The sequence below is a fragment of the Micromonospora pattaloongensis genome, from assembly GCF_900107255.1.
Taxonomy (GTDB): Bacteria; Actinomycetota; Actinomycetes; order Mycobacteriales; family Micromonosporaceae; genus Micromonospora_I; species Micromonospora_I pattaloongensis.
The window spans coordinates 1-178,466 of sequence record NZ_FNPH01000008.1 but is presented as its reverse complement, the minus strand read 5'-3'; the positions used below and the strand labels follow the sequence as shown (position 1 = coordinate 178,466).

The 178,466-nt window shown below is 72.3% G+C and carries 150 protein-coding genes, 2 tRNA genes, 1 rRNA gene, 1 CRISPR repeat array and 1 riboswitch; of the genes, 118 read left to right on the top strand and 35 right to left on the bottom strand.

What is annotated here, in order from left to right:
• Positions 1 to 94, top strand: a 5S ribosomal RNA gene (gene rrf, locus BLW47_RS19535); the annotation flags it as partial.
• A gap of 149 nt (positions 95 to 243) precedes the next feature.
• On the opposite strand, the gene BLW47_RS19530 is transcribed toward rrf, so the two are convergent.
• Positions 244 to 909 (bottom strand): hypothetical protein, encoded by a 666-nt coding sequence (locus tag BLW47_RS19530; protein WP_091559807.1) that lies wholly within the window; start codon positions 907 to 909, stop codon positions 244 to 246.
• Positions 910 to 979: 70 nt separating this feature from the next.
• Here BLW47_RS19530 and BLW47_RS19525 point away from each other — a divergent pair, with 70 nt between their 5' ends.
• The 3 genes from BLW47_RS19525 to BLW47_RS19515 all read left to right on the top strand — a co-directional run bounded on the left by BLW47_RS19525 (position 980) and on the right by BLW47_RS19515 (position 5,318).
• Positions 980 to 3,607: a valine--tRNA ligase gene (locus tag BLW47_RS19525; protein WP_091559803.1), complete on the top strand. Its 2,628-nt coding sequence runs from the start codon at positions 980 to 982 to the stop codon at positions 3,605 to 3,607.
• Positions 3,608 to 3,687: 80 nt separating this feature from the next.
• On the top strand, positions 3,688 to 4,959 hold the full coding sequence (locus tag BLW47_RS19520) for a bifunctional folylpolyglutamate synthase/dihydrofolate synthase (RefSeq protein WP_091559890.1): 1,272 nt from the start codon (positions 3,688 to 3,690) through the stop codon (positions 4,957 to 4,959).
• Positions 4,956 to 5,318, top strand: a complete 363-nt coding sequence (locus tag BLW47_RS19515; RefSeq protein WP_091559800.1) for a DUF4233 domain-containing protein — start codon at positions 4,956 to 4,958, stop codon at positions 5,316 to 5,318. Before BLW47_RS19520 ends, BLW47_RS19515 begins: the two co-directional genes overlap by 4 nt.
• Positions 5,319 to 5,324: 6 nt before the next feature.
• On the opposite strand, the gene BLW47_RS19510 is transcribed toward BLW47_RS19515, so the two are convergent.
• On the bottom strand, positions 5,325 to 6,698 hold the full coding sequence (locus BLW47_RS19510) for a VOC family protein (RefSeq protein ID WP_245736777.1): 1,374 nt from the start codon (positions 6,696 to 6,698) through the stop codon (positions 5,325 to 5,327).
• A 227-nt stretch (positions 6,699 to 6,925) separates the two neighbouring features.
• On the opposite strand from BLW47_RS19510, the gene ndk reads away from it, so the two are divergent.
• From ndk to BLW47_RS19495, 3 genes are all read left to right on the top strand, one after another.
• On the top strand, positions 6,926 to 7,351 hold the full coding sequence (gene ndk / locus BLW47_RS19505; RefSeq protein ID WP_091559796.1) for a nucleoside-diphosphate kinase: 426 nt from the start codon (positions 6,926 to 6,928) through the stop codon (positions 7,349 to 7,351).
• 335 nt (positions 7,352 to 7,686) lie between these two features.
• Positions 7,687 to 10,896, top strand: coding sequence for an isoleucine--tRNA ligase (gene ileS, locus BLW47_RS19500; protein WP_091559792.1), 3,210 nt, complete (start codon positions 7,687 to 7,689; stop codon positions 10,894 to 10,896).
• A 148-nt stretch (positions 10,897 to 11,044) separates the two neighbouring features.
• On the top strand, positions 11,045 to 11,737 hold the full coding sequence (locus BLW47_RS19495) for a lysophospholipid acyltransferase family protein (protein ID WP_091559883.1): 693 nt from the start codon (positions 11,045 to 11,047) through the stop codon (positions 11,735 to 11,737).
• Between the two features lie 7 nt (positions 11,738 to 11,744).
• On the opposite strand, the gene BLW47_RS25685 is transcribed toward BLW47_RS19495, so the two are convergent.
• Positions 11,745 to 13,025: a hypothetical protein gene (locus BLW47_RS25685; RefSeq protein WP_245736776.1), complete on the bottom strand. Its 1,281-nt coding sequence runs from the start codon at positions 13,023 to 13,025 to the stop codon at positions 11,745 to 11,747.
• A gap of 138 nt (positions 13,026 to 13,163) precedes the next feature.
• Here BLW47_RS25685 and BLW47_RS19485 point away from each other — a divergent pair, with 138 nt between their 5' ends.
• The 9 genes from BLW47_RS19485 to BLW47_RS19445 all read left to right on the top strand — a co-directional run bounded on the left by BLW47_RS19485 (position 13,164) and on the right by BLW47_RS19445 (position 23,591).
• Positions 13,164 to 15,146 carry a TIGR03960 family B12-binding radical SAM protein gene (locus BLW47_RS19485; RefSeq protein ID WP_091559789.1) on the top strand — a complete coding sequence of 661 codons (1,983 nt, stop codon included), beginning with the start codon at positions 13,164 to 13,166 and terminating at the stop codon, positions 15,144 to 15,146.
• Between the two features lie 225 nt (positions 15,147 to 15,371).
• A complete protein-coding gene (locus BLW47_RS19480; RefSeq protein ID WP_091559785.1) occupies positions 15,372 to 16,142 on the top strand; it encodes a TIGR03936 family radical SAM-associated protein in 771 nt (256 codons plus the stop codon).
• Between the two features lie 166 nt (positions 16,143 to 16,308).
• Positions 16,309 to 19,320, top strand: coding sequence for an Rne/Rng family ribonuclease (locus BLW47_RS19475; RefSeq protein ID WP_091559781.1), 3,012 nt, complete (start codon positions 16,309 to 16,311; stop codon positions 19,318 to 19,320).
• A 336-nt stretch (positions 19,321 to 19,656) separates the two neighbouring features.
• On the top strand, positions 19,657 to 20,181 hold the full coding sequence (locus tag BLW47_RS19470) for a hypothetical protein (protein WP_091559778.1): 525 nt from the start codon (positions 19,657 to 19,659) through the stop codon (positions 20,179 to 20,181).
• Positions 20,182 to 20,353: 172 nt separating this feature from the next.
• A complete protein-coding gene (gene rplU, locus BLW47_RS19465) occupies positions 20,354 to 20,668 on the top strand; it encodes a 50S ribosomal protein L21 (RefSeq protein WP_091559774.1) in 315 nt (104 codons plus the stop codon).
• 9 nt (positions 20,669 to 20,677) lie between these two features.
• The gene (gene rpmA / locus BLW47_RS19460; protein ID WP_091559769.1) at positions 20,678 to 20,941 is read left to right on the top strand and encodes a 50S ribosomal protein L27; all 264 of its coding nucleotides are present in this window, start codon (positions 20,678 to 20,680) and stop codon (positions 20,939 to 20,941) included.
• Positions 20,942 to 21,092: 151 nt separating this feature from the next.
• On the top strand, positions 21,093 to 22,574 hold the full coding sequence (obgE, locus tag BLW47_RS19455) for a GTPase ObgE (protein ID WP_091559765.1): 1,482 nt from the start codon (positions 21,093 to 21,095) through the stop codon (positions 22,572 to 22,574).
• Between the two features lie 70 nt (positions 22,575 to 22,644).
• Positions 22,645 to 23,094, top strand: a complete 450-nt coding sequence (locus BLW47_RS19450; RefSeq protein ID WP_091559762.1) for a GNAT family N-acetyltransferase — start codon at positions 22,645 to 22,647, stop codon at positions 23,092 to 23,094.
• A 92-nt stretch (positions 23,095 to 23,186) separates the two neighbouring features.
• Complete coding sequence (locus BLW47_RS19445; RefSeq protein WP_091559759.1) at positions 23,187 to 23,591, top strand: hypothetical protein; 405 nt, start codon at positions 23,187 to 23,189, stop codon at positions 23,589 to 23,591.
• Positions 23,592 to 23,644: 53 nt separating this feature from the next.
• Here BLW47_RS19445 and BLW47_RS19440 read toward each other — a convergent pair whose 3' ends face one another.
• Positions 23,645 to 23,863 carry a DUF397 domain-containing protein gene (locus tag BLW47_RS19440; RefSeq protein WP_091559875.1) on the bottom strand — a complete coding sequence of 73 codons (219 nt, stop codon included), beginning with the start codon at positions 23,861 to 23,863 and terminating at the stop codon, positions 23,645 to 23,647.
• Positions 23,864 to 23,943: 80 nt separating this feature from the next.
• Here BLW47_RS19440 and pepN point away from each other — a divergent pair, with 80 nt between their 5' ends.
• The 9 genes from pepN (at position 23,944) to BLW47_RS26090 (ending at position 34,800) form a co-directional block, all read left to right on the top strand.
• Positions 23,944 to 26,451 carry an aminopeptidase N gene (gene pepN / locus BLW47_RS19435; protein WP_091559756.1) on the top strand — a complete coding sequence of 836 codons (2,508 nt, stop codon included), beginning with the start codon at positions 23,944 to 23,946 and terminating at the stop codon, positions 26,449 to 26,451.
• A gap of 53 nt (positions 26,452 to 26,504) precedes the next feature.
• Positions 26,505 to 27,134 (top strand): nicotinate-nucleotide adenylyltransferase, encoded by a 630-nt coding sequence (gene nadD, locus BLW47_RS19430; RefSeq protein WP_091559752.1) that lies wholly within the window; start codon positions 26,505 to 26,507, stop codon positions 27,132 to 27,134.
• Positions 27,135 to 27,239: 105 nt separating this feature from the next.
• On the top strand, positions 27,240 to 27,638 hold the full coding sequence (rsfS, locus tag BLW47_RS19425) for a ribosome silencing factor (protein WP_091559748.1): 399 nt from the start codon (positions 27,240 to 27,242) through the stop codon (positions 27,636 to 27,638).
• On the top strand, positions 27,635 to 28,264 hold the full coding sequence (locus BLW47_RS19420) for a histidine phosphatase family protein (protein ID WP_091559744.1): 630 nt from the start codon (positions 27,635 to 27,637) through the stop codon (positions 28,262 to 28,264). Before rsfS ends, BLW47_RS19420 begins: the two co-directional genes overlap by 4 nt.
• Positions 28,265 to 28,425: 161 nt before the next feature.
• Positions 28,426 to 29,274: a DegV family protein gene (locus BLW47_RS19415; RefSeq protein WP_091559872.1), complete on the top strand. Its 849-nt coding sequence runs from the start codon at positions 28,426 to 28,428 to the stop codon at positions 29,272 to 29,274.
• Positions 29,275 to 29,463: 189 nt separating this feature from the next.
• Entirely contained in the window at positions 29,464 to 30,315 is an 852-nt protein-coding gene (locus BLW47_RS19410) for a ComEA family DNA-binding protein (protein WP_091559740.1), read from the top strand.
• Positions 30,312 to 32,768 carry a ComEC/Rec2 family competence protein gene (locus tag BLW47_RS19405; protein ID WP_091559738.1) on the top strand — a complete coding sequence of 819 codons (2,457 nt, stop codon included), beginning with the start codon at positions 30,312 to 30,314 and terminating at the stop codon, positions 32,766 to 32,768. The genes BLW47_RS19410 and BLW47_RS19405 overlap by 4 nt, the downstream gene beginning before the upstream one ends.
• Positions 32,769 to 32,878: 110 nt before the next feature.
• Positions 32,879 to 33,862, top strand: a complete 984-nt coding sequence (holA, locus tag BLW47_RS19400; RefSeq protein WP_091559736.1) for a DNA polymerase III subunit delta — start codon at positions 32,879 to 32,881, stop codon at positions 33,860 to 33,862.
• Entirely contained in the window at positions 33,859 to 34,800 is a 942-nt protein-coding gene (locus BLW47_RS26090) for a hypothetical protein (RefSeq protein ID WP_091559733.1), read from the top strand. Before holA ends, BLW47_RS26090 begins: the two co-directional genes overlap by 4 nt.
• Before the next feature lie 80 nt (positions 34,801 to 34,880).
• Here the strand turns inward: BLW47_RS26090 and rpsT are convergent, their stop codons facing one another.
• Together rpsT and BLW47_RS19385 are read right to left on the bottom strand one after the other, a co-directional pair.
• A complete protein-coding gene (rpsT, locus tag BLW47_RS19390; RefSeq protein ID WP_091559730.1) occupies positions 34,881 to 35,147 on the bottom strand; it encodes a 30S ribosomal protein S20 in 267 nt (88 codons plus the stop codon).
• A gap of 113 nt (positions 35,148 to 35,260) precedes the next feature.
• On the bottom strand, positions 35,261 to 36,244 hold the full coding sequence (locus tag BLW47_RS19385) for a phosphotransferase (RefSeq protein WP_091559728.1): 984 nt from the start codon (positions 36,242 to 36,244) through the stop codon (positions 35,261 to 35,263).
• A 46-nt stretch (positions 36,245 to 36,290) separates the two neighbouring features.
• Between BLW47_RS19385 and BLW47_RS19380 the strand changes: the two genes are divergently transcribed.
• From BLW47_RS19380 to BLW47_RS19350, 7 genes are all read left to right on the top strand, one after another.
• The gene (locus tag BLW47_RS19380; protein ID WP_091559725.1) at positions 36,291 to 36,827 is read left to right on the top strand and encodes a DUF4240 domain-containing protein; all 537 of its coding nucleotides are present in this window, start codon (positions 36,291 to 36,293) and stop codon (positions 36,825 to 36,827) included.
• Positions 36,828 to 36,922: 95 nt separating this feature from the next.
• Positions 36,923 to 38,806: a translation elongation factor 4 gene (gene lepA / locus BLW47_RS19375; protein WP_091559721.1), complete on the top strand. Its 1,884-nt coding sequence runs from the start codon at positions 36,923 to 36,925 to the stop codon at positions 38,804 to 38,806.
• Positions 38,803 to 39,318, top strand: a complete 516-nt coding sequence (locus tag BLW47_RS19370; RefSeq protein ID WP_091559718.1) for an NUDIX domain-containing protein — start codon at positions 38,803 to 38,805, stop codon at positions 39,316 to 39,318. The genes lepA and BLW47_RS19370 overlap by 4 nt, the downstream gene beginning before the upstream one ends.
• Before the next feature lie 83 nt (positions 39,319 to 39,401).
• Positions 39,402 to 39,680, top strand: a complete 279-nt coding sequence (locus BLW47_RS19365) for a GlsB/YeaQ/YmgE family stress response membrane protein (RefSeq protein WP_091559715.1) — start codon at positions 39,402 to 39,404, stop codon at positions 39,678 to 39,680.
• Positions 39,681 to 39,841: 161 nt separating this feature from the next.
• Complete coding sequence (locus tag BLW47_RS19360) at positions 39,842 to 41,134, top strand: sugar ABC transporter substrate-binding protein (RefSeq protein WP_091559712.1); 1,293 nt, start codon at positions 39,842 to 39,844, stop codon at positions 41,132 to 41,134.
• Positions 41,131 to 42,111, top strand: coding sequence for a carbohydrate ABC transporter permease (locus BLW47_RS19355; RefSeq protein WP_091559708.1), 981 nt, complete (start codon positions 41,131 to 41,133; stop codon positions 42,109 to 42,111). Before BLW47_RS19360 ends, BLW47_RS19355 begins: the two co-directional genes overlap by 4 nt.
• Complete coding sequence (locus BLW47_RS19350; RefSeq protein ID WP_425435419.1) at positions 42,108 to 42,950, top strand: carbohydrate ABC transporter permease; 843 nt, start codon at positions 42,108 to 42,110, stop codon at positions 42,948 to 42,950. Before BLW47_RS19355 ends, BLW47_RS19350 begins: the two co-directional genes overlap by 4 nt.
• A gap of 2 nt (positions 42,951 to 42,952) precedes the next feature.
• Here the strand turns inward: BLW47_RS19350 and BLW47_RS19345 are convergent, their stop codons facing one another.
• On the bottom strand, positions 42,953 to 43,843 hold the full coding sequence (locus BLW47_RS19345) for a hypothetical protein (protein WP_175543715.1): 891 nt from the start codon (positions 43,841 to 43,843) through the stop codon (positions 42,953 to 42,955).
• Between the two features lie 144 nt (positions 43,844 to 43,987).
• Positions 43,988 to 44,773 carry an enoyl-CoA hydratase family protein gene (locus BLW47_RS19340; protein WP_091559705.1) on the bottom strand — a complete coding sequence of 262 codons (786 nt, stop codon included), beginning with the start codon at positions 44,771 to 44,773 and terminating at the stop codon, positions 43,988 to 43,990.
• 17 nt (positions 44,774 to 44,790) lie between these two features.
• Here BLW47_RS19340 and hemW point away from each other — a divergent pair, with 17 nt between their 5' ends.
• On the top strand, positions 44,791 to 46,014 hold the full coding sequence (gene hemW / locus BLW47_RS19335; protein WP_091559700.1) for a radical SAM family heme chaperone HemW: 1,224 nt from the start codon (positions 44,791 to 44,793) through the stop codon (positions 46,012 to 46,014).
• A gap of 48 nt (positions 46,015 to 46,062) precedes the next feature.
• Here hemW and BLW47_RS19330 read toward each other — a convergent pair whose 3' ends face one another.
• On the bottom strand, positions 46,063 to 46,674 hold the full coding sequence (locus BLW47_RS19330; protein WP_091559697.1) for a DUF4870 domain-containing protein: 612 nt from the start codon (positions 46,672 to 46,674) through the stop codon (positions 46,063 to 46,065).
• A 208-nt stretch (positions 46,675 to 46,882) separates the two neighbouring features.
• Here BLW47_RS19330 and hrcA point away from each other — a divergent pair, with 208 nt between their 5' ends.
• The 3 genes from hrcA to BLW47_RS19315 all read left to right on the top strand — a co-directional run bounded on the left by hrcA (position 46,883) and on the right by BLW47_RS19315 (position 49,951).
• Positions 46,883 to 47,905, top strand: coding sequence for a heat-inducible transcriptional repressor HrcA (hrcA, locus tag BLW47_RS19325; protein WP_091559694.1), 1,023 nt, complete (start codon positions 46,883 to 46,885; stop codon positions 47,903 to 47,905).
• A gap of 64 nt (positions 47,906 to 47,969) precedes the next feature.
• Entirely contained in the window at positions 47,970 to 49,109 is a 1,140-nt protein-coding gene (gene dnaJ / locus BLW47_RS19320) for a molecular chaperone DnaJ (protein ID WP_175543720.1), read from the top strand.
• A 107-nt stretch (positions 49,110 to 49,216) separates the two neighbouring features.
• Entirely contained in the window at positions 49,217 to 49,951 is a 735-nt protein-coding gene (locus BLW47_RS19315) for a 16S rRNA (uracil(1498)-N(3))-methyltransferase (RefSeq protein WP_091559862.1), read from the top strand.
• Between the two features lie 55 nt (positions 49,952 to 50,006).
• Here the strand turns inward: BLW47_RS19315 and BLW47_RS19310 are convergent, their stop codons facing one another.
• Both BLW47_RS19310 and BLW47_RS19305 read right to left on the bottom strand, forming a co-directional pair.
• A complete protein-coding gene (locus tag BLW47_RS19310) occupies positions 50,007 to 50,792 on the bottom strand; it encodes a S1 family peptidase (RefSeq protein ID WP_091559685.1) in 786 nt (261 codons plus the stop codon).
• A gap of 122 nt (positions 50,793 to 50,914) precedes the next feature.
• The gene (locus tag BLW47_RS19305; protein WP_091559859.1) at positions 50,915 to 51,664 is read right to left on the bottom strand and encodes an SDR family NAD(P)-dependent oxidoreductase; all 750 of its coding nucleotides are present in this window, start codon (positions 51,662 to 51,664) and stop codon (positions 50,915 to 50,917) included.
• A 73-nt stretch (positions 51,665 to 51,737) separates the two neighbouring features.
• Between BLW47_RS19305 and BLW47_RS19300 the strand changes: the two genes are divergently transcribed.
• The 8 genes from BLW47_RS19300 to BLW47_RS19265 all read left to right on the top strand — a co-directional run bounded on the left by BLW47_RS19300 (position 51,738) and on the right by BLW47_RS19265 (position 59,367).
• Positions 51,738 to 52,088 (top strand): HIT domain-containing protein, encoded by a 351-nt coding sequence (locus BLW47_RS19300; protein WP_245736774.1) that lies wholly within the window; start codon positions 51,738 to 51,740, stop codon positions 52,086 to 52,088.
• A gap of 101 nt (positions 52,089 to 52,189) precedes the next feature.
• Positions 52,190 to 53,563: a serine hydrolase domain-containing protein gene (locus BLW47_RS19295; protein WP_091559678.1), complete on the top strand. Its 1,374-nt coding sequence runs from the start codon at positions 52,190 to 52,192 to the stop codon at positions 53,561 to 53,563.
• A 157-nt stretch (positions 53,564 to 53,720) separates the two neighbouring features.
• Complete coding sequence (locus tag BLW47_RS19290) at positions 53,721 to 54,782, top strand: PhoH family protein (protein ID WP_091559675.1); 1,062 nt, start codon at positions 53,721 to 53,723, stop codon at positions 54,780 to 54,782.
• 16 nt (positions 54,783 to 54,798) lie between these two features.
• Positions 54,799 to 55,266, top strand: coding sequence for an rRNA maturation RNase YbeY (gene ybeY, locus BLW47_RS19285; protein WP_091559672.1), 468 nt, complete (start codon positions 54,799 to 54,801; stop codon positions 55,264 to 55,266).
• The gene (locus tag BLW47_RS19280; protein ID WP_091559668.1) at positions 55,266 to 56,672 is read left to right on the top strand and encodes a hemolysin family protein; all 1,407 of its coding nucleotides are present in this window, start codon (positions 55,266 to 55,268) and stop codon (positions 56,670 to 56,672) included. Before ybeY ends, BLW47_RS19280 begins: the two co-directional genes overlap by 1 nt.
• On the top strand, positions 56,672 to 57,055 hold the full coding sequence (locus tag BLW47_RS19275; RefSeq protein ID WP_091559664.1) for a cytidine deaminase: 384 nt from the start codon (positions 56,672 to 56,674) through the stop codon (positions 57,053 to 57,055). The genes BLW47_RS19280 and BLW47_RS19275 overlap by 1 nt, the downstream gene beginning before the upstream one ends.
• A gap of 26 nt (positions 57,056 to 57,081) precedes the next feature.
• Positions 57,082 to 57,987, top strand: coding sequence for a GTPase Era (era, locus tag BLW47_RS19270; protein WP_091559855.1), 906 nt, complete (start codon positions 57,082 to 57,084; stop codon positions 57,985 to 57,987).
• Positions 57,988 to 58,254: 267 nt separating this feature from the next.
• Positions 58,255 to 59,367 carry an acyltransferase family protein gene (locus BLW47_RS19265; protein ID WP_091559661.1) on the top strand — a complete coding sequence of 371 codons (1,113 nt, stop codon included), beginning with the start codon at positions 58,255 to 58,257 and terminating at the stop codon, positions 59,365 to 59,367.
• A gap of 3 nt (positions 59,368 to 59,370) precedes the next feature.
• On the opposite strand, the gene BLW47_RS19260 is transcribed toward BLW47_RS19265, so the two are convergent.
• Positions 59,371 to 60,147: a DUF4097 family beta strand repeat-containing protein gene (locus tag BLW47_RS19260; protein WP_091559657.1), complete on the bottom strand. Its 777-nt coding sequence runs from the start codon at positions 60,145 to 60,147 to the stop codon at positions 59,371 to 59,373.
• A 133-nt stretch (positions 60,148 to 60,280) separates the two neighbouring features.
• Between BLW47_RS19260 and recO the strand changes: the two genes are divergently transcribed.
• Both recO and BLW47_RS19250 read left to right on the top strand, forming a co-directional pair.
• A complete protein-coding gene (gene recO / locus BLW47_RS19255; RefSeq protein ID WP_091559653.1) occupies positions 60,281 to 61,057 on the top strand; it encodes a DNA repair protein RecO in 777 nt (258 codons plus the stop codon).
• Positions 61,058 to 61,065: 8 nt separating this feature from the next.
• Positions 61,066 to 61,872, top strand: coding sequence for an isoprenyl transferase (locus tag BLW47_RS19250; protein ID WP_091559852.1), 807 nt, complete (start codon positions 61,066 to 61,068; stop codon positions 61,870 to 61,872).
• 137 nt (positions 61,873 to 62,009) lie between these two features.
• Here the strand turns inward: BLW47_RS19250 and BLW47_RS19245 are convergent, their stop codons facing one another.
• The 3 genes from BLW47_RS19245 to BLW47_RS19235 all read right to left on the bottom strand — a co-directional run bounded on the left by BLW47_RS19245 (position 62,010) and on the right by BLW47_RS19235 (position 64,924).
• On the bottom strand, positions 62,010 to 62,819 hold the full coding sequence (locus BLW47_RS19245) for an energy-coupling factor transporter transmembrane component T family protein (protein WP_091559649.1): 810 nt from the start codon (positions 62,817 to 62,819) through the stop codon (positions 62,010 to 62,012).
• The gene (locus BLW47_RS19240; RefSeq protein ID WP_091559645.1) at positions 62,816 to 64,240 is read right to left on the bottom strand and encodes an ABC transporter ATP-binding protein; all 1,425 of its coding nucleotides are present in this window, start codon (positions 64,238 to 64,240) and stop codon (positions 62,816 to 62,818) included. Before BLW47_RS19240 ends, BLW47_RS19245 begins: the two co-directional genes overlap by 4 nt.
• Before the next feature lie 93 nt (positions 64,241 to 64,333).
• A complete protein-coding gene (locus BLW47_RS19235; protein ID WP_091559642.1) occupies positions 64,334 to 64,924 on the bottom strand; it encodes an ECF transporter S component in 591 nt (196 codons plus the stop codon).
• 74 nt (positions 64,925 to 64,998) lie between these two features.
• A riboswitch (TPP riboswitch) is annotated at positions 64,999 to 65,104 on the bottom strand.
• Between the two features lie 195 nt (positions 65,105 to 65,299).
• Between BLW47_RS19235 and BLW47_RS19230 the strand changes: the two genes are divergently transcribed.
• From BLW47_RS19230 to BLW47_RS19205, 6 genes are all read left to right on the top strand, one after another.
• Positions 65,300 to 66,358, top strand: coding sequence for a permease (locus BLW47_RS19230; RefSeq protein ID WP_425435418.1), 1,059 nt, complete (start codon positions 65,300 to 65,302; stop codon positions 66,356 to 66,358).
• A complete protein-coding gene (locus tag BLW47_RS19225) occupies positions 66,355 to 67,113 on the top strand; it encodes a TIGR03943 family putative permease subunit (protein WP_091559635.1) in 759 nt (252 codons plus the stop codon). Before BLW47_RS19230 ends, BLW47_RS19225 begins: the two co-directional genes overlap by 4 nt.
• A gap of 29 nt (positions 67,114 to 67,142) precedes the next feature.
• Positions 67,143 to 67,970 (top strand): alpha/beta hydrolase, encoded by an 828-nt coding sequence (locus BLW47_RS19220; RefSeq protein ID WP_091559632.1) that lies wholly within the window; start codon positions 67,143 to 67,145, stop codon positions 67,968 to 67,970.
• Positions 67,967 to 68,761: an AAC(3) family N-acetyltransferase gene (locus BLW47_RS19215; protein ID WP_091559629.1), complete on the top strand. Its 795-nt coding sequence runs from the start codon at positions 67,967 to 67,969 to the stop codon at positions 68,759 to 68,761. The genes BLW47_RS19220 and BLW47_RS19215 overlap by 4 nt, the downstream gene beginning before the upstream one ends.
• A 107-nt stretch (positions 68,762 to 68,868) precedes the next feature.
• Complete coding sequence (locus tag BLW47_RS19210) at positions 68,869 to 69,399, top strand: DUF6328 family protein (RefSeq protein ID WP_091559627.1); 531 nt, start codon at positions 68,869 to 68,871, stop codon at positions 69,397 to 69,399.
• A gap of 105 nt (positions 69,400 to 69,504) precedes the next feature.
• Positions 69,505 to 71,478 (top strand): acyl-CoA dehydrogenase family protein, encoded by a 1,974-nt coding sequence (locus tag BLW47_RS19205; protein ID WP_091559624.1) that lies wholly within the window; start codon positions 69,505 to 69,507, stop codon positions 71,476 to 71,478.
• 81 nt (positions 71,479 to 71,559) lie between these two features.
• Here the strand turns inward: BLW47_RS19205 and BLW47_RS19200 are convergent, their stop codons facing one another.
• The 7 genes from BLW47_RS19200 to BLW47_RS19170 form a co-directional block, all read right to left on the bottom strand.
• Positions 71,560 to 72,165: a hypothetical protein gene (locus tag BLW47_RS19200; protein ID WP_091559621.1), complete on the bottom strand. Its 606-nt coding sequence runs from the start codon at positions 72,163 to 72,165 to the stop codon at positions 71,560 to 71,562.
• Between the two features lie 62 nt (positions 72,166 to 72,227).
• A complete protein-coding gene (locus BLW47_RS19195; protein ID WP_091559618.1) occupies positions 72,228 to 72,626 on the bottom strand; it encodes a Fur family transcriptional regulator in 399 nt (132 codons plus the stop codon).
• Positions 72,626 to 72,916: an ArsR/SmtB family transcription factor gene (locus BLW47_RS19190; protein WP_425435420.1), complete on the bottom strand. Its 291-nt coding sequence runs from the start codon at positions 72,914 to 72,916 to the stop codon at positions 72,626 to 72,628. The genes BLW47_RS19195 and BLW47_RS19190 overlap by 1 nt, the downstream gene beginning before the upstream one ends.
• Before the next feature lie 78 nt (positions 72,917 to 72,994).
• A complete protein-coding gene (locus BLW47_RS19185; RefSeq protein WP_091559849.1) occupies positions 72,995 to 73,876 on the bottom strand; it encodes a metal ABC transporter permease in 882 nt (293 codons plus the stop codon).
• On the bottom strand, positions 73,873 to 74,634 hold the full coding sequence (locus BLW47_RS19180; RefSeq protein WP_091559611.1) for a metal ABC transporter ATP-binding protein: 762 nt from the start codon (positions 74,632 to 74,634) through the stop codon (positions 73,873 to 73,875). The genes BLW47_RS19185 and BLW47_RS19180 overlap by 4 nt, the downstream gene beginning before the upstream one ends.
• Positions 74,631 to 75,581 carry a metal ABC transporter substrate-binding protein gene (locus tag BLW47_RS19175; RefSeq protein ID WP_091559608.1) on the bottom strand — a complete coding sequence of 317 codons (951 nt, stop codon included), beginning with the start codon at positions 75,579 to 75,581 and terminating at the stop codon, positions 74,631 to 74,633. The genes BLW47_RS19180 and BLW47_RS19175 overlap by 4 nt, the downstream gene beginning before the upstream one ends.
• Positions 75,582 to 75,678: 97 nt before the next feature.
• On the bottom strand, positions 75,679 to 75,936 hold the full coding sequence (locus BLW47_RS19170; protein WP_091559605.1) for a DUF6703 family protein: 258 nt from the start codon (positions 75,934 to 75,936) through the stop codon (positions 75,679 to 75,681).
• Between the two features lie 36 nt (positions 75,937 to 75,972).
• On the opposite strand from BLW47_RS19170, the gene BLW47_RS19165 reads away from it, so the two are divergent.
• From BLW47_RS19165 to BLW47_RS19140, 6 genes are all read left to right on the top strand, one after another.
• Positions 75,973 to 76,314 (top strand): antibiotic biosynthesis monooxygenase family protein, encoded by a 342-nt coding sequence (locus BLW47_RS19165; RefSeq protein WP_091559602.1) that lies wholly within the window; start codon positions 75,973 to 75,975, stop codon positions 76,312 to 76,314.
• Between the two features lie 56 nt (positions 76,315 to 76,370).
• On the top strand, positions 76,371 to 76,883 hold the full coding sequence (locus BLW47_RS19160; protein WP_245736772.1) for a hypothetical protein: 513 nt from the start codon (positions 76,371 to 76,373) through the stop codon (positions 76,881 to 76,883).
• Between the two features lie 164 nt (positions 76,884 to 77,047).
• The gene (locus BLW47_RS19155) at positions 77,048 to 78,427 is read left to right on the top strand and encodes a glycine--tRNA ligase (protein WP_091559599.1); all 1,380 of its coding nucleotides are present in this window, start codon (positions 77,048 to 77,050) and stop codon (positions 78,425 to 78,427) included.
• A 113-nt stretch (positions 78,428 to 78,540) separates the two neighbouring features.
• Positions 78,541 to 79,692, top strand: a complete 1,152-nt coding sequence (dusB, locus tag BLW47_RS19150) for a tRNA dihydrouridine synthase DusB (RefSeq protein WP_091559595.1) — start codon at positions 78,541 to 78,543, stop codon at positions 79,690 to 79,692.
• Between the two features lie 293 nt (positions 79,693 to 79,985).
• On the top strand, positions 79,986 to 82,694 hold the full coding sequence (gene ppdK, locus BLW47_RS19145; RefSeq protein WP_091559592.1) for a pyruvate, phosphate dikinase: 2,709 nt from the start codon (positions 79,986 to 79,988) through the stop codon (positions 82,692 to 82,694).
• Positions 82,695 to 82,875: 181 nt separating this feature from the next.
• Complete coding sequence (locus tag BLW47_RS19140; protein ID WP_091559588.1) at positions 82,876 to 83,244, top strand: VOC family protein; 369 nt, start codon at positions 82,876 to 82,878, stop codon at positions 83,242 to 83,244.
• Between the two features lie 40 nt (positions 83,245 to 83,284).
• On the opposite strand, the gene BLW47_RS19135 is transcribed toward BLW47_RS19140, so the two are convergent.
• Complete coding sequence (locus tag BLW47_RS19135; RefSeq protein WP_139307373.1) at positions 83,285 to 83,770, bottom strand: hypothetical protein; 486 nt, start codon at positions 83,768 to 83,770, stop codon at positions 83,285 to 83,287.
• An 88-nt stretch (positions 83,771 to 83,858) separates the two neighbouring features.
• Between BLW47_RS19135 and BLW47_RS19130 the strand changes: the two genes are divergently transcribed.
• The gene (locus tag BLW47_RS19130) at positions 83,859 to 85,109 is read left to right on the top strand and encodes a deoxyguanosinetriphosphate triphosphohydrolase (protein ID WP_091559582.1); all 1,251 of its coding nucleotides are present in this window, start codon (positions 83,859 to 83,861) and stop codon (positions 85,107 to 85,109) included.
• Here BLW47_RS19130 and BLW47_RS19125 read toward each other — a convergent pair.
• Positions 85,106 to 85,552, bottom strand: a complete 447-nt coding sequence (locus BLW47_RS19125) for an NUDIX hydrolase (protein WP_175543714.1) — start codon at positions 85,550 to 85,552, stop codon at positions 85,106 to 85,108. The genes BLW47_RS19130 and BLW47_RS19125 overlap by 4 nt on opposite strands.
• A gap of 221 nt (positions 85,553 to 85,773) precedes the next feature.
• Between BLW47_RS19125 and dnaG the strand changes: the two genes are divergently transcribed.
• Both dnaG and BLW47_RS19115 read left to right on the top strand, forming a co-directional pair.
• Positions 85,774 to 87,645 carry a DNA primase gene (gene dnaG, locus BLW47_RS19120; RefSeq protein WP_091559579.1) on the top strand — a complete coding sequence of 624 codons (1,872 nt, stop codon included), beginning with the start codon at positions 85,774 to 85,776 and terminating at the stop codon, positions 87,643 to 87,645.
• Positions 87,646 to 87,650: 5 nt separating this feature from the next.
• Positions 87,651 to 88,178 carry a hypothetical protein gene (locus tag BLW47_RS19115; protein ID WP_245736779.1) on the top strand — a complete coding sequence of 176 codons (528 nt, stop codon included), beginning with the start codon at positions 87,651 to 87,653 and terminating at the stop codon, positions 88,176 to 88,178.
• A gap of 11 nt (positions 88,179 to 88,189) precedes the next feature.
• Here BLW47_RS19115 and BLW47_RS19110 read toward each other — a convergent pair whose 3' ends face one another.
• Entirely contained in the window at positions 88,190 to 89,374 is a 1,185-nt protein-coding gene (locus BLW47_RS19110; RefSeq protein WP_217634901.1) for an ROK family transcriptional regulator, read from the bottom strand.
• 404 nt (positions 89,375 to 89,778) lie between these two features.
• Here BLW47_RS19110 and BLW47_RS19105 point away from each other — a divergent pair, with 404 nt between their 5' ends.
• From BLW47_RS19105 to BLW47_RS18980, 26 genes are all read left to right on the top strand, one after another.
• Entirely contained in the window at positions 89,779 to 90,711 is a 933-nt protein-coding gene (locus tag BLW47_RS19105) for an ABC transporter ATP-binding protein (RefSeq protein ID WP_091559837.1), read from the top strand.
• Between the two features lies 1 nt (position 90,712).
• Complete coding sequence (locus BLW47_RS19100; RefSeq protein ID WP_245736770.1) at positions 90,713 to 91,468, top strand: ABC transporter permease; 756 nt, start codon at positions 90,713 to 90,715, stop codon at positions 91,466 to 91,468.
• 13 nt (positions 91,469 to 91,481) lie between these two features.
• Entirely contained in the window at positions 91,482 to 92,291 is an 810-nt protein-coding gene (locus tag BLW47_RS19095; protein WP_091559571.1) for an ABC transporter permease, read from the top strand.
• A gap of 276 nt (positions 92,292 to 92,567) precedes the next feature.
• On the top strand, positions 92,568 to 93,680 hold the full coding sequence (locus BLW47_RS19090) for a sugar phosphate isomerase/epimerase family protein (protein WP_245736768.1): 1,113 nt from the start codon (positions 92,568 to 92,570) through the stop codon (positions 93,678 to 93,680).
• 335 nt (positions 93,681 to 94,015) lie between these two features.
• On the top strand, positions 94,016 to 95,194 hold the full coding sequence (locus tag BLW47_RS19085; RefSeq protein ID WP_091559568.1) for an ROK family protein: 1,179 nt from the start codon (positions 94,016 to 94,018) through the stop codon (positions 95,192 to 95,194).
• Between the two features lie 32 nt (positions 95,195 to 95,226).
• A complete protein-coding gene (locus tag BLW47_RS19080; protein ID WP_091559563.1) occupies positions 95,227 to 96,762 on the top strand; it encodes a sugar ABC transporter ATP-binding protein in 1,536 nt (511 codons plus the stop codon).
• A gap of 43 nt (positions 96,763 to 96,805) precedes the next feature.
• Entirely contained in the window at positions 96,806 to 97,912 is a 1,107-nt protein-coding gene (locus BLW47_RS19075) for an ABC transporter permease (RefSeq protein WP_091559560.1), read from the top strand.
• Positions 97,913 to 98,046: 134 nt separating this feature from the next.
• Positions 98,047 to 99,117, top strand: coding sequence for a substrate-binding domain-containing protein (locus BLW47_RS19070; RefSeq protein WP_091559558.1), 1,071 nt, complete (start codon positions 98,047 to 98,049; stop codon positions 99,115 to 99,117).
• 52 nt (positions 99,118 to 99,169) lie between these two features.
• Entirely contained in the window at positions 99,170 to 100,354 is a 1,185-nt protein-coding gene (locus BLW47_RS19065; protein WP_175543718.1) for a Gfo/Idh/MocA family protein, read from the top strand.
• Positions 100,355 to 100,618: 264 nt separating this feature from the next.
• Entirely contained in the window at positions 100,619 to 103,876 is a 3,258-nt protein-coding gene (locus BLW47_RS19060; RefSeq protein WP_091559551.1) for a ThuA domain-containing protein, read from the top strand.
• 336 nt (positions 103,877 to 104,212) lie between these two features.
• Positions 104,213 to 105,358 (top strand): inositol-3-phosphate synthase, encoded by a 1,146-nt coding sequence (locus tag BLW47_RS19055; RefSeq protein ID WP_091559826.1) that lies wholly within the window; start codon positions 104,213 to 104,215, stop codon positions 105,356 to 105,358.
• Positions 105,355 to 106,215 (top strand): SCO3242 family prenyltransferase, encoded by an 861-nt coding sequence (locus BLW47_RS19050; protein WP_091559546.1) that lies wholly within the window; start codon positions 105,355 to 105,357, stop codon positions 106,213 to 106,215. The genes BLW47_RS19055 and BLW47_RS19050 overlap by 4 nt, the downstream gene beginning before the upstream one ends.
• Entirely contained in the window at positions 106,212 to 107,144 is a 933-nt protein-coding gene (locus tag BLW47_RS19045) for a sugar phosphate isomerase/epimerase family protein (protein ID WP_091559544.1), read from the top strand. The genes BLW47_RS19050 and BLW47_RS19045 overlap by 4 nt, the downstream gene beginning before the upstream one ends.
• Positions 107,144 to 107,764, top strand: coding sequence for an EboA domain-containing protein (locus BLW47_RS19040; RefSeq protein ID WP_091559541.1), 621 nt, complete (start codon positions 107,144 to 107,146; stop codon positions 107,762 to 107,764). Before BLW47_RS19045 ends, BLW47_RS19040 begins: the two co-directional genes overlap by 1 nt.
• The gene (locus BLW47_RS19035; protein ID WP_091559538.1) at positions 107,764 to 108,615 is read left to right on the top strand and encodes a TatD family hydrolase; all 852 of its coding nucleotides are present in this window, start codon (positions 107,764 to 107,766) and stop codon (positions 108,613 to 108,615) included. The genes BLW47_RS19040 and BLW47_RS19035 overlap by 1 nt, the downstream gene beginning before the upstream one ends.
• Positions 108,615 to 109,787: a metabolite traffic protein EboE gene (gene eboE, locus BLW47_RS19030; RefSeq protein WP_091559535.1), complete on the top strand. Its 1,173-nt coding sequence runs from the start codon at positions 108,615 to 108,617 to the stop codon at positions 109,785 to 109,787. The genes BLW47_RS19035 and eboE overlap by 1 nt, the downstream gene beginning before the upstream one ends.
• Positions 109,784 to 111,190, top strand: coding sequence for an alkaline phosphatase family protein (locus BLW47_RS19025; protein ID WP_091559533.1), 1,407 nt, complete (start codon positions 109,784 to 109,786; stop codon positions 111,188 to 111,190). The genes eboE and BLW47_RS19025 overlap by 4 nt, the downstream gene beginning before the upstream one ends.
• A 7-nt stretch (positions 111,191 to 111,197) precedes the next feature.
• Entirely contained in the window at positions 111,198 to 112,268 is a 1,071-nt protein-coding gene (locus BLW47_RS19020) for a polyprenyl synthetase family protein (RefSeq protein WP_091559531.1), read from the top strand.
• Between the two features lie 136 nt (positions 112,269 to 112,404).
• The gene (locus BLW47_RS19015; protein WP_091559528.1) at positions 112,405 to 113,658 is read left to right on the top strand and encodes a glycosyltransferase family 4 protein; all 1,254 of its coding nucleotides are present in this window, start codon (positions 112,405 to 112,407) and stop codon (positions 113,656 to 113,658) included.
• A gap of 170 nt (positions 113,659 to 113,828) precedes the next feature.
• Positions 113,829 to 115,220 carry an O-antigen ligase family protein gene (locus tag BLW47_RS19010; protein ID WP_139307372.1) on the top strand — a complete coding sequence of 464 codons (1,392 nt, stop codon included), beginning with the start codon at positions 113,829 to 113,831 and terminating at the stop codon, positions 115,218 to 115,220.
• Between the two features lie 17 nt (positions 115,221 to 115,237).
• Positions 115,238 to 116,272, top strand: coding sequence for a Wzz/FepE/Etk N-terminal domain-containing protein (locus tag BLW47_RS25235; protein WP_175543712.1), 1,035 nt, complete (start codon positions 115,238 to 115,240; stop codon positions 116,270 to 116,272).
• Position 116,273: 1 nt separating this feature from the next.
• Positions 116,274 to 117,839 (top strand): oligosaccharide flippase family protein, encoded by a 1,566-nt coding sequence (locus BLW47_RS19000; protein WP_175543711.1) that lies wholly within the window; start codon positions 116,274 to 116,276, stop codon positions 117,837 to 117,839.
• A complete protein-coding gene (locus tag BLW47_RS18995; protein WP_217634900.1) occupies positions 117,836 to 118,672 on the top strand; it encodes a sulfotransferase family protein in 837 nt (278 codons plus the stop codon). Before BLW47_RS19000 ends, BLW47_RS18995 begins: the two co-directional genes overlap by 4 nt.
• A 185-nt stretch (positions 118,673 to 118,857) precedes the next feature.
• On the top strand, positions 118,858 to 119,841 hold the full coding sequence (locus tag BLW47_RS18990) for a methionine ABC transporter ATP-binding protein (RefSeq protein ID WP_091559516.1): 984 nt from the start codon (positions 118,858 to 118,860) through the stop codon (positions 119,839 to 119,841).
• A complete protein-coding gene (locus BLW47_RS18985; RefSeq protein ID WP_091559513.1) occupies positions 119,838 to 120,494 on the top strand; it encodes a methionine ABC transporter permease in 657 nt (218 codons plus the stop codon). The genes BLW47_RS18990 and BLW47_RS18985 overlap by 4 nt, the downstream gene beginning before the upstream one ends.
• A gap of 26 nt (positions 120,495 to 120,520) precedes the next feature.
• Positions 120,521 to 121,342: a MetQ/NlpA family ABC transporter substrate-binding protein gene (locus BLW47_RS18980; protein WP_091559511.1), complete on the top strand. Its 822-nt coding sequence runs from the start codon at positions 120,521 to 120,523 to the stop codon at positions 121,340 to 121,342.
• Between the two features lie 50 nt (positions 121,343 to 121,392).
• On the opposite strand, the gene BLW47_RS18975 is transcribed toward BLW47_RS18980, so the two are convergent.
• Positions 121,393 to 122,622, bottom strand: coding sequence for a PucR family transcriptional regulator (locus tag BLW47_RS18975; protein WP_091559508.1), 1,230 nt, complete (start codon positions 122,620 to 122,622; stop codon positions 121,393 to 121,395).
• Between the two features lie 353 nt (positions 122,623 to 122,975).
• On the opposite strand from BLW47_RS18975, the gene BLW47_RS18970 reads away from it, so the two are divergent.
• From BLW47_RS18970 to glpK, 5 genes are all read left to right on the top strand, one after another.
• Positions 122,976 to 125,021, top strand: a complete 2,046-nt coding sequence (locus BLW47_RS18970) for a M6 family metalloprotease domain-containing protein (RefSeq protein ID WP_091559505.1) — start codon at positions 122,976 to 122,978, stop codon at positions 125,019 to 125,021.
• A gap of 78 nt (positions 125,022 to 125,099) precedes the next feature.
• Positions 125,100 to 125,555 (top strand): hypothetical protein, encoded by a 456-nt coding sequence (locus BLW47_RS24855; RefSeq protein WP_139307370.1) that lies wholly within the window; start codon positions 125,100 to 125,102, stop codon positions 125,553 to 125,555.
• On the top strand, positions 125,552 to 126,139 hold the full coding sequence (locus tag BLW47_RS24850; protein ID WP_139307369.1) for a TlpA family protein disulfide reductase: 588 nt from the start codon (positions 125,552 to 125,554) through the stop codon (positions 126,137 to 126,139). The genes BLW47_RS24855 and BLW47_RS24850 overlap by 4 nt, the downstream gene beginning before the upstream one ends.
• Before the next feature lie 281 nt (positions 126,140 to 126,420).
• Positions 126,421 to 127,266 carry an MIP/aquaporin family protein gene (locus tag BLW47_RS18960; RefSeq protein WP_091559498.1) on the top strand — a complete coding sequence of 282 codons (846 nt, stop codon included), beginning with the start codon at positions 126,421 to 126,423 and terminating at the stop codon, positions 127,264 to 127,266.
• A gap of 29 nt (positions 127,267 to 127,295) precedes the next feature.
• On the top strand, positions 127,296 to 128,816 hold the full coding sequence (gene glpK / locus BLW47_RS18955) for a glycerol kinase GlpK (protein WP_091559495.1): 1,521 nt from the start codon (positions 127,296 to 127,298) through the stop codon (positions 128,814 to 128,816).
• 99 nt (positions 128,817 to 128,915) lie between these two features.
• Here the strand turns inward: glpK and BLW47_RS18950 are convergent, their stop codons facing one another.
• From BLW47_RS18950 to BLW47_RS18935, 4 genes are all read right to left on the bottom strand, one after another.
• A complete protein-coding gene (locus tag BLW47_RS18950) occupies positions 128,916 to 130,811 on the bottom strand; it encodes a Xaa-Pro dipeptidyl-peptidase (RefSeq protein WP_091559817.1) in 1,896 nt (631 codons plus the stop codon).
• A gap of 113 nt (positions 130,812 to 130,924) precedes the next feature.
• Positions 130,925 to 132,394: a hypothetical protein gene (locus BLW47_RS18945; protein ID WP_091559491.1), complete on the bottom strand. Its 1,470-nt coding sequence runs from the start codon at positions 132,392 to 132,394 to the stop codon at positions 130,925 to 130,927.
• A complete protein-coding gene (locus BLW47_RS18940; RefSeq protein ID WP_091559488.1) occupies positions 132,391 to 133,167 on the bottom strand; it encodes a sulfotransferase family protein in 777 nt (258 codons plus the stop codon). Before BLW47_RS18940 ends, BLW47_RS18945 begins: the two co-directional genes overlap by 4 nt.
• A complete protein-coding gene (locus BLW47_RS18935) occupies positions 133,164 to 134,108 on the bottom strand; it encodes a sulfotransferase family protein (RefSeq protein WP_091559485.1) in 945 nt (314 codons plus the stop codon). The genes BLW47_RS18940 and BLW47_RS18935 overlap by 4 nt, the downstream gene beginning before the upstream one ends.
• Before the next feature lie 215 nt (positions 134,109 to 134,323).
• Here BLW47_RS18935 and BLW47_RS18930 point away from each other — a divergent pair, with 215 nt between their 5' ends.
• The 6 genes from BLW47_RS18930 to BLW47_RS18905 all read left to right on the top strand — a co-directional run bounded on the left by BLW47_RS18930 (position 134,324) and on the right by BLW47_RS18905 (position 144,128).
• Positions 134,324 to 135,553, top strand: coding sequence for a glycosyltransferase (locus tag BLW47_RS18930; protein ID WP_091559483.1), 1,230 nt, complete (start codon positions 134,324 to 134,326; stop codon positions 135,551 to 135,553).
• Positions 135,550 to 136,509 carry a sulfotransferase family protein gene (locus tag BLW47_RS18925; protein ID WP_091559477.1) on the top strand — a complete coding sequence of 320 codons (960 nt, stop codon included), beginning with the start codon at positions 135,550 to 135,552 and terminating at the stop codon, positions 136,507 to 136,509. The genes BLW47_RS18930 and BLW47_RS18925 overlap by 4 nt, the downstream gene beginning before the upstream one ends.
• A gap of 2 nt (positions 136,510 to 136,511) precedes the next feature.
• Positions 136,512 to 137,453: a sulfotransferase family protein gene (locus BLW47_RS18920; RefSeq protein ID WP_175543710.1), complete on the top strand. Its 942-nt coding sequence runs from the start codon at positions 136,512 to 136,514 to the stop codon at positions 137,451 to 137,453.
• A gap of 256 nt (positions 137,454 to 137,709) precedes the next feature.
• Positions 137,710 to 140,550 (top strand): PQQ-dependent sugar dehydrogenase, encoded by a 2,841-nt coding sequence (locus tag BLW47_RS18915; RefSeq protein ID WP_091559470.1) that lies wholly within the window; start codon positions 137,710 to 137,712, stop codon positions 140,548 to 140,550.
• A gap of 75 nt (positions 140,551 to 140,625) precedes the next feature.
• Positions 140,626 to 142,347, top strand: coding sequence for a ThuA domain-containing protein (locus BLW47_RS18910; RefSeq protein WP_091559467.1), 1,722 nt, complete (start codon positions 140,626 to 140,628; stop codon positions 142,345 to 142,347).
• A 773-nt stretch (positions 142,348 to 143,120) separates the two neighbouring features.
• Positions 143,121 to 144,128 (top strand): sugar phosphate isomerase/epimerase family protein, encoded by a 1,008-nt coding sequence (locus tag BLW47_RS18905; RefSeq protein ID WP_091559464.1) that lies wholly within the window; start codon positions 143,121 to 143,123, stop codon positions 144,126 to 144,128.
• 113 nt (positions 144,129 to 144,241) lie between these two features.
• Here the strand turns inward: BLW47_RS18905 and BLW47_RS25420 are convergent, their stop codons facing one another.
• Together BLW47_RS25420 and BLW47_RS18895 are read right to left on the bottom strand one after the other, a co-directional pair.
• A complete protein-coding gene (locus BLW47_RS25420) occupies positions 144,242 to 149,929 on the bottom strand; it encodes a ThuA domain-containing protein (protein ID WP_217634899.1) in 5,688 nt (1,895 codons plus the stop codon).
• A gap of 400 nt (positions 149,930 to 150,329) precedes the next feature.
• Positions 150,330 to 150,677 carry a hypothetical protein gene (locus BLW47_RS18895; RefSeq protein WP_091559458.1) on the bottom strand — a complete coding sequence of 116 codons (348 nt, stop codon included), beginning with the start codon at positions 150,675 to 150,677 and terminating at the stop codon, positions 150,330 to 150,332.
• Between the two features lie 254 nt (positions 150,678 to 150,931).
• Between BLW47_RS18895 and BLW47_RS18890 the strand changes: the two genes are divergently transcribed.
• From BLW47_RS18890 to BLW47_RS18880, 3 genes are all read left to right on the top strand, one after another.
• Positions 150,932 to 151,004, top strand: a tRNA-Asn gene (locus tag BLW47_RS18890).
• A 136-nt stretch (positions 151,005 to 151,140) separates the two neighbouring features.
• Positions 151,141 to 153,240: an MMPL family transporter gene (locus BLW47_RS18885; protein WP_091559455.1), complete on the top strand. Its 2,100-nt coding sequence runs from the start codon at positions 151,141 to 151,143 to the stop codon at positions 153,238 to 153,240.
• Positions 153,241 to 153,374: 134 nt separating this feature from the next.
• Positions 153,375 to 153,448 (top strand) — tRNA-Ile (locus BLW47_RS18880).
• A 28-nt stretch (positions 153,449 to 153,476) separates the two neighbouring features.
• Here the strand turns inward: BLW47_RS18880 and BLW47_RS25225 are convergent.
• Complete coding sequence (locus BLW47_RS25225; RefSeq protein WP_175543709.1) at positions 153,477 to 154,046, bottom strand: hypothetical protein; 570 nt, start codon at positions 154,044 to 154,046, stop codon at positions 153,477 to 153,479.
• Positions 154,047 to 154,326: 280 nt separating this feature from the next.
• Here BLW47_RS25225 and BLW47_RS18870 point away from each other — a divergent pair, with 280 nt between their 5' ends.
• Complete coding sequence (locus tag BLW47_RS18870; protein WP_091559452.1) at positions 154,327 to 154,983, top strand: HAD family hydrolase; 657 nt, start codon at positions 154,327 to 154,329, stop codon at positions 154,981 to 154,983.
• Here BLW47_RS18870 and BLW47_RS18865 read toward each other — a convergent pair.
• Positions 154,980 to 156,314 (bottom strand): helix-turn-helix domain-containing protein, encoded by a 1,335-nt coding sequence (locus tag BLW47_RS18865; protein WP_091559450.1) that lies wholly within the window; start codon positions 156,312 to 156,314, stop codon positions 154,980 to 154,982. The genes BLW47_RS18870 and BLW47_RS18865 overlap by 4 nt on opposite strands.
• A gap of 447 nt (positions 156,315 to 156,761) precedes the next feature.
• On the opposite strand from BLW47_RS18865, the gene amcA reads away from it, so the two are divergent.
• The 16 genes from amcA (at position 156,762) to cas2 (ending at position 173,062) form a co-directional block, all read left to right on the top strand.
• Entirely contained in the window at positions 156,762 to 156,944 is a 183-nt protein-coding gene (amcA, locus tag BLW47_RS25945) for a multiple cyclophane-containing RiPP AmcA (RefSeq protein ID WP_139307368.1), read from the top strand.
• Positions 156,896 to 157,912: an NAD-dependent epimerase/dehydratase family protein gene (locus BLW47_RS18860; protein ID WP_245736764.1), complete on the top strand. Its 1,017-nt coding sequence runs from the start codon at positions 156,896 to 156,898 to the stop codon at positions 157,910 to 157,912. Before amcA ends, BLW47_RS18860 begins: the two co-directional genes overlap by 49 nt.
• Before the next feature lie 17 nt (positions 157,913 to 157,929).
• Positions 157,930 to 158,883: a thymidylate synthase gene (locus tag BLW47_RS18855; RefSeq protein ID WP_091559442.1), complete on the top strand. Its 954-nt coding sequence runs from the start codon at positions 157,930 to 157,932 to the stop codon at positions 158,881 to 158,883.
• Positions 158,880 to 160,586 carry a carbamoyltransferase family protein gene (locus BLW47_RS18850; protein WP_091559438.1) on the top strand — a complete coding sequence of 569 codons (1,707 nt, stop codon included), beginning with the start codon at positions 158,880 to 158,882 and terminating at the stop codon, positions 160,584 to 160,586. Before BLW47_RS18855 ends, BLW47_RS18850 begins: the two co-directional genes overlap by 4 nt.
• Positions 160,571 to 161,614 (top strand): CgeB family protein, encoded by a 1,044-nt coding sequence (locus BLW47_RS18845; RefSeq protein ID WP_091559434.1) that lies wholly within the window; start codon positions 160,571 to 160,573, stop codon positions 161,612 to 161,614. Before BLW47_RS18850 ends, BLW47_RS18845 begins: the two co-directional genes overlap by 16 nt.
• A gap of 54 nt (positions 161,615 to 161,668) precedes the next feature.
• Positions 161,669 to 162,190, top strand: a complete 522-nt coding sequence (locus BLW47_RS18840; protein WP_091559430.1) for a P-loop NTPase family protein — start codon at positions 161,669 to 161,671, stop codon at positions 162,188 to 162,190.
• 94 nt (positions 162,191 to 162,284) lie between these two features.
• On the top strand, positions 162,285 to 163,022 hold the full coding sequence (locus tag BLW47_RS18835; RefSeq protein WP_091559425.1) for a phosphotransferase: 738 nt from the start codon (positions 162,285 to 162,287) through the stop codon (positions 163,020 to 163,022).
• A gap of 25 nt (positions 163,023 to 163,047) precedes the next feature.
• A complete protein-coding gene (locus BLW47_RS18830) occupies positions 163,048 to 163,695 on the top strand; it encodes a histidine phosphatase family protein (protein WP_091559422.1) in 648 nt (215 codons plus the stop codon).
• Positions 163,692 to 164,555 carry a phosphotransferase enzyme family protein gene (locus BLW47_RS18825; protein ID WP_245736760.1) on the top strand — a complete coding sequence of 288 codons (864 nt, stop codon included), beginning with the start codon at positions 163,692 to 163,694 and terminating at the stop codon, positions 164,553 to 164,555. Before BLW47_RS18830 ends, BLW47_RS18825 begins: the two co-directional genes overlap by 4 nt.
• 155 nt (positions 164,556 to 164,710) lie before the next feature.
• Positions 164,711 to 166,969: a CRISPR-associated helicase/endonuclease Cas3 gene (locus BLW47_RS18820; protein ID WP_091559419.1), complete on the top strand. Its 2,259-nt coding sequence runs from the start codon at positions 164,711 to 164,713 to the stop codon at positions 166,967 to 166,969.
• Between the two features lie 755 nt (positions 166,970 to 167,724).
• Positions 167,725 to 168,414: a type I-C CRISPR-associated protein Cas5c gene (gene cas5c / locus BLW47_RS18815; RefSeq protein WP_091559810.1), complete on the top strand. Its 690-nt coding sequence runs from the start codon at positions 167,725 to 167,727 to the stop codon at positions 168,412 to 168,414.
• Positions 168,414 to 170,243, top strand: a complete 1,830-nt coding sequence (cas8c, locus tag BLW47_RS18810) for a type I-C CRISPR-associated protein Cas8c/Csd1 (RefSeq protein WP_091559415.1) — start codon at positions 168,414 to 168,416, stop codon at positions 170,241 to 170,243. The genes cas5c and cas8c overlap by 1 nt, the downstream gene beginning before the upstream one ends.
• Positions 170,240 to 171,103: a type I-C CRISPR-associated protein Cas7/Csd2 gene (gene cas7c / locus BLW47_RS18805; protein ID WP_091559412.1), complete on the top strand. Its 864-nt coding sequence runs from the start codon at positions 170,240 to 170,242 to the stop codon at positions 171,101 to 171,103. The genes cas8c and cas7c overlap by 4 nt, the downstream gene beginning before the upstream one ends.
• A complete protein-coding gene (locus BLW47_RS18800) occupies positions 171,100 to 171,747 on the top strand; it encodes a CRISPR-associated protein Cas4 (RefSeq protein ID WP_245736758.1) in 648 nt (215 codons plus the stop codon). The genes cas7c and BLW47_RS18800 overlap by 4 nt, the downstream gene beginning before the upstream one ends.
• Positions 171,744 to 172,772, top strand: coding sequence for a type I-C CRISPR-associated endonuclease Cas1c (gene cas1c / locus BLW47_RS18795; protein WP_091559409.1), 1,029 nt, complete (start codon positions 171,744 to 171,746; stop codon positions 172,770 to 172,772). The genes BLW47_RS18800 and cas1c overlap by 4 nt, the downstream gene beginning before the upstream one ends.
• On the top strand, positions 172,772 to 173,062 hold the full coding sequence (gene cas2 / locus BLW47_RS18790; RefSeq protein ID WP_175543708.1) for a CRISPR-associated endonuclease Cas2: 291 nt from the start codon (positions 172,772 to 172,774) through the stop codon (positions 173,060 to 173,062). The genes cas1c and cas2 overlap by 1 nt, the downstream gene beginning before the upstream one ends.
• A gap of 125 nt (positions 173,063 to 173,187) precedes the next feature.
• A CRISPR array of direct repeats spans positions 173,188 to 177,691; the repeat unit is 37 nt; unit sequence CCTGCGCCCGGCCATCGCGCCGGGCGAGGATCGCAAC.
• Positions 177,692 to 177,925: 234 nt separating this feature from the next.
• On the opposite strand, the gene BLW47_RS25675 is transcribed toward cas2, so the two are convergent.
• Positions 177,926 to 178,264: a tyrosine-type recombinase/integrase gene (locus BLW47_RS25675; protein WP_281247291.1), complete on the bottom strand. Its 339-nt coding sequence runs from the start codon at positions 178,262 to 178,264 to the stop codon at positions 177,926 to 177,928.
• Positions 178,265 to 178,466 lie beyond the last annotated feature (202 nt).

The window sequence follows — 178,466 nt, the reverse complement described above, 5'->3', positions numbered from 1 at the left end:
AACGCCCGGTAACATTCCGAACCCGGAAGCTAAGCCCTCCAGCGCCGATGGTACTGCACCCGGGAGGGTGTGGGAGAGTAGGACACCGCCGGACAATCTTTCCAGTTGAGGCCCACCCCGCATACGGGGTGGGCCTCAACTGCATACACACGCAGCAAAAGAATTAGGGGGTCCCGACAGGGGCCCCCCTTTTTTTGTGCGCATGAAACCACGGGGCGACGAACGGCCCCACGGAACGAGCGGTCAGGAGCGGTGTTGGATGGCCGCGCGGAGGTCGCGCAATAGCGTTCCGGCGTCCGCGGGCCGGCGCCCCGGGAACATCCCGAGCGCGACGCTGCCGTGGTCGGCCCAGCCGCAGACCGCGATATCGCCGTCCTCGCTCCTCGTCGTACCGCACTTCATGACACCGCCGAGCTTGCCGGCGGACACCTCGCGCAGCCCGCTCACCGAACCGGCGTCGTCGGAGACCACGTCGAAGAGCGTGTCCAGGTCGCGCTCCGGGGACCACAGCAGCGTGGTGCCGCCGAACAGCAGCACGCTGCGCTTCGAGTCGGCCGGGTCCGCGTACACCGCGCCGATGCTGGTGTCGAGGTCGATCCGCGCCGCCAACGCCGTACGCAGGTAGTCCGCGGTGGCGAAGGCCCGCTCGCTCTCGTCGAGCACGAGGCCGGCGGCCCGGGCCGGTGTGCCCAGCGTTGCGTCCTTCTGCTGCGCCACCCGCCAGCCGGCGGCGGCGAGGAAGCCGGCGCCGACGAGCCCGACCGCCGCCACCGCGACCACGGTGATCATCTTGCTGCGCGACGGCGGGCGTTTCCGCTGGTCGGCGGCGGATTCCCGGGGCGGCGGCGTGACGTCGATCGGCTCCGGCTCAACCGCGCGGCGGCCGGCGAGGATGTCGTCGTCGGGCATAGCCGCCACCGTACGCCAACGGGGTGGTGGTGCACGCGGCCGTGCCGCGGGCGCTCCGTAGACTCTACGGGTGACCCAGACACCGCAGACCCGCCACGACGCAGCCCCGACCCTTCCGGCGCAGTACCAGCCCGGTGAGGTAGAGCAGCGACGGTACGAGCAGTGGGTATCGGCGGGGTACTTCCGGGCCGACGCGAGCAGCGACCGCCCGCCCTTCTCGATCGTGATCCCGCCGCCGAATGTGACCGGTTCGCTGCACGTCGGGCACGCGCTCGACCACACGATCCAGGACTCGCTGATCCGTCGCAAGCGGATGCAGGGCTTCGAGGCGCTCTGGCTGCCCGGCATGGATCACGCCGGCATCGCCACCCAGAACGTCGTCGAGCGGCAGCTCGCCGCGCAGGGCCTGTCCCGCCACGACCTCGGCCGCGACAAGTTCGTCGAGCGGGTGTGGCAGTGGAAGGCCGAGTCCGGCGGCGCGATCCTCGGCCAGATGCGCCGGCTGGGCGACTCGGTCGACTGGGACCGCGAGCGCTTCACGATGGACGAGGGCCTGTCGCGGGCCGTGCAGACGGTCTTCAAGCGCCTCTACGACGAGGGCCTGATCTACCAGGCGGAGCGGATCATCAACTGGTGCCCGCGTTGCCTCACCGCGCTGTCGGACATCGAGGTGGAGCACTCCGACGACGAGGGCGAGCTGGTCTCCATCCGGTACGGCGACGGGCCGAACGCGATCGTCGTCGCGACCACCCGGGCCGAGACCATGCTCGGCGACACCGCGGTGGCGGTGCACCCGGACGACGAGCGCTACGCGCACCTCGTCGGCACGGAGGTGGAGCTGCCGCTGACCGGCCGACGCATCCCGATCGTCGCCGACGCGCACGTCGACCCGGCCTTCGGCACGGGCGCGGTCAAGGTGACGCCGGCGCACGACCCCAACGACTTCGAGATCGGCCAGCGGCACGGGCTGCCCAACCTGGCCGTGATGGACGAGCGCGGCGTGATCACCGTGCACGGGCCGTTCGAGGGCCTGGACCGCTTCGAGGCGCGGCCGGCGATCGTCGACGCGCTGCGCGAGCAGGGTCGGATCGTGGCCGAGAAGCGGCCGTACGTGCACGCGGTCGGGCACTGCTCGCGGTGCAAGACGACGGTGGAGCCGCGGCTGTCGATGCAGTGGTTCGTCAACACCGGCCCGCTGGCGAAGGCGGCCGGGGACGCGGTCCGCGACGGCCGGGTGAAGATCGAGCCGGCCGAGCTCGCGAAGCGCTACTTCGCCTGGGTCGACAACATGCACGACTGGTGCATCTCCCGGCAGCTCTGGTGGGGGCACCGGATCCCGGTCTGGTACGGGCCGAACGGCGAGGTCGTCTGCGTCGGACCGGACGAGGCGCCGCCGTCGGGCGAGGGCTGGCGCCAGGACGAGGACGTCCTGGACACCTGGTTCTCCAGCGGCCTGTGGCCGATCTCCACGCTCGGCTGGCCCGAGTCCACCCCCGACCTGGCGAAGTTCTACCCGACGAGCGTGCTGGTCACCGGCTACGACATCCTCTTCTTCTGGGTCGCCCGGATGATGATGTTCGGCCTGTACGCGATGGACGGCAAGCAGCCGTTCAACGTGGTGGCGCTGCACGGCATGGTGCGCGACCAGTACGGCAAGAAGATGTCGAAGTCGTTCGGGAACGTCGTCGACCCGCTGGACTGGATCGAGCGCTTCGGGGCCGACGCCACCCGCTTCACGCTGGCCCGCGGCGCCAACCCCGGCTCCGACGTGCCGGTCAGCGAGGAGTGGTGCCAGGGCTCCCGCAACTTCTGCAACAAGCTCTGGAACGCGACCCGCTTCGCGCTGATGAACGGCGCCACCGTCGCCGGCGAGCTGCCCGACGTCACCGAGCTGTCGACCGTCGACCGGTGGATCCTGTCCCGGCTGCAGCACGTGATCGCCGAGGTCGACGAGCAGTTCGAGGCGTACGAGTTCGCGAAGGTCTGCGACACCCTCTACCACTTCGCCTGGGACGACGTCTGCGACTGGTACGTCGAGCTGACCAAGCCGACGCTGGCGGCGGGCGGACCGGCGGCGGAGGCGACGCGGCGTGTGCTCGGCCACGTCCTGGACAACCTGCTCCGGCTGCTGCACCCGGTGATCCCGTTCGTCACCGAGGAGCTGTGGACGGCGCTGACCCAGGACGAGACGGTGATGCGGGCGGCGTGGCCGAGCGCGGACGGCGGTCTCGTCGACGACGCGGCCGAGGCCGAGGTGGGGATGCTGCAGCGGGTCGTCACCGAGGTGCGACGGTTCCGGTCGGACCAGGGGCTCAAGCCGGGGCAGCGGGTGACCGCGCGCCTCGCGGGGCTCGCCGACGCGGGCATCGGCGCGCACGAGCCGCTGATCCGGTCGCTGGCCCGGCTCGACCAGGCCGGCGACGAGTTCTCCGCGACCGCGACGGTGGCGGTGGCCGGCGGGGTCACCGTCGAGCTGGACACCCGCGGCACGATCGACGTGGCGGCCGAGCGGGCGCGGCTGGAGAAGGACCGCGCGGCGGCGCTGCGCGAGGCCGAGCAGTGCCGGGGCAAGCTGGGCAACGCGGCCTTCGTGGAGAAGGCGCCGGAGGCGGTCGTGGCGAAGATCCAGACGCGGCTGCAGGCGGCCGAGGCGGACCTGGTGCGCATCTCGGCGGCGCTGGAGGCGTTGCCGGCGTGAGCACGAACAACGGGGGACAACCCGGCGGTACGGAGTTCGCGCAGGTCGACGCGGAGCTGCTCGGCCGCGGCTTCACCCGGATGGTCTTCGACCTCGGCCGGATCGAGCAGCTGCTCGACGTGCTGGGCAGCCCGCAGCGGGCGTACCCGTCGATCCATCTGACCGGCACCAACGGCAAGACCTCGACGGCCCGGATGATCGACTCGGTGCTGCGCGCCTTCGGGCTGCACACCGGCCGCTACACCAGCCCGCACCTGGAGACCGTCCGGGAGCGGATCAGCCTGGACGGCGAGCCGGTGAGCGAGGAGCGGTTCGTCGCGATGTACCGCGAGGTCGCCCCGCTCGCCCAGCTGGTCGACGAGCGCGCCAGCGAGCCGCTGACGTACTTCGACATGACCACGGCGCTCGCGTTCGCGACCTTCGCGGACGCGCCCGTCGACGTCGGGATCATCGAGGTCGGGCTCGGCGGCGCCGACGACGCCACCAACGTGCTCGGCGCCGGCGTCTGCGTGATCACCCCGATCGGACTCGACCACACCGAGTGGCTCGGCGACACGATCGAGGACATCGCGCTGGCCAAGGCGGGCATCATCCACCGCGACGCCACGGTGATCTCCGCGGTGCAGCCGGAGGAGGCCGCCCGGCCGATCCTGGAGCGCTGCGCCGAGGTCGGGGCCACCATCGCCCGCGAGGGCGGCGAGTTCGGGGTGCTGCGCCGGGCGGTCGCGGTCGGCGGCCAGGTGCTCACGCTGCAGGGGCTCGGCGGGGTGTACGAGGAGATCTTCATTCCGCTGCACGGGGCGCACCAGGCGCAGAACGCCGCGGTGGCGCTCGCCGCGGTCGAGGCGTTCCTCGGCGCCGGGGCGAACCGGATGCTCGACGTCGAGGCCGTCCGGGAGGGCTTCGCCGCCGCGTCCTCGCCCGGCCGCCTGGAGCGGGTCCGCAACGCGCCGACCATCCTGCTCGACGGCGCGCACAACCCGCACGGGATGGCCGCGACGGTCACCGCGCTGCAGGAGGAGTTTGCGTTCAGCCGGCTCGTCGGTGTGCTGGCGGTGCTCGGCGACAAGGACGCGGCCGGGCTGCTCGAGCTGCTGGAACCCGTACTGGACACGCTCGTGGTCACCACCAACACCTCGCCGCGGGCGATGCCGGCCGCGGAGTTGGCCGCGCTCGCGACCGAGGTCTTCGGCGAGGAGCGGGTGACGGTGGCCGAGAGCATGCCGGACGCGATCTCCGAGGCCGTGGCGCTGGCCGAGTCGGAGGTGGAGGGGGAGCTGAGCGGCGTGGGCGTCCTCATCACCGGCTCGGTGGTGACCGTGGCCGACGCGCGCCGGCTGCTCAAGCGATGACCGCGACCCCGCCGGAGCCGCGCCGGTCCGGGCTGCGCAACCCGGTCGGGGCGGTACGCGGGCTCGGGGCCGGCACGCTCACGATCGAGGCGCTGGTGCTGCTGATGGCGATCGCGCCGCTGGCGGTCATCGAGGCGCCACGCACCGGCGCCGCGATCGCCGCCGCGGTCGCGCTGGCGGTGCTGGCGGTCGTGCTGGCCGGCACGATGCGCCGGAGCTGGGCCTGGCACGGCGCGACCGTGCTGCAGGGGCTGCTCATGCTCGCCGGCCTGCTGCACTGGTCGCTGGCGGTGCTGGGCGTGATGTTCGCGCTGGTCTGGGCGTACGTGCTGCACGTGCGGCGGGTGATCCTCGGCTGACGACGGTCAGCCCGCCGCGCGCTCCCGCCACTGCGTGATCGCGATGCCGTGACCGTCCGGATCCCGGAACGCCGCCGCCCACAGCTCCAGCTTCGCCCCCCGGTTGACGGCGCGCGGCGCGTACGTGAACCGCACCCCCTTGGCCTTCAGGTCCCGGTAGACGGCCTCGACGTCGTCGACGTCGAGGTTGACGTGCACGAGGCGGCGGTTGATCGGCGCGACGTCCCGGATCGCGCGCAGCACCAGGCGGGTCTGCCCGGACGCCAGCACCGCGTTCCCCTCGCCGCCGTCGATCTCGAAGAAGCCGAGCAGGTCGCGGTAGAACGCGACCGAGCGCTCGAGGTGGGCGACGAGCACCGTGATGCCGACGCCGTGGATCGGACCGGTGCCCGGCGCGTCGGTGACCACGGCCCCGCCGGCCGGGTGCGGGGCCCCATCGGCCGGGTCCGGGGCCCCATCGGCCGGGACGGCATCGGCGACGACCGTGCCGGCGGTCGCGGTGCCCGACCCGCCGCGGCCGGACATGCCCTCGGCGGCCGTCACGCCGTCCGTGGGCGCTGCGGTCGCCGTCGCGGCGGTCGCGGTGGGGCCGGCCGTGGGCCCGTCGGGTCCGACCGGCTCGTCGCTGCGGGGATGGGGGCTGGGCCGTCGCGGCCGGCGCGGCAGCGGCACGCCCGACGCCGGCGGCGGGTCGACCAGGGTGCCCTCCAGCACGATCGGGCCTCCCTGGGGCTGCCGGACCACCACGGGGTCTTCGCGCAGCCCGATCAGGTCGTCGGTCAGGTCGGCGGTGACCGGGTCACCCGGCTCCGGCGGCAGCGGGTCGCCGTCCGGGTCGCGCTGCTGCCACCGTCGGATCTGCTCGTCGATCAGCAGATCGTCGTCGAGCGGGTCGCGGTCGCCGTCGTCGTAGACCGGCGTCGGCTCCGCCTGGGCGGCGGCCTCCGCGTGCGTCAGCACCTCGTCCCAGAGGATCCGCACGTGCCGCTGGTCGTCGATGGCGACCATGATCGGCAGGGTGGCGCCCGGATCCGGCCACTTCGCCACCGGCACCCGCGGATCGCGCACCTTCACCGAGCGGGGCGGTAGCCCCGGCGCGTCGATGAGGATCTGCAGCTCACAGCGGCCGTACGCGGAGGAGGCCGGCGGCTCGGAGACGCTGCGGACGTACGCCGTGCCGGCCACCCAGGCGCGGGCGCCACCGCGCAGCGCGGTCACCATCACCAGGCTGATCGCCAGCACCAGCAGCGCCACCCCGAGCGCCACGATCGCCCAACTGGTCATGCCGAGCCCGAAGAGCATCACGAACGTGGCCAGCGTGCCCAGGATCGCGGCGATTATCTTCCGGATGTTTGCTATCGGCTGGCGGCCGTTCGGCACCGTGGACCTCCCTGCGTTGACGACGACAACGCGGCCAGCCGACGACTCAGGGTCCCCCCGGCCCCCGCTGGTGCGATCGATGAGCGCTCATGACCCAGGCTAGGCGCGCGCGGCCTGCCAGGGAAGAGCGCGAATGATCGTCGGCGGACCGGCCACCTCGGGTCCGGGGTGGATCGTTAGGCTGGCACCGCCCAGCGGTACCCGATCTCGCGCAGGAGGAATCACCCGTGTCCAGCAGCACCTCGGTCGAGCGCACGCTCGTGCTGATCAAGCCCGATGCGCTCCGGCGCGGCCTGGTCGGGGAGATCCTCGGCCGGTTCGAGCGCAAGGGGCTCACCATCGACGCGATGGTGCTGCGCACCATGGACGCGGCGCTCGCCGACCGGCACTACGCCGACCACGTCGAGAAGCCGTTCTACCCGCCGCTCAAGGACTTCATGACCAGCGGTCCGCTGGTCGCGCTGGTGCTCTCCGGTGACTCGGCGATCGACGTCGTGCGCGTCCTGGTCGGCTCCACCGACGGGCGCAAGGCCGCTGCCGGCACGATCCGCGGCGACCTCTCGCTCTCCAACCGGGAGAACCTCGTGCACGCCTCCGACTCGCCGGAGAGCTCCGCCCGCGAGATCGGCCTCTGGTTCCCCGAGCTCGTCTGACACCGGTCGCGAAGGCCCGCGGGTCCCGCCGCCGACAGGCGGGGCCCGCCGACGCGTCGATACTCGGCGGTGTCGCGGCGGGCGATCGAGTAGGCTTGGACACCGACAGGCGTTGACCCGGCCATCACCGGTGAGCCTCCGGAAGAACGGGCGCCCCTCCGCGCCTCAGTAGAACCGGACGGGTCCGGCCCGTGACAGCCGGCCAACGAGCGGGCGGTCGATCTCGGCCGTCAAGCGGGGTGGTACCGCGGGTCCGCGGCGCGCCGGCACGGCGTACCGCAGGGCTCGTCCTCGCAGACCACAGACAGTGAGCTGCACGAGGAGAGCGACCCGCGATGGCGTACCCGAAGAACGCTCCCGACGGCACCGGCGTCCCCGCGAGCCCCGACCTGCCGGGCGTCGAGCGCCGGGTCCTGGACTACTGGACCGCCGACAAGACCTTCGAGGCCAGCGTGGAGGCCAGGCCGGCCTCCGGCCGGCAATCGGAGGCGCCGGGTTCGGCTGCCGGCGGCGAACGCGCCGCCGACAACGAGTACGTCTTCTACGACGGCCCGCCGTTCGCCAACGGCCTGCCGCACTACGGCCACCTCTTCACCGGTTACGTCAAGGACGTGGTGCCGCGCTACCAGACGATGCGTGGCCGCCGGGTCGAGCGCCGGTTCGGCTGGGACTGCCACGGCCTGCCGGCCGAGGTGGAGGCGGAGCGACAGCTGAACATCTCCACCAAGGCCGAGATCCTCGACCTCGGCGTGGACCGGTTCAACGACGTCTGCCGCACCTCGGTGCTCACCTACACCAGCGAGTGGGAGCGGTACGTCACCCGGCAGGCCCGCTGGGTCGACTTCGCCAACGACTACAAGACGCTCGACCTGGACTACATGGAGAGCGTCATGTGGGCCTTCAAGACCCTGCACGACAAGGGTCTGGTCTATGAGGGCTTCCGGGTGCTGGCGTACTGCTGGCGCTGCGAGACTCCGCTGTCCAACACCGAGACCCGGATGGACGACGTCTACCGCGACCGGCAGGACCCGACGGTCAGCGTGTGGTTCGAGTTGACCGCCGATGACACCGTCGCCGAGAGGTCGCCGGAGGTGGCCGAGCTGCTCCAGGGGCCCGTGAAGATCGGCGTCTGGACCACCACGCCGTGGACCCTGCCGTCCAACCTGGCGCTCGCCGTCGGTCCCGACATCGACTACGCGGTGCTGGAGCGCGACGGCGAGAGGTTCATCGTCGGCGCGGCGCGGGTCGCGGCGTACGCCAAGGAGCTGGAGGGCTACCGGCAGCTCGGCACGGTGCGCGGCTCGCTGCTGGTCGGACGCCGCTACACCCCGCTCTACGACTTCCTGGTCGACCAGGCCGGCCCGAACGCCTACCAGGTGCTCGGCGCGGAGTTCGTCACCACCGAGGACGGCACCGGGGTGGTGCACATGGCGCCGGCGTTCGGTGAGGACGACCAGAACGCCTGCAACGCGGCCGGCATCCCGACCATCGTCACCGTCGACGACCACACCCGCTTCACCGCGTTGGTGCCGCCGTACGAGGGCCAGCAGGTCTTCGACGTCAACAAGTCGGTGATCCGCGACCTGAAGGACCGCGGCCTGGTGCTGCGGCAGGACACGTACACGCACTCGTACCCGCACTGCTGGCGCTGCGACACCCCGCTCGTCTACAAGGCCGTGTCGTCGTGGTTCGTCGCGGTGTCGCAGTTCCGCGACCGGATGGTCGAGCTCAACCAGCAGATCACGTGGACGCCGGCGCACGTCAAGGACGGCTCGTTCGGCAAGTGGCTGGCGGGCGCCCGCGACTGGTCGATCAGCCGGAACCGGTTCTGGGGCTCGCCGATCCCGGTGTGGAAGTCCGACGACCCCAACTACCCGCGCGTCGATGTCTACGGCTCGCTGGACGAGCTGGAGCGCGACTTCGGGGTGCGGGTGAACGACCTGCACCGGCCCACCATCGACGAGCTGACCCGCCCCAACCCGGACGACCCGACCGGGCGTTCGACCATGCGCCGGGTGGCGGAGGTGCTGGACTGCTGGTTCGAGTCGGGCTCGATGCCGTTCGCCCAGGTGCACTACCCGTTCGAGAACCGCGAGTGGTTCGAGAACCACTACCCGGGCGACTTCATCGTGGAGTACATCGGGCAGACCCGCGGCTGGTTCTACACGATGCACGTGCTGGCCACCGCGCTCTTCGACCGGCCGGCGTTCCGCAACTGCGTCAGCCACGGGATCCTGCTCGGCGCCGACGGCCGCAAGATGTCCAAGAGCCTGCGCAACTACCCCGACGTGTACGAGGTGTTCGACACGCACGGCTCGGACGCGATGCGCTGGATGCTGATGTCCTCGCCGGTGCTGCGCGGCGGAGACATGGCGGTGACCGAAGCGGGCATCCGGGACGCGGTACGCCAGGTGCTGCTGCCGCTCTGGAACGTCTGGTACTTCTTCTCGCTCTACGCCAACGCCGACGGCTACGAGGCCGTCCGGCGTACGGACAGTGCTCATCTGCTCGACCGGTACGTGCTGGCCAAGACCGGCGAGCTGGTGGAGCAGGTGAGTCAGCAGCTCGACGAGTACGACATCTCCGGGGCGTGCGCCAGCGTCCGCGGGTACCTCGACGCGCTGACCAACTGGTACGTCCGCCGTTCCCGCGACCGGTTCTGGAGCGGTGACCGGGACGCCTTCGACACGCTGTACACCGTGCTGGAGACGCTGTGCCGGGTGGTGGCGCCGCTCGCCCCGCTCACCGCGGAGGAGATCTGGCGTGGCCTGACCGGCGAGCGGTCGGTGCACCTGACCGACTGGCCGGCCGCGGCGGAGTTCCCGGCCGACCACGAGCTGGTGGCGGCGATGGACGCGATCCGGGACGTCTGCTCGGCGGGGCTGTCGCTGCGCAAGGCGAAGGGGCTGCGGGTGCGGCTGCCGCTGTCGGCGCTGACGGTGGCGACGCCGGCCGCGGAGCGGCTGCGTCCGTTCGCCGAGCTGGTCGCCGACGAGGTCAACGTGAAGTCGGTGGAGTTCACCGCCGAGGTGTCGCGCTACTGCGAGCAGGTGCTCACCGTGGTCCCGCGGGCGCTCGGCCCGCGGGTCGGCGGGCAGGTGCAGTCGGTGATCAGGGCCGTGAAGGCCGGGGAGTGGTCGCTGGTCGACGGTGCCCCGGTCGCCGCCGGGGTGACGCTGCAGGAGGGCGAGTACGAGCTGCGGATGGTCGCCGCGGACGCCGAGAACTCGGCGCCGCTGCCCGGCGGCGAGGGCGTGGTGGTGCTCGACACGACGGTGACGCCGGAGCTGGCGGCCGAGGGGCTCGCCCGGGACGTCGTCCGGGTGGTGCAGCAGGCCCGCCGGGACGCGGACCTCAACATCTCCGATCGGATCACCGTCACGGTGGCGGCGTCGGCGGAGGTCGAGGCCGCGGTCCGCGCCCACGCCGACTTCGTGGCCCGCGAGGTCCTCGCCGAGCAGGTCACCTTCGACCCGTCGGCGACCGGCTTCGCCGGCGAGGTGGGCGAGGCCGAGCGCGTCCAGGTCACCGTGACCCGCGTCTAACCTCTCCGCGATCGTGCGGTTGTGGTGCCCGGCTTGATGGCTTTCGTGGCCTTCATCCGGCACCACAACTGCAAGATCGACGCGACGGACGATGCCGCGTCCGTTACCGTGACAGCCGCCCCACCATGTGACCCTCGCCGGAGGACCCGTGCCGCTGCTCTACACGATCGGCAAGCTCACCGTTGGCAACGCGATGACGCTGGGCTGGCGTCCCACTGTGGAGGGGCTGGAGCACCTTCCGGCGCGCGGCGGCGCCATCCTCGCCGGCAACCACCTCTCCGTCGCGGACGAGCTGTTCCTCGGGGCGGTGGTGCCCCGGCACATCGCGTTCTGGGCGAAGGCCGAGTACTTCACCGGCACCGGCTTCCGGGGCTGGCTCACCCGCTCCGTCGTCACCGGGCTCGGCGCGATCCGGGTCGAGCGGGCCGGTGGCCGCGCCGCGCTCAGCGCCTTCGACGGGGCGATCCCGGTGCTGCGCGGGGGCGACCTGGTCGCGGTCTACCCGGAGGGCACCCGGTCCCCGGACGGCCGGCTCTACCGGGGCCGGACCGGCGCGGCGCGGCTGGCGCTCGCCGCGGGCGTCCCGATCATCCCGGTCGGGATGATCGGGACGGAGAAGGTGCAGCCGATCGGCGCGCGGATGCCGAAGCTGGGGGCCGGACGCGTCACCGTGCGCTTCGGCAAGCCGCTCGACCTCACCGGCCGGTCCGACGACCGCACCTCGCTGCGCGACATCACCGACGAGCTGATGGCGGAGATCCAGAAGCTGACCGGTCAGGAGTACGTCGGCCGCTACGCGCCGGCGCGTACCGCCTCCACCGACCCGTCCGGCACCGAGTAACCCGCCGTCAGCCGCGCGTCACCAGGGCGCGACGCAGCTCGTCGAGGAGTGCGGCGCTGTCCTCGACCGAGCGGCGGGTGAACAGCGCGACGCCCAGGCTCCCGTGGTCCGCCCACGCGCAGACCACCACGCTCGTCCCCGCGTCCGTGCCGACGCCGCACTGCTCGTGCAGCCCCCGGACCCCGGTGTCGACCGGCGTCACCCCCGACAGCCCGTAGCTCTCGGTCAGCCGCGCCATCTCGGTCTCCAGATCGCTGTCCGGGCTGAACCGGAAGCCGGTGGTGCCGAAGACCGTCACCCGCTTGCGGGCGGCGTCGCCGTAGACGGCCGCGAAGGTCTGCTCCGCGAGCAGGTGCGCGGTCCGGGTCTCCCGCTCCAGCCGGCGCACCGTCTGCTGGCTGGTCGCGTCGTCGCGCAGCGCCAGGTCGGCCACCCGGGCCTGCACCGCGGCCGTGGCCGGGTACTGGTCCCACATCGGCTTGCCGAGGTAGCCCGGAATGCCGCAGCAGCAGGCCGCCGTGAGCAGGGTCATCATCGCCATCAACCGGGGCCAGCGGCGACGTCGCCGCACCGGCACGTATCCGGGCGGCGGCTGCCAGCCGGGCGGGGGAGCGGTGAGCTCCCCGCGGCGCTTCCGGCCCCGCTTGGGCGGCTTGCGCACCGGCTGCTGCGGTGACTGGGGCGGGACGGGGTGCGGCGCCTGCGGCTGCGGGACCGCGTGCGGCTGCGGCGCCGGGACCGCTGGTGAGACCGGTGGCGCGGAGAACGGCGGCGGGGGCGGCGCCGCGGTGGGGTGCGGCACGGGCATCGGCACCGGCGGGGAGACGGGGTGCGGTGGCGGCCCGGGCGGCGCGACCGGGTAGGGCCGGGTCGGCGGCAGCGACACGGGCGGCGGGTACGCCTCCGGCGCCGGGGTGACCGGATCGACGTCCGCCCACGGGTCGACCGGGGTGCGCTCCTCGGGCGGTGTGTGCTCGTCGACCGGCAGCTCAGGCGGCGTCACCGGGACTTCCTCCGCCGAGCCGAGCCACCGCCGCTTCGGCAGCGGCGGCGGCACCGACGCCGAGCCCGACCACCGCGCCGGCTCCACGGCGGTTCCCGGCAGCTCCACGGCGGTCTTCGGCAGCTCCACGGGCGGCATCGCGGGCGTCGGGGGTTCCTCCCCGCCGCCCGCGCCCGAGGTCGCGCCGGCCGATGTCGCGCCGACCCGGTCGGCCGTCGGCTGCAGCGGCCCGGACGGCGCGGACTGACCCGCCGGGTGCTTCTCGCCCGGCTGCGGCTCCGGCATCGCGGTGATCTCCTCTCACGCCGCGTCCGAGGTTAGTACCGCACGGCCAGCGGGGAGGCACACCCCGTTCGGCGGGGCTGCCGGGCGCGTACCCTGAATTTTTGGTCCCCGCGCCAGCGGGGAGTTCCGGGAGGTTTCATGAGCGTCGCGACGGGCGCCGCCGGCATGCGTGCGGCGGAATCGGTGTGGCCCCAGCTCGAGCAGCTGCTGCCCCAGGTGAGCAAGCCCATCCAGTACGTGGGCGGCGAGCTCGGCGCGGTGGTCAAGGACTGGGACGCCGCCACCGTCCGGTGGGCGCTGATGTATCCGGACGCCTACGAGGTCGGGCTCCCGAACCAGGGCGTGCAGATCCTGTACGAGGTGCTCAACGAGTTCCCCGACGTGCTGGCCGAGCGGACGTACGCGGTCTGGCCGGACCTGGAGAAGCTGATGCGCGCGCACGGCGTGCCGCAGTTCACGCTGGAGGCGCACCGCCCGGTCGGGGCGTTCGACGTCTTCGGCGTCTCGTTCGCCACGGAGCTGGGCTACACCAACCTGCTCACCGCGATCGACCTGGCCGGCATCCCGCTGATCGCGGCGGAGCGCACCGACGCCGACCCGGTGGTGGTCGCCGGCGGCCACGCCGCGTTCAACCCGGAGCCGATCGCCGACTTCATCGACGCGGCCGTGCTCGGCGACGGCGAGGAAGCCGTACTGGAGATCACCGAGATCGTCCGGCAGTGGAAGCTGGAGGGGTGCCCCGGCGGCCGCGACGAGCTGCTGCTGCGGCTGGCGCGCACCGAGAGCGTGTACGTGCCGCGCTTCTACGACGTCGACTACCTGCCGGACGGGCGGATCCAGCGGGTCGTGCCCAACCGCGCCGACGTGCCGTTCCGGGTGCACAAGCGCACGACGATGGACCTCGACGCGTGGCCGTACCCGAAGAAGCCGATCGTGCCGCTGGCCGAGACCGTGCACGAGCGGTACGCGGTGGAGATCTTCCGCGGCTGCACCCGGGGTTGCCGGTTCTGCCAGGCCGGCATGATCACCCGACCGGTCCGGGAACGTTCGATCACCACCGTCGGGCAGATGGTCCGCGACGGTCTGGAATACTCCGGCTTCCACGAGGTCGGGCTGCTCTCGCTCTCGTCGGCCGACCACTCCGAGATCGGCGACATCTGCTCCGGCCTGGCCCAGCAGTACGAGGGCACCAACGTCTCGCTCTCGCTGCCCTCCACCCGCGTCGACGCCTTCAACATCGAGCTGGCCCAGGAGCTGTCCCGCAACGGCCGGCGCACCGGCCTGACGTTCGCGCCCGAGGGCGGCTCGGAGCGGATCCGCAAGGTGATCAACAAGATGGTGTCGGAGGAGGACCTCATCCGCACCGTCGTGACCGCGTACACGAACGGCTGGCGGCAGGTGAAGCTGTACTTCATGTGCGGTCTGCCCACCGAGACCGACGACGACGTGCTGCAGATCGCCCGGATGGCGCACGAGGTGATCAAGGCGGGTCGGGCCGCCACCGGCTCGAAGGACATCCGCTGCACGGTCTCGATCGGCGGCTTCGTGCCCAAGCCGCACACCCCGTTCCAGTGGGCCTCGATGGAGCGCCCGGAGGTGATCGACAACCGGCTGAAGCTGCTCAAGCAGGCGATCAACTCGGACAAGTCGCTGGGCCGGGCGATCGGGTTCCGCTACCACGACGGCGAGCCGTCGCTGATCGAGGGCCTGCTGTCCCGCGGCGACCGCCGGGTCGGCGCGGTGATCCGGCGGGTGTGGGAGCAGGGCGGGCGCTTCGACGGCTGGAGCGAGCACTTCTCGTACCAGCGGTGGGTGGAGGCGGCCGCCGAGGTGCTGCCGCAGTTCGGCGTCGACCTCGACTGGTTCACCACGCGGGAGCGCGACGAGCTCGAGGTGCTCCCGTGGGACCACCTCGACTCGGGGCTGGACAAGGACTGGCTCTGGCAGGACTGGCAGGACGCGCTGTCGGAGTACGAGCAGGACGACTGCCGCTGGACGCCGTGTTTCGACTGCGGCGTCTGCCCGTCGATGGACACCCAGATCCAGATCGGTCCGACCGGCAAGAAGCTGCTGCCGCTCACGCCGGTGAACCCCGGCCTGCGCGCGCCGGCGCGCGCCTGACGGTGGGTGCGCCGCCCGGGGTCGTCGTTGCGACGACTGCGCCGGGCGGCGCGGCCCCCGATTTCCGGACCGAGTTTGTCCGGTATGTGCGGTGTTGAATGGGCGTCGGCCGTGTCGATTGGCGTCGCCGGGCGCGGCTGCGCGAGGATACGCCCGTCATTCCATTTCTCGAGGAGCACCACGATCAGTAGGAAGCCACAGCCGGAGGGCGGCCAGGCGCCGGTCGTGCAGCGGATCAGGATCAGGTACGCCAAGCGCGGCCCGCTCCGGTTCACCTCGCACCGCGACTTCGCCCGGGCGTTCGAGCGCGCGCTGCGCCGCGCCGGCGTACCCATAGCGTTTTCCCAGGGCTTCACCCCGCACCCGAAGATCTCCTACGCGAGCGCCGCGCCCACCGGCGTGGCCAGCGAGGCGGAGTATCTCGAGATCGGGCTGCAGGCGACGGTCGACCCCGGCCAACTGCGCGCCGCCCTGGACGCGGCGCTCTCCCCGGGACTCGACGTGCTCGACGCGGTGGAGGCGGCCGGCGGCAGCCTGGCCGACCGGATCGAGGCGTCGCACTGGCGCATCGAGCTGCCGCAGGTCGAGTCGGACGTGCTGCGCGCCGCGGTGAAGGCCTTCGAGGCCGCGCCCGAGGTGCTCGTCGAGCGCCTCACGAAGCAGGGACGGCGTACGTTCGACGCGCGCGCGGCGGTAGCCCGGATCGATGTCGTCGAGGCCGCCGAACCGTCGACCGCCGCCGCCGACGCGCCCTCCGATGAGCGACCTTCCGGGGTCCCGGCGGCACCATGTGCGATACTCGACCTAGTCGTTCGGCAGGTCACCCCGTCCGTTCGACCCGATGACGTCCTCGCCGGCCTGCGTGTGGTGGCCGACCTGGAGCCGCCGGTGCCGCCGCGAGCGACCCGGCTGGCGCAGGGCACGCTCACCCCGCAGGGGGAGATCGTCGATCCGTTGGAGGCGGATCGGCCCGAGGCACCCATCGGTGAACGCTAGCCGCCCTACGGCGAGCGCTCAGTAGCCAGACTTCGGTGGTCCCTCCCGAGTCTCCGGCCAGCATCGACCTGGCCGGATCCCGGGACGCCACCGGAAACACCTTTGCGGCAACCCTGCGTGGCAGCGCTCACCCGCGCCCGGGGCAGCCAGAACTGGAGAACGTCCAATGCTCGACAACGAGCCCGAGGGCGGTGACCGGACCGGCGCGCAGCCGGCCGGCGAAACCGTCGAAAATGCCGCCCCCGCGCGGCGTGCCCGCACCACCCGGCGCAAGTCGGCCGGTGCCGCGGCGGAGCCGACCGCCGCGGCCGAACCGGGCGCGGCCGAGGAGATCGCCGCGACCAAGCGCACGCAGGACCCGGCCGACGCCGCCGCGGCGGTAGCGGCCACGGAGCCGGCGGTGGCGCCGGAGGCGGTCGTGACCGCGGACGCCCCCGTGACCCCGGAGGCGGCCGTGCCCGCCGAGCCGGTCGCCACTGCGGAGCCCGCTGCGGCGCCGAAGACCCGCCGGCGGCGCAAGGCCGCGGAGCCCGCTGTGGGCGCGGAGCCGGCGACGGACGCCGGGGCCGACGGCGTTCCGGCGGCGCCGGTCAAGGCGACCAGGACGCGCCGCCGCAAGACCGCCGACGTGACGCCCGAGCCCGAGGTCCCGGTCGAGCCGGCGGCGGTCGAGCCGGAGCCGGGGACGGTCGAGCCCGGCGCGGCCGCCGTCGCCCCGCACACCGTGGCCGGGCCCCTGGCGGAGCCCGCCGAGCTCGAACCCGAAGCCGTGGAGCCGCTCGCCGAGGAGCGGCCGGCGACCCGCCGCCGCCGCGCCGCGCCGGCTGCCCCGACCGTGCTGTTCATGGCCCCGGACCCGCAGACCGCGCCGGAGCCGCGACGCCGGCCCGCCGCCGAGGCCCCCGCCGTGCCGATGCCGGAGGCCGCCGGCGCCGCCGTCGTCGACGAGCCGGAGACCGCCGCCGTGGACGGCACGGGCGCGGGCGAGCTGGTCGAGACGCCGAAGCGCCGCCGTCGCGGACGGCGCGGTGCCGAAGGCGTGGAGACCGCCGCCGAGGCCGCCGCCGAGGAGGTGGCCGCCGAGGCCGCCGCCGAGGAGGACGAGGAAGAGGACGAGGACGACGAGCTCGCCAACCGCCGGCGCCGTCGGCGTGGTCGCCGCGGCCGGGGCCGTGGCAAGGGCGGCGTGGACGAGACCGACGACGACGAGGAGGCGGCCGAGGCCGCCGAGGCCGACGTCGAGGGCGACACCGAGGACGACGACGAGGACGAGGGCGGGTCGCTGACGCGGCGTCGGCGGCGTCGTCGCCGTCGCGGCGCGGGCGAGCCGGAGACCGCGGTCGAGGACGGTGTGCACACCGTCGTCAAGATCCGGGAGCCGCGCCGCGTCGCGGACGAGGTGCAGGGCGTGTCGGGTTCGACGCGCCTGGAGGCCAAGCGCCAGCGCCGCCGGGACGGGCGCGAGCAGCGCCGGACGCGGCCGCCGATCCTGTCCGAGTCGGAGTTCCTGGCCCGCCGTGAGGCCGTCGACCGGGTGATGGTGATCCGCCAGCGCGGCGACCGCACCCAGGTGGCGGTGCTGGAGGACGGTGTCCTCGTCGAGCACTACGTCACGCGGGCGTCGTCGGGGACCATGGCCGGCAACGTCTACCTCGGCAAGGTGCAGAACGTGCTGCCGAGCATGGAGGCGGCCTTCGTCGACGTCGGCCGCGGCCGCAACGCGGTGCTCTACGCCGGCGAGGTCAACTGGGACGCGACGGGCCTGGAGGGGCGCGCCCGCTCGATCGAGCAGGCGCTGCGCTCCGGCGACTCGGTGCTCGTGCAGGTCACCAAGGACCCGATCGGGCACAAGGGCGCTCGGCTGACCAGCCACATCGCTCTCTCCGGCCGGCATCTGGTCTACGTGCCCAACGGCAACGCCTCCGGGATCAGCCGCAAGCTCCCGGACAACGAGCGCAAGCGGCTCCGCGACATCCTGAAGAAGCTGGTCCCGGACGGCGCGGGCGTGATCGTGCGCACGGCCGCCGAGGGCGCCAGCGAGGACGAGCTGGCCCGCGACGTCAAGCGGCTGCAGGCGCAGTGGGAGGACATCCAGGCGAAGGCGGCCGAGGGCGGCGCTCCGGTGCTGCTCTACGAGGAGCCCGACCTGGTGATCCGGGTGGTCCGCGACCTGTTCAACGAGGACTTCCGCGAGCTGGTCGTCCAGGGCGACGAGTCGTACGAGATGGTCGAGTCGTACCTGTCGCACGTCTCGCCGGACCTGGTTGCGCGGCTGCGCCGCCACGCCGGCGTCGCCGACGTGTTCGCCGAGCACCGCATCGACGAGCAGATCCTCAAGGCGCTCGACCGGAAGGTCTTCCTCCCCTCCGGCGGTCACCTCGTGATCGACCGGACCGAGGCGATGACGGTCGTCGACGTCAACACCGGCAAGTACACCGGCACCGGCGGCAACCTCGAGGAGACCGTCACCCGGAACAACCTGGAGGCGGCGGAGGAGATCGTCCGCCAGCTCCGGCTCCGCGACCTCGGCGGCATCGTCGTGATCGACTTCATCGACATGGTGCTCGAGTCCAACCGTGAGCTGGTGCTGCGCCGGCTGACCGAGTGCCTCGGCCGGGACCGGACGAAGCACCAGGTCACGGAGATCACGTCTCTGGGGCTGGTGCAGATGACGCGGAAGCGGATCGGCGCCGGGCTGCTGGAGGCGTTCAGCGAGACCTGCGACTGCTGCAAGGGCCGGGGCGTGATCATCCACGCCGAGCCGGTGCCGGAGAAGACGAAGGGCGGCGCGGGGGACAAGGTCAAGGCCGTGGCCTCGGCGTCCTCCGGTCCGGCGCCTGCGGCGTCCGCGCCGTCGACCTCGTCCGGCAGCTCCCGTCGGCGCGCCCGCAAGGCGGCGGAGGCCGTCCCGGCGCAGGCCGACGAGGACGACGACACCATGGGGTACGACCTGTCGCGTTACGAGGTGGACACCCCGCCGGCGGAGAGCGGCAACGGCTCGCAGGCGTCGGTTCCGGCCGCGGAGCCGATGCGGCTGGCCGGCGCCGGTGACCCGGACGTCGCCGACGACGCGGCCGGGCTCGCCGAGGACGAGTTCGACGGCGAACCCGTCGACGCGACCAGCGGCGGTCGTCGCCGGTCGCGCCGCGGCGGGGCCCGTCGGCGTACCCGTCCCTGACGGGTTCGCCGGCCGAATCGGGTGATGCTGGCCACTGGCACGCGCGGTCGAATACGAACGGGCGACGAGAGTCGCCCGTTCGGCGTTCATCCGGCCGTCAATCCGGTTACGCTGTCCCCATCAAGGTCAACTTAGTTGCCGATCGAGGGCCGGGCGGTCGGGTGGCAGTGGAAACCCCCGCGCTACCCGTCCGCCCCCTTGATCACCGGACCCGTCCGCGACGGGCCGGGGGCCGTCGTTGACCGGGGCGCCCCGCGGAGCGGGCCGGCGCGGCGTGCCGTGCGCCCGCGTGGCGGGTTAGGGTCGGGGGCGACGCCGCGCCCCCCAGGAGAAGCCATGCGACGCCTGCTCCCCATCGCCGTCCTCGCCGCGACCCTCATCGGCATCGCCGCCTGCTCCGACGGCCCCGACCCGGACGCCGGCGCCGCCGCGTCCCCCTCGGTCACCTCGGCCGCCCCCGCGCCGACCGCCAGCGGTGGCGCCACGGCGGGCCGCGGCACCCCGGACACGGCGAGCTCCGTCCCGGCGGGCGGCAACGCGCGGCAGGTCTGCGTCGCCGTGCAGAAGAAGACCTCCGAATCGGTCATGGTGTTCGTGACGGAACTCGGCCGGATGATGCAGGCGAGCGCGGACAACGACACCAGGGCCGCCCAGGACGCGAAGCGCAAGGCCGAGGCGGCGTTGGCCGGCTGGGGGCGGGCGGTGCGCGAGGAGGCGGCGAAGGCCACCGACCCGCGGCTCAAGTCGGTGCTCGCCGAGATCGGCGCCGAGGTCGGCGCGATGAAGGCCGAACTCGACGGCGTCAACCAGAGCAAGCTCGACGAGCTGCAGCAGCGCCTCGACCAGCTCTGCGCCGCCTGAGGACGCCGTGGCCGGGGCCACGGTGGCGGTTTTGGCGTCCGGCCACCGATGGCGTACTCTTGGCTCCGGCGCACCAGTGCGCCAGGTTCTCGCGTGCCCGTCGCTGCATGGCAGCGCCGTGAGCCGTCGCGAACACCATCCGCCAGCAGCAAACGACAGGAGTCCGCGTCCCATGTACGCGATCGTCAAGACCGGCGGCAAGCAGTACAAGGTTGCCGAGGGCGACGTGATCGAGGTCGAGAAGCTCGTCGGTGAGCCCGGCGACGCCGTGACGCTCTCCGCGGTGCTCCTCGTCGACGGTGACAACCTGGTGACCGACGCGGCACAGCTTGCCAAGGTCTCGGTGGCCGGCGAGATCGCCGCGCACACCAAGGGCCCGAAGATCCGGATCCACAAGTTCAAGAACAAGACCGGCTACCACAAGCGCCAGGGTCACCGCCAGCCGCTGACCCAGGTCAAGGTGACCGGCATTTCGAGCGGGAAGTAGGCGCTAGCCATGGCTCACAAAAAGGGTGCGTCCAGCTCGCGGAACGGCCGTGACTCCGAGGCAAAGCGCCTCGGCGTCAAGCGGTTCGGCGGTCAGGTCGTCAGCGCCGGGGAGATCCTGATCCGGCAGCGTGGCACCAAGTTCCACCCGGGCGACCTGGTCGGTCGCGGCGGCGACGACACGCTCTTCGCCCTCGCCGCCGGCTCGGTCAAGTTCGGCGTGAAGCGCGGCCGCAAGGTCGTCAACATCGTGCCGGTGCCGGTACAGCAGTAGTTTCAGCGCAGAGGCGGGCCGTGGACCTCGTGTCCCGGCCCGCTTCGCATTGTGGCGCTTCCGCGTTGATCATGTGGATACGCGCGACCGGCCTGTCCGAATTGTCGCGCGTACGGGCGTGATCAACGGGTTGAGTTGAGAGGATGGCGTCGTGACGACGTTCGTTGACCGGGTCGTCCTGCATCTGCAGGCCGGGGACGGCGGGCACGGCTGTGTCTCGATCCTCCGGGAGAAGTTCAAGCCGCTCGGCGGCCCCGACGGCGGCAACGGGGGGCACGGCGGCAGCGTGTCGCTCGTCGTCGACCCGCAGGTGCACACCCTCCTCGACTTCCACTTCCGTCCGCACGTCAAGGCGGAGAACGGCAAGGGCGGCGCCGGCTCCAACCGCGACGGGGCCAACGGCCAGAACCTCGTGGTCAAGGTGCCCAACGGCACCGTGGTGCAGACGCCCGACGGGGAGGTGCTGGCCGACCTCGTCGGCGTCGGCACGACGCTGGAGATCGCCCGGGGCGGCCGGGGTGGGCGGGGCAACGCCGCGCTGGCCAACTCCCGGCGCAGGGCGCCCGGCTTCGCCGAGCTCGGCGAGCCCGGCGACCGGCTCGACGTTGTACTCGAGCTCAAGAGCGTCGCCGACGTCGGCCTGGTCGGCTTCCCGTCGGCGGGCAAGTCGTCGCTGATCTCGGTCATCTCCGCGGCCAAGCCGAAGATCGCCGACTACCCGTTCACCACGCTGGTGCCCAACCTGGGCGTGGTCCGGGCCGACAGCCACACCTTCACCGTCGCCGACGTGCCGGGCCTGATCCCGGGCGCCGCCACCGGCAAGGGGCTTGGGCTGGAGTTCCTGCGGCACATCGAGCGGTGCGCGGTGATCGCGCACGTGATCGACTGCGCGGCGCTGGAGACCGAGCGGGACCCGATCGCCGACATCGACGTGATCGAGGCCGAGCTCGCGGCGTACGGCGGGCTCGCCGACCGGCCGCGGCTGGTGGTCCTCAACAAGATCGACATCCCGGACGCCCGCGACATGGCCGAGCTGGTCCGCCCCGACCTCGAGGCGCGCGGCCTGCGGGTCTTCGAGGTCAGCGCGATCACTCGGGAAGGGCTGCGCGAGCTGACGTTCGCGATGGCCGAACTCGTCGAGGCCCGCCGCGCCGCCACCCCGGTCGCCGAGCCGACCCGCCTCGTCATCCGGCCGCTCGCCGTCGACGACGCCGGCTTCACCGTCGAGGCCGACGGGGACGCGTTCGTGGTGCGCGGCCGCCAGCCGGAGCGCTGGGTGCGGCAGACCAACTTCGACAACGACGAGGCCGTCGGCTACCTCGCCGACCGGCTGGCCCGACTGGGCGTCGAGGAGGCGCTGGCCAAGGCCGGCGCGGAGCCCGGCAGCCTGGTCCGGATCGGCGACCGGGAGTTCGACTGGCAGCCGACGCTCTACGCGGGCGCCGACTACGTGCCGGGCGCGCGCGGCACCGACGTCCGGCTGCAGGAGGCGCCCGCGCGGGTGGGCGCCGCCGAGCGGCTCGCGGCCCGCAAGGCGCGGCGGCGCCGGCCCGAGGACGAGACGCTGCCCGGCGGGGACGAGGCGGCCGAGCTGCCCGACGGCGACGACGAGGCCGGCCCGGAAGACCAGTAGTCGCGACTGCGGTGGATTCCGGCCACATGCCGGAAACGCACGTGAAATCGGCCGTGGCTAGCGTGGCGACGTGCTGATCCAATCCCGCCCGTCCACCGATCCCGAACTCGTCGCGCTCGTCACCGCTCAGCAGCGCGAACTGCGCGAGGCCGACGGCGGCCTGGACGGCCAGGTCACGGTCGTCCGCGACGACGCGCGCTACCTGGTCTGCGTCGTCGACGGCCGGGCCGTGGCCTGCGGCGGCCTGCAGGCGCTCGGCGACGGGGTCGGCGAGATCAAGCGGATGTACGTGCGCCCCGCCCACCGGGGCCGGGGCATCGCGCGACAGCTGCTGCTCGCGTTGGAGGAGTTCGCCCGCGCGGCCGGCCACCGCGTGCTGCGCCTGGAGACCGGGACCTACCTGCCGGCCGCGATCGGCCTCTACGCCTCCGCCGGCTACGACCGGATCCCGGTCTACGGCGAGTACGTGGACAACCCGTACAGCGTCTGCTTCGAGAAGTCGTTGACGGTGCCGGCCTGAGCCGCGACGCCGCAAGCCGGGGACTTAATGATCACCCGTGCGGGGGCCGGAGGGTTACCGCGTCCACGGCAGCGGTGACACCATGTGATGCCATGAGCGATTCGCCGGTCCTGGACAGTCCGGAGGCCATCGACGCGCACCTGGGGTCGGCGCTCGAACCCTGGGAGCGGGGCCGGCACGGTGTCCGGTTCGTGCTCTGCGACGTCGACAACCAGGTGCGGATGCACTGCCCGGTCGAGGACGTGCCGCCGAGCCCCGGGCCGGACGACGCGGCCGAGACGATCTCGATCTTCGCGCGCGCGCTGGCCGAGAGCGGCGACGGTGGGGCGCTGCTCGTCGTACTCACCCGCCCCGGCTCCAGCGCCGTCAGCGATCCCGACCGGGTGTGGTTCCACGCCGCGTACCAGGTCTGCAACTCCCTGAACGTGCGGCTGCTCGGCGTGCACCTGATGACCCCGGCCGACCAACGCCGGATTCTGCTCGACGACGCGCTCTGACCGCCGCACGCCCGGCTCAGCGGGCCGAGCGCCGGCCGGTCGCGGGCGAGCGATCAGTCCAGGTCGAATTCGCCGTCCTGGGCGCCGGCCACGAACGCGTCCCACTCGGCCTGGGTGAAGACCAGCACGGGGCCGTCCGGGTCGGCGGAGTTGCGCATGCCGATCAGGTCGTCGACGAACGCGATCTCCACCGCACCCTCGGAGTCGTCTCCCTCGGCCCGCTGCCACACGGCGCGGGACAGGTCGAAGTCGCCCTTCGGGTGGTGGGTGATCGCCGGGTTCTGCGGTGCGGCATCGGTCACGATGGAAGGCTATACCGCAACCGCCGCGATCGATGGGGCAGGATGGACCGATGCGCAGCCTGACCCGCACCGAGGCCGCCGAGCGCGCCGCGCTGCTCACCGTCGAGTCGTACACCGTCGACCTGGACCTGACCCTCGGCGACGCCGGCTTCCGGTCGACGGTCACGATCCGGTTCCGGGCCACCCCCGGCGCGGCCACCTTCGTCGAGATCAAGCCGGCGCGGCTGCTCGCCGTGCGGCTCAACGACGTGGCGCTGGACGCGGGCGCGCTGGCCGGGAACCGGTTCCCGCTGACCGGGCTGCGCGCCGAGAACACCCTGACCGTCGAGGCCGAGATGGCCTACTCGAACACCGGGGAGGGGTTGCACCGCTTCGTCGACCCCGCCGACGGCGAGACGTACCTGTACGCGATGTCCTTCCTCGACGAGGCCCAGCGGATCTTCGCCGCCTTCGACCAGCCCGACCTGAAGGCGCCGGTCAGCCTCGCGGTGACCGCGCCGCCGCAGTGGACGGTGGCCGCCAACGGCGCGCCGGCCGGTGAGCCGCGCGACGGCCGCTGGGAGTTCGCCCCGACCCCGCCGCTGGCCACGTACTTCGTCTCGCTGATCGCCGGGCCGTACCACGTCCGCCGCGACGAGCACGACGGCGTCCCGCTCGCGCTGTACTGCCGGCGCTCCCTGGCCGCGCACCTCGACGCGGACGCCGACGAGCTCTTCACCATCACCAGGGCCTGCCTGGACCGCTTCCATGCGCTGTTCGGGGTGCGCTATCCGTTCGGCACGTACGACCAGGCGTTCGTGCCGGAGTTCAACGCCGGGGCGATGGAGAACCCGGGCCTGGTGACGCTCCGCGACGACTACGTCTTCCGCTCCGCCGTGACCGACGGCCAGCGCGAGCAGCGCGCCACCACGATCGCGCACGAGATGGCGCACATGTGGTTCGGTGACCTGGTCACCATGCGCTGGTGGGACGACCTGTGGCTCAACGAGTCGTTCGCCGAGTACATGGGGACGCGGGTCACCGCCGAGGCCACCCGCTTCGCCCGCGCGTGGACCACCTTCGGGATGCGGCGCAAGGGCTGGGGGTACGCCGCGGACCAGCGGCCGTCGACGCACCCGGTCGCGCCACCGGAGGTCGCCGACGCGGCCCGGGCGTTGCTGAACTTCGACGGCATCTCGTACGCCAAGGGCGCCTCGGTGCTGCGCCAGCTCGTCGCGTGGGTCGGGGACGAGGCGTTCCTCGCCGGGCTGTGCGCGTACTTCCGGGCGCACGCCTTCGGCAACGCCACGCTGGCCGACCTGCTGTCGGCGCTGTCCGAATCGAGCGGACGGGACCTGTCGGGTTGGGCCGACCTGTGGCTGCGTCGCGCCCAGGTCAACACGCTGCGCGCCGAGGTGACCCTCGACGGGGACGGGCGCTACGCCGAGGTCGCGGTGGTGCAGACCGCCCCGCCGAACCATCCGGTGCTGCGCCCGCACCGGATCGGCCTCGGCCTGTACGACCGGGCCGGCGCCGACGTGACGCTGCGCGAGCGGATCGAGGTGGACCTCGACCCGGCCGCCGACAACGGACGCACGGTGCTGGCGCGGCTGCGCGGCGAGCGGGCCGCGGAGCTGCTGCTGCTCAACGACGGCGACCTCACCTTCGCCAAGATCCGCCTGGATCCGGCGTCGGCCGCCGCCGTACCGGCGCTGCTGCCCGGCCTCGCCGACCCGCTGGCCCGCGCCGTGCTCTGGGGCGAGGCCATCGACGCGGTCCGGGACGGCGAACGCCCCGTCGCCGACCTGGTCGCGCTGATCCTCGCCGCGCTGCCCGTCGAGACCGAGGTGGTCGTGGTCGAGGACGTGCTGGCGATGAGCCGTACGCTGATCGACCGCTACCTGGAGCCCGGCGCCCGCCCGGCGGCGGTGGGGCACGTCGCGCAGGCGTGCGGACGGCTGCTCGCCGCCGCCCCCGCCGGCGGTTCCCTGCAGCTCGCCGCGGCCCGCGGCCTGATCGGGGCGAGCGCCGACCCGGCATTGTTGACCGACTGGCTGGCCAACCGGGACGTCCCCGCCGGTCTGGTTGTCGACACCGACCTGCGCTGGACCCTGGTCCACCGGCTCACCGTGCTCGGGGCGGCCGGGGAGCGGGAGATCGCCGCCGAGGCCGCGAGCGACCGGAGCGCGACCGGCCAGCAGTGGGCGGCCCGGTGCCGGGCCGCGCTGCCGGAGGCCGCCGCGAAGGAACGGGCGTGGCAGGTGATCGTCGCCGACACGACCGTGTCGAACCGGATCGTCGAGGCGAACGCCGAGGGTTTCTGGCAGCCGGAGCAGCTCGAGCTGACCGCGCCGTACGTCGCCCGGTACTTCGCCGAGATGCCGGCCGCCGCGCGGCTGCGTACCGGCTGGGTCGCCGAACGGGTCGCGAGCCTGGCTTTTCCGCACTACGCCGTCGCCGCGACCACCCGGGAGGCGGCGGCGGCGCTGCTCGCCCGCGACGACCTGGAGCCGGGCCTGCGCCGGGCGGTGACCGACGCCGACGACGACCTGGGACGCGCGCTGCGCGCCCGGTGTTGAGCGGCGCGGCGGTCCCGGCGCGGCGCCGTTGATGATCGGCATACGATGCGTCGATGGCGGAAGCACACCGGCGGGTCGGGATCATGGGTGGGACGTTCGACCCCATCCATCACGGCCACCTCGTGGCGGCGAGCGAGGTCGCCGACCGGTTCGGGCTCGACGAGGTCGTCTTCGTGCCGACCGGGGACCCGTGGCAGAAGGGCGCCCTGCGGGTCAGCCCGGCCGAGGACCGCTACCTGATGACCGTGATCGCCACCGCCTCGAATCCCCGGTTCCACGTCAGTCGCGCGGACATCGACCGCCGCGGCCCGACCTACACCGTCGACACCCTGCGCGACCTGCGCGCCCAGTACGGCCCGAAGACGCAGCTCTTCTTCATCACCGGTGCCGACGCGCTGGAGAAGATCCTGTCGTGGAAGGACACGGCCACGATGTTCGAGCTGGCCCACTTCATCGGGGTCACCCGGCCCGGTTTCGAGCTCTCCGACGCGCACCTGCCGGCCGACACGGTCAGCCTGGTGCAGGTGCCCGCGATGGCGATCTCCTCCACGGACTGCCGGGCGCGGGTCGGCGCGGGCAAGCCGGTCTGGTACCTGGTGCCGGACGGCGTGGTCCAGTACATCGCCAAGCGCGGTCTCTACCAGGGGGTGATTTCGGCCTCGTCGTCCCCTTCCCAGCGCTGACTGCGCCAGCCGCCGCCGTGGCGCGTGTGAGAGGCTAGACAAGGTCACACGGTCTATCGAAGGAGTGCGGGTGAGCGAGCGGAGCGGCTGGCGGGGGACGGGCGAATGAGCGCGTCGGAGCGCGCCACCGAGCTGGCCCTGACGGCTGCACAGGCCGCGGCGGACAAGAAGGCCCACGACATCGTGATCGTCGACGTCGCGGACCAGCTTGTGATCACCGACGCGTTCGTACTCGCGTCGGCGACCAACGAGCGGCAGGTGCTCGCGATCGTCGACTCGATCGAGGAGCAGCTGCTGAAGCTGCCGGAGAAGGCGAAGCCGGTGCGCCGCGAGGGCGAGCGCGCCGGGCGCTGGGTGCTGCTCGACTACGTCGACATCGTCGTGCACGTGCAGCACGACGAGGAGCGCGAGTTCTACGCGCTGGACCGGCTCTGGAAGGACTGTCCGACCATCCCCTTCGTCGACCGCGCGCTCGCCGGCGCCGAGGCCGGCTCCACCGAATGACCCGGCTGATCGTCTGGCGGCACGGCAACACCGACTGGAACGCCGCCGACCGGGTCCAGGGGCAGACCGACACCGCGCTCAACGATCTCGGCCGGGAGCAGGCCGCGACCGCCGCGCCGCTGCTGGCCGCGCTGCGCCCCGACGCCATCGTCGCCAGCGACCTGCAGCGCGCCGCCGACACCGCGGCCGCGCTGGCCGCGCTCACCGGGCTGCCCGTGGCCACCGACCCGCGGCTGCGGGAGCGCCACTACGGGCTGTGGCAGGGGCTGACCATGCCGACCATCGCCGAGCGCTACCCGGCCGAGTACGCCCGCTGGCGCGCCGGCGACCAGGCACCGGGCTGTGAGGTCGAGAGCCTCGACGACCTCGGCAAGCGGGTCGGGGAGGCGTTGCAGGAGGCGGCCGACGCGGTGCCCGGCGGCACGATCGTGATCGCCACGCACGGCGGGGCCGCCCGCCAGGGCTGCGGACACGTGCTCGGCTGGCCCCCGGCGGTGCTGCGCACGGTCGGGCCGCTGCGCAACTGTTACTGGACGGAGCTGCGCCACGACGAGGTCCGCGGCTGGCAACTGCGCGCCCACAACACCGGGGCCACCACGCAGTCCAGCGCCCCCGCGCCCATCTGAGACTCTCCGGCCTTTCGCCGATGATCATGAGTTTCGGAGCGCGGTAGCGGCCGTCCCGGGCGGCAAACCTCATGGACGTCCGGGGGAGCCGGCGTGATCAGCCGCCGGGACGGCGGGCGGGCGGGGCTCTGGGCGGCGCGCCGGTCGGCTACCGTGCCGGCATGCCCGTCGCGGTCGTCACCGACTCCACCGCGTACCTGCCGGCCGAGCTGGCGGGTGCGCACCACCTCACCGTGGTGCCGCTGACCGTGGTCGTCGACGGCGCTCAGGGACGCGAGAGCGACGAGATCACTCCCGCCGAGGTCGCGCGGGCGCTCGGTCAACGACGGTTCGCGGTGAGCACCTCGCGCCCGGCGCCGGAGCAGTTCGCGCGGGCGTACCGGCGGCTACTCGACGAGGGCGCCGACGGCGTCGTGTCGGTCCACCTGTCGGCGAGGCTCTCCGGCACGATCGAGGCCGCCCGGCTGGCCGCCGCCGACATCGGCGACCGGGTGGTCGTCGTGGACTCCCGATCGACCGGGATGGGGCTCGGCTTCCCGGCGCTCGCCGCGGGCGCGGCCGCCGCGCGCGGCGAGGACCTCGCGGGGGTACGCCGGGCCGCACTCGAGACCGTCGACCGGACCAGCACCCTGTTCTATGTGGACACCTTGGAGTTCCTGCGTCGGGGCGGCCGGATCACCGCCGCGTCGGCGCTGCTCGGCACGGCGCTGTCGGTCAAGCCGATCCTGCACATGGTGGACGGCGCGATCGTGCTCCGCGACAAGGTCCGCACCGCCGCGCGGGCGCTGACCCGGCTGGTCGACCTCGCCGTCGAGGCGGCGGGGGAGTCCGACGTCGACGTCGCGGTCCACCACCTCGACGGCGCGCGGCGCGCGGCCGAGCTGGCCGACGCGCTCGCCGGGCGGCTCGGCGGCCGGCTGCGGGACTGCTACGTCACCGAGATCGGCGCCGTGGTCGCCGCCCACGTCGGCCCCGGGCTCGCCTGCCTGGTCGTGCACTGCCGCGATTAGCGGCCGTGCCGGGAGCTGGCCGGTCAGCAGGTTACGCCCCATGGCAGCCGGCGCCGCCACGCCAGTGTGGCCAGCGGCCTCCATAGCAGATGTCCGCTTGATCAGGGCGTTTTCCACAGCGACCCGTCCTGTCCACAGTCGGCCGTCGCCGCCGCGACGCACGCGCGGGGCGCGGCCTACGGTCGGCGCGTGCCCGACGATGACGAGACGCTGGTCCGCGATCGGCTGATCCGGTTGACGGCCGGGACTCCCGCGTTGCCGCCGCTCCTGCGATCCGCCGGCCCGCCGTCCACCGCGGGTGAGGCCGAGACGTACGCCGAAGATCGGGCCGTCGGTCCGGCCGCCGAGCGTCCCGGCGCCCCCGCCGCGCCGCTGCCGCTGCCCAGCCGACTGAACGGCCTTGGCGCCTTCGATCCCGGACGTCCCGGCGTCAAGGCCCTGGCCGTGGTCGCGGCCGTGGTGGTGGTCGGGGCGGGCGTGTTCGCGTGGCGGTCGCGGCCGCGGGTCGAGCCGGTGGCGGACGCGCGGCCGGACGTGACGACGGCCGCGTCCGCGGCTCCGTCCGCTCCGGCCGCCGCGACCGAGGGCGCGGTCGTCGTGGTGGCGGTCGCCGGTCGGGTACGCCGCCCCGGGCTGGTCAGGGTGCCCGCCGGCGCCCGCGTCGCCGACGTCCTGGACGCCGCCGGGGGCGCGCTGCCCGGCACCGACGTCGCCCTGCTGAACCTGGCGCGCAAGGTCACCGACGGCGAACTCATCCTGGTCGGTGTGACGGCCCCACCCGGCGCAGCAGTGCCGGGGGCCGGCGGGCCGGGCGAGGCCGTGCCCGGCGCGCCGGGTGGGCCCGGTGGCGGGAAGGTCAATCTGAACACGGCGACGGTGGCGCAGCTCGACGCGCTGCCCGGGGTGGGGCCGGTGCTGGCGCAGCGCATCCTCGACCACCGCGCGCGGCACGGAGCGTTCCGGTCGGTCGGCGACCTGCGCCAGGTGGACGGCATCGGCGACGCCCGGTTCGAACAGCTCCGTGAGCTGGTGACCGTGTGACACGGGCCGATCGCGCGACGCGGGCCGACGGTGGTGGAACGGGCCCGCTCCCGGACGAGCCGCCGGACCTGCGGTTGGCCGGGCTGGCGATCGCCGCCTGGCTGTCGGCCCTCGCCGGCCTCCATCTGTCCGCCCGTGCCGGGGCCACGCTCGCGGCAGCGGCGGCGATCGCCGCGCTCGTCACCGTGGCAGCCGCCGGGCGCCGACCGCCGGCAGTCGGTCGGCGGTGGGCCGCGGCGGTCGGCCGGGCGAGGTGGGCCGGGCGCGACGGCTGGGCCCGCATCGTGGCGGTCGTGCTGTTCGGAGTGGTGTGCGGGAGCGCGGCGACCGCTGCCCGGATCGCGGTGCGCGACGCGGAGCCGCTCGCCGCGCTCGTCCGGGAGCACGCCACCGTCACCGCCGACCTCGTCGTGCGCGACGATCCTCGCCCGGTGGCCGGCGCGGCCGGACGTCCGCCGGTGGTGCTGCTCTCCGCCCAGCTGTCGGAGCTGCGCCCGGAGGGCCCGAGGACCGGCCCCGTCTCGGTCCCGGCCCGGGTGCTGGTGCTCGCCAGCCACCCCGGGTGGCTGCCGCTGCTGCCGGGCCAGGCGGTGACGGTCACCGGCCGGCTGCTGCCGTCGCGCGGCGGTGACCTGCACGCCGCGGTGCTCTCCACCGACCGGGCGCCGGTGCCGCGCGGCCGGCCGTCGTGGGCGCAGCGCGCGGCGGGCTCGTTGCGGGCCGGCCTGCAGCGGGCGTGCGTGCCGCTGCCGGATGAGCCGGGCGGGCTGCTTCCGGGCCTGGTGGTGGGGGACACCAGCCGGCTGGATCCGGCGGTGGAAGAGGACTTCCGGGCCACCGGGATGACGCATCTGGTCGCGGTCTCCGGCTCCAACGTCGCGATCGTGATCGGGCTGGTCCTGCTGCTGGCGCGGTGGGCCCGCGCCGGGCCGTGGCCCGCCGCGGCGGTCTCCGCGGTGGCGCTGGTGGGCTTCGTGATCCTGGCGCGGCCGTCGCCGAGCGTGGTCCGGGCCGCCGCGATGGGGGCCGTCGGACTGCTGGCGCTCGCCGCCGGCCGCCCCCGCGCGGCGCTGCCGGCGCTCGGCGCCGCGGTCACGGCGCTGGTCGTGCTGGATCCGGCGCTCGCCGGGGACGCCGGCTTCGCGCTCTCGGTCTGCGCGACGGCGGGGCTGCTCCTGATCGCGCCGCGCTGGCGGGACGCGCTGCGCCACCGGGGCGTGCCGGCCGGCGCGGCGGAGGCCCTGGCGATCCCCGCGGCGGCCCAGCTCGCCTGCGCGCCCGTCGTCGCCGCGCTCTCCGGCACGGTGAGCCTGGTCGCCGTACCCGCGAATCTGCTGGCCGTGCCCGCGATCGCGCCGGCGACGGTGCTCGGCGTCGCCGCCGCGGTGCTGTCGCCGTTCTGGCCGGTCGGCGCCGAGATCGCCGCGTGGCTCGGCGGCTGGCCGGCGTGGTGGTTGGTCACGGTCGCCCGGCACGGCGCACAGCTGCCCGCCGGGACGTTGCCCTGGCCGGACGGCGTCGCCGGCGGCCTGCTGCTCGCGTTCCTCAGCGGTGTCCTGCTGCTGGCCGCCCGGCGCCGGCTGCTGCGCCGGGCGATCGCGGTCCTGACGGTCGCGGTGGTGGTCGGCGCGCTACCCGTCCGGATCGTCGCGCCGGGGTGGCCGCCCCCCGGCTGGGTCCTCGCGGTCTGTGCGGTCGGTCAGGGCGATGCCGTGGTGCTGCCGGTCTCGGCCGGTACGGCGGTCGTCGTCGACGCCGGCCCCGATCCCGCGCCGGTCGACCGATGTCTGCGCCGGCTCGGCGTCCGGGCCGTGCCGTTGCTGGTCGTGAGCCACTTCCACGCCGATCACGTCGGCGGGCTGGCGGGCGTGGTGCGGGGACGGGAGGTGGGGGCGGTGCTGACGACGGCGTGGCCGGAGCCGGCGATGGGGCGGGATGCCGTGCACCGGATGGCCGCCGCCCGCGCCGTCCCGGTTCTCGCGGCGACGGCGGGCTGGTCCTACCGGCGAGGGGCCGTGGAGCTGACCGTGGTCGGCCCGCCGGGCGAGCTGACCGGCACGCGGTCGGACCCGAACAACAACTCGCTGGTGGTGTCGGCCCGGGTCGGCGGCGTCACGGTGCTGTTGGCCGGGGACGCCGAGAGCGAGGAGCAACGGGCGCTGCTGGAGCGGCACGGCGCTGCCGGACTGCGGGCGGACGTGTTGAAGGTGGCCCACCACGGCAGCGCCTACCAGGAGACCGAATTCCTGGACGCGATCTCGCCGGCGGTGGCGTTGGTCTCGGTCGGCTCCGGCAACCGGTACGGACACCCGAACGTCGGGGTGCTGGCCCGGCTGACCCGCGGCGGGGCGCGGGTGCTGCGCACCGATGTGGACGGTGATCTCGCCGCGGTCCGCGGCGACCGCGGGCTGGCGGTCGCGGTCCGAGGCGCGGACGAGCCCGCGCGACGGTAGCTATTCGAATGTTTGGTGCCGGCAACAGAGAAATGTCTGGATTTGCGCAGGGTGATCGGTCTGATACGCATCGGGAGGACCTGATTCGACGCGGCCGGCGGCATGCGACGATGGCCGACGTGGCATCCGCGAATCCCGCCCCCATCGTGCTCGTCCTCGGTGACGAGGAACTCCTCGCCACCCGCGCGGTGGCCGAGGCCGTCGAGCGTGGTCGGGCCGCGGATCCCGGCGCGGACGTGCGCGAGTACGAGGCGGGAGCGCTGACCCCCGGCGAGGTCGCCGAGATGCTCAGCCCGTCACTCTTCGGCGGGCGCCGGGTGCTGGTCCTGCGCGCGGGTCAGGACGCCCGAAAGGACCTGGTGACCGCGCTGCTCGGGTACGCGAAGAACCCGGACCCGGACGTGACGCTGGTGGTCGCGCACGCCGGGGGTGCGAAGGGCAAGGCGTTCGCCGACGGGCTGCGCGCCGCGGGCGCGACCGTGGTCCCGGCCGGCAAGCTCAAGGGGCACCGCGAGCGGGTCGCGTTCGTCCGCGACGAGATCCGGCGCGGCGGCGGCCGGTGCACGGACGACACCGCTGAGGCGCTCATCGCGGCGGTCGGCACCGACCTGCGCGAGCTCGCCGCCGCCTGCGCGCAGCTGCTCGCGGACACCGACGGGAAAATCGGGGCGGACACGGTGGCGCGCTACTACCGGGGCCGGGCCGAGGTGAGCGGCTTCACCGTGGCCGACGCCGCGATGATCGGCGACGTACCGGGGGCGCTCGAGGCGCTGCGCTGGGCGCTGCACGTCGGGGTGGATCCCGTGCCGATCGCCGACGCGCTCGCTGACGGCGTCCGCACCGTCGCGCGGGTCGCCGCCGCCGGTCGGGGCAGCCCGTTCCAGCTCGCGAGCAGCCTCGGCATGCCCGCATGGAAGATCGAGAAGGCGCAGCAGCGGGCCCGCGGCTGGACGCCCGAGGCGCTGGTCGACGCGATGCACGCGGCGGCGGAGTGCAACGCGGCGGTCAAGGGCGGGGCCGACGATCGGGGATACGCCCTGGAACGGGCGGTGGTCGCGGTGGCGGCGGCGCGGCAGGGGAGCGCCCGGCGGTGACCGGGGAGCCGCCGGGCGTCGTCGGGCTCTCGCCCGACCAGGTCCGGCTGCGACCGCTGTACGCGCGGATGCTCGGGCTGCGATACCTCAACCCCGGCGGCGTCCTGTGCTTCGTGTTCTTCGAGGGCGTTATCGCGTTCGGCCTGCTGCTCGCGCTTGCCGAGCTGGTGACCTGGTGGGGGGTGCTGGTCCTTCCGCTGACGGTCGCCGTCATGGTCAAAATCAACGACCTGGTGGCCGGAGCGGTGGCGCGCTCGGCCGCCGACGTGCCCGACCGCGAGCAGGCGCGGTTCCGGCGGGAGGTGACGCCGGCGATCGGTCGGGCCCGCGCGCCCGCGCCGCCGGCACCGGTTCCGTCACCCGGTTCCGGGCCGGTGGCCCTGCGCCCGGCGTGGCAACCCGGTGGCGGCTCCGACGCGACCCCGACTCGGGAGATGCCGGCCGTCGAGGCGGCGGCGCCGCTCGGCGTCGACGCCGCGGCAGCGGAGTGGGACACCGCCGAGCTCGCCGTCGCCGCGCCCGGCGGCGTGATGGCTGTCGGCGTCGGGCACGACGCCGCACTCCCGGTCGATCACACGGCGGGCGGCAGGACGACGACGCTGGAGGCCGGCGGAGGGGCCACGCCCGCGGGGGGCGAGCGACCCGCGGGGGGCGAGCGACCCGCGGGGGGCGAGCGACCCGCGGGGGGCGAGCGACCCGCGGGGGGCGAGCGACCCGCGGAGGGGGAGCGGGCGGCGGCGTCGCCGGACGGCGACGAGGCGCCGACGGGGACGGCGACAGCCGACCGGACGGGCGACGGTGGTCACCCGGTCAACGCGCCCGCCGCGGAGCACCTGCACCGGCAGGTGCGGCAGCGGATGGATCTGACGGATCGGATGGACCCGGCGGACACCCCGGAGCAGCGCTCACGGCAGTCGGCGACGCGGCGCTACCGGTAACGGGACACCAACAGGCCAACGGGCACCGTCCGGAGCCGGATGGCTCGGGACGATGCCCGTGCAGCTGTGAGTCGAATCCGTCAGGCGGAGAGCGACTGCAGGCGCTTCGCGATCGCCGACTTGCGGTTCGCGGCCTGGTTCTTGTGGATCACGCCCTTGCTGACCGCCACGTCCAGCTGGCGCGAGGCGTCCCGCATCAGCACGCTGGCCTGCTCGGCGTTGCCCGCCTCGCTGGCCTCGTTGAACTTGCGGATGGCGGTCTTCAGCGACGACTTGACCGACTTGTTGCGCAGCCGGCGCTTCTCGTTCTGCCGGTTGCGCTTGATCTGGGACTTGATGTTCGCCACGCGACAGCCTCGTCCTGGTAGTTCGGGTGATTTGCTTGAGCGCAGGCGACAGGAACACGTCACCAGGCGCGAAACGCCAGATTACCAGGTGGTCCCGGCACCGCCAAAACCGCTCAGCGCCAACCCCGGCGCGCGCAGAGCCAGGCCAGCGCCGTCTCGCCGCTCCACCGCTGGTGCGACCGGACCGCGGGGGAGGCGTCCGTCGGACCGGACATGGCCGCGGTGAGCCAGTACCCCGACAATGCGGCCAGGGCGCCGTCCAGGGCGTCGGGCGGCGCGTGCCGGGCGGTCGGGTGCGCGGCGAAGAGCGCGTCGGCGTCCAGGCCGCTGGCGTGCGCGGTGACGAGCAGAGTGGCCGTGTCGAACCAGGCGGGGCCGAGGCAGGGCCAGGTCCAGTCGCAGATCCATGCCGCCCCGGCCCGGTCGACCAGCACGTTGTCCAGCCGCAGGTCGCCGTGGATCGCGCCACCCCCGACGCAGTACGCCGGCAGCGCCGCCTCCAGCGTGGCCAACTCGGTCAGCCGGGCGGCGGCGTGCGGCGGCACCTCGGGCAGCGGGTGCCGACCGGCGGCGATCTCGTTCCACCACGACAGGTCGGCGCGGAGCAGGTCCGCAAGCGCGGGGAGCCCCACGGCGAGCAGCCCGGGCGGGGGCTCGCGCAGCGCGTCCGCCGCGGTGGCCCACGCCGACAGCGCGGCGTCGAGCTCCCGCCGGTCCCAGGGCAGCCCGGGGACGTGACCGTGGATCGCGTCGAAGCAGACCACCACGTGCCCGGCCGCGGTCAGCGTCCAGCGCGGTCGGGGCGCCGGCACCGCGCCGGGCAGGACGGCGGTGATCGCCGCCTCCCGGGCGTACCAGTCGGCGAGGTGCGGCTGGTCGACGCGGGACGCGGCCTTCACGAAGACGCGGTCGCCGGCCCCCGTGGTCAGGACCGCCGCGAAGCCGCGGGTGAAGCCGCCGCCCGCGGTGACCGCGCCGGTGACCGGGGCGCCGAGGCGGCCGGCGACGGCGGCGCGCAGCGCCTCGGAGAGGTCGGCCCAGTCCGGCCGTACGGCGGTAGCGCCGTACGGCACCGGCGACACGGGACTCGCGGACATCCGTCCATGCTGCCCGTGTCGGACCGACGTGGCACACTGCCGCGCCATGGACACGCAGCAGTTCTGGACGTTGATCGACCAGGCGCGGGCCGGTGGCGACGGCGACACCGAGACGGTCGCCGCGCGCCTGGAGTCGGCGCTGGCCGACCTGGAGCCGAGCGAGATCGTCGGATGGGACCGGCACCTGTGGCGGGTGCTGGCCGCCTCCTACCGCGAGGACCTGTGGGGCGCGGCGTACCTGATCAACGGCGGCTGCTCCGACGATGGCTTCGACTACTTCCGCGGCTGGCTGATGGCGCAGGGGCGGGAGGTCTTCGCCCGCGCGGTCGCCGAGCCGGACTCGCTCGCCGAGTCGCCGGCGGTGCGGCGGGCCGCGGCCACCGGCCAGGAGCTGGAGGCGGCCGACATGATCGGCGTCGCGTTCCGCGCGCACCTGCGGGCGACCGGGGCGGAGCTGCCCGCCGCGGACGCGCCGCAGCCGGCGTCGGGGCCGGAGGAGTTCTGGGACTTCGACGACGAGGACGAGGCGCGGCGGCGGCTGCCGAAGCTGGCGGCGCTCTTCGTGGAGCCGCCGGAGGAGTGATCCGACGGCCGCTCCGGGGGACGTGGGAGCATAGAGAGTGGCCGGCGGCGCGCCGGCCGTTGTTCACCGCAGACAGCCGACCAGAACGGACCGCCGTGCCACCCACGCTCGACCCCGGCGCGAACGCCCCCGGTGCGACCGACCCCGGCCGCATCCGGAACTTCTGCATCATCGCCCACATCGACCACGGCAAGTCCACGCTGGCCGACCGCATGTTGCAGCTCACCGAGGTGGTCGATCCGCGCCAGATGCGCGCGCAGTACCTCGACCGGATGGACATCGAGCGCGAGCGCGGCATCACGATCAAGAGCCAGGCCGTGCGGATGCCCTGGACGGTCCGGGAGGGCGGGCGACAGGGTGAGCACGCCGTGCTCAACATGATCGACACCCCGGGGCACGTCGACTTCACGTACGAGGTCTCGCGGTCGCTGGCCGCGTGCGAGGGCGCGGTGCTGCTGGTCGACGCCGCCCAGGGCATCGAGGCGCAGACGCTGGCCAACCTCTACCTGGCGCTCGAGAACGACCTGCACGTCATCCCGGTCCTCAACAAGATCGACCTGCCGGCGGCGCAGCCGGAGAAGTTCGCCGAGGAGCTGGCGCACCTGATCGGCTGTGAGCCCGAGGACTGCATCCGGGTCTCCGGCAAGACCGGCGAGGGCGTGCCGCACCTGCTCGACGAGATCGTCCGGCAGTTCAAGCCGCCGACCGGCGAGGCGGCCGAGCCGGCCCGCGCGATGATCTTCGACTCGGTGTACGACGTGTACCGGGGCGTGGTGACGTACGTCCGGGTGATCGACGGCCGGATCGAGGCGCGCGACAAGATCAAGATGATGTCCACCGGCGCGGTGCACGAGCTGCTGGAGATCGGCGTGATCTCGCCGGAGATGCAGAAGGCGCAGGCGCTCGGGGTCGGCGAGGTCGGCTACCTGATCACCGGCGTGAAGGACGTGCGGCAGTCCCGGGTGGGTGACACCGTCACCATCAACGCCCGCCCCGCCAGCGACGCGCTCGGCGGCTACAAGGACCCCAAGCCGATGGTCTACTCGGGGCTCTACCCGATCGACGGCTCCGACTACCCCAACCTCCGCGAGGCGCTCGACAAGCTCAAGCTCAACGACGCCGCGCTGAGCTACGAGCCGGAGACCTCCGGGGCGCTCGGCTTCGGCTTCCGGTGCGGCTTCCTCGGCCTGCTCCACCTGGAGATCATCGGGGAGCGGCTGGAGCGCGAGTTCGGGCTCGACCTGATCTCGACCGCCCCGAACGTCGTCTACCGGGCGATCACCGACGACGGCACGGAGATCGTCGTGACGAACCCGAGCGAGTACCCGACGGGCAAGCTCGCCGAGGTGTACGAGCCGGTCGTCCGCGCCACGGTGCTGACGCCGAACGACTACGTCGGCGCGGTGATGGAGCTCTGCCAGGGGCGGCGCGGCAGCCTGTTGGGCATGGACTACCTCTCCGCCGACCGGGTGGAGCTGCGGTACACGCTGCCGCTCGCCGAGATCATCTTCGACTTCTTCGACCAGCTCAAGAGCCGCACGAAGGGCTACGCGTCGCTGGACTACGAGCCCTCCGGCGAGCAGAAGTCGGACCTGGTGAAGGTCGATGTGCTGCTGCACGGTGACCCGGTCGACGCGTTCAGCGCGATCGTGCACAAGGACAAGGCGTACAACTACGGCGTGACGATCGCCTCGAAGCTGCAGAAGCTGATCCCGCGGCAGCAGTTCGAGGTGCCGATTCAGGCCGCGATCGGCAGCCGGGTGATCGCCCGGGAGACGATCCGGGCGATCCGCAAGGACGTGCTCGCCAAGTGCTACGGCGGTGACATCACCCGTAAGCGCAAGCTGCTCGAGAAGCAGAAAGAGGGCAAGAAGCGGATGAAGATGGTCGGCCGGGTGGAGGTCCCGCAGGAGGCCTTCATCGCCGCGCTGTCGACCTCGGATTCCGGCGAGGGCAAGGCGGCCGGCGGAAAGAAGTGACGCCCCGCGGTTACGGCAGCGCCGCCGCGTACTGTCCGCGCTGTGCGGCGGCGCTGGCGGCCGCGCCACCGACCCGGTGCGCCGGCTGCGGCTACGAGCTCTTTCTCAACCCGCGTCCGACCGGGGGACTCGTGGTGCTCGACGGCGCCCGGTTCCTGGCGCTGCGGCGCGCGGCGGAACCGGGGGCCGGGCGGTGGGAGCTGCCGGGCGGGTTCTGCGACGGCCGGGAGCATCCGGCCGACGCCGCCGTCCGGGAGGGGCGCGAGGAGCTCGGCGTCGAGGTGGTGCTCGGCGAGTTCGTCGGCATGTACCTGGGTGACTACGAGTGGCAGGGAGAGCTGCTGCCCGTACTCGACTGCTTTTTCCTGGCGACCCTCGACGGGGGTGAGATCACCCTCGACCCCGCCGAGTCGACCGGGCTGCGGTGGTTCGCGCTGGCCGATCCGCCGCCACTGGCGTTTCCGACCATGGACGCGGCGGTGGCGGAGGTGCGGCGGCGCCGGCGCGGGTGAGCGGGACATCGATCCGGTTTGGATTCTCCGAGGGTCGGGCATTTACGGGTCACCACAAACGTGAACCCCCGGAGGAGGACATCATGACTGTCACCGGCATTATCACGGCGCTCATCGTTGGTCTGGTTATCGGTGCCCTGGGCCGCCTGATGGTCCCGGGTCGGCAGAACATCCCGATCTGGCTCACCATGCTGATCGGTGTGGGCGCGGCCCTGCTCGGCACCGTGATCGCGCGCGCCGCCGGTCTGGCCGACACGTCGGGCGTGGACTGGACCGAGCTTCTGCTCCAGGTCGTCCTGGCGGCGATCGGTGTGGCGATCGTGGCCGGTGTCGGCGGGCGTCGTGGCGTGAGCCGCTACTGACCTCGTCACCGCGTAGCTCGGGGGCGCCTGACCGGCCGGTCGGGCGCCCCCCGCGCTGTCCGGCCCCGTTCTCCGCCCGACGCACCCTCTGTCGTAAAGGAAATTTACCTACTATCGTGCGGCGAAGTAGGTAAATGCCAAACGGCGCGAGGAGAAGTGGCGTGAGAACCTGGAGAGCAGTCGTCCCGTTCACCGCCGTGGCGGCCTCGGCCGCGCTGCTGCTCGGGGGGTGCGGTGGCGGCTCGGACGCCGACAAGGCGGCCGACAACAGCAAGCTGACGGTCTGGATGATGGGCGACGGCAGCGCTGCGCAGACCGCCTTCCTTGACGGGGTCGAGGCAGAGTTCAGGCAGAAGCACCCCGGCACCGACGTGGTCGTGCAGTACATCCCCTGGCTCGAGGCGCCGAAGAAGTTCCAGGCCGCGCTCGCCGGTGGGGACGGCCCGGACGTGACGGAGCTGGGCAACACCGAGACGCAGGGCTGGGCGGCGCAGGACGCGCTCGCCGACCTGACCGCCCGGATGGCCGGCTGGCCGGAGGGCAAGGACATCCTCCCCGACCTGGTGAAGAACGCGCAGCTGGACGGCGCCCAGTACGGCGTGCCGTGGTACGCCGGCGTCCGGGCGATGTACTACCGGACCGACTGGTTCGCCGAGGCCGGCGTGAAGCCGCCGACGAGCTGGGACGAGCTGGTCGCCGCGGCCAAGGCGGTGCAGGCCAAGAAGCCCGGCACGTACGGCATCGCCCTGCCCGGCAACTCCGAGCTGCCCTTCTACTCGATCCTGTGGTCCGCGGGCGGGGAGATCGCCACGCGGGACGGTGACGCCTGGAAGTCCGGCTACACCTCGGCGGAGGCGAGGCGGGCGGTCAGCTTCTGGACCGAGCTGGTGACCAGGCACAAGGTGGCGCCGCCGGCCGCGGCCGGCTGGAACGAGATCGATGCGCGGACGCAGTTCGCCACCGGTAGGGCGGCGATGGCGTTCGCCGGCAGCTGGCAGCAGGGCGCCATCAAGAAGGACAACCCCGACATCGAGAAGGTGTGGGGCACGTTCCCGATCCCCGGCCCGGACGGCAAGCCGGCGCCCGCGTTCGCCGGCGGCTCGGACCTGGCGATCTGGAAGGACAGCAAGCGTCAGGAGCTCGCCTGGGACTACCTGACGGTGCTGCTCAAGAAGGAGAACGACCAGAAGTTCGCCGACAACCTCGGCTTCTTCCCGGTCTACTCCGACCTCGTCGGCGGCAGCCGGTACCGCGACGACAAGATCATGGCGGCCTTCGCCAGCACGATGCAGAACACCCGGCTCACCCCGGTGACGCCGAAGTGGGTGGAGGTCAGTCGGACCAGGACGGTGACGCAGACCATGAACAGCGCGGTCATGAAGGGCCAGAAGACGGTCGACCAGGCGACCGCCGAGGCCGCGTCCGAGATGGAAAGCATCCTCAACGCCAAGTGACGACGCTGACCCGGACGTCGGAGGACGTCGCCGCGGGCCCGACCACCGCGCGGCGACGTCCCCGTCGCGACCGCCTGCCGTACCTGTTGCTGCTGCCGGCCCTGCTGGTCATCGCGGTCCTGCTGCTGTGGCCGCTCGGCCAGGTGGTCGCGATGTCCTTTCACGAGCTGGGCATCCGTCAGCTGCGCGGGGACCAGCCCTGGCCGTGGGTGGGGTTGGCGAACTACGCCGAGATTCTCGGCGATCCCTTCTTCCGGACGGTGCTGCGCAACACCGTGCTCTTCGCCGCCGCGAACGTGGTGCTGACGATGGTCCTCGGCACCCTGGTGGGGTTGTTGCTCAACCGGCTCGGCCGGCGGATGGCCGCCTTCGTCGGCGGGTGCGTGATGCTGGCGTGGGCGACGCCGGCGCTGACCGGGGCGATCGTCTGGAAGTGGCTCTTCGACGACACCAGCGGGCTGGTGACCTGGCTGTTCAACCAGCTGCCCGACGGGCTGTCCCTGGCGCTGTTCGGCCGGACCGACTGGACCGGGTACGGCTGGTTCAACTCGCCGTTGACGTTCTTCGCGGTGCTGACGCTCGTGGTGGTGTGGCACTCGTTCCCGTTCGTCGCGGTCAGCGTGCTCGCCGGGCTCAAGAGCGTTCCGGCGGAGCTGCAGGAGGCGGCCCGCGTCGACGGCGCCGGCCCGTGGCGGGTGTTCTGGTCCGTGACGTTTCCGCTGCTGCGGCCGGTCTTCGGCATCCTGGTGGTGCTCTCGACCATCTGGGACTTCAAGGTCTTCACCCAGCAGTACGTGCTCGCCGGCGGCACCCAGGACCGCTCGACGTTCATGCTGTCGATCTACTCGTACGCGATGGCGTTCTCGCCCCCGCCGAAGTTCGGGATGGGCTCGGCGATCGCGGTGGTCCTCACCGCGATCCTGCTGGTCGTGACCGGCATCTACGTGCGGATGGTGCTGCGGCAGGAGGAGTCGTGAAGCGCGGAGTGGGGAAGTTCGCCGTCAATGCCGCCGGGCTGCTGGTGGCGCTCTTCGCGGTCTTCCCGGTCTTCTGGATGGTCTCCACCTCGCTGAAGCCGAACGAGGAGATCTTCAGCGCCACGCCGCAACCGGTGCCGCGCGAGCCGACCCTGCGGCACTACCGCGACGTCCTGATCGGCGACGTGATCCCCGGTGTCAGCTTCACCGACTTCTTCCTCAACAGCGCGCTCGTCGCGGTCGCCACCGTGCTCCTCAGTGGACTGTTGGCGCTGCTGGCCGCCACCGCGGTGGCGCGGTTCCGGTTCCGGCTCCGCACGTCGTTTCTGGTCATGCTGCTGGTGGTGCAGATGATCCCGCTGGAGGCGCTGGTCATCCCGCTGTTTCTGATGATCCGCCGGCTCGGGCTCTACAACCAGCTGCCCGGCCTGGTCCTGGTCTACCTCGGCTTCTCGCTGCCGTTCGCGGTCTGGATGCTGCGCGGCTTCGTCGCGGCGGTGCCGGGGGAGTTGGAGGAGGCGGCGGCGATCGACGGGGCGAGCCGCTGGCAGACGTTCTGGCGGGTGCTGCTGCCGCTGGTGGCGCCGGGGCTGGTCGCGACGAGCATCTTCTCGTTCATCACCGCGTGGAACGAGCTGATCTTCGCGCTCACCTTCATCAGCACCGAGGACCGTTACACGCTGCCGGTCGCGATGACCTTCTTCTTCGGGCGGGACGACACGGCCTGGGGCTCGGTGATGGCGGCGTCGACGCTGCTCACCCTGCCCGTGATGATCTTCTTCGTGCTGGTGCAGCGCCGGATGGTCTCCGGGCTGGTCGCCGGAGCGGTCAAGGGCTGAGCTCAGCTCTCCGAGAAGACCTCGGCGATCACCCGGCGGGCGTCCGGGGCGTCGTCGGCCTTGGCCCACCTGCCGTCCCGGGCCGTCCACTGCAGGTCACCGAAGCGCACCCGCTTCACCCCGTGATCGCTCGCGTGGGACACCAGCCAGTGCGCGTACCGCCAGCCCGCCCGCGTGCTCGCGGCCGAGACGGTCAGCCCGGTCAGCTCGGCCGGCGTCGCGGTGTCCAGGTTGTTGCCCCAGTCGAGCAGCAGCCCGGTGGCGAGCGCCGCGGCGGCGGCGCTGCCGCGCATCGCCGGCTCCCGCGACACGGTGCAGGCGACGGCGCCGCTGGCGTCGCCGAGCAGCGCCCGCGTCAACACCAGCGACTCGTCGGCCCACTGCTCGTACAGCTCGGGGAAGGCCGACCGCTGCACCGCCTGGGCCGCCTCGGTGACCCGCATCCGCTCCCAGCCGCGGACCTTCTTCAGCGCCGCGTAGAAGGTGTTCGTCGCGTACCGCGGGTCGCGGATCTCCGCGACGGTGCCCCAGCCCTGGCTTGGACGCTGCTGGAACAGCCCGACCGAGTCGCGGTCGCCGCCCGCCAGGTTCAGCAGCTTCGACTCCTGGAACGCGGTGGCCAGCGCGACCACCACGCCGCGCTCCGGCATCTTGTGCTGCGTCCCGATGGCCGCGATCGTGGCGGCGTTGGCCATCTGCTCGGCGTTGAGGGTGACCGTGCGGGCCGCCCCGGCCGGCGCGTCCGGAACGTCGGCGCGCACCGTGCAGGTCCGGGTCGCCCCCGGCAACGCCAGCCGGCCGCTCCACTGCCGCAGCACGACGAAGATCCCGACCACGGCGACCAGCACCAGCGTCACGGTTACCGCGACCATCGCCCGGATACGCACCGTCACCCCCACCTCAGTCGTGTATCACAGCGTACGCCCGATTACCCGAACCCTGCGGAGGCCTCCTGGGGCGTTTCGCACCGGACGCCGCGTTGATGCCTCGCCGCCCGCTTCGACACCGTTACGACGCAGGACTATCCCGGATTCCAATTAGGTGGATGGCACCCACGAGGGGGAGCGCTTCTCGCGGAACGCGCGCACGCCCTCCCGGCCCTCGTCGGAGAGGAAGTACCGGGTCGACAGCGCGCCCAGATCGGCGACGTCTTCACGCACGGTAGCGGCCGGGCGGCGGCGCAGCAGCTCCTTCGCCCCGGCCAGCGCCGCGGGCGCGCCGCGGACCAGGGCCGCGCAGTAGTCCCGCACCGCCGCGTCCAGCTCGTCGGCCGGCGGCGCGGCGGTGACCAGTCCGATCTGCGCGGCCCGCCCCCCGTCGAAGGTCTCCCCGGTCAGGTACAGCTCCGCGGCGGCCCGCGGCGCCAGCCGGGGCAGCACCGTCGCCGAGATGACCGCCGGAACCACCCCGATGCGCACCTCGGTGAAGGCGAACGTGGCGTCCCGGGCGCAGACCGCGATGTCGGCCGCCGCGATGAGCCCCAGCCCGCCGGCGCGGGCGGGGCCGCCGACGCGCGCCACGACCGGCTTCGGGTACTCCCAGAGCGCCGCCAGCACGTCGCCGAGCATCCCGGCCGGCACGGTCCCCGACTCGTACGCCGCGGCGGTCTCCTTCAGGTCCGCGCCGGAGCAGAAGACCGGGCCGGTGTGGGAGAGCACGACGACCCGGACGCGCGGGTCGTCGACGGCCGCGCGCAGCGCCGTGAGCAGCTGCGTCATCAGGGCGGTGGAGAGCGCGTTGCGGTTGTGCGGGCTGTCCAGGGTGAGGGTGGTCACGCCGTGGTCGGTGGAGACCCGGACGAGTTGGTCGGCGGTCGAGGTCATGCGGGCACACTAGTCGGATGCCAGGAGTCCTTCCCGACGGCGAACCCGTGCCCACCGACGGGTCGCTGCCCGCCGCCGCGCTCGACGCGGTCGGCGAGCGGGGTTTCGGTGTGTACGTGCACGTCCCGTTCTGCGCCAGTCGCTGCGGGTACTGCGACTTCAACACGTACACGGCGGCGGAGCTGGGCGGCGGCGCCAGCCGGGAGACGTACGCCGACAGCGTGCTGGCGGAGCTCGCGCTGGCCCGCCGGGTCCTCGGCGACGCCCCGCCCCGACGGGTGGACACCGTCTTCGTCGGCGGCGGCACCCCGACGCTGCTGCCGCCGGACGATCTCGCCCGGATCCTCGACGGCATCGACGCCACCTGGGGCCTCGCCGCGGACGCCGAGGTGACCACCGAGGCCAACCCGGAGTCGGTGTCGCCGGCGTCGCTCAAGGCGCTGCGCGCGGCCGGCTACACCCGGATCTCGCTGGGTATGCAGTCCGCCGCGGCCGGTGTGCTCGCCGTGCTGGACCGGCGGCACACCGCCGGCCGGGCCGTGGCCGCGGCCGCCGAGGCGCGCGACGCCGGGTTCGACCACATCAACCTGGACCTGATCTACGGCACGCCGGGCGAGAGCGCCCAGGACTTCGCCGGCTCCCTGGCGGCGGTCGTGGGCGCCGGCGTCGACCATGTCAGCGCGTACGCGCTGATCGTGGAGGACGGGACGCGGCTGGCGGCCCGGATGCGCCGCGGCGAACTGCCGTACCCGTCCGACGACGTGGCCGCCGACCGGTATCTCGCGGCGGAGGAGGCGCTCGGCGCGGCCGGCTTCTCCTGGTACGAGGTGTCGAACTGGGCGACGTCGCCGGAGGCCCGGTGCCGGCACAACCTGCTCTACTGGACCGGCGGCGACTGGTGGGGCCTCGGGCCGGGGGCGCACAGCCACGTCGGCGGGGTGCGCTGGTGGAACGTCAAGCACCCCGGCGCGTACGCCGGCCGGCTGGCCGCCGGGGCCGCGCCGGGGCAGGGGCGCGAGCTGCTCAGCGCGGGGGACCGGCACCTCGAGGACGTGATGCTGCGGCTGCGGCTGGCCTCCGGACTGCCGCTGTCGGTGCTCGACGACGCGGGCCGGGCGGGCGCGGCGCGGGCGTTGGCCGACGGCCTGCTCGCCGGGCCGGAGTACGCGGCCGGCCGGGCCGTGCTGACCCTGCGCGGGCGGCTCCTCGCCGACGCCGTCGTCCGGGACCTGTTGCCCTGAGGGTGCCCTGTGGCCGGGGCCCGGCGGCTGGCCGGGCCCCGTCGTGGGTCACTTCACCATGCGGATGGTCATGGGGTAGCGGTAGAGCACGCCCTCGTTCGCCCGGATGCCGCCGATCACCGAGAAGATGATGATCACGATCCAGGTGACGAACGGCAGGAAGAACAGGATGCCGAACGAGCACACCGCGAGGACCGTCGCGACCACCGTGGCGATCGCCCAGGTGATCTGGAAGTTGAGCGCCTCGACGGCGTGCGCCCGCACGGTGGGCGACTCGTTGCCCTTGGCGAGCATCGCGATCAGCGGTGCGATGAAGCCCAGCACGATGCCGCCGAAGTGCGCGAGCAGCGCCCACGTCTTCTCGTCGTTGTTGGCGTATCCCACCGGCACGCCGCCGCCCGCGTAGTAACCGCCGGGCTGCCCGGCGGCGCCGGGCGGGGGATAGCCGCCGGGGGGCGGGTAGCCACCGGGCGGGGGATAGCCACCGGGAGGCGGGTAACCGCCGGGTGGCGGGGGCGGCATGTCGTACGGCGGGGGCGGCGGGTAGCCGGCGCCGCCCGTCTCGCCCGACGTCGGGTAGGACCCCGGACCGGGCGGCGGGGAGGTCGGGTGCGGCGTGGCGCCGGAGTCGTCCCCCGGGGGGTGAGGTGGTTGCGTCATGACGTCACGGTAGGGGCTCGCGGCGAGCGCTCGCCATCCAACACTCGGTCTCCGCGCGCCGCGCGCCCGCGTGTGCCGATTTGTCGGGCATTTCACGGGCCGGCACAAAGTGATCATCGCGTCCGCGTGGCGGGCGACGTATGCTGGCACTCGCTACAGTCGAGTGCCAGCACCGCTCGGTGCGCCCCCATGGCATGAGGAGGTGGACATGGGTCTCGACGACCGGAAGCTCGCCGTGCTCCGTGCCATCGTCGAGGACTACGTGGCGACGCAGGAGCCCGTCGGCAGCAAGGCGCTCGTCGAGCGTCACCGGCTCGGCGTGTCGCCGGCCACGGTGCGCAACGATATGGCGGTGCTGGAAGACGAGGGCTACATCCGGCAGCCGCACACCAGCGCCGGCCGCGTCCCGACCGACCGCGGCTACCGCCTCTTCGTGGACCGGCTCTCCCGGGTCAAGCCGCTCAGCCCGGCCGAGCGCCGGGCGATCGAGCGCTTCCTGATCGGCGCGGTCGACCTCGACGACGTGGTGCACCGCACCGTCCGGCTGCTCGCCCAGCTGACCCGGCAGGTCGCCGTCGTGCAGTACCCCAGCCTCGCCCGCTCCTCGGTCCGCCACCTGGAGCTGGTGCCGATCTCCACCACCCGGCTCATGCTCGTCATGATCGCGGACACCGGCCGGGTCGAGCAGCGGCTGGTCGAGCTACCCGCCCCGGTCCCCGCCGACGACGTCACCGACCTGCGCCGCCTGGTCAACGAGAAGCTCGGCGGCCAGCGGCTCTCCGACACCCCGCCGCTGGTGCAGGCGCTGGTCGAGGAGTCCGCCTCCCACCTGCGCCCGGCCATGACCACCCTGGCGACGGTGCTGCTGGAGACCCTCGTGGAACGGCACGAGGAGCGCATCGCGCTCGCCGGCACGGCTAACCTGACCCGAGGGGGCATCCTCGACTTCCAGGGCTCGCTGCGTCCGGTGCTCGAGGCGCTCGAGGAGGAGGTCGTCCTGCTCAAGCTGATCGGCGAGGTCGAGCCGAGCACCATGCGGGTGCGCATCGGCGACGAGAACGAGATCGACAATCTTCGGGCCGCGTCGGTGGTGAGCACCGGTTATGGTCCGGGGGCGACGATCGTCGGCGGCCTCGGCGTGCTGGGGCCGACCCGGATGGACTACCCCGGCACGATCGCCACCGTGCGTGCCGTGGCACGCTACGTGGGCGACCTGCTGGCCCAGAACTGACGGCGCCGGGGCTCGGCACCACCGGTGGACTGCAACCGAGACTGACATGAGGACACGGAACGCTGTGGCCAAGGACTACTACGGGATTCTCGGCGTCAACCGGGACGCCTCCGACGACGAGATCAAGCGGGCCTACCGGAAGCTGGCGCGCCAGTACCACCCGGACGTCAACCCGGACCCGGAGGCGCACGAGAAGTTCAAGGACATCAACGCGGCGTACGAGGTCCTCTCGGACGACCAGAAGCGGCAGATCGTCGACCTCGGCGGCGACCCGCTGGCGCCCGGCGGCGGCGGCGCCGGCCCGGGCGGCCCGGGCGCGGGCCCGTTCGTCGGCTTCCAGGACATCATGGACGCCTTCTTCGGCGCGGCCGGCGGCGCGTCGCGCGGCCCGCGGCCGCGCACCCGCCCCGGCTCGGACGCGATCCTGCGTCTGGAGTTGGACCTCAACGAGACCGCCTTCGGCGTCGAGGCCCCGATCACCGTCGACACGGCGGTGGTCTGCACCACCTGCTCCGGCGCCGGCACGGCCGCCGGCACCCACCTCGCGACCTGTGAGGCGTGCGGGGGACGCGGCGAGGTGCAGTCCATCCAGCGCACCTTCCTCGGCCAGGTCGTCTCGTCCCGCCCGTGCACCGTCTGCCAGGGCTACGGCACGGTCATCCCGAGCCCCTGCCCGACCTGCGCCGGCGACGGCCGGGTCCGCACCCGCCGCTCGCTGACCGTCAAGATCCCCGCGGGGGTGGAGGACGGGATGCGGATCCGGCTCGCCCAGCAGGGCGAGGTGGGCCCCGGCGGCGGCACCGCCGGTGACCTGTACGTCGAGATCCACGAGCGGCCGCACGACGTCTACTCGCGCAAGGGCGACGATCTGCACTGCCGGGTCACGGTCCCGATGACCGCGGCGGCGCTGGGCACCCGGCTGACCATCAAGACGCTGGACAGCGAGGAGCCGGTCGACGTCAAGCCGGGCACCCAGCCGGGCGCGACGCTGCGGCTGCGCGCCCGCGGCGTGCCGCACCTGCGCGGCACCGGCCGCGGCGACCTCTACGTGCACCTGGACGTGCGCACTCCCACGAAGCTGGACGCCGACCAGGAACGCATTCTCCGCGACTTCGCCAAAACCCGCGGCGAAGAGGTAGCCGAGCTCAGCAAGCAGGGCGGCTTCTTCTCCCGCATGCGCGACGCCTTCAACGGCCACGCCTAACCCCAAGATCCGCGTGATCAGAAAGTAGCTCGCGCGCGTCGCCGGCGCGCCCCGTGCGAAGCACCCTGATCACGCGGATCTTCCCGGGGCCCGGCTAGCCTTTGCCGGTGAGCGCGCCGCTGTTCCTGGTCGAGTCGCTGCCCTCCGGTGACTTCCTCACCCTCGACGGACCCGAGGGGCACCACGCCGCCACCGTGCAGCGGTTGCGCGCGGGGGAGGAGTTGCTGCTCGCGGACGGCCGCGGCGGCATCGCCACCGCCGTGGTCACCGCGGTCGGCCGCGGCCGGCTCGACGTCGCGGTCGGCTCCCGCCGGTACGTCCCCGCGCCCGCCCCGCGGCTCGTGGTGGCGCAGGGCATCGCCAAGGGCGACCGCGGCGAACTCGCCGTGCAGGCGATGACCGAGGTCGGGGTGGACGAGATCGTGCCCTGGGCGGCCGCCCGGTCCGTGGCGCAGTGGCGCGGCGACCGGGGCGCGCGGGCCCGCGACAAGTGGGTGGCGACCGCGCGCGAGGCCGCCAAGCAGGCGCGGCGGCCGTGGCTGCCGGTGATCGCGGGAGACCCCGACGAGTCGACCGGCGCGGTCGCCCGACGGCTCTCCGCCGCCGCCGCGCCGCTCGTGCTGCACGAGGAGGCGGAGCTGCGGCTGGCGACCGTGGAACTGCCGACGGGCGGGGACGTCGTACTGGTGGTCGGACCCGAGGGCGGCATCGACCGCACCGAGCTGAGCGTGTTCGAGGAGGCCGGGGCGCGGCCGGTCCGGCTCGGCGAGTCGGTGCTGCGCACCTCGACGGCGGGGGTGGCCGCGCTGGCCGTGCTGTCGGCGCGGCTCGGCCGCTGGTGACGGGGCCGCCCCGGTCCCGCCGTCGGGTCGACCCGCGGGACCGGGGCGGCGGGCGTCACAAGCTGGCCGCGGCCGAGGCGATCTGCGAGGCGAACGTGCTCACCTCGGTGTAGACGCCCGGGTAGTTCGGGCGGGCGCAGCCGTTGCCCCAGCTGACGATGCCGACCTGGATCCAGGCGTTCGCCGCGTCGCGGCGGAACATGGGGCCGCCCGAGTCACCCTGGCAGGTGTCCGTCCCGCCCTGCGGGTAGCCCGCGCAGATCTCCTCGCTCGGGATCAGGTCCGGGTAGGACTGCCGGCAGCTCGTGTCGCTGACGAACGGCACCTGCGCCTTGAGCAGGTAGCGCTGCTGCGAGCCGCCCTCGCGGTTCGCGCCCCAGCCGGCGACCGTGAAGGTGCCGCTGTTGTACGCGGTGGTGGTGGCGATCTTCAGCGTCGGCAGGTTGACCGGGCTGGCCAGCTTGATCAGCGCCCAGTCCTTGCCACTGCCGTTGTAGCCCGGCGCGCGGTAGACGTACGTGGACCGGACGGTGATCCGGCTCGACGACTGCAGGTCGACCGAGCCCATCGTGGCGGTGATGCTGGTGTTCGCGCCGGTCCGGCCCACGCAGTGCGCGGCGGTGAGCACGATCTGCGTGGTGTAGAGCGCCCCGCCGCAGCCCATCGAGAGCCGCACCATGAACGGGAACTCACCCTCGGCGGCCCGGGTGCCGCCGACGACGAACGGCGTGACGTCGGACTCCGGCGCGGCCGCGGCCGGGGAGGCCACCGCGGCACCGCCGAACGCCATCGCGGTCAGCGCGGCGGCGGCCGCGCCGAACAACTTCTGCCAACGAACCATGCGCTCCTCCAGCCGGGTGGACGTGTCACGGACACGCCGATGATCAGTGCCGGCAGCGTACGAAGCGCGATAGAGACATGACAATAAGTCGATGGCATACCAGTTGCGTCATAGCGACGCGCTCAACTGCGCAGGTAGGACGCTCCGTTCAGGTCGATGATCGTGCCGGAGGCCCACTCGGCCTCGGGCGAGGCGAGCCAGTGGACGGCGGCGGCGATCTCCTGCGGGCGGGCGACGCGGTTGAACGGGCTCTGCGCGCGGATCGCCGCGCCCCGCTCCGCCTTGAGGTGCTCGTTGGTCATGTCGGTCTCGACGAAGCCGGGCGCGACGGCGGCCACCGCGATGCCGTACGGGCCGAGCGCCACCGCGAGCGACTGGGTGAGCGAGTTGAGCGCGGCCTTGCTGGCGCCGTACGCCGGCTGGTTCGGCTCGCCGCGGAACGCGCCGCGCGAGGAGACGTTGATGATCCGTCCGCCCCGCTGGCGCATGTGCCGGGCGGCGCACCAGATGGCGTTCGCGGCGCCGACCAGGTTGGTGTCCAACGTGTGCCGCCACTGCTGCTGCCACTGTTCGTACGTGGTGTCGAGGACCGGGTGCGGCTGGTAGACGCCGGCGTTGTTGACCAGTACGTCCAGCCCGCCGAGCCGCTCGGCGGCGCCGTCCACCATGCGTTGCACCGCCGCCGGGTCGGTCAGGTCGGCGCGGAGCACCACGTGGCCCTCGCCGGGCAGCGACGCCACCAGTTGTTCGGCCAGCTCCGCCGAGTCGCGGTGGTGCACCGCCACCCGGTCGCCGCTCGCGGCGAAGGCCGCCGCCACCGCCCGCCCGATCCCCCGGGAGGACCCCGTCACCAGCACCGCTCGTCCCGTCATGCGCCCCATCATGCCGGCTGCGGCAATTCGCCCGTCGCGTGACGCCCCGCGTGGCCCTGCCTACCATGCCTGGGTGAACACTGACTGCGTCTTCTGCCGGATCGTCGCCGGCGAGCTCCCGACCACCGTGGTGCGCGAGACCGAGACCACGCTGGCGTTCCGCGACCTCGACCCGAAGGCCCCGGTGCACGTCCTGGTGATCCCGAAGGAGCACCACGCGGACGTGGCCGCGCTGGCCCTGGCCGACCCGGCGCTCGCCGGCGACGTGCTGGCGACCGCCGCCGAGGTGGCCGAGGCCGAGGGGCTGCGCCCGGACGGCTTCCGGTTGATGTTCAACACCGGCCGGTACGGCGGCCAGGAGGTGTTCCACGCGCACGCGCACGTGTTGGGCGGCGCCCCGCTGGGCCCGATGCTCGCCCGCTGACGCCGGCGTTGGGACGGCGCCCTTCCGCGTCGACAACCGATAACGAGGGGCCCTTCCCTTCGCCGGGAGTATGCTGCGGGTGATCTTGGAAGGGGAGCGGGATGGCTGACGTGGGCCGCCGGCTGGAGCGGATGGTGCGGCAGACCCAGGCGGAGTCGCGGGTGCCCGCGCTCGCCGCGGCGCTGCACCGGGCCGACCGTCCGCTCTGGAGCTGCGCGGTGGGCGGGACCGGCACGGATGCCCCACTGACCCCGGCCAGCCGCTTCCGGATCGGATCGGTGACCAAGACGTTCACCGCCGTGCTGGTCCTGCAGGCCCGCGACGACGGGCTGCTCGACCTCGACGACCCGATCGGGCGTCACCTGGAGGTGCCCGCCCACGGCGAGCTGACCGTGCGCCGGCTGCTGTCGCACACCGCCGGCCTGCAGCGCGAGCCGTACGGTGACGTCTGGGACACCCTGCGCGCCCCCGACGTCGGCGGGTTGATCGCGGACCTCGCCCGCGCCGAGCGGGTGCTGCCGTCGGGACGGCGCTACCACTACTCCAACCTGGGGCTGTCGCTGCTCGGGCACGCGGTGGCCCGGCTGCGCGGTGGCACCTGGGCCGAGGTGCTGGCGGACCGGATCCTCACCCCGCTCGGGCTCACCGGGACCGCCGTCGCCCCCGGTCCCGAGGCCGTCACCGGATTCCTCGTCGACGCGTACTCGGATCACGCCCGCCCGGAGCCGCCCGCCGACTTCGGCGCGGTCGCACCGGCGGCGCAGCTCTGGAGCACCGCCGGCGACATGGCCCGCTGGGCCGCCTTCCTCGCCGACCCGGCGGCGCTCGACCCGCGCGCCGAGGTGCTGCGGGCCGCGACGCTGGACGAGATGCGGTGGCCGGCGACGGTGACCGACGAGTCGCTCTGGGCGGCCGGGTTCGGGCTCGGCCTGATCCTGCTGCCACAGGGGGACCGGGTGATGCACGTGGGGCACGACGGGGCGATGCCCGGTTTCCTCGCCGCGGTCTACGGCCGGCGCGGCGGCGCCGGCACACCCGGCGCGATGGGCTGCGCGGTGCTGGGCTCCTCGGGGACCGCTGCGGCGACGCTGGAGCTGCCGCACCGGCTGCTGGAGGCCGCCGTCCGGGAGGACCCGGCCGAGATCGTGCCCTGGACGCCGGGGGAGCCGGCACCGGCGGCGTACCGGTCGGTGCTCGGGCGCTGGTGGGGCGAGGGCTTCGAGCACGTCTTCTTCTGGCGCGACGGGGCCCTGCGGGCGCGCGGGGCGGACGACCCGGCGGGCAGGCCCCCGGCGGTCTTCGCGCCGCTGCCGGACCAGCCGGACGTGCTGCGTACGGTCTCCGGGCGGGAGGTGGGCGAGCTGCTGCGGCTCACCCGGGACGGCTCGGGCGCGGTGGTGCGGATGCACTGGGCGACGTACCGGTTCACCCGTACGCAGGAGACCTTCGACGGCGTGCCGGTGAGCGAGCCGTAGTCGCTGCTGAACCGGGGTACAGGGGCGCGGGACGCGTGGAAATGGACGCGGTGCGTCCGGCGTTGAGCCGATACGATGGGAAACACGTCCGCATGCCGCGCCACAAGGGGGCGGCACCGAGATCGAGAGCAGGTGGCGTAGGCCCGCGGGCCGACCTATGACCGGCACCCCACCTCCCGGGCCCGCCCGGGTGCAGACCAGGATCACGGTTCCCGATCCGCAGATCATGGTTAACCTCCTCGGCGCAGGAGACGAGATCCTGCGGCTGGTCGAACGATCGGTCGACAGCGACGTCCACGTGCGCGGCAACGAGATCACGATCACCGGCGCTCCCGCGGAGAACGCGGTCGCTGAGCGCCTCTTCAGTGAGCTGATCGAGCTGATTGAGAAGGGCGAAACACTGACCACCGACGCCGTCCGGCGCACCGTGGGGATGCTCGCGCAGGGCACCACCGAGCGGCCCGCCGATGTCCTCACCCTCAACATCCTGTCCCGGCGGGGGCGGACGATCCGTCCGAAGACGCTGGGCCAGAAGCGGTACGTCGACGCGATCGACGCGAACACGATCGTGTTCGGCCTCGGCCCCGCCGGCACCGGCAAGACCTACCTGGCGATGGCGAAGGCCGTGCAGGCGCTGCAGGCCAAGCAGGTCAACCGGATCATCCTGACCCGGCCCGCCGTCGAGGCGGGGGAGCGGCTGGGCTTCCTGCCCGGCACCCTCTCCGAGAAGATCGACCCGTACCTGCGCCCGCTCTACGACGCGCTGCACGACATGCTCGACCCGGAGTCGATCCCGAAGCTGATGGCGGCGGGCACGATCGAGGTCGCCCCGCTGGCGTACATGCGCGGTCGCACCCTCAACGATGCGTTCATCATTCTCGACGAGGCGCAGAACACCACGCCCGAGCAGATGAAGATGTTCCTGACCCGGCTCGGCTTCGGCTCCAAGATCGTCGTGACCGGCGACGTGACCCAGGTCGACCTGCCCGGCGGCGTCACCAGCGGTCTGAAGATCGTGCGGGGCATCCTGGAAGGGCTGGAGGACGTGCACTTCGCACAGCTGGGCAGCGCCGACGTCGTCCGGCACAAGCTGGTCAGCGACATCGTGGACGCGTACGCGCGCTACGACGCCGAGCGCGAGGTCCAGCAGGGCCAGGGCGTGCACGCCGTGCCGGGCCGGACCGCACAACACGGCGGCCGCGCGAACCGGCGTCGATAACTCACCGGGGGATCAGTTGTCCATCGAGATCGCCAACGAGTCGGGCGTCGAGGTCGACACCGACGCCGTGCTCGCCGTGGCCCGCCACGCGCTCAACGAGATGGGGGTCAACCCGCTCGCCGAGCTCTCCATCCTGCTCGTCGACGTGGAGTACATGACGGAGCTCAACCACCGCTGGATGGGTGGGGACGGCCCGACCGACGTGCTCGCGTTCCCCATGGACGAGGGGAGCGTCGACCACGGTCCGGGCGAAGTGAGCGCGGGCGAGCCGGGGCTGCTCGGCGACATCGTGCTCTGCCCCGACGTCGCGGAGAAGCAGGCGGCGGCGGCCGGGCACTCGCCCGCCGACGAGCTGCACCTGCTGACCGTGCACGGCGTCCTGCACCTGCTCGGCTACGACCACGCCGAGCCCGACGAGGAGCGCGAGATGTTCGCGCTGCAGGCCCGGCTGCTGACCAGCTGGCGGGCCGCGCAGACCCGGTAGTGGGCGGCGCTTCAGCGGCGCCGGCGGCGGCCGTCTCCGGCCTACCCGACCTGCAACTGCTGGTCTTCGCCGCCGGGCTGTTCGTGCTGGCCGGGATCTTCGCGATGACCGACGCCGCGCTGGTCGCCGTCTCGCCGGCGCGCGCCGCCGAGCTGGCCCGCGACAAGGTGCGCGGGGCGCGGGCGTTGCAGATCGTCGCCTCCGACGTCGTCCGCCATCTCAACCTGCTGTTGCTGTTGCGGCTGCTCTGCGAGCTGACCGCCACGACGCTGGTGGCGCTGGTCGCGGTCGACACCTTCGGCGCCGGCTGGACGGCCGCGCTGGTCACCGCGGGCGCGATGACCGTCGTCAGCTTCGTCGTGGTCGGGGTGGCGCCGCGCACGCTCGGACGCCAGCACGCCTACGCCGTCGGCCGCGCCACCGCGCCGCTGGTGCGCGGGCTGGGCCGGGCGCTCAACCCGCTGGCCTCCCTGCTCATCCTGATCGGCAACGCGGTCACCCCCGGGCGCGGCTTCCGCGAGGGCCCGTTCGCGACCCAGGTCGAGCTGCGCGAGCTGGTGGACCTGGCCGAGCAGCGCGGCGTGGTGGAGCACGGCGAGCGCCAGATGATCCACTCCGTCTTCGCGCTCGGCGACACCATCGCCCGCGAGGTGATGGTGCCGCGCACCGAGATGGTCTGGATCGAGTCGACGAAGACGCTGCGCCAGGCGCTCGCGCTCTTCCTGCGTTCCGGCTTCTCCCGGATCCCGGTCATCGGCGAGAACGTCGACGACGTGCTGGGCATCGTCTACCTCAAGGACGTGATCCGCCGCGTGCAGAGCGGCGACCCGCGAAGCGACCTCGTCCCGGTCGTCGAGCTGATGCGCGAGGCGATCTTCGTGCCGGAGTCCAAGCCCGTCGACGACCTGCTCTCCGAGATGCAGGCCGCCCGCACCCACCTGGTGATCGTGGTCGACGAGTACGGCGGGACCGGCGGCCTGGTGACCATCGAGGACATCCTCGAGGAGATCGTCGGCGAGATCACCGACGAGTACGACGTGGAGCGTCCGCCGATCGAGCGCCTCCCGGACGGGGCCGTCCGCGTCACCGCCCGGCTTCCCATCGAGGATCTCGGCGAGCTCTTCGACGTCGAGTTGCCGGCCGACGAGGTCGAGACCGTGGGGGGTCTGCTGGCCCAGGCGCTGGGCCGGGTGCCGATCCCCGGGGCGGCCGCTACGGTGGGCGGGTTGCGGCTCGTCGCCGAGGGGACCGCCGGCCGGCGTAACCGCATCGACTCCGTGCTCGTGCGCCGCAGCACCGAATCCGACGGACCCGAGGGGTCCGAGTTCGACGCGTCGGGCCCGGATGGCCGGGCCGGGGCGGCGGAACGAGCACCAGAGCTGGTCCGAGGAGAGGCAACCCGTTGATGTCCGAGTCATCCGCCGCGCCCGCCGGGGCGGCCCCCGCGTCCGCCCCGGAGCTGAGCGCCGAGGACGCGAAGCTCGTCACGTTGGCCCGCGGCGCCCGCGCCCGGGTCGGGGCGATCGAGGGCGCCGCCGTCCGCGACCAGGACGGCCGGACGTACGCGGCGGCGAGCGTGTCGCTGCCGTCGCTGACCATCACCGCGCTGCAGCTCGCGGTGGCGTCCGCGGCCGCGGCCGGCGCCACCCGGTTGGAGGCGGCCGCCGTGGTCACCGAGGCCTCGACGCTCGACGGCGCCGGCCACGCCGCCGTCCGGGACATCAGCGCCGACGCGCCGATCCACGTGGCCGCCCCGGACGGCACGATCCTCGGGACGGTGCAGGAGTGAGCGCCCCCGACGGGCGCGCCGCCCCGGTGGCGGCGCCGGCGCGCCGGGACGCGCCGACCTACCGCGCCGGATTCGCGTGCTTCGTCGGCCGGCCGAACGCCGGCAAGTCCACGCTGACCAATGCGATCGTCGGCCAGAAGATCGCGATCACCTCCAACAAGCCGCAGACCACCCGGCACGTGATCCGCGCCGTGCTGCACCGGCCGGACGGCCAGCTCGTGCTCGTCGACACGCCGGGCCTGCACCGGCCCCGCACGCTGCTCGGCGAGCGCCTCAACGACCTGGTCCGGGAGACGTGGAGCGAGGTCGACGTGATCGGCCTCTGCATCCCCGCCAACGAGCCCATCGGGCGGGGCGACCGCTTCATCACCGGCGAGATCGCAGCGCTCAAGGCCACCGTGCTCGCCGTGGTCACCAAGACCGACCTCGTCGACAAGAAGCGGCTGGCCGAGCAGCTGCTCGCGGTCAGCGAGCTCGGCGACTTCGCCGACATCGTGCCGGTCAGCGCCGTCTCCGGCCACCAGGTCGACACGCTGGTCGACGTGATGGCCCGCTACCTGCCCCCGTCGCCGCAGCTCTACCCCGACGACATGCTCACCGACGAGCCGGAGCAGGTGCTGATCGGCGAGTTGATCCGGGAGGCCGCCCTGGAGGGCGTCCGCGACGAGCTGCCGCACTCCATCGCGGTGGTGGTCGAGGAGATGCTCCAGGAGGGCGCGGTCACGAAGATCTACGCGGACGTCTACGTGGAGCGCCCGAGCCAGAAGGCGATCGTGATCGGGGCGAAGGCGAGCCGGCTCAAGCAGGTGGGCACGCGCGCGCGGCAGGAGATCGAGGCGCTGCTGGACAAGCGCGTCTACCTGGACCTGCACGTCCGGGTCGCGAAGGACTGGCAGCGCGACCCGAAGCAGCTGCGCAAGCTCGGCTTCTGACGCGCCGGGACGGTCGACGCGACGCGTTCGCCGCCCCGACACCGCGCCGCGCCTGCCGGGGCGCCCGCGCCGGCCGGACCGGACGGCGCGCCCACTTCTGTACGCGGCCGCTCGGCGTGCCGCGCTGACAATCCCGCGAGTGTGGATTTTTTCACCCGTCCGGTTACGGCCGGGGCGTTCCCCGCTGTCCCGACCTGGGTAGGTCGGTAGCGACCCCTGTGACTTCCTGGGATGCCGTTCCCAGGTTCCTGCGATACGTATGAGTTGATGCGAAACAGATACCTGGATCTGCTGCGCTTTCTGGCAATCATCCGAGTTGTCGTCTACCACGCCACGGGCTGGGCCTCCCTGTCCCTGGTGTTCCCGGCGATGTCCGTGATGTTCGCCCTCGCCGGATCCCTGATGGCCGCCTCGTTGGACCGCTCCGGTCCCGCGGCGGTGCTTCGCCGTCTGCGCCGACTGCTGCCGTCGCTGTGGCTGCTCGCGGCGATCTTCGTGCCGGCCATGCTGCTCACCGGACTGACGGTCAACTGGCGGCTCCTGTACTGGCTGCTGCCGCTGACCGACGCGCCGACCAACAGCTGGGGCGCGCTGGCGTTGAGCCCGATCTGGTATCTGCGCGACTACCTCTGGTTCGTGCTGCTCTCCCCGCTGGCCCTGCCGCTGTTCCGACGCTTCCCGGTGCCCACGCTGGTCGCGCCGTACCTGCTGCTGCTCGTCGTCGAGTTCGGCGGGCTCGGGGTGCACCCGGTGGTGCGGGACATCGGGCTCTACTTCGGCGCCTGGCTGCTCGGCTTCGCTCACCACGACGGAATGCTCCGGCGGATGTCGCGCCGGGCGCTCGTTGGGATCGCCGCCGCTCTCGGTGCCGCCGGCGCCGGCTGGATCTTCACCCACCCCGGGCCGCGCGGCTACGACATCAACGACATCCCGCTCGGCAACGCCCTCTGGTCGATCGGTTTCGTGCTGATCCTGCTCGGCCTGGCGCCGGGCCGCGCCGCCTGGATCGACCGCAGCGCCGCGTTCGCCCGGGCGGTCACCGTGCTCAACCAGCGGGCGCTGACCATCTACCTGTGGCACATGCCGATCCTGCTCGGCATCTTCGCGCTGACCGCGCCGTTCGGCGTGAACCGCACGACGTGGCCGGGACTCGCGCTGCAACTGACGCTGCTGGCGCTGCTGGTCGCCCTCGCGGTGGTGCTGTTCGGGTGGGTCGAGGACCTCGCCGCGCGGCGCCGGCTCGCGGTGCTGCCCGCACCCCGCCGCCCGGCGACCGCGCCGGTGGTCACCCGGGAGATCGGCACCCCCTCCGGGCTCCGGCCCGGCCCGGCTGTCCCGGCCGCGACCGCGCCGGCCGACGCGGTCGCGGCCGGGCGGTGAGCGTCAGCGTCGCCGCACCGTGACGTCGCCGCTTCCGGTCTCCAGCTCCAGCAGGTGCGCGCCGGCCGGCTCGTGCGTCACGTCCACGTTCCTGCTGCCCGAGCCGGTGGTCACCGCCACCCGGTAGCCGGCCGACGGCACCGTCAGCTCGATCGACCCGCTGGACGCGTGCGCCCGCACGTCGGCCGGGCTCGTCAGCCCGAGCGTGATGTCGCCCGAGCCGGTCTCCGCGTCGACCCGGCTCCGACCGAGGCCGTGTGCGTCGATCGAGCCCGAACCCGTGCGCGCCGAGACCCCGCCGGCCGCGTCCACCAGCCGGATGTCGCCCGAGCCCGTCCGCGCCGTGACCGCCCCGGAGGGCCGGATCACGGTGATGTCCCCCGAGCCGACCGTGACGTCGATGGCCGACACGTCCGTCAGCTCCAGGTCGCCCGACCCGTTCTCGCCGCGCACGGACACGCCCTCCGGGGCGAGGATGTCGTACGAGACGCTGCACTGGCGGCCGCAGTCGGTCTCCACGGCCAGCACGGCGCCGTCGATCCGGTAGGTCGCCCCCGGCTCGTCGCCGCGGTAGCGCACCTCCCGCTTGATCCGCACCGCCGACACCGGGCCGGTGCGGATGACGATGTCGCCGCTGCCGGGCGCGATCGTGATCTCGGTGATCTTCACCGCCTCCGTGTCGGTGAAGTCGAGCTGCCGTTCGGCGAGCACGGCGCAACCGGGCAGCGCGACGAGGGCGGCGGCGCCGAGCGCGGCGGCGAAGGTCCGCGAGGAATCCATGACCGGACGCTACGGCCGGTGGGCGCCGGGGCACATCCGGCGCGCCCCACGAGCGCACCCGGAGCCGACCCTGAGACGCGCATCAGGGGCGTCGGCAGATCATCCGCGCCGGCGGGCGGGGCAGAATGGCGGGGTGCCCGGATACCGCCGCCCGCTCTACCGCGACGACGCGGTGGTGCTGCGCGTCCAGAAACTGGGCGAATCGGACCGCATCATCACGCTGCTGACCCGCCGGCACGGCCGCCTCCGGGCGGTCGCCCGCGGCGTACGCCGCACCACCTCGCGGTTCGGTGCCCGCCTGGAGCCGTTCGGCCACATCGACGTGCAGCTCGCCGGCGATCCCGACGGGCACGGCCCGGCGCTGCAGTCGGTGAGCCAGGTCGAGGGGATCAACCTGTACGGCAAGCGGTTCCTCGAGGACTATCCGCGCTACACGGCGGCGAGCGCGATCGCGGAGACCGCCGAACGGCTCACCCCGGTCGAGGGCGAGCCGTCGCTGCGGCTCTTCCTGCTCACCCTCGGCGCGCTGCGGGCGCTCGCCGACGCCGAGCACGCCGCGACGCTGGTGCTCGACGCGTACCTGCTGCGCGGCATGAGCCTCGCCGGCTGGGCGCCCGCGCTGGTGGAGTGCGCCGTGTGCGGCACGCCCGGGCAGCACCGCGCGTTCTCCGTACCGGCCGGGGGTTGTGTCTGCCCGGACTGCCGCCCACCCGGCGCCGCCCATCCGGCGCCCGCCACCATCGACCTGATGTCCGCGCTCACCTCGGGCGACTGGCGGGTGGCGGACGCCGCCGAGCCCGCCACCCGGCGCGAGTGCAGCGGCCTGGTCGCCGCGCACCTGCAATGGCACCTGGAGCGCGGGTTACGCTCGCTGCCGCTGGTCGACCGGAACCCAGGAGAGCGCTCTTGATCAAGTCCATGAGCCGTCGCCGCGCGCGGCGCGAGCCCACGCCGCCCACCCCGCACCCCTCCGGCGCCCGGCCGCCGGCGCTGCCCGCCGACGCTCTGCCCCGGCACGTGGCGGTCGTGATGGATGGCAACGGCCGGTGGGCCAAGGAGCGCGGCCTGCCCCGCACGAAGGGGCACGAGCAGGGGGAGTTCTCGCTCTTCGACACGATCGAGGGCGCGATCGAGCTCGGCATCCCCTACCTGTCGGCGTACGCCTTCTCCACCGAGAACTGGCGGCGCTCGCCGGACGAGGTGCGCTTCCTGATGGGCTTCAACCGCGACGTGATCCGGCGCCGCCGCGACCAGCTCGTCGACCTCGGGGTCCGGGTGGTCTGGTCGGGCCGGGCCGGGCGGCTCTGGAAGAGCGTGATCAGCGAGCTGCAGACCGCCGAGGAGATGTCGCGGGGCAACTCGACGCTGACGCTGCAGTTCTGCGTGAACTACGGTGGCCAGGCGGAGATCGCCGACGCGGCGGCCGCGATCGCCCGGGACGTGGCGGCCGGCAGGGTCGACCCGGACAAGGTCAACGAGAAAATGATCGCGCGCTACCTCTACCACCCCGAGGTCCCCGACGTCGATCTCTTCCTGCGCCCCTCCGGCGAGCAGCGCACCTCCAACTTCCTGCTCTGGCAGTCCGCGTACGCCGAGCTGGTCTTCCTGGACACGCTCTGGCCGGACTTCGACCGCCGTCACCTCTGGTACGCCTGCGAGCTCTACGCCCAACGCGACCGGCGCTTCGGCGGCGCCCTGCCGAACCCGGTCCCGCCCTCCGCCTGAGGCCTGCGCGTTCCGCCGCCGTTGATCCGACCCCGCTGCGGGTGCGTCTGTCGTCGTTCCAGCGACAACAGATGCACCCGCTCCTGGGGCCCCGCGCAGCCGGGGGTCGGGCATGCGACTTCGGCGATGTGTGCCGGTCAGCCGATCAGTGGCCGGAACGTGCCGAGCAGGACGCTCACGGTCAGCGCGAGCCCGGCCAGCGCGCCGGCCACGATGATCAGCGCCGCGTCCGCGGCGGTGAAGCGCTGCCGCCGGGCCACGGTGCGCGGGGTGCCGGCGTCGAAGCCGCGCGCGTCCATCGCGGTCGCGAGCCGGGTGCCGCGGCGGATCGCCCCGACCAGCAGCGCGAACGCGGTGGACGCGAAGAGCCGCAGCTTGGCCAGCGGGTTGCGGCCGGCGTCCACGCCGCGCGCCCGCCGCGCCAGCGTCAGCATCTGCCATTCCATGCCGAGCAGCGGGAGCAGCCGGAACGCGGCGAGCGCGCCGATGGCGAAGCGCGGCGACGTCTTCACGTTCTGGATCAGCGCGTCGGCCAGATCGGTCGGGTCGGTGGTGGCGAAGACGATCACGCCGGGGAGCGCCACCGCGAGCATCCGCAGCACCAGCCCGAGCGCGGTCATCAGCACCCCGGTGGTGACCACGACGGGGCCGGCGTCGACGAGCACCGCGCCGTCCCGCTCGGCGGCGAAGAGCACGAGCGTGACCACGATGCCGACCGCGCCGACGAGCAGCGGCCAGGCCCGCCGGGCCAGGACCCGGTAGCGGACCCCGAAGAGCGGGAGCACGGCCAGCTCGATGGCGATCGCGATCGCCGGGGCGACCGGGTCCACCGTGGCCAGCAGCGCGAGCGAGAACACGAGCGCGGCGCCGAGCTTCGCGACCGGATTGCGGCGGGCCAGCGGCGCGCCGGCCTCCGCGATCGGCGCGGCGAGCGGTGACTCGGTCACCGCGTTCCGCTCCGCTCCAGCGCCACGTGCCGGTCCGCCAGCGACGCCACGAACTCCGCGTCGTGGGTCACCGTCACGATGCCGTGGCCCGCGTCGCGCAGCCCCGCGAGCAGCTCGACCAGCTCCAGCCAGGTGCGCCGGTCCTGGCCGAAGGTGGGCTCGTCGAGCACCAGCAGGCGGGGCGCGGTGGCCAGGGCGGTGGCGACGCCCAGCCGCCGCGCCTCCCCGCCGGAGAGGGTGTACGGGTTGGCGCCGGCGAGCCGGTCCAGCCGCAGCCGCACCAGCAGGTCGTTCACGACGGACCTCGTCTCCGCCTCCGACCGCCCGGTGCGGCGCGGCCCCAGCGCCAGCTCGTCGAAGACGGTGCGGGTGACGAACTGGTGCTCGGGGTCCTGGAAGACCGAGCCGATCCGGGTGGCCAGCGCCGGCGCCCGCCACCGGTGCGGGGGAGTGCCGGCGTCGCGGCCGGCGAGCGCGGACGTGGCGACGACCCGGCCGACGCCCGGCTTGACCAGCCCGCCGAGCAGCAGCGCCAGCGTGGACTTGCCGGCCCCGTTCGGGCCGAGCACGGCGAGCGCCTCGCCGGCCCGTACGGTCAGGTCGGTCGGGCGCAGCCGGGGTGGCAGGCCGAGCCGCTCCGCGGTGATCAGCGTGTCGCCGGTGGGCGCGGTGGCCCGGCGTGGCTGGACCGGGCGGCCGGGCACCCAGACCCCGGCCGCCGCCAGCGCCTCGCCGTGCGCCGCGAATACCGCGTCGGGCGGGCCGTCGGCGGTCACCCCGCCGCCGGGAGTGAGCACCACGACCCGGTCGACCAGCGGGAGCGCCTCCGCGACCCGGTGCTCGACGAGGATCAGGGTGGTGTCGCCGCGAACCGCTCCGGCGACCGCCTCGCGGACCAGCGTCGCGCCGACCGGGTCGAGGTTCGCGGTCGGCTCGTCGAGCAGCAGCAGGTCGGGCCGGAGGGCGAGCGTGCCGGCGAGCGCGAGCCGCTGCTGCTCGCCGCCGGAGAGCGCGGCGGTGGGCCGGTCGCGGCCGTACGGGAAGCCGACCCGGCGCAGCGCCTCGTCGACCCGCGGCCAGATCTCCTCGGCCGGCACGCCGCGGTTCTCCAGCCCGAACGCGACGTCGTCGCCGCAGCGCGCCATCACGAGCTGGGTCTCCGGGTCCTGGAAGACCATGCCGACCCGCTCGCGCGCCTTGCGCGGATCCAGCCCGTCGATCTCGGCGGTGCCCTTCTGCTCGCCCGAGTCCTCGGGGAGCAGCCCGGCGAGCGCGGCGAGCAGCGTGCTCTTGCCGGCCCCGGAGGGGCCGAGCAGCAGCACCCGTTCGCCGTGCTCGATCCGCAGGTCCACGCCGCGCACCGCCCAGGCCTTCCGGCCGGCGTGCCGCCACCCGAACCCGCGCAGCTCAACCGCGCCCACGCCCGCCCCCTTCCGGTTGATCAAGGGATCGGCGGCACGACACGGCGCGCGTTGCGGCTGCCGATCCCTTGATCACGCGTCGGTCCGCACGGGTCAGACGGCCCTGCGTTCGCGGCCGGCGGGAAAGCGGTCCAGCACGCCGGTCTGCGCCAGCGCCCGGGTCAGGGCCCACGCGCCGAAACCCGCGATAACAGTCGAGCTGACGATGGTGAGCAGAGCATAGGGAAGTCGGTAGCTCGTGAGATCGGTCTCGGCGTTCCAGACGACGAAGTCGAACAGCGCGGCGCTCAGGCCGGTCAGCGCGCCGGCGAGGACGGCCGTGGGCATCCGGAACGAGCGGTAGCGGAATGCCGCGAACGCCAACTCCGCGCCGATCCCCTGGACGATCCCCTGGGGGATGACCGTGCCGGCCCACTGGCTGCCCAGCAACGCCGAGATGACCGCCGCGAGCGTCTCGCAGTAGAGCGCGGCGCCGGGCTTGCGGATCACCAGCCCGCCGATCACGGCCGGCATCAGCCAGACGCCGTAGATGAGCGTCTGGGCCGGCGGGAAGAAGGCGAAGGCGGGGTCTGTGGCCCTCCAGACGATGTTCCATGCCCAGAAAACCACGCCGAAAGCCACGGCGATGACCGACGCGACCACGATGTCGACGGTGCGCCAGCGGTTGCCGGTGGGTTGAGTCATGAGTTGCGCTCCCAGTCCTATCGAACCAGGAGAGGACGCACGCCATGACCGTGATGTCGGCGGTCATGGCGCGGCTGGAGGATCGACCGAACTCCCTGCGCTGGCATTACCCAGATCAGGTTCGAGGGTCTGCGGGCGTGACCCGCACTCTCAGCGCTGTGCGCTCCCCTGTCGGATGTGAAGTTGTCTCGCTGACGCTAGCACCCGCCGCGCGACCGTTAACAGCCTGGTCACGCGCGGCGTCACCGGCGGGCGGGGTGTCCGGGTTATGGTGAGCTGCCCCCCGGGCTTCCCCCGGCGGGTCTGCACCCGGCGATGGTCCGGATGGCCCGGCCGGGCACCGACAGTCCGTCGAGCGAAGGGGGCATATCGGCCGTGACCGCCGCCGATTCTCCGGCCACCCGGCCGGCGCCGCCGGCCGATGGCCTCCGGACCGGCGAGCCCCCGCGAGGAGCCGGCCGGCCGCCGCGTCGCCGGCTGTTCGGCGATCGCGTCGGCTCCATCGAGGTGCTCGCCGTCCTGCTGATCCTGCTGGTCCTCTTCCGGGGCCCGATCGCGAGCCTGATCTCCGACGCCCGGCTGCAGACCTGGACCACGGTCTTCGTCTCCGTGATGGTCCAGGCGATGCCGTTCCTGGTCTTCGGGGTGGCGCTCTCCGCGGTCATCGCGGTCTTCGTGCCCCGGTCGTTCTGGGCGAAGGCGCTGCCGAAGCATCCCGCGCTCGCCGTGCCGGTCGCCAGCGCCGCCGGGGTCGTGCTCCCCGGCTGCGAGTGCGGTTCGGTGCCGATCGCCGGGTCGCTGATCCGCCGGGGCGTGACCCCGGCGGCCGCCCTGGCGTTCCTGCTGGCCGCGCCGGCGATCAACCCGATCGTGCTGACGGCGACCGCGGTGGCGTTTCCGCGCAACCCGGAGATGGTCGTCGGGCGCGGCGTGGCCAGTCTGATCGTCGCGATGGTGATGGGCTGGCTCTGGCTGCGGCTGGGCCGCGCCGACTGGATCAAACTGCCGCACCGTCCCGACCTCGACGACCTGTCCCGGGGCCGCGCGTTCTGGGCCGCGGTGCGCCACGACGTCATGCACGCGGGCGGCTTCCTGGTGCTGGGCGCGATGGCGGCGGCCACCATCAACGTGATCGTGCCCGAGGTGTGGTTGCAGCGGCTCGCCGACGAACCGGTGCTGTCGGTGATCGCGCTCGCGCTCCTCGCGGTGCTGCTCTCCATCTGCTCGGAGGCCGACGCGTTCGTCGCCGCCTCGCTGTCGCAGTTCTCGCTCACGTCGCGACTGGTGTTCCTGGTCGTCGGGCCGATGGTCGACCTCAAGCTGATCTCGATGCAGGCGGGCACCTTCGGCCGCCGGTTCGCGCTGCGCTTCGCCCCGGCGACGCTCGCGATCGCGGTGCTGGTCGCGGTGGCCGTCGGAGGGGTGCTGCTGTGAACCGGCAGGCGCAGGCGGTGGTGCTGCTGCTGTTCGGTGGGGCCGTCGTGAAGGCGAGCGTCACCGACATGTATCTGCGGTACGTCAAGGAGGGGTTGCGGCCGTTCCTGATCGTCGCGGGCCTGCTGCTGATCGCGGCCGCGGTGATGACCCTCTGGTACGACCTCCGGCGCCGCCGGCCCACCCCGGCCACCGAGGGCGGCCCTGAGCACGACCACGGCCACGAGCACCACGGCCACGATCATGGGAACGGGCACCACGAGCCACGGGTGGGCTGGCTGCTGATCCTGCCGGTGCTCGGCCTGCTGCTGGTCTCGCCGCCGGCGCTCGGGTCGTACGCGGCCGCGCAGGCGGGCACGGCGCTGGCCGGGCAGCAGCTCTCCGACTATCCGCCGCTGCCCGAGGGCGACCCGGTGAAGATCAGTGTCCTCGACTACGCCTCCCGGGCGATCTTCGACGAGGGCGCCTCGCTCGGGCAGCGCCGCGTGCAGCTCAGCGGCTTCGTCGCGACCGGGCCGGACGGGCAGCCCATGCTGGCGCGGATCATCCTGTCCTGCTGTGCCGCCGACGGCCGCCCGATCAAGGTGGGCCTGGAGGGCGAGGCGCCGGCCGGGCTTGCCGCGGACACCTGGGTGGAGGTGGTCGGCGGCTACAGCCCGCGCACCGAGAGCGATCCGGTCAACGGCGAGAGCATCCCGTACCTGAGGGTGGAGTCGTGGCGGGAGATCCCCGTCCCGAAGCAGCAGTACGAGTAGCGGCGTCGATCGACGGTAGGCTGCCGGTCATGCAGATCGCCGCGCGTGGATTGCGGTTCGACGTGCACGTCGGCGGCCCGGACGACGGTGAGCCCATGCTGTTGCTGCACGGATTCCCGCAGCACAGCGGCGAGTGGGTGCACGTTCTCCCTGCCCTGCACGCCGGGCTGCGCACGTACGCGCTGGATCAGCGGGGCTACTCGCCGGGCGCGCGCCCGGCGGAGGCGGCCGACTACCGGATCGCGGAGTGCGTCGCGGACGCGACGGCGGTGCTCGACGCGCTCGGGGTGGACGCGGCGCACGTCGTCGGCCACGACTGGGGGGCGGTCGTCGGCTGGCAGTTGGCCGCCCGGCAACCGGCACGGGTCCGCACTCTCACCGCCATCTCCGTGCCGCATCCGCGGGCGTTGGGGCGGGCGCTCTCGACCGGCTTCGGCCAGCGGGCACGGTTCGCGTACATGCGGCTCTTCCAACGGCCGCGCCTCGCGGAGCGGGTGCTGCTGGGACGCGACGCGGCCGGGCTGCGCCTGGTGCTGCGGGGCGTGCCGCGGGATCGGGTCGACACGTATGTGGCGCCGATGCGCGCGCCGGGGGCGCTGACCGCGGCGTTGAACTGGTACCGGGCGCTGTCGCGGCGGGACTTCGCCGACATCGGACCGGTGACGGTGCCGACGACGTACGTGTGGAGCGACCGCGATGCGGCCGTCGGGGCGCGGGCGGCCCTGGCGTGCGGCGACGGCGTCCGCGGTGACTACCGGTTCGTGCGGCTCACCGGGGTGTCGCACTGGATCCCGGACCAGGCGCCCGGTCCGCTCACCGAGGCGATCCTGGCCCGGGTCGGGCGGGGAACGGCATGACGATCAGCGGCACGGCCTGGCCGCGCACTCGCAGCTCGCTCGCGGCGGATCTGCGCCGCCTGGGGGTGCGCCCCGGTTCGACGCTGCTGGTGCACTCGGCGCTGCGCCCGCTCGGCTGGGTCTGTGGTGGACCGCACGCGGTGGTGCTCGCGTTGCGGGACGCGCTCGGCCCGGACGGCACGCTCGTGGTGCCGACGCACACCCCGGAGAACACCGATCCGGCGACGTGGCGCAATCCTCCGGTGCCGCGCGAGTGGTGGCCGGTGATCCGCGACGAGATGCCGGGCTTCGACGCCGCCGCCACGCCGAGCCGCTGGATGGGGGTGATCGCCGAGGCGGTGCGCGCCTGGCCGGGGGCGCGCCGCAGCGACCACCCGCAGGTCTCCTTCGCGGCGGTGGGGCCGCGCGCCGAGCAGGTCGTCGGCGGGCACGCCCGCGCCGACATGCTCGGCGAGCGCTCGCCGCTGGCCCGTCTCTACGAGCTCGACGCCGACGTGCTGCTGCTCGGCGTGGGGCACGACTCGAACACCTCGTTGCACCTGGCCGAGTACCGGCGACCGGACCCGCCGCGGGAGCGGGTGGGTGCGGCCGTGCGTACCGCCGACGACGGCCGGGAGTGGGTGTGGTGGGAGGACGTGGCGCTCGACGAGAGCGACTTCGACCTGCTCGGCGAGGACCTGGACACGGCCGGCCTGGTGCGGGCCGGTGAGGTCGGCAGCGCGCAGTGCCGGCTGATGCGCCAACGCGACGCGGTGGACTTCGCGGTGCGCTGGCTGGCCGCGAACCGTTGAGGCTGGACGAGACCGGCGAATCCGGCGCGCGGCCAGTGACCCCTGTTTGATCATCGCGGTGTCCGGGCATTTCCGCGCCCACATTCGCGATGCATGGGGAGGGCGCGATGGTGCGAGAGAGCGAAAAGCAACGCTGGCAGCGGAACTTCACGGATCTGCTCCAGGAGTTGCGGGTGGCGCAGACGGGGATCCAGATCCTCTTCGCGTTCCTGCTGACGCTGCCGTTCAGTAACGGCTTTCCCAAGGTGGCGGAGTTCCAGAAGGACGTCTACGTGGTCGCGCTGCTCGCCGCGGCCGCGTCCACCGCGATGATCATCTCGCCGGTCGCGTTCCACCGCGCGCTGTTCCGGAAGGGACGCAAGCCGGAGCTGGTCCGCTTCGCGCACAGGATGGCGACCGGCGGCCTGGCGTTCATGTTGATCGCGATGGTCAGTGCGGTGCTGCTGATCACCGACTACATCCTGTCGCGCCCGGTCGCCTTCGCGCTCAGCGCCGTCACCGGGATCTGGTTCCTGATCTTCTGGGTCATCCTCCCGGTCACCACCCGCTACACCGACGAGGACGAGGACGACGAGGACGACGGGGAGGACGACGAGGACGAGGGCGTCCGGGCGGAGGCGGGCGCGTCGCGGGGATGACCGGGGCCCGGATGGCATCGATGACCCCCTACCCCTCGGTACTACCCGGGAGTAGCGTGGTTGCCAGTCAGCGCTGGTAGCCGTACCCACCTCGAGGGGGTAGCCGTGACCACGACGCAGAACAGCCGGTCCGCGGGGGCCGACGGGGTGGGTCCGCTGCCGGCCGAGGCCGGGCAGGTTTCCGAGCGGGAGGCGCGGCAGGTCGCCGAGGCCGCGCGCGAGTCGGAGTGGGGCAAGCCCAGTTTCGGCAAGGAGCTGTTCCTCGGTCGCCTCCGGCTCGACCTGATCGACCCCTGGCCCACCCCGGATCCGGCCGCGACCGCCAAGGCCGAGGAGTTCCTCGGCCGGCTCGACGAGTACGTCCGCTCCGACGTGGACGGTGAGCGGATCGAGCGGGACGCGCGCATCCCGGACGAGGTGTTCCAGGGCCTCGCCCGGCTCGGGGCCTTCGGCATGAAGATCGACGAGAAGTACGGCGGGCTCGGGCTGTCGAACCTGCACTACTGCCAGGCGTTGATGCGGGCCGGCTCGGTCAGCCCGGCGATCGGCGCGCTGCTGTCGGCGCACCAGTCGATCGGCGTGCCGCAGCCGTTGAAGCTCTTCGGCACCGACGAGCAGAAGCAGACGTTCCTGCCCCGGCTCGCCGCCGGCGAGGTCTCGGCGTTCCTGCTGACCGAGCCCGACGTCGGCTCCGACCCGGCGCGGCTGGCGACCACGGCCGAGCCGACGGAGGACGGCGCCGGCTACCGCCTCAACGGCGTCAAGCTCTGGGCCACCAACGGCACGGTCGCGACCCTGCTGGTCGTGATGGCCCGGGTCCCGGCGAGCGAGGGACGCCGCGGCGGGATCACCGCGTTCGTGGTGGAGGGGGACTCGCCGGGGATCACCGTCGAGCGCCGTAACGCCTTCCTCGGCCTGCGCGGGCTGGAGAACAGCGTGACCCGGTTCCACGACGTCTTCGTGCCGGCGGAGAACGTGATCGGTGGCGAGGGTCGCGGTCTGAAGATCGCGCTCACCACGTTGAACACCGGGCGGCTCTCGTTGCCCGCGATGTGCGTCGGCGCCGGCAAGTGGTGCCTCCACGTGGCGCGGGAGTGGGCGGCGGAACGGGTGCAGTGGGGGCGGCCGGTCGGCGCCCACGAGGCGGTGGCCACGAAGATCGCGTTCATCGCGGCCACGACGTACGGCATGGAGACCATGCTGGAGCTCTGCTGCCTGCTCGCCGACGACGACCGCAACGACATCCGGATCGAGGCGGCGCTGGTGAAGCTCTACGCCAGCGAGATGGCGTGGCGGATCGCCGACGAACTGGTGCAGATCCGGGGCGGGCGCGGCTACGAGACCGCGGAGTCGCTCGCCGCCCGCGGCGAGCGGCCGGCCGCGGTCGAGCAGATCCTGCGCGACCTGCGGATCAACCGGATCTTCGAGGGCTCGACCGAGATCATGCACCTGCTCATCGCCCGGGAGGCCGTCGACGCCCACCTGTCGGTGGCCGGCGACATCATCGACCCGGAGGCGGGGCTGGGCCGCAAGGCCCGCGCCGGGGCGCGGGCCGGCGCGTTCTACGCGAGGTGGCTGCCGACGCTCGCGGTCGGCCGGGGGCAGAACCCCGGCGCGTACGCGGAGTTCGGCGCGCTCGCCGGCCACCTGCGTTACGCCGAGCGCGCCTCGCGCAAGCTGGCCCGCTCGACGTTCTACGCGATGTCGCGCTGGCAGGGGAAGCTGGAGCGCAAGCAGGGGTTCCTGGGCCGGATCGTGGACATCGGCGCGGAGCTCTTCGCGATCTCGGCGGTCTGCGTGCGGGCCAACGCGCAGCGGGAGGCCCGCCCGGAGGGCGTGGAGCTGGCCGACCTGTTCTGCCGGCAGGCGCGGCTGCGCGTCGACGCGCTGTTCCGGGCGCTGTGGGAGAACACGGACCCGGTCGACGTCGCGGCCGCCAAGCGCGTGCTCGACGGCCGCTACGCCTTCCTTGAGCAGGGCGTCGTCGCCCCCTCCGACGACCGCGCCTGGGTCTCGACCTGGACCCCCGGCCCGGCCACCGCCCCCGACGTCCGGCGCCGCATCCCACCGCCCAGCTAGCGTCGATCGCACAGCTGTGGCGCCCGATCCGGCCCCGTGAACCACGTGTGCGAGGCACAACCGCACGAGCGTGGGACGGGGTCAGCGCGAGGTGCGGAGGCCGAGGGCGCGCAGCTCCAGCGCGGCCAGGGCATTGACCGTCGACTCGTCGCCGCGGCGCCATGCCTCGGCGACGTCCGGGTCGATCCGGGTGAGGGCGGGGAGCGGGCGGGCGGCCAGCGCCCGCAGCGCGAGCAGGTCGCGCCCCGACGGGGTGGAGCGCAGCGCGGCGGCCGCGGTGGCCCGGCGCATCCACCGGACCCGCAGCGGAAGCCAGCCGAGCAGCACCACACCGAGCGGGAAGACCAGCACCGCCACCGACAGCGCGAGCGCCAGCTCACCGACGAACGCCTGTTGGTCCCGCCCCGCCTCGGCCATCGACCGGGCCGCCTCGGCGGCGCGGTTGAACGGGGCGGTGAGCTCGTCGCCGACGAGCGGGACGCGCCCCACCTTGCCGCCGGCGTCGGCGAGGTTGTCGGCGAGCCCGCCGCCGGCGCCCTCCAGCTTCCGCCCCGGCACCGCGAGCTGCTCGACGAGGTCGTGCAGCCAGCTGGCGGCCCGGATCCAGAGGTAGACCCAGGCGGCGACGAGCAGATCCGTGAGGAGTTGGCGGGCGGCGGTGGGGAAGCGGTCGGCGTAAATCCTCATGCGGCTCAGCGTGCCGGAACGGGCGCGTCCCCGCAGGACACGCCGAGGGCGGCGACGGTACGTCAGCGTACGCAGGCCGGGCAGGTGCCGAAGATCTCCAGGGTGTGGCTGACGTCGGCGAACCCGTGCTGGGCCGCGACCCGCTCCGCCCAGTTCTCCACAGCCGGCCCCTCGACCTCCACGGTGCGGCCGCAGGCGCGGCACACCAGGTGGTGGTGGTGTCCCTGGCTGCACCGGCGGTAGAGGTGCTCGCCGCCCGGCGGGCGCATCACGTCGATCTCGCCGGAGTCGGCCAGCCCCTGCAGCGTCCGGTAGACGGTGGTCAGCCCGACCCGCTCGCCGCGCTCGCGCAGCATCGCGTGCAGCTCCTGCGCGCTGTGGAAGCCCTCCACCTCGGCCAGCAGGGCGCTGACCGCGCTGCGCTGGCGGGTGTTGCGCACGGCGGTGCCGTCGCCGCTCATCATCGGGCCTCCCGGGCGTGGCTCACCGCGTCGGCCACGATGTGCGCGACGTGCTCGTCCACCAGGGCGTACGCGATCTCGCGGCCGCGCCGCGACCCGCGCACCACGCCGGCGCCGCGCAGCACCCGCAGGTGCTGGGAGACGAGCGGCTGCGCCGCGCCGAGCTTGTCGACGAGCTCGTGGACGCAGCGCTCACCGGCGGCGAGCTCGGTGACGATGGCGACCCGGATCGGGGCGGAGAGCGCGCGCAGCAGCTCGCCGGCGCCCTCGTAGCCCTCGTACCCGTTCATGGTCGTCACCCCGTAACGGTAACCAATTCCGCCACGGCGTGGCGCCGCAGGACCGCCGACGCCGCAGCCGGGGTCGCCTCAGCGTTCCAGCACCACGTCGGGCGGCTCCAGCTCGGCGGTCGGCCGGGTGGTGGCCGGTAGGGACCGGCGGTGCAGCGTGCGCCGCAGGGCGGCGCCCAGCGCCACCGCCAGGAATGCGGCGATCGCCAGCACCACGATGGTGGCGCCGGGCGCGGTGTTGACCTGGCCGGCGAGCCACACCCCGGCGACAGCGGCGAGCAGCCCGACCCCCATCGCCAGCGCCATCGTGCTGCGGAAGCCGCGGGTGACCTGCTGCGCGGTGGCCACCGGCACGACCATCATGGCGCTGATCAGCAGCAGCCCGACCGTGCGCATCGCGATGGTCACGGTCACCGCGGTGGTCACCGCGAGCAGCAGGTTGAGGGCGCGCACGGGCAGCCCCGAGACCTTCGCGTACTCCTCGTCCTGGCAGACCGCGAAGAGCGCCGGCCGCAGCACCAGCATCGCGGCGAGCAGCACCGCGCCCAACCCCACGATGACCACCAGGTCGGTGGGGGAGGTCGTGTTCAGCGAGCCGAACAGGTACGACATGAGCGCCGCGTTGCTGCGGTTGCTGGAGAGCCCGACGAGCATCACGCCGCCGGCGATCCCGCCGTAGAACAGGATCGCCAGCGCGAGATCGCCGGAGGTGCGCCCCCGTTCCCGGATCAGCTCGATGGCGACCGCCCCGGCGGCCGCGACCAGCATGGCGGTGAGGATGGGGGACTGGTTGAGCAGCAGGCCGACGCCGACGCCGGTCAGCGCGACGTGGCCGACCCCGTCGCCGATCAGCGACATGCGGCGCTGCACGAGGTAGATCCCGAGCGCCGGGGCGGTCAGCCCGATCACGAGCGCCGCGATCAGCGCCCGGATCGCGAACTCGTACTGGAAGACGTTCATGCGCTCCACATCCGCGACGAATCCGACGGCGCGTGCGGGTGCACGTGGTCGTGCCCCGGCTCGGCGTGGTGGCCGGCGGGGGAGGGGACGGCGCCGTCGTGTGCGATCTCCCCGTGGTGGACGACGACCGCCCGGCTGATCAGGGGCGCCAGTGGGCCCAGCTCGTGGGCGACGAGCAGCACGGTCCCGCCACCGTCGACGAACCCGCGCAGCGCGTCCGCGAACGCCTGCTGGCTGGCCGCGTCGACCCCGGCCGTCGGCTCGTCGAGGACCAGCAGCTCGGGCTGCCCGGCGAGCGCGCGGGCGATCAGGGTGCGCTGCTGCTGGCCGCCGGAGAGGGTGGCGACCGGGTCGCCGGCGCGGTCGGTGAGCCCGACGGCGTGCAGCGCCGCGGCGACGGCCTCGCGGTCGGCGGCGCGCGCGGGCCGCAGCACGCCGCGCCGGGCCAGCCGGCCGGACGCGACGACCTCGGCCACGGTCGCGGGCACGCCGCTGCCGGCGCCGATCCGCTGGGGCACGTAGCCGATGCGCCGCCATTGCCGGAACCGGCGGACCGGGGTCCCGAAGAGCCGGACGGCGCCGCCGGTCAGCGGCGTCAGCCCGAGGATGGTGCGGATCAGCGTCGACTTGCCGGAGCCGTTGGCGCCGAGCACGGCGACGACCTCGCCGGCGGTCACGGCGACGGAGACGTCGCGCAGCACGGGACGGCCGTCGTAGGCGACCGTCCCGTGCTGGACCTCGATGACGGTGGGGCTCACGAGCAGCCCAGCGCGGACGTGAGCGCCGTGAGGTTGGTGCGCATCACCGAAAGGTAGTCGCCGGTCGTGCCGGGCTGCAGTCCTTCGATCGGGTCGAGGACGGCGCTCTTCGCGCCGACCTCGCGGGCGATGGTCTCGGCGACCTTCGGACTCGCCAGGGTCTCGAAGAAGATCGTCGTGGCCTGGTGTTGGCGCGCCTCGGTCACCACGTCGGCCAGCCGCTGTGCCGAGGGCTCGTCCTCGGGCGACAGGCCGGTGATCCCGATCTGCTCGAGCTGGTAGCGCTCGGCCAGGTAGCCGAACGCGCTGTGGCTGGTCACGATCTCCCGGCGCTGGCAGTTCTTCAGCGACTGCGCGTACTCGCGGTCGAGCGTCTCGAGCTCGGTGCGCAGCGCCTTCGCCCGCGCCGTGTAGTCCGCGGCGTGCGCCGGGTCGGCGGCGCCGAGCCGCTCGGCGACCTTGTCCGCGATGGTGGCGAGTCGGGTCGGGTCCAGCCACACGTGCGGGTCCGGGCCGGCGTGCTCGTCACCCGACTCCTCCGCGTGGCCCGCCTCCCCCTCGTGGTCGTGCCCGCCGGCGCTCGCCGTGAGCAGCGGGGTCGCGGTCGACACGTCGAAGGTCCGGTCCCCGCCCTCCTGCGCGACCGCTTCGTCGACGGCCGGCTGGAAGCCCTTGAGGTAGACGATGACCTTCGCGTCGGTGATCTGCGCGACCTGCTGCGGGTTGAGCTCGAGATCGTGGGGCTCGGCGCCGGGCTTGGCCAGGCTCGTCACCCGCACCGCGTCGCCGCCGACCCGCTCGGTGACGAACTGCAGCGGGTAGAAGGCGGTGACCACGCTCACGCGGTCGGGGTCGGCGTCGGCGGCGCCGGTGCAGCCACCGGCCCCGGCGAGGGCGACGAGGGCGGCCGCGGCGAGCGCGCGGCGAGAGGTGGTACGGCTGGGCATGACCCAACTCTGGTCGAGAATGAGAACGATTGTCAAAAACGCATGGGTGCATGTCATGACGGCTGACCACCCGTGCGTCCCTGGGGGACAACGGCGGCTAGAGGATCTTGACCAGTGCCGCGGTGACCAGCACGGTCAGCACGAGCACCCGCGGCAGCCGGGCGCGGGGCGGGTGCGCCGACCAGGTCGCGACCAGAAGCGCCGCGACCGCGCCGGCGAGCACCAGCAGCAGCGCGCCGCCGATGATGCCGGGCGCGAACAATCCGGCGAGCACCAGCGCGAGCGTGCCGAGAAACGCCGCCGTCGGGTTGACCCGGCCGAAGCGGGACAGCGGACCGTTCTGCGTAGGCTGCATGGCGACAGACTCTAGTGAGACATCGAGGAGACGCGTGTGCTGGTGATGAACCGGTTCGTGGTGACCGAGGAATCCGCGCCGGCGTTCACCGAGCGCGCCCACGCCGCGCTCGCCGCGCTCGCCGCCCGCCCCGGATACCGGCGCGGTCAGCTCACCCGCTCCCTCGACGAGCCCGACCACTGGTGCCTGGTGACCGAGTGGGAGTCGGTCGGCACCTACCGGCGGGCGCTGGGGGCGTTCGACGTCAAGGTGTACGCGACGCCGCTGCTCGCCGAGTCGCTGGACGAGCCCTCGGCGTACGAGCCGTTGGCGAGCGCCGAGCCCGGCGGCGCGGTCACCGTCTCCGCCAGCGACCGGGCCACCGAGCCGGGCCGCTGACCGGCACGGAAAACCGTTCCACGAGCCGCTGCGCGGCAGGGATTAGGCTTGCCCCCATGACCATTCCCGGACCGGCGACTCCGCCCGCCGTGGTGCCGACGCCGCCACCGGGTCCCGGGGCCCGTCCGCCGTTCGCGGCGCCCCCCACGGAGGGGCGCACCGCGCGGGTCTGGGTCGGGATCGGCGTCGCCGCCCTCGCGGTGCTGCTCTGCTGCGGCGGTGGCGCGGCCGCGCTGGTCGGGATCGCCGTCACCGGCACGCAGGCGGTCAACGAGCGGTCCCACGCGGTCGTCGCCGCCTACTTCGACGCGGTTGAGCAGCGGGAGTACGCCAAGGCGTACGCGCTGCTCTGCGACGACATCCACCGACGCGAGTCGGTGCCGGAGTTCGAGCGGCGGGTCTCCGCCGAGCCGGCGATCGACTCGTACACCATCGGCGACGCCACGATCGCCAACGTGGTGATCGTGCCGGTGGACGTCAGGTACGACCGCGGTGGGCAGCGGACGCTGCACGTCGAGCTCTCCCAGGACGCCGGGACCGGGGAGTTCGAGGTCTGCGGCATCCGGTGATCCGCGTCCGCGTCGCGGTCGTCGGTGCTGCCGGCGGCGGCGTCACCCGCCGGTCACGGTAGTCTCCTGGGCGGTCCGCCGTCGGTAACCGTGCCGTCGCGCCGGCCGTTGTTGATTTGTCCCGTCGCATCCCCGCCGACCGCCAGTCGGTGTAGGAGGAACTCATGCCAGCCGACCGTATCGACGCCGTCGTCAGCCTCGCCAAGCGCCGCGGTTTCGTCTTCCCGTCCAGCGAGATCTATGGCGGCACCCGATCCGCCTGGGACTACGGTCCGCTCGGCGTGGAGCTCAAGGAGAACGTCCGCCGGCAGTGGTGGAAGACGATGGTCCAGCAGCGTGAGGACGTCGTCGGCCTGGACTCGGCCGTGATCCTCGCCCGCGACGTCTGGGCCGCCTCCGGCCACCTCGAGGCGTTCGTCGACCCGCTGACCGAGTGTCAGTTCTGCCACAAGCGGTTCCGCGCGGACCACCTCGAGGAGGAGTTCGAGGCGAAGCACGGCCGGGCGCCGTCCGACCTGACCGAGCTGAACTGCCCGAACTGCGGCAACAAGGGCACCTTCACCGCGCCGCGGATGTTCAACGGCCTGATGAAGACCTACCTCGGCCCGGTGGAGAGCGAGGAGGGGCTGCACTACCTGCGCCCCGAGACCGCCCAGGGCATCTTCGTCAACTACAAGAACGTCGAGACGGTCGCCCGCAAGAAGCCCCCGTTCGGCATCGCCCAGACCGGCAAGTCGTTCCGTAACGAGATCACCCCGGGCAACTTCATCTTCCGGACCCGCGAGTTCGAGCAGATGGAGATGGAGTTCTTCGTCGAGCCCGGCTCGGACGAGCAGTGGCACGAGTACTGGCTGCAGGAGCGCTGGAACTGGTACCTCGACCTCGGGCTGTCGGAGAGCAACCTGCGCTTCTACGAGCACCCGAAGGAGAAGCTCTCCCACTACTCGAAGCGCACGGTCGACATCGAGTACCGCTTCCGCTTCGGCGGGACCGAGTTCGCCGAGCTGGAGGGGATCGCCAACCGCACCGATTTCGACCTCTCCACGCACAGCAAGCACTCCGGCGTCGACCTGTCGTACTTCGACCAGACCAAGGGCGAGCGCTGGATGCCGTACGTGATCGAGCCGGCCGCCGGCCTGACCCGCGCGGTGCTGGCGTTCCTGCTGGAGGCGTACGACGAGGACGAGGCGCCGAACACCAAGGGCGGCGTCGACAAGCGCACGGTGATGCGCTTCGACCCGCGGCTGGCGCCGGTCAAGGTGGCGGTGCTGCCGCTGTCCCGCAACGAGGCGCTGTCGCCGAAGGCGAAGGGGCTCGCCGCCGACCTGCGCAAGCGCTGGGTGGTGGAGTTCGACGACTCGCAGGCGATCGGTCGCCGGTACCGGCGCCAGGACGAGATCGGCACCCCGTTCTGCGTCACGGTCGACTTCGACACGCTCGAGGACAACGCGGTGACGGTCCGGGACCGGGACACCATGACCCAGGAGCGGGTCTCGCTGGATCAGGTCGAGCGCTACCTGATCGAGCGTCTGCCCGGCTGCTGACGCGTGACGAGCGGCTCCTTCCGCCCCGGCTTCCGGGCGGAGGGAGCCGTTTCGGGTAGTTCGGCCGGTTACCGCGGTGCGGCCCCCGCTGACCTCGTGGAATCCTTGAGCGTGTGACCACCCCTGCCGCCGCCGCCGTCCTGCCGCCGCTCGCCCTCGGGCGGCACCAGGTGTGGCCGCCCGTCGTGCTCGCGCCGATGGCCGGCATCACCAACGTCGCCTTCCGCACGCTCTGCCGTGAGCAGGGCGGGGGGCTTTACGTCTGCGAGATGATCACCACGCGCGCGCTGGTGGAGCGCAATCCGCGGACCATGCGGATGGTCGCGTTCGACGGTGACGAGCGACCGCGCAGCCTGCAGCTCTACGGCGTCGACCCGGAGGTCACCGCGGCGGCGGTGCGGATGGTGGTCGAGGAGGATCTCGCCGACCACATCGACCTGAACTTCGGCTGTCCCGTCCCGAAGGTGACCCGCAAGGGCGGCGGTTCCGCGCTCCCGTGGCGGCGTCGGCTGTTCGCGCGGATCGTGCGGGCGGCGGTCGCGGCCGCCGCGCCGGCCGGCGTTCCGGTGACGGTGAAGATGCGCAAGGGCATCGATGACGACCACCTGACGTACGTGGAGGCGGGGCTGGCCGCGCAGGACGCCGGGGTGGCGGCGGTGGCGCTGCACGGGCGTACCGCCGCGCAGCGCTACTCCGGGACCGCGGACTGGGACGCGATCGCGACGCTCAAGCAGGCCCTGGACGTGCCGGTGCTCGGCAACGGCGACATCTGGGAGGCCGACGACGCGCTGCGGATGGTGGCCCACACCGGCGCGGACGGGGTGGTGGTCGGCCGCGGTTGCCTGGGTCGTCCCTGGCTCTTCGCCGATCTGGCCGCGGCCTTCGCCGGGCGTCCCGACCGGGCGCTGCCGACGTTGGGCGAGGTCGCGACGACGATGCGCCGGCACGCCGAGCTGCTGGTGGAGTGGCTGGAGAGCGAGCGGGACGGCTGTACGGACTTCCGCAAGCACGTGGCCTGGTACTTGAAGGGCTTTCCGGTCGGCAGCGAGCTGCGCCGGTCGCTCGCGATGATCGAGAGCCTGATGGAGCTCGACGATCTGCTCGGCAAGCTCGAGGGGGACGCCCCGTTCCCGGTCGAGCTGCTCGGCCAGCCGCGGGGGCGCACCAACTCGCCGGGCAAGGTCTTCCTGCCCGACGGCTGGCTCGACAGCCGCGACGACGACATGGTGCCCGAGGGCGCCGAACTCGCCGACTCCGGCGGCTGATGGCGAGAAACGTTCGGGTGATTTTCCGTCGCGCGTCGACCTGCCCGACAGAATGCCGCCGTGCCCACCCTCGTGCGCGATCATGAGCGTGGAATCGCTCCCAGAAAAACGTACGAACGCACGATTGTCGATAACTGTGCGACTGGTCACCGAACTCTGTCCGGCAACCACGCAGTCGCTTAGCCTTCGCCCACCAATGGCCATTGGTTCCCCTGGTACGGAAGTCCGACGATGGGGTACGGAGACCGTACTGAACCTTCGTTCAGTGTCGATTCGGCGCGTGGGAGGCTCTGGTGGCAGCGGCAGAGACGGCGAAGCACACGTACGTGTACGACTTCGCCGAGGGCAACAAGGATCTCAAGGATCTGCTGGGTGGTAAGGGCGCCAATCTGGCGGAGATGACCAATCTCGGTCTGCCGGTGCCGCCCGGCTTCACGATCACCACCGAGGCGTGCCAGGCGTACCTGGCGACCGGTGAGCAGCCGGCGGGGCTGGCCGAGCAGATCGACACGCATCTCGCGGCGCTGGAGGCGACCCGCGGCAAGCGGCTCGGCGACCCGGCCGACCCGCTGCTGGTGTCGGTCCGCTCCGGCGCCAAGTTCTCGATGCCCGGCATGATGGAGACCGTCCTCAACGTCGGGCTCAACGACGAGAGCGTGGCGGGGCTCTCCGCGCAGGCGGGCGGCAACGACAGGTTCGCCTGGGACTCGTACCGCCGGCTGATCCAGATGTTCGGCAAGACCGTCTGCGAGGTCCCCGGCGAGGAGTTCGAGCACGCTCTCGACGAGGCGAAGCGGGCCAAGGGCACCGGCAACGACCTCGACCTGGACGCCGACGACCTGCGCGCGCTGGTCGGCACGTACAAGAAGATCTTCTCGAAGCACACCGGCCGCGAGTTCCCGCAGGACCCCCGCGAGCAGCTCGACCTGGCGATCCGCGCCGTCTTCGACTCGTGGAACGCCGACCGTGCGGTGCTCTACCGGCGCCAGGAGCGCATCCCCGCCGACCTCGGCACCGCGGTCAACGTGGTCGCGATGGTCTTCGGCAACCTCGGGTCCGACTCCGGCACCGGCGTCGCGTTCACCCGCGACCCCGCCACCGGCGCGCAGGGCATCTACGGCGACTACCTGGCGAACGCGCAGGGCGAGGACGTGGTGGCCGGCATCCGCAACACGGTGCCGCTGCAGGAGCTGGAGCGCATCGACAAGCGCTCCTACGACGAGCTGCTGCGCATCATGGCCACGCTGGAGGGTCACTACCGCGACCTGTGCGACATCGAGTTCACCATCGAGCGCGGCAAGCTGTGGATGCTGCAGACGCGGGTCGGCAAGCGGACCGCGGCCGCCGCGTTCATCATCGCCGCGCAGCTCGTCGACGAGGGCATCATCGACCTCGACGAGGCGCTGCACCGGGTCACCGGCGCGCAGCTCGCCCAGCTGATGTTCCCGCGCTTCGACCTCGGCGGCGCCCCGGAGGTGCTCGCGAAGGGCGTGGGCGCGTCGCCGGGCGCGGCCGTCGGCAAGGCCGTGTTCGACTCGCAGCGCGCCGTCGAGCTCGCCAAACAGGGCGAGCCGGTCATCCTGGTCCGCCGCGAGACCAACCCCGACGACCTGCCCGGCATGATCGCCGCGCAGGGCATCCTGACCTCCCGCGGCGGCAAGACCAGCCACGCGGCCGTGGTCGCCCGCGGCATGGGCAAGACGTGCGTGTGCGGGGCGGACTCGCTCGAGGTGGACGTCCGCGGTGGACAGTTTACGGTGGGCGGTCACACGGTCCGTGAGGGCGACATGATCTCCGTGGACGGCACCACCGGCTGCGTCTACCGCGACAAGGTGCAGGTGCAGCCGTCAGCGGTGGTCCGGTACTTCGAGGGCGACGTGACGCCGGAGACCACCGAGGATCCGCTGGTGGCGGCCGTACACCGGATCATGTCGCACGCCGACGCGGCGCGGCGGCTGCGGGTGCGCACGAACGCCGACACCGGCCCGGACGCGGCGCGGGCGCGGCGGTTCGGCGCCGAGGGCATCGGCCTGTGCCGGACCGAGCACATGTTCCTCGGCGACCGGCGCGAGCTGGTCGAGCGGCTGATCCTGGCGCGTACCGACGAGGAGCGGCAGGCCGCGCTGGCGGCGCTGCTGCCGCTGCAGCGTGCCGACTTCGTGGAGATCTTTCGCGAGATGGACGGGTTGCCGGTGACCGTGCGGCTGATCGACCCTCCGCTGCACGAGTTCCTGCCGCCGCTGGAGGAGCTGGCGGTCAACGTCGCGGTCGCGCAGGCCCGCGGGGAGGACGCCGCCAAGGACGAGGCGCTGCTCGCCGCCGTGCGCCGGATGCACGAACAGAACCCGATGCTCGGGCTGCGCGGCGTACGCCTCGGGCTTGTCATCCCGGGTCTGTTCGCGATGCAGGTGCGGGCGATCGCCGAGGCGGCCGCGGAGCGCGCGCGCGACGGCGGCGACCCTCGGCCGGAAATCATGGTGCCGCTGGTCGGCGCGGTCCAGGAGCTGGAGACCGTACGCGCGGAGGCCGAGAAGATCATCGCGGAGGTGCGGCGGGAGCAGTCGGTCGAGATCCTGATCGGCACCATGATCGAGGTGCCGCGGGCGGCGCTGACCGCGGGCCAGATCGCCGAGGCCGCACAGTTCTTCTCCTTCGGCACCAACGACCTCACCCAGATGGGCTGGGGCTTCTCCCGCGACGACGTGGAGGGCGCCTTCTTCTGGCGTTACCTGGAGCTGGGCATCTTCGGCATCTCGCCGTTCGAGTCCATCGACCGGGAGGGCGTCGGCCGGCTGGTGCGGATCGCGGTCGACGAGGGGCGGGCCGCCCGGCCCGGCCTGAAGGTGGGCGTCTGCGGCGAGCACGGCGGTGACCCGGAGTCGGTGCACTTCTTCCACGAGGTCGGGCTGGACTACGTCTCCTGCTCGCCGTTCCGGGTGCCGGTGGCCCGCCTGGAGGCCGGCCGCGCCGCCGTCGAGTCCGCCGGCTCCGACAGCCGGTAACGGCGGGAAATCCCTGATCGACCGCGAACGTTTCGGCCGAACGGCGGTGTCCGACCGGCGGGTGTCCGACCGCCCCAACGGTCACGCTCGGTCCGTGCCTCGCGGTCGCCCTGCCGATTCCGGCTACCCCGCGTAACCTGAAGCGTCATCGCGTCGATCCATCGCAACGGAGGCATGGCCCATGGGTAGCCAGTGGGAGAACCTGGTCGTCGACGCCCGTGACCCCGCGCGGCTCGCGCGGTGGTGGGCGGAGGCGCTCGGCTACCAGATCACGTACGAGAAGCCCGACGAGATCGAGATCCGGCGCGCGCCGGACCAGCTGCCGGGTCTGATCTTCGTGCCGGCCGCCGAGACGAAGGAGCTGAAGAACCGGCTCCACATCGACCTGCGCCCGACCGACCAGGAGGCCGAGGTCGAGCGCCTGGTCAACATGGGCGCCCGGCACGTCGACATCGGTCAGGGGCCGGACGTGGGGTGGATCGTGCTGGCCGATCCGGAGGGCAACGAGTTCTGCATCCTCAAGCAGCGGACCCCCGCGGAGGCCACGTAGCGCCACGGGCCCGGGGTCGCCACGCCGGTGGCGTCCCGGGTCAGGCCGGGCGGGCCGCCGCGACGGCGCCGCGCAGCGCGGTGAGGAACCCGTACCCGTCCGCGTCGTCGCCGAGCCCGATCCAGACCGGGCTGACCGTGCCGTGCGCGGACCACTGCGCCGTCACCGCCACCCCGAAGTCGCTGATCACCGCGCCCAACGTGGTCAGCGACGGGCCGAGGGTCATGCTGGCCAACCGCGCCGACACCACGTACGTCCGGCGTTCGCCCTCCATCCGCGCGACCACCAGGTAGCGCGGCAGCAGGATGTCCACCCGCTGTTGCTCCGGTTCGTCGAACCCGAACGCGCGGGAGTTGAGTCCCGGCCGGCGGACGTGGACCGAACGCGTGGCGCAGCAGGCGGTCGCGGTGCCGAGGTCGCCCATGAGCTGACCGGCACAGTGCTCCTCGACCGCGCGTCGCAGGGTCGGGGGGATGTCATCGATCTGGATCGTCCGGCTGCTCCGAAGCCACATGCGCCCCGTCACGCCGCCGATTGTCCTGTCGTCGACACGCCCTGGCAGTCGGCAACCGGACAGTCGCGTCGATGTCGCAGGCCGGCGTTAGGCTCGGCCGGTGACCACCGCGTTCGAGGCCGAGCGGTGGCGGCCGGAGCCGCCCAAGGACACCGGCCACAGCCGCAGCCCGTTCGAGCGCGACCGAGCGCGGGTGCTGCACTCCGCCGCGTTCCGGCGGCTCGCCGCGAAGACCCAGGTGCACACCGCCGGTGCCGCCGGTCCGACCGGCGGCGACGACTTCCTGCGGACGCGGCTGACCCACTCGCTGGAGGTCGCCCAGATCGCGCGGGAGATGGGGGAGCGGCTCGGGTGCGACCCGGACGTCGTCGACGTCGCGGGGCTCGCCCATGACCTGGGGCATCCGCCGTTCGGGCACAACGGCGAGGCCGCGCTCGACGCGCTCGCGCGAGCCTGTGGCGGGTTCGAGGGCAATGCGCAGACGCTGCGTGTGCTCACCCGGTTGGAAGCCAAGGTCATCGCCCCCGACGCCTCGTCCGCGGGGCTCAACCTCACCCGCGCGTCCCTCGACGCGACCTGCAAATATCCCTGGCCGCGCGCGGACGGCGAACGCAAGTTCGGGGTGTACACCGACGACGCCGAGGTCTTCGCGTGGTTGCGTCGCGGCGTGCCGCAGCCGCGCCGGCGCAGCCTCGAAGCGCAGGTCATGGACTGGGCGGATGACGTCGCCTACTCGGTGCACGACGTGGAGGACGCGATCTACGGCGGGTACCTGCCGCTGCGCCGGCTGCTCCACGACGCCGACGAGCGGCGCGCGCTCTGCGTCGACGTGGCGCAGGCGTACTCGCCGGAGTCGGTCGACGAGCTCGACACGGTGCTGCTGGCGCTTCTCGGCGATCCGGCGCTGCGTCCGCTCGTCGACTATGACGGCAGCCACGGCGCCCAGGCGGCGCTGAAGCGGATGACGAGCGTGCTGACCGGCCGGTTCGTCGCGGCCGCGGTGGCCGCCACCCGGGAACGGTTCGGCCGGTCGGCGCTGCGGCGCTACGCCGCCGATCTGGTCGTGCCGTCCGGGATCCGCGCCCAGTGCGCGCTGCTGAAGGGGATGGCGTTGCGCTACGTGATGCGCCGGCCCGGGGCGGCCGCGGCGTACGACCGGCAGCGGGAGCTGCTGAGCAAGCTGGTGGCGGCGTTGCTGGCCCGCGCGCCGGAGGGGCTCGATCCGGTCTTCGCGCCGCTGTGGAAGGCCGCCGGAGACGACGCCGCCCGGCTGCGCGTGGTGATCGACCAGGTCGCCTCGCTGACCGATCCCACGGCCGTGACCTGGCACCGGCGCCTGGCCAGCAGCTAGGTCAGCTCGCCGGTGGCGTGGAGCTGATCGAAGACCAGCTGTTCGACGGGGGAGACCCGGTCGCGATCGGCGTACGTCAGCCAGGCCAGCTCGGCGATCTCGGCGCTCGGCGAGAGCGCGCCGGCGGCGTCGTAATCGGCGGCGTAGCACGCCATCCGCACCAGCACACCGGGCGGTTGCGCGTCCGCCTGCGCCTCGAAGGTGCCGACCGGCGTGACGGTCTCGGGCATGATCGTCACGGTCAGCTCCTCGGCGACCTCCCGCGTCAGGGTCTGCAGGTCGGTCTCGCCCGGCTCGCGCTCGCCGCCGGGGAGGTAGTAGAGGGTCCGGCCGTGGGAGCGGGTCGCCAGGACGCGACCGTCCTCGACCCGCAGCCAGGCGACCTTGTCGATGAACCCGGCCACGGTGTCGGTGTCGACCCTGCGCAACGGCGTATCCGACATGCCTACGACCCTAATCCTCGCACCGACCTGATCGTCGGTACCGACGTCCCGGCGGGGCGGCCCCGGCCACGCGCACGGATCCTATCGATGTCCGTGTCCGCCGCGACACCGTTGCGGCCCGGGCCGGACGTGACGCGCGCGCCAACCGTGAACCCCTGCCGCCGATGATCGGATCGGCAGGGCAGGATGTACGCCGGAGACAGGGGGGTGAGCGGCGCCGTATGGCTGGTCGGATCCGGGACGAGGACATCGCGCTGGTGCGGGAACGCACCTCCATCGCCGACATCATCTCCGAGAGCGTCACGTTGAAGTCCGCCGGCGGCGGCAACCTCAAGGGCCTCTGTCCGTTCCACGACGAGAAGACGCCGTCCTTCACCGTCGCTCCCGGGCGAAATGTCTACTTCTGTCACGGCTGCGGTGCTGGCGGCGACGCGATCAAGTACCTGATGGACGCCGAGCACCTGACGTTCGTGGAGTCCGTCGAGCGCCTCGCCGACCGGGCCGGCATCCAGCTGCGCTACCTCGAGGCCGGCCCGGCGCCGGTGCGTCAGCAGCACGGCCAGAAGCAGCGTCTCGTGGCGGCGCACGCCGCCGCGGTGGAGTTCTACACCGGCCAGCTCGGCAGCGCGGGGGCGCGCCCGGCGCGCGAGTTCCTCGCGCAGCGCGGCTTCGACAAGGCGGCCGCCGAGCGGTACGGCTGCGGCTTCGCCCCCGACGCGTGGGACCTGCTCACCAAGCACCTGCGGCAGCAGGGGTTCACCGCCCAGGAGCTGATCACCGCCGGGCTGTCCCGGGAGGCCCGCTCCGGGTCGCTGATCGACCGGTTCCGCCGCCGGCTGCTCTGGCCGATCCGTGACCTGACCGGCGACGTGATCGGCTTCGGCGCCCGCAAGCTCTTCGACGATGACGACGGGCCGAAGTACCTGAACACCCCCGAGACGCCGATCTACAAGAAGTCGCACGTGCTCTACGGCATCGACCACGCGAAGCGGGAGATCGCGAAGCAGGGCCGGGCGGTGATCGTCGAGGGCTACACGGACGTGATGGCCTGCCACCTCGCCGGCGTACCGACCGCCGTGGCGACCTGTGGCACCGCCTTCGGCGCCGACCACATCGGGGTGCTGCGTCGGCTGCTGATGGACACCGACGCGGTCGCCGGCGAGATCATCTTCACCTTCGACGGCGACGCCGCCGGCCAGAAGGCCGCGCTGCGGGCCTTCGAGGAGGACCAGCGCTTCGTCGGCCGTACCTTCATCGCCGTCAGCCCCGACAACATGGACCCGTGCGAGCTGCGGCTGGCCAAGGGCGACATGGCCGTGCGCGACCTGGTGGCGCGCCGGGAGCCGCTGGTGGACTTCGCGCTGCGCCAGGTGCTGGACCGCTTCGACCTCGACACCGTCGACGGCCGGGTGGAGGCGATGCGCCGGGCCGCGCCGCTGGTGGCGAAGATCAAGGACCGGGAGAAGCGCCCCGAGTACGTCCGCAAGCTCGCCGGGGACCTCGGCATGGAGATCGAGCCGGTGCAGCGGGCGGTGCTGGCCGCGGCCGCCGCTCCGCCGAAGGCCGGCGCGGCCCCGGACACCCGCGCCCGGCCGGCCCCGGTCGAGGGCGAGGTGGACAACCCGCAGCTGACGGTGGAACGCGAGTCGCTGAAGCTGGCGCTGCAGGTGCCCGTCCTGGCCGGGCCGATGTTCGACGCGCTCGGCGCCGAGGTCTACCGGCACCCGCTGCACGTGGCCATCCGCGCCGCGGTGACCGAGGTCGGCGGCGCGGCCGCCGCCGGGACCGGGGGCGCGGTCTGGATCGAGGCGATCCGGGACGCCTGCGCGGATCTGGGCGCCAAGGCGCTCGTCGGGGAGCTCGCGGTCGAGCCGCTGCGCATCGACGGCGAACCGGACCCGCGGTACGTGTCGGTGACGCTCGCCCGGCTGGAGTGGGGCGCGGTCACCGCGCGGATCCGGGACCTGAAGTCGAAGGTGCAGCGGATCAACCCGGTCGCGAACAAGGACGAGTACTTCGCGCTCTTCGGTGAGCTGCTCTCGCTGGAGCAGCACGCGCGGGCGTTGCGCGAGCAGGCGGCGGGAGGCTTGTAGAGATGATCGCGCTGTTCCGTCGCCGGCCCAAGCTGCCGGCCGACCGTCGCCCCGCGCTCGACCGCGACGAGCGGGTGCTCGCCTGGTCGGCCGTCGCCGACTCCGAGGCCGTGGTCGTCGTGACCAACCGCGGCCTCTGGCTGCCCGCGCAGCCGGCGCGGCTGGGCTGGCACGAGATCCACAAGGCCGTCTGGTCCGGCACCGAACTCGCGGTCACCCCCGCGCACGTGGTCGCCGAACGCGACGGGTACCGGGTGGTCGCGGACCGGCCGGTGCAGTCGTACCGGCTGCGGGAACCGGGGGAGGTGCCGCACCACGTGCGGGCCCGCGTCACCTCTTCGGTGGCGTACAGCCTGCACCACCCGTTCGCGGGCGGGGGAGTGCGCGTGGTGGGGCGGCGGGTCAGCGGCGTCGACGGGCTGAGCTGGACGGTCCGCTATGACCCGGCGACCGACCACGACTCGGACGAGGCGCGCGAGGTCGCGGCGGCGCTGGTGGCGCAGGCCCGCGGCACGGCCGACCCCTCGCTGTAGCCGGCGCGGGGTCAGGTGGTGGTGAGGACGTGGTCGCTCACCATGCGGGTCGCGCCGACCAGGCCGGCCTGATCGCCCATCTCCGAGAGCACGATCGGCATGTCGCCGGTCGCCAGCGGCAGTGACGACCGGTAGACCACGCTGCGGATCTCGGCGAGCAGCGCGTGCCCCATCCCGGCGAGCCCGCCGCCGATGACGATCATCCCGGGGTTGAAGAAGCTGACCAGGCTCGCCAGCACCTGCCCCACGCGCCGCCCGCCGTCGCGGACTAGGCCGATCGCGACCGGGTCGCCGGCGGCGGCCGCGTGCGCGACGTCGACCGCGGTGAGCGTGCCGGCCTGGTCGAGCTGCTCGGCGAGGTGGTCCGAGCGGCCGGAGCGGGCGGCGGCCAGGGCGTCACGGGTCAGCGCCGCCCCACCGAAGTACGCCTCCAGGCAGCCGACGTTCCCGCAGACGCAGAGCGGGCCCTCCTCGTCGACGGCGGTGTGCCCGATGTCGCCGGCGCAGCCGTTCGCGCCCCGGTAGACCGCGCCGCCGACGACGATGCCGGCGCCGATGCCCGCGCCGATCTTCACGAAGAGGAAGTCGTCGAACGACTTCGCGATGCCGGCGTGCTTTTCGCCGAGCGCCATGATGTTCACGTCGTTGTCGACGAGCACGGGGCACCCCAGCTCGGTGCTGAACATCTCGCGCACCGGGAAGCGGTGCCAGCCGGGCATGAACGGCGGGGAGACGGGCACGCCCTCGCGGAAGCTCACCGGGCCGGGTATTCCGATGCCGGCCCCGGTGAACCGGGTGGTGCCGGAGTCGGCGCGCACCTTGTTGATCAGCTCCAGGGCCTGGCCGATCACGGCGGTCGGCCCGAGCCGGAGCTCGGTGCGCTCGGTGACCCGGGAGAGCACCCGCAGCTCGCCGTCGGTGACCGCGAGGTCGATGGTGGTGGCGCCGATGTTGACGCTCAGGAAGCGGGTGGCGGCGGCGATGCGGACGATCGACGAGCGCCGCCCACCGCGCGACGCGGCCGGGCCGACCGTCTCGATCAGGCCGCGCTCCAGCAGTCGGTCCAACTCGGTCGCCACCTTGGACCGGGACAGTCCGACCGCGTCGCCGAGCTCCGCCCGCGACGCCGGCCCGTTGTCACGCAGCAGGCGCAGGACCTGCGACTGGTGCGGGTTTTCCGGCCAGACTCCCAACATGTTCGTCATTTCCTAACCTGGAGTTGGCGCGGGGTCGGCGGCTTATCGCGGACTGGTTTAGAGGGTAATGCAATAGACCGAGTAGAATCTGTGTTTGTATCATCCTCGGCCTATTCGGTGGTGCGGACCGTGTGCGCGCTCCGGCTCGACGAACTCGGGTTCCCGTCCCGGGGAGCCTGGTCGACGCGGCCGAAGGAGTAACGCTTCGTGCGTGAAAACTTAGATGATTTTGGGTCGAAGTTCAAGATTCTTAAGGGAAACTTTGTTCTCGGTTGTACGAAAGCGGTCGGGCGTGTCGCGGTGACGCGCCGTCACGGTTCGACCCGCCCGGAACAACGCCCGGTAAACGGGGGAACTCGGTAGCGGAACCGTCGTACCGCGGGGTTAGGTTCGTCGGCGTGACGGTGAGCAGCGACGGTGCCCTCATCCACGCGCGGGGGCTGCGCAAGCGGTTCGGCGAATTCACGGCGGTCGACGGCATCGACGTGGACGTGCCGCGCGGCGAGGCGTTCGGCTTCCTCGGCCCGAACGGCGCCGGCAAGAGCTCGACGATGCGGATGATCGCGTGCGTCTCCGCGCCCAGCGCCGGCACGTTGCGCATCCTCGGCATGGACCCGCTCCGGCAGGGCCCCGCCATCCGGGCCCGGCTCGGGGTCTGCCCCCAGCTGGACAACCTCGATCCCGAGCTGACCGTCCGGGAAAACCTCACCACCTACGCGCGCTACTTCCGCATCCCGCGCCGCGTCGCGCGGGAGCGCGCCGACGAGCTGCTCGAGTTCGTCCAGCTCACCGACCGCGCGGGCAGCAAGGTGGAGCCGCTCTCGGGCGGGATGAAACGCCGGCTCACCATCGCGCGGGCGCTGGTCAACGAGCCCGAGATCGTGCTCCTCGACGAGCCGACCACCGGCCTCGACCCGCAGGCCCGGCACCTGGTCTGGGAGCGGCTGTTCCGGTTGAAGCAGCAGGGCGTGACGCTGTTGCTCACCACGCACTACATGGACGAGGCGGAGCAGCTCTGCGACCGGCTCGTCGTGATGGACGGCGGGAGGATCGTGGCCGAGGGGGCGCCGCGCGAGCTCATCACGCGCTACTCCACGCGGGAGGTGGTGGAGCTGCGCTTCGCCGCGGACGCCCCGGAGGACATCGCCGGCAAGCTCGCCGGGGTGGGTGAGCGGACGGAGGCGCTGCCCGACCGCCTCCTGCTCTACGCCGACGACGGCGACGCGGCGCTGGCCCAGGTACAGCAGCGCGGGCTGGAGCCGGCCGGCGTGCTGGTGCGGCGCAGCACGCTGGAGGACGTGTTCCTGCACCTGACCGGCCGGACACTGGTGGACTGAGGTGGGCTCTCTCGCGGTGCTCGAGTACCACCTCGTCGGCTACCGGCGCACCTGGCGCGGCAGCGTCTTCTCCTCTTTTCTGCTGCCCCTGCTCACCATGCTCAGCTTCGGCGTGGGCGTCGGGGCCTACGTGGATAGCGGTATCGGGGGAGTGCCGTACCTGGACTGGATCGTCCCCGGGTTGATCGCCTCCACCGCGCTGCAGGTCGCGATGGGCGAGGCCACCTGGCCCGTGTTGAGCGGGTTTCAGTGGGTCAAGACCTACTTCTCGCAGATCGCCGCGCCGCTGCGGGTCGTCGACGTGCTCGGCGGCCAGCTGGGGTTCGTGCTGCTGCGGGTCCTGGTCTCCAGCGCCGCGTTCCTCGCCGTCGCGGCCGCGTTCGGCGCGCTGCACTCGGCGTGGGCGCCCGTCACGCTGCTGCTGGTGCTGCTGATCGGCGCCGCGGTGGCGCTGCCGACCATCGCGTTTTCCGCCAGCATCACCAGCGACAGCTACCTGGCGCTGCTGTTCCGGGTCGCGGTCATCCCGATGACGCTGTTCGCCGGCGTCTTCTTCCCGGTCGAGTCGCTGCCGCCGGTGTTGCGGTGGCTGGCCTACCTGTCGCCGCTCTGGCACGGCGTCGACCTGTGCCGCTCCGCCACGCTGGGCGTCGCGCCGGCCTGGTCGGCGACCGGCCACCTGCTGTATCTCGCCGTCTGGGTGGCGCTCGGCTGGCTGCTCGCCCACGCCCGGTTCCGCCGTCGCCTTCTCGACTAGCGCAGGAGACGTCATGGTCAGCCTCGTCCTGCCCCGCCTCGCGGCGCTGCCGGCCGCCGCGGCCCGCTCGCTGTCGGTGATGGAACGCAACGCCGCGGCGCTCCGGTCCGCGTACTGGCTCGTGATGATCTCGGGGTTCCTCGAGCCGGTCCTCTACCTCTTCTCCATCGGGGTCGGGGTCGGCGCGCTGATCGGCGGTCTGACCCTGCCCAGCGGGCAGGTGGTGTCGTACGCGGCGTTCGTGGCGCCGGCGATGCTCGCCTCCTCGGCGATGTCCGGCGCGCTCGCGGAGACCACGTTCAACTTCTTCGGCAAGATGAAGTACGTCAAGCTCTACGACGGGATCCTCGCGACGCCGGTGCGGCCCTTCGAGATCGCGCTCGGCGAGCTGGGTTGGGCGATGCTACGCGGGGGCGCGTACTCGGCCGGGTTTCTCGCGATCATGACCGCGATGGAGCTGACCACCGCGCTGCGGGCGCTGGCCGCCTTCCCGGCCGCGGTGCTGGCGGGCTTCGCGTTCGGGGCGCTGGGCATGGCGCTCTCCACGTACATGCGCAGCTGGCAGGACTTCGACCTGATGGCGTCGGCCCAGTTCGCCCTCTTCCTCTTCTCCGGGACGTTCGTTCCGGCCGAGTCCTACCCGGCGTTGCTGCGGTGGCTGGTCGAGCTGAGCCCGCTCTACCGGGCGGTGGAACTCGTCCGGTCGATCAGCCTGGGCGAGGTCGGCGGCGCGCAACTGGTGGACGTGGGGTACCTCGTTGGGGTGACAGCGCTGGGACTGATGGTTGCCGGCCGGCGGATGGCGAAGCTCCTCTATAAATAGTCGCCGCCGCGCTCAACTTCGCCTCGACAGAGGACAAAGCTATCGGCCTGTCCTCCAAAAGTTTGCGGCGATGGGGGCTTTCCTTCGCTGATCTCCGGGGTTACGGTCTGCCGCAGACGTAACACGTGCGACACACATGTAAACGTCGAGGTCACACCGCAGGGCCCGCGAGGGTCCGGGGTCAACGCGTATCGGCGGCGCGCGTGGCCCGCGTATCCCCCAACCCTCCTATTCGGTCATCAGGCGACCAGCGGTCGCCGCAGAAAGGTGGATAAAATGGACGAGATGCACCGCCGTACCGGCGACGCCGCTCGACCGAACACCGCGCTCACCCGGCGCAAGATCCTCGCCGCGTCGGCCGGCGCGGCCGCCGCCCTCGGCGCCGCGGGCCTGCCCGTGCTGCAGACCGCGGGCCCGGCCACCGCCAAGGGGACCTGGCGGGTCGACCCCCTGATCCCCGAGCAGAACCGCGGCATCATCCTCTACGCCGTCCGCGACCGGATCAGCGCCGCCCCCGACGACAGCGGGGTCCCGTACGGCTTCGAGCGGGTGCTCGCCCGCCTCGCCGAGATGGGCTACAAGGAGATCGAGTTCGCCGGCTACACCCAGAACACGGCCATCCTCGGCCGCCAGATCACGCCGGCCGAGATCCGCAAGATCCTGGACGACAACGGACTGGTCGCCAACGGCACGCACGCGTCGATCCGGGCGGACACGTTCCAGCAGCAGCTGGACATCGCCGAAGAGCTGGGCATGAAGAACATCGGCACCGGCTCCGACCCGACCAACAGCGCCTACCAGTCCGACTGGGACGCCGCCGCCGACCTGTGGAACGAGCTCGGCCGGCAGGCCAAGGAGCGCGGCATGCGGCTCTACACCCACAACCACGACGCCGCGTACAACTTCCTGCTCGACAGCGGTCCGCTGGACGCCAACGGCAAGCCGACCCGGTCGTCCGGCATCCGCAAGCTCGAGTACTTCATGGCCAAGACCGACCCGAAGTACGTCTTCTTCGAGATGGACATCTTCTGGGGGTACGTGGCGCGCTACAAGCACACCAAGTACATCAACTCGGCCGGCCGCGAGCGCACCGACATCTTCGACCCGATCCTCACCGTGGCGCGGCGCCCGAAGCGGTTCCCGCTGTTCCACGCCAAGGACGGCGACAAGAACACCGCGGTGCCGAACGGCTACGACATGGTGCCGCTCGGCGACGGCGACATCAACTTCCAGCAGTTCTTCCAGACCATCGGCGAGTACGACTTCCACCACGCCAACTGGGAGCAGGACACCGCCCCCGGCGGCGCGGCCAACCCCGGGCAGTCGCTCGCGTTCGCGGAGCGCAGCTACCGGCACATGGCGGAGTTGAGCATCTACCGCGAGGACTGATCGTCCGAGCACCGGGACCCGGCCGCGCGCACGCGCGCGGCCGGGCCCCAGGTGTGCCCGACGCGCCAAACAGGTGTGCCCGTCGCACCAAGTTGATCAAGAGATCCGCGACGCCGGCACGCCCGTTTTTGCTGCTCAGACCCGGATCATCCGGGATCGACGCACTCGCCCGAAAGATTGTTTCGCCGAGTCTGTCAAGGACTTCTGTTTCGTTCGAAAAAAGTTACGCCTTAGTGGACCAAAGCTCTAGACACAGCCGTGAGAAGACTCCTACTGTGTCGAGCACAACACGCCAAGGTTTCCGCGGCGTGAACCTTCCCCCGGAGGTACCCCCCGTGCGCACCTCGGATCCGCTGCACCTGCGCCTGTTGCGCCTGTTGCGCGATCAGGGCGCCATCTCCCGCGCCGAGCTCGCCGACCAGCTGGAGATCGCGCGTCCCCGGCTGCTCGCCGAGCTGGACCGGCTCGTCGGCACCGGCTTCGTGACCGAGGCCGGGATGGCGGCGTCCCGGGGCGGCCGCCGGTCCACGTTGGTCGAGCTGAACCCCGACCTCCGCTTCGCGGCGGTGGACCTGGGCGCCAGCTCGATCGACCTCGAGGTCACGAACGGCCGGCTGGAGCCGATCGCCGCCTACAGCGAGCCGTCGGACATCCGCTCCGGACCCAAGGTGATCCTGCACCGGGTCAACGAGCTGCTCGCAAAGGCGAAAGTGGACGGCGTCTACGAGCGGCTGGACTCGATCGGCATCGGGGTGCCGGGGCCGGTCAGCTACCGCGACGGGGTGCCGGTCTCGCCGCCGATCATGCCGGGCTGGGACCGCTTCCCGGTGCGCGAGCTGCTCACCCGGGAGCACGGTTGCCCCGCGGTGGTGGACAACGACGTGAACATCATGGCGATCGGGGAGCGGCACGGCGGGGTCGCGCACTCCGTCGACGACTTCCTCTACGTCAAGATCGGCACTGGCATCGGCTGCGGTATCTACCTCGGCGGAGAGGTCTACCGCGGCACCGACGGGTGCGCCGGCGACATCGGACACATCCAGGTGGACGGCATCGGTCCGATGTGCTCGTGCGGCAACGTCGGCTGCCTGGAGGCGGTGTTCAGCGGCGCCGCGCTCGCCAAGGACGCGACCATGGCCGCCCGCTCCGGCACCTCGCCGGCGCTCGCCGAGCGGCTCGCGGCCACCGGGACCGTCACCGCCCGCGATGTGGCGCAGTGCGCCACCGAGGGGGACCCCACCTGCATCCGGCTGATCCGCGACGGCGGGCGCCGGGTCGGCAGCGTCCTCGCCGGGCTGGTGAGCTTCGCCAACCCTTCCATGATCGTCATCGGTGGCGGGCTGGCCCACCTCGGGCACATCCTGCTCGCCGAGATCCGCAGCGTGGTCTACCGCCGTTCGCTGCCGCTGGCCACCGGCAATCTGCCGGTGGTCCTGTCCGAGCTGAATTCGCGAGCCGGTGTCGCCGGCGCCGCCGTGCTCGCCAGCGACGTCGCCTTCGAGCAGGCGTCATGACCGATTCGACCACCGTGAGCCGAGGAGCCCAGATGGCCGACACCGACGACCGCCCGGTCGTGCTGCGCCTGACCGACGTGGTGAAGACTTTTCCCGGCGTACGCGCCCTCGACGGCGTGCAGCTGGAGGTCCGCGCCGGGGAGGTGCACTGCCTGCTCGGGCAGAACGGCGCCGGCAAGTCCACGCTGATCAAGGTGCTGGCCGGGGTGCACCGCCCGGACTCGGGCACGGTGGAGTGGCTGGGCGAGGAGGTCTCCTTCGCCAACCCGCAGGCCGCGATGAAGACCGGCATCGCCACCATCTACCAGGAGCTCGACCTGGTCGAGGACCTCTCCGTCGCGGAGAACGCGTTCCTCGGCCACGAGCCGCGCCGGTTCGGCTTCGTGCGCCGGGCGCAGATGGCCCGGGTCACCCGGGAGATCCTCGGCCGGCTCGGCCACGCCGAGATCCCGCCGCGCCGGCTGGTGCGTTCGCTGCCGGCGGCCGGCAAGCAGATCGTCAGCATGGCCCGCGCGCTGTCGCACGAGGCCAAGCTGATCATCATGGACGAGCCGAGCGCCGTGCTCGCCCACGACGAGGTCGAGAACCTCTTCCGGATCATCCGGGAGCTCACCGCGCAGGGGATCGCGGTCATCTACATCTCGCACCGGATGGAGGAGATCCGCGAGATCGGTGACCGGGTGACGGTGCTCAAGGACGGCCGCACCACCGCCGCCAACCTGCCCGCGCGCACCACCCCCACCCGTGAGCTGGTCAGCCGGATGACCGGCCGGACCATTGAGTACGTCTTCCCCGACCGCCCGCCGGCGGACGCCAGCGCCGAGGAGCTGCTCCGCGTCGAGGGGCTGACCCGGCACGGTGAGTTCGCCGACGTCTCGCTGACCGTCGCGGCCGGCGAGATCGTCGGCATCGCCGGCCTGGTCGGCTCCGGCCGCTCCGAGCTGCTGGAGACGATCTTCGGCGCCCGGCGGGCCGAGGCGGGCACGGTCCGGGTGGCCGGCAGGACGCTGCGGGCGGGCAGCGTCGGGGCCGCCGTCCGCGCCGGTATCGGCCTGGCGCCGGAGGAGCGCAAGAGCCAGGCGCTGCTGCTGGGCGAGCCGATCTACCGCAACGTCACGCTCGCCACCTTCAGCCGCCTGGCCCGCGTCGGCTTCACCAACGCGGAGCGGGAGGTCGCGGAGGCGAACCGGATCGCGGACACGCTGGAGCTGCGCCCGCGCGACGTGCACCGGGCGGTGCGGCAGCTCTCCGGCGGCAACCAGCAGAAAGTCGTCGTCGGCCGCTGGCTGCTGGGGGAGACCCGGCTGCTGCTGCTCGACGAGCCCACCCGCGGCGTCGACGTCGGCGCGCGGGCCGAGCTGTACCAGGTGATTCGCGACCTCGCGGCGCAGGGCGTCGGGGTGCTGCTGGTCTCCAGCGAGGTCCCCGAGGTGCTCGGCCTCGCCGACCGCGTGCTGGTCATGCGCGAGGGGCGGGTCATCCACGAGGCGCCGGGCAGTGAGCTCGACGAGGAGACGGTGCTGGACCTCGTGATGGCGGGGGCGCTGATGGAGGGCGCAGCCGCATGAGCGATGCATTCGACACCGGATTCGTGACCGAAGGAGAAGGACTGTGACCGCGGACGAGGCGACGGCGACCGCCGTACCTGGGGAGGCGACCGCGACCGCGGCGGCACCCGGGCAGACGAAGCAGCATGGCCACGGCGCAGGCGCCAACCAGAGCTGGTGGCGGTCGGACGCGAGCGACTACGCCCGGCGCAACCTGGGTCTGATCGGCGTGCTGGTGGCCCTGGTGGTCATCGGCATCATCACCCAGCCGCAGCTCTACAGCGACGCGACCTGGGTCAAGAACAACACGTTCACGATCCTGCAGCAGGCCTCCGCGATCGGTGTGGTCACGGTCGGCATGACGTTTGTGATCATCGGCGGCGGCATCGACCTGTCGGTCGGCGCGATCATGGCGCTGGCCGGCGTCTGGGCCACCACGCTGGCGACCCAGAGCTACGGCGCCGGCGGCATGATCTTCACCGGGCTCGTCGTCGGCCTCGGCGTCGGCCTGGTCAACGGGGTGCTGATCTCGTACGGACGGCTGGTGCCCTTCATCGCCACGCTGGCGATGATGGTCGCGGCCCGCGGCCTGGCGGCGGAGATCTCCAACAAGCAGACGCAGGTCTCGACCTCGCAGTTCATCAACGACCTCGCCAGTGCCAAGCTGCTCGGCATCCCGGTGCTGGTGGTGATCCTGGTGGCCGTGGGCGCGCTGGGCTGGGTGCTGCTCAACCGCACCACCTTCGGCCGGCGCACGGTCGCCGTCGGTGGCAACGTCGAGGCGGCCCGGCTGGCCGGCATCAACGTCAAGGCCCACACCCTGATGCTCTACGCGCTCTCCGGGCTCTGCTGCGGCATCGGCGCGCTCATGCTCACCTCGCAGGCGACCTCCGCGCAGGCGGCGATGGCGAACATGTACGAGCTGGACGCGATCGCCGCGGCGATCATCGGCGGCACGCTGCTCAGCGGCGGCCGCGGCACCATCGTCGGCGCGCTCCTGGGCGTGCTGGTCTTCTCCACCATCACCAACCTGTTCTCGATCAACGGTCTCAGCACCGAGTCGCAGAACATGATCAAGGGCGCGATCATCGTCGCCGCCGTGCTGATCCAGCAGTTCCGCTTCAACGCGCTGACCCAGTTCCTGTCCCGAAACAAGGCCATCAGGGCCTAGCGAACCTCCCATGACACCGGCCGTCCCGGCCGGCGAAATACCCGCACCACCGCAGGTGGTCGTCGAGAAATGCGACGTCCGCCGGGCTCCACACACCCGGATACCCCCACCACGAAGCGAATCAGGAGGTCGTCATGACCAAGTCCTTCGGCCGCGCGGCCGGCAGCGACCTGTCGCGGCGCCGGCTGCTGCTCGGCGCCGGCGCGCTCGGCGCCGGCGCGCTGCTCACGGCCTGCACCAGCAACGACGCGAGCCCGCAGGAGGCCCAGACCAAGGGCGCCGACTCGGGCAACCCGAACGCCGCGGCCGGCAAGAAGGTGACGATCGGGTTCTCCGCCCCGGCCGCCGACCACGGCTGGATCGCCGCGATCACCAACAACGCCAAGGCGCAGGCCGCGGCGTACTCCGACGTCGAGCTCAAGATCGTCGAGGCCGGCGCGGACGCGGCGGCCCAGCGCGCCGCGCTGCAGACGCTGGTCGGACAGAAGCCCGACGTGATCGTCGTGCTCCCGCACGACGGCAAGGAGCTCAACGCGTTCGGCCTGGAGGCCATGAAGGCGAACATCCCGGTCGTCAACCTCGACCGCGCCTTCCCGGACGCGCTGGCGTACCGCCTGCAGATCAAGGGCGACAACTACGGCATGGGCGTCTCGGCCGGCCACTACATCGGCGAGCAGCTCAAGGCCAAGGGCGTCACCAACCCGGTGATCGGCGAGATCCCCGGCATCGACTCGCTCGAGCTGACCCAGGAGCGCTCCGCCGGCTTCAAGGCCTCGCTGGCCACCTACGGGTTCAGCGTGGCGCGTCGGCTGCCCGCCGAGTTCACCGCCGACACCGGGCAGCGGGCGGCGGCGCAGATGCTGCAGGCGCTGCCGAAGCTCGACGCGCTCTGGAACCACGACGACGACCAGGGCATCGGTGTGCTGGCCGCGATCAAGCAGGCCAACCGCAGCGAGTTCTTCATGGTGGGCGGCGCGGGCTCCAAGGCGGCGATCGAGGCGATCCAGGCCGACAACAGCGTGCTGAAGGCGACGGTCACCTACAGCCCCTCGATGGCCTCCTCGGCGATCTCGCTGGCCCGCCTGATCGGTCAGAGCAAGGGCATGTCCGACCTGGTCGAGCTCGAGGTGCCCAAGGAGATCACCCTGGCCTCGGAGACCATCACCAAGGAGAACGCGAGCAACTACCTCAAGCTCGGGTTCTGACGCACGCGGGGAGGCCACCTTGTCTACTGTGGAAAAAGAGCTCCGAATCGGCATGATCGGCTACGCGTTCATGGGCGCCGCGCACTCGCAGGCGTGGCGCACCGTGAACCGGGTCTTCGACCTGCCGGTGCGGGCCCGGATGGCGGCGATCTGCGGCCGCGACGAGTCGAAGGTGGCCGAGGCCGCCGACCGGCTCGGCTGGGAGAGCCACACCACCGACTGGCGCGCGCTAGTCGCCCGGGACGACATCGACGTGATCGATATCTGCACGCCCGGTGACAGCCACGCCGAAATCGCGCAGGCCGCGCTCGCCGCCGGCAAGCACGTGCTGTGCGAGAAGCCGCTGGCCAACACCGCCGAGGAAGCGCGGGAGATGACCGCGGCGGCGGAGGCGGCGCGGGCGGCCGGGGTGCTGGCGATGTGCGGGTTCAACTACCGCCGCGTCCCGGCGATCGCGCTGATGCGCCAGCTGGTCCAGGCGGGCCGGCTCGGCGTCATTCGGCACGTCCGCGCCAGCTACCTGCAGGACTGGATCGTCGATCCGCAGTTCCCGCTGGTGTGGCGGCTACAGAAGGACAAGGCGGGCTCCGGCGCGCTGGGTGACATCGGTGCGCACATCATCGACACCACCCAGTACATCACCGGCCAGCGGATCACCGCCGTCAGCGGCCTGACCGAGACGTTCGTCCCGGAACGGCCGCTGCCGGTCCAGGCCAGCGGGCTGGCGGCGTCGGCCGGCGGCGGCCCCGACGGGGCCGCACCGGCCACCGGCCCGGTCACCGTCGACGACGCCGCGCTGTTCCTGGCCCGGCTCGACGGCGGCGCGATCGGCACGTACGAGGCGACCCGCTTCGCGACCGGACGCAAGAACGGCATCCGGATCGAGATCAACGGGTCGCTCGGCACGGTGGCGTTCGACTTCGAGCGGATGAACGAGCTCGAGTTCTACGACGCCACCCTGCCCAGCCAGGAGCAGGGATTCAGCCGGATCCTGGTGACCGAGCCGGACCACCCGTACCTGTCGGCCTGGTGGCCGGCCGGTCACCTCATCGGATACGAGCACTCCTTCACCCACCAGGCGCGCGACTTCCTCGAGGCGCTCGCCACCGGTGTGGACCCGTCACCCTCGTTCGCCGACGCCCTGCAGGTCCAGCTGGTGCTGGACGCGGTGGAGCGCTCGGCCGAGCAGCAGGCATGGATCGCGGTGGAATCGGCCCTGACCGCGGCCAACGCCTGACCCGAGAGAAAGACTCCTCGCCCGCACGCGAGGGTCCGGCACGTGGTTGCGCCCCACGTGCCGGAGCTGCGGGCACCGAGGAACGGCCGTCCGGCGCGGCCGGACCGGGATTCCCCGGCCGCGCCGGACGACCAGAAGGCGCAGCGCACAACCTTGGCGGACGTGGCACCGCGCCAGGGATGGCACCAGGGTCCCCGCACCCGCAACACCAACCCGTGCCAGCGGCGAGGCATCACCGCCTCCCGATCCCCGGAGGAAACACACATGGCATCAACGGCACGACGATGGCTTCCCGTCGTCGCGGCGGCCGCGATATCCGCCCCACTGGTCGCGACCGCTCCGGTGGCCGCGCACCCCGGACACGAGCACCCGGCCGGCTACCAGGTCCTGGTCTTCACCGGCGGTGACGGCGCCCGGCACGACTCCACCGCCAAGGGCGTCAACGCGATCCGCAATCTCGGTGACAACAACGGCTTCACCATCGACGTCTCGCAGAACGCGACCGCGTTCAGCGACGAGAACCTCGCCAACTACAAGGCGGTGGTCTTCCTCAACAGCTCCGGCGAGCTGCTCAACGACGTCCAGCAGGAGGCGTTCGAGCGCTACGTCAAGGCCGGCAACGGCTACGTGGGCGTGCACGCGGCCGCCGAGGGCGAGCCGCAGTGGGCGTTCTACCGCGACCTCGTCGGCACGACCGTCTCCGGCGCCTCCGCCGTGACCAGCGGGCGCATCGACGTCGCCGACCGGGCGCACCCGTCGACCAAGCCGCTCTCCCGCGAGCTGACGCTCGAGGACGAGTGGTACAACTTCGCCACCAACGTGCGCGGCAAGGCGCACGTGCTGGCGACCGTCAACGAGCAGAGCTACACCGGCGGCACGATGGGCTTCGACCACCCGGTCACCTGGTGCCGCGACTACCAGGGCGGTCGCTCCTGGTACACCGGCCTCGGCCACTCCGCCGGCACGTACGCCAACGGCGCGTTCCGCAAGCACCTGCTGGGCGGCATCCAGTGGGCCGCGGGCGCGGCCGCCGGCGACTGCGGCGCCACCGTGCTGGCCAACTACGAGAAGGTGATCCTCAACGACGAGCCCGGCGAGCCGATGACGCTGGCCGTGCTCCCCGACGGCCGGGTGCTGCACAACACCCGCGCCGGCGAGGTCCGGCTCTACGACCCGAAGAGCGGCGCCAGCCCGATCATCAACACGCTGCCGGTCTACCAGCACGACGAGGACGGGCTGCAGTCCGTCACCCTGGACCCGAACTTCGCCACGAACAAGTGGGTCTACCTCTACTACGCGCCGCGGCTGAACACCCCGGTGGACGACCCGGCCACGCCGGGCGTCAACGAGGGCGACGCCCCGGCCATCAGCGACGACCCCACCGTCTGGGACAAGTTCAAGGGGTACAACCTGCTGTCCCGGGTGAAGTTCGTCGAGGAGCCGACGCCGCACCTGGACATGTCCACCGAGCAGGAGATCCTGAAGGTGGACGTGGACCGCGGCATCTGCTGCCACGTCGCCGGTGAGGTCAAGTTCGACGGCAAGGGCCTGCTCTACCTGGTCACCGGCGACGACACCAACGCCAGTGGCTCGGACGGCTACACGCCGATCAACGAGTCCCCGACCCAGGGCCCCGGCTACGACGCCCAGCGCTCCTCGGGCAACACCAACGACCTGCGCGGCAAGGTGCTGCGGATCAAGGTCAAGGACGACGGCTCGTACAGCGTTCCGGCGGGCAACCTGTTCCCCGAGTCGGAGGACCGGGACAACAAGACCCGGCCCGAGATCTTCCTGATGGGCCTGCGGAACCCGTTCCGCTTCGACGTGGACTCCCGCGGCTTCGTCTACATCGGCGACTACTCGCCGGACTCCCGCGTGCCCAGCGCCACCCGCGGCCCGGAGGGCGCCGGTCGCTGGCTCGCCACCAACAAGGCCGGCAACTTCGGCTGGCCGTACTGCTACTCGCCGAGCCTGCCCTACATCGACTACGACTTCGCCACGAAGACGTCGAAGGGCGCGTTCAACTGCGCGGCGACGGTCAACGACTCGCCGCGTAACACCGGCCGCACGACGCTGCCGCCGGTGGCGCAGCCGCAGTTCTGGTACACCTTCAACGGCACCACGCCGTGCGCGGACAGCTACCTGAAGACGCCGGCCGGAACCTGCGACTTCAAGTGGCCGGTGATTGGCACCGGCGGCGTCGGCCCGATGGGCGGCCCGATCTACAAGTACGACGCGGACCTGGCCTCGCCGAACAAGCTGCCGGAGTACTACAACGACGCCGTGGTGTTCGGTGAGTTCACCCGGGACAAGATCTACATGATGCGCACCAACGGCAGCGGCAACCTGCTGGGCGTGGAGCAGTTCCTGCCGGGCTTCGTCTTCGACAACCCGATGGACATGGAGTTCGGCCCGGACGGCAGCCTCTACCTGCTGGAGTACGGTGACGGCTTCTTCCGGGCCAACCCGGACGCGGCGCTGTCGGTGATCCGCTACGTCAAGGGCACCCGTGGCCCGGTCGCCGAGCTCACCGCGTCGGCGACCTCCGGCCAGGCGCCGCTCAAGGTCGACTTCTCGAGCGCCGGGTCGTACTCGCCGGAGCCCGGTGAGTCGATCTCGATCGCCTGGGACTTCGACGGCGACGGCACCACGGACTCGACCGCGGCGAACGCGTCGTACACCTACACCACCAACGGGGTCTACTACGCCAAGCTGACGGTGACCGACTCCAGCGGCAAGACCGCGTCGCTGAGCCGCACCATCACGGTCGGCAACACGGCCCCGACGGTGGAGGTCACCTCGCCGGTGGCGGGCTCCTTCTTCAACTGGGGCGACACGGTGCCGTTCACGGTGAAGGTGACCGACCCCGAGGACGGGGAGATCGACTGCAGCCGGGTGACGGTCTCGTTCGTGCTGGGTCACGACGACCACGGCCACGGTGAGACCTCGACCACGGGCTGCACGGGCACCCTCGTGACCCCGGCCGACGGTGCCGACCACGCCGGTGGCTACCTGTACGGCGGCATCAGCGCGTCGTACACCGACCTGGGCGCCAACGGCCAGCCGGCGCTCAGCGCGGTCGGCCAGACCAGCATCCAGACCCGGCAGCAGCAGGCCGAGTTCGCCCGGGTCAAGCAGGGTGTCACCGTCGCCGCCACGAACGACACCGGCGGCGGCCAGCACCTGACCGGCATCGACAACGGCGACTACATCGCCTTCGACCCGATCAACCTCGGCGACGCGGACAGCATCACGTTCCGCTACGCCGGCGGCTCGGCGGCGACCGCGGGCACCCCGCGGGCCATCGTCGAGGTGCGGGTCGGCGCGCCGGACGGCCAGCTGGTGACCACCGCGACGATCAACGCCACCGCCGGCACCAACGCGTGGGCGAGCCAGAGCGTTCCGGTCAACCACCCGGTCGGCGCGCAGAAGGTCTACCTGGTCTTCAAGCCGGTCACCGGTGGACCGACCACCGGCTTCTTCAACCTCAACTGGGTCGAGTTCGGCTCCACGACCCCCTGATCGCACCGCCGGCCGGGCGGGTGGCACTCCCGCCCGGCCGGCGGGGCACCACAACTGAATAAGCGAGAGACAACTGAATAAGCAATGTGGAACAGCGGGGGAGGCAGGGTCGAGACGCCGACCGACCCTGCCTGCCACTGCCTCGTTCGCCTGGCCGACCGGGCCCGGGACGGCGTCGTCGACGCCGACGTCGGCGCCGTCACGGTGGTGCCACCCTGGATCGGCCAGGCGGACGGGGCCCAATTGTCCCCGGTAGGTTGATCGATCGATGTCAACCGGTCCGCGTACGGGGATCGGCACAACAGCCACGTCGGCGTCGTGGCACTGGAGGCGAAGATGCGTACGGGAGTCTGGTTCATCGGCGCGCGTGGGTCCGTCGCGGTCACCAGCATCGTCGGGGCGTTGGCGCTCCGCGCCGGCCTCACCGAGGCGACGGGGTGCGTCACCGAACTGCCCGAGCTGCGCAGCCCGGCCCTGCCCGGCTTCGCCGACCTGGTCCTCGGCGGCCATGACATCGCCGAGACGCCGCTGGTGAAGAAGGCCGACGCGCTGGCCGCCGCCGGGGTCGTGCCGGCCCGGCTGGTCGACGCCGTGCACGACGAGCTGGTCGCGCTGGAGCGGGAGGTCCGGCCGCTGCCGAGCGCCGCCACGCAGGCGCTGACCGCCGCGGCGATCACCGCGGACCTCGTCGCGTTCCGGGAGCGGCACGGGCTGGACCACGTCGTGGTGGTCAACGTCGCCACCACCGAGCCGGTGCCGCCGGCGCATCCGGCCCACGCCGACCTGGCCGCGTTGCGGGCCGCGCTCGACGCCTCCGGCGAGGTGCTGCCGCCCAGCTCGCTCACCGCGTACGCGGCCTTCGGGGCTGGCTGCGCCTATGTCGACTTCACGCCCTCGACCGGCGCCCGGCTGCCCGCGCTGGCCGAGCTGGCCCGCGCCGCCGGCGTGCCGTACGCCGGCCACGACGGCAAGACCGGCGAGACGCTGGTGAAGTCCGTGCTCGCCCCGATGTTCGCGCTGCGCAACCTGCGGGTGCGCACCTGGTCCGGGGTCAACCTGCTCGGCGGCGGCGACGGCGCCGCCCTGGCGGAGCCGGGCGCGAACGCCGCGAAGACCGCCAGCAAGCAGCGGGTGCTCGGCGAGACGCTCGGCTACCAGCCGCAGGGGACCACCCGGATCGACTTCGTCGACGACCTCGGCGACTTCAAGACCGCCTGGGACCTGATCACTTTCTCCGGTTTCCTCGGCACCGCGATGCGGATGGAGTTCACCTGGCACGGCTGTGACTCCGCGCTCGCCGCCCCGCTCGTGCTGGACCTGGCCCGGCTCGCCGCCGCCGCGCACCGCGCCGGCCGGAGCGGGCCCCTGCCCGAGCTCGCGTTCTTCTTCAAGGACCCGATCGACGCCGGCACGCACTCGTTCGGCGAGCAGTGGAGCGTGCTCACCGCGTTCGTCCGCGGCCTCGACGGCGGGGCGGCGTGATGCGGCTCCGCGATCTCGTCGACCTGGTCCGCGCGCCCGCCGCGCTGTCGGTCCCCGGCGACGTGGTGGCCGGCGCCGCCGCCGCCGGCGCGCTCGACCGGCGTACCCCCGGGTTGGCCTCGGCCTCGGTCTGCCTCTACTGGGCCGGCATGGCGGCCAACGACTGGGCCGACCGGGAGCTCGACGCGGTGGAGCGCCCCGAGCGGCCGATCCCGTCCGGGCGGATCAGCGCGCCCGCCGCGCTGGGTATCGCCGCCGGGCTGACCGCCGCCGGGCTGACCCTGGCCGGCGCCGCCGGCGGCCGTCGCGGCCTGGGCACCGCGGCGGTGCTCGCCGCGGCCGTCTGGACGTACGACCTGAAGGCGAAGAACACCGCGGCCGGCCCGGCCGTGATGGCCGCGTGCCGCGGCCTCGACGTGCTGCTGGGCGCCGGCGCCGGCCGCCCCGCCCGGGCGGTGCCCGCCGCGCTGGCGGTCGCCGCACACACGTACACCCTCACCGAGCTGTCCCGGCGGGAGGTCTCGGGCGCGGATCGCCGGCTGCCCGCGCTCACCCTGGCCGGGACCGCGGCGTTGGCCGCCGCCGCCGGACGGCGCGGCGCCGGCCGATCCTGGCGTCGGGCCGTGCCCGCCGCGCTCGCCGCCTGGTACACCGCGCAGTACGGCGGCGCGCAGGCCCGGGCCGCGGCAGAGCCCACCGCACCGCGGATCCGCGCCGCGGTCGGCGCCGGGATCACCGGACTGCCGGCGCTGCAGGGGGCGCTCACCGCGCGCGCCGGCGCGGCCGGCGCCGGGCTGGCCGTCGCGGCCGCCGCCCCGCTCGGCCGGCGCCTCGCCCGCAAGGTGTCCCCGACATGACCGGCCTCCGCTTCGGGTACGGGACCAACGGGTTCGCCAACCACCGGCTGGACGACGCGCTGGCGGTGATCGCCGAACTCGGCTACACCGGGGTGGCCCTCACCCTCGACCACGACCACCTCGACCCGTTCGCCCCCGAGCTGGCCCGGCGGGTCACCCGGGTCGCCGACCGGCTGCGCGACCTCGACCTGGCCGTGGTGATCGAGACCGGCGCGCGCTACCTGCTGGACCCCTGGCACAAGCACGCCCCGACGCTGCTGCACGACGAGCCGGCGCGGCGGATCGAGTTCCTGCGCCGGGCCGTCGCGATCGGCGCGGACCTGGGCGCCGAGGCGGTGTCGTTCTGGGCCGGGGTGCGCCCCGCCGACGTGCCGGAGCCGACCGCGTGGGAGCGGCTGGTGCACCACACGACGACCGTGGTCGCGGCCGCCGACGCCGCGGGCGTGCCGCTCGGCTTCGAACCCGAGCCCGGCATGCTGGTGCAGACCATCGCCGACTGGCGGCGGCTGCGCGACGCGCTCGGCGCTCCGCCGCGCTTCGGTCTCACCCTCGACATCGGACACTGCCGCTGTCTGGAGCCGGCGCCGGTGCCGCAGTGCGTGGCCGAGGTGGCCGGGGACCTGGTCAACGTGCAGATCGACGACATGCGCCGCGGAGTGCACGAGCACCTCGAGTTCGGCACGGGGGAGATCGACTTCCCGCCGGTGCTGCGGGCGCTCGCCGACGGCGGCTACCGGGGGCTGGTCGCCGTCGAGCTGCCCCGGCACTCGCACGCGGCCCCGACCGTCGCCGCCGAGTCGCTGGCCTTCCTGCGCGACGCCGAGCGGCGCGCGCCGGAGTCGGGGCCGCACCCGACCGTGCCCGCGCCGCGGAGCGCTGCCGCTGGCAGCGCGGCGGTACCCGTACCGACCACAGGGGAGCACGAGTGATGGAACCCGACGACCTGCGCGTCGCGCTCGCCGCGCTGTCCACCGCACCCGAGCAGGAGTGGCTGCGGGAGGCGCTGGCCCGCGTCGCGCGCGAACCCGACGACATCGGTGGGCTGTTCGCGACGGCCGCGCGCCGGTGCGGGCGCGCAGCGCTGCCGTCGGCCCCCGGGTGGACCGTCGACGAGGCGGCCCGGGCGCTGCTGCTCGCCGCGCTCCCGGCCGATCAGGTCGCCACCGCGGCCGACACGCTCTACCGGTACGGCGACGCCGCCGAGAAACGCGCGGTGCTCAAGGCTCTGCCGCTGCTGCCGATCGGCGCCGGCGCGGTGCCGCTGCTGCACGACGCGATCCGCACCAACGACACCCGGCTGGTGGCCGCCGCCCTCGGGACGTACGCCCGCCACCTGGACCAGCCGATGTGGCGGCAGGCGGTGCTCAAGTGCGTGTTCATGGGTGTGCCGCTGAACGTGGTGCACGACCTGGACACCCGCGCGGACGGCGAGCTCGCCACGATGCTCGCCGGGCTCGTCGAGGAGCGGCGCGCCGCCGGCCGTGACGTCGCCGCCGACGCCCTCGCCCTGCTGGACCGCCTGGCCGCCGCCGAAGGAAAGAAGGCGTGATGCGCATTTTCGACCCGCACATCCACATGACCTCCCGCACCACCGACGACTACGAGGCGATGGCCGCGGCGGGCGTCCGGGCGATCGTGGAGCCGGCGTTCTGGCTCGGGCAGCCCCGCACGAACCCGGGTTCGTTCGCCGACTACTTCGACTCGCTGATCGGCTGGGAGCCGTACCGGGCCAGCCAGTTCGGCATCCGGCACCACGCCACCATCGCGCTCAACCCGAAGGAGGCCAACGACCCGCGCTGCCGGCCGGTGCTCGACCTGCTGCCGCGGTACCTGGCCAAGGACGGGGTGGTCGCGGTCGGGGAGATCGGCTACGACTCGATGACGCCGGAGGAGGACGAGGCGTTCGCCGCGCAGCTCGCCCTCGCCGTCGAGTACGAGCTGCCCGCGCTGGTGCACACCCCGCACCGGGACAAGGCGCGCGGCACCGAGCGGACGTTGGCGGTCGTCGCCGAGTCGGGGATCGAGCCCGGTCGGGTCGTCGTCGACCACCTCAACGAGGTCACCGTCGGCCTGGTCCGCGACTCCGGCTGCTGGATGGGCTTCTCCATCTACCCGGACACCAAGATGTCCCCGCCGCGCATGGTCGAGATCCTCAAGGAGCACGGCCTGGAGCGGATGCTGGTCAACTCGGCCGCCGACTGGGGGCGCTCGGACCCGCTGCTCACGCTCCGCACCGGCGAGGCGATGCTCGCCGCCGGATTCAGCCCCGATGACGTCGACCGGGTGCTGTGGCGCAACCCGGTGGAGTTCTACGGGCAGTCCGGGCGGCTGGACCTCTCCGACATCGGCGAGGTCGAGGCGACGTTCGAGGGCAGCTCCATCAAGCGCGGGGGCAGCTGATGCGCCTGTCGCATCCCGACGGGCAGACCCTGCACCTCGGCTACTGCACCAACGTGCACCCGGCCGAGGACCTGGACGGGATCATCGCGCAGCTCGACACGTACGCGCAGCCGGTGCGGGAGCGGCTGGAGGCGGACCTGCTCGGGCTCGGTCTCTGGCTGTCCGCCCCGGTTGCCGCCGCGCTGGCCGCGGACGCCGGGCAGCGGCGGCGGCTGCGCCGCGAGCTGGACGCGCGCGGGCTGGAGGTCGTGACGCTCAACGGCTTCCCGTACCGGGCGTTCCAGGCGCCCGTGGTCAAGCACGCCGTCTACCACCCGGACTGGAGCACCCGCGAGCGGCTCGACTACACCCTCGACCTGGCGCGGGTGCTGGCCGATCTTCTCCCCGAGGGGGCGGCCCGCGGCTCGATCTCCACGCTTCCGCTCGCCTGGCGGGAGCCGTGGGAGCCCGGGCGCGCCGCCGCCTGCGCCCGCCGGCTCGACGAGCTCGCCGCCGGGCTGGCGCGGATCGCCGGCGAGTCCGGGCGGCCGATCCGGGTCGGCTTCGAGCCGGAGCCCGGCTGCATCGTCGAAACCACCGACGACGCGATCCGCCACCTGTCCGAGATGGACACCGAGTGGCTCGGCATCTGCCTCGACCTGGCGCACCTGGCCTGCGCCTGGGAGGAGCCGGCGGCCGCGATCGCCGCGCTGCACCACGCCGCGCTGCCGATCGTGAAGGTGCAGGTCTCGGCCGCGCTCGTCGCCGAAACGCCGGAGACCGACGCCGACGTGCTGCGCGGGTACGTGGAGCCGCGCTTCCTGCATCAGACGCGGGGCGCGCACGGCGGCGCCACCGACGACCTCGACGCGGCGCTGGACGCCGGGCTGCCCGGCCCGTGGCGGGTGCACTACCACGTGCCGCTGCACGCCGCGCCCGCCGCGCCGCTGACGTCGACGGCGCCGGTACTGCGCGCCGCGCTCGCCGAGCTGGCCGGCGGTCCGGTCGCGCTCTGCGACCACTTCGACGTCGAGACGTACACCTGGGGGGTTCTGCCGGACGGACACCGGCCGCAGACCCCCGACCAGCTCGCCGGCGGTATCGCCGCGGAGCTGGCCTTCGCCCGCGACGAGCTGCGCGCGCTGACCGCGCGGGCCGGGTCGTCGCCCACCCCCACGGAGGTGTCCTCGTGAGACCACTGCTCGTTCTCGACGTGGTCGGGCTGACGCCCCGGCTGCTCGCGCACATGCCGCGGCTGTCCGCGGTGGCGCGGTCCGGGTTCCAGGCCCCGCTCGGCACGGTGCTGCCCGCGGTGACCTGCTCGGTGCAGTCGACCTTCCTCACCGGCGAGCTGCCCTCCGGGCACGGCATCGTGGGCAACGGCTGGTACTTCCGGGACCTGGGCGAGATCTTCCTGTGGCGGCAGCACAACGCGCTGGTCGGCGGGGAGAAGCTCTGGGACGCGGCGCGGAAGGTCAAGCCGGACTACACGGTCGCGAACGTGTGCTGGTGGTACGCGATGGGCGCCGACGTGGACTGGACGGTCACGCCCCGCCCGATCTACCACGCCGACGGGCGCAAGGACCCCGACTGCTACACGTACCCGCCGGCACTGCACGACGAGCTGACCGACAAGCTCGGCACGTTCCCGCTCTTCAGCTACTGGGGTGCGGGCGCCGGCATCACCTCGTCGGCGTGGATCATCCAGGCCACCGAGCAGATCATGGCCGCCCACTCGCCGGACCTGACCCTGGCGTACGTGCCGCACCTCGACTACGACCTGCAGCGCCACGGCAGCTCCGCGCCGCGTGCCGCGGCCGCCGCCGCCGAGCTGGACCGCGCGCTCGCCCCGCTGCTGGACGCGGCCGCCGCCCGCGGCGTGACCGTGGTGGCGCTGTCGGAGTACGGCATCACCGACGTCTCCCGCCCGGTCGACATCAACCGGCTGCTCCGCTCCGAGGGGCTGCTGGAGGTCTACACCCAGGCCGGGATGGAGTACCTCGACCCGTGGACGTCGCGGGCGTTCGCCGTCGCCGACCACCAGGTCGCGCACGTCTACGTGAAGGATCCGGCCGACGTGCCGGCGGTGGCGAAGCTCTGCGCGGCGCTGCCCGGTGTGGCGGAGGTGCTGGACGCCGAGGGGAAGGCCGCGCACGGGCTGGACCACGAGCGCGCCGGTGACCTGGTGCTGGTCGCCGACCCGGACGCCTGGTTCACGTACTACTACTGGCTCGACGACGCCCGTGCCCCGGACTTCGCCAAGCTCGTCGAGATCCACCGCAAGCCCGGTTACGACCCGGCGGAGCTCTTCTTCGACCCGGCCAACCCGGGCGCGGCGAAGGGGCGGGCGGCGCTGGCGCTGCTGCGCAAGAAGGTCGGGATGCGCTACCTGATGAGCGTGGTCGGCCTGGACGCCGGGGCGAAGGCGGTGCGCGGGTCGCACGGGCGGCTCCCCGCGGATCCGCTGGACGGACCGGTGCTGCTCTGCTCCGACCCGGCGGCGGCCCGCACCGAGTTCGCCGCCACCGACGTCAAGGAGTTCCTGCTGCAACTGGCGGGGCTGGCGCACACGTCGCCGGCCGCCGGGGAGAGGTGAGGCGGCCATGACCGCTCAGCTGGCGCCGGAGACCGGCACGGAGGGACTGCGCGCGCGCTGCGACGCCGAGCTGGCGGCCTTCCTGGACCGGCAGGATCCGGGCTGGCCGGACGGGGCGCCGCGCGGGGTCTTCGACACGCTGCGCCGCTTCGTGCTGGCCGGCGGCAAGCGGCTGCGGCCGATGTTCTGCTACTGGGGCTGGCGCGGCGCGGGCGGCGCGGACCGCCGCGAGATCGTGGCCGCGGCGGCCGCGCTGGAGCTCTTCCACGCGTTCGCGCTGATCCACGACGACATCATGGACGGCAGCGACCGGCGCCGGGGGGAGCCGTCGGTGCACCGGCTCTTCGCCGACCTGCACGCCCGGCTCTCCTGGCGCGGCGACGCCGGCGCGTACGGCCGCAGCGCCGCGCTGCTCTGCGGCGACCTCTGCGCCACCTGGGCGGACCAGATGTTCCACGAGTCCGGGCTCCCCGCCGACCAGCTCCAGCAGGGGTACGCGGTCTACTCCCACATGCGGACCGAGGTGATCGCGGGGCAGTACCTGGATCTCGTCTCCGGGGTCGGCGACGGTTCGGTGGCCAGCGCGCTCACCGTGATCCGGATGAAGGCCGCCCGCTACACGGTCACCCGGCCGCTGCAGATCGGCGGGGGACTGGCCGGGGCGAGCGAGGAGCTGCAGGCCGCGTACGCGGCCTTCGGCGACCCGCTCGGCGACGCCTTCCAGCTCCGCGACGACGTGCTGGGCGTCTTCGGCGACCCGGCGGTCACCGGTAAGTCGGTCCTCGACGATCTGCGTGAGGGCAAGCCGACCGTGATGATGGCGCTCGCGCGCGACCGGGCGGATCGCGCGCAGGCGGCGCGGTTGCGCACCCTGTTCGGCAACCCGGAGCTCGACGCGGACGGCGCCGCGGAGCTGCGGTCGATCATCGTGGAGACCGGGGCGCGGGACCGGATCGAGCAGATGATCCGGGTGCGCGCCGACAGCGCGCTCGCCGCGCTCGCGGAGGCGCCGCTGACCGCCGGGGCGCGCGAGGCCCTGGCCGCGCTCGCCGAGTCCGCGGTGGATCGCCAGCGGTAGCCATTCGTCCGGCAACGTCGGCTGAAGGTTGATCCAGTCCCCCCTGCCGGTGATCTACCGTCCTGGACGCGCCCGTGACGGCCGTCACGGGGGGCTCTGGTGAAGTCACGCAGTGCAGTGTCCAAAGGAGGCACACGTGGTGATCCGCGAAGCCCACCCGGTCGAGCTCGAACCGGTCCCGCGCCCGTTGGCGCGGCCCGACATCGCCGACGCGCCGCACGTCCCCCGGCAGCGGGGCGGCGATGACGCGGGCTGGCGCCCGCTGCGGATCGCCATGATCGGCCAGAAGGGGATGCCCGCGACGTACGGCGGGATCGAGCGGCACGTCGAGGAGTTGGCCAGCCGGCTCGCCGGCAACGGGCACGAGGTCACCGTCTACTGTCGGCAGAGCTACGGCGCGGTGCCGGTGCAGGAGTACCGGGGCGTCCGGCTGCGCGAGCTGCGTACGGTGCCCAGCAAGCACCTCGACGCGATCGTGCACTCCGGCCGGTCGACGCTGGCCGCGCTGCGCGAGCGGGCCGACATCGTGCACTACCACGGTCTCGGGCCGGGGTTGATGGCGCCGCTGCCGCGCTTCCTGTCCCGGGCACGGGTCGTGCTGACCGTGCACGGCCTGGACAATCAGCGGGCCAAGTGGGGGCTGGCGGCCCGCACCGTGCTGAACACGGCGCACTGGCTGAGCGGGCACGTTCCCGACGAGCGGGTGGTGGTGTCGCGCGCCCTTGCCCGGCACTACGACGAGCGCTTCGGGCGGGCCGCCCGCTACATCCCGAACGGCGTCGCGGCCCCGCGTCGGGTGCCGCCGCGGCAACTCGGCGCGCGCTTCGGGCTGACCCCCGGCGGCTACCTGCTGCTGGTCGGCCGGCTCGTTCCGGAGAAGGCCGCGGACCTGCTGATCCGGGCGTTCCGCCGGGTGCCCACCCCGCTGCGACTGGCGGTGGTCGGCGGGTCGTCCTTCACCGACGAGTACGTGGCCCGGCTGCGGGCCGCCGCGGACGGCGATCCGCGGATCGTGTTCACCGGCTTCGCGTACGGCGACCTGCTCGCCGAGCTCTACTCGCACGCGGCCGGCTTCGTGCAGCCCTCCCGGCTGGAGGGGCTGCCGTTGACGCTGCTGGAGGCGGCCTCGTACGGGCTGCCGGTGCTGGTCAGCGACATCTGCCCGCACGTCGAGGTGGTTGGGGCGGACGGCCCCGGCCGGCGACTGTTCCGGGACGGGTCGGAGGACGATCTGGTGCGGGCGTTGCGGCGGTTCACGGCCGATCTCGCGGCGGAGCGTGCCGGTGCGATTGCGTTACGTGATCGAGTATCCGATGAGTACACCTGGGACGGCGCGGCCCGGGACCTGGAACGGCTCTACCTGTCGCTGGCCAGGCCCGTTGCGGCATGATCCCCCGGAGGGGCGATTGACGGAAAGTCGACGGATCGACCCATAGTCACTCTGCGTATTGCCGGTTAGATTGTGGCGACCTTGTGTCCCGCCGAGACGTTGGGAAGGCCCCTTCCTATGCACAGAACGATATGAAGGGGCCCCTCCCGACCTCCCCCCGGGTGCTCAGCGTGGGTGCTGCCGTTGTGGCGGCGGCGGCCGCGGTGGTCGCCGGGGTCTCGATGGCGTCGGGCGACAAGCAGGGGGCGGTCCTGCCGCTCGCCGCGGTCGGCGGACTGATCGTGGCGGCGCTGGCGCTGACCCGCTTCGCCGCGTACGTGATGCTGATGCTCGCGGTGCGCTCCTGCGTCGACCTGTTCAAGCTCAGCGGCCGTACGGCCGGCCGCGCCGACGTCGATGGCGCCGCCCGCGCCCTCGACCCCTCGACGCTGCTCGCCGTCCTGTTCCTGCTCGCCGCCGGGCTCTGGCTCGCCGCGCAGCTGCGGCGGCACGGCCGGCTGCACGGCTCGCCGCTGGGCTGGGCGCTGCTGCTGGTCGGCGCGACCGGCGTGGTCAGCGCGCTCGGTGCGACGCACCCGACCACCAGCCTGCTGGAGGCGTTGCGGATCCTCACCGTCGTGGTGATGTTCCTGGTGCTGCAGCAGCTGATGCCCGACACCCGGGCGATCCGGCGGATCCTGCTCGCCTGCTACGCCTCGCTGGTGCTGGCGCTCGGCTACACCCTGGTGATGTCGCTGCTCGGCCAGCCGCCGTCGGAGGTGAAGGGCAGCTTCACCCGGATCAGCGGCCCGTTCAGCCAGTCCACCACGTTCGGGCGCTACCTGATGTTCATGGTGATCTTCGGGTTCGGCGTCTACCGGTACCTGGAACGGCGGCTGCGGCTCGCCCTCGGCGCGCTGCTCGCGCTCTCGCTGGTCTTCCTGCTGCTGACCAACACGCGCAGCGCCATCCTCGGCGCGGCGATCGGCCTGGTGGTCGTCGCGGTGCTGCAGCGCAGCGCCCGGCTGATCGTCCTGCTCTGCGGGGTCGCGGTCGCCGGGGCGGTGCTGCTGCCCACCGTGGCCGACCGGTTCGCCCAGCTCGGCGAGGTACGGGCCGTCGGGGGCGGCCCCACCGGCAACACGCTCGCCTGGCGGGTGGACTACTGGACCGAGATCGTCACGCTGGCCAACCGCAACCCGGTGACCGGCATCGGCCCGAACATGACGCAGCGCGAGACCGACGAGGCCAAGAAGCCGCACAACGACTTCCTGCGGGCGTACGTCGAGACCGGCGTGCTCGGGCTGCTCGCGTACCTGGCGATGATGCTGCTCAGCCTGCACACCGGCCGGCTGGCCCTGCGCCGGGCGCCGCCCGGCAGTCTGGAGCGCGGCATCGCCGTCGGGTTCCTCGGCTGCGCGGTGGCGTTCATCGCGGTCAGCGCGGCCTCGAATGTGATCTCCAATGTGGTCACACTCTGGTATTTCGTCGCCTTCGCGGCGGCGGCGGCCAGCGTCGCGCACCGCGCGGCGGCCGACCCGGCGGCGTCACCGGCGCCGCGACAGCTCGTAACGGCTCAATAGAAGTGGGGAGCGCAAGCGTGGAGATCGTCGACTACCTGCGGGTCGCCCGGCGGCGACTGTGGGTGCTGGTGGGCGTCCCGGTCGTCGCCGCCGCGGCCGCGACGGCAATCGTGCTGCTCGCGCCGCAGCGGTACGCCGGCACCGCGTACGTGGCCGCGCCCGCGCTCGTCGGCGGCGCCGCCGCCCAGCAGTTCACCGGCGTCCAGGCCGCGAACCAGTTCGTCGCGGCGTTCGGCGCGGCCGTGACCGCGCCGAAGGTGGTCGAGCAGGTGTCGGCCGACACCGGGGTCGGCGCCGGCGCGCTGCGCGACGGGCTGAAGGTCACCCAGGTCGGGGCGAGCAGCCAGCTGGAGCTCCGCTACACCAGCACCGATCGGGACACGGTGTCGCCGGTGCTCGCCGCGACCGCCGAGCACGCGCTGGAGTTCCTCTTCTCCTCCCAGGTCGAGGTCGGCGACCGGGAGGTCGAGACCGCCACCGGTGAGGTGACCGCGGCGACCGCGGCGATCACCGACTGGGAGAAGACCAACAAGGTGTCCCAGCCGGACAAGCTCTACCAGGCGCTGCTCAGCGAGTCCGCCAGCCTGCGGCGGCAGCAGCTGGAGATGGCGGCGGTCGGCAACAGCGGGGGAGCGGCCAGCTCCGCCGCGGCCATCGCGGCGCTGCAGAAGCGGCTCGACGCGCTCGGCCCGAAGCTGCCGGAGTACCAGGCGCTGATCGCCCAGCGGGACAGCGCGACGGCGGCGCTGGCCAAGGCGCGCGAAGGGCTCCAGGCGGCGCGCGCGCAGGTTCAGGCCGCCGATCCGGCGAAGGTCGCCAGCGTGGGGGAGACCGAGCGGGTGTCCCGGACGGGCGCCGTGATCCGCACCGTGGTGCCGGTCGCCGGCGCCGGCGTGCTGGTCGCCGTGCTGCTGGTGGCCCTGCTCGAACTCGTGGCTCGCAACCGCCGTGCGGTCGCGGCGGCTGCCGCCCCGGCCGATGCCGCCACCCCCGCCGCCGTCCCCGCGCCGCGGGCCCACGCCGTCACCGACGTCACGACGGCGGGTCGATGAGGTGACCACCCGGTCCGTGCCGCCGGTGGCGCCGCCCGCCGACGCGGGTGACCGCCACGTACGCGGCATGGCGCGCGGCGGCGGACTCAACCTGATCGGGGCGGTGCTCAGTCAGGCGGCGGTCTTCGGGATCATGCTGCTGCTGGCCCGGGTGCTCGGCGTCGCCGAGGTCGGCCGGTACGCGCAGTGCTACGCCGTGCTCGCCCTGCTCGGGCTGCTGTCGCTCGCCGGCTTCCGGGCCGGGCTGACCCGCTTCGTGGCGGTGCACCTGGCCGACGACGACCCGGCCGCGCTGCGCGGCACGGTCCGGCTGGGGCTGGCCATCTCCGCGGGCTCGTCGGCGCTGATCGGCGTCGCGCTCGCGCTCGCCGCGCCTCGCCTGGCCGACCTGCTGCACGACCCGCAGCTCGTTGCCGGACTGCGGCTGGTGGCGCTGACCCTGCCAGCCACGACGGTCTGCGAGGCGGCGCTCGCGGCGACCCGCGGCTGGCGTACGCAGCGGCCGTTCACGCTGATCGGGCAGGTCTACGAGCCGGGCGCCCGGCTGGCGCTGACCGCGCTGGCGCTGGCCGGCGGGGCGGGGCTGACCGGGGCGTACTGGGCGCTGGTCGTGGCGGCCTGGTCCGCCGCCGCGTTCGCGCTCGCCGCCGTGTGGCGGCTGCTGCGCCGGGCCGCCCCCGCCGCCCCGGTCTACCGGCCCGGGCCGCTGTTCAGCTTCTCCACGGTGAGCTGGGTGTCGTCGCTCTCCTCCACCGGCCTGATCTGGATCGACACGCTGCTGCTCGGCGCGTTCGCCACCGACGACATCGGCGTCTACAACGTCGCCACCCGGCTGGTCACCATTGCGATCTTCGTGCTGGCGCCGATCAACGCGGCGTTCGGGCCGTACCTGGCCTCCCTCTACCACCGGGGGGCGATGGACGATGTGCGGCGGATCTACGGCGCCGCGACCGGCTGGGTGGTGCGGTTGTCGCTGCCGGCCTTCGTGGTGCTGCTGGTCTTCCCCGAGCACCTGCTGCGGCTCTTCGGCGGCGACTTCGCCACCGGGGCGGCGGTGACGGTGATCCTGGCGGTCGGCCAGCTGGTGAACGCCGCCACCGGCCCGTGCGGCACGCTGCTCAACATGTCCGGCCGGGTGGTGGTGAACATGGCGGACAATCTGGCCGCGCTCGTCCTCAACGTGCTGCTCAACCTCTGGCTCATCCCGGCGTACGGGCTCATCGGCGCCGCGGTGGCCTGGGCGGTGTCGCTGGCCGCGGTCAACCTGGCCCGGGTGCTGCAGGTGCGCGCGCTGGTGCGGGCGGTTCCGGTCACCGGCGGCATGCTGAAGGGCCTCGCCGCCGGGGCGCTCGCGCTGCTGGCCGGGTTCGGCGCGCGCTGGCTGGCGTCGGGCTGGCTGGTCGAGATCGTCGTCGGGGTGGTCGTCGTCGGGGTGGTCTACCTCGGCGCGGTGCTCGCGCTCGGGCTCAGCCGCGAGGACACCATGGTGCTGCGCTCCCTGATCCGGCGCCGCGGCGGCGTCGGCCGGCCCGGTCGCGCCGACCCGCCCGTGGCGGTGGACGCGTGAGCCGCCGGGTCGCGGTGGACCGGCTGCGCCGGGCGGTCCGCGGCACGCGGGCGTGGGGCAGGGGAGTCCTCGCGCCCGGCGCGCTCCCCGACTTCCTGATCATCGGCGGGCAGCGCTGCGGCACCACCTCGCTCTACCACTACCTCGCCGCCCATCCCCGGGTCCGCGTCGCGACCGGCAAGGAGCTGCAGTTCTTCAGCCTCCACCACGGCCGCGGCACGCGCTGGTACCGCGGTCACTTCCCGGCGGCCGCGCCGGGGACGCGCAGCTTCGAGGCGAGCCCGTACTACCTCTTCCACCCCGAGGTGCCGGCCCGGGTCGCCGCCACGCTGCCGCAGGGGCGGTTCATCGCGCTGCTGCGCGACCCGGTCGAGCGCGCCTACTCGCACTACCTGCACACCCGCTCGTACGGCCTCGAGCCGCTCGACTTCGCCGACGCGGTGGCCGCCGAGCCCGACCGGCTCGCCGCCGCGCTGCGGCACGGCCCGGACAGCCGCACCGCGCACGCGGCGCTGCGCAACCACTCCTACCTCGCCCGCGGCCGGTACGCCGAGCAGTTGGAGCGGTGGTTCGCGCACGTACCGCGGGAGCGGCTGCTCGTGCTGCGCAGCGAGGACCTGTACGCCGATCCCGCCGCCGTCTACGGCGAGCTCCTGCGCTTCCTGGAGCTGCCGCCGTTCACGCCGGCGGCCTTCGCCCGGCACACCCGCCGCGTCGACCCCGGCCCCAGCGCCCTCACCGACGCGCTGCGCGCGGACCTGTCCGCCTACTTCGCCCCCCACAACGCCCGCCTCGCCACCCTCCTCGGCTGGCCGAACACCTGGCCCGCCTGACCCCGCCCGCTCCGCCTGATCACGACGATCTTGGGCTTATGGCTGGTGGAAACGGACAGAACCTCGCCATAAGTCCAAGATCGTCGTGATCGACGGTGTCCCTGTTCACACGGGTTTGGGGAATCTCGCCCCGACGGCGCAGGGTTGGAGGCTTACATGATCCTCTCGCCCTCGGGGACAACGCTGTGATCCAGATCCAGGGACTGCGCAAGACGTACCGGTCCCGCCGCCGCGCCGTCGCCGCCGTCGACGGCGTCGACCTCACCGTGCGCGACGGCGAGGTCTTCGGCGTGCTCGGGCGCAGCGGCGCCGGCAAGAGCACCCTGCTGCGCTGCGTCAATCTGCTGGAGCGTCCCGACGCCGGCACCGTCACCGTGGACGGCGTGGAGCTCGCGTCGCTGCGCGGCGGCCGGCTGCGCCGGGCCCGGCAGGGGATCGGGATGATCCACCAGCACTTCGCGCTGCTCGGCTCGCGCACCGCCGCCGGCAACGTCGCCTTCCCGCTGGAGGTGATGGGGGTGCCGCGCGCGGAGCGCGCCGCCCGGGTCGCCGAGCTGCTCGACCTGGTCGGGCTGGCCGACCACGCCGGGGCGTACCCGGCGCAGCTGTCGGGCGGCCAGAAACAGCGCGTCGGCATCGCCCGCGCGCTCGCCGGCCGCCCGAGGGTGCTCCTCTCCGACGAGGCCACCTCCGCGCTCGACCCGGAGACCACCGGCTCGATCCTCGCCCTGCTGCGCGACCTCAGCCAGCGGCTCGGACTGACCATCCTGCTCATCACGCACGAGATGGAAGTGGTCAAGCGGATCTGCGACTCCGCCGCGATCATGCGCGACGGGCGGATCGTCGAGGCCGGCACCGTGACCGACCTCGTCCGCCGCCCCGGCTCCGAGCTGGCCCGCGATCTGTTCCGGCTCGGCCCGGCGCCGCAGCTGCCGGACGCCACCGTCGTGGACGTGACGCTCGCCGGCGACGCGACCGACCACTCGTTCCTCTCCGTGCTCGCCCGCGAGCACGACCTCGACGTACGGATCCTCAGCGGCGCCGTCGAGGAGCTGCCCGGCGGGCGCGTCGGCCGGCTGCGGCTCGCGCTGCGCGGCGCGCACGCCGCCGAGGAGGCGCCGCTGCGCCGACTGCGCGAACACGGCCTGATCGTGGAGGTGCCCCGATGACCTGGAGCGAGATCGCGCCGCTGCTCTGGGAGGGCGCGCAGGAAACCCTGTACATGCTGGGGGTCTCCACCGCGCTCACCGCGATCGGCGGCCTGCTGGTCGGCGTGCTGCTGGTGCTCACCGACCGCGACGGGCTGCTGCCGGCGTGGCCGCTGCACGTCGTGCTCGGCCTGATCGTCAACATCGGTCGGTCGCTGCCGTTCATCATCCTGCTGGTCGCGATCATCCCGTTCACCCGGGCGCTGGTCGGCACGACCATCGGCACCGAGGCGGCGATCGTGCCGCTCACCGTGGGCGCCATCCCGTTCTTCGCGCGCATGGTCGAGACCGCGCTGCGCGAGGTCGACCGGAGCGTCGTCGCGGCCGCGACCGCGATGGGCGCCTCCCGCCGGGAGATCGTCGTCAAGGTGCTGCTCCGCGAGGCGCGGCCCGGCCTGGTCTCCGGCCTGACGATCACCGTCGTCGCGCTCGTCGGCTACTCCGCGATGGCGGGCGTGGTCGGCGGCGGCGGCCTCGGGGATCTGGCGATCCGCTACGGATACCAACGTTTCGAAGACGAGGTCATGCTCGCCACCGTCGCCGTGCTGATCCTCTTCGTGCAACTGGTGCAGGTGCTGGGCGACCTGATCGCCCGGCGGCTGTCCCACCGGTAACACCACCACCGAGAAAGGCAAGCTCCGTGCGCCGTACCCTCTCCGCCACCCTCGCCGCGGCGGCCCTCGTTCTGGGCCTGGCCGCCTGCGGGTCCAGCGACTCCGACAAGCCGGCGTCGCCGGACGCGCCGCTGAAGGTCGGCGTCAGCCCCGTGCCCCACGGCGAGATCCTGACGTACGTCAAGGACAACCTCGCCGCCGCCGAGGGGCTGCAGCTGGAGATCGTCGAGTTCAACGACTACGTCCAGCCGAACGTGGCCCTGCAGGACAAGCAGCTCGACGCGAACTACTTCCAGCACAAGCCGTACCTGGAGGAGGAGGTCGGGTCGAAGGGCTACAAGTTCACCGCGCTGCGGCCGGTGCACATCGAGCCGTTGGGCGTCTACTCCAAGACCATCAAGAACCTGGCCGACGTGCCGAACGGCGCGGTCGTGGCGATCCCGAACGACCCGTCCAACTCCGGGCGCGCGCTCAACCTGCTCGCCAGCAAGGGCCTGATCACGCTGAAGGACGGCGCGGGCGTCAACGCCACGCAGCGGGACATCGTGGAGAACCCGAAGAAGCTGAAGATCACGGAGCTGGAGGCGGCGCAGCTGCCGCGCAGCGTCGACGACGCCGCGCTCTCGGTGATCAACGGCAACTACGCGATCCAGGCCGGGTTCACCCCGGCGCGGGACGCGCTCGCGCTGGAGACCGGCGCCGACAACCCGTACGCCAACCTGGTCGTCGTGCGCACCGGCGAGGAGAACGACCCGCGCGTGGTGAAGCTGGAGAAGCTGCTGCACTCCGCCGAGGTCAAGAAGTTCATCGACGAGAAGTACCAGGGCTCGGTCCTCGCCGCGTTCTGATCGGTGACAGTCCAGTGGGCCCGTCCGGATTCCGGGCGGGCCCGCTGTCGTCACTGCGGCTGGTAGTCGCCGGTGAGGCGGCCGAGCTTGAGCGCCAGGTGCAGGCAGAGCCGCTCGTTGCCGTCCTTGAGGTCGGTCTCGGCGAGCTGCTCCACCCGTTGCAGGCGGTAGTAGAGCGTGGTGCGGTGCAGCCGCAGCTGCTCCGCGGTCGCGTGCGCGTTCCCGGCCAGGTCCAGGTACGTCTCCAGCGTCTCCAGCAGCACCCGGTGGGCCTGGTCGCGCAGCAGCCGCTCCAGCCCCGGATGCACGCCGCCCACATCCAGGTGTTCCCCGTCGAGCCGGGCCAGCACCCGGTAGACGCCGAGCCGCGACCAGTCGACCACCCGGCCCAGCCCCGATAGCTGCACGGCGACCCGGGCCGACTGCACCGCCTCGTCGTACGAGCCCGCCCCGTCCGCCAGCCGCGGCCGCGTCTGTCCGATCCCCACGACGGTGCGCGCGACCGAGCCGACCCCGCGGGTGGCGTGCCGCAGCCCGGCGTCGAGGTGCGCCGCGGCCTCGTCGGGGGTCGGACGCCCGGCCCCGCGCGGCCCGCAGAGCAGCAGCGCGCCGTGGTCGTGCCGGACCAGATGCAGCGCCGCGCGGGGCCCCAGCCACCGCCGGGTGCGCACCAGCGCCTGTTCCAGCGCGATCCGCGCCACCTCGTCCGGGCCCTCGCCGTCGGCCGTGACGAGCTGGGCCACCAGCGCGGTGGTCGGCCCGTCGCCGGCCAGCACCCCCTCCTCGAGCAGCGCCCGCACCGCGTGCGACCGGTTCGCCGGCGCCTCGACCAGCAGGGTACGGGCGGCCTCGGTCTCCCGCTGCGACGCCAGCTCCCCGAGCAGCGTCTCCCGGTAGAGCGCGAGCGCCAGATCGGCGGTGGCGTCGGCGGCGGTGTCGACGTCGGCGTCGCTCATCGTGCCGTCGGCGTCGATGAACCAGACGAAGCCGAGCAGCAGGTCGTCATGGCGGACCGGCAGGCAGACCCGGGCGAGCAGGTCCAGTTCGGGGCAGGCCGCGGTGCGCACGGGCGTGCGGGCCGCCATGATGCCGGCGCGGCGGAACCAGGCCACCACCTCCGGGCTGGTCTGTCGGCTCAGGATCGACGCGCGCCGCACCTCGTCCATCGGCTCGGAGTGTTCGCTGTAGACGAGGACGCGCTGACGCCGGTCCTCGATCAGCGCCGGTCGCCCGACCCGCGCCGCGACCGCGTCGACGATCCGTTGTAGCTCGCCCTGCATCCCCGCTCACCCTGCATCCCGGCTAACGCTGCCTCCCGCTCTTCCCTGGAAGGAGTCACGTTTCACCCTCTGCCGAGGGGGCGCCGGAAATCAAGATCTCGTTCGACAGAAGTTCTGTCCGCCGGGACCCCGTTCCGGCATCTGTCCGAAGACGATCGGTGTCTATGCGTGCGTACGGCGCTGTGCCGGGTGCGCGCACGACGCTCCGTCAGCTGTCGGAAGCGCACCGGCAACCTGCCGACATCTGCACGGTGACCCGCCCGTCCGGCCGGCCATAGATTCGCTGCCACGGCGTGCTCACCCGCGACCGGCGAGGCGTCTGCGCGCCTACCCCCCCAACGAGAGGTGACTCCATGCACCTTGTCATCGCCAAGCGGTCGCGTCTTCGACGGTCCGCGCTGGCCGCCGCGGTCACGGCCGCGGTCGTCGTCTCCGGCGCGGCCGCGCCCGCGTACGCCGCGCCGGCCAACCCGGCCGGCGGGAGCGCACCGTTCCAGGCGCTCGATCCGCAGAACTGGCAGAACCCCGACGCCATGACCTGGAACGATTACCGCCCGGTGCCGAACACGAACTGGGCCGACCCGTCCGTCAAGGGCTCCAACCGGAACTTCAGAATCGCGCTGGTCACGCTCGACTACCCGGACCAGCCGTTCGTCGTCACCCAGCGGGCCCGCTCCACCGTCTTCGGCAACCCGCAGGCGACCGCGGCGAACATCCCGCGCGACCAGGTCGCGACGTTCTACCGCGACTTCCTGAACACCCCGAACGCGCTGAACCGCGGGCACACCCTGCACGAGTACTGGATGGAGGACTCGAACGGCCGCTACGGCGTCGATCTGACCGGCTTCGGCCCGTACACGATGCCGGCCAAGTCCTACCAGTACGGCATCGACAACGGGTTCAACCCCGGCGCCTGCCCGACCGGCGAGACCTGCGCGAAGAACATCCGCACCGACGGGCTCGGGGCCTGGCGCGCGGCGGTCGGCGAGGAGGTGGCCAGCCAGTACGAGCTGGTCTTCATCCTCTCCGCGGGCCAGGACGAGTCGTCGACCTGGCAGGAGTTCGGGCAGATGATCTTCCAGAACAAGGAGGACGTGCCGGACGCCTGGGGTCCGCCGGACCCGAACCTGCCGAACTGGGCGAAGACCCGGTACGTCGAGTGGACCTCCTGGAAGGCGGCGGCGACGCTCTGGCCGAACGCGGGCGGCGGCTCGTCGACGCAGGGGGAGAGCTCCGGGATGGGCGTCTACGCCCACGAGCTGAGCCACCTGCTGAGCATCGGCGACAACTACAACAACCCGTACGGCACGCCGCTGCGCCGCGCGTACACCGGCATCTGGAGCATGATGTCGCGCGGCTCGTTCAACGGGCCCGGCGGCCCGCACACGCGGTGGCAGATCCCGCCGGTCAACGGCGGCTCGATGGGCTCGCTGCACACGCTGCGGGACAAGATGAAGATCGGTCTGGTCGACGAGAAGAACGTGCTGCGGCTCTCCCGCGAGGCGCTCTCCTCCTCGGGCCTGGTGGTCGCCGAGGTGACCGCGCGGGCCGTGGACGCCGGGCCGACCGGGCTGACCGGCCTGAACGTCGCGATGAACAAGGACCTCTCGGCGGCCTGCAACACCGCCACCGACCCGCTCTGCGACGGCGGCAACTTCAACAACTACACCGTCGAGGTCGTGGACCGGATGGGCGCGGACTCGTTCACGCCGGACTCCGGCGTGTTGCTGAGCAAGACGAAGAACGTGGACAGCGCGCCGTTCCAGTGGGTGGTCGACGCCAACCCGCAGGACATCGACATGATCGACTTCTACCGGCCGGACGGCACGCCGCAGAAGATCACGATGGGCGACTACCGGCAGCTGTCGGACGCGCTCTTCCATGCCGGCGCCCGCTCTGGCAGCGAGTACGAGTACGTCGACGAGGCCAACCGGCTGCACTTCTACGTGCTGGACCTGAAGCGGGACGCCGACGGCGTGCTGTCGTACACCGTCGCGGTCCGCTCGCTGGACGGTGACGGCGGCCCGAGCACCCACGGCGTCGCGCTCGGCAAGGGCGAGGTCACCAGCGGCGGCAAGCCGACCAACCGGGGTGTGACCTGCTCGTTCCCGCTGACCAATACCGGCGCCTACTCGGCCGGCGGCCAGGCCCACCCGGAGAACGTCAACGCCTACCTCAAGTCCGACGTCTACCGGCTCTCCGCGGAGGTCGCCGGCAGGGGCTGGCGGGTGGAGCTGCCCAACGCGCTCGCCACGGCGAAGTTCGGCAAGTCGACGACGGTCAAGGTGTCGGTCGGCGCCAGCGCCGACGCGGCGGCGACGGGCTTCGTGAAGCTCACCGCCACCTCGGAGAGCGACCCGAGCAAGACGGTCACCAGGCAGTGCCGGGTCGAGAAGTGACCCGCTGAGAACGGGTCGGGCCTCCGCCGGGAACGCCGATCCCGGCGGGGGTCCGACCGCTCGTCGTAGGAGCGAACCATGACTGCAGCGTCGCCGGGATCCCGGCGGGTCGCCGGCCTCCTCGCCGGCCTCGCCTGCGTCGGCGCGTTCGGCGCGGGCTGCGGCGCGGACGCGCCGGCCGGTTCGCCGATGACCGTCCGGCTGCTCGTCCGGGACATCAACATCCGCCCCGCCGGTGTCGACTGCGCCGGCAGCGGCGCCTACCTCTACGTGCACCGCTCCGCCCCGTACCAGGTGACCGACCGCGACGGCGCGGTGCTGCACCGCGGGGAGCTGCCGGCCGGCACCGCGGTGCCGGCGTTCGAGGAGGACCTCGAGGTCGAGCGGATCCCGACCTACTGTGCTTTCGCCATCCCGGTCTCCGTCCCCGAGCGCGGCGGCTACCGCCTCGTCATCGACGGCCGCCCGCCGATCGAGTTGACCACCGACCGGGAGAACCCGGAGGGACCCTCGCTGGTGGCGGTGATCCCGTGACGGGCCGGCTGCGCGGACTGCTGCCGGCGCTGCTGGTCGCGGCGCTCGCGCTCGGCGCGTGCTCGTCGCCCGCCCGCGAGCCGGACGCCCGCCCGCCGGCCGGCGGGGCGCAGACGCTGCCCGGCCCGCCCCCCGCGGACCTCGCGCTCCGGCCGCCGCCGGCCACCGCCCCGGCCGCGCCGTCCTTCACCGCGACGCTCACCGACGGCACCGGAGTCGCGGCGGCGACGCTCTGGGCCGACCGCCCCGTCGTGCTGCTCTTCGTCAGCTCCTGGTGCACCACCTGCGCCGACCGCCAGCGCGCGCTGGCCGACCTGGCGCGGCGCTACCGGGACCGGGTGGTCTTCGTCGGTGTCGCCGGTGAGGACGAGCCCGCCGCGCTCGACGGATACCTGCGCGAGCACGGCGTCGAGCATCCGGTCGTGATCGACGGGTCGATGACGGTCTGGCGGTCGTACGCGATGCGCGAGCCGCCCGGCGTGGTGCTGATCAGCCGCGGCGGCCGGCTGCTGCGCGGCTGGCCCGGCGGTGTCGACGCCGCCACCCTCGACGCGCAGCTGCGCGCCCTCGCGCTGGCCCCCTGACCGCCCGGCTCGCCGTGCGGCCGTGGCGCGCCGCCCGATCCCGCCCGCGGCCGCCGACCACCTCACCCGCCGAGCGATATACCTGTGCGGCATTTTTATGCCCCACAGGTATATCGCTCGATCGTTCATACGCCGCTGACCGGCGTCACGTACGTGTGCCATGAGGGTTGACGGTCGATCCCCCGTTTCCTACCGTTGCGCCACCTGCGACGTCCGTAACCCGGCCGTCACGTTCGGAAAGGACACCCCGCCCACGTCACACCACGGCACCAGGAGGCAGCATGGCTCAGCGCGTCAGACTCCGCGGACTCCCCGGTGAACTCGCGGCCGAGTTCGCCGGCACGATGGTCCTCATCCTCTTCGGAGTGGGGGTGGTGGCCCAAGTGGTCGCCGGCGGCATCGGCGACCACGACAGCATCGCCTGGGCCTGGGGGCTCGGCGTGACGCTCGGCGTCTACGTCGCCGGCCGGATCAGCGGCGCCCACCTCAACCCGGCGGTGACCCTCGCACTCGCCGTGTTCAAGGGCTTCGCTTGGCGCAAGGTGTTGCCGTACAGCCTGGCGCAGACGGCCGGCGCGTTCGTGGCCGCGCTGATCGTGCGCTGGAACTACACCGAGGTGCTGTCCAGGGCGGACCCCGGCCACACCATCAAGACCCAGGGCGTGTTCTCGACCCTGCCCGGCAACGGCGAGCTGCCGGTGGGGCAGTGGGGCGGGCTGCGCGACCAGTTGATCGGCACGGCGATCCTGCTCTTCGTCATCCTCGCCCTCACCGACCTGCGCAACTCGCCGCCCGCCGCGAACCTCGCGCCGGTCGTGATCGGACTGCTCGTGGTGGCGATCGGGATGGCCTGGGGCACCAACGCCGGCTACGCGATCAACCCTGCCCGCGATTTCGGCCCCCGGCTGGCGTCGTTCCTGACCGGCTACGACACCGCCTTCCGCGACCAGTACGGCGACCTCTACTTCTGGGTGCCGATCGTGGGACCGCTCGTCGGCGGCTTGATCGGCGCCGGCCTCTACCACCTGCTGATCGGCCGTTTCCTGCCACCCGAGGGCGCCCCGGACGCCGCCGGAGAACCGGGCCGCCTGCCCACCCGCGCCGAGAACGAGCCGGCCAAGCTCTGACGGCGACCGTTTGCGAGAGGAGACCCCCGATGGCTGACTACGTCGGCGCGATAGACCAGGGCACGACCAGCACGCGCTTCATGATCTTCGACCACGGCGGCACCGAGGTGGGCCGCCATCAGCTCGAACACGAGCAGATCCTGCCGAGGGCGGGTTGGGTGGAGCACAACCCGGTGGAGATCTGGGAACGCACCACCTCCGTGGTGCGCACCGCGATGAACGCGCTCGGCCTCGACGCGGGCCATCTCGCCGCGGTGGGCATCACCAACCAGCGGGAGACCACGGTGGTGTGGAACCGCCGCACCGGTCGCCCGTACTACAACGCGATCGTCTGGCAGGACACCCGCACCGATCACATCGCGGCGCAGCTGGACCGGGACGGGCGCGGCGACGTCATCCGGACCAAGGCCGGGCTGCCGCCGGCGACGTACTTCTCCGGCGGGAAGATCCAATGGATCCTGGAGAACGTCGACGGTGTCCGGGAGGCCGCCGAGCGGGGCGATGCGATCTTCGGCAACACCGACAGCTGGCTGATGTGGAACCTCACCGGCGGGGTCGACGGCGGCGCGCACGTCACCGACGTGACCAACGCCAGCCGGACCATGCTGATGAACCTGGAGACGCTCGACTGGGACGACGAGCTGTTGTCGTTCTTCGGCATCCCCCGGGCGATGTTGCCCGAGATCCGCCCCTCGTCCGACCCGGACCGCTACGGCGCGACGCTGCGGACCGGGCCGTTCGGCGGGGAGGTGCCGCTCACCGCGATCCTCGGCGACCAGCAGGCGGCCACGGTCGGCCAGGTCTGCTTCTCACCGGGCGAGGCCAAGAACACCTACGGCACCGGCAACTTCATGCTGCTCAACACCGGCACCGACATCGTGCGGTCGCGGTCCGGGCTGCTCACCACCGTCTGCTACCAGTTCGGCGCCGAACCCGCGGTCTACGCCCTGGAGGGTTCGATCGCGGTCACCGGGTCGGCGGTGCAGTGGCTGCGCGACCAGCTCGGCATCATCAGCGGCGCCGCGCAGAGCGAGTCGCTGGCCGCGCAGGTGGACGACAACGGCGGCGTCTACTTCGTTCCCGCGTTCTCCGGGCTGTTCGCCCCGTACTGGCGCTCCGACGCCCGCGGCGCGATCGTCGGGCTGTCCCGCTACAACACCAACGCCCACCTGGCGCGGGCGACGCTGGAGTCGATCTGCTACCAGAGCCGCGACGTCACCGAGGCGATGGCGCAGGACTCCGGGGTCACGCTCGACGTGCTCAAGGTGGACGGCGGGGTGACCGCGAACCGGCTCTGCATGCAGCTGCAGGCCGACATTCTCGGCGTGCCGGTGAGCCGCCCGGTCTGCGCCGAGACCACCGCGCTCGGCGCGGCGTACGCGGCCGGGCTCGCGGTCGGCTTCTGGAAGTCCCCCGACGAGCTGCGGGCCAACTGGAACGAAGCCGAGCGCTGGCAGCCGACCTGGTCGGAGGAGCGGCGCGCCGAGGGGTACGCGAAGTGGAAGAAGGCGGTGCAGCGGACGCTCGACTGGGTCGACGTCGACGGCTGAGCCGGCGGGGCGCCGGCCGGACGCCCGACCGTCCGGCCGGCGTCCACCGGGACGGCGATGGCCGGGGCGCGCAGCGCGCCCCGGCCACCATCGTCCGTGCTACAGCCCGGCGGCGTGCGCGGCGGCGGTGCCGCCGACCACCGGCAGGACGATCTTGCTGCTCTTGAGCGCGATCTCGATGCTGGCGCGGGTCTGGTCGACCTGGCTGGAGTAGCCCGAGTAGCTGCCGACCACGATCACGCCGATCTGGTGCCCGGCCTGGAAGACGTAGTCCTCGGGCAGAAGCGGGAAGTCGAAGTTGTACGTCTGCCCGGGCACCAGCGGCTCGGCCGTCCGCACCGACGTGCGGTTGAGCGCGTCCAGCACGCCCTTGGTGACGACCTCGTAGTCGGCGGTCTGCACCCGCTTCTGGGTCTGCTTGTAGCAGCCGTCGTCGGTGGGGCTGCTCTCGCCCCAGCAGTCCTCGGTGGTGAGCGTCGTGATGCCCTCACCGCTGACGTTGTGCGCGACCCGCTCGGCGCGGCCGTAGTCGACCAGGATCACGCCGAAGTTCGTGTCCGTCTGGTCGGCCGAGGCGCGCAGCCGTACGGTCGGCGTGCCGGAGATGTGCAGCGGCGCGCTCAGCGGCGCGGACAGGAACGCCAGCCGGTTCGCGCTCACCGTGGTGGGGTTGGTGACCATCGTGGTCTGGCTCTGGCTCGGGGTGTCCTGGAACTTCGCGGTGGCGGGTCGGGCCAGCGGCACCAGCCCGAGCGAACCCGCGTTCTCGCCGGTCTTGAGGAAGACGTCGGTCGCGGCGGCGCCGGGGAGCGGCCAGTCCGCGTGCGTCTCCCACACGTCCGCGGCGCGTTCGATGTCGACGCGCGGCTCGTCCATGATGCCGTTCGGCACGCCGTGCAGCCAGAAGTCGAACCAGCGGTGCAGCGTGCGGACCCACTCCGCGCGCCGGAAGTCGAACGGGTCGACGTGCCCGGTCTGCGTCAGCCACATCTTGCGCGGCACGTCGTGCGCGGCGATCGCGTTCCAGAACTTGCTCATGTTGTCCGGCTTGACGTTGTTGTCGTTGATGCCGTGGACCATGAATACGCTGGCCTTGACCTTGCCGGCCTTGTTGACGTAGCTGCGTTCGTTCCAGAACGCGGTGTAGTCGCCCGTCTCGTCGCCGTCGGCGGCGGCCAGTGCGTCGCGGACCGGCTTGCAGTAGTCGCGGCGCGCCGGGTTGGTGACGGTGTTGGCGAGCGACGACGGGTAGCTGTTGCCACGGGTGACCACCCCGTTGCTGCGGGTGTAGTCGTACCACTCCGCGACGCCGCCGATCGGCACGATCGTGGTGAGTCCGTCGACGCCGGTGACCGCGGTGGCCATCGCCTGCGCGCCGTCGTACGACTTGCCGATCATCCCGGTCCGGCCGTTGTGCCAGTCGGCCCTGACGGTCCGGCCCGCCGCGTCGCGGCCCACCGCGCGGCCGTTGAGCCAGTTGATCGCCATCTTGGCGCCGATGTTGTCGCTGCTGCCGCCGGTCGTCGGACAGCCGGTCGAGTTGTTCGTGCCGATCATGTCGAGCAGGATCACCGCGTAGCCGCGCGGCACGAAGTAGTTGTCGTAGAAGAGGGGCCACTTGTCGAGCAGGCCGTCGCCGTCGAGGTCGGCCTTGCACTCGGTCTCGTTGCCGCGGCACACGGTGGAGTAGTAGGGGCTGGCGTCCATCACCACGGGAACCTTCAGCCCGTCCTCCGTGGCCTTCGGCCGCATGATGTCGAAGGCCACCACGTCCCGCAGGCCGTCGCTGTCGGTGTCCACCGGGGACTCGACGAAGATCCGCTCGCGGACGGCGTCGGCGTAGCCGAAGACGGGCTGCGTCACGCCGTCGGCGATGACGATCGAATTGGCGGTGTCGGCGGCGTACGCGGGGGTCGTCGCGACGCCGGCGCCGACGACCGCGGCGACCGAGAGCAGCGCCAGTCCGGCGCTCCGTAATCTGCCGATGCGTGCCATGCACACTCCTCGAGCTCGGGGGATGCGCTCAGGCTAGGGACCGGCTCCCGCCGCGCCTTCCGCCACCTGTCGGAACTTCCGCACCTCCCGTTCGACACAGGGGCGGTCGGCTTTCAGCGGCGGAGCAGCTGGGACGGGTCGCCGGAGCCGGTGAGGAGCACCGGGGTGTCGGAGATCGTGACGGTGGCGGTGGCCTTCAGCGATTCGCCGGCGGGGGCGGCGCGCAGCCCGGACCCGCCGCGCAGGGTGACCGGCGCGCCGGAGACGGACCAGACCGCCAGCGTCGAGGTGCCGTCGCGGGTGAACGCGACGCCGACCAGGCCCCTGTCCGCCACCGGGGTGACGGTCGCGCCGCGCGCCGCCACGACCAGACTGGCGAGCATCCGGCCGGCGGCCCGCTCCCGGCCGTCCGGCTCCAGCAGGCCGTACCGGACCTCGCTGCCGGCGCGGTTGGCCGGGTTGTACGCCAACGGCAGCCACATCGCCTGGCGTACGCCGCCCGCGACGAGCTGCGCCATCACCTTGACCATTTCGCCGGCCCGGCTGGCCGCGTCCCCGTCGCCGTCGCGCCAGAACTGGCCGACCTCCCACGCCTCCACCGGCACCCCGGCCGGCGTCTGGGCGCGCAGGTACTCCAGCAGCGCCGGCACGGCGCTGAAGTGCTCGTAGAAGTGCAGCTGCCGGAGCTGGACCACCTTGTCGTCGAGCAGCCGTTCGGTGGCGGCGAGGAACGCGAGGTTGCGGGCGTTGGTCTCGTTGCCGAGCGCGGTGCGGAGCTGGGCGACCGTGTTCACCGCCGGGATCTTCTGTCCCCGCGTGCCGATCCGCCGCGCGAAGTACGCCTTGTACGCGGCCACCGCCTCGGCGCCGCGACCCGCCCGCAGCAGCCGGTCGACGACCCCGAATCCGTACGCCACGCTGCTGATGCCGGAGTCGACGACCTGCGCCCGGGGGTCCGCGGCGTGGATCGCCTCGGCGGCCGCTCGGACCAGCCGGACGTAGTCGTCGGGGCTGCCGGCCCAGTACTGCGGCGCGTTCACCTCGTTCTCGATCGCGTACTGCCGCACGCCGTAGCCGGCGTAGCGCTGCACCAGCGTCCGCACGAACGCCCGGTAGGCGCCCATGTCGCGGGGCATCGCCGACTCGGTCTTGTTCGCCTGGCCGCGGGTGTACGCGGGGGCGCCGCCGGTGGCCCAGCAGACCCCGATCCGGATCTTCAGGCTGAGCGTGATGCCCAGGTCCCGGCTGCGCGCCGCCACCTGGTCCACCGACGACCAGTTCGGCCGGCCCTTGGTCCGCTCGATGTCGCACCAGCTCAGCTCGTGGTACGTCGCCGAGCCGGCCAGCTTGCGCAGGTAGGGGGTGAACTGCTGGTAGCGCGACCAGTCCCAGTGCGCGCCGAACGGGTTGGCGGTGCCCCCGCCGGCGGTCAGCGACGGGGCCGCGCCGGTCTCCGCCGGGGCGGCGGTCGACGGGTCGGAGCGGGCCGGCAGCTTCTCGTCGCCCGTGCAGCCGGCCAGCGCGACGGTGGCCGCCGTGACCGCGGCGAGCAGCGCCGCCCGGATCCGGGTCGCGCCCCTCACCGGTACCCCAGCTCACGCAGCATCCGGCCGGAGAAGACCCGCACCAGGATCCGGAGGAACGGGTCGAGCTCGCGGCGGTAGCTGCCGACCCGGGAGCCGTAGATCGGGGCGTCGGTCTTCGCCGCCGCGCGGCGCTTCTCGGCCTCCACGCTGTACTTGCGGGCCACGTCGTGCTGCTTGTCGTCGTAGTCGAGGATGCCCTCTTCCCAGGGCTCGCCGAGGAACTCGAACAGGCCACGCATCGCCTTCTCCGGATCCGTCACGGTGTCCTCGTAACGCAGCTCGTAGTAGCGGTCGGCCGGCAGTGTGCGCCCGACCGCCCGCGCCGTGCGGATGTAGCGCGGCCACTTCACCACGCACTTGACCGCCGACCAGTAGCCGAAGCGCTTGCGGTGCGAGACCACCACGTCGCGGCCGTCGCGGATCACGTGCACGATCTGCGCGTCCGGGAAGACCCGGGTGACGAAGCCCAGCGACATGGCGTACAGCGGGGTCTTGTCGGCCCACCGGGTCTTCCCCCGGGTGGCCGCGTAGTCGGCGTGGATGCCGCCGAAGAAGTCGGCGATGCGGCCCAGCCAGTACTCCTGCGGGAAGCCGAAGCGGGCGAGCCGCTCCCAGTCCCGGCCGACGATCCGCTCCAGGTCGGTGAGGAAGCGCGTCTCCGGTCCGCAGCTGATCCGGGAATGCGAGTCCAGCACCAGCCGCAGCATCGTGGTGCCGGAGCGCTGACAGCCGACCAGAAAGATCGGCGCCGCCGTGGCGGGTTCGGTCACGGGGCCACCTTCTCGATCGGGGATGCCGGGCGGGACGCGGCCGCCGCCAGCCGCGCGGTCAGCTCGTCGCAGCGGGCGCGCACCCGCCCGTCGATGTCCAGCGGATCGCGGCGCGGGGTGCGGCGGGTGATGTGGGCGTGCAGCCGCGGGTGGTAGGGGAAGTCCAGGAACGCGCAGAGCCGACGGGTCTGCGCCTCCGGATCAGCCACCAGCGCGTCGTACGAGCAGAGCAGCACGTCGTCGCGCTCGTGCAGGCCGAGCCGGAAGTAGAGCCCGTTGCGGACCCACCAGAACAGCGCGGCGGCGGTGTGCGGATCCATCCGCTCCGGGTCGAGGTCGCGGATCACCTCGACGGTGGCCGGGTCGAGGCGCTGGCCCTGCCACCGCGCCCCGATGGTGCCGTCGGCGATCGCGCGCAGCGCCCGCAGGTTGGCGTCGCCGAACTTGGCGACCTCGGAACGGGCCCGGTCGTCGACGTCGCGCCAGCTCCACAACGCCCGGCCGGGCCGCGCGCCGGGCAGCGCGAGCAGCTCGTCCACCCGGTGCGTCTCGCAGAGCGGCTTGACCAGCACGTACGCGTGCCGGCTCCGGCCTATCACCTCGGTCAGCCGCGCGTCGGAGCGCAGTTGGAAGCGGTGGAAGACCGCGCCGTCGTTCTCGTTGCGCACCTCGAACTCGGGAGCGGCGTCCAGGCCGCGCACCAGCATGTTCGTGCCGGAGCGCTGCAGTCCGACGAGGTAGACCGGGCGGGCCGCGCCGGGCGGGCCGCCGTGCCGGCGTCGCCAGCGCCGCTTGGCCAGCGCCGTGGCGACCCGCTCGACCGGGTTGAGCCGGTCCTCCTCGATCAGCCGGCCGATCCCCTCGGTGCGCGCCCAGCGCACGTGCCGGGCGATCCGGCGGGCCGTGTACACGAGGGCGGAGGGGTCGTCGTCGTGGACCACTGCTCCTCCTTGCTCGCGCCGCCGGCCCGCGGGGCGGCCGGGCCCGCGACGGGGCCGGCCGGATTGGCAGGTCACTCGGCGCAGCCAGGCTATACACAGAGGATGGCGCCTGGCCAGCGCGGCTGGCCGGACGGGCACACGAAGATCACCCGTTCAGGCAGATGGCGATCATGATCTGGACTGACCGGCCGAACGGTGCATAGCGTGCATCACCGATGCGCGTCCTCCATGTGAACAAGTTCCTCTACCGCCGCGGCGGGGCGGAGGGATACCTGCTGGACCTCGCGGGGCTGCAACGGGCGGCCGGCGACGAGGTGGCGTACTTCGGGATGACGCATCCTCAGAACGAGTCACCGCTGCCGTACGCGGAGCATTTTCCCTCGTATGTGGAGCTGGACCCGCCGCCGCGCGGTCTGCGGCCGCGCGCCGCGGCCGCCGGGCGCATGATCTGGTCGCCGCAGAGCCGGCGCGGGCTGGCCGCGGTGCTCGCCGACTTCCGCCCCGACGTGGTGCACCTGCACAACGTCTACCACCAGCTCTCGCCGTCGGTGCTGGCCGCGGCGCGCGCCGCCGGGGTGCCGTGCGTGCTGACGTTGCACGACTACAAGCTCGCCTGCCCGAGCTACCAGCTGCTGGACCGGGGCGCGGTCTGCGACGCCTGCGTCACCGGCGGCCCGCTGATGGCGGTGCGCCGGGGCTGCAAGGGCGGGCTGGGCGCGAGCGCGCTGCTCGCGATCGAGTCGTGGCTGCACCGGACGCTGCGGGCCTACGACGGCGTGGCCGCGTTCGTCAGCCCGAGCCGGTTCCTGGCCGGCGTGATGCGCCGGGCGGGGGTGTTCCCCGACCGGATGCACGTGCTGCCGCACTTCGCCGACGTCGCGGCGCTGCCGGTGAAGGTGGCGCCCGGCGGCGGCGTGGTCTACGCCGGCCGGCTCGCGCCGGAGAAGGGCGTCGACACGCTGATCGACGCGGTCGCCGCGCTGCCGGCCGGGGTGCCGGTCGACGTCGCCGGCGACGGCCCGGCGCGGGCCGCGCTGGAGGAGCGCGCGTCGCGCCGCGCGCCGGGCCGGATCCGGTTCCACGGGCGGCTGGACAAGCCCCGCCTGCACGAGCTGGTCCGCTCGGCGGCGGTGGTGGCGGTGCCGTCGCGGTGGCACGAGAACCAGCCGATGGCGGTGCTGGAGGCGTTCGGGTGCGGGGTGCCGGTGGTCGGCACCGACCTGGGCGGGCTGCCGGAGCTGATCACGCCCGGGGTCGACGGCGAGATCGTGCCCGCCGACGACCCGGCCGCGCTCGGCGCGGCGCTGGCCCGGCTGGTCGCCGCGCCCGGCCGGGCGTACGAGCTGGGGCGCGCCGCCCGGGCCAAGGTGGAGCGGGACTTCACGCCGGGGGCGCACCTGGCGGGGTTGCGCGAGCTGTACGCGCTCGCCGGGGCGCCGCGATGACGCCGGTCCGGGTGCTCTACCTGGCCGGCAGCGGACGCAGCGGGAGCACGCTCATCACGACCGTCCTCGGTCAGCTCGACGGCGTCTTCGCGGCGGGGGAGCTGCGCTACCTGTGGCAGCGGGGGATGATGGAGAACCGGCCGTGCGGCTGCGGCGCGCCGTTCGCCGAGTGCCCGCTGTGGAGCGCGGTCGTCGCCGAGCTGTTCGGCGTGGACCCGGCGCGGATCGCCGCCGGGCTGCGCGGCCGGCTGCGGATGCGGGGCCTGCCCGGTCTGCTGCGCCGGCACCGCGCCGGCGCCCGCCCGGTCGCGCCCCACCCCGACGACGACGCCATCGCCGCGCTCTACGCGGCCGTCGCCCGGCACGCCGGCCCGGTCATCGTCGACTCGTCGAAGCTGCCGCCGTACGGGGCGTTGCTCGGCGCGCTGCCCGGCGTCGAGCTGCGGGTGCTGCACGTGGTCCGCGACCCCCGCGCCACCGCGTTCTCCTGGCGGCGGCGGCGCGGCCTGGACGGCACCGACGACGACCGGCTGATGAGCCGGCCGCCGGTGTGGAAGGCGGCGCTGCTCTGGCTGGTCTGGAACGGCGCGACGCTGCGGCTCTGGGCCGGGCGCCCCGACCGCTACCTGCGGGTCCGGTACGAGGACTTCGTTGCCGCGCCCGCGGAGACGACGCGGCGGATCGCGCGGTTCGCCGGGCTCGCCCCGGCGGCGCTGCCGTTCACCGCGGCCGGGACGGTCCGGCTGGCCCCCACCCATTCGGTCGCCGGCAATCCGTCCCGGCACCGCGTCGGCGCGGTGGCGATCACCGACGACGCCGAGTGGCGGCGCGCGCTCTCCCGCCGGGCGTACGCCGTCGTGACCGCGCTGACGGCGCCGCTGCTGCGCCGCTTCGGCTATCCGGTCCGCCGCGCACCCCATCCGGTCGGCCGCGCAGCGCGTCCCGAGGAGGAGTAACCGTGTTGTCTGTGGTGGTCGGCACCGGGCGGTGCGGCTCGACGCTGGTGCAGGAGCTGCTCTCCCGGCACCCCGGGGTCGGCTTCGTGTCGGGCCTGGACGACAAGCTGTCCCGGCTCAACCTCGCCGGGCGGTTCAACGGCGCGCTCTACCGGCGTTCGGCGCCCCGCCCCGCCGGGATGACCTCGCTGAAGCACAGCCGCCGGCTGTTGGAGCGCGGACGGCTGCGGGTCGCGCCGTCGGAGGCGTACGAGCTGCTCGACCGGCACGTGATGGGCGGTTACTCCCGGCCGTGCCGGGATCTGCTCGCCGACGACCTCACCCCGTACGTCGCCCGGCGGCTGCGTGGCTTCTTCGACGGTCGGATCGAGCGGCAGGGCTGCCGGGTGCTGCTGCAACACGTGACCGGGTGGCCGCGCACCGGCTTCCTGGGCGCCGCGTACCCCGAGCTCCGGGTGATCAACGTGGTGCGGGACGGCCGGGCGGTGGCCAACTCCTGGCTGCAGATGGGCTGGTGGGACGGGTGGCGTGGCCCGGACGCGTGGTTGTACGGGCCGCTGCCGCCGGCGCTGCGCGCGGAGTGGGAGTCGTCGGGGCGGTCGTTCCCGGTGCTCGCCGCGCTCGGCTGGAAGATGCTGATGGCGGCCTTCGCCGAGGCGCGCGCGGTGCACCCGGCGGGGCAGTGGCTGGACGTGCGCTACGAGGACCTGATCGCGGCCCCGCGGGAGGAACTGCGCCGGATGCTCGACTTCCTCGGGCTGGACTGGTCGCCGGCGTTCGAGAAGGGGTTCGGCCGGTACACGTTCCACGCCGGGCGCGGGGCGGCCTACCGGGACGAGCTGAGCCCGGCGCAGCTGGCCGCCGTCGAGCGGGTGCTGGCCGAGCCGTTGGCGGCGTGGGGCTACCCGGCGGCGGAGACTTTTGGTCGGTCGGGCGAAAGCTGAGAGCGCTCCACCGAATACATAGACGCATCTAGGCGAATCTATTAGTCTGTCGTTCACAACTTCCGAGTTGTTGCGGCGGTGCCGATGGCGCGGCAATCGTCGTATGTGGACGGCGGCACGGAGTCGACACCGCGCCACCGCCTCCGGCGTCCTGGCGGTCGTGGCACCCCGCCGGGCCGCTGTCCCGTCACGGCAACTGGCGCGGCGGCGCGCGCCCTGCCTGACCCCACCGCAGTCAGGAAAGGGATGCACAGCCATGTCCATATCACGTGGACGGACCGCGGGCGCCGCACTGGTGCTCGTCGCTACGTCGGCCATCACCGCACTGGCGGGGACACCGCCGGCCGCGGCCCATACCATCAACGCCGCCGACTTCCAGCAGGTCACCCTCGCGAAGGGGGTGGCCGAGGTGGGCGAGCCGATGTCGCTGGCGATCCTGCCGGACCGCTCGGTGCTGCACACCGCCCGCAACGGCACGGTACGGCGCACCGACGTCAACGGCACGACGTCGGTGATCGGCACGCTGTCGGTCTACAGCCACGACGAGGAGGGGTTGCAGGGCGTCGGCGTCGACCCCAACTTCGCCTCCAACCGGCAGATCTACCTCTACTACGCCCCGCCGCTGTCCACCCCTGCCGGCGACGCGCCGGCGTCGGGCGGCAACTGGGCGACCTGGCAGGGCGTGAACCGGCTCGCCCGGTTCACCCTCAACGCCGACTTCACCCTGAACATGGGCAGCCAGGTCACCGTCCTCGACGTGCCCGCCGACCGCGGCATGTGCTGCCACGTCGGCGGCGACATCGACTTCGACGCCGCCGGCAACCTCTACCTGTCGACCGGCGACGACACCAACCCGTTCGACTCCGCCGGCTACGCGCCGCTCGACGAGCGCACCGACCGCAACCCCGCGTACGACGCCCAGCGCAGCGCCGGCAACACCAACGACCTGCGCGGCAAGATCCTGCGCATCAAGGTCAACGCCAACGGGTCGTACTCCGTCCCGAGCGGGAACCTGTTCGCCCCGGGCACCCCCAACACCCGCCCCGAGATCTACGCGATGGGCTTCCGCAACCCGTTCCGAATGAGCGTCGACAGGGGCACCGGCGCCGTCTACGTCGGCGACTACGGCCCCGACGCCGGCACCACCGATCCGAACCGCGGCCCCAGCGGCCAGGTGGAGTTCAACCGGATCACCTCGCCCGGCAACTACGGCTGGCCGTACTGCACGGGCACCAACACCTCCAGCGAGACGTACAACGAGTACACCTTCCCGTCCGGCCCGTCGGCCGCGAAGTACAACTGCACCGGCGGCCCGACGAACAACTCGTTCCGCAACACCGGCCAGGGCACGCTGCCACCGGCCCGCCCCGCCTGGATCCGGTACGCGGGCGACGCCGGCTCACCGTCGGAGTTCGGCGGCGGCTCCGAGTCGCCGATGGCCGGCCCGGTCTACCGCTACAACGCCGCGCTCAACTCGCCGGTGAAGTTCCCGCAGGGCTTCGACGGACAGTTCTTCGCCACCGAGTTCGGCCGCGGCTGGATCAAGCCGATCCACGTCAACAGCGACGGCACGCGTGGCGCGATCGAGAGCTTCCCGTGGGTCGGCAAGCAGGTGATGGACTCGGCGTTCGGCCCGGACGGCGCGTACTACGTGCTCGACTACGGCACCGGCTACTTCAACGGCGACGCCAACTCGGCGCTCTACCGCTTCGAGTACATCGGCGGCGGTAACCGCGCGCCGATCGCGGTCGCCAGCGCCAACCGCACCTCCGGCCCCGCGCCGCTGACCGTCACCTTCTCCTCGGCCGGCTCGTCGGACCCGGAGGGCGGGGCGCTCACGTACGCGTGGAACTTCGGCGACGGCACCACCTCCACCGCCGCCAACCCCACGAAGACGTACAACGCCAACGGCACGTACACGGCGACCCTGACCGTGCGCGACCCGGCCGGCGCCACCGGCAGCTCCAGCGTCGTGATCGCGGTCGGCAACTCCGCGCCGACGGTCACGGTCTCGGCGCCCGGCAACGGTCAGCTCTTCGCCTTCGGCGACACCGTGCCCTACCAGATCACGGTCACCGACCCGGAGGACGGCGCGATCGACTGCGCCCGGGTCAAGATGACGTACGTCCTCGGGCACGACAGCCACGGCCACGCGATCACCTCGAAGACCGGCTGCTCCGGCTCGATCACCATCCCGGTCGACGGTGAGCACGACGACGCGGCGAACATCTTCGCCGTCTTCGACGCCGAGTACACCGACAACGGCGGGCTGACCACGCACACCCAGCAGACGCTGCAGCCCAAGCACCGGCAGGCCGAGCACTTCAAGACCATGTCCGGTGTCGGCACCTTCGACAAGGGCACCGCCGAGGGCGGCAAGACCGTCGGCGACATCAACAACGGCGACTGGATCGCGTTCGAGCCGTACCGGCTCGGCAACGTCACGTCGTTCTCGGCCCGGGTCTCCTCCGGCGGCGCCGGCGGCACCCTGCAGGTACGGGCCGGTTCCCCGACCGGGACCGTGCTCGGCTCGGCCACCGTGCCGGTGACCGGCGGCTGGGACATCTTCACCACGGTCTCCGGCGCGATCAGCGGCGCTCCCGCCGGGACCACGACCCTCTACCTCACCTTCGCGGGCAGCGGCACCGGCGCTCTTTACGACGTCGACGCGTTCACGTTCACCACCGGCGGGACCACGCCGCCGCCGACCGGTGGCACCGGGCCGATCCGGGGCCTGGCCGGGAAGTGTCTGGACGTGCGGAACGCGGCGACGGCGGACGGCACGCAGATCCAGATCTACACCTGCAACGGCAGCGGGGCGCAGACCTGGACGGTGACGTCGGGCGGTGGTCCGGTCAGGGCGCTGGGCAAGTGCCTGGATGTCTCGGGTGGGGGCAGCGCGGACGGCACGAAGATCCAGCTGTGGAGTTGCAACGGCACCGGCGCGCAGAACTGGGCGGCGCAGGCGGACGGCACGCTGCGTAACGCGCAGTCGGGCAAGTGCCTGGACGTGTCGGGCAACAACTCGGCCGACGGCACGGTGGTGCACCTGTGGAGCTGCACCGGCGCCGCCAACCAGAAGTGGACCCTGCCTTAACCGAGCGGAGGGGCCCCTCCTGGTCGACGCTGTAGGGAAGGGGCCCTTCCGCACCCCCTCACGGGAGAGATCGAGATGAGACGACAACTCAGCAGATCCGTCCTGGGGATGGCCACCGCCACGTTCGCCATCCTCGCCTGCACCACTGCCGCCGGTCCCGCGGCCGCGGCCGACGCCCCGTACGACGTGCTGGTCTTCTCCAAGACCGCCGGGTTCCGGCACGACTCGATCGCCGTGGGCACCCAGGCGATCCGCGAGCTCGGGGCCGCCAACAGCTTCACCGTGACCGCCACCGAGGACGCGGCGACGTTCACCACCGCCAACCTGAGCCGGTACGAGGCGGTCGTCTTCCTCAACACCACCGGCGACGTGCTCAACCCGACCCAGGAGGCGGCGTTCGAGTCGTACATCCGGGCCGGCGGCGGCTACGTCGGGGTGCACTCGGCCGCGGACACCGAGTACGGCTGGTCCTTCTACGGCAACCTGGTCGGCGCGTACTTCGCCTCGCACCCCGCGATCCAGCAGGCGAACGTCAAGGTGGAGAACCGGGCGCACCCGGCCACCGCCCACCTGCCGCAGACCTGGACCCGCACCGACGAGTGGTACAACTACCAGACCAACGCCCGGTCCACGGCGCGGGTGCTCGCCACCCTCGACGAGTCGTCGTACTCCGGCGGCGGCATGGGCGCCGACCATCCGCACGCCTGGTGCAAGGCGTACGTCGGCGGCCGCGCCTTCTACACCGGCGGCGGCCACACCCAGGCGTCCTACGCCGAGCCGGCGTTCCGGTCGCACCTGCTCGGCGGCATCCGCTACGCCGCCGGCCGCGCCAAGGCCGACTGCCGTCCCGAGACCGGCTACACCACGCTCTACAACGGCTCGACGAGCGGCTGGTCGCAGGCCGGGCCGGGCAGCTTCAGCAACTCCGACGCCACCCTCACCTCGGTCGGCGGCATGGGCCTGTTCTGGTACAGCGCGAAGCAGTTCACCAACTACTCGCTCAAGCTGGACTGGCGGATGCCCGGCGACGACAACTCCGGCGTCTTCATCGGCTTCCCGCCGTCGAGCGACCCGTGGTCGGCGGTGAACAACGGGTACGAGATCCAGATCGACGCCACCGACGCGGTAGACCGCACCACCGGCGCGGTCTACACGTTCAAGTCGGCCGACATCGCCGCCCGCGACGCCGCGCTGAACCCGCCGGGGGAGTGGAACACCTACGAGCTGCTCGTCGAGGGCGAGCGGCTGCAGGTGTTCCTCAACGGCGTGAAGATCAACGACTTCACCAACACCGACCCGGTACGGTCGCTCGCCGGCCACATCGGGATCCAGAACCACGGCACCGGCGACGACGTCTCGTTCCGCAACATCCGGATCAAGGAGCTCGGGGGTACGCAGCCGCCGCCGACCGGTGGCACCGGGCCGATCCGGGGCCTGGCCGGGAAGTGTCTGGACGTGCGGAACGCGGCGACGGCGGACGGCACGCAGATCCAGATCTACACCTGCAACGGCAGCGGGGCGCAGACCTGGACGGTGACGTCGGGCGGTGGTCCGGTCAGGGCGCTGGGCAAGTGCCTGGACGTGTCGGGTGGGGGCAGCGCGGACGGCACGAAGATCCAGCTGTGGAGTTGCAACGGCACCGGCGCGCAGAACTGGGCGGCGCAGGCGGACGGCACGCTGCGTAACGCGCAGTCGGGCAAGTGCCTGGACGTGTCGGGCAACAACTCGGCCGACGGCACGGTGGTGCACCTGTGGAGCTGCACCGGCGCCGCCAACCAGAAGTGGACCCTGCCCTGATCGCGTCCACGCCGCGTTGATCGGGCGGATCGCGACCGTGCCCCGAGCTCGGCCGGGGCGCTGAGCGGCCGGATGGTCGGCACTCTCCCACGGTGCCGGCCATCCGGCGCGTCCCGGTCCGCGCGGCCATCCGGCGCGTCCCGGCCCGCGCGGCCGCCGCGGCGCGTCCCGACTCGCGCGGCGCGTCCCGGACCGGCGACGATGCCTCCCCGCGCGCCTTTGCTCTGCTTACCCATGGGAAACACCCCGGTCGGCGCGCACCTGATCCGATTCTCGCCGTCGCCGTCGCCGTCGCCGTCGCCGTCGCCGTCGCCGTCGCCGTCGCCGTCGCCGTCGCGGCCGCGGTCGCTGGAGCCGTCACTTACCGTGACCGCCGCGTGCGCGCGGCTCCGACCGTCGCTTCGCGACTGCCCAGCTCAGGCCGTGCTTCGTCTCAGTAAGCAGAGCAAAGGAGCGCGGACGCATCGCCCCGACCCCGCCGGCCGTCACCGTGGGTCATCGCTCGGCGGTCCGGTGGGCGCGCCGGTGCGCGCTCTTCCGCATCCGCGCGCCGGGACCTAAGGTGGGCGGTGGTAGTCCCGGAACCGGGTCGGCGTTCCGGGTGGGAGGCGCAACCCACCCGGCGTGGATGCCGTGCGCACGCGCTGTCCTCGGATCCGGGTCGCCACGCGCATTACCGGCCATGGACCGGTCACCCTCGCGCCTGTCCAGCGGACGCCGCACGCGCGGCGTCCGTAGCGAATCCCGGGTAACCGACAGGGGAGAAGCACATCATGGCGCGACCCATCACGCTCTTCACCGGCCAGTGGGCCGACCTTCCGTTCGAGGAGATGTGCCGGCTGGCCTCCGAGTGGGGCTACGACGGCCTGGAGATCGCCTGCTGGGGCGACCACTTCGAGGTCGACAAGGCGCTCGCGGACGACTCGTACATCGAGCGCAAGCGCGAGACGCTCGCCAAGTACAACCTGCAGGTCTTCGCGATCTCGAATCACCTGGTCGGGCAGGCCGTCTGCGACCACCCGATCGACGAGCGGCACCAGGACATCCTGCCGGCGCGGATCTGGGGTGACGGCGAGCCCGAGGGCGTCCGGCAGCGGGCGGCCGAGGAAATCAAGAACACTGCCCGCGCCGCCGCGAGGCTCGGGGTGAAGACCGTCGTCGGCTTCACCGGGTCGTCGATCTGGCACACCGTGGCGATGTTCCCGCCGGTGCCGCCGTCGATGATCGAGAAGGGGTACGAGGACTTCGCGAAGCGCTGGAACCCGATCCTCGACGTCTTCGACGAGGTCGGCGTGCGGTTCGCGCACGAGGTGCACCCGAGCGAGATCGCCTACGACTACTGGACCACCAAGCGGACGCTGGAGGCGATCGGCCACCGGCCCGCGTTCGGCCTGAACTGGGACCCGTCGCACTTCGTCTGGCAGGAGCTGGACCCGGTCAACTTCATCTTCGACTTCGCCGACCGGATCTACCACGTCGACTGCAAGGACGCGAAGGTGCGCACCGGCGACGGCCGGCGCGGCCGGCTCTCGTCGCACCTGCCCTGGGCGGACCTGCGCCGCGGCTGGGACTTCGTCTCCACCGGCCATGGCGACGTGCCGTGGGAGGACTGCTTCCGGGCGCTCAACGCGATCGGGTACGACGGCCCGATCTCGGTCGAGTGGGAGGACGCCGGCATGGACCGGCTCGTCGGCGCGCCCGAGGCGCTGCAGTTCGTCCGGCGGCTCGCCTTCGACGCCCCGTCGGCCGCGTTCGACGCCGCGTTCAGCAGCAAGGAGTAACCGCAGTACGACGAAGCGCCCGCGACGCCGAGCCGGCGTCGCGGGCGCTTCGCTGTGCGGAGCCGCGGTGGGTGGGGACCGGGACCGGATCCCCACCCACCGCCGTCACCCGATCAGCGGCCACCTCCGCGGATCGAGGCCGACAGCTGCGTGTTCACCGCGTCCGCGTCCCGGAGCAGGACCGCCCGGACCTCCGCGTTGGACACCAGCTTCGGGTCCTCGACCAGCGCCCGGAACCGCTCGAGCTGGGCGACCGCGCGCCGCTCCTGCCCGGCGTCCTCGAACTGCCGCACCTTCGCCAGGGAGTTGTGCAGCCGCTGCGCGCCCTTGTCGGACAGCCACCCGGTCGACCGGAACCGGTCGATCAGGTTTGCCATGTCCTTCGTGGACGTGGTGACCGTGAAGCTCACCGACCTGGTGGACGTGTTGCCCGCCTTGTCGGTCGCGCTCACCGCCAGCGTGTGCTTGCCGAGCGACAGCTCGAAGAGCCCCACCAGGGTCCCGTCGAGGATCGGCCTGCCGTCGAGCGTGCCGGTCACCGACGCCAGCCCGGAGGTGCCGTCGGTGGCCGAGAACGTGACGCGCACGTCCTGGCTGTCGCCGTACCTTCCGCCGTCGGCGACCCCGGAGAGCAGGACGGTCGGCGCCGTACCGTCGATCTTGAGTACGGCGGCCTTCACGTCCTCGACGTTGCCGGCCCTGTCGGTCGCGCGGTACCGCAGCGTGTGCTGGCCGTCCCCGCGCACCTCGACCGAGTCGGCGTACGTCGCCCAGGCGCCGCCGTCGAGCGAGTACTCGACCTTCGCCACGCCGGAGGCCCCGTCCGTCGCGCTGATCGTGACCGGCACCGCGCCGCGGTGCCACCCGGCGTCGCCGGACGGCGCGAACGCCGCCGAGGAGACCGGGGCGGTCCCGTCGCGCTTCAGCGTGAGCGACCGGGCCTGCTCGGTGTTGCCGGCCTTGTCCACCGACCGGTACTCCAGCGTCCGCTCGCCGTCGCCGGTGACCAGCACCGGCTCCGTGTACGGCTGCCAGTCCCCGCCGAGCCGGTACTCGGTGCGGTCCACGCCGCTGTCGTCGTCGGTGGCGGCCAGCGTCACCGTGACGTCGGAGCGGTACCAGCCGTCGCTGCCGTCCGGCCCGGCCGGCGACGGGGTCGCCGTCGTGACCGGGGCCGTGGTGTCCGTCAGCTCCTTGATCCGGACGTTACGGAAGTGGACGTCGTCCTCGTTGCCGTGGTTCTGGATACCGATGTAGCTCGGGGCGTTCATCCGCTCCGGGTCGGTGTCGGTGTACTGGTTGATCTTCGTGCCGTTGAGGTAGACCGTGATGGTCTGACCCCGGACCACGATCTCGTACGCGTTCCACTCGCCCGGCGGCTTGAGCGCGGCGTCCCGCGCGGCCAGGTCGGCCGACTGGAAGTTGTAGATCGCGCCGGTCGTCTTCTCCGGCACGTCCGTGGCGTCGATCTGGATCTCGTGGCCCTTGTTGACCGCGAGCCACGGGTCGGTCCCCGGGTTCGGGAAGCCGACGAAGACACCGGCGTTGTCGTCACCGGCCATCTTCCAGTCCAGCTTCAGGCTGTAGTCGCCGAACGGCTGGTCGTACCAGTACAGCCCCAGCCCGCCGTACGACAGCAGCGTGCAGTCCCCGGTGTGCAGGAAGCCACCCGGTCCGGCCTGCTTCCACTTGCCCAGGCTGCCCGGCGTGCCGTCGAAGAGGCTGGCGTAGCCCTCCTCCGGCTTCGTCGGGGTGCACGAGTGCTGCGGCGCGTCGTCGACCCGGAAGAAGTCGAACGTCACCGGGTTGCCCGTGCCGTTGAACGCGGCCAGGCCGACGCTCGGGTTGGGCACCGCCGCCAGCGACCGCGGCCGGCCCACGGTCGTCCACTGCTCGCCGTCGGTGGAGTACGCCGCGGTCACCGTCTGGCCGTCGCTGACCACCCGCATCCAGACCGTGTTCGGGAAGTCGAACGCGAGGTTCGGGGAGCGGTCGACCGCCCCGCCGTCGATCGGCGAACCGTCCTGCTGGTGGATGAACTCGAAGTTGCGCACCCCGTTCGGCACCTCGATGAACGCGAACTTCACGAAGTTGCGGTCATCGCCGTGCACCAGGATCCCGGCCTGCTCGTACGTCTTGCTGTGATCGATGGTCACCTTGGTGACCGCCTGCCACGGCCCGGCCGGCGCCTTCTGCAGCAGGATGTTCTTCGCGTCGGTGGTGCCGCCGTACATGTCGCCGGGCAGCGCGTCGACCTGCAGCGCGCCGCCGCTGACCCGGTAGTGCGCCGGGTCCTCGCGCAGCACGTTCCACCGGCACCGGTCGATGGCATCCCCGGTGAACTCGTCGTCCGGGTTCACCGTGTTGGACGGGTCGGCGCAGGGCGGCGCCAACACGTACGCGTTGATCTTCACCGTGGCCGAAGCCGCCAGCCCCGAGGCGTCCGTCGCGGTCACCTTCGCGGTGTAGAGCCCCGCCCTGGTGTACGTGTGCGACGGGTTCTGCTCCGTGGAGGTGGCGCCGTCGCCGAACTCCCAGGCGTAGCGGAGCGTATCGCCGTCCCGGTCGGTGCCGTTGGCGGTGAACGTCACGTTCACCGGCACCTTGCCCGCGGTGACATCGGCCGCCGCGGTCACCTCCGGCCGGCCGTTGGACGCCACGCCCTTGCCGTGGAAGGTGAACGCGTCGACGTCGAACAGACCACCCCCGGAACCCTTGAAGACCAGGTAGAGCCGGTGGGTGCCGCCCGGGTCGGTGACCGGGGCGACCGCGCTGTCGACGTAGTTGTCGTAGCTGCCGGTGTTCGATACCGGAACCGTGGCGGCCAGCGGGCCGGTGGGGGAGTCCACCCGGAACTCGATCCTTCCGCCGCCCCCGCCGGAGGAGACGCGCGCCTGGACGCCGGTGATGCCGGTCAGGTTGTAGGTGTCGAACGCGATCCAGTCGCCGTCGTCGATGTAGCCCACGCGCTTGCCGCCGCGCGCCCCGCCGGCGTCGACCACCTGGGCGCCGCCCGTCTCGCTGAGGTGCTCGGCCTGCCGTGTCCGTGGCTGCAGCGCCAACCGGGTCTGCCCGGTCAGCGCCGGCAGGCCGTCGGCGCCCTTGTCGGTGTAGGTCGCGGCGAGCACGCCGTAGAGGTTCGTCGCGTCGCCGTGACCGTCGTCGGCCACCGTCGACAGCACGCCCTCACAGGCGTGGGTCTGCACCAGCCCGTGGCTGTGGGTGTCGTGGCCGAGCGCGTAGTCGATCTGCACCCGGTCGCAGTCGACCGTGCCGTCCTCGGGGTCGGTGACGGTGGCCTTGAACGGCACCTGGTCGCCGAACTGGAAGATCCCGCCGGCCGGCGGGCTGGCGAACGCGACCACCGGCGCGGTGTTGCCGACCGTGACCTGCACGCTGGCGCTGCCGGCGTTGCCGGCCGGGTCGGTCACCGTCAGCCGCGCGGTGAACTGGCCCTTCGTGGTGTACGTGAACGTCGGGTTCGGCTCGGTCGAGTCGGCCGTGCCGTCGCCGTCGAAGTCCCAGCTGTAGCTCAGCGCGTCACCCGGGTCGGGATCGCGGGTCCCCGCCGACGAGAACGTCACGGTCAGCGGCGCGGCGCCCGAGGTCGGGGTGCCCGTCGCGACCGCGACCGGGGAACGCTTGCCCTTGACGTAGTCGATCCGGTAGAGCGCGGAGTCCGGCGCGCCGCCGAAGTAGCCGCTGCCGTAGTCGAGGACGTAGAGCGAGCCGTCCGGCCCGAACTCGATGTCCATCGGCCGGACCACCTGCTCGGCGAACGGGTTGATCGCCAGCGGGCGCCCCTGCTCGTCGAGGGTGATGTTCTTGATCCAGCCGCGACCCCACTCGGCGGCGAAGAAGGTCCCGTCGAAGTAGGCCGGGAACTTCGTGTCCCACTTCAGGTTCGGGTCGTAGCGGTAGACCGGGCCGCCCATCGGCGACTCGCTGCCGTCACCGAACTCCGGCACCGACGCCCCGTCGTACGCGATCCAGGCGGGCTGCGCCGCGGGCAGGTCGCGCTTGCCGGTGTTGCGCGGCGAGTCGTTCTTCGGCGCCGCGCAGTCGAACTTCGCCCCCGACGTGCCGGTCGCGAAGTCGACGTCGTTGAACGGGACGTTCGGGCCGACGCAGTACGGCCAGCCGAAGTTGCCGGCCTGGCGGATCTGGTTGAACTCCACCATCCCGGCGGGGCCACGGTTGGGGTCCGCGCCGCCCGCGTCGGGGCCGTACTCGCCGAGGTAGAGCCAGCCGGTCTTCGGGTCGACGGTGAACCGGAACGGGTTCCGGAAGCCCATCGCGTAGATCTCCGGCCGGGTGCCCGCCTCGCCCGCGGGGAACAGGTTGCCCGCCGGCACGTCGTAGCTGCCGTCGGCGTTCACCTTGATCCGCAGCACCTTGCCGCGCAGGTCGTTGGTGTTGCCGGAGGCGCGCTGCGCGTCGTACGCCGGGTTGCGGCCGGCCCGCTCGTCGATCGGCGTGTAGCCGTTGGAGGCGAACGGGTTGCTGTCGTCGCCGGTGGAGAGGTAGAGGTTGCCGGCCGCGTCGAAGGCGATGTCACCGCCGGCGTGGCAGCAGATGCCGCGGTTGGCCGGCACCTCCAGGATCTTCTTCTCGCTGGCCAGGTCGACGGCGTCGCCGGTCAGCGTGAACCGGGACAGCCGGTTGACCCCGTCGAAGCGCGCGAAGTCCGCGGCGGTGCCGTCGTTCGGCGCATCACCCTCCGGAGTGGACAGCGGCGGCGCGTAGTAGAGGTAGATCCAGCCGTTGCCGGCGAAGCCGGGGTCCACCCCGACGCCCTGCAGGCCGTCCTCGTCGTGGTTGTAGACCGGGATCCGGCCGGCGAGCGTGGTTGTGCCGCTGGGGGAGGTGATGAACACCCGGCCGTCGCGCGAGGTGTGCAGCACCCGCCGGTCCGGCAGCACCGCCATGTTCATCGGCTCGCCGGTGGTGTCGGCGCCCCGGGCGAGCGTCACCTGCTCGAAGTTGGCGTCGACCGTCGCGCCGCAGTCGGCCGCGACCGCGCCCGCCGCGCTCTGGATGCCGCCGAGCAGGTGCTTCAGGAACTCCGGCTCCGCGTACGACGCCTCGGTGTGACCGCCGCCGGTGTACCAGGACCGGCCGCCGCGGTAGTCGTGACACCAGGCGATCGGGTGGTCCAGCCCCATCGCGCCGCCGCCCGCGTTGTACGACTTCTCGTCCAGCGTCGCCAGCACGTGCACCTTGCCGCGCGGGTTGGTCTGGTAGTTGTACCACTCGTCGGTGCGGGTCCACCGCGACGGTATGTCCTTCGTAGACGGATGCATCCGGTCCGCGGTGCGCACCGTCGACTGCTGGATCGCCGGGTGGTCCTTGAAGTACGCCCCGACGAGGCCGCCGTAGAACGCCCAGTCGTACTCGGTGTCGGCCGCCGCGTGCACTCCGGCGTATCCGCCGCCGCGCTCGATGTACCGCTCGAACGCGCCCTGCTGCTCACCGTTGAGCACGTCGCCGGTGGTCGACAGCCAGATCACCACGTCGTAGTTGCTCAGGTTGTCGTCGGTGAACGCCGCCGAGTCCTCCGTGGTGTCCACCGCGAAGTTGTGCTGCTGGCCGAGCTGCTGGATCGCGGCGATCCCCTGGGGAATCGAGCTGTGCCGGAACCCGGCGGTCTTCGAGAAGACCAGGGCGCGGAAGTCGGGCGCGGCGGCCTGCGCGGCGGCCGGGGCGGCCTGCGCGGGGGCCGACAGCGCCGCGGCTATCGGCAGCGCCAGCAGCGGTGTGACCACCGCCGCGAGCAGTTGGCGTAACGATCGTCGGGACACGCGTCCTCCTCAACGTTCTGAACGGGCGGCTGCCGTGCGGCCGCCGCCCGGTGTGGCGCCGTTGACCCAAGGTGCGGAGGTGATCGTGGTGCGACCGTCGCCGGACAGGCACGTCGGGGCGCGGATCGGCGCTCGACGTGACGCGCGCGTGCCACTCGCGGGCGTCGACGGTGAACGACGGCGGCCGCGTACGCCGGCACGGCTGCCGTCGGTGTGGTGGGGGTCGGCGAGCGGTACGGGGGTTCGGCGCCGGGGGTTCGGGGGAGGCTCGGCCAACTCCTAGCCGGACAATAATTGACAGCGGTAACAAAGAACAGGCCCGCGCATTCAACTTCCACCGCCCGGGCGCAAAGTGGGGGCCGGTCGCCGCCCGCGACCGGCCCCCTTACCCCACCCCCGGTTAGACCGTGGTGCCGTTGGCCCCGCCCTTCGGGCCGCTCGGCTTGGGCATCTCGGCCGTGGCGGCGCTGCCGCTCGACGTCGACCGCCCGCCGACGCTCGACGTGGCGAACTCGCTGCCGTCGACGCCCAGCTTCTCGCCGAGCTTCGAGTGGCTCAGCTTGTCCTTACCCTCCGAGTACAGCCGGGTGGCCTGGGCCTGTGCGACCCCGGCCGCCTCCTGCACCGTCGGGTGGTCCAGCACCTTACGCGCGTTGAGGACGATCTCTTCGTACTTCTCCCGGCCCGCGCGGGCGCCCAGGACGAAGCCCGCTGCCATCCCGCCGAGGAACATAAGCTTTCCGCGCATGGCGGCTCCTTCCGTGCCTGACGCGTGTGGTGTCCGAGATCGCTCCGGCTACCCACCGTGTTCGCGCCTGCGTCGTCTGTCCTGAGTTACCTACCCATCCTCCTCCCGAGTCATGCGCGATCGGCGCCCGCTTGGCGGTTTGCCCCGGTTTCGCCGCCCGGCGTGTCGGCGATAACCCCGTGGCGCACGACCGGGAAACGTCATGTACTCTTGTTCCGTCGCACCGAGCCGGAGTGATCCGGAGCGCCACGCGATCCCCTGTAGCTCAATTGGCAGAGCAGCCGGCTGTTAACCGGCAGGTTATTGGTTCGAGTCCAATCGGGGGAGCTCTTCCTCCCACATCCGCCCGCCGGCCTCCGCTGGCGGGCGTTTTTGCGTTTCCGCCCCGTTCGGGTCGCCGATCACCCGCTTCCGCCTAGGCTGCGAGTTGCGTCGATGCGATCGTCGATTCGAGGGGGCGTGGATGGCGGGCGGCACTCGGAGAGCACTGCTCACCGCGATCGCGGTGGTGCTCGGCTGGCTGGTGGTCGGTGGGGTGGTCGGCCCGTACGCCGGCAAGCTCGGGGAGGTCGCCACCAACGACAACACCTCCTTCCTGCCCGCCGACGCCGAGGCCACCCGCGCGCAGGAATTGGCCACCGGCTTCACCAGCCGGCCGACCACCCCGGCCCTCGTGATTTACGAGCGCGGCTCCGGGATCACCGACGCCGACCGGCAGCGGGCCGCCGGCGACGCCGCCGAGTTCGCCCGCGTCCCCGGCGTCGTCGGCCCGGTGTCGCCGCCGATCCCGAGCGAGGACGGCCGGGCGCTGCAGGTGATCGTCCCGCTGGACGAGTCGCTGCGCGACGGACTCGGCCCCAGCGTCGACCGGCTGCGCGCCATCACCGGGCGGGACAGCCCCGGCCTCGCCGTGCACGTCACCGGGCCGGCCGGCTTCCTCGCCGACCTCGTCGAGGTCTTCAAGAGCATCGACGTCACGCTGCTGCTGGTCACCGCGACCGTCGTGCTGGTGATCCTGCTCGTCGTCTACCGCAGCCCGGTGCTCTGGATCATCCCGATGCTCGCCGCCGGGATCTCGTACGCGCTGGCGGCCTTCGCCGTCTACCTGCTCGCCGACGCCGACGTGATCGTCCTGAACGGGCAGGCCCAGGGCATCCTCACCGTGCTCGTCTTCGGGGCCGGCACCGACTACGCGCTGCTGCTGATCGCCCGCTACCGGGAAGAACTGCGCCGCCACGACCGTACCGTCGACGCCCTGAAGGCCGCGTGGCGCGGCGCCGCACCGGCGATCATCGCCTCGGCCGGCACGGTCATCGCCAGCCTGCTCTGCCTGTTGCTCTCCAGCCTCAACTCCAACCGCGCCCTCGGCCCCGTCTCGGCGGTCGGCATCGTCGCCACCCTGCTCGTCATGCTCACCCTGCTGCCCGCGCTGCTGCTGATCGGCGGCCGGTGGGTGTTCTGGCCGCGGATACCCCGCACCGACCCGGCCGCCGCCGAGCGGCCCGGCGGCCTGTGGCGGCGCGTCGCCGACCTCGTCGCCCGGCGCGCCCGGCCCGTCTGGATCGCCACCACGCTGGCGCTCGCGGCCTGCGCGCTCGGGCTCACCCAGCTCGGCTCGACCGCGCTCGGCCAGTCCGACGTCTTCACCACCCGGCCCGACTCCGTCGCCGGTCAGGAGGCGCTGGTCCGGCACTATCCCGGCGGCGCCGGCAGCCCCGCCACCATCATCACCGCCGCGTCGACCGCCGAGACGGTCACCGCCGCCGCCCGGGCCGTCCCCGGAGTGGTCCGGGTGGCGCCGCTGACCGAGGGACAGCCCGCGACCGGCGGCCCGCCGACCGGCCCACCCCGGGTCGTCGACGGCCGGGTTCAGCTGCTCGCGACGCTCGCCGCCCCCGGCGACACGGCCGAGGCGGAGCAGACCGTACGCCAGCTGCGCGAAGCCGTGCACGCCGTCCCCGGCGCCGGCGCGCTCGTCGCCGGCGCCACCGCGACCAGCGTCGACGTGATGGACGCGTCGACCCGCGACCGCAACGTCATCATCCCGGTGATCCTCGTGGTGATCGCGCTGATCCTGGCGCTGCTGCTGCGCTCGCTGCTCGCCCCGGTGCTGCTGATCGCCACCGTGGTGCTGTCGTTCGCCGCCACCCTCGGGCTCTGCGCGCTGCTGTTCCGGCACGTCTTCGGCTATCCCGGCGTGGACGCCTCGTTCCCGCTGTTCGCGTTCGTCTTCCTGGTGGCGCTCGGCATCGACTACAACATCTTCCTGATGACGCGGGTGCGGGAGGAGTCGCTGTGCCGGGGCACCCGGGACGGGGTGCGGTACGGGCTGATCGCGACCGGGGGAGTGATCACGTCCGCGGGGGTCGTGCTCGCGGCGACGTTCTCGGCGCTCGCCGTCCTGCCGCTCATCGTCCTGGTCGAGCTGGGCGTCGCGGTGGCGCTCGGCGTCCTCCTCGACACGGTCATCGTGCGCTCCCTCCTCGTCCCTGCCCTCGTCCACGACCTCGGCCGGATCATCTGGTGGCCCAGCCGCCTCCCGCGCGAGCCGGCGGATCGGTGATTTTCAGTCATGTGAATACGTGCTGATCACGCGGCATCCGCTGATCGATGAACCGGCACGGCCGAAACGGACACGAGTCGCGCGACGTGGTGGTCCGGGCAGCGCTCTGCGGGATAAGATCCCGGCGCTGGTAGGGGGCGGTAGCTCAGCCGGTTAGAGCAGGGGACTCATAATCCCTCGGTCGCGGGTTCGAGTCCCGCCCGCCCCACCGACCGGACCATTGTGCGAACCGGTGGTTATTCATCGTGAGTGCCCCCGTCCGGGTCGGGCGGGGGCATCGTTGTGTCGGTGGGGATCTTGAACACGGGGACGACTCCCTGGTCGGTGAGTCGGACCTCGGCGATGAGGGTCTCGATGGCGGCCTTGCGTCCGGTGGTGGTGCCGCTGGTCATGATCGTGCTGACGTGGTCGCGGATCCGGGTGATGGTGCCGGGCGGTGGGGGTGCCGGTGGGGCGGCGAGGTCGGCTTCGAGTTCGGCGTGCCGGGTCTGGAGTTGGGCCAGTCGTTGGCGGAGTTCGCGGATACGTGGCCCGGCGGTGCCGTCGTCCATGGTGCAGTTCTCGAACGCGGTGTGGTAGCGGGTGATCGCCGTTTCGGTGCTGGTGATCTGGTGGGCGGTGCCGGTGAGTTCGGCGCGTCGGTCGTCGCTGGTGGAGTCTTGTTGGGCTTGGGCGCGTTCGATCATGGCGGTGAGGACGGGTTCGGCGGTGGTGTAGAAGTCGTAGAGGGCTTGCAGGACCATCTGGTTGAGGTCGTCGGCGGGGAGCCGGGGTGCTTGGCAGGTCGTGCGTAACGAATTGGTCACGAACCTTGTCGGTGATCCCTTCTATTGCTATGGAGCGTCCTCTTGTGGCTCGGAGTTCCTTCCCTTGCCTGCCCGGCCCATCCGTGTCCGGGCGCCTCCTGGCGCAGGCGCTGAGCGTGGTTGTCGGGCTCCAACGTGAGGACGGCAATTGAACAGGCACCCCGGGATCGGCGCCGACGTAACCGCAGCCGTTTTCAACTTGCACCGCACCGCCAGGGATTCGCAGCGGGCAGCCGTCACCAGTGTTGATCACTTTGGGCAAGAAGGGCACAATCGCAGGGTGATCGCGAGCGTGTTCTTCGACGTGGGCGAGACAATCGTCGACGAGTCCCGGGAGTACGGGACCTGGGCGGACTGGCTGGGCGTACCCCGGCACACCTTCTCGGCCGTCTTCGGGGCGGTGATCGCTCGCGGCTTGGACTACCGGGAGACGTTCCAGGTCTTCCGGCCCGGGTTCGACCTGGCTGAGGAGCGTAAGCGCCGCGCCGCGGTCGGCCAGCCGGAGCATTTCTCGGAGGAAAACCTGTACCCGGATGCTCGGCCGTGCCTGGCCGCGCTGCGTGAGTTGGGCGTGCAGGTGGGTCTGGCCGGGAACCAGACGGCACGGGCCGAGACGATCCTGCGAGCCTTGGACCTGCCGGTGGACGTGATCGGCACGTCGGACGGTTGGGGCGTGGAAAAGCCGTCGGCGGCGTTCTTTGAGCGCGTTGTCGCGGAGGCGGGCTGCCCAGCCGATCAGGTGCTCTACGTCGGGGACCGGCTAGACAACGACATCCGGCCCGCGCAAGATGCCGGGATCGCGACCGCGCTGGTCCGGCGCGGCCCCTGGGGATACATCCTCGATGACAGGGCGGTCAGCGAGCGCTGCCTGTTCCGGCTCGACTCGCTGGCTGAGCTGCCCGAGCTGGTGCGCAAGCACAACGAGTCGGCGGCTTAGCTGCCGGGTAGGGCGGCTCTGCTGGCGGCGAGGGCGGCGATCCGTTCGTCGAGCCGCCTGCCCTGCCGGCTGTCGCCGAGTACGTGCCGGACGGCCCTGACTCGGTCCAGGCCAGTGCCGTACCAGTCGGTGTGTAGGGCGTCCATCGCCTGGTTGAGATAGTCGGCGGCGTGGTCGCCGTCGCCGCTGTGTGCGGAGGCGAGGTCGGCGAGTATGACGCTGCGCTGCTTGGCCGCGTTGGCAGTCAGGCCGGCGAGGGCCTCGGTGAGCTGTCTGGTGGCCTCGGTGTGGTCGTCGGCCGCGAGGGCCGCGTAGCCGGCGAAGGAGTGCAGCCGACCGGCGTCGTAGAAGTCGAGCCATTCCGGCGGGGTGGGGTTGGCCTCGATCGCGGTTGCAGCGAGGTCGATCTGGTGGCGGCTGGCTGCTCCGGCGCCGGCGCGGGCTTCTACTTCCGAGGCGACGCAGTGCAGCCACGAGCGGACGGCCGGGCTGACGCCGTGCCAGGTGTGCTGCAGCGCGGCGTCGACCAGTGGGCGGGCGGCAGAGGGGTCGTGACTGAAGGCGGGGATAAAGGCCATGTGGCCAAGGACGCCGGCGGCCAGGGCGTGGTCTCCGGCTTCCCGGGTGGCGGCGAGGGCGACGTCGTAGCAACGCTGGGCGACGGCGGGTTGGTTGAGGTCGAAGAACGCCAGCCGGGCGGTGAGGAGCGCGGACTCGGCGAGGGCGGCGGCGAGGGCGGTGCGGCTGGTGCCGCTCGCCGCTCGGACCAGTCCGGTGCCGAGCTGGGTGTGAGCGTATGCGGCCTCGTAGAGCGGCCGCGCCGGGCTGGTCCAGTACAGCGCCCGCTGGCAGCGAACGATTTCGGTGTACGCGTCCGGGTCGACGGTCTTCGCGTCGGCATGCGTTGCCTGCGGGTCCAGTGACAGCAGCGGCGCGACCAGCGGGAGCATGCTCGCGCCGAACAGTGCTCGGAGGACGGCTGCCCGGTCCCAGCCGGCTTCGTTGTCGTCTCCGGTGAGCATGTCCCACAACCTCCTGAACTCGTGCAGTGTCTCCGCCTGCGGGCACATGGCCAGCTCATCGGGGGTGAGCAGGCCGAGCTGGCTGGCTGTCTTGTCGAAGATGGCCACCAGGTGCTTGCGGTAGCGGGGGTCGGGCCACCGTTCGCCCGTCTCCCATCGCCGCACCGTGTTGGCGTTGAGGCCGGTGTCGGTCTCTCCGGCATGGCTCATCCCCGCACGAATACGCTCGGCGACCTCCTCGTACGACCAGCCCCGCTGAAGCCTCTCCCACGCTAGCCGGCGGTTCGGGGGATAGCGCCGTCCGGCCATCTGAGCACCTCCGCGCATTGCCTGTCGACGACCGTCACGCTAGCCACCTCCGCTACGGCCCGTCACTACCTGGCTGCGAGCGGACGGCTAGTGGACGGTACCGCCCGGCCTTTGTGGACGGTTCGCTGTTGACGAGCATCGAAGACCGCTGCCGAGCGGCGGGCCAGCTCACCGACCCATTGTCATCGACGCCAGGGGATTCATGGTGGACAGATTGATCGAGTCTGGCAAGGCGGCCAGGGAGCTGACTCGGCCCACTGTAGCGGCGGCTGGATGTGCGTTCGTGAGGTTGACTCCCCGTCCGCGTACCGCCATCGAGGCTGCGCGGGCGGGTGACCGGCGGGGTGCTCCCAGCCGCCGCCTCGCGATGGCGGACCCGCCGGGATCCCAGCGGGTCCGCCAGGACTGGCAACCAAGAGGTCCGCGGGTTCGTCGAGCGGTGGCGCCATGACCGTGTACGTTTCGCGGCACGCCTTCGCCAGCAGCACGGGCACGCCACGCCCCTCGGCTTCCGCCTCCGTGCAGGTGGCTACCGGCCGGGCGACGGTCTCGTCGGCCGAACCACCTCTACTCACGCATGTGTGGCAGCGGGTGTTCGCGCAGCGGACCGGCACTGGTGGGCAGCGATGATGGCCCGGGTGCTGGTGAGCGGGGCTGCCGGGTTCATCGGCTCACATCTGGTTGACGCGCTCCTCTCCCGTGGTGTGGAGGTGGTCGGCCTGGACCGCCGCCGGCTCGGTGAGCACGCCATCGCGGATGAGAACCTCGCGGCAGCAATCGGGAATCCCCTGTTCACCCCGCTACGCCGGGACCTGTCCACCGACCAGCTCGACGACGCCGTGGACGGCTGCGACACGGTCTTTCACCTGGCCGCCCGGCCAGGAGTCCGTCCGTCGTGGGGCGCTGAGTTCGTCGACTACGCCCAGGCCAACGTGCTTGGCACCCACCGGCTGCTCGACGCCTGCGCTCGATCGGGCGTACGACGGGTGGTCTACGCCTCGTCGTCCAGCGTCTACGGCCCAGCGAACCGGCCCAGCCATGAAGATGACCCGACCTGTCCGGTCTCGCCATACGGCGTCAGCAAGCTCGCCGCCGAGCACCTGTGCCTGGCCCACGCCCGCCGACCGGACAGCCGGCTCACCGCCGTGGCGCTGCGCTACTTCACCGTGTACGGGCCGCGGCAACGGCCCGACATGGCGATCGGTCGGCTGTTGTTCGCCGCGTACACCGGTTTCCCGGTCACGATCTTCGGCGACGGCAGCCAGCGGCGGGAGTTCACCTACATCGGCGACGTCGTCGCCGCCACGCTCGCCGCCGCGTACGTGGATGCCCGCTACGCCGTGGTCAACGTCGGCGGCGGGGCGAGCGTCTCCATGCGCGGCGCGATCGAGGAGGCCTCCAAGGTCACGGGCCGGCACATCCCGGTCCAGGCGGCGGACGCCCAGCCCGGGGACGTCCCGTCGACCTCGGCCGACCTGACCCGCGCGGGCCGGCTGCTCGGCTACTGGCCCACCGTCGGTTTGCACGAGGGCATGGCCCGCCAGTCCGCCTGGCTGGTCAACCTCTCCCGCGATCGGCTTGCTGCCTTCACCTCCTGATCCGAAGGAAGACCTACATGATCGTCTTAACCGCGGACTCCGCGAGCGAGCTGTTCAACGCCGCCTGCCAAGCGGTGCTGCTCAACGGCCGAGCGGTGTGCCCCCGGGACATGGTGACCACCGAGGTCATGGGCGCGCACCTGTGCCTGACGAACCCCCGACGGCGGCTGGTCGCCATCCCACCCGCCCGCGTGATCAACCCGGCGTTCGCGGTCGCCGAGGCGCTGTGGATCCTTTCCGGCTCCGACGACCCGTGGATCTTCGACTTCAACGCCAACCTGCGCCGGTACGCCGACGACGGCGTGCTGCAGGGCGCGTATGGGCCGCGGATCCGCCGGTGGGGCGGCGGCATCGACCAGCTCGACGCGGTCGTGCGGAAGCTGTCGTCCGACCGGGATTCGCGGCAGGCCGTCATCCAGATCCACGACCCGTCTCGTGACCACCGGGGCTATCGGGATGTGCCGTGCACGCTCGGGTACCGGTTCTTCATCCGGCAGGGCCGTCTCGTGATGCACACCAGCATGCGCAGCCAGGACCTGTGGCTCGGCTTTCCGTACGACATCTTCGCCACCACCCTCCTGCAGGAGTTGATGGCAGGGTGGCTCGGGGTCGAGGTCGGGGAGTACCACCATCACGTCGACTCGCTGCACCTGTACGCCGAAAATGCCGCTGCCGCCGCCGAATGCCTCCAGCACCAGCCCGAGGTCACGGAGATGCAACCGATCTCCGTGGCCTGGCCCCACCTGGATGCCGTCCTCACGCAGGTCCTCTCCAGCGGCAGCGGTCTGCCGGATGGCGACCCGTGGAACGCATTCGGGCGCGTGCTGGCCGGCTACCGAGCCTGGAAGGCCGGCGATCGGGACCAGGCGCGCAAGCTCGCCCACGACACGCCCGGCCCGCTCGGCACCGCCCTCACCGCCTGGTACGACCACCTCACGCCGGCGGCGCTCACCGTGGGGCATCTGTCATGACCGCGAGCGTCGTGCTCGGGCTGTGTGCGTACACGCATGACTCGGCAGCAGCGCTGCTGATCGACGGCCGGTTGGTCGGCTTCGTCGAGGAGGAACGCCTCGACGGAGCCAAACACAGCAAGGCGTACCCGGAGCGTGCCGTCGCCTGGCTGCTCGGCGAGGCCGGCCTGTCGCCGCAGGACGTGACCACGGTGGCGTACAACTTCGACGGGCGCCGCTACCTGTTCGCGCTGGGCCAGTTGCCCGCTCACCTGCGACAACCGGCCAGTCGCACCCGTGCTCTCGCCCGGGCTCGCAGCTTCACCACGGTCCACCGCCGCTACCAGGCCCGGATGCGGGAGCTGTCCCAACGCTTCCCACGCGCCCGCCTCCAGCCCGTGCAGCATCACCGCGCCCATGCCCTGTACGCGTTTCTCGCCTCCGGTGTCGACGACGCGGCGGTCCTGACCGTCGACAGCCTCGGCGAGCTGCAGACCACCACCACCTGGCACGCCCGCCGAGACTCGCGGCTCACCCTTGACCTGCGGCATGCGGTCAACGACCCGGCATCCCTCGGATACGCCTACGGGGCCATCACCGAACACCTCGGCTGGCGACGCAGCGACGAGGAGGGAACGGTAATGGCCCTCGCCGCCCTCGGCGACCCGGCCCGCTTCCGGGATGTGATGTCCTGGGCGATCCGGCTCACCACCGACGGCTTCACCCTCGATCCAACACTGCTCGCCCTGCGAGTCCTCTCCAGCCGCTACGGCCGAGTCACGTCCGCGTTCGCCGACGTGACCTGCCCGCCCCGCCCGCCGACGGCGCCGGTCGAGCCCGTACACGCCGACCTGGCCGCCGCCCTGCAGGAACGCACCGAGCAGGTGATGCTGCATCTCGCCGCCCGCGCCCGCCAGCTGACCGGATCCGGGCTGCTGTGCCTCGGCGGCGGGGTCGCGATGAACTGCGTTGCCGCCGGCCTCATCGCTCAGGCCGGCATCGTCGACGAGGTGCACGTACCGCCCGCCCCCGGTGACTCCGGCACCGCGATCGGCGCCGCCGCAGCAGCGTGGCTGGACGCGACCGGCCTCCCACCCACCGACATCGCCCAGCGTTGCTACCTCGGCCCCGCCTACCCTGGCCTAACGCTGCCAGCCGCGCCCCGACCCGGTCTCCACGCGGCCCGCCTGGCAGAACCCGCGCATCACCTGGCCCGGCACCTGGCCGAGGGCCAAATCGTCGGGCTGTTCACCGGCGAACTGGAGACCGGGCCGCGGGCTCTGGGCCACCGGTCGATCCTCGCCTCGCCCCTGAACACCGGCGTGGTCGAACGACTCAACGCCACCGTCAAGTTCCGCGAACCGTTCCGGCCGTTCGCCCCGGTCGTCCTCGCCGACAAGGCCGCCGACTACGTCCGACTGCGCCAACCCTCGCCGTTCATGTCGCTCGCCGCTCCGGTAACCGACCTGACCCGCGACCAGCTACCGGCGATCGTGCACGTCAACGGCACGGCCCGGGTCCAGACCGTCACCAGCGAACAACACCCCTTCCTCGCCGACGTCCTCACCGCCTTCGGCGATATCACCGGGCACCCCGTCCTGATCAACACGTCGTTGAACATCAAGGGCAAACCGATCTGCGGCACACCCGACATGGCCCTGGACTGTCTCACCGAATCCGGCCTCGACGCGCTGCTCATCGAAGACTGGTGGGTGACGAAGTGAGGATCGGCTACAGCTACTGGGGATTCCTCGGCCCTGGCATCACCGACACCCCGGACGGAGGCCGCAGCCACCGCCGGACCCTCGTCGACGGACTGCGCACGGCCGGCCACGACATCGTCTTCCTGCAACCCAATCGCGACCTGAGCGAGGCAGGAGACGACCTAACCGACCACTACCGCTGGGACATCGGCCTACCCGACATCGACGTCCTGTTCCTCGAATGGCGCTGGCCCATCCCCGGCCGCAACACCACGCCATGCGGCCGGCCCGGGCACACCTGCGACCTGCACCGCCAAGCGGACCTGCTCGCCCACTACACCCACCGGTTCGGCACCCCCACCATCCTGTGGGACAAAGACCGCCAACTTCCCGCCACGGACCCACTCCGCCGCACCCGCAACATCACCGTCTGTGAACCAGCGCTCCGCCCAACTCGCGGCGCGGTGCCCCTGCTGTTCCCGGTGGCCGACACCGCCATTGACGCCGCCGACCCCGCCGCGCTGACCGCCCTGCCCCGCCCCACCCCACTGGTCTACGTCGGCAACCAGTACGACCGCGACGACGCCTTCGACACCTACTTTGCGCCCGCCGCCGCACAACTACCCCACCTGGTGGCCGGCAAATGGGCCGACACCACACGCCGGCCATACCTACGCTTCGTCGGCCGAGTCCCCTTTCCCCGCGTCGCCGAGATCTACGCCGACGCCCTGGCCACCGTTCTGCTGCTGCCTCGCCGCTACGCCGCCGCCGGGCAGATGACCCAGCGGATCTTCGAGGCCGTTCTTGCCGGCTGCGCGCCGCTCCTGCCCGCCGATGTCCGAGGCAGCGCCGCGTTCGTCCCACAGTCCCTGATCGTCCGCAACGCCACCGACGTCCGGCACCGCGTCGGCCGGCTCGCCGAGATCGCCGGCACCGGCGAGCACGCCCGGCTGATCGCCAAATGCCTACGGCACCTCAACCCGTTCCGGCTCTCCACCCAGCTCGACGTGCTCGATCGCCTCCTGCATCACCCGGAACCGGTGGCCTGATGACCCACCATGTCGCCTCGGCGCGACGCCACCGCACCCCTACCCTGGAGAGCCATGGACAGGATCGCCATCATCGGCTGCGGCGGCAGCGGCAAATCCACCGTCGCCCGGAAACTGGCCCAGATCCTCGACGCACCGCTGACCCACCTGGATGCCATCTACTACGACGAGCAGTGGAGCCCACTGCCGCAGGAAGAGTTCGCCGCCCAGCAGGAGAAACTCGTCACCGGCGAACGATGGATCATCGAGGGCAACTACGCCAGCACCCTGCCCATCCGGCTCGCCGCCGCAGACACCGTCATCTTCCTCGACCTACCCGCGGCCACCTGCCTGTGGGGCATCACCCAGCGACGCTGGCGCTACCGAGGCGGACAACACCACCAGGACGGCGTCTACGACCGCATCACCTGGAACTTCGTCCGCTACATCCTCGGCTACCGGCGCACCATGCGGCCCCGAGTGCGGAAACTCCTCCGCGAGCACGGACCACACGTACGGCTGATCACCCTGACCAGCCGTCGACAAGCCAACCAGCTCATCACCCGCGTACGCCGCGAACACCAGCCCCGGGCCTGAGCGCGGCGGACGGGACGGCGGTCGGGCCCTTCGCCGACGCCGAACCGTCCTGCACCGCTCAACCCACCGCCAGCTATGGCACAGCGGTGCCGGTATGAGCGGCGGGATCTTCGTCAAGCGGTACGACGACCCGGAGCGCTGCTCTACCGCTGCCGCCCACCACGCCTGGCTCACCAGCCTCGACGCCGGTGTCCGCCTCCCACGCCTACTGGCGACCGACGCCCAGCGTCTGATCTTCGAGCGACTGCCGGGACACACACCGACGGTCGCTGACCTGCCTCGGGTAGCCGCGACGCTCGGCCGCCTGCACGCCGCCGCACACGAACGCGAGTTGCACGCTGCGCGCCTCCACCAGCCCCACACCACGACGACCGGACTGGTGATCCCGGACTTCACCGATCCACGCCGCGCGGCGCTGCACCGCGCTGCCGCCGTCGCAGGCACAGACGCGGCGGCAGTGGATGCGCTACTCGACCGCCCCGGCCTGCCAGCAGCCTTCTACAAGGACCCAAATGTCCGAAACTACCTTGTCGACGGAGAAGACATCGCAGTCGTCGACTTCGACGACTTGACCCTCGCTCCCTTCGGCTACGACCTCGCCGGACTGCTCGTCACCGCCTCCATGACCTACGGCCGCCTCGACGAACCGACCCTCGCCGACTGCGTTGATGCCTACCGTGCCGCGGTGGCACCTCAGCAGTGCCGCCCCGTTGACCTGCACCAATTCGCCGAGCTGCACCACCTGCTGACACTTCGCTACGTCGGCCTCAACGGCTACCGGCACCCGTGGCCCGCTGTCCGGCCCTGGCCCGATCCGTTCCCGCCACGCTGACCGCACCGCGAAGGAGCCCCCTCGTATGGTCCCGACCGAACTCGTCATCGCCCGCCACGGCGAAGCCGCCTGCAACGTCGCCCGAATCGTCGGCGGCGAACGCGGCTGCACCGGACTCACCAACCACGGCCGCGATCAGGTCGCACAGCTCGCCGCCCGCCTGGCCCACGAACACTTACACCAGCCATACGCCGCCTTCTACGCCACCCCACGGCTCCGCGTGGTTGAAACCGCCGAGATCATCACCGAGGCCCTACGCCTGCCCGCCACCATCGATCCGGAACTCCGTGGCCCGGACCATGGCGACGCCGACGGCCAGCCCTGGGTGGACGTCAAGACCGCCTTCCAGGGACCGCTCCAGCACGCTCCCGACCGCCCGTACGCCCACGGCTCCGAGACCTGGAACCACTACCTCGACCGAGCGACGACCGCCCTTCAGAAGATCCTCGCCAGACACGACGGCGAACGAATCCTCATCGCCGCCCACGGCGAAACCGTCGAGGCAGCCCACACCCTGCTACTCGGTCTTCCCCAAAACGCCTGCCTGCGGCTCGGCTTCGTCACCGACCACGCCTCGCTCAACCGGTGGCAGCGGCCCACCAACCGCTTCGGCCGCACCATCTGGCAGCTCGTCACCCACAACGACACCCGACACCTCGGTAACCCGCGGTGACCGACCTCGACCTCCTCCTGGCCCTCTGCCAACGCCTCCTCGACACCGACGCGGTACCCGCCGGCTGGCATTCCGGCCACGCCGGCACCCGCGCACTACGCGCCTCAACGGGCACCCACGGCGAAGTCATCGTCAAAGCGCACCGCAGCCCGGAACGCCACACCCAGGAAGTCCACGCCTACCGAACCCGGATACCCGCGCTCGAAGACAGAGCACCCCGGCTGCTCGCCGCAACGGACGACCCACCAGCAATCGTGGTGACCGCCGTACCCGGAGTCCCGCTCGCCGGGCGTCAGCTCGAACCTGAGGCCGAGCAGGACGCGTACCGGCAGGCAGGGCAACTACTCGCAGCCCTGCATGCCGCCGGACCGGCCCGCCTCGAACCAGACTGGATCGCCTGGCTCGTCGAACGCGCCGAGTACTGGATCCACCGCGCCGAAGACCGCATCACGGCAAGCCGCCGAAGCGAGATACGCGCCCATATGCAGGCTCTTCGTGACCTCGCTCCGCTGCCGGCCCGGCCGTGTCACCTGGACTTCATGCCCCGAAACATGATCTACAGCGACGACGGTGTCGTCCGTCTGATCGACTTTGAGCACAGCCGCTACGACCTCCCAGCCCGCGACCTCGTACGCCTCGCCACCCGCATCTGGCCTTTCCGCCCGGACCTACGTGACAGCTTCCTTGAGGGATACGGCCCGCTCACCGCCATCGACCACGAGGTGATAGATCACTGCGCCTACTTCGACGCCCTGACCAAGCTGTGCAGCTCGTCCTCGCCTGAAGGCCGTGCCGCCGCCACCGTCACGGTCCTGGATGAGCCCCACACCGAACCGGCTGGCCGACTGAGACCTACCTGATCCCTCACCCCGGCCGCAGGCAAAACGAACTACATCGCGACTCCTCGACACACCGAACAAACCAGTAATCACCGATACCTTGACACCCTGGTGTTCAATGCCCGGTTCATGGCGAGGCGACTCAACGACGTTCGTAGGGACCGTTCGTGTCTGGTGTGAGTTCTCTCTGGGCGCATAGCCCTGCTCCTGGCAGCAGCCGGTGGCATTCTCTTGTCGATCATCTTCGTAGTACGGCGGAGCTGGCGCGACGATTTGCCGTTCCATTTGGCGGGGGTGACGTGGCGTACTGGCTTGGTGCGCTGCATGACGTGGGTAAGGCGGCCTGCGCCTGGCAGGACAAGCTTGCTGCTGTCGCGCCCACCGGCCGTCCAGTCGGTATCGACCACAAGTCGCTCGGCACCCGGATCGCATTCGAACGTGGCCTCGGCGCGTTCGCCGGTGCGGTCTTCGGCCATCATGGCGGACTGATCGACTCGCCTAACCTCCGTGAGGCGTTCCGACGCAGGCTGTCTGACGCGCCCGACAACGTGGCGTCCGCCGAGCGGGAGCTGCCCGGCCTGTTGCCGGACCTGCCGGAACGGCTCGACCATCTGGTGCCGGCGGACTGGCGGGCAGATCCGCTGGTGGGGGAGATGGCACTCCGTCTGTGCTACAGCGCTCTGGTCGACGCGGACAGCCTGGACACCAGCGCGCACTTCCAGGGACTCGCCAGCCCACGGGTACGTCCAGACGCCGACTTTGGCCACCTCTACAAGCTGTTCGAGCAGCGGCGGCATGACGAACTCGCAGGGCGCGGCGGCACGCCGATCGGCAGTCTGCGGGAGCGGGTCTACACGGACTGCCTCGCGGCGGCCGAGCGGGATCGTGGGGTGTTCCGCCTCGGTGCGCCAACCGGAGCCGGTAAGACCCTTGCGAGCGGCGGGTTCGCGCTGCGGCACGCGGAGAAGCATGGTCTACGCCGGGTGATCGTGGCGGTTCCGTTCCTCACCGTCACCGAGCAGAATGCCGCCGTCTACCGTCGGCTGCTCGATGAGGACGATGTTGAGCCGGTCGTCCTCGAACATCACAGCCAGGCCGACTTTGACGACCCGAAAGCCGGCCGGTGGGCGCGACTTGCGGCCGAGAACTGGGACGGTCCGTTCGTCGTCACCACGTTTGTTCGGCTCTTCGAATCGTTGTACGCCCGCAAGCCGTCGGCGATGCGCCGGGTGCACCGGCTGGCACATTCGGTGATCGTGCTGGACGAGGTGCAGGCGCTGCCACACGCGATGCTCGCGCCGATCCTCGACGGGCTCCGGCTGCTCGTGCGGCACTTCGGCGCGACCGTGCTGCTCTCCTCGGCGACCCAGCCGAGCTTCTGGGCACTGGATGAGTTCAAGGGCGTGCCGTGCACCGACCTGATCCACGACACTCCGAAACTGGTCAGTGATCTGCGAAGAGTGCGGTACGAGTGGCAGCTCGACCCGAAACCGACGCTGGCCGACATCGCCGACCAGGCCGCGTCGGAGGCAGCGGCGCTGGTCGTGGTCAACACGACCGCGGACGCGAAGGCGGTGTTTGACCAGTGGCGTGACACCGAGCCGGATGGCGTTGCCTGGCACCTGTCCACCCGGATGTGCCCGCACCATCGGCGGCGGGTGCTGGAGAAGGTGCGGGCACGCCTTAACCGGAGCGAGCGTGTCCTGCTCGTGGCCACCCAGCTGATCGAGGCTGGGGTGGACGTCGATTTCCCGGTGGTGTTCCGTGCGATGGCGCCGGCCGATTCGCTGCTTCAGGCGGCCGGGCGAGCCAACCGCGAGGGACGGATGCCGGACGGGGGACGAGTGGTCGTGTTCGCTCCAGAGGACGGCGGGCAGCCGCCCACGTACAAGACATTGGTCGGCTGCACCGGGCGCCAGTTCGGACCGGATAAGGCCGACCCGGACGATACGGAGGCGCTCGGACGCTACTACCGCAACGTGTACGACGTGTTGAATCTCGCCGACGGCCAGCACGTCGGGAAACGCATCCAGCACGCCCGAGGACGGTGGCAGTTCGAGACCGTGGCCGAGGGGCCGATGGACGCGAGCACCAAACGGCGGGACCGGAGGCTGGCATTCCGAATCATCGACGATGACGGGATTGGCGTGGTGACGCCGCAGGGGGCCGAGACACCTGAGTTGCGGCGCGAACTGGAGCAACTGATCGAGGAACTGCGCCTGGCGCCGGTTCCTGACCTGGCGAAGCTGCGGCGGTTGCAGGCGTACACGACAAACCTTCACCCCAGCGCCCTACGCCAACCCGGTGTGATGGCGCTGATGCGGCCGATCCTCGGTAACGAGGTGCGGCGGGGCGTGCTGGTCGAGTGGGTCGGCGAGTACGACGATGCCATCGGCATCAGTCTTGACCCGAAGCCGGAGCAGTTTGTTCTCTGACGAGGGCCGAGAGGGTCACCAGGTAAACACGAATGCGTTGGGCGCTCACCTGGTGACCCAATCTCACTTCATGATCGCGTTTAGCGAACCTGCCGTGATCAAACTGGCGAGCACGCCTGCGGAAACACTGTCGGCTGTGCCGACCATGATGCCGACTGCCCCGCTGAGCCCGATGATGACTGCCCAGCGGACAGGCAAGGGAGCCGGGCTCTTCGGCTCGTGGTCCCGGTTGAGTGGCCTGCGGTCGCGGCGTTGATCTACTGTCATGTGGTTCCCTTCGGCCTATCGGACGGCGGGGGAGCTGGGCGGTCCGCTGTTGGCGCAGCGGACCGTCGTTTTTGAGGGACGGTTTCCGCCCGGCTCGGAGCCAGGCATTCGCCCGACCGCGTCAGTTAACTCGATTATGGACGGTCCGGCAAGACCACCACCTGAGGAAGTGGGATACACTGCGTCGGCGCCGGCTCGGAAACTGGGGCGCCTGCAGCGCCTTCTGGTGCTGAGGATCGCAACCTCAGGTGGTGATCGAGCACCTTCGTCGCTGCCGGCATGGACTGAGGGTCGTACAGTCCATGCCGGACGGTCACCGACCGATGGCGAGCCTCACCTGGTTGATCAATCAGCCGGTTTTGTCGTACCGGTCGTGGATCCTCGCACCTGTTGTGTGAGAGGTCCGCCGATTTCATGGTTGGGTGCCTTATCGATCGTGTGTTCGATCAGCTCTGATCTTGGGAGGGGTTTGTGCTGTGACGACGGATGTGGTCAACGGGCTGACTCTGAGGCGCAGCCCGGACGGTGACCTTCCGGTTGTGGTGCAGGTCAGTGGTGAGGCGGCGCTGTTCTCACGGCCGGAACTGAAGGTGGAGCGGGTCAGTTATCCGGTGATGACCCCGTCGGCTGCGGTGGGCGTACTCGAATCGATCTTCTGGAAGCCGGAGATGCGGTACCAGGTTGTCGCGATCGAGGTGCTCAAGCCGGTGAGGCAGTTCTCGGTTCGACGTAACGAGACCTCCGACGTCGCGCCGCTGGCTGAGGCGATCAAGGGCACCCGCCGGGTGGACACGGCCGCGCACCGCGACCAGCGCAATGCCGTCTGCCTGCGTGACGTGGCGTACCGGATCCACGCCCACATCGAGTTGGCTGCGCACGCGGACAAGCCGGTCGCGGCGTACCGGGATCAGCTTCGTCGCCGAGTCCGCAAGGGTGCCTGTTTCCAGCAGCCGTATCTCGGCACTCGGGAGTTCAGCGCCGAGTTTGGCTGGCCGGATGACACGCCGCGGGCGGACGTCAACGAGGAGGTCGGCATCATGCTGCACTCCATCCACCGGGACGGAAAGCCTGGCCAGCCGCGGATGGAGTGGTTCGCCGCGCGGGTTGTCGCCGGTGTGCTCTATGTGCCCGACCGTGGGATTGAGCTGGCGCTTCCGGTGGAAGGCCAGGTGGCGTAGTGCTGCTGCAACGGCTGGTGGAGTACGCCGACACCAGCGAGGACGTCATCCCGGCCTTCTACGCCCGTAAGCCGGTGCGGTGGAGCCTGGAGATCGACGGGAACGGCGTACCCGAGGGTGACCTGGTCAGCACAGCGGACAAGGACGACCCGCAACGAAGGTTCGGGGTATCCCGCCTGGTTCCGTCGGTGACCCGGACTGTCGGGATCTCACCCGCGCTCGCGGTCGACAACGGCGAGTACGTCTTCGGCTGGCTGTCGGAGGGAGCCAAGCCGGAGCGGGTCGCGAAGCAGCACGAGGCGTTCCGCGCCCTGATCACCGAGTGGGCCGCTGCCGAACGGAACGGCCCGGGCCCGGCCATCGCCGCCTTTTATCGGGACGGGCATGCGGGCAAGCTCCGGCCGCCGACCGATTGGAGCAGGGGTGATCTGATCGGCCTCTGGGTCGATGGGGTGTATGCGGCAGACACCGGCTCGGCGCGGCGGTTTTGGGCCGGGGTGGCTGGTGACCGGAAGGGTTCGGGGCGGTCGGGCCTGTGTCTGGTCTGTGGGCAGGTGCAGCCGTTGCTCAAGACTGTGCCGCAGCAGATTCCTCGGCGGTGGGTGCCTGGCGCCACCCAGAGCGCGTCGCTGGTCAGCATGAACGAGGCCGTGCACGGCTACGAGCTGCAGAAGTTCCTGACCAACACCCCGATCTGCGCCGACTGCGGCCTTAAGTTCATGACCGCGCTGACCGGTCTGCTTTCCGATCCGCTGCACAGCACCGCCCTGTCCGGGCAGAACGCTCGACTCGCCTGGTGGGTGTTGGGCGGGTCGGACTTCGATCCGTGGGCGACGGTCGAGCAGCTGGACCCGACCCAGATCCAGAACCTGATTGCGGGCCCCGCCAGCGGCAAGGAATCGGCGGCGGACGACCTGTCCCGGTACTGCTCGGTGACGGTGGGCGGCAACGTCGCCCGAGTGGTCGTACGGGACTGGGTTGAGCAGCCGATCCGCCAGGTGAAGGACAACATCAGGGCCTGGTTCGACGACCACAAGATCGTTGACGCCTGGACCGGTGAGGTGGTGGAGGTCAAGGTCTCCCAGTTGGCCCGGGCGGCCGGGCGGTTCGAGGCCGGGCGCAACGGAGGCCCCGGGACCTGGACCAAGTTCGGTGCGTCCGGCGAACACCGACCGCCCGACCTGTTCCACCGGCTGCTTGGTGCGGCGCTGCTCAAGCGGCCGTTGCCGCCGAAACTGCTCAACCATGTCATCAACCGGATCCGTATCGACGGCCGGCTCGACGCGGCTCGTGCCGCACTGATCCGGCTCGCACTCCGCCGCCACCCCAACCTGCCCGAACATGAACGAGAGAGGCTGACGCCGACCTTGAGCGTGGAGCACAAACAGAAGCCGGCCTACGTGTCCGGCCGAATCTTCGCCGTCATGGACGACCTGCAACGGACCGTGTTCCGGGTCGCCGACCAGAAGCTGAACACCACCTTCGCCGAACGCTACTTCGGCCGCGCCATCGACAACCCGCAGGTCGTCATCGTTTCCGGCCGCCGCAACGTGCAGGCATGGCTCAAACGGCTGCGCGGGCCACTGCGCCGGCCGAACTGGTCCGAGGCATACGAACGGCGACTCGATGACCTGTTTGTCCAGCTCGACGCAATTCCCAACGGCGCGGTGCTGACTGACAAGGCCCAGTTCGTCCTCGGCTACCACCAGCAGCGGGCCGAAATGCGGACCGAACGACTCGCGGCAGCCGCCAACAAGAAGAAGACCGACCTGCCCCCGGAGCCCGACGACGTGGCGCCGACCACCGACGCCGAAGGAGACGATGCATGACCGCCGCGCACCTCGACGCGACCCGCCGCCACGACGCCGTCCTGCTGTTCGACGTCAGCGACGGAAACCCGAACGGCGACCCGGACGCCGGCAACCAGCCGCGCACCGACGACGAGAGCGGACAGGGCCTGGTCACCGACGTGGCAATTAAGCGCAAAATCCGCGACACGGTGTCGCTGCTGCGGGGCGACGACCCGCGCTACGGCATCTTCGTCGAGGCAGGCTTCGCCCTGAACACCCGGATCGAGGCGGCGTTGAAGGCCAACCCGGGCAAGGCCGACGACGCGCAGCGGTGGATGTGCGAGCACTACTTCGACATCCGAATGTTCGGCGGCGTACTCAGCACCGGCAAGGGAGGCGGTGCCGGCCAGGTCCGCGGCCCGCTCCAGCTCACCTTCGCCCGCAGCATTGATCCGATCCTGCCCACCGACCACACCATCACTCGGGTTACCCAGACCCGGCAGGAGGACATCGACAAGGGGGAGCGGACGGAGATCGGCTCCAAGTGGTCCGTTCCGTACGGCCTGTACCGGGCGCACGTGTTCTACTCTGCGCCCCGCGCCGCGAAGACCGGCGTGACCAGCGATGACCTGGCTGCGCTCTGGCAGGCCATCACGGTCATGTTCGACCACGACCGGGCCGCCACCCGCGGCGAGATGAAGCTGTGTGGGCTCTACGTGTTCAGCCACCCCGACGCGTTCGGGGTCGCCCCCTCGGCCGCCCTCACCCAGCGCATCACGCTTAAGCGCAAAGACGAAGACAAGGCGGCGCGCGCCCACACCGACTACAACCGCACCATCGACGAGTCGGGGCTACCGGACGGTGTCGAGCTGACGAAGCTGGTCGACCTCTGGCCGTGACCGACGACCACCCGGCGGACAGCGGCACCGACCTGCGGGAGGTGCCGCTGTCCGCGCTGGAGCACTACGCCTACTGCCACCGGCAGACAGCGCTGATCCACGTAGAGGGCGTCTGGTCGGAAAGCGTCGAGACGGTGCGCGGCGACCTCAGCCACACCACGGTCGACCTGCCGGGCATCCAACGCCGCCGGGGCCTCACCGTGATCCGGTCACTACCGGTCTGGAGCCACACCCACGGCCTACGCGGCATCTGCGACATCGTCGAATTCGAGAAGGGTACGGCCACACCGGTCGAATACAAGGTCGGGCATTACAAAGCCGGCGGGCCCGCCGAGCTGCAACTCGGTGGGCAGGCACTCTGCCTTCTCGAAGCCGGCTTCGACGTGCCAACCGGCTACATCTACTCGGTCGCCGAACGGCGCCGGCACGCGATACCCATCGACACCCACCTGCTCGACCGGGTCGTGGCCGCGACCGTGGCCGTACGCCGGCTGCTCGACACCCCGGCTTTGCCGGGCCGCGCGCAACGACGCCCGCTGCCGGCGATGTTCACTGCGCGAGGACTGCCTGCCCGAACTGACCGACGGCCGGCGGCAGGCCACACCCGACCTGTTGACCCCACGACCATTGGGACAGTGGTGTGACTGAGCTGCTCAACACCCTCTACGTGCAGACCCCCGGAACCAGCCTGCACCTCGACGGCGACACCGTCCGCGTGCACCACCCCGACCAGCCCGGACGCCGGCTGCTACCGCTCGTCCGACTCGACCACCTGGTCCTGTTCAGCGGCGTGACACCCAGCGACGACCTCCTGCTACAGTGCGCCGACGACGGCCGCTCGGTCAGCTGGCTCACCGGTAACGGACGCTTCCGAGCCGGCCTGGTCGGCCCCACCCACGGCAACCCACTGCTCCGCAAAGCCCAACACCGGGCCGCCGACTCGCCGGACCGGCAACTACCAATCGCGATCGCCATCGTCGCCGGCAAGATACACAACGCGCGACAAGTGCTGCTACGCGCCGCTAGGGACACCAGCGGACACCGGCAAACAGCGCTACGGGCCAGCGCCGAAATACTGGCCGGGCGGCTTGAACTGCTCACCACCGCGACCAGCAGCAACGAAGTGCTCGGCGTCGAAGGCATCGCCGCACGCGACTACTTCGCCGCCATGCCCTACCTGCTCGGCGACAACAAGGACTGGAAGGCCTCCGGGCGCAACAAACGACCACCCACCGACCCGCTGAACTGCCTGCTCTCCTTCCTGTACGGCATGCTGCGGGTCGCTGTGCAGGGCGCGCTCGATCAGGTCGGACTCGACCCGTACATCGGCTTCCTACACGCCGTCCGGCCGGGCAAACCCGCTCTCGCGCTGGACCTGATGGAAGAGTTCCGGCCACTACTGGCCGACCGGCTCGCGCTCACCATGCTCAACCGGCGCGAGCTGAGCCCGACCGACTTTGAGGTACTGCCAAACAAGGCATACCGGCTTACAGACGGTGGACGTAAGACCGTGCTGGCCGCCTGGCAGCAGAGCAGGCAGCGTAACTGGCCGCACGCGCAGCTCGGCCGGGAGGTGCCCGCCGCGCTGCTGCCGCTCGTACAGGCCCGGCTGCTCGCACGTCACCTCCGCGGAGACCTGGTCGCATACCAACCCTGGACGGTGAACTAGTGGACTTACTCGTCACGTACGACGTCGAGACGGTCACGCCACGAGGGCAACGCCGACTGCGCAAGGTCGCCAAAACCTGTGAGGCGTACGGCCATCGCGTGCAACAGTCGGTGTTCGAGGTGGTCTGCCGCGAAACCGACAAGGTGCGCCTGGTCGCCGCGCTCCAAGAGGTCATCGACCCGGCCCAGGACACCATCAGGATCTACCGGCTGCCGGCCCACGCGCTCGACGACGTCGAACATCTCGGCAAACCACGGCTGATCGAACCACGCGGAGCGTTAGTGATCTAGGAACCCCAAGTGAACGCCAAAACCCGGGGGGTTCCGAGCCGAATGATGTGGAGGAACTGCGCAAATCGGACTGCGTGCGAGTCGAATATGCATCGTCAGATTGCCATTTTCGCTGCTCGCAAACGCCTGCGCCCGGCCATCGCGCCGGGCGAGGATCGCAACTGGGTGTGAGGAGGTGCCCGTGGCTATCACCGAGCGCCTGCGCCCGGCCATCGCGCCGGGCGAGGATCGCAACGGCCGGTGCCGGGCGATCAGCAGCTTCTCGGCGCAGGCCTGCGCCCGGCCATCGCGCCGGGCGAGGATCGCAACTCCTTCGGGCCGGCCGGCGCGACGGGTGCATTCGATGCCTGCGCCCGGCCATCGCGCCGGGCGAGGATCGCAACTCCGCCTCGCCGGCGGCCTTCCACACCCGGCGGAGCCCTGCGCCCGGCCATCGCGCCGGGCGAGGATCGCAACGAGGTGTGGGACATGACCGACGTGCCCGTGGAGGAGTCCTGCGCCCGGCCATCGCGCCGGGCGAGGATCGCAACCCGTCGTCGCGCTGCTCGACGGTCGCCGGCCAGAACCCTGCGCCCGGCCATCGCGCCGGGCGAGGATCGCAACGGGTCGCTCGCCGACGCGCAGGTCTACCAGACGACGGGTCCTGCGCCCGGCCATCGCGCCGGGCGAGGATCGCAACACGGCGCCCTACGTGGTGGTGGGCCGCCCGCCCGGCGCCTGCGCCCGGCCATCGCGCCGGGCGAGGACCGCAACGGGTCGCTCGCCGACGCGCAGGTCTACCAGACGACGGGTCCTGCGCTCGGCCATCGCGCCGGGCGAGGATCGCAACACGGCGCCCTACGTGGTGGTGGGCCGCCCGCCCGGCGCCTGCGCCCGGCCATCGCGCCGGGCGAGGATCGCAACGGGTCGCTCGCCGACGCGCAGGTCTACCAGACGACGGGTCCTGCGCTCGGCCATCGCGCCGGGCGAGGATCGCAACACGGCGCCCTACGTGGTGGTGGGCCGCCCGCCCGGCGCCTGCGCCCGGCCATCGCGCCGGGCGAGGATCGCAACTTGAGAGGAACGGGGATGCCGACCTTGGACTGGTCGCCTGCGCCCGGCCATCGCGCCGGGCGAGGATCGCAACCCCGGCCACGCAGACGGCGCTGCAGGTGCGCTACGTGCCTGCGCCCGGCCATCGCGCCGGGCGAGGATCGCAACAAGTACGACGGCGGTATGGCCGACATGGTCGAGTTCACCTGCGCCCGGCCATCGCGCCGGGCGAGGATCGCAACTCTGACCTGGGGCTTTGGGGGTCACCCCCCACCCCCGTCCCTGCGCCCGGCCATCGCGCCGGGCGAGGATCGCAACCACTTGCTGATCATCCAGTTGAGCGCGGAGCGGAATGCCTGCGCCCGGCCATCGCGCCGGGCGAGGATCGCAACGCGCTGCGGTCGTACACCGACGGCGGGGAGCACTACGCCTGCGCCCGGCCATCGCGCCGGGCGAGGATCGCAACACCACCTCCGACAAGGCCACCGCGTCCACGCGGGCAGCCTGCGCCCGGCCATCGCGCCGGGCGAGGATCGCAACGAGCGCTTGGCTGCCGAGGTCCGTACCGGCTCGCCAGACCTGCGCCCGGCCATCGCGCCGGGCGAGGATCGCAACCGCACCACCGACAAGGTGACCGGGGCGTGCGCCTGGCCGCCTGCGCCCGGCCATCGCGCCGGGCGAGGATCGCAACCACCCACCGCACGAACCCGGCGCGGCTGGTGATCCCGCCTGCGCCCGGCCATCGCGCCGGGCGAGGATCGCAACTGGCTCAGCCAGCACGATGTGTCCGTCCCGATGACCCTGCGCCCGGCCATCGCGCCGGGCGTGGATCGCAACGATCGCGTCGGCCACCTGTCCGCCCAAGTGGTTGAGGGCCCTGCGCCCGGCCATCGCGCCGGGCGAGGATCGCAACGTTTGGGTGTCAGGATGGCACCACCTCGTAATGGGCCTGCGCCCGGCCATCGCGCCGGGCGAGGATCGCAACCACGCCTCCATCGCGTCGCGGTACGGGCGGCGCCACGACCCTGCGCCCGGCCATCGCGCCGGGCGAGGATCGCAACTCGTGCGGGTCCTGCGTGTCGGCCCACCACTCCGCGACCCTGCGCCCGGCCATCGCGCCGGGCGAGGATCGCAACTGCCGCGGCGTGACCCCCTGCGCCCGCCCGTTCCGCCACCTGCGCCCGGCCATCGCGCCGGGCGAGGATCGCAACATCCCGCGGCTCGGCAACCGCGCCCGGTCCCGTGCCCTGCGCCCGGCCATCGCGCCGGGCGAGGATCGCAACAAGAGTCTTGGGTGGAAGGAGGTTCGCGGCGGTCTCAACCTGCGCCCGGCCATCGCGCCGGGCGAGGATCGCAACCGCGAGAACGGCATCCCGGTCGCGGTGATCGACGGCGCCCTGCGCCCGGCCATCGCGCCGGGCGAGGATCGCAACCCGGTGTCGTCGCGCATCGACCCGACCGTGCCGCCGGCCTGCGCCCGGCCATCGCGCCGGGCGAGGATCGCAACGACTACGCGGAGCACTGGGACCAGACCCGGCCGTCCGCCCTGCGCCCGGCCATCGCGCCGGGCGAGGATCGCAACGAGGGGGTGGGTCGGTTGATGCGCTGGTGCTCGGGCCACCTGCGCCCGGCCATCGCGCCGGGCGAGGATCGCAACCGCGGATTCAGCACCGTGACCAGCGGTTCGCCGTACGCCTGCGCCCGGCCATCGCGCCGGGCGAGGATCGCAACTCCCCCTGGTCGACGGCCAGCCGAAGGGGACGCTGGTGTCCTGCGCCCGGCCATCGCGCCGGGCGAGGATCGCAACGTCGAGTGGCTGATGGGCCTGCCCGCCGGCTGGGTCCCTGCGCCCGGCCATCGCGCCGGGCGAGGATCGCAACCTGTTTCTAGATGAGACACTAACCCCGGTAGCCCGGTGCCTGCGCCCGGCCATCGCGCCGGGCGAGGATCGCAACTACGAACCGGAAGTCTGGTGGTCTGTCACCCCCACCACCTGCGCCCGGCCATCGCGCCGGGCGAGGATCGCAACGACGGGATACTCGACGACCTGAATTCCGACCCCAACCCTGCGCCCGGCCATCGCGCCGGGCGAGGATCGCAACACGCTGCACCCCCGCCGTACACCTCGTTGGCCGTCTCCTGCGCCCGGCCATCGCGCCGGGCGAGGATCGCAACACCCCGGAGCCCGGGTGGCTCGGGAAGACGGGGTCGGGCCTGCGCCCGGCCATCGCGCCGGGCGAGGATCGCAACCAGGAGAAGACCCCGCCCTACCTCGTCACGGTCGTCGAGCCTGCGCCCGGCCATCGCGCCGGGCGAGGATCGCAACTGAGAGGGGCCAGGGCATGGTCTTTCCCGAAACCGAGCTCCTGCGCCCGGCCATCGCGCCGGGCGAGGATCGCAACGGCCTCGGCCTATTCGGCGCTCTCATCATCATTGCGGCACCTGCGCCCGGCCATCGCGCCGGGCGAGGATCGCAACCTCGCGGCCGGCGACGGGGTGGCTCATGGCGTTGGTCCCTGCGCCCGGCCATCGCGCCGGGCGAGGATCGCAACCGCGATCTTGATCAGCGTGGCGAGTGCGGCCCGAATGTCCCTGCGCCCGGCCATCGCGCCGGGCGAGGATCGCAACGTCCACAGCCAGTGCAAGACGACGCCGCGCAGCTCCGCCTGCGCCCGGCCATCGCGCCGGGCGAGGATCGCAACGAGGTCGGTCCCACCCTGCTCGGCATGAACGCCGCCACCCCTGCGCCCGGCCATCGCGCCGGGCGAGGATCGCAACTCGACCACGAACGCCTTGTACGGGCGGCCCCGCAGCTGCCTGCGCCCGGCCATCGCGCCGGGCGAGGATCGCAACTCCGGGGTGCCCGGACCGCCACCGCTGGATCCGGCCCTGCGCCCGGCCATCGCGCCGAGCGAGGATCGCAACTCCCACGTCATCGCCTTGTCGATGAACAGGTGGAAGCCTGCGCCCGGCCATCGCGCCGGGCGAGGATCGCAACGAGTTGGTGATCGACAGTGACGCCGACGAGCACGAGCCTGCGCCCGGCCATCGCGCCGGGCGAGGATCGCAACGACCGGTTGGGCGACGCCGCCGGTGACACCTTGACGATCCTGCGCCCGGCCATCGCGCCGGGCGAGGATCGCAACCGTGCAGCGAGGTGAGCGACCAGCAGCGCCTGCGGCCTGCGCCCGGCCATCGCGCCGGGCGAGGATCGCAACACTGGGCTGGCCAGCTCGGTGGTGGACGGTGTGTCGGCCTGCGCCCGGCCATCGCGCCGGGCGAGGATCGCAACCCCGCTGTGGGAGGCCGCCGACGGGTCCGGATCCGACGCGGCCTGCGCCCGGCCATCGCGCCGGGCGAGGATCGCAACCGCATTGGCCCGTGGTCCTTCGCCATGGTTCGCTACCGCCTGCGCCCGGCCATCGCGCCGGGCGAGGATCGCAACAGCCGCTTGATCGCCTCGTCCGTGACGGGGACGTCCTGGCCTGCGCCCGGCCATCGCGCCGGGCGAGGATCGCAACGCCAAGAGTGCGATGAACGGCGGCGAGGGCGGCACCACGCTGCGCCCGGGCCATCGCGCCGGGCGAGGAACGCAACGACTACCCGCCACCGTCGTTCGTCTCGTGGGCCAACGGGTAACGGCACCCGGTCTCCGTGTCACTGTCACACGAGATTCGCATCGCGAAGCCGGTTGCTATTGTCCGATTGACGGCAGGTGCATGAAGGTTGACACAAGGTCGCCGGAACGAGTTGATCTATTCGGCACCAGCAAACCTCGCGGGCAAGGCACAGGTCATTGGGCACCGCCCGATGCCCGTGAGCTGGACATAGTCAGCGGTAGCGGATCGCCGGCGATGGTCGCCGGTTGGTTCGCGTGGTGGTACCTCCGGCCCACCAGCCGTTTTCCTCGTCAGAGCTTTTTCGGCTGCCCAGGCGGACCGCGTCAAGGTCTGGACCAAGGCTCTCAGTCCGCATTGAGTCCGCAGCACGACCATCCGCCCGGTCGAGGCGGTCCGCCACCTGGTCCAGGTCGTCTTCCAAGAGGTCCGCGTACACGTCCAGCGTCATCGCCGCCGCGGCGTGCCCGAGCATCCGCTGCACCGCCTTCACGTTGGCGCCCTCGGCCACCGCGAGACTCGCGGCCGTGCGCCGCAGCTCGTGCGGCGTCAGGCCGGCGATCTGTGCGGCGCTCCGCCCCGAACCTCGGCCCTCCTCAGAGATCCGCTAGCGCCCCAGGTATCCGCAAACGATCACTCCGTGCAATCCAAAGCGGCTGAAAGGCGGGCGATGTCGGCAGCATCCTTGGCGCGTCGAGGCCGGCCGGGCACCCACACCGGCATCATCTGCTTGATCTCGATCTGGGCTCGTGGCT

Bases quoted from the DNA above. Each gene is read 5' to 3' on its own strand.
- BLW47_RS19530 (WP_091559807.1), bottom strand. From the start codon at position 909: ATGCCCGACGACGACATCCTCGCCGGCCGCCGCGCGGTTGAGCCGGAG.
- BLW47_RS19520 (WP_091559890.1), top strand. From the start codon at position 3,688: ATGGTCTTCGACCTCGGCCGGATCGAGCAGCTGCTCGACGTGCTGGGC.
- BLW47_RS19515 (WP_091559800.1), top strand. From the start codon at position 4,956: ATGACCGCGACCCCGCCGGAGCCGCGCCGGTCCGGGCTGCGCAACCCG.
- ileS (WP_091559792.1), top strand. From the start codon at position 7,687: ATGGCGTACCCGAAGAACGCTCCCGACGGCACCGGCGTCCCCGCGAGC.
- BLW47_RS25685 (WP_245736776.1), bottom strand. From the start codon at position 13,025: ATGCCGGAGCCGCAGCCGGGCGAGAAGCACCCGGCGGGTCAGTCCGCG.
- BLW47_RS19485 (WP_091559789.1), top strand. From the start codon at position 13,164: ATGAGCGTCGCGACGGGCGCCGCCGGCATGCGTGCGGCGGAATCGGTG.
- BLW47_RS19475 (WP_091559781.1), top strand. From the start codon at position 16,309: ATGCTCGACAACGAGCCCGAGGGCGGTGACCGGACCGGCGCGCAGCCG.
- BLW47_RS19470 (WP_091559778.1), top strand. From the start codon at position 19,657: ATGCGACGCCTGCTCCCCATCGCCGTCCTCGCCGCGACCCTCATCGGC.
- rplU (WP_091559774.1), top strand. From the start codon at position 20,354: ATGTACGCGATCGTCAAGACCGGCGGCAAGCAGTACAAGGTTGCCGAG.
- rpmA (WP_091559769.1), top strand. From the start codon at position 20,678: ATGGCTCACAAAAAGGGTGCGTCCAGCTCGCGGAACGGCCGTGACTCC.
- BLW47_RS19445 (WP_091559759.1), top strand. From the start codon at position 23,187: ATGAGCGATTCGCCGGTCCTGGACAGTCCGGAGGCCATCGACGCGCAC.
- pepN (WP_091559756.1), top strand. From the start codon at position 23,944: ATGCGCAGCCTGACCCGCACCGAGGCCGCCGAGCGCGCCGCGCTGCTC.
- nadD (WP_091559752.1), top strand. From the start codon at position 26,505: ATGGCGGAAGCACACCGGCGGGTCGGGATCATGGGTGGGACGTTCGAC.
- rsfS (WP_091559748.1), top strand. From the start codon at position 27,240: ATGAGCGCGTCGGAGCGCGCCACCGAGCTGGCCCTGACGGCTGCACAG.
- BLW47_RS19420 (WP_091559744.1), top strand. From the start codon at position 27,635: ATGACCCGGCTGATCGTCTGGCGGCACGGCAACACCGACTGGAACGCC.
- BLW47_RS19415 (WP_091559872.1), top strand. From the start codon at position 28,426: ATGCCCGTCGCGGTCGTCACCGACTCCACCGCGTACCTGCCGGCCGAG.
- holA (WP_091559736.1), top strand. From the start codon at position 32,879: ATGGCCGACGTGGCATCCGCGAATCCCGCCCCCATCGTGCTCGTCCTC.
- BLW47_RS19385 (WP_091559728.1), bottom strand. From the start codon at position 36,244: ATGTCCGCGAGTCCCGTGTCGCCGGTGCCGTACGGCGCTACCGCCGTA.
- BLW47_RS19380 (WP_091559725.1), top strand. From the start codon at position 36,291: ATGGACACGCAGCAGTTCTGGACGTTGATCGACCAGGCGCGGGCCGGT.
- BLW47_RS19365 (WP_091559715.1), top strand. From the start codon at position 39,402: ATGACTGTCACCGGCATTATCACGGCGCTCATCGTTGGTCTGGTTATC.
- BLW47_RS19340 (WP_091559705.1), bottom strand. From the start codon at position 44,773: ATGACCTCGACCGCCGACCAACTCGTCCGGGTCTCCACCGACCACGGC.
- hemW (WP_091559700.1), top strand. From the start codon at position 44,791: ATGCCAGGAGTCCTTCCCGACGGCGAACCCGTGCCCACCGACGGGTCG.
- BLW47_RS19330 (WP_091559697.1), bottom strand. From the start codon at position 46,674: ATGACGCAACCACCTCACCCCCCGGGGGACGACTCCGGCGCCACGCCG.
- hrcA (WP_091559694.1), top strand. From the start codon at position 46,883: ATGGGTCTCGACGACCGGAAGCTCGCCGTGCTCCGTGCCATCGTCGAG.
- BLW47_RS19310 (WP_091559685.1), bottom strand. From the start codon at position 50,792: ATGGTTCGTTGGCAGAAGTTGTTCGGCGCGGCCGCCGCCGCGCTGACC.
- BLW47_RS19305 (WP_091559859.1), bottom strand. From the start codon at position 51,664: ATGACGGGACGAGCGGTGCTGGTGACGGGGTCCTCCCGGGGGATCGGG.
- BLW47_RS19295 (WP_091559678.1), top strand. From the start codon at position 52,190: ATGGCTGACGTGGGCCGCCGGCTGGAGCGGATGGTGCGGCAGACCCAG.
- BLW47_RS19290 (WP_091559675.1), top strand. From the start codon at position 53,721: ATGACCGGCACCCCACCTCCCGGGCCCGCCCGGGTGCAGACCAGGATC.
- BLW47_RS19275 (WP_091559664.1), top strand. From the start codon at position 56,672: ATGTCCGAGTCATCCGCCGCGCCCGCCGGGGCGGCCCCCGCGTCCGCC.
- BLW47_RS19265 (WP_091559661.1), top strand. From the start codon at position 58,255: ATGCGAAACAGATACCTGGATCTGCTGCGCTTTCTGGCAATCATCCGA.
- BLW47_RS19260 (WP_091559657.1), bottom strand. From the start codon at position 60,147: ATGGATTCCTCGCGGACCTTCGCCGCCGCGCTCGGCGCCGCCGCCCTC.
- BLW47_RS19250 (WP_091559852.1), top strand. From the start codon at position 61,066: ATGAGCCGTCGCCGCGCGCGGCGCGAGCCCACGCCGCCCACCCCGCAC.
- BLW47_RS19235 (WP_091559642.1), bottom strand. From the start codon at position 64,924: ATGACTCAACCCACCGGCAACCGCTGGCGCACCGTCGACATCGTGGTC.
- BLW47_RS19220 (WP_091559632.1), top strand. From the start codon at position 67,143: ATGCAGATCGCCGCGCGTGGATTGCGGTTCGACGTGCACGTCGGCGGC.
- BLW47_RS19215 (WP_091559629.1), top strand. From the start codon at position 67,967: ATGACGATCAGCGGCACGGCCTGGCCGCGCACTCGCAGCTCGCTCGCG.
- BLW47_RS19210 (WP_091559627.1), top strand. From the start codon at position 68,869: ATGGTGCGAGAGAGCGAAAAGCAACGCTGGCAGCGGAACTTCACGGAT.
- BLW47_RS19200 (WP_091559621.1), bottom strand. From the start codon at position 72,165: ATGAGGATTTACGCCGACCGCTTCCCCACCGCCGCCCGCCAACTCCTC.
- BLW47_RS19195 (WP_091559618.1), bottom strand. From the start codon at position 72,626: ATGAGCGGCGACGGCACCGCCGTGCGCAACACCCGCCAGCGCAGCGCG.
- BLW47_RS19190 (WP_425435420.1), bottom strand. From the start codon at position 72,916: ATGAACGGGTACGAGGGCTACGAGGGCGCCGGCGAGCTGCTGCGCGCG.
- BLW47_RS19185 (WP_091559849.1), bottom strand. From the start codon at position 73,876: ATGAACGTCTTCCAGTACGAGTTCGCGATCCGGGCGCTGATCGCGGCG.
- BLW47_RS19175 (WP_091559608.1), bottom strand. From the start codon at position 75,581: ATGCCCAGCCGTACCACCTCTCGCCGCGCGCTCGCCGCGGCCGCCCTC.
- BLW47_RS19170 (WP_091559605.1), bottom strand. From the start codon at position 75,936: ATGCAGCCTACGCAGAACGGTCCGCTGTCCCGCTTCGGCCGGGTCAAC.
- BLW47_RS19160 (WP_245736772.1), top strand. From the start codon at position 76,371: ATGACCATTCCCGGACCGGCGACTCCGCCCGCCGTGGTGCCGACGCCG.
- BLW47_RS19155 (WP_091559599.1), top strand. From the start codon at position 77,048: ATGCCAGCCGACCGTATCGACGCCGTCGTCAGCCTCGCCAAGCGCCGC.
- BLW47_RS19140 (WP_091559588.1), top strand. From the start codon at position 82,876: ATGGGTAGCCAGTGGGAGAACCTGGTCGTCGACGCCCGTGACCCCGCG.
- BLW47_RS19125 (WP_175543714.1), bottom strand. From the start codon at position 85,552: ATGTCGGATACGCCGTTGCGCAGGGTCGACACCGACACCGTGGCCGGG.
- dnaG (WP_091559579.1), top strand. From the start codon at position 85,774: ATGGCTGGTCGGATCCGGGACGAGGACATCGCGCTGGTGCGGGAACGC.
- BLW47_RS19110 (WP_217634901.1), bottom strand. From the start codon at position 89,374: ATGTTGGGAGTCTGGCCGGAAAACCCGCACCAGTCGCAGGTCCTGCGC.
- BLW47_RS19095 (WP_091559571.1), top strand. From the start codon at position 91,482: ATGGTCAGCCTCGTCCTGCCCCGCCTCGCGGCGCTGCCGGCCGCCGCG.
- BLW47_RS19090 (WP_245736768.1), top strand. From the start codon at position 92,568: ATGGACGAGATGCACCGCCGTACCGGCGACGCCGCTCGACCGAACACC.
- BLW47_RS19080 (WP_091559563.1), top strand. From the start codon at position 95,227: ATGGCCGACACCGACGACCGCCCGGTCGTGCTGCGCCTGACCGACGTG.
- BLW47_RS19070 (WP_091559558.1), top strand. From the start codon at position 98,047: ATGACCAAGTCCTTCGGCCGCGCGGCCGGCAGCGACCTGTCGCGGCGC.
- BLW47_RS19065 (WP_175543718.1), top strand. From the start codon at position 99,170: ATGATCGGCTACGCGTTCATGGGCGCCGCGCACTCGCAGGCGTGGCGC.
- BLW47_RS19060 (WP_091559551.1), top strand. From the start codon at position 100,619: ATGGCATCAACGGCACGACGATGGCTTCCCGTCGTCGCGGCGGCCGCG.
- BLW47_RS19055 (WP_091559826.1), top strand. From the start codon at position 104,213: ATGCGTACGGGAGTCTGGTTCATCGGCGCGCGTGGGTCCGTCGCGGTC.
- BLW47_RS19045 (WP_091559544.1), top strand. From the start codon at position 106,212: ATGACCGGCCTCCGCTTCGGGTACGGGACCAACGGGTTCGCCAACCAC.
- BLW47_RS19040 (WP_091559541.1), top strand. From the start codon at position 107,144: ATGGAACCCGACGACCTGCGCGTCGCGCTCGCCGCGCTGTCCACCGCA.
- BLW47_RS19035 (WP_091559538.1), top strand. From the start codon at position 107,764: ATGCGCATTTTCGACCCGCACATCCACATGACCTCCCGCACCACCGAC.
- eboE (WP_091559535.1), top strand. From the start codon at position 108,615: ATGCGCCTGTCGCATCCCGACGGGCAGACCCTGCACCTCGGCTACTGC.
- BLW47_RS19020 (WP_091559531.1), top strand. From the start codon at position 111,198: ATGACCGCTCAGCTGGCGCCGGAGACCGGCACGGAGGGACTGCGCGCG.
- BLW47_RS18985 (WP_091559513.1), top strand. From the start codon at position 119,838: ATGACCTGGAGCGAGATCGCGCCGCTGCTCTGGGAGGGCGCGCAGGAA.
- BLW47_RS18975 (WP_091559508.1), bottom strand. From the start codon at position 122,622: ATGCAGGGCGAGCTACAACGGATCGTCGACGCGGTCGCGGCGCGGGTC.
- BLW47_RS18970 (WP_091559505.1), top strand. From the start codon at position 122,976: ATGCACCTTGTCATCGCCAAGCGGTCGCGTCTTCGACGGTCCGCGCTG.
- BLW47_RS24855 (WP_139307370.1), top strand. From the start codon at position 125,100: ATGACTGCAGCGTCGCCGGGATCCCGGCGGGTCGCCGGCCTCCTCGCC.
- BLW47_RS18960 (WP_091559498.1), top strand. From the start codon at position 126,421: ATGGCTCAGCGCGTCAGACTCCGCGGACTCCCCGGTGAACTCGCGGCC.
- glpK (WP_091559495.1), top strand. From the start codon at position 127,296: ATGGCTGACTACGTCGGCGCGATAGACCAGGGCACGACCAGCACGCGC.
- BLW47_RS18950 (WP_091559817.1), bottom strand. From the start codon at position 130,811: ATGGCACGCATCGGCAGATTACGGAGCGCCGGACTGGCGCTGCTCTCG.
- BLW47_RS18930 (WP_091559483.1), top strand. From the start codon at position 134,324: ATGCGCGTCCTCCATGTGAACAAGTTCCTCTACCGCCGCGGCGGGGCG.
- BLW47_RS18925 (WP_091559477.1), top strand. From the start codon at position 135,550: ATGACGCCGGTCCGGGTGCTCTACCTGGCCGGCAGCGGACGCAGCGGG.
- BLW47_RS18915 (WP_091559470.1), top strand. From the start codon at position 137,710: ATGTCCATATCACGTGGACGGACCGCGGGCGCCGCACTGGTGCTCGTC.
- BLW47_RS18910 (WP_091559467.1), top strand. From the start codon at position 140,626: ATGAGACGACAACTCAGCAGATCCGTCCTGGGGATGGCCACCGCCACG.
- BLW47_RS18905 (WP_091559464.1), top strand. From the start codon at position 143,121: ATGGCGCGACCCATCACGCTCTTCACCGGCCAGTGGGCCGACCTTCCG.
- BLW47_RS18895 (WP_091559458.1), bottom strand. From the start codon at position 150,677: ATGCGCGGAAAGCTTATGTTCCTCGGCGGGATGGCAGCGGGCTTCGTC.
- BLW47_RS18885 (WP_091559455.1), top strand. From the start codon at position 151,141: ATGGCGGGCGGCACTCGGAGAGCACTGCTCACCGCGATCGCGGTGGTG.
- BLW47_RS18865 (WP_091559450.1), bottom strand. From the start codon at position 156,314: ATGGCCGGACGGCGCTATCCCCCGAACCGCCGGCTAGCGTGGGAGAGG.
- amcA (WP_139307368.1), top strand. From the start codon at position 156,762: ATGACCGTGTACGTTTCGCGGCACGCCTTCGCCAGCAGCACGGGCACG.
- BLW47_RS18855 (WP_091559442.1), top strand. From the start codon at position 157,930: ATGATCGTCTTAACCGCGGACTCCGCGAGCGAGCTGTTCAACGCCGCC.
- BLW47_RS18850 (WP_091559438.1), top strand. From the start codon at position 158,880: ATGACCGCGAGCGTCGTGCTCGGGCTGTGTGCGTACACGCATGACTCG.
- BLW47_RS18840 (WP_091559430.1), top strand. From the start codon at position 161,669: ATGGACAGGATCGCCATCATCGGCTGCGGCGGCAGCGGCAAATCCACC.
- BLW47_RS18835 (WP_091559425.1), top strand. From the start codon at position 162,285: ATGAGCGGCGGGATCTTCGTCAAGCGGTACGACGACCCGGAGCGCTGC.
- BLW47_RS18830 (WP_091559422.1), top strand. From the start codon at position 163,048: ATGGTCCCGACCGAACTCGTCATCGCCCGCCACGGCGAAGCCGCCTGC.
- cas7c (WP_091559412.1), top strand. From the start codon at position 170,240: ATGACCGCCGCGCACCTCGACGCGACCCGCCGCCACGACGCCGTCCTG.